At 71.5% G+C, this 224775-nt stretch carries 225 protein-coding genes, 1 tRNA gene, 5 pseudogenes and 2 riboswitches (2 of these 233 only partly in view); of the genes and pseudogenes, 114 read left to right on the top strand and 117 right to left on the bottom strand.

Going from position 1 to position 224775, the window contains the following annotated elements:
• Together DEJ46_RS07045 and DEJ46_RS07040 are read right to left on the bottom strand one after the other, a co-directional pair.
• On the bottom strand, positions 1-2445 hold the 5' portion of the coding sequence (locus DEJ46_RS07045) for a phospholipase D family protein (RefSeq protein ID WP_150264687.1). It extends 234 nt beyond the left edge of the window; the window shows 2445 of its 2679 coding nt (coding positions 1-2445); its start codon is at positions 2443-2445; the stop codon falls past the left edge of the window.
• Positions 2442-3908 carry a hypothetical protein gene (locus DEJ46_RS07040; protein ID WP_223834547.1) on the bottom strand — a complete coding sequence of 489 codons (1467 nt, stop codon included), beginning with the start codon at positions 3906-3908 and terminating at the stop codon, positions 2442-2444. The genes DEJ46_RS07045 and DEJ46_RS07040 overlap by 4 nt, the downstream gene beginning before the upstream one ends.
• A 265-nt stretch (positions 3909-4173) precedes the next feature.
• On the opposite strand from DEJ46_RS07040, the gene DEJ46_RS07035 reads away from it, so the two are divergent.
• Positions 4174-4542 carry a zinc ribbon domain-containing protein YjdM gene (locus tag DEJ46_RS07035; RefSeq protein ID WP_317852170.1) on the top strand — a complete coding sequence of 123 codons (369 nt, stop codon included), beginning with the start codon at positions 4174-4176 and terminating at the stop codon, positions 4540-4542.
• A gap of 248 nt (positions 4543-4790) precedes the next feature.
• The gene (locus DEJ46_RS07030) at positions 4791-5405 is read left to right on the top strand and encodes a hypothetical protein (RefSeq protein WP_150264686.1); all 615 of its coding nucleotides are present in this window, start codon (positions 4791-4793) and stop codon (positions 5403-5405) included.
• Between the two features lie 33 nt (positions 5406-5438).
• On the opposite strand, the gene DEJ46_RS07025 is transcribed toward DEJ46_RS07030, so the two are convergent.
• Genes DEJ46_RS07025 through DEJ46_RS07015 form a run of 3 tightly spaced genes read right to left on the bottom strand, consistent with a single transcriptional unit; the run spans position 5439 to position 7196 of the window.
• Positions 5439-6152 carry a class I SAM-dependent methyltransferase gene (locus tag DEJ46_RS07025; protein ID WP_150264685.1) on the bottom strand — a complete coding sequence of 238 codons (714 nt, stop codon included), beginning with the start codon at positions 6150-6152 and terminating at the stop codon, positions 5439-5441.
• Positions 6153-6186: 34 nt separating this feature from the next.
• On the bottom strand, positions 6187-6708 hold the full coding sequence (locus DEJ46_RS07020) for a hypothetical protein (RefSeq protein WP_190623165.1): 522 nt from the start codon (positions 6706-6708) through the stop codon (positions 6187-6189).
• Positions 6709-6713: 5 nt separating this feature from the next.
• Positions 6714-7196, bottom strand: coding sequence for an ATP-binding protein (locus DEJ46_RS07015; protein ID WP_223834546.1), 483 nt, complete (start codon positions 7194-7196; stop codon positions 6714-6716).
• 247 nt (positions 7197-7443) lie between these two features.
• Here DEJ46_RS07015 and DEJ46_RS07010 point away from each other — a divergent pair, with 247 nt between their 5' ends.
• From DEJ46_RS07010 to DEJ46_RS39040, 4 genes are all read left to right on the top strand, one after another.
• Entirely contained in the window at positions 7444-8343 is a 900-nt protein-coding gene (locus tag DEJ46_RS07010) for a helix-turn-helix domain-containing protein (protein WP_150264684.1), read from the top strand.
• Positions 8344-8580: a DUF397 domain-containing protein gene (locus tag DEJ46_RS07005; RefSeq protein WP_150264683.1), complete on the top strand. Its 237-nt coding sequence runs from the start codon at positions 8344-8346 to the stop codon at positions 8578-8580.
• Positions 8581-8653: 73 nt separating this feature from the next.
• A complete protein-coding gene (locus DEJ46_RS07000; protein ID WP_150264682.1) occupies positions 8654-9460 on the top strand; it encodes an SAM-dependent methyltransferase in 807 nt (268 codons plus the stop codon).
• 88 nt (positions 9461-9548) lie between these two features.
• On the top strand, positions 9549-9794 hold the full coding sequence (locus DEJ46_RS39040) for a hypothetical protein (RefSeq protein ID WP_190622479.1): 246 nt from the start codon (positions 9549-9551) through the stop codon (positions 9792-9794).
• Positions 9795-9893: 99 nt separating this feature from the next.
• Here the strand turns inward: DEJ46_RS39040 and DEJ46_RS06990 are convergent, their stop codons facing one another.
• On the bottom strand, positions 9894-11810 hold the full coding sequence (locus DEJ46_RS06990) for a M64 family metallopeptidase (RefSeq protein ID WP_150264681.1): 1917 nt from the start codon (positions 11808-11810) through the stop codon (positions 9894-9896).
• Positions 11811-11923: 113 nt separating this feature from the next.
• Positions 11924-13267 (bottom strand): 6-phospho-beta-glucosidase, encoded by a 1344-nt coding sequence (locus tag DEJ46_RS06985; protein WP_150264680.1) that lies wholly within the window; start codon positions 13265-13267, stop codon positions 11924-11926.
• A gap of 133 nt (positions 13268-13400) precedes the next feature.
• Between DEJ46_RS06985 and DEJ46_RS06980 the strand changes: the two genes are divergently transcribed.
• Complete coding sequence (locus DEJ46_RS06980; RefSeq protein ID WP_150264679.1) at positions 13401-13850, top strand: YchJ family protein; 450 nt, start codon at positions 13401-13403, stop codon at positions 13848-13850.
• A 90-nt stretch (positions 13851-13940) separates the two neighbouring features.
• Here DEJ46_RS06980 and DEJ46_RS06975 read toward each other — a convergent pair.
• Positions 13941-15668 (bottom strand): annotated as a pseudogene (locus DEJ46_RS06975) (MFS transporter); the annotation flags it as partial.
• Between DEJ46_RS06975 and DEJ46_RS06970 the strand changes: the two are divergent.
• Both DEJ46_RS06970 and DEJ46_RS06965 read left to right on the top strand, forming a co-directional pair.
• Positions 15648-16016: pseudogene (locus DEJ46_RS06970) on the top strand (ATP-dependent DNA ligase); the annotation flags it as partial. The pseudogenes DEJ46_RS06975 and DEJ46_RS06970 overlap by 21 nt on opposite strands.
• Positions 16017-16132: 116 nt before the next feature.
• Positions 16133-17062 (top strand): alpha/beta hydrolase, encoded by a 930-nt coding sequence (locus tag DEJ46_RS06965; RefSeq protein WP_150264678.1) that lies wholly within the window; start codon positions 16133-16135, stop codon positions 17060-17062.
• A 1-nt stretch (position 17063) separates the two neighbouring features.
• On the opposite strand, the gene DEJ46_RS06960 is transcribed toward DEJ46_RS06965, so the two are convergent.
• The 3 genes from DEJ46_RS06960 to DEJ46_RS06950 form a co-directional block, all read right to left on the bottom strand.
• Positions 17064-18866, bottom strand: a complete 1803-nt coding sequence (locus DEJ46_RS06960; RefSeq protein WP_150264677.1) for a DUF11 domain-containing protein — start codon at positions 18864-18866, stop codon at positions 17064-17066.
• A 209-nt stretch (positions 18867-19075) separates the two neighbouring features.
• On the bottom strand, positions 19076-19762 hold the full coding sequence (locus DEJ46_RS06955; protein WP_150264676.1) for a TetR/AcrR family transcriptional regulator: 687 nt from the start codon (positions 19760-19762) through the stop codon (positions 19076-19078).
• 72 nt (positions 19763-19834) lie between these two features.
• Positions 19835-20626, bottom strand: coding sequence for an IclR family transcriptional regulator (locus tag DEJ46_RS06950; protein WP_150264675.1), 792 nt, complete (start codon positions 20624-20626; stop codon positions 19835-19837).
• 194 nt (positions 20627-20820) lie between these two features.
• Between DEJ46_RS06950 and DEJ46_RS06945 the strand changes: the two genes are divergently transcribed.
• Entirely contained in the window at positions 20821-21078 is a 258-nt protein-coding gene (locus DEJ46_RS06945) for a WhiB family transcriptional regulator (RefSeq protein ID WP_055640486.1), read from the top strand.
• Positions 21079-21115: 37 nt separating this feature from the next.
• Here DEJ46_RS06945 and DEJ46_RS06940 read toward each other — a convergent pair whose 3' ends face one another.
• From DEJ46_RS06940 to DEJ46_RS06930, 3 genes are all read right to left on the bottom strand, one after another.
• Positions 21116-22090 (bottom strand): acyl-ACP desaturase, encoded by a 975-nt coding sequence (locus DEJ46_RS06940; protein ID WP_150264674.1) that lies wholly within the window; start codon positions 22088-22090, stop codon positions 21116-21118.
• Between the two features lie 305 nt (positions 22091-22395).
• Positions 22396-22626: a hypothetical protein gene (locus tag DEJ46_RS06935; protein WP_150264673.1), complete on the bottom strand. Its 231-nt coding sequence runs from the start codon at positions 22624-22626 to the stop codon at positions 22396-22398.
• A 14-nt stretch (positions 22627-22640) separates the two neighbouring features.
• Positions 22641-23492, bottom strand: coding sequence for a helix-turn-helix domain-containing protein (locus DEJ46_RS06930; RefSeq protein WP_150264672.1), 852 nt, complete (start codon positions 23490-23492; stop codon positions 22641-22643).
• A gap of 182 nt (positions 23493-23674) precedes the next feature.
• Here DEJ46_RS06930 and DEJ46_RS06925 point away from each other — a divergent pair, with 182 nt between their 5' ends.
• Positions 23675-24148 carry an ATP-binding protein gene (locus DEJ46_RS06925; protein WP_223834545.1) on the top strand — a complete coding sequence of 158 codons (474 nt, stop codon included), beginning with the start codon at positions 23675-23677 and terminating at the stop codon, positions 24146-24148.
• A gap of 61 nt (positions 24149-24209) precedes the next feature.
• Here DEJ46_RS06925 and DEJ46_RS06920 read toward each other — a convergent pair whose 3' ends face one another.
• From DEJ46_RS06920 to DEJ46_RS06910, 3 genes are all read right to left on the bottom strand, one after another.
• On the bottom strand, positions 24210-25850 hold the full coding sequence (locus tag DEJ46_RS06920; protein WP_150264671.1) for an ABC-F family ATP-binding cassette domain-containing protein: 1641 nt from the start codon (positions 25848-25850) through the stop codon (positions 24210-24212).
• A gap of 230 nt (positions 25851-26080) precedes the next feature.
• Positions 26081-26497 carry an SsgA family sporulation/cell division regulator gene (locus DEJ46_RS06915; protein ID WP_150264670.1) on the bottom strand — a complete coding sequence of 139 codons (417 nt, stop codon included), beginning with the start codon at positions 26495-26497 and terminating at the stop codon, positions 26081-26083.
• Positions 26498-26639: 142 nt separating this feature from the next.
• The gene (locus DEJ46_RS06910) at positions 26640-27134 is read right to left on the bottom strand and encodes a (4Fe-4S)-binding protein (protein ID WP_150274190.1); all 495 of its coding nucleotides are present in this window, start codon (positions 27132-27134) and stop codon (positions 26640-26642) included.
• Between the two features lie 181 nt (positions 27135-27315).
• On the opposite strand from DEJ46_RS06910, the gene DEJ46_RS06905 reads away from it, so the two are divergent.
• The gene (locus DEJ46_RS06905) at positions 27316-28410 is read left to right on the top strand and encodes a WD40/YVTN/BNR-like repeat-containing protein (RefSeq protein WP_190622477.1); all 1095 of its coding nucleotides are present in this window, start codon (positions 27316-27318) and stop codon (positions 28408-28410) included.
• A gap of 34 nt (positions 28411-28444) precedes the next feature.
• Here DEJ46_RS06905 and DEJ46_RS06900 read toward each other — a convergent pair whose 3' ends face one another.
• Entirely contained in the window at positions 28445-29221 is a 777-nt protein-coding gene (locus DEJ46_RS06900; protein ID WP_150264669.1) for a MerR family transcriptional regulator, read from the bottom strand.
• Positions 29222-29316: 95 nt separating this feature from the next.
• On the opposite strand from DEJ46_RS06900, the gene DEJ46_RS06895 reads away from it, so the two are divergent.
• The gene (locus tag DEJ46_RS06895) at positions 29317-30411 is read left to right on the top strand and encodes a serine hydrolase domain-containing protein (RefSeq protein WP_150264668.1); all 1095 of its coding nucleotides are present in this window, start codon (positions 29317-29319) and stop codon (positions 30409-30411) included.
• A gap of 14 nt (positions 30412-30425) precedes the next feature.
• Here the strand turns inward: DEJ46_RS06895 and DEJ46_RS06890 are convergent, their stop codons facing one another.
• The gene (locus DEJ46_RS06890) at positions 30426-31358 is read right to left on the bottom strand and encodes an IS5 family transposase (protein ID WP_150274186.1); all 933 of its coding nucleotides are present in this window, start codon (positions 31356-31358) and stop codon (positions 30426-30428) included.
• 53 nt (positions 31359-31411) lie between these two features.
• Entirely contained in the window at positions 31412-31711 is a 300-nt protein-coding gene (locus tag DEJ46_RS06885; RefSeq protein WP_150264667.1) for a YciI family protein, read from the bottom strand.
• 106 nt (positions 31712-31817) lie between these two features.
• Here DEJ46_RS06885 and DEJ46_RS06880 point away from each other — a divergent pair, with 106 nt between their 5' ends.
• Together DEJ46_RS06880 and DEJ46_RS06875 are read left to right on the top strand one after the other, a co-directional pair.
• Positions 31818-32522: an endonuclease V gene (locus DEJ46_RS06880; RefSeq protein ID WP_150264666.1), complete on the top strand. Its 705-nt coding sequence runs from the start codon at positions 31818-31820 to the stop codon at positions 32520-32522.
• Positions 32523-32731: 209 nt separating this feature from the next.
• Positions 32732-33103 carry a VOC family protein gene (locus DEJ46_RS06875; protein ID WP_150264665.1) on the top strand — a complete coding sequence of 124 codons (372 nt, stop codon included), beginning with the start codon at positions 32732-32734 and terminating at the stop codon, positions 33101-33103.
• A 30-nt stretch (positions 33104-33133) separates the two neighbouring features.
• Here the strand turns inward: DEJ46_RS06875 and DEJ46_RS06870 are convergent, their stop codons facing one another.
• Entirely contained in the window at positions 33134-34459 is a 1326-nt protein-coding gene (locus tag DEJ46_RS06870; protein ID WP_150264664.1) for a saccharopine dehydrogenase family protein, read from the bottom strand.
• A 181-nt stretch (positions 34460-34640) separates the two neighbouring features.
• Between DEJ46_RS06870 and DEJ46_RS06865 the strand changes: the two genes are divergently transcribed.
• Genes DEJ46_RS06865 through DEJ46_RS06850 form a run of 4 tightly spaced genes read left to right on the top strand, consistent with a single transcriptional unit; the run spans position 34641 to position 40426 of the window.
• Positions 34641-35804 (top strand): CaiB/BaiF CoA transferase family protein, encoded by a 1164-nt coding sequence (locus DEJ46_RS06865; protein ID WP_150264663.1) that lies wholly within the window; start codon positions 34641-34643, stop codon positions 35802-35804.
• Entirely contained in the window at positions 35801-36943 is a 1143-nt protein-coding gene (locus DEJ46_RS06860) for an acyl-CoA dehydrogenase family protein (RefSeq protein WP_150264662.1), read from the top strand. Before DEJ46_RS06865 ends, DEJ46_RS06860 begins: the two co-directional genes overlap by 4 nt.
• Positions 36944-36989: 46 nt before the next feature.
• Complete coding sequence (locus DEJ46_RS06855; RefSeq protein WP_150264661.1) at positions 36990-38204, top strand: acetyl-CoA C-acetyltransferase; 1215 nt, start codon at positions 36990-36992, stop codon at positions 38202-38204.
• 47 nt (positions 38205-38251) lie between these two features.
• Entirely contained in the window at positions 38252-40426 is a 2175-nt protein-coding gene (locus DEJ46_RS06850; protein ID WP_150264660.1) for a 3-hydroxyacyl-CoA dehydrogenase NAD-binding domain-containing protein, read from the top strand.
• Here DEJ46_RS06850 and DEJ46_RS06845 read toward each other — a convergent pair.
• Complete coding sequence (locus DEJ46_RS06845) at positions 40413-41141, bottom strand: MerR family transcriptional regulator (RefSeq protein WP_150264659.1); 729 nt, start codon at positions 41139-41141, stop codon at positions 40413-40415. The two genes, DEJ46_RS06850 and DEJ46_RS06845, sit on opposite strands and share 14 nt — an antisense overlap.
• A 77-nt stretch (positions 41142-41218) precedes the next feature.
• On the opposite strand from DEJ46_RS06845, the gene DEJ46_RS06840 reads away from it, so the two are divergent.
• Both DEJ46_RS06840 and DEJ46_RS06835 read left to right on the top strand, forming a co-directional pair.
• Entirely contained in the window at positions 41219-41701 is a 483-nt protein-coding gene (locus DEJ46_RS06840) for a macro domain-containing protein (protein WP_150264658.1), read from the top strand.
• Between the two features lie 93 nt (positions 41702-41794).
• A complete protein-coding gene (locus tag DEJ46_RS06835) occupies positions 41795-42277 on the top strand; it encodes a hypothetical protein (RefSeq protein ID WP_150264657.1) in 483 nt (160 codons plus the stop codon).
• Positions 42278-42297: 20 nt separating this feature from the next.
• Here DEJ46_RS06835 and sph read toward each other — a convergent pair whose 3' ends face one another.
• Positions 42298-43302 carry a sphingomyelin phosphodiesterase gene (sph, locus tag DEJ46_RS06830; protein WP_150264656.1) on the bottom strand — a complete coding sequence of 335 codons (1005 nt, stop codon included), beginning with the start codon at positions 43300-43302 and terminating at the stop codon, positions 42298-42300.
• A gap of 158 nt (positions 43303-43460) precedes the next feature.
• On the opposite strand from sph, the gene DEJ46_RS06825 reads away from it, so the two are divergent.
• Together DEJ46_RS06825 and DEJ46_RS06820 are read left to right on the top strand one after the other, a co-directional pair.
• Complete coding sequence (locus tag DEJ46_RS06825) at positions 43461-43949, top strand: hypothetical protein (protein WP_150264655.1); 489 nt, start codon at positions 43461-43463, stop codon at positions 43947-43949.
• A 139-nt stretch (positions 43950-44088) separates the two neighbouring features.
• Positions 44089-44973: an oxygenase MpaB family protein gene (locus DEJ46_RS06820; RefSeq protein WP_150264654.1), complete on the top strand. Its 885-nt coding sequence runs from the start codon at positions 44089-44091 to the stop codon at positions 44971-44973.
• Positions 44974-44992: 19 nt separating this feature from the next.
• Here DEJ46_RS06820 and DEJ46_RS06815 read toward each other — a convergent pair whose 3' ends face one another.
• Entirely contained in the window at positions 44993-46552 is a 1560-nt protein-coding gene (locus DEJ46_RS06815; RefSeq protein ID WP_150264653.1) for a M1 family metallopeptidase, read from the bottom strand.
• A 213-nt stretch (positions 46553-46765) separates the two neighbouring features.
• Between DEJ46_RS06815 and DEJ46_RS06810 the strand changes: the two genes are divergently transcribed.
• The 3 genes from DEJ46_RS06810 (at position 46766) to DEJ46_RS06800 (ending at position 50569) form a co-directional block, all read left to right on the top strand.
• Positions 46766-48844, top strand: coding sequence for a Xaa-Pro dipeptidyl-peptidase (locus tag DEJ46_RS06810; RefSeq protein ID WP_411757725.1), 2079 nt, complete (start codon positions 46766-46768; stop codon positions 48842-48844).
• Positions 48841-50148 (top strand): M14 family metallocarboxypeptidase, encoded by a 1308-nt coding sequence (locus DEJ46_RS06805; protein WP_150264652.1) that lies wholly within the window; start codon positions 48841-48843, stop codon positions 50146-50148. The genes DEJ46_RS06810 and DEJ46_RS06805 overlap by 4 nt, the downstream gene beginning before the upstream one ends.
• Positions 50149-50266: 118 nt before the next feature.
• Positions 50267-50569 carry a hypothetical protein gene (locus DEJ46_RS06800; protein ID WP_150264651.1) on the top strand — a complete coding sequence of 101 codons (303 nt, stop codon included), beginning with the start codon at positions 50267-50269 and terminating at the stop codon, positions 50567-50569.
• 85 nt (positions 50570-50654) lie between these two features.
• Here the strand turns inward: DEJ46_RS06800 and DEJ46_RS06795 are convergent, their stop codons facing one another.
• Positions 50655-51611, bottom strand: a complete 957-nt coding sequence (locus tag DEJ46_RS06795) for an FAD-dependent oxidoreductase (RefSeq protein WP_150264650.1) — start codon at positions 51609-51611, stop codon at positions 50655-50657.
• Between the two features lie 82 nt (positions 51612-51693).
• On the opposite strand from DEJ46_RS06795, the gene DEJ46_RS39035 reads away from it, so the two are divergent.
• The 4 genes from DEJ46_RS39035 (at position 51694) to DEJ46_RS06775 (ending at position 55091) form a co-directional block, all read left to right on the top strand.
• Positions 51694-52152: a hypothetical protein gene (locus DEJ46_RS39035; protein WP_190622475.1), complete on the top strand. Its 459-nt coding sequence runs from the start codon at positions 51694-51696 to the stop codon at positions 52150-52152.
• 158 nt (positions 52153-52310) lie between these two features.
• On the top strand, positions 52311-53948 hold the full coding sequence (locus DEJ46_RS06785) for an ABC-F family ATP-binding cassette domain-containing protein (protein WP_150264649.1): 1638 nt from the start codon (positions 52311-52313) through the stop codon (positions 53946-53948).
• Between the two features lie 10 nt (positions 53949-53958).
• Entirely contained in the window at positions 53959-54693 is a 735-nt protein-coding gene (locus DEJ46_RS06780) for a 2-phosphosulfolactate phosphatase (protein ID WP_150264648.1), read from the top strand.
• Complete coding sequence (locus DEJ46_RS06775; RefSeq protein ID WP_150264647.1) at positions 54690-55091, top strand: hypothetical protein; 402 nt, start codon at positions 54690-54692, stop codon at positions 55089-55091. Before DEJ46_RS06780 ends, DEJ46_RS06775 begins: the two co-directional genes overlap by 4 nt.
• A gap of 93 nt (positions 55092-55184) precedes the next feature.
• Here the strand turns inward: DEJ46_RS06775 and DEJ46_RS06770 are convergent, their stop codons facing one another.
• Entirely contained in the window at positions 55185-57653 is a 2469-nt protein-coding gene (locus tag DEJ46_RS06770; RefSeq protein ID WP_150264646.1) for a Tex family protein, read from the bottom strand.
• Positions 57654-57783: 130 nt separating this feature from the next.
• Positions 57784-58650, bottom strand: coding sequence for an SCO6745 family protein (locus DEJ46_RS06765; RefSeq protein WP_150264645.1), 867 nt, complete (start codon positions 58648-58650; stop codon positions 57784-57786).
• Positions 58651-58788: 138 nt separating this feature from the next.
• Here DEJ46_RS06765 and DEJ46_RS06760 point away from each other — a divergent pair, with 138 nt between their 5' ends.
• Together DEJ46_RS06760 and DEJ46_RS06755 are read left to right on the top strand one after the other, a co-directional pair.
• Positions 58789-59760: a GlxA family transcriptional regulator gene (locus tag DEJ46_RS06760; protein WP_150264644.1), complete on the top strand. Its 972-nt coding sequence runs from the start codon at positions 58789-58791 to the stop codon at positions 59758-59760.
• Between the two features lie 29 nt (positions 59761-59789).
• Entirely contained in the window at positions 59790-60455 is a 666-nt protein-coding gene (locus DEJ46_RS06755; RefSeq protein WP_150264643.1) for a DJ-1/PfpI family protein, read from the top strand.
• Here DEJ46_RS06755 and DEJ46_RS06750 read toward each other — a convergent pair.
• On the bottom strand, positions 60443-61186 hold the full coding sequence (locus tag DEJ46_RS06750; RefSeq protein ID WP_150264642.1) for an enoyl-CoA hydratase/isomerase family protein: 744 nt from the start codon (positions 61184-61186) through the stop codon (positions 60443-60445). The genes DEJ46_RS06755 and DEJ46_RS06750 overlap by 13 nt on opposite strands.
• A gap of 66 nt (positions 61187-61252) precedes the next feature.
• On the opposite strand from DEJ46_RS06750, the gene DEJ46_RS06745 reads away from it, so the two are divergent.
• Together DEJ46_RS06745 and DEJ46_RS06740 are read left to right on the top strand one after the other, a co-directional pair.
• Entirely contained in the window at positions 61253-61933 is a 681-nt protein-coding gene (locus tag DEJ46_RS06745) for an HdeD family acid-resistance protein (RefSeq protein WP_223834544.1), read from the top strand.
• 130 nt (positions 61934-62063) lie between these two features.
• Positions 62064-62585 (top strand): ATP-binding protein, encoded by a 522-nt coding sequence (locus tag DEJ46_RS06740; protein WP_223835442.1) that lies wholly within the window; start codon positions 62064-62066, stop codon positions 62583-62585.
• On the opposite strand, the gene idi is transcribed toward DEJ46_RS06740, so the two are convergent.
• From idi to DEJ46_RS06725, 3 genes are all read right to left on the bottom strand, one after another.
• Positions 62551-63171 carry an isopentenyl-diphosphate Delta-isomerase gene (idi, locus tag DEJ46_RS06735; protein ID WP_055640453.1) on the bottom strand — a complete coding sequence of 207 codons (621 nt, stop codon included), beginning with the start codon at positions 63169-63171 and terminating at the stop codon, positions 62551-62553. The two genes, DEJ46_RS06740 and idi, sit on opposite strands and share 35 nt — an antisense overlap.
• Before the next feature lie 152 nt (positions 63172-63323).
• Positions 63324-64586: a bifunctional class I SAM-dependent methyltransferase/N-acetyltransferase gene (locus DEJ46_RS06730; protein WP_150264640.1), complete on the bottom strand. Its 1263-nt coding sequence runs from the start codon at positions 64584-64586 to the stop codon at positions 63324-63326.
• A gap of 198 nt (positions 64587-64784) precedes the next feature.
• Entirely contained in the window at positions 64785-65726 is a 942-nt protein-coding gene (locus DEJ46_RS06725; RefSeq protein WP_150264639.1) for a cation diffusion facilitator family transporter, read from the bottom strand.
• A gap of 412 nt (positions 65727-66138) precedes the next feature.
• Between DEJ46_RS06725 and DEJ46_RS06720 the strand changes: the two genes are divergently transcribed.
• The 18 genes from DEJ46_RS06720 (at position 66139) to DEJ46_RS39030 (ending at position 84861) form a co-directional block, all read left to right on the top strand.
• Positions 66139-67959 carry a DUF5941 domain-containing protein gene (locus DEJ46_RS06720; protein ID WP_150264638.1) on the top strand — a complete coding sequence of 607 codons (1821 nt, stop codon included), beginning with the start codon at positions 66139-66141 and terminating at the stop codon, positions 67957-67959.
• Complete coding sequence (locus tag DEJ46_RS06715) at positions 67956-68693, top strand: sugar phosphate nucleotidyltransferase (protein WP_150264637.1); 738 nt, start codon at positions 67956-67958, stop codon at positions 68691-68693. Before DEJ46_RS06720 ends, DEJ46_RS06715 begins: the two co-directional genes overlap by 4 nt.
• The gene (locus tag DEJ46_RS06710) at positions 68681-69742 is read left to right on the top strand and encodes an iron-containing alcohol dehydrogenase family protein (RefSeq protein WP_150264636.1); all 1062 of its coding nucleotides are present in this window, start codon (positions 68681-68683) and stop codon (positions 69740-69742) included. The genes DEJ46_RS06715 and DEJ46_RS06710 overlap by 13 nt, the downstream gene beginning before the upstream one ends.
• The gene (locus DEJ46_RS06705; RefSeq protein ID WP_079037334.1) at positions 69720-70499 is read left to right on the top strand and encodes a CDP-alcohol phosphatidyltransferase family protein; all 780 of its coding nucleotides are present in this window, start codon (positions 69720-69722) and stop codon (positions 70497-70499) included. Before DEJ46_RS06710 ends, DEJ46_RS06705 begins: the two co-directional genes overlap by 23 nt.
• Before the next feature lie 47 nt (positions 70500-70546).
• A complete protein-coding gene (locus DEJ46_RS06700; protein WP_411757813.1) occupies positions 70547-71392 on the top strand; it encodes a glycosyltransferase family 2 protein in 846 nt (281 codons plus the stop codon).
• A gap of 48 nt (positions 71393-71440) precedes the next feature.
• On the top strand, positions 71441-72370 hold the full coding sequence (locus DEJ46_RS06695; RefSeq protein ID WP_150264634.1) for an ABC transporter permease: 930 nt from the start codon (positions 71441-71443) through the stop codon (positions 72368-72370).
• Positions 72363-73148, top strand: coding sequence for an ABC transporter ATP-binding protein (locus tag DEJ46_RS06690; RefSeq protein WP_150264633.1), 786 nt, complete (start codon positions 72363-72365; stop codon positions 73146-73148). The genes DEJ46_RS06695 and DEJ46_RS06690 overlap by 8 nt, the downstream gene beginning before the upstream one ends.
• 120 nt (positions 73149-73268) lie before the next feature.
• Positions 73269-73922, top strand: a complete 654-nt coding sequence (locus DEJ46_RS06685; protein WP_150264632.1) for a TetR/AcrR family transcriptional regulator — start codon at positions 73269-73271, stop codon at positions 73920-73922.
• A 312-nt stretch (positions 73923-74234) separates the two neighbouring features.
• Entirely contained in the window at positions 74235-75146 is a 912-nt protein-coding gene (gene hpnC, locus DEJ46_RS06680; protein ID WP_150264631.1) for a squalene synthase HpnC, read from the top strand.
• The gene (hpnD, locus tag DEJ46_RS06675; RefSeq protein WP_150264630.1) at positions 75143-76093 is read left to right on the top strand and encodes a presqualene diphosphate synthase HpnD; all 951 of its coding nucleotides are present in this window, start codon (positions 75143-75145) and stop codon (positions 76091-76093) included. Before hpnC ends, hpnD begins: the two co-directional genes overlap by 4 nt.
• 145 nt (positions 76094-76238) lie before the next feature.
• Positions 76239-77639 (top strand): hydroxysqualene dehydroxylase HpnE, encoded by a 1401-nt coding sequence (hpnE, locus tag DEJ46_RS06670; RefSeq protein ID WP_150264629.1) that lies wholly within the window; start codon positions 76239-76241, stop codon positions 77637-77639.
• On the top strand, positions 77636-78736 hold the full coding sequence (locus DEJ46_RS06665) for a polyprenyl synthetase family protein (protein ID WP_190622474.1): 1101 nt from the start codon (positions 77636-77638) through the stop codon (positions 78734-78736). The genes hpnE and DEJ46_RS06665 overlap by 4 nt, the downstream gene beginning before the upstream one ends.
• Positions 78737-78844: 108 nt before the next feature.
• The gene (gene shc / locus DEJ46_RS06660) at positions 78845-80830 is read left to right on the top strand and encodes a squalene--hopene cyclase (protein WP_150264628.1); all 1986 of its coding nucleotides are present in this window, start codon (positions 78845-78847) and stop codon (positions 80828-80830) included.
• Positions 80830-81519: a 1-hydroxy-2-methyl-2-butenyl 4-diphosphate reductase gene (locus DEJ46_RS06655; protein ID WP_150264627.1), complete on the top strand. Its 690-nt coding sequence runs from the start codon at positions 80830-80832 to the stop codon at positions 81517-81519. The genes shc and DEJ46_RS06655 overlap by 1 nt, the downstream gene beginning before the upstream one ends.
• 7 nt (positions 81520-81526) lie before the next feature.
• Positions 81527-82549 (top strand): adenosyl-hopene transferase HpnH, encoded by a 1023-nt coding sequence (gene hpnH, locus DEJ46_RS06650; protein WP_150264626.1) that lies wholly within the window; start codon positions 81527-81529, stop codon positions 82547-82549.
• 10 nt (positions 82550-82559) lie between these two features.
• On the top strand, positions 82560-83945 hold the full coding sequence (locus tag DEJ46_RS06645; protein WP_150264625.1) for an aspartate aminotransferase family protein: 1386 nt from the start codon (positions 82560-82562) through the stop codon (positions 83943-83945).
• Positions 83946-84040: 95 nt separating this feature from the next.
• The gene (locus DEJ46_RS06640; protein ID WP_150264624.1) at positions 84041-84670 is read left to right on the top strand and encodes a helix-turn-helix domain-containing protein; all 630 of its coding nucleotides are present in this window, start codon (positions 84041-84043) and stop codon (positions 84668-84670) included.
• Positions 84671-84705: 35 nt separating this feature from the next.
• Entirely contained in the window at positions 84706-84861 is a 156-nt protein-coding gene (locus DEJ46_RS39030) for a DUF6126 family protein (RefSeq protein WP_167534180.1), read from the top strand.
• A 35-nt stretch (positions 84862-84896) separates the two neighbouring features.
• On the opposite strand, the gene DEJ46_RS06635 is transcribed toward DEJ46_RS39030, so the two are convergent.
• Entirely contained in the window at positions 84897-85718 is an 822-nt protein-coding gene (locus DEJ46_RS06635) for a tyrosine-protein phosphatase (protein ID WP_190622472.1), read from the bottom strand.
• 393 nt (positions 85719-86111) lie between these two features.
• A riboswitch (cyclic di-AMP (ydaO/yuaA leader) is annotated at positions 86112-86268 on the top strand.
• A 4-nt stretch (positions 86269-86272) separates the two neighbouring features.
• On the opposite strand from DEJ46_RS06635, the gene DEJ46_RS06630 reads away from it, so the two are divergent.
• Complete coding sequence (locus DEJ46_RS06630; RefSeq protein WP_150264622.1) at positions 86273-87298, top strand: M23 family metallopeptidase; 1026 nt, start codon at positions 86273-86275, stop codon at positions 87296-87298.
• Between the two features lie 185 nt (positions 87299-87483).
• Positions 87484-88278, top strand: coding sequence for an SGNH/GDSL hydrolase family protein (locus DEJ46_RS06625; protein ID WP_150264621.1), 795 nt, complete (start codon positions 87484-87486; stop codon positions 88276-88278).
• On the opposite strand, the gene DEJ46_RS06620 is transcribed toward DEJ46_RS06625, so the two are convergent.
• From DEJ46_RS06620 to DEJ46_RS06600, 5 genes are read right to left on the bottom strand one after another with little or no spacing between them, the layout of a single operon-like run.
• A complete protein-coding gene (locus DEJ46_RS06620; RefSeq protein WP_150264620.1) occupies positions 88265-89140 on the bottom strand; it encodes an STM4011 family radical SAM protein in 876 nt (291 codons plus the stop codon). The genes DEJ46_RS06625 and DEJ46_RS06620 overlap by 14 nt on opposite strands.
• A 9-nt stretch (positions 89141-89149) precedes the next feature.
• Positions 89150-90499: an STM4012 family radical SAM protein gene (locus DEJ46_RS06615; protein ID WP_150264619.1), complete on the bottom strand. Its 1350-nt coding sequence runs from the start codon at positions 90497-90499 to the stop codon at positions 89150-89152.
• Positions 90496-91317: an STM4013/SEN3800 family hydrolase gene (locus DEJ46_RS06610; protein ID WP_150274180.1), complete on the bottom strand. Its 822-nt coding sequence runs from the start codon at positions 91315-91317 to the stop codon at positions 90496-90498. Before DEJ46_RS06610 ends, DEJ46_RS06615 begins: the two co-directional genes overlap by 4 nt.
• An 11-nt stretch (positions 91318-91328) precedes the next feature.
• Complete coding sequence (locus tag DEJ46_RS06605) at positions 91329-92492, bottom strand: STM4014 family protein (RefSeq protein ID WP_190622470.1); 1164 nt, start codon at positions 92490-92492, stop codon at positions 91329-91331.
• Positions 92489-93472: an STM4015 family protein gene (locus DEJ46_RS06600; RefSeq protein WP_150264618.1), complete on the bottom strand. Its 984-nt coding sequence runs from the start codon at positions 93470-93472 to the stop codon at positions 92489-92491. Before DEJ46_RS06600 ends, DEJ46_RS06605 begins: the two co-directional genes overlap by 4 nt.
• A gap of 177 nt (positions 93473-93649) precedes the next feature.
• Here DEJ46_RS06600 and DEJ46_RS06595 point away from each other — a divergent pair, with 177 nt between their 5' ends.
• The 3 genes from DEJ46_RS06595 (at position 93650) to DEJ46_RS06585 (ending at position 96146) form a co-directional block, all read left to right on the top strand.
• Entirely contained in the window at positions 93650-93976 is a 327-nt protein-coding gene (locus DEJ46_RS06595; RefSeq protein ID WP_150264617.1) for a hypothetical protein, read from the top strand.
• 50 nt (positions 93977-94026) lie between these two features.
• Positions 94027-95127, top strand: a complete 1101-nt coding sequence (locus DEJ46_RS06590; protein WP_150274178.1) for a DUF6745 domain-containing protein — start codon at positions 94027-94029, stop codon at positions 95125-95127.
• Between the two features lie 140 nt (positions 95128-95267).
• Positions 95268-96146 (top strand): SIMPL domain-containing protein, encoded by an 879-nt coding sequence (locus DEJ46_RS06585; RefSeq protein ID WP_263411747.1) that lies wholly within the window; start codon positions 95268-95270, stop codon positions 96144-96146.
• A 2-nt stretch (positions 96147-96148) separates the two neighbouring features.
• Here DEJ46_RS06585 and DEJ46_RS06580 read toward each other — a convergent pair whose 3' ends face one another.
• Positions 96149-96904: a TetR/AcrR family transcriptional regulator gene (locus DEJ46_RS06580; protein WP_150264616.1), complete on the bottom strand. Its 756-nt coding sequence runs from the start codon at positions 96902-96904 to the stop codon at positions 96149-96151.
• Positions 96905-96975: 71 nt separating this feature from the next.
• Positions 96976-98154 carry a glutamate dehydrogenase gene (locus tag DEJ46_RS06575; RefSeq protein WP_150264615.1) on the bottom strand — a complete coding sequence of 393 codons (1179 nt, stop codon included), beginning with the start codon at positions 98152-98154 and terminating at the stop codon, positions 96976-96978.
• Positions 98155-98275: 121 nt separating this feature from the next.
• Between DEJ46_RS06575 and DEJ46_RS06570 the strand changes: the two genes are divergently transcribed.
• The 5 genes from DEJ46_RS06570 (at position 98276) to DEJ46_RS06550 (ending at position 106690) form a co-directional block, all read left to right on the top strand.
• Positions 98276-99478, top strand: coding sequence for an MBL fold metallo-hydrolase (locus tag DEJ46_RS06570; protein ID WP_150264614.1), 1203 nt, complete (start codon positions 98276-98278; stop codon positions 99476-99478).
• 654 nt (positions 99479-100132) lie between these two features.
• Entirely contained in the window at positions 100133-101149 is a 1017-nt protein-coding gene (locus DEJ46_RS06565; RefSeq protein WP_223834543.1) for a hypothetical protein, read from the top strand.
• Positions 101146-101793: a hypothetical protein gene (locus DEJ46_RS06560; RefSeq protein WP_150264613.1), complete on the top strand. Its 648-nt coding sequence runs from the start codon at positions 101146-101148 to the stop codon at positions 101791-101793. Before DEJ46_RS06565 ends, DEJ46_RS06560 begins: the two co-directional genes overlap by 4 nt.
• A 2-nt stretch (positions 101794-101795) precedes the next feature.
• Positions 101796-102449, top strand: coding sequence for an RES family NAD+ phosphorylase (locus DEJ46_RS06555; protein ID WP_150264612.1), 654 nt, complete (start codon positions 101796-101798; stop codon positions 102447-102449).
• Positions 102450-102451: 2 nt separating this feature from the next.
• Positions 102452-106690, top strand: coding sequence for a CHAT domain-containing protein (locus DEJ46_RS06550; protein WP_150264611.1), 4239 nt, complete (start codon positions 102452-102454; stop codon positions 106688-106690).
• On the opposite strand, the gene DEJ46_RS06545 is transcribed toward DEJ46_RS06550, so the two are convergent.
• On the bottom strand, positions 106671-108560 hold the full coding sequence (locus DEJ46_RS06545) for a caspase domain-containing protein (RefSeq protein WP_150264610.1): 1890 nt from the start codon (positions 108558-108560) through the stop codon (positions 106671-106673). The two genes, DEJ46_RS06550 and DEJ46_RS06545, sit on opposite strands and share 20 nt — an antisense overlap.
• A gap of 214 nt (positions 108561-108774) precedes the next feature.
• On the opposite strand from DEJ46_RS06545, the gene DEJ46_RS06540 reads away from it, so the two are divergent.
• The 6 genes from DEJ46_RS06540 (at position 108775) to DEJ46_RS06515 (ending at position 114963) form a co-directional block, all read left to right on the top strand.
• Positions 108775-109281, top strand: a complete 507-nt coding sequence (locus DEJ46_RS06540; protein WP_150264609.1) for a hypothetical protein — start codon at positions 108775-108777, stop codon at positions 109279-109281.
• 70 nt (positions 109282-109351) lie between these two features.
• Positions 109352-111121, top strand: coding sequence for a hypothetical protein (locus DEJ46_RS06535; protein ID WP_150264608.1), 1770 nt, complete (start codon positions 109352-109354; stop codon positions 111119-111121).
• On the top strand, positions 111118-111435 hold the full coding sequence (locus DEJ46_RS06530) for a hypothetical protein (RefSeq protein WP_150264607.1): 318 nt from the start codon (positions 111118-111120) through the stop codon (positions 111433-111435). The genes DEJ46_RS06535 and DEJ46_RS06530 overlap by 4 nt, the downstream gene beginning before the upstream one ends.
• Positions 111432-112004, top strand: coding sequence for a hypothetical protein (locus DEJ46_RS06525; RefSeq protein ID WP_150264606.1), 573 nt, complete (start codon positions 111432-111434; stop codon positions 112002-112004). Before DEJ46_RS06530 ends, DEJ46_RS06525 begins: the two co-directional genes overlap by 4 nt.
• Positions 112005-112051: 47 nt before the next feature.
• Positions 112052-113617 (top strand): AAA family ATPase, encoded by a 1566-nt coding sequence (locus DEJ46_RS06520; protein ID WP_150264605.1) that lies wholly within the window; start codon positions 112052-112054, stop codon positions 113615-113617.
• Between the two features lie 488 nt (positions 113618-114105).
• Positions 114106-114963 (top strand): hypothetical protein, encoded by an 858-nt coding sequence (locus DEJ46_RS06515; protein ID WP_223834542.1) that lies wholly within the window; start codon positions 114106-114108, stop codon positions 114961-114963.
• A gap of 171 nt (positions 114964-115134) precedes the next feature.
• On the opposite strand, the gene DEJ46_RS06510 is transcribed toward DEJ46_RS06515, so the two are convergent.
• Positions 115135-115833, bottom strand: a complete 699-nt coding sequence (locus DEJ46_RS06510) for a TetR/AcrR family transcriptional regulator (protein WP_150264604.1) — start codon at positions 115831-115833, stop codon at positions 115135-115137.
• A gap of 90 nt (positions 115834-115923) precedes the next feature.
• Here DEJ46_RS06510 and DEJ46_RS06505 point away from each other — a divergent pair, with 90 nt between their 5' ends.
• Positions 115924-117756, top strand: coding sequence for an ABC transporter ATP-binding protein (locus DEJ46_RS06505; protein WP_150264603.1), 1833 nt, complete (start codon positions 115924-115926; stop codon positions 117754-117756).
• Positions 117753-119468, top strand: a complete 1716-nt coding sequence (locus tag DEJ46_RS06500; protein WP_150264602.1) for an ABC transporter ATP-binding protein — start codon at positions 117753-117755, stop codon at positions 119466-119468. Before DEJ46_RS06505 ends, DEJ46_RS06500 begins: the two co-directional genes overlap by 4 nt.
• On the opposite strand, the gene DEJ46_RS06495 is transcribed toward DEJ46_RS06500, so the two are convergent.
• On the bottom strand, positions 119420-120271 hold the full coding sequence (locus tag DEJ46_RS06495) for an SCO6745 family protein (protein ID WP_150264601.1): 852 nt from the start codon (positions 120269-120271) through the stop codon (positions 119420-119422). The two genes, DEJ46_RS06500 and DEJ46_RS06495, sit on opposite strands and share 49 nt — an antisense overlap.
• Before the next feature lie 43 nt (positions 120272-120314).
• Between DEJ46_RS06495 and DEJ46_RS06490 the strand changes: the two genes are divergently transcribed.
• The 6 genes from DEJ46_RS06490 (at position 120315) to DEJ46_RS06465 (ending at position 125727) form a co-directional block, all read left to right on the top strand.
• A complete protein-coding gene (locus tag DEJ46_RS06490; RefSeq protein ID WP_150264600.1) occupies positions 120315-121349 on the top strand; it encodes a LysR family transcriptional regulator in 1035 nt (344 codons plus the stop codon).
• A 433-nt stretch (positions 121350-121782) separates the two neighbouring features.
• Positions 121783-123741: a sensor histidine kinase gene (locus DEJ46_RS06485; protein WP_150264599.1), complete on the top strand. Its 1959-nt coding sequence runs from the start codon at positions 121783-121785 to the stop codon at positions 123739-123741.
• A gap of 7 nt (positions 123742-123748) precedes the next feature.
• Complete coding sequence (locus DEJ46_RS06480) at positions 123749-124183, top strand: roadblock/LC7 domain-containing protein (RefSeq protein ID WP_150264598.1); 435 nt, start codon at positions 123749-123751, stop codon at positions 124181-124183.
• Complete coding sequence (locus tag DEJ46_RS06475; protein ID WP_411757724.1) at positions 124180-124557, top strand: DUF742 domain-containing protein; 378 nt, start codon at positions 124180-124182, stop codon at positions 124555-124557. The genes DEJ46_RS06480 and DEJ46_RS06475 overlap by 4 nt, the downstream gene beginning before the upstream one ends.
• Positions 124535-125158 carry a GTP-binding protein gene (locus tag DEJ46_RS06470; protein ID WP_150264597.1) on the top strand — a complete coding sequence of 208 codons (624 nt, stop codon included), beginning with the start codon at positions 124535-124537 and terminating at the stop codon, positions 125156-125158. The genes DEJ46_RS06475 and DEJ46_RS06470 overlap by 23 nt, the downstream gene beginning before the upstream one ends.
• Positions 125155-125727 carry a GAF domain-containing protein gene (locus tag DEJ46_RS06465; protein WP_150264596.1) on the top strand — a complete coding sequence of 191 codons (573 nt, stop codon included), beginning with the start codon at positions 125155-125157 and terminating at the stop codon, positions 125725-125727. Before DEJ46_RS06470 ends, DEJ46_RS06465 begins: the two co-directional genes overlap by 4 nt.
• Before the next feature lie 82 nt (positions 125728-125809).
• Here DEJ46_RS06465 and DEJ46_RS06460 read toward each other — a convergent pair whose 3' ends face one another.
• A complete protein-coding gene (locus tag DEJ46_RS06460) occupies positions 125810-127018 on the bottom strand; it encodes an acyl-CoA dehydrogenase family protein (RefSeq protein ID WP_150264595.1) in 1209 nt (402 codons plus the stop codon).
• A gap of 578 nt (positions 127019-127596) precedes the next feature.
• Here DEJ46_RS06460 and DEJ46_RS06455 point away from each other — a divergent pair.
• Positions 127597-127670 (top strand) — tRNA-Pro (locus DEJ46_RS06455).
• A 98-nt stretch (positions 127671-127768) separates the two neighbouring features.
• On the opposite strand, the gene DEJ46_RS06450 is transcribed toward DEJ46_RS06455, so the two are convergent.
• Together DEJ46_RS06450 and DEJ46_RS06445 are read right to left on the bottom strand one after the other, a co-directional pair.
• The gene (locus tag DEJ46_RS06450; protein ID WP_150264594.1) at positions 127769-128986 is read right to left on the bottom strand and encodes a tyrosine-type recombinase/integrase; all 1218 of its coding nucleotides are present in this window, start codon (positions 128984-128986) and stop codon (positions 127769-127771) included.
• The gene (locus DEJ46_RS06445; protein ID WP_223834541.1) at positions 128986-129303 is read right to left on the bottom strand and encodes a helix-turn-helix transcriptional regulator; all 318 of its coding nucleotides are present in this window, start codon (positions 129301-129303) and stop codon (positions 128986-128988) included. Before DEJ46_RS06445 ends, DEJ46_RS06450 begins: the two co-directional genes overlap by 1 nt.
• A 442-nt stretch (positions 129304-129745) precedes the next feature.
• Between DEJ46_RS06445 and DEJ46_RS06440 the strand changes: the two genes are divergently transcribed.
• Positions 129746-130408 carry a TVP38/TMEM64 family protein gene (locus tag DEJ46_RS06440; protein ID WP_150274167.1) on the top strand — a complete coding sequence of 221 codons (663 nt, stop codon included), beginning with the start codon at positions 129746-129748 and terminating at the stop codon, positions 130406-130408.
• Positions 130409-130530: 122 nt separating this feature from the next.
• Here DEJ46_RS06440 and DEJ46_RS06435 read toward each other — a convergent pair whose 3' ends face one another.
• Positions 130531-131061, bottom strand: a complete 531-nt coding sequence (locus tag DEJ46_RS06435; RefSeq protein WP_150264593.1) for a hypothetical protein — start codon at positions 131059-131061, stop codon at positions 130531-130533.
• Positions 131061-131195, bottom strand: coding sequence for a hypothetical protein (locus DEJ46_RS40465; protein WP_263411746.1), 135 nt, complete (start codon positions 131193-131195; stop codon positions 131061-131063). Before DEJ46_RS40465 ends, DEJ46_RS06435 begins: the two co-directional genes overlap by 1 nt.
• Before the next feature lie 122 nt (positions 131196-131317).
• On the opposite strand from DEJ46_RS40465, the gene DEJ46_RS06430 reads away from it, so the two are divergent.
• From DEJ46_RS06430 to DEJ46_RS06420, 3 genes are all read left to right on the top strand, one after another.
• On the top strand, positions 131318-131989 hold the full coding sequence (locus DEJ46_RS06430; protein ID WP_150264592.1) for a TetR/AcrR family transcriptional regulator: 672 nt from the start codon (positions 131318-131320) through the stop codon (positions 131987-131989).
• Between the two features lie 34 nt (positions 131990-132023).
• Positions 132024-132440: a DUF6153 family protein gene (locus DEJ46_RS06425; RefSeq protein ID WP_150264591.1), complete on the top strand. Its 417-nt coding sequence runs from the start codon at positions 132024-132026 to the stop codon at positions 132438-132440.
• Positions 132441-132515: 75 nt separating this feature from the next.
• A complete protein-coding gene (locus DEJ46_RS06420) occupies positions 132516-134123 on the top strand; it encodes a multicopper oxidase family protein (protein ID WP_150264590.1) in 1608 nt (535 codons plus the stop codon).
• Between the two features lie 48 nt (positions 134124-134171).
• On the opposite strand, the gene DEJ46_RS06415 is transcribed toward DEJ46_RS06420, so the two are convergent.
• The 5 genes from DEJ46_RS06415 to DEJ46_RS06395 all read right to left on the bottom strand — a co-directional run bounded on the left by DEJ46_RS06415 (position 134172) and on the right by DEJ46_RS06395 (position 137329).
• The gene (locus tag DEJ46_RS06415; RefSeq protein ID WP_223834540.1) at positions 134172-134438 is read right to left on the bottom strand and encodes a heavy-metal-associated domain-containing protein; all 267 of its coding nucleotides are present in this window, start codon (positions 134436-134438) and stop codon (positions 134172-134174) included.
• Positions 134439-134440: 2 nt separating this feature from the next.
• Complete coding sequence (locus tag DEJ46_RS06410; protein WP_150264589.1) at positions 134441-135598, bottom strand: sulfite exporter TauE/SafE family protein; 1158 nt, start codon at positions 135596-135598, stop codon at positions 134441-134443.
• A 111-nt stretch (positions 135599-135709) separates the two neighbouring features.
• Complete coding sequence (locus DEJ46_RS06405; protein WP_150264588.1) at positions 135710-136144, bottom strand: hypothetical protein; 435 nt, start codon at positions 136142-136144, stop codon at positions 135710-135712.
• Between the two features lie 60 nt (positions 136145-136204).
• Positions 136205-136840: a DUF3105 domain-containing protein gene (locus DEJ46_RS06400; protein ID WP_150264587.1), complete on the bottom strand. Its 636-nt coding sequence runs from the start codon at positions 136838-136840 to the stop codon at positions 136205-136207.
• 69 nt (positions 136841-136909) lie between these two features.
• Entirely contained in the window at positions 136910-137329 is a 420-nt protein-coding gene (locus DEJ46_RS06395) for a cupredoxin domain-containing protein (RefSeq protein WP_150264586.1), read from the bottom strand.
• 710 nt (positions 137330-138039) lie between these two features.
• Between DEJ46_RS06395 and DEJ46_RS06385 the strand changes: the two genes are divergently transcribed.
• Positions 138040-138228, top strand: coding sequence for a hypothetical protein (locus tag DEJ46_RS06385; RefSeq protein WP_150264585.1), 189 nt, complete (start codon positions 138040-138042; stop codon positions 138226-138228).
• Here the strand turns inward: DEJ46_RS06385 and DEJ46_RS06380 are convergent, their stop codons facing one another.
• The 14 genes from DEJ46_RS06380 to DEJ46_RS06315 form a co-directional block, all read right to left on the bottom strand.
• The gene (locus DEJ46_RS06380; protein ID WP_150264584.1) at positions 138229-139647 is read right to left on the bottom strand and encodes an NADH-quinone oxidoreductase subunit N; all 1419 of its coding nucleotides are present in this window, start codon (positions 139645-139647) and stop codon (positions 138229-138231) included. It abuts the gene before it with no gap.
• Between the two features lie 5 nt (positions 139648-139652).
• On the bottom strand, positions 139653-141158 hold the full coding sequence (locus DEJ46_RS06375; RefSeq protein ID WP_150264583.1) for a NuoM family protein: 1506 nt from the start codon (positions 141156-141158) through the stop codon (positions 139653-139655).
• Positions 141159-141161: 3 nt separating this feature from the next.
• A complete protein-coding gene (locus DEJ46_RS06370) occupies positions 141162-142991 on the bottom strand; it encodes an NADH-quinone oxidoreductase subunit L (RefSeq protein WP_150264582.1) in 1830 nt (609 codons plus the stop codon).
• Positions 142988-143293 carry an NADH-quinone oxidoreductase subunit NuoK gene (gene nuoK, locus DEJ46_RS06365; protein WP_150264581.1) on the bottom strand — a complete coding sequence of 102 codons (306 nt, stop codon included), beginning with the start codon at positions 143291-143293 and terminating at the stop codon, positions 142988-142990. Before nuoK ends, DEJ46_RS06370 begins: the two co-directional genes overlap by 4 nt.
• Entirely contained in the window at positions 143290-143796 is a 507-nt protein-coding gene (locus DEJ46_RS06360) for an NADH-quinone oxidoreductase subunit J (protein WP_150274164.1), read from the bottom strand. The genes nuoK and DEJ46_RS06360 overlap by 4 nt, the downstream gene beginning before the upstream one ends.
• A 50-nt stretch (positions 143797-143846) precedes the next feature.
• Complete coding sequence (locus tag DEJ46_RS06355) at positions 143847-144734, bottom strand: NADH-quinone oxidoreductase subunit H (protein WP_150264580.1); 888 nt, start codon at positions 144732-144734, stop codon at positions 143847-143849.
• Positions 144727-145536 (bottom strand): hypothetical protein, encoded by an 810-nt coding sequence (locus tag DEJ46_RS40710; protein ID WP_317852169.1) that lies wholly within the window; start codon positions 145534-145536, stop codon positions 144727-144729. Before DEJ46_RS40710 ends, DEJ46_RS06355 begins: the two co-directional genes overlap by 8 nt.
• A gap of 527 nt (positions 145537-146063) precedes the next feature.
• Positions 146064-146420 (bottom strand): NADH-quinone oxidoreductase subunit A, encoded by a 357-nt coding sequence (locus tag DEJ46_RS06345; RefSeq protein ID WP_150264578.1) that lies wholly within the window; start codon positions 146418-146420, stop codon positions 146064-146066.
• 366 nt (positions 146421-146786) lie between these two features.
• A complete protein-coding gene (locus DEJ46_RS06340; RefSeq protein ID WP_150264577.1) occupies positions 146787-147242 on the bottom strand; it encodes a hypothetical protein in 456 nt (151 codons plus the stop codon).
• A gap of 322 nt (positions 147243-147564) precedes the next feature.
• Positions 147565-148767, bottom strand: coding sequence for an Ig-like domain-containing protein (locus tag DEJ46_RS06335; protein ID WP_150264576.1), 1203 nt, complete (start codon positions 148765-148767; stop codon positions 147565-147567).
• A 91-nt stretch (positions 148768-148858) separates the two neighbouring features.
• Positions 148859-149602: a hypothetical protein gene (locus tag DEJ46_RS06330; RefSeq protein WP_150264575.1), complete on the bottom strand. Its 744-nt coding sequence runs from the start codon at positions 149600-149602 to the stop codon at positions 148859-148861.
• A 213-nt stretch (positions 149603-149815) separates the two neighbouring features.
• A complete protein-coding gene (locus DEJ46_RS06325; protein ID WP_150264574.1) occupies positions 149816-150232 on the bottom strand; it encodes a hypothetical protein in 417 nt (138 codons plus the stop codon).
• 172 nt (positions 150233-150404) lie between these two features.
• Positions 150405-151277: a M56 family metallopeptidase gene (locus DEJ46_RS06320; protein WP_317852168.1), complete on the bottom strand. Its 873-nt coding sequence runs from the start codon at positions 151275-151277 to the stop codon at positions 150405-150407.
• Between the two features lie 35 nt (positions 151278-151312).
• Positions 151313-151681 carry a BlaI/MecI/CopY family transcriptional regulator gene (locus tag DEJ46_RS06315; protein WP_150264572.1) on the bottom strand — a complete coding sequence of 123 codons (369 nt, stop codon included), beginning with the start codon at positions 151679-151681 and terminating at the stop codon, positions 151313-151315.
• Positions 151682-151780: 99 nt separating this feature from the next.
• Here DEJ46_RS06315 and DEJ46_RS06310 point away from each other — a divergent pair, with 99 nt between their 5' ends.
• Positions 151781-152194 carry a DUF6153 family protein gene (locus DEJ46_RS06310; RefSeq protein ID WP_150264571.1) on the top strand — a complete coding sequence of 138 codons (414 nt, stop codon included), beginning with the start codon at positions 151781-151783 and terminating at the stop codon, positions 152192-152194.
• Between the two features lie 94 nt (positions 152195-152288).
• Positions 152289-152927, top strand: coding sequence for a DUF305 domain-containing protein (locus tag DEJ46_RS06305; protein ID WP_150264570.1), 639 nt, complete (start codon positions 152289-152291; stop codon positions 152925-152927).
• Between the two features lie 64 nt (positions 152928-152991).
• On the opposite strand, the gene DEJ46_RS06300 is transcribed toward DEJ46_RS06305, so the two are convergent.
• From DEJ46_RS06300 to DEJ46_RS06285, 4 genes are all read right to left on the bottom strand, one after another.
• The gene (locus tag DEJ46_RS06300; RefSeq protein ID WP_223834539.1) at positions 152992-154182 is read right to left on the bottom strand and encodes a DUF1015 domain-containing protein; all 1191 of its coding nucleotides are present in this window, start codon (positions 154180-154182) and stop codon (positions 152992-152994) included.
• A gap of 113 nt (positions 154183-154295) precedes the next feature.
• A complete protein-coding gene (locus tag DEJ46_RS06295; RefSeq protein ID WP_150264568.1) occupies positions 154296-155591 on the bottom strand; it encodes an MDR family MFS transporter in 1296 nt (431 codons plus the stop codon).
• Positions 155591-156721 (bottom strand): PLP-dependent cysteine synthase family protein, encoded by a 1131-nt coding sequence (locus DEJ46_RS06290; protein ID WP_150264567.1) that lies wholly within the window; start codon positions 156719-156721, stop codon positions 155591-155593. Before DEJ46_RS06290 ends, DEJ46_RS06295 begins: the two co-directional genes overlap by 1 nt.
• Before the next feature lie 80 nt (positions 156722-156801).
• Complete coding sequence (locus tag DEJ46_RS06285; RefSeq protein ID WP_150264566.1) at positions 156802-157167, bottom strand: hypothetical protein; 366 nt, start codon at positions 157165-157167, stop codon at positions 156802-156804.
• A gap of 906 nt (positions 157168-158073) precedes the next feature.
• Positions 158074-158257: riboswitch (cobalamin riboswitch) on the top strand.
• Positions 158258-158294: 37 nt separating this feature from the next.
• Here DEJ46_RS06285 and DEJ46_RS06280 point away from each other — a divergent pair.
• Positions 158295-158507, top strand: a complete 213-nt coding sequence (locus tag DEJ46_RS06280; RefSeq protein ID WP_150264565.1) for a CbtB domain-containing protein — start codon at positions 158295-158297, stop codon at positions 158505-158507.
• 18 nt (positions 158508-158525) lie between these two features.
• Positions 158526-159290, top strand: a complete 765-nt coding sequence (locus tag DEJ46_RS06275; RefSeq protein ID WP_150264564.1) for a CbtA family protein — start codon at positions 158526-158528, stop codon at positions 159288-159290.
• 59 nt (positions 159291-159349) lie between these two features.
• On the opposite strand, the gene DEJ46_RS06270 is transcribed toward DEJ46_RS06275, so the two are convergent.
• Positions 159350-160390 (bottom strand): C40 family peptidase, encoded by a 1041-nt coding sequence (locus DEJ46_RS06270; protein WP_150264563.1) that lies wholly within the window; start codon positions 160388-160390, stop codon positions 159350-159352.
• A gap of 309 nt (positions 160391-160699) precedes the next feature.
• Between DEJ46_RS06270 and DEJ46_RS06265 the strand changes: the two genes are divergently transcribed.
• Positions 160700-161239, top strand: coding sequence for a histidine phosphatase family protein (locus DEJ46_RS06265; RefSeq protein WP_317852167.1), 540 nt, complete (start codon positions 160700-160702; stop codon positions 161237-161239).
• Between the two features lie 187 nt (positions 161240-161426).
• Here DEJ46_RS06265 and DEJ46_RS06260 read toward each other — a convergent pair whose 3' ends face one another.
• Both DEJ46_RS06260 and DEJ46_RS06255 read right to left on the bottom strand, forming a co-directional pair.
• A complete protein-coding gene (locus DEJ46_RS06260; RefSeq protein ID WP_150264561.1) occupies positions 161427-162206 on the bottom strand; it encodes an SGNH/GDSL hydrolase family protein in 780 nt (259 codons plus the stop codon).
• 251 nt (positions 162207-162457) lie between these two features.
• On the bottom strand, positions 162458-163045 hold the full coding sequence (locus DEJ46_RS06255; RefSeq protein ID WP_150264560.1) for a TetR family transcriptional regulator: 588 nt from the start codon (positions 163043-163045) through the stop codon (positions 162458-162460).
• Positions 163046-163128: 83 nt separating this feature from the next.
• Between DEJ46_RS06255 and DEJ46_RS06250 the strand changes: the two genes are divergently transcribed.
• Entirely contained in the window at positions 163129-163989 is an 861-nt protein-coding gene (locus tag DEJ46_RS06250; RefSeq protein ID WP_150264559.1) for a class I SAM-dependent methyltransferase, read from the top strand.
• 157 nt (positions 163990-164146) lie between these two features.
• Here DEJ46_RS06250 and DEJ46_RS06245 read toward each other — a convergent pair whose 3' ends face one another.
• On the bottom strand, positions 164147-164428 hold the full coding sequence (locus tag DEJ46_RS06245; protein ID WP_150264558.1) for a hypothetical protein: 282 nt from the start codon (positions 164426-164428) through the stop codon (positions 164147-164149).
• A gap of 303 nt (positions 164429-164731) precedes the next feature.
• On the opposite strand from DEJ46_RS06245, the gene DEJ46_RS06240 reads away from it, so the two are divergent.
• Positions 164732-166018 carry an aminotransferase class V-fold PLP-dependent enzyme gene (locus DEJ46_RS06240; protein WP_150264557.1) on the top strand — a complete coding sequence of 429 codons (1287 nt, stop codon included), beginning with the start codon at positions 164732-164734 and terminating at the stop codon, positions 166016-166018.
• Between the two features lie 98 nt (positions 166019-166116).
• Here the strand turns inward: DEJ46_RS06240 and DEJ46_RS06235 are convergent, their stop codons facing one another.
• From DEJ46_RS06235 to DEJ46_RS06210, 5 genes are all read right to left on the bottom strand, one after another.
• Entirely contained in the window at positions 166117-167034 is a 918-nt protein-coding gene (locus tag DEJ46_RS06235) for a F510_1955 family glycosylhydrolase (RefSeq protein WP_150264556.1), read from the bottom strand.
• A gap of 745 nt (positions 167035-167779) precedes the next feature.
• On the bottom strand, positions 167780-170050 hold the full coding sequence (locus tag DEJ46_RS06230) for a heavy metal translocating P-type ATPase (RefSeq protein WP_150264555.1): 2271 nt from the start codon (positions 170048-170050) through the stop codon (positions 167780-167782).
• A gap of 34 nt (positions 170051-170084) precedes the next feature.
• Complete coding sequence (locus DEJ46_RS06225) at positions 170085-170303, bottom strand: heavy-metal-associated domain-containing protein (protein WP_150264554.1); 219 nt, start codon at positions 170301-170303, stop codon at positions 170085-170087.
• A 607-nt stretch (positions 170304-170910) separates the two neighbouring features.
• Positions 170911-172134 carry an MFS transporter gene (locus DEJ46_RS06215; protein WP_150264553.1) on the bottom strand — a complete coding sequence of 408 codons (1224 nt, stop codon included), beginning with the start codon at positions 172132-172134 and terminating at the stop codon, positions 170911-170913.
• Positions 172131-173504 (bottom strand): NAD(P)-binding domain-containing protein, encoded by a 1374-nt coding sequence (locus DEJ46_RS06210; RefSeq protein ID WP_150264552.1) that lies wholly within the window; start codon positions 173502-173504, stop codon positions 172131-172133. The genes DEJ46_RS06215 and DEJ46_RS06210 overlap by 4 nt, the downstream gene beginning before the upstream one ends.
• Before the next feature lie 105 nt (positions 173505-173609).
• Between DEJ46_RS06210 and DEJ46_RS06205 the strand changes: the two genes are divergently transcribed.
• The 3 genes from DEJ46_RS06205 to DEJ46_RS06195 are packed head-to-tail and all read left to right on the top strand — an operon-like array spanning position 173610 to position 175564.
• Positions 173610-174665 carry a flavin-containing monooxygenase gene (locus DEJ46_RS06205; protein ID WP_150264551.1) on the top strand — a complete coding sequence of 352 codons (1056 nt, stop codon included), beginning with the start codon at positions 173610-173612 and terminating at the stop codon, positions 174663-174665.
• Between the two features lie 39 nt (positions 174666-174704).
• Positions 174705-175067 (top strand): ArsR/SmtB family transcription factor, encoded by a 363-nt coding sequence (locus tag DEJ46_RS06200; protein ID WP_150264550.1) that lies wholly within the window; start codon positions 174705-174707, stop codon positions 175065-175067.
• Positions 175064-175564: a GNAT family N-acetyltransferase gene (locus DEJ46_RS06195; protein WP_150264549.1), complete on the top strand. Its 501-nt coding sequence runs from the start codon at positions 175064-175066 to the stop codon at positions 175562-175564. Before DEJ46_RS06200 ends, DEJ46_RS06195 begins: the two co-directional genes overlap by 4 nt.
• Here the strand turns inward: DEJ46_RS06195 and DEJ46_RS06190 are convergent.
• A complete protein-coding gene (locus tag DEJ46_RS06190) occupies positions 175557-175949 on the bottom strand; it encodes a hypothetical protein (RefSeq protein WP_223834538.1) in 393 nt (130 codons plus the stop codon). The two genes, DEJ46_RS06195 and DEJ46_RS06190, sit on opposite strands and share 8 nt — an antisense overlap.
• A 229-nt stretch (positions 175950-176178) precedes the next feature.
• On the bottom strand, positions 176179-177159 hold the full coding sequence (gene merB, locus DEJ46_RS06185) for an organomercurial lyase (RefSeq protein WP_150264548.1): 981 nt from the start codon (positions 177157-177159) through the stop codon (positions 176179-176181).
• Between the two features lie 85 nt (positions 177160-177244).
• Between merB and DEJ46_RS06180 the strand changes: the two genes are divergently transcribed.
• The gene (locus DEJ46_RS06180; RefSeq protein ID WP_150264547.1) at positions 177245-177643 is read left to right on the top strand and encodes a heavy metal-responsive transcriptional regulator; all 399 of its coding nucleotides are present in this window, start codon (positions 177245-177247) and stop codon (positions 177641-177643) included.
• On the opposite strand, the gene DEJ46_RS06175 is transcribed toward DEJ46_RS06180, so the two are convergent.
• The 6 genes from DEJ46_RS06175 to DEJ46_RS06150 are packed head-to-tail and all read right to left on the bottom strand — an operon-like array spanning position 177630 to position 182026.
• Positions 177630-178631, bottom strand: coding sequence for an arsenic resistance protein (locus DEJ46_RS06175; RefSeq protein ID WP_150264546.1), 1002 nt, complete (start codon positions 178629-178631; stop codon positions 177630-177632). The genes DEJ46_RS06180 and DEJ46_RS06175 overlap by 14 nt on opposite strands.
• Positions 178632-178689: 58 nt before the next feature.
• Positions 178690-179010 (bottom strand): hypothetical protein, encoded by a 321-nt coding sequence (locus DEJ46_RS06170; protein ID WP_223834537.1) that lies wholly within the window; start codon positions 179008-179010, stop codon positions 178690-178692.
• Complete coding sequence (locus DEJ46_RS06165; protein WP_150264545.1) at positions 179007-179798, bottom strand: MerR family transcriptional regulator; 792 nt, start codon at positions 179796-179798, stop codon at positions 179007-179009. Before DEJ46_RS06165 ends, DEJ46_RS06170 begins: the two co-directional genes overlap by 4 nt.
• A gap of 34 nt (positions 179799-179832) precedes the next feature.
• Positions 179833-180891, bottom strand: a complete 1059-nt coding sequence (locus DEJ46_RS06160; protein WP_150264544.1) for an ArsO family NAD(P)H-dependent flavin-containing monooxygenase — start codon at positions 180889-180891, stop codon at positions 179833-179835.
• Complete coding sequence (locus DEJ46_RS06155) at positions 180888-181670, bottom strand: aquaporin (protein ID WP_150274160.1); 783 nt, start codon at positions 181668-181670, stop codon at positions 180888-180890. The genes DEJ46_RS06160 and DEJ46_RS06155 overlap by 4 nt, the downstream gene beginning before the upstream one ends.
• Positions 181671-181711: 41 nt before the next feature.
• Positions 181712-182026, bottom strand: coding sequence for an ArsR/SmtB family transcription factor (locus tag DEJ46_RS06150; RefSeq protein ID WP_030842180.1), 315 nt, complete (start codon positions 182024-182026; stop codon positions 181712-181714).
• A 76-nt stretch (positions 182027-182102) separates the two neighbouring features.
• On the opposite strand from DEJ46_RS06150, the gene DEJ46_RS06145 reads away from it, so the two are divergent.
• From DEJ46_RS06145 to DEJ46_RS06125, 4 genes are all read left to right on the top strand, one after another.
• A complete protein-coding gene (locus DEJ46_RS06145; protein WP_150264543.1) occupies positions 182103-182735 on the top strand; it encodes an arsenate reductase ArsC in 633 nt (210 codons plus the stop codon).
• 49 nt (positions 182736-182784) lie between these two features.
• Positions 182785-183201: an arsenate reductase ArsC gene (locus DEJ46_RS06140; RefSeq protein WP_150264542.1), complete on the top strand. Its 417-nt coding sequence runs from the start codon at positions 182785-182787 to the stop codon at positions 183199-183201.
• A 17-nt stretch (positions 183202-183218) separates the two neighbouring features.
• Positions 183219-184193, top strand: a complete 975-nt coding sequence (gene trxB, locus DEJ46_RS06135; RefSeq protein WP_150274158.1) for a thioredoxin-disulfide reductase — start codon at positions 183219-183221, stop codon at positions 184191-184193.
• A gap of 915 nt (positions 184194-185108) precedes the next feature.
• The gene (locus DEJ46_RS06125; protein ID WP_150264541.1) at positions 185109-185990 is read left to right on the top strand and encodes a DUF5655 domain-containing protein; all 882 of its coding nucleotides are present in this window, start codon (positions 185109-185111) and stop codon (positions 185988-185990) included.
• A 156-nt stretch (positions 185991-186146) separates the two neighbouring features.
• On the opposite strand, the gene DEJ46_RS06120 is transcribed toward DEJ46_RS06125, so the two are convergent.
• The 21 genes and pseudogenes from DEJ46_RS06120 to DEJ46_RS39730 all read right to left on the bottom strand — a co-directional run.
• Positions 186147-186560, bottom strand: a complete 414-nt coding sequence (locus tag DEJ46_RS06120; RefSeq protein WP_150264540.1) for a TIGR03618 family F420-dependent PPOX class oxidoreductase — start codon at positions 186558-186560, stop codon at positions 186147-186149.
• 222 nt (positions 186561-186782) lie between these two features.
• Positions 186783-187403 carry a DUF317 domain-containing protein gene (locus DEJ46_RS06115; RefSeq protein WP_150264539.1) on the bottom strand — a complete coding sequence of 207 codons (621 nt, stop codon included), beginning with the start codon at positions 187401-187403 and terminating at the stop codon, positions 186783-186785.
• Entirely contained in the window at positions 187400-188548 is a 1149-nt protein-coding gene (locus DEJ46_RS06110) for a DnaB-like helicase N-terminal domain-containing protein (RefSeq protein ID WP_150264538.1), read from the bottom strand. Before DEJ46_RS06110 ends, DEJ46_RS06115 begins: the two co-directional genes overlap by 4 nt.
• Entirely contained in the window at positions 188548-189825 is a 1278-nt protein-coding gene (locus DEJ46_RS06105) for a DNA cytosine methyltransferase (protein WP_150264537.1), read from the bottom strand. The genes DEJ46_RS06110 and DEJ46_RS06105 overlap by 1 nt, the downstream gene beginning before the upstream one ends.
• A complete protein-coding gene (locus tag DEJ46_RS06100) occupies positions 189822-190682 on the bottom strand; it encodes a hypothetical protein (protein ID WP_150264536.1) in 861 nt (286 codons plus the stop codon). Before DEJ46_RS06100 ends, DEJ46_RS06105 begins: the two co-directional genes overlap by 4 nt.
• 209 nt (positions 190683-190891) lie before the next feature.
• A complete protein-coding gene (locus DEJ46_RS06095) occupies positions 190892-191704 on the bottom strand; it encodes a hypothetical protein (RefSeq protein WP_150264535.1) in 813 nt (270 codons plus the stop codon).
• Positions 191705-191821: 117 nt separating this feature from the next.
• Positions 191822-193612, bottom strand: coding sequence for a type IV secretory system conjugative DNA transfer family protein (locus DEJ46_RS06090; RefSeq protein ID WP_150264534.1), 1791 nt, complete (start codon positions 193610-193612; stop codon positions 191822-191824).
• Between the two features lie 54 nt (positions 193613-193666).
• Positions 193667-194053: a DUF317 domain-containing protein gene (locus DEJ46_RS39740; RefSeq protein ID WP_223834536.1), complete on the bottom strand. Its 387-nt coding sequence runs from the start codon at positions 194051-194053 to the stop codon at positions 193667-193669.
• 166 nt (positions 194054-194219) lie between these two features.
• Positions 194220-194306, bottom strand: a pseudogene (locus DEJ46_RS40460) (hypothetical protein); the annotation flags it as partial.
• 119 nt (positions 194307-194425) lie between these two features.
• Positions 194426-194995 carry a hypothetical protein gene (locus tag DEJ46_RS06080; protein ID WP_223834535.1) on the bottom strand — a complete coding sequence of 190 codons (570 nt, stop codon included), beginning with the start codon at positions 194993-194995 and terminating at the stop codon, positions 194426-194428.
• Between the two features lie 62 nt (positions 194996-195057).
• Positions 195058-195906 carry a DUF317 domain-containing protein gene (locus DEJ46_RS06075; protein WP_150264533.1) on the bottom strand — a complete coding sequence of 283 codons (849 nt, stop codon included), beginning with the start codon at positions 195904-195906 and terminating at the stop codon, positions 195058-195060.
• On the bottom strand, positions 195903-196292 hold the full coding sequence (locus DEJ46_RS06070; protein ID WP_150264532.1) for a hypothetical protein: 390 nt from the start codon (positions 196290-196292) through the stop codon (positions 195903-195905). The genes DEJ46_RS06075 and DEJ46_RS06070 overlap by 4 nt, the downstream gene beginning before the upstream one ends.
• 26 nt (positions 196293-196318) lie before the next feature.
• On the bottom strand, positions 196319-196555 hold the full coding sequence (locus DEJ46_RS06065; RefSeq protein WP_150264531.1) for a hypothetical protein: 237 nt from the start codon (positions 196553-196555) through the stop codon (positions 196319-196321).
• Positions 196552-197298, bottom strand: a complete 747-nt coding sequence (locus tag DEJ46_RS06060) for a hypothetical protein (RefSeq protein ID WP_150264530.1) — start codon at positions 197296-197298, stop codon at positions 196552-196554. Before DEJ46_RS06060 ends, DEJ46_RS06065 begins: the two co-directional genes overlap by 4 nt.
• A gap of 665 nt (positions 197299-197963) precedes the next feature.
• Positions 197964-198371: a hypothetical protein gene (locus DEJ46_RS06050; protein WP_190622465.1), complete on the bottom strand. Its 408-nt coding sequence runs from the start codon at positions 198369-198371 to the stop codon at positions 197964-197966.
• Complete coding sequence (locus tag DEJ46_RS06045; protein ID WP_150264529.1) at positions 198368-198799, bottom strand: hypothetical protein; 432 nt, start codon at positions 198797-198799, stop codon at positions 198368-198370. The genes DEJ46_RS06050 and DEJ46_RS06045 overlap by 4 nt, the downstream gene beginning before the upstream one ends.
• 101 nt (positions 198800-198900) lie before the next feature.
• A complete protein-coding gene (locus DEJ46_RS06040; protein WP_150264528.1) occupies positions 198901-199398 on the bottom strand; it encodes a hypothetical protein in 498 nt (165 codons plus the stop codon).
• 180 nt (positions 199399-199578) lie between these two features.
• Positions 199579-200184, bottom strand: a complete 606-nt coding sequence (locus DEJ46_RS06035; RefSeq protein WP_150264527.1) for a hypothetical protein — start codon at positions 200182-200184, stop codon at positions 199579-199581.
• 417 nt (positions 200185-200601) lie between these two features.
• Entirely contained in the window at positions 200602-200958 is a 357-nt protein-coding gene (locus DEJ46_RS06030) for a hypothetical protein (protein ID WP_150264526.1), read from the bottom strand.
• Positions 200955-201416 (bottom strand): hypothetical protein, encoded by a 462-nt coding sequence (locus DEJ46_RS06025; RefSeq protein ID WP_150264525.1) that lies wholly within the window; start codon positions 201414-201416, stop codon positions 200955-200957. The genes DEJ46_RS06030 and DEJ46_RS06025 overlap by 4 nt, the downstream gene beginning before the upstream one ends.
• An 83-nt stretch (positions 201417-201499) precedes the next feature.
• A pseudogene (locus DEJ46_RS39730) lies at positions 201500-201730 on the bottom strand (glycosyltransferase); the annotation flags it as partial.
• A 496-nt stretch (positions 201731-202226) separates the two neighbouring features.
• On the opposite strand from DEJ46_RS39730, the gene DEJ46_RS06015 reads away from it, so the two are divergent.
• On the top strand, positions 202227-203009 hold the full coding sequence (locus tag DEJ46_RS06015; protein ID WP_150264524.1) for a sulfite exporter TauE/SafE family protein: 783 nt from the start codon (positions 202227-202229) through the stop codon (positions 203007-203009).
• A 221-nt stretch (positions 203010-203230) separates the two neighbouring features.
• Here DEJ46_RS06015 and DEJ46_RS06010 read toward each other — a convergent pair whose 3' ends face one another.
• The 7 genes from DEJ46_RS06010 to DEJ46_RS05980 form a co-directional block, all read right to left on the bottom strand.
• Positions 203231-204745, bottom strand: coding sequence for a VirB4 family type IV secretion system protein (locus DEJ46_RS06010; RefSeq protein ID WP_150264523.1), 1515 nt, complete (start codon positions 204743-204745; stop codon positions 203231-203233).
• A gap of 28 nt (positions 204746-204773) precedes the next feature.
• Complete coding sequence (locus DEJ46_RS06005) at positions 204774-205253, bottom strand: DUF6238 family protein (protein WP_150264522.1); 480 nt, start codon at positions 205251-205253, stop codon at positions 204774-204776.
• Positions 205254-205323: 70 nt separating this feature from the next.
• Positions 205324-206796 (bottom strand): SCO6880 family protein, encoded by a 1473-nt coding sequence (locus DEJ46_RS06000; protein WP_150264521.1) that lies wholly within the window; start codon positions 206794-206796, stop codon positions 205324-205326.
• A gap of 84 nt (positions 206797-206880) precedes the next feature.
• Positions 206881-208245, bottom strand: coding sequence for a type IV secretion system protein (locus DEJ46_RS05995; protein WP_150264520.1), 1365 nt, complete (start codon positions 208243-208245; stop codon positions 206881-206883).
• A 31-nt stretch (positions 208246-208276) separates the two neighbouring features.
• Complete coding sequence (locus DEJ46_RS05990; RefSeq protein ID WP_150264519.1) at positions 208277-208966, bottom strand: hypothetical protein; 690 nt, start codon at positions 208964-208966, stop codon at positions 208277-208279.
• Positions 208966-209280: a DUF6112 family protein gene (locus tag DEJ46_RS05985; RefSeq protein WP_150264518.1), complete on the bottom strand. Its 315-nt coding sequence runs from the start codon at positions 209278-209280 to the stop codon at positions 208966-208968. Before DEJ46_RS05985 ends, DEJ46_RS05990 begins: the two co-directional genes overlap by 1 nt.
• 113 nt (positions 209281-209393) lie before the next feature.
• The gene (locus DEJ46_RS05980; protein ID WP_150264517.1) at positions 209394-210512 is read right to left on the bottom strand and encodes a C40 family peptidase; all 1119 of its coding nucleotides are present in this window, start codon (positions 210510-210512) and stop codon (positions 209394-209396) included.
• Between the two features lie 513 nt (positions 210513-211025).
• Here DEJ46_RS05980 and DEJ46_RS05975 point away from each other — a divergent pair.
• From DEJ46_RS05975 to DEJ46_RS39725, 16 genes and pseudogenes are all read left to right on the top strand, one after another.
• A complete protein-coding gene (locus DEJ46_RS05975; RefSeq protein ID WP_150264516.1) occupies positions 211026-211781 on the top strand; it encodes a DNA-methyltransferase in 756 nt (251 codons plus the stop codon).
• Between the two features lie 147 nt (positions 211782-211928).
• The gene (locus DEJ46_RS05970) at positions 211929-212468 is read left to right on the top strand and encodes a DUF4913 domain-containing protein (protein ID WP_190622464.1); all 540 of its coding nucleotides are present in this window, start codon (positions 211929-211931) and stop codon (positions 212466-212468) included.
• Positions 212468-212953 carry a hypothetical protein gene (locus DEJ46_RS05965; RefSeq protein ID WP_150264514.1) on the top strand — a complete coding sequence of 162 codons (486 nt, stop codon included), beginning with the start codon at positions 212468-212470 and terminating at the stop codon, positions 212951-212953. Before DEJ46_RS05970 ends, DEJ46_RS05965 begins: the two co-directional genes overlap by 1 nt.
• Positions 212954-212971: 18 nt before the next feature.
• Positions 212972-213670 carry a hypothetical protein gene (locus DEJ46_RS05960; RefSeq protein WP_150264513.1) on the top strand — a complete coding sequence of 233 codons (699 nt, stop codon included), beginning with the start codon at positions 212972-212974 and terminating at the stop codon, positions 213668-213670.
• A 28-nt stretch (positions 213671-213698) separates the two neighbouring features.
• Positions 213699-214421 (top strand): hypothetical protein, encoded by a 723-nt coding sequence (locus DEJ46_RS05955; protein WP_150264512.1) that lies wholly within the window; start codon positions 213699-213701, stop codon positions 214419-214421.
• Positions 214422-214569: 148 nt separating this feature from the next.
• Complete coding sequence (locus DEJ46_RS05950) at positions 214570-214929, top strand: SH3 domain-containing protein (protein ID WP_223834534.1); 360 nt, start codon at positions 214570-214572, stop codon at positions 214927-214929.
• Positions 214930-214970: 41 nt separating this feature from the next.
• Positions 214971-215414: a hypothetical protein gene (locus tag DEJ46_RS05945; protein WP_150264511.1), complete on the top strand. Its 444-nt coding sequence runs from the start codon at positions 214971-214973 to the stop codon at positions 215412-215414.
• Positions 215411-215860: a hypothetical protein gene (locus DEJ46_RS05940; protein ID WP_190622462.1), complete on the top strand. Its 450-nt coding sequence runs from the start codon at positions 215411-215413 to the stop codon at positions 215858-215860. Before DEJ46_RS05945 ends, DEJ46_RS05940 begins: the two co-directional genes overlap by 4 nt.
• Positions 215857-216276, top strand: a complete 420-nt coding sequence (locus tag DEJ46_RS05935) for a hypothetical protein (RefSeq protein ID WP_150264510.1) — start codon at positions 215857-215859, stop codon at positions 216274-216276. Before DEJ46_RS05940 ends, DEJ46_RS05935 begins: the two co-directional genes overlap by 4 nt.
• 40 nt (positions 216277-216316) lie before the next feature.
• Positions 216317-217150 carry a winged helix-turn-helix transcriptional regulator gene (locus tag DEJ46_RS05930; protein ID WP_150264509.1) on the top strand — a complete coding sequence of 278 codons (834 nt, stop codon included), beginning with the start codon at positions 216317-216319 and terminating at the stop codon, positions 217148-217150.
• Positions 217147-217671, top strand: a complete 525-nt coding sequence (locus DEJ46_RS05925; protein WP_150264508.1) for a hypothetical protein — start codon at positions 217147-217149, stop codon at positions 217669-217671. The genes DEJ46_RS05930 and DEJ46_RS05925 overlap by 4 nt, the downstream gene beginning before the upstream one ends.
• Before the next feature lie 152 nt (positions 217672-217823).
• Positions 217824-219062, top strand: a complete 1239-nt coding sequence (locus DEJ46_RS05920; protein WP_150264507.1) for an MFS transporter — start codon at positions 217824-217826, stop codon at positions 219060-219062.
• Between the two features lie 28 nt (positions 219063-219090).
• Positions 219091-219396 (top strand): hypothetical protein, encoded by a 306-nt coding sequence (locus DEJ46_RS05915; RefSeq protein WP_150264506.1) that lies wholly within the window; start codon positions 219091-219093, stop codon positions 219394-219396.
• A gap of 45 nt (positions 219397-219441) precedes the next feature.
• Positions 219442-220671: an acetyl-CoA carboxylase biotin carboxylase subunit family protein gene (locus DEJ46_RS05910; protein WP_223834533.1), complete on the top strand. Its 1230-nt coding sequence runs from the start codon at positions 219442-219444 to the stop codon at positions 220669-220671.
• Complete coding sequence (locus tag DEJ46_RS05905) at positions 220668-221537, top strand: DUF317 domain-containing protein (protein ID WP_150264505.1); 870 nt, start codon at positions 220668-220670, stop codon at positions 221535-221537. Before DEJ46_RS05910 ends, DEJ46_RS05905 begins: the two co-directional genes overlap by 4 nt.
• 223 nt (positions 221538-221760) lie before the next feature.
• Positions 221761-221945: pseudogene (locus DEJ46_RS39725) on the top strand (hypothetical protein); the annotation flags it as partial.
• Between the two features lie 55 nt (positions 221946-222000).
• On the opposite strand, the gene DEJ46_RS05900 reads toward DEJ46_RS39725, so the two are convergent.
• Both DEJ46_RS05900 and DEJ46_RS05895 read right to left on the bottom strand, forming a co-directional pair.
• On the bottom strand, positions 222001-224670 hold the full coding sequence (locus DEJ46_RS05900; RefSeq protein WP_150264504.1) for a tyrosinase family protein: 2670 nt from the start codon (positions 224668-224670) through the stop codon (positions 222001-222003).
• Positions 224667-224775: the final stretch of a hypothetical protein gene (locus DEJ46_RS05895; protein ID WP_150264503.1), read on the bottom strand. It continues 224 nt past the right edge of the window; the window shows 109 of its 333 coding nt (coding positions 225-333); its start codon lies beyond the right edge, outside the window — the gene reads right to left on this strand; the stop codon is at positions 224667-224669. The genes DEJ46_RS05900 and DEJ46_RS05895 overlap by 4 nt, the downstream gene beginning before the upstream one ends.

The raw sequence follows: 224775 nt of genomic DNA, 5'->3' as shown, positions 1-224775 counted from the left end.
AGCCCATGCGACGAAGGCCCAGCGGTTCCTGCTCCGGGCCCGGACGAGCACGCCGTTCGGGTGGTGCCGCCCGAGTCGTTCGGCGGCTCGGGACACGACGGGGACCGGATTGCCGAAGGAGCCCGTGATCTCCCAGAGCCCGTCCTCGTACGAGGCCTCCCAGCCCGCCGCGGAGAGCTCCTCGACCACCTCCGCCCCGGGGTCGTCCTTCTGAGCCAGGGCGATGAGCCGTTCCACCTCGCTCCAGGAGGCGACGCGGGCGAGAGCCTGCTCCGGCGGGATCATCAGATCCTCCGCCTGGGCCGGCTCGGCGCGCGCGATCATGCCCTTGGCGCTCTGCCACGCGCGAGCGGCCGGCACGTCGTGCTCACCGCCTCCGGTGAAGGTGGCGCCCTGGCTGAGGAGCGCTGTCATCACGGCGGCCACCGCGTCCAGACGACGCCGGGTCTCCGGCGGATCCTGCCGGTCCCCCTCGCTCGGTTCGTCCGCGGAACCGAGGGTCTCCAGAAGGCGGCTGAGGCCGTCGCGCCAGCTCTGGTCGTTCTCGTCCCAGACTCCCGCGGCCAGGAGCTGGACGTACAAGTTCGCCACGACCAGCCCTACGGGTACGGGTGCGGGTGCCGGTGCCGGTGCCGATACCGGTGCCGCGGACGATTCGTCGGAGGCGGCGAGTGCCCCCACCCAGCGTCGGATCCACGTGCGGCAGCGGCCCCGCTGTTCGGGCGGAATGTGGGGAGCGACGGCCACGCTCGCGGTGAGAGCTTCCTCGTCCTCGTATGCCATGCCGTCGTCCACGGCCCCGCTGCCGGTGACCGCCGACACGACCCATCGTGACGACGGTGCCTGCGGCAGGCCCGCCTGCAATGCCCCGAACGCCAGATCGGTCAGCGGCGCCCCGATCATCCGGCGGCAGTCCGCGACGTAGGCGTCCCAGCGGTCGACCGCGCTCGACGTGACCGAGCCGGTCGCGGTACCGGTCGCCGGGCTCACCCGAGGCGCGGACGTTCCGGCGGTGAGCTCGCGCAGGCGCAGCAGGTCGGTCTCGAAGCGGCGTGCGGCACGTTCGTCGGCGAACAGCGACTGTGCCGTGTAGTCGTACCGGAGGCGTGGCCCGCTGTCGGCTTCGTGGCGGCGTGCGCAGTGCACGGGGCTGTAGACGAAGACGACGGGCGATTCGACGGTGCTGCCGTCCGGCTGGACGCAGCCGGCGCGAACCGCGGCGCCCGGGGCCTCGGGCTGCGGGAAGGAGCAGGACGACGCCCCTGGGGGGATGGAGCCGATCTCCGTCCACGAGCCCGGCGAACCGTCGGGAGAGGTGCTGATCGCGACGGGTACCGTCCGGCTGCGGGCCAGGGAGACGTGCAGGCCCTCACTGTCCGATTTCGCCCCGAGCAGGACGAGAGCCCGGCCGTCGGAGGTGAAAGGCCGGATGGTGCGGCCCGTCAGGCTCGCGAGCGGAGCGATGCGCCCTTCGTCGGGGAGTAGCGGCTGGGTGTCGGCGGCGAGCACGGCGAGCTCGCAGTTGCCGCCGTCCTTCGTGCTGGTGCCCAGTGCGGCGCGGGTGAGGTTGGCGCTTCCGGTCAGCGCGTAGCGCCGGCCGTCGGTCTGCCATTCGACGAGCTTGCCGTGGCGCATCCGCGTCTCGTCGAGCAGCCGGATCTGCGCGGAGGTGCCGCTGAGGGCAGCCTTGATCGTTCCGGCGTCGTAACTCGACCAGCGGGGCTGGATGCCGAGGGTGACACGGCGTGGGGCCAGGATGTCGACGAGCTTGCTCAGGGCGTGGCCGGCCTCGTCGACGAACGGGGCGTACGCGTGCAGTTCGTCGACGGGGCCGCGTGGCCGTGGCAGTTGCTCCAGGAGGCTCTGGTGGAGGTTGTGCAGCAGCCGGGGACCGCCTTCCGGGCCGGCAGGGGCGTTGACATGCCGCTCGGTCAGGAGAGCGGCCAGTTCCGCGAGATGACTTGCTGCCCAGGGGGCCAGGCTCACGGCGGAGGGGAGTTCGTCCAACCAGTCGGCGAAGTCGGCCAGGAGCGCGTGGGAGCCGTCCTCCTCGGTCTCCACGACCGTCCACAGTTCGTCGTTGGCACCCCAACCGGACAGCGTCGGGTTCCCCGAGCCCACTGCCAGTCGGCAGGCGTGTTCTCCGACCAGAAGCACGGCCTTGGGGTGGAAGGCGCCACGACAGGTGGCGAGACCGTGCAGATAGCTGCGGCCGGCCATGCGGACGTCGACCGGATCGTGGAGCCCTTGGGCCGCGTCGCCGATCACCGCGGTGCGCGCGCCCAGACCGCGTGCGACGGGTATGGCGACCTTCTCCAGGAAGGAGAGATCGACCGTGAAGCCCATGAAGAGCGCTTCGTGCAGGGCTTGCCCGTCACTGCGTTCCGCCCATTCGCGCAACAGCGTGACGGGAGAGGCGAACCGGGTGTGCTGTACGGCGCTCATCGGTCCGTCTCCAGGATCCGTCGGCCGCTCTCCGTGACGGTGTGACAGCCGTTCTGAACGGTGAAGAGCCCCAGCTGCTGTGCAAGGGTTGCCAATTGGGGAATGCGCGTGCCGATGTCGGAGTCTCCTTCGTCGCCCGTCTTGAAGTAGCGCTCGTTGCGAAGATGCAGTCGGGAGAAGATCTTCAGCCCGCCCGTCGCCGGGTCGGTACGCAGTTTCGCGAGGGCCACTCTGCGGGACTGGGCCAGCATGTCGTCGACCAGCCGGGCGGCCAGGTCACGCGCCGGCCGGTCGATGTAGTCGTTGACGAGCCCGTCGATCCACGTCGGGTCGAGGAACTCGGCCGAGCGTCGCTGCCGGCCCAGGAAGACGGCGCGTACCTCGTCGGTCAGCTGCCCTTCCCGGGACCGCAGCGCACCCACGATCAGGAGTCGGACATTCGTCATCGGGGCGTCACCGCCCTGCGTCAGGAGGTCCCGCTCGACCGGCGTCAACCGGCCTGATGCGGTCTTGAGCGGGGGCAGATCGTCCAGCAGGCCCCGCACGGACCCGCCCGGGGCCTGCTGGGCGAGCCAGTCGCGCAGTTCCTCGGCCGACCGGTCGGCCTCGCCGTCCTCGGACCCGATGCCGGAGACCAGCGCCGCCCACAGCCGACGCCAGGCACCGACGGAATAGTGACGCAGTAGTGTTCCCCGCCAGCCCGCTGTCTCGGGAATCGCCGCCAGGACCGGGTCCGTGGTCATCTCCTCGCCGAAGGCCACGGCGGTGCGCAGCGTCTCCTGATAGCCGGCGCCCTCATGGCCATGGAGTTCGATCGCTCGGGCGAGGATGCGGAGGGTCGCGCGCCGGGTGCGGTCGGAGGGCGCCCACTCCTCCGGTAGGTGAACTCCTCCGGTACCGGTGGCGGTCAACACCCGTGTCAACCACTCCTGTTCGGCCGGGCAGGGGATGCCGAGGGCCGCCTGTCCCGCCGTCTCCAGGGCCTCGAAGGACACGGCGTCCCGCGAGGCGAGGGACAGCAGCGGGGCGAAGAGTTCGGTGACGCCCGGAGGGCACGCGTGCCGTCCGGGCCTCAGCGCCCCCTCCCGGACGGCCACCGTGCCGAGTACCGTGGCGGGCCCGCCGTACTGGTCCCAGAAGCCCCAACGGCGGGGCGAGTAGGACTGGTTCAGCTGCTCCTCGTCGGCAGCTCGCGCGAGTTCCAGCTCCTCTGCGCAGAAACGCCGTACCCGGTCGATCCCATGGGCGGACCATGTCGCGTCGGTGTCCGCGTGATGCTGCCGGAGCGCCGCCAGAAGGACCTCGCTCCGGCGGACCAGTCGGCGGCACGCGGCGGCATCCGAGGCGTTCTGTCGGGCGTGCGCCGCGATCGCCGCGTACATCGAGTGGTAGCGGATGTACCGGGTCACCGTCGACACGCCGGGGACCAGCCGGTCCACCGCCCGCATGACCGGGCCTTCCACCGCCAAGGGGTACCGCCCCGACCGCACCCCCAACCCGTCGAGCGCCCATGCCGGCCCACGGACTTCCGCTGTCACTCGCCACCCCCCCCGTCGGCTGCCGGAGCGTCGCAACAGCAGCGGCTCCCTCGACCCCGGCCTCAGATTAGTTGCTGCTGCCGGAGGGGAGGGAGGCCGGTACCGGGCGACGGTGCGCCGGCCGTTCTCGTTGTCCACAGGCGGGCGACCGGCTCCGACGGAAATGTGGGCCGGCACCTATCCTGGGGGCGTGATCGAGAATATTCCTCCCTGTCCCCAGTGCTCCAGCGAGTACACGTACGAGATGAACAACCTGGTGGTCTGCCCGGAGTGCGGCCACGAGTGGGTCCCGGCCGCCGAAGGCGCGACGGACGGCGCCGGTACGCCAGCGGCGGGCGAGCGCGTGATCAAGGACGCCGTCGGCAACGTGCTCAACGACGGCGACACGGTGACCGTGGTCAAGGCCCTCAAGGTCAAGGGCAACCCCTCCGGCATCAAGGCGGGCACCAAGGTGCGCAACATCCGTCTCGTCGACGGCGTCGACGGCCATGACATCGACTGCCGGATCGACGGCTTCGGCGCGATGCAGCTCAAGTCGAGCGTGGTCAAGAAGGCCTGACCCGAAGCCGCCGCGCCGGCTCGCCATGCGGAGGGTCTCCGCCCGCCCTGGGCTGGTGTGATCGCACGTCGCGGGTCGAGCGGCGGAGGCACCCCATGGTGGACGGAAGCACCCCCGGACGGAACTCCCGAGGCAGTGGCGAGCCGCCTGCCGGCCCGCCCTCCGGGCCGCTGAAGGACCCGACACCGCCGGACCGACCGCCACCTCGGCGGGCAGGGAGCCGGACACTCCTCTTAGTCCTCGTCGGCGTGATCGTCGGCGTCGTCGGCGTCGTCGGCATCCTCGCCGGGGCGGGTGCTTTCGAGGAGGGCGGGCGGGGCGACGAGACGGAATCGTCCACGCCGCCGATACCGTCGCCACCGGCCTCAACACCCACCCCCACCGCCACCCCCACTCCATCGGGCCGGGGTCCCGACGAGGCCACCCCGACCACGCCGACCACCCGCGCCCCCGATCCCGCCGATGGAGTGCTCGCCTTCGGCGCGACGCATCGGTACGAGGACGGGGTCGAGGTCACGGTCTCCGCGCCCGTCAGGTTCACGCCGTCCGCCGCGGCAGTCGGGCACCAGGCGGGGCACACGGCCGTGACCGTGCAGGTCACCGTGCGTAACGGAACCGACCAGCGGCTCGAACTGGCGCTGGTGCAGGTCTCCGCCCGGGACGGAGACGGGCGTGAGGCCTCGCGGATCTTCGACGTCGAGCCCGCCCTGGGAAGCGGGCTCACTGGTGGTCTGCTGTCCGGACGGAAGGCCGTCGCGGCGTACGGCTTCGATGTGCCGCAGGGGAAGGGAGTCGTACTCGACGTCGAGGTGAGGATCGGTTTCGAGATGCCCTCAGCCTTCTGGGGCGGTGCGGTCCGGTGATCGACAAGGCGCCCCCGGGCCGTCGGGCAGCTGCTAGGGGGCCTTCCGGGCCACCACCAGTCGGCAGTGCGGGCTGCCGTCGTCTCGGCTGCCCAGGGACTCGATCGGGGTCAGGGAGACCTCGAAGCCCACTTCCGTCAGGCGGGTGCGGACGTCCTGGAGGCGGAAGGTGCGGTAGTACATGACGAACCGCGGGTGCCACAGTGCGTTACGGACGCGCATCGTGGCGTCGAAGCCCCACAGCAGCCAGTAGAGGCGCGAGCCGACCCGGGGTGGGGCCGGGAGGGGGAAGGCGAAGGTGCCGCCGGGGCGGAGTGAGGCGTGGACCTGGGCGAAGAGGGTGCGCTGGGCGTCCGGGACGAAGTGGCCGAAGGCGCCGAAGCTGACGGCCAGGTCGAATACCGGGGCGAACGGCAGGGCCAGGGCGTCCGCGCGGACAAGGGTGGCCGTGGGGTGGGCGCGGCGGGCCCGGGTCAGCATGCCCGTACTGAAGTCGACCCCCGTGACGCGGCCCGCGCACACGGAGCGGAGGACGTCGAGTCCGGCGCCGGTGCCGCAGCAGACGTCGAGTCCCGAGTCGAAGGGGCCGAGGTCCTCCAGGGTGTCGGCCACTGCGGTCAGGAGGCGGTCGGAGGTGCGGAAAGGGGTCGCGTCGAACTTGTTCGCGAGCAGGTCGTAACCGTGCTCGACCGAGGAGAGGGCCTGGACGGTCAGCTCGCGGAGGCTGGGGCCCTGCGGGGTGAACATGGTCCCGAGCCTATGCCGTCACCGGGCCTGGGCGTCAGAGCGCACTGCGCACGGGGGGCGCCGGGGGCGCGGACCACGCGGGGGCGATGCCCGTCAGCTGGCAGGTGAGGAGGTAGAGGGGGATCGGCGGCGTGTAGGGGGAGGTGCCGTCGGGGTGGTGGACGAGGCGGGGGCCGCGGTCCGGGACCTCGGCGCCGCGTGCGTAGCAGGCGGGCAGCGGCCAGGTCAGGTCCAGGTCGGAGCCGGCCGGGACGAGCCACCACCACCAGTCGGTGTCGGCGTAGACGCAGCCCTTGGCGGGGAGGCGGGAGAGGATCTTGAAGCCGAAGCGGGCGGGGACGCCGACGGCGTCGCAGCCGAGGCCGGTGCGCAGGCCGACGGGGACGGCCAGCCGGGTCGAGCCGAGTTCCGCGGTGTCGAGCCTCCGGGAGCCGGGCGACGCCGAGCCGAGGGTCCTGGCCTGCGGTCCCTTGGGGTCCGAGGTGTCGCGCTGGCGCGGGACGGTGGTGTTCTCCGCCGGTTTGCGGGCCGAGCGGGGGATCAGGAGGCCGGCCATCGACCTCAGCACGGTTCCCCCATGCCGTGGGCCAGCTCGGCCCAGACGATCTGTGCCGTGCCGTGCCCGGTGCGGTCGGCGCCCCAGGCGGTGCACAGCGCGTCGACTATGAGGAGTCCGCGGCCCCGCTCCTCCTCGCCGCAGTCGCGCATCCGCGGTCCGGCCGGGCCGCCCTCGTCCCGTACCGCTATGCGCAGGGTGTCCTCGCCCTCGCGTATCTCGCAGATCACCCGGCCGCTCGCGGTGTGGACGACGGCGTTGGTGACGAGTTCGGAGACGACCAGCGCGACCGTGTCCCGGATGCCGGGGTCGCAGCCCCAGAGGATGAGCCGCTCCTCCGCGAGCCGGCGGGCGCGCGCCACCGAGGCCGTCAGGGCCGGGAGCTCGAAGGCGAAGCGGCGCACGGCGTCGACCCGGGTATCGCCCCGGGTGGCGGTGGTGGTGTCGGTGTGGGGTTCCGGGCGCTGGGCCATGACTCGGGGGCTCATGAGACCTGAAGGCTGCGCGTTACCAGAAGCCACGACCGGTTCCTCACAACAGTGGGCAGGACTGCCGTACGGCGCTGCCCCCGTGGCGCGGTGGCGCGCGGCGGCAGCGTGTACTGGTTCACCGGAACACTGTCCTCCTGACTCGGACACTTGGCAAGTGGCACTCTGAAAATTGCAGAGTGCTGTGTTCTCTCTGGCCCGGCTTCGTGGCACACTCGTCGAAACAGTGCGTCGGGGAGGTCTGAGAGTGAGCGAGCCGCGGTCCGCCCCGACGGTGGGACAGGTCGTTCTCGGCAGGCGCCTGCAGGATCTGCGCGAGCGGGCCGGCCTGAAGAGGGAAGAGGCCGCCAAGATCCTCCGCGTGGCCCCGGCCACCGTCCGGCGCATGGAGACGGCCGAGGTCGCCCTGAAGGTTCCGTACGTACAACTCCTGCTGAAGGAGTACGGGATCACGGACGCCGAGGCGGAAGCCTTCGTCGCCCTCACGGAGGAGGCCAACCTCCCGGGTTGGTGGCAGCGGTTCCATGACGTTCTGCCCGGCTGGTTCTCCATGTACGTCAGCCTGGAGGGGGCGGCCAGCCTGATCCGGGCGTACGAACCCCAGTTCGTCCCCGGTCTCCTGCAGACCGAGGCCTACGCCCGAGCCATTCTGCGCAGCGGGGCGGTCGGCGGCAGCGACGCGGGGCGCCCCCAGGGCGCCGCCGCCGCGGAGCGCGCCGAGGAGACCGAGCGGCATGTAGCCCTACGGATGGAGCGCCAGTCCCTGCTGACGCGGGAGGACGCCCCGAAGTTCTGGGTGATCATGGACGAGACGGTGTTCCGCCGACCGGTCGGTGACGGGCCCGAAGTGATGCGCGACCAGCTCGACCGGCTGCTCGAAGCGTCCGAGTCGCCGAACGTCACCCTGCAGATCGCGGAGTTCGCGTCCGGCCACCACCCCGGCACCTACGGACCGTTCGTCCTCTTCCGCTTCGCCATGCCCGAACTCCCGGACATGGTCTACAGCGAGTACCTGACCGGCGCCGTCTACCTCGACGCGCGCCCCGAGGTGGCTTCCCACCTCGAGGTCATGGACCGCATGGCGGCTCAGGCCGCGACTGCACAACGCACGAAGGAGATCCTCCGGGATCTCCGCAAGGAGCTGTGAATGGATCGCATATACAACGGCATGCCCGCCGCTGAGCTCGGTGCCGAAGGCTGGCACAAGCCCTGGAGCGGCGGGAACGGGGGCAACTGCGTGGAGGCCATGAAACTGGCCGACGGCAGAGTCGCCGTGCGACAGTCCGCAGACCCTGAAGGACCCGCGCTCATCTACACCCACGGGGAGATCGCAGCTTTCATCCAGGGGGCCAAATCCGGTCACGCTGACTTTCTGCTCACCTGACCCTTCCACCCCACCCGCTCCGTCGCGTAACTCTTGCTGCAGTGCCACCCGTTCGTCCCGACCAGGAGAGCCGATGACCCAGGACCCCGCATCCGTGAGGATCGACACCAGCAAGCCGCATCCGGCGCGCATGTACGACTGGTTCCTGGGCGGCAAGGACAACTACCCGGTCGACGAGGCGATGGCCAGGCAGCTGCTCACCGTCGACGCCCGGGGCCGGGACATGGCCCGCGTCAACCGGGCCTTCATGCACCGCGCCATCCGCTGGCTCAGCGCCCACGGCGTCCGGCAGTACCTGGACGTCGGGACGGGCATCCCCACCGAGCCGAACCTGCACCAGATCGCGCAGGACGCCGCGCCGGAGTCCCGCATCGTCTACTGCGACAACGACCCGATCGTGCTCGCGCACGCGGCCGCCCTGCTGCGCTCGACCCCGGAAGGGGCCACCGAGTACATCCAGGCGGACGCCCGCGACCCCGAGATCATCCTCGAAAGGGCCGGAAAGGTCCTTGATTTCGACCAGCCCATCGCGCTGTCGATGCTCGCCCTGCTGCACTTCGTCGGGGACGAGGACGGGGCCTACGAGCTGGTCTCCAAGATCGTCGAGAAGCTCGCGCCGGGCAGCTATCTCGTCCTCTCGCACGTCACCGGGGACTTCGACCCGGAGGGCGCGGCGAAGGCGAGTGCCATGTACAAGGCGCGCGGGCTGACCCTGCGGCCCCGCTCGCGGGACGAGCTGGCCGCGTTCTTCGAGGGCCTGGAGTTCGTCGAGCCGGGCGTCTCGCTCACCGCCGAGTGGCACCCGGAGCTGGGCGAGCCCGTCCCGGTCCAGGGCGACGACCCGATCCCGGGGTGGGCCGCCGTGGCCCGCAAGCCCTGACGGCATCTCTGAACAGAGCGGCGCGAAGGCCCGCGGACCGGAGGGTCCGCGGGCCTTCGCCTATGCGGCGTCCTCTTCCCGTCGGCGCTTGACGAACTCGATCCTGGCGGGCATCCCGGAACCGGATGCGGACCTGCCCCTGGCGGAAATGGCTCGCGACGTGCTCGTCCGATGCACCCGAACCGATGAACCAGTCGACGCCCTCGACGCCCTCGACGCCCTCGACGCCCAGGAAGGACCGGTAGCAGGCGTCGATCGTGCGCCGGGCGAGCTCCTGAAGGGCCGCGAGGTCCTCAAGGAGAGCAGGGCGCACGACGACGTGCGACGGCTGTGACGGCATACGACTCCAAGCCGTGGTGCGCCGACGGCCAGGTCGGTCTGCCGGTCGTCGACGGCCAGGTCGGGTGCCGGCCGTTCGTCGACGACCAGCACGTCAGGCCGCCGGTCGCTCGGGACCGTCCGGGCCGACCAAGGTCACGCGGAAGCTCCGGGCCCGGCTCACGTTGCCGGACGCGTCGATCGTGCGGTGCTCGATCGTGTGCGTGCCGTAGTCCGGGGTGGCGTCGTCCCACGGCACCGCGCGGCTCCGGCCCAGCTTCCCGTAGACGAGGCCGTCGATGACCGTGCCGCTCGGCGAGAAGAGGAAGGGAGCCTCGGCGTCCGTGGGCCAGCCGTAGTACGTGTACCAGCCGTCGCCGTCGACCCGGAACTGGCTCACCACGGCGCCGGCCTGGTCGTCGCGCGCGGTCAGCCGCATCGTGAACGGCCCGTCGTAGACGTACTCGACGGGGAGCCCGGAGCGCCGGACGGTGCGCAGCGGTGGGGACAGTTCGTACGAGGACGTCGCCGGACGGGCATCGACCGTCCAGGCCAACTCCTCGGCCGTGCCCGGGATACGGGCCGTCAGCGTGTGCGTACCGGGTTCGAGGTCCAGTGAACCCAGGTACAGGTCACGGTCGTTGCGGCCGGCCGGATGGACGGGGCGGCCGTTCAGACGCCAGTGCACGGCCGGCGTGCGGTCCGTCGGGTGCGTGGTGTCCGCGTGGACGACCGACCGGGCGCCGACGGGGTCCCCGGTGGGGGTGTGCCCGGTGAACGCGGACTCCACCGGCGCCTTCGGGGTGGCGAGCGAGGTGTCCACGGTCCAGTCGACCGTGCGGGTGAGCGCCGCCGAGGCGCGGACCGCCGGGTCGCGCACGAAGGGCGTCGGGTCGGTGACCGTCGCCGTGAGCGTGTGCGTGCCGGGGGAGAGGTCCAGCCGCCGCAGGTCGACGGTGCGCGCGCCGCGGGTCGTGAGGGCGCGGCCGTCCAGCCGCCAGGTCACGGCGAGTTCACCGCCGACCGGGTGCAGGGTGTCCACCCACACGGTCCGGTCCGCGCCGATCGGCGAGGTGTCGGGCGTGTGGTCCTGGATCAGGCTGACCTTCGCGGAGATCGCCCGGACCATCACCTCGCGCTCCACCTGGTCGAAGGCGTAGCCGAGGGTCTTCATCAAGGAGTGCCGGCTGGGACGCCAGACGCCCTTCGTGCTGTACAGGCCGCCCTCGTGGCGGCCGATGACTCCGCCCGACTCGCTCTCCTCGCCGAGCCAGCGCCACCACTTGGCCTGCTGCTCCCTCATCTGAGCTTCCGTCAGGAGGGTGTGGTGGGGGGAGGCGGGCTCCGGTCCCGAGTAGGTCTCGCCCGGTACTCCGCGTGCGTAGTAGTCGTACTCGTCCTGGAGGCCGCCGAGCGAGTGGCCTATCTCGTGCGGGGTGATGAGGGAGGAGAGGGCGTTGCCGCCGGATGCCGTCGCGTAACTGCCGCCCGCACCGCCGTAGGTGGAGCTGTGGGCGAGGGCGACGATCTGCCGGTTGGCGCGACTCGTGCCCGGGACGAGGTCGGCGAGGGCGCCGGCCTTGCCGCTGTTCACGGTCAGCAGTCGCTGCACGCTGGACGGGTTGCAGCCGCCCCAGAAGCCCATGTCGAGCGCGGTGTCACGGGCGGGCGAGGACAGACCGGGGTCGCAGTCGACGCCCGACTCGGCCGAAGGGACCTCCACCGCCCACACGTTCACGTACGAGCGGTACGAGGCGAAGGGCTCGATGCTCCACAGCGTGTTCAGGTGCCGTTCGAGGTCGGCCCGGAAGGCGGGCATCTCCGCGGCCGTGTAGCCGTCCCCCATGAACACCAGGTTGAACCGCCGGTCCGCCGGGCCGGTCGTCTGGACGGGGACGACGACCGGACCGTCGGCCGTCGTCGGGGTCTCGGCGGCCGCCGGTCCCGTTCCCACGAGTCCGACGGCCAGCAGACAGACCGCGACGAGGCGGGCGAGGCCTCTCCGTGCTCCCTTGCGACGCTGTGAGGTCATGGGGCGCGAGCCTAGGCCGCGCTCCCGATCACGTAAAGATGTTCGCCCGTCGTACCGCAGCCGTACCGCCGTCGTACCGTTCCACGGCGATCCCGTGAACGCTCCGCGTCGGTTCAGCGCCGCAGATAGGCCAGGCCGGGGTGGGCAGCCGTGTAGTTCTCCACGAGCCGCCGGGCCACCGAGACCGAGTCGACCAGCGGATGCAGCGCGAACGCCTTGACCGCCGTCGCCCGCGAGCCGCTCTCCACCGCCGCGAGCACCTCCCGCTCCACCGCCTTCACCGCGGTCACGAGACCGACGGCGTGGTACGGCAGCGGGGACACCGACACCGGGTGCGCGCCGTTCGCGTCCACGAAGCAGGGGACCTCGATCACGGCGGCCGCGTCGAGCGCGGCCAGCGTGGAGCCGTTGCGCACGTTGAGGATCAGCGTGGTCCGCTCGTCGCGCGCGACCGCCCGCATGAGGGCGAGCGCCACCTTCTCGTATCCGCCCGACTCCAGGTCCTCCTCGTCGCGTTCACCGATACCGGCGGCCTCACGGTTGGCGGCCATGTACGTGGCCTCGCGGTCGGCGAGCGTCCGGTGCCAGGTGTCCAGGGCGGGCGTGTCCGGCTTGCCCATCTCCTCGTAGAAACCGGCCTGTTGGTCACGCAGATAGGCCCCACGGGTGCGCTCCGCGGTCCGATAGGCGTGCACCGCCTCGCGGTTGAAGTAGTAGTAGTGCAGGTACTCGTTGGGTACGGCCCCGAGCGAGCGCAGCCACGCCGGGCCGAACAGCCTGCCCTCCTCGAAGGAGCCGAGCGCCTGCTCGTCGGCGAGGAGCCGGGGGAGTTCGTCGCGCCCGCCGATCCGCAGACCGCGCAGCCAGCCCAGGTGGTTGAGGCCCACGTAGTCGATCCACGCCTCGTCCGGGTCCGCGCCGAGGACGCGGGCGACGCGGCGGCCCAGGCCCACGGGGGAGTCGCAGATGCCGACGACCCGGTCGCCGAGGATCCGGGACATGGCCTCCGTCACGAGCCCGGCCGGGTTGGTGAAGTTGATGACCCAGGCGTCGGGGGCCAGTTCGGCGACCCTGCGGGCGATGTGCTCCGCGACGGGCACGGTCCGCAGGCCGTACGCGATACCGCCCGCGCCCACGGTCTCCTGCCCGAGCACCCCCTCGGCGAGCGCGATCCGCTCGTCCGCCGCCCTGCCCTCCAGGCCGCCGACCCGGATCGCGGAGAACACGAAGTCCGCCCCGCGCAGCGCCTCGTCGAGATCCGTCGTCGCCGTCACCGCCGGCGCGTCCGGCACCCCTTCGCCCTGCTCCACGAGCACCCTGGCGATGGCCGAGAGGCGGCCCTCGTCGAGGTCGTACAGGGTGACGTGGGTGACCCGCCCCTCGGCGTGGTCGCCGAGGAGGGCGCCGTACACCAGCGGCACCCGGAATCCGCCGCCTCCGAGAATCGTCAGTTTCATGCCCGTACGCTACTCGGGCGCACCCGCCCGGCAGCGGGTCGACGGGCGGGCGTCCACGGCGGCGTCCACATGCCGGGCACGCCGCGAGCCCCCGGCCGGATCGACGCGTCGCCACCTGGGGGACAATGACGGCATGTCCCGACGCAAGACCCGCCCGCCCCGTACGTCCCCGGCCCCCGCCGCCCCGGCCGTCACCGTGGACTCCCCCTGCCCCTGCGGCCTCGACGCCTCGTACGGCGCGTGCTGCGGCCGGTTCCACAGCGGTACGGCGGGCACGGCGCCGACGGCCGAGCTGCTCATGCGCTCCCGCTACAGCGCCTTCGTCGTCCGCGACGAGGCGTATCTGCTGCGCACCTGGGCGCCGGAGACCCGCCCCGGCGAGCTCGACTTCGACCCGGCGCTGCGCTGGACCGGCCTGGAGATCCAGGAGGCCACCGATGGCACCGCGTTCCACCAGCACGGCACCGTCACCTTCGCGGCGAGCTACGTCCACGGCGGCGAGTCGGGCGCGATGAGTGAGCGGAGCCGCTTCGCCCGCCACGAGGGCGCCTGGGTGTACGTGGACGGCGACGTCGGCGAATAGCGTTTCGCGGCGTCGCGCCGTCGCGGCGTCACCGCCTCAGCCGCGTCACCGAGTCTCCGCGGCACTGCCTCAGCCCGCCGCCGCCTCACCTCACCGCGTCACCGACACCGTCCTGTCCTCCGACTCCCGCCTCGGCAGTCCGGTCGCCAGGTCCTCGGCGACGACCCTCTTCGCGATGGCGTCCGTCGCCACCCGCAGTTCCGGACCGCTGGGGCGGCCGCGCTCCTGCTCGATCCGGTCGGAGAGCCAGTCGCCCCAGGCCCGGGTGATCACCGTCGCCTCGCGCTCGCCCGCCGGGGTGTGCGAGAGCAGATTGCCGTCCCGGGTGAGGAAGCCCTCGTCGACCATCCGGTCGAAGACCGGCAGCAGCACCTCGGGCGGCACCCGCCGGCCGGCCGCGATCAGGCCGAGGCTCGCGTGTCCGACGGTCCGGGTGTAGAGCTCGACCTGCATCACCGCCCAGGCGCCCGCCGTGTCGAGCCGGGTGTCGGAGGCGCGGACGATCCCTCGGGCGGTGTCGAGGTCGATGCGGCGCAGGAGCCGCCCGACGGAGAGTTCGAGGAGCTTCGCCGAGTCGCCGGACGAGGTCGGGGAGGCGAAGCCCTCGCCCATGTCCGGTGCGCCGGCGCGGGCCGAGTCGCGGAGCGTCACCTGCTTGAGGAAGAGGGCCACGACGAACCCGACGGCGGCGACCGGCACCGTCCACAGGAAGACGGTGTGGAGAGTGTCCGCGTAGGCGTGCACGATCGGTTCCGCGACCTCGGCCGGCAGGCCGTGCACCCCGGCCGGGCTCTGCGCGGCCTGTGCCAGGCCGGCCGGGTCGATGCCGAGACTGCCGGCGACCGCCGCCGCCTCGCCGACCCCCGCCGCGAGGTTGGGCTTGAGGGAGTTGACGTAGATCGTGCCGAAGACGGCCGTGCCGAAGGAGCTGCCGAGGGTACGGAAGAAGGTGACGCCCGAAGTAGCGGTGCCGAGGTCGGCGTAGTCGACGGTGTTCTGCACGGCGATGGTCAGGACCTGCATGCACAGGCCGATGCCGGTGCCGAGGACGAACATGTACAACGACTCCAGCCACGTGTTCGTCTCCGGCCCCATGAGCGAGAGCAGGTAGAGGCCGATCCCCATCACGAGAGAGCCCACGATGGGGAAGATCCGGTAGTGGCCCGTCTTGCTGACGACGTTGCCACTGAAGACCGAGGCGATGAGGAGCCCGACGACCATGGGCAGGGTCCGGATGCCCGAGACGGTCGCCGAGTCCCCGTCGACGTACTGGAGATAGGTCGGCAGGAAGGTCATCGCGCCGAGCATGGCGAAGCCGACGACGAAGCTCAGTACGGAGCAGACGGTGAAGACCGGGTTGGCGAACAGCCGCATGGGCAGCATGGGTTCGGCCGCCCGGGTCTCCACCCAGCAGAACAGGCCGAGGGCGACGAATCCGCCGACGAAGAGCCCGATGATCACGCCGGACGTCCACGCGTACTCGTTGCCGCCCCAACTGGTCGCCAGGATCAGGGCGCTGGATCCCGCGGCGACGAAGGCGATGCCGGCGTAGTCGATGACGGGGCGGCTCGCGGAGCGTACGGAGGGGATCGTGCGGGCGGCGGCGATCACGACGAGGATGGCGATGGGGACGTTGACGTAGAACGCCCAGCGCCAGCTCAGGTGGTCGGTGAACAGGCCGCCGAGGAGCGGGCCGATGACGGTGGCGACACCGAAGACGGCCCCGATCGCGCCCTGGTACTTGCCGCGTTCGCGCAGCGGGATCACATCGGCGATGAGGGCCATCGAGGTGACCATGAGACCGCCATCGCCTCCGCCTACTCCGTGCGCCCGCGCCCGCACGCCCCCGTCTCGGCGCCGTTGCGGTGGGACGAGATCGACGACGCCGTGCCGCGGGACTTCGACATCAGGACGATGCCGGCCCGCTACGCCGAACTCGGCGACGTCCATGCCGACATGGACGAGGAGCGGTTCAGTCTGGAGTCCCTGCTCGAACTGGCGAGGCGGGACGAGGCGGACCACGGCCTCGGCGACCTGCCGTACCCGCCGGAGTACCCGAAGATGCCGGGCGAGCCGAAGCGGGTTCAGCCGAGCCGCGCGAAGAAAGGGCCCGAACCGAAGAAGGAGCCCGAACCGACGAAAGAAGCACCCTCCGGCGAGGCGTGACAGGGCGGGACGGCCGTCCCGGGTGGGGCCGTCCGCCCTGTCTCTCCGACCATAAAACAACACGAACGGTCGTGCTAGCATTTTTCTGACATCCAGGCCGACCGAGGAGATCCGGCATGTACCCGATGGCTCCGCTCGTACGTACCGTCCTGAACACCGCCGCCCGCGTCGCCCCAGGGCCCGCCGGACGCGCGGCCTTCCACCTCTTCGTCCGCCCGCTCGGCCGGGCCCGGCCGCGACCCGAGGAGCAGGCGCTCTTCGCCGCCGCCCGTACGGGACGCCTCCGCGTCCGGGGCAAGGACGTCGTCACGTACGCCTGGGGTGACGGGCGCCGCCCGGTCCTGCTCGTCCACGGCTGGTCCTCGCGCGCCTCACGGCTCACCGCCTTCGCCGAGGCCCTGCTCGAACGCGGCTACAGCCCGGTCGCCTTCGACGCTCCCGGCCACGGAGAGTCCCCGGGCAGGGCGAGCAACATCATCGAATACCGGGACATCATCAGGGAGTTGCACGCCGGACACGGGGACTTCGAGGCCGTCGTCGCCCACTCCTTCGGCGTCCTCGCCACCCACCTCGCCCTCCGCGACAGCGCGCGCGGTGGCGTGCGCGCCGGTCGCCTCGTGGGGCTCGGCGGCGTCGGGTCCTTCACCATGCTGCTCGCGGGCTTCCGGTCCGGATTCGGCGTGGACGACCTGGTGGTCCGGCGCATGCGCACGCACGTCGAGCGGCGCATCGCGCCCGGCGAGCCCGGCATCTGGGACCGGCTCGACGCCGAAGGGGCGGCGGGCGAACTCGATCTCCCCGTCCTGCTGTTCCACGACGAGGAGGACGACATGGTCCCCGTCGTCCAGGGCCGCCGACTGGCCCGCGCCCACGGCGACCGGGCCCGGCTCGTCGTCACCCGCGGCCTCGGCCACCGCCGCATCCTGACGGACCCGGGAGTGGTGGCCGAAGCCGTGGAGTTCGTGACCGCCGGCTCCGAGCCGGAACCGGCGGTCACGGTGCCCGAGGGCGGGATCGCACCCGAGAGCAGGATCGCGACAGGCTGAGTCAGCTCACCGGCGTCGTGATCACGGCCGAGTTGTTGTTCGGCCTGGGATCGGGCGTGTCGCCGGTCGCGAAGACGATGTTGGTGACGGGGTTGGTGACGCCTCCGGCCCCGGCGGCCGAGCGGACCTTCACCGCGATCGTGACGGTGGCGGCCCCGCCCCTGGGCAAGGTGCCGAAGAAGCAGGTCACGGTGTCCGTGGTGCCGGTCGGCGGAGTGTCGCAGTGGCCCGTGGACGGGCTCGCGGAGGAGTAACGGACGCCGACCGGGAGCTGGTTCGTGAGGACCACGTTCTCCGCGGCGGTCGGACCGTAGTTGTGGACGCGCACGGTGTAGGTCAGCGTCCCGCCGTTGGCCACCGGCTCGGGGCTCGCCGCGATCGACGTCGCGAGGTCGGCCGACGGCTGATGGACCGCGACGGTGTGATTGTCGCCGGCGGCGATCGCGGTGGCGCCTTCGAGGAACCGAGCGCAGGGAGCGGTCTGGCCGTGAGCGCAGACCCGGACGGGCGAGTCGCGGTCGGTCGTGGTGCCGTCGCCGAGCTGGCCGACGTTGTTGCGCCCCCATGCGCGGACCGAGCCGTCGGAGCGCAGCGCGAGGCTGTGCAGACCTCCGGAGCCCCCGGCGACGCCGACGACACCCGTCAGGACTCCCGCGCAGCCGCCCGGCGCGCATACCTGGATCGGGACGGACCGGTCGAGGTTGTGCCCGATGCCGAGCTGCCCCCAGTTGTTGCTGCCCCAGGCGACGGCGGTGCCGTCCCGGCGTGCCGCGAGGCTGTGGAAAGCCCCTGCCGCCACGGACTTCACGCCCGAGAGGAACTCGGTGCAGGGGGCGAGGTGCGCGACCGAACAGACCGGAACGGGGGATGTCTGCTGAGCACCGACGCCGTCGCCCAGCTGCGGTCCGGTGCCCCAGGCGCGGACGGAGCCGTCGCTGCGGGCCGCGATACTGTGGAAGGCGCCGCCCGCCACGGAGACCACGTCGCTCAGGCCGGGGATGTTGACCGGGGCGGTACGGCTGATGAGCGTTCCGTCGCCGAGCTGGCCGGCTTCGTTGAGGCCCCAGGAGCGGACGCCACCGTCGGCGCGCACCGCGAGACTGTGCTGGTAGCCGGCCGCGATGCTGGTGACGTTGGTCAGGTACGACGTGCACGGGGCGACCGAGCCCACGGCGCAGACCCGGACCGGCGACGTCTGGTGGTTGATCGCGCTGCCCTCGCCGAGCTGGCCGTAGCCGTTGTTGCCCCAGGCCACGACGGTCCCGTCGGTGAGCAGAGCCATGCTGTGGACGACGCCGGCCGCGACGGAGACGACGCCCTTGAGGAACGACGCGCACGGAGCGGGCTCGCCGACCGCGCAGGTCCGGACAGGTGTGGTGCGGTCGGTGTTGGTGCCGTCTCCGAGCTGGCCGCTGAGGTTGGAGCCCCAGCCGACGACGGAACCGTCCTCGAGCAGGGCGATGCTGTGCCCGCTTCCGGCAGCCACCTGTACGACCTTGCCGAGCGGCGTCGTACAGGTCGCGTTCCCGCAGGCCCGCCCGGGGACGGTGCTGTGCCCGGCGGTGTTGCCGTCGCCGAGCTGACCCGTCGCGTTGGTCCCCCAGGCGAGGGCAGTGCCCGGCGGGCCCGTACGGATGTCCCGCCCGCCCGCGCTGTCGGCGTACGCGGGGGACGGGACGGACAGGCCGATGCCGGGCAGCACCAGGGCGGCGGCCAGCGAGGTGGCCAGGGCGGCCATCGCGGCGAGTGGTCTTCGCAGACCGGCCCTCCGTCGGGCGCCGGGACGGGTGTCCGAGACGGACATACGCGCTCCTCTCACGGGGCGGACCGGACCGCGGGCGGGGATCGCCGCGGGCTCCGGCCGACGCGCTCACCATGGGGGCGCCCCCCTTCGCGCACGCGTGAACGACACCCGGCCTTCACCTGATCAGTTCCCGGGCGGGAGTCGGGTGGACGGCCCGGGGTGCGGAGCGGGCCGGGACGTGAGAGGAAGGACTCTTGGAACGGTGTCGGTCAGGCCGGATCGGCGAGCGCCGCGCGGCCCCGCTCCGTGGCCGCCGCGAGCAGGCGTGTCGTCACGCCCCGCTCGGCGCGGCCGTACGCGCGGCTGTCGCCGAGCAGCACGGACTGCGCGTTGGCCGCCTCCATGAGGGCGATCACCTCGAAGGCCAGCTGCTCGACGTCCAGGTCCTCGGTGAAGTCCCCGACCGCGCGCGCCTCCGACAGGGTCCGTTCCATGTACGCGGTCCAGTCGAGGCGCGCCCGGGCCACGGCGTCGTGGACCGGACCCGTACGGGCGTCGAACTCGGCCGAGACCGCGTAGAAGAAGCAGCCGCCCGAGAAGACGCGGTCCGAGGAGTACGTGAGCCAGTTCCGGCACAGTGCGCGCACGCGCCCGGCCCCGGGGGGTGTCTCCTTCAGAGGGGTGACGACCTGTTCGGCGAAGACGGCGACGGCGGCCCTGACGGTGGCCAGCTGGAGCTCCTCCTTGGAGCCGAAGAGGGCGAAGACGCCGCTCTTGCTCAGCTCCAGCTCGGTCGCGATCCGGCCCAGGGACAGGCCTTCGAGCCCCTCGACGGAGGCGATGTCCATGGTCCGGCCGAGCACGAGGCGTCGCGTCTGGTTGCCGCGCTCGACGCGTCCGTCCGTCTTGGTGTCGGTGCCGGTACCCGTGGTGCCGCCTCCGGTGCTGCCGCTCATGCCCTCATCGTACTGAACGCACGACCGTGCGGAAATCTCTGTGTGAGGCGGATCCGCCGTGCGGGACGGTCGTCAGGCCCCCTGTCCGGGGCCTCGCCGTTCCGTCGGGGTGAGGAGCAGGACCTCCAGTGCCCTGGCGCACTCCCGGGCCTGCGTCAGGTACCAGTCGAGCCGGGCGTCGGTGATCAGCTCCGGCGTCGCGCGGACCGCGAGCGCGAACCGCGCGTGCCCGGCCCGCTCCAGAACCGGTACGGCAGCGGTCCGCACCCCGTGGGCCGGCTCGCCGTCGTCGAGGGCGTACCCCGCCTCCCGTACGCGCGCCAACTCCGCTGTCAGGGCGGGAGCTTCGACGGAGCCCCACTCGGTGGACGCGGGCGGGTGCGGCAGGGAACGGGGGCCGTCCTCGTCCGAGCGCGGCCAGGCGAGCAGCACCTTCCCCAGCGCCGTGGAGTGCAGAGGCCGCCGCAGGCCGACCTTCGGCGTCACCGAGCCACCCGCCACGATCACCACGTGCGGACCGCTGCGCAGCGCCAGGTCGACCGTCGCGCCCGTCCGTTCGGCCAGATCGGCGAGCTCGGGCGTGGCCAGGTGCAGCCCCCGCTGGTGGTACGAGAGACGGCCCAGCTCCGTCATCGCCGGGCCGAGCCGGTAGCGGGCGGTGCGCGCGTCCTGTTCCAGGAAGCCCGCGCCGAGCAGCGTCCGCGCCAGCCGGTGCGCCGTGGAGGTGGAGAGCCCGAGCCGACGTGCGAGGTCGGAGGCGCTCAGATCGGGCCCGTTGTCGTGGAAACAGTGCAGTACGTCCAGCGCGCGGCGGACCGCCTGGGCGCCGGCCGGGGGTCGGACGATGCCGGCCTCGGTCGTCATAGGGTTCGCTCCCCGTGGGTGATCGAGCTCCCACGCTCCCACATGACGGGAGGCGAATCGGCTGGGCGACGAGGTAGGAAACAGTCTGTTCACACGGCCGGGCAGGCGGCCGCGGACGGTCCTCCCGGCGCCGGGTACACGCCATTGATCGAACGTTGATGGCCCGTTTACGCCGGGCAGGCAACGTGTCGGTCATGCAGACGGATACCGACGTGCTGACCGCTCCCGACTTCTCCTGGCGTGAGAACGCCCTGTGCGCCCAGGCGGGCCCGGAGTTCTTCTTCCCGGCCCCCGGGTCGTCGACGCGCGAGGCCAAGCAGCTGTGCGGGGCGTGCGAGGGGCGTGTGGCGTGCCTGGAGTACGCGATGGATCACGACGAGCGGTTCGGGGTGTGGGGCGGGCTCTCCGAGAAGGAGCGCGTGCGGCTCAAGCGGCAGCAGGGCCGTCGCTGAACCGCACGCGCTCCTCCCCGGGGCGCCGCAGGGTGGATCAGCCGGCCGCGCGGGCCGCCATGCGGGCCTTGCGGGCCGCGAGCTTCTCGTCGAACTTGGAGGCCTCGCTGTCCAGGCCGTTCATGTACAGACCCAGCTCGTCCTGGGCCTGGAGGCCCTCCGGGCCGAGGCCCTCGATCTGCAGGACCTTGAGGAAGCGCAGGACGGGCTGGAGCACGTCGTCGTGGTGGATGCGCATGTTGTAGATCTCGCCGATCGCCATCTGCGCCGCGGCCCGCTCGAAGCCCGGCATGCCGTGTCCGGGCATCCGGAAGTTCACGACCACGTCCCGCACGGCCATCATGGTCAGGTCCGGGGCGAGCTCGAAGGCCGCGCCCAGCAGGTTCCGGTAGAAGACCATGTGCAGGTTCTCGTCGGTGGCGATACGGGCCAGCATCCGGTCGCAGACCGGGTCGCCCGACTGGTGGCCGGTGTTCCGGTGCGAGATGCGGGTCGCGAGCTCCTGGAAGGCGACGTACGCCACGGAGTGCAGCATCGAGTGCCGGTTGTCGGACTCGAAGCCCTCGCTCATGTGGGACATCCGGAACTGCTCCAGCTTGTCCGGGTCGACGGCGCGCGAGGCCAGGAGGTAGTCGCGCATCACGATGCCGTGGCGGCCCTCCTCGGCGGTCCAGCGGTGCACCCAGGTGCCCCAGGCGCCGTCGCGGCCGAAGAGGCTGGCGATCTCGTGGTGGTAGCTCGGGAGGTTGTCCTCGGTGAGCAGGTTGACGACGAGGGCGATCTTGCCGATCTCGGTGACCTTGGACTGCTTCGGGTCCCAGGCCTCGCCGTCCTCGAAGAAGCCGGGGAAGTTCCGGCCGTCGGACCACGGCACGTACTCGTGCGGCATCCAGTCCTTGGTGACCTTCAGGTGCCGGTTGAGCTCCTTCTCCACGACCTCTTCCAGCGCGTAGAGCAGGCGCGCGTCGGTCCACTCCGCCGAGCTGCCGAGGTGGGGAGAGGTGAGCGTCACGGGGACTCCTGGGGACGGAGAGGAAGGGCATACGGGAATACCTACGGATTCGTAGGTTACGAGACCGTAGGTTAAGGCTCCGTAAGGCGTCGGCCAAGCCCGTTCGGACGATGTCCGATTACGTTCCGTTATGTGCGCTGCTCCGTCGGGGTGCTGGAGACGCAGGTCACGTCCGGACCGGCCCTTTCTCCCCGCCGGCCCGGCTACGCAGAGCAGATGATCCGGAGCGGAGGGTTCAGGGCGGACGGTTCAGGGCGGACGGTTCTGCGCGGACGATTCAGGTCGGGTGATTCCGGGCGGGCGGTTCAGAGCAGGTGGTCGGCCGCGCCGGCCTTCACCGCGTAGATCAGGGCGCGGAGCGCCTCCACCGAGTCGCTGACGTACTCGCCGGGGGTGAGGGTCGAGCCGATGTAGGCCCGGCCGGAGTCGTCCAGGCCGAACCGGAAGCAGTTCGCGCCCTCGCTGCAGAAGGCCTCGTTCCAGTCGATGTCGACGGCGGGCGGAGCGGGGGTGTGGGGGGTGGTGGTGACGTTCATGGTGGGGCGGTCCTTCACAGATCCTGGGCGATGGTGCGTATGAACGCGTGCGAGTCGGTCGTGGACAGGGCGAGCCCGCGCAGCCGGTCCAGGAGTCCCCGGTAGCGGCGGAGCTGCATGTCGGCGTCGAGGAGGATCGATCCGTGGGAGGAGTCGAGCTGCACGGTGTCGAGCTGCGGCACGGGCGCGGACACATAGGTGAACGACTGGCCCGCGCCCGGGAAACCCCCCGCGGCGAAGGGGATGACGCGGACGGTCACGGTGTCCCGCTCGGAATACGCCAGGATGTGCTCCAGCTGGTCCCGCGCGACCTTCGGTCCGCCGAACTGCATGCGCAGCGCCGCCTCGTGGATCACGGCCTCGTACAGCACGGGCCGGTCCCGGTCCAGCACCTCCTGACGGCGCAGCCGCAGGGCGAGACGGGCCTCCAGGTCGGGGCCCGGCAGGAGCGGGACGGCGGTGTCGAAGACGGCCCGCGCGTGCTCCTCGGTCTGCAGGAGGCCCGGGATGTGGGTGGTCACCGCGCTCTGCAACTCCGATGCGTGGAACTCCAGTTCGGCGATGTCGATGAGCGCGGGCGGCAGCAGGCCGCGGTGCTCCTCCCACCAGCCGCGGTCCCGCTCCTGGGCGATGTCGGCGAGCAGGTCGACGAGTGCCGCGTCGGGGCAGCCGTAGTTGAAGGCGAGCGTGCGGACGCGCTCGGCGCTGATGCCGAAGCGGCCCGACTCGATGTTGGGGATACGGGTGCGGTCGACGCCCAGGAGGGCGGCGGCCTGCTGCGCCGACATGCCCGACTGTTCGCGCAGTTTGCGCAGTTCGCTCCCGAGGCGCTGCTGTCGTGCGGTCGGGCTGCTCCTGGGTGGCACGCTCGATCTCCCCTTGCGTTGCGTGACGTCGGCGACCTCCGCGGATCGCCGTTTCGGCCGGAATGGCACGACTACCCGCAAGTAGTAGCACTGTGCTCCGCTTGTGCGCTACGGTCGGTAGCGCAAGTCTCACACGGGGCGACCGAATCCGTGTGTGCGTACCCCCCCAATGCGCAAGAAATGTGAGCAACCCGATGAAGGGCGCACTGCGTTGCCTCCCGTCCGCCGTGACGGCCGGGCCCATACCTCCCGCCACGGAGAACCTCAGCTACTCGATGCTTCTCCCCGGAGGCGCCTACTGCGCCGGACTCGCCCGTGAGTCGGTCAGTACGCTCCTCACCCGGCACGGCCTCTCCGAGCTCTGCGAGACCGCCGAACTCGCCACCTCGGAACTCGTCGCCGCCGCGTACCGCTTCACGCCCGACCGCGAGATGATCCTGCGGGTCCGCTGGCAGTACGAGGCGCTGCGGATCGTGCTCTACGACCAGCACCCGGCCCATTCCACGCCCACCGCAGCCGAGGAATGCCGCGACCGCCGCAGCCGCAGCATGTGGCTGCTGGCCGCGGCGGTCGACGCGCACGGAGGCGACTGGGGCCTCGCCCCCGTACTGACACCGGGCGGCGGCACCAAGTCCTGGGCGTTACTGCACCGTTGAGACATCCCTGCCTCGACGGATCGTCACCCGATCCCGACTGTTCGCCGCCCCGTCCGGCGGTCTAACCCCTCGAAGCCACTCCCCGGACCTCTTCCGCCGTCGTCGGCCGCAGCTCACCGTCGAGCAGCAGCCAGCGCGTGATGCCCAGCGACTCCAGGAACGTCACGTCGTGGCTCGCCACGATCAACGCCCCCTCGTACGCGTCGAGGGCCGCCGTCAGCTTCCGGACCGACGCCATGTCCAGGTTGTTCGTCGGCTCGTCCAGCATCAGCAGCTGCGGAGCCGGCTCCGCCAGGAGCAGCGCCGCGAGCGTCGCCCGGAAACGCTCCCCGCCCGAGAGGGTGCCCACGGGCTGATCCGCCCGTGCCCCCCGGAACAGAAACCTCGCCAGCCGCGCCCTGATCGCGTTCCCCGTCGCCGTGGGCGCGAAGCGGGCCACGTTCTCCACCACACTCAGCCCGTCGTCGAGGACGTCGAGCCGCTGCGGCAGGAAGCGGAGCGGTACCCGCGCGTCCGCCTCACCCGACAGCGGCTCCACCTCTCCCGCGATCGTCCGGAGCAGCGTCGTCTTGCCGGCGCCGTTCCGGCCGACGAGCGCGATCCGCTCCGGGCCGCGCAGCGCGAACTCGCCGCCGACCGTCGCCCCGTACCGCAGCTCCAGGTCACGCAGGAACAGGACCTCGCGGCCCGGCGGCACCGAGGTGCGGGGCAGTTCGACGCGGATCTCGTCGTCGTCCCGTACCGCCTCCACCGCAGCGTCGAGCCGCTCCCTGGCCTCGGAGAGGCGCTCCGTGTGCAGGGTGCGGTGCTTCCCGGCCGCGACCTGGGCATCGCTCTTGCGGCCGTTCGCCACGATCTTCGGGACGACCTTGTTGTCGTAGCTCTTCTGCGCGAACCGCTTGCGGCGCGCCAACTTCGTCTGTGCCTCGCTCAGTTCGCGCTTCTGGCGCTGCACGTCGGCTTCCGCGACCCGCACCATCCGCTCCGCGGCCTCCTGTTCGGCGGCGAGCGCCGTCTCGTACGCCGACCAGGGGCCGCCGTACCACGTGACCTCGCCGTCCCGGAGGTCGGCGATCTGGTCGACGCGCTCCAGGAGTTCACGGTCGTGGCTGACCACGACCAGGACCCCGGACCAGCCCTCCACCGCCTCGTACAGGCGGGCGCGGGCGTGCCGGTCCAGATTGTTCGTCGGCTCGTCGAGCAGCAGGACGTCGGGCCGGGCGAGCAGCAGCGCCGCGAGGCGCAGCAGGACGGACTCGCCGCCCGAGACCTCGCCGACGGTCCGGTCGAGACCGACGGCGGAGAGCCCCAGCTGATCGAGGGTGGCGCGGGCCCGCTCCTCGACGTCCCAGTCGTCGGCGAGTGCGGTGAAGTGCTCCTCGGCGGGATCACCCGCCTCGATGGCGTGCAGCGCGGCCCGCTTCGCCGCGATGCCGAGGATCTCGTCGACCCGCCGCGAGGTGTCCAGGACGACGTTCTGCGGCAGGTAGCCGAGCTCGCCCGTGACGCGGACCGTGCCGTCCGTCGGGGTCAGTTCTCCCGCGAGGAGCTTCAGCAGGGTCGACTTGCCGGAGCCGTTGAGCCCGACGAGCCCGGTACGGCCGGGGCCGACCGTGAGACGGAAGTCGTCGAGGACCTCGGTGCCGTCGGGCCATGAGAAGGAGAGTGAGGAGCAGGTGAGAAAGGTGGGGTGATGCGCCATGGAGGCCTCCCGGTTGCGCGAGCGCGAGCATGAATGGGCGACGCGAGAGACACCGGGGCGCGGGCAGTCGAAGGAACGGCTCGTACGCCGAGGTCGAGAACGGCACACGCGGCACAGGGGGCACGCGCGGCGCGGTGTCTCGCAACCTCAGACGAGCAACGTCCTTCTCCGATCAACGACAACAAGGTCAAGGACGACCGTACGGCGTGGGCCGGGCGGGGGCAAACGAATTACGGGCGCTCGCGCAGCAGCTCCGCCAGGTCGTGGTCCCAGTCCAGGTAGTCGCGCTCGCTTCCGGCCGGCACCAGGTGCTCCGAGCGCGCCAGGAAGCGGCGCAGCTCCGAGGTCCGGACGTGCACCATCGCGACCCCCTCCGGGGCGTGGAACTCGACCACCGTACGGTCGTACCCGTACGGGCGCAGGCGGACGTCACCGACCCCCGCCGGGCGGTCGACGCCCTGGACGAGCAGCTCACGGGCGAAGGCCCAGGAGACCTCGACGCCCTCCAGGGTCGCCGGAGGCGGGAAGGCCATGCTCACGGCGTACGGGTCCTCGCGGTCGTACCGCAGGGTGGCGGGCACCGTCTCCATCCGGGGTGCGGATGCGACCAGACGGGCCTGGACGGACTGCTCGATGACGGCGTGCAAGACCGGCTCCTCTCGCGCGGGTTTCGGATCCTGTGCGTCTCCCCGACACCAGGGCACCTCACACAGGGGAAGACGAGCGGTGCGGCCGGAACGTGCACTCGGTGACCACGTGACCTGCGTCACCGAACGGGGGTGTCCGAGGTCAGCGCCGCTCGGCGGCGGCGTCGTCCGGCTCGGCGCAGGGGCCGGAGCGGTCGCAGTACGGCTGATTCGCGGAGGCGCCGCAGCCGCACAGCGTCACCCGGGTCTCGTGCCGCTCCCCGTGCGGGCCGGTCACGAGCAGGTCCCCGCGGAGAACGAGCTGGCCGGAGGGGGTGCGGCGCACGGAGGCGGGGGAGTCCGGGGGCTCGGCGACGGCGGCCTCCGCCGGGCGGTGGCGGTACTGGAGCGCCCCCGAGGGACAGCGGCGGATCACCTCGGCGACGAGGCCGGGCTCGGCGGCGTCGGGCAGCACCCACGGGCGCCGGGACCGGTCGAAGACCTGGGGCAGGCCGCGTACGCACTCGGCCGCGTGCAGACAGCGCCGTGGCTCGAAAGTGACGGTGATGCCCTCGCCGTCGTACTCCTTGAGCGTCGGCTTCCCTTCGAGCTCGGGCTTCTCCTCCGGCCGGGGCTTCTCTTCGGGCCGGGGTTTCATTTCGGGCCCGGGCTTCTCTTCGGCCGGTGCGCGCTCGCCGTCCGTACGATCGCTCATGCGACTCAGCCTAGGAACGCCCGGCCGGGGTCGCACCCCGGGCCGTACCCGGGAGACCGGGGGCTGGGAGACCGGGGGACGCACCCTGGACGGGGACCGCCCCGGGGCACTAGCTTCCGGCGCCATGACGTCCATGGGGAAGACGAGACGAACGATGTCGGTGGGGCTGATCGGAGCGGCGCTCGCGCTGAGCCTGGCGGCCCCGGCGCGGGCCGGGGAGACCGCCACGGCCGCGGCCGGCTGGCAGCTGACACCGACAGGCACCGACGCCCGCTTCCGCGGGCTCGCGGCGGTCGACCGCAGGACCGCCTGGGCCGCGGGCTCCAAGGGGACGGTGCTGCGCACCACGGACGGCGGACGGAGCTGGCGAAACGTCTCGCCGCCCGGCGCGGGCGAGCTCGAGTTCCGCGATGTGGAGGCCTTCGACGCCCGCCGGGCGGTCGTCCTCGCCATCGGGGAGGGCGAGGCCTCGCGCCTGCTGCGCACGGAGGACGGCGGCGCCACCTGGACCGAGTCCTTCCGGAACACCGACCCGCGCGCCTTCTACGACTGCGTCACCTTCTTCGACCGGCGGCACGGACTCGCCATGAGCGACCCCGTCGACGGGAAGTACCGCATCCTCTCCACCCGTGACGGTGGCCGGTCCTGGCGGGTGCTGCCGAGCGCGGGGATGCCGGACGCGCTCCCCGGCGAGGCCGGCTTCGCCGCGAGCGGCCAGTGCCTGGTGTCCTCCGGACCCCGGGACGTCTGGCTCGCCACGGGCGGCGGCGCCACCGCCCGCGTGCTCCACTCCGCCGACCGCGGGCTCACCTGGACCGCGACCGCCACGCCGATCCCCGCCGGGGACGCGGCCAGGGGCGTCTTCGGCCTCGCCTTCCGCGACCGTACGCACGGCATCGCGGTCGGCGGCGACTACCGCAAGGATCAGCCGTCGCCGCGGGCCGGCGCCGTCACCGCGGACGGGGGCCGCACCTGGCGCGCCTCGGACGCGCCCCCGCCGGCCTACCGCTCCGGCGTCGCCTGGCTCCCGCACAGCAAGTCGGCCGCGCTCGCCGTCGGCCCGACCGGCACGGACCTGACGACCGACGGCGGCCGCACCTGGCGCACGCTCGACACCGGCTCGTACGACACGGTGGACTGCACGAACGACGGCTCGTGCTGGGCCTCCGGAGAGAAGGGCCGCATCGCCCGCCTCGACCGCGGCTCCGGCCACGGCTAGGCCCTGTCCGGGCGATCAAGTTCGCAGCAGTCCATCACTGACGCGGGATATCAATGCCCGCCGCGCGCAGGTGCCCCTCGACCAGCCCGTTCAGCCGGGCGACGGACGGCGCCTCGTCCTCCCGGTGGTGGTTGACCACGCCGTACCGGGAGGCCGCGTCGGGACCGTGCGGTTGCTTGGCCGGCAGCGTCAGCAGCGCGCGGGCGCCCAGCAGGTTGGCGGCCACCGCTGAGGCCAGCTCCTCGATCCGCGGGTCGTCGGGATCCCAGGACCTCGCCTCCCAGCCGCGCTTGGTCAGCTCGACGAACTCAGGGTCGTCGAGCCGGTGTTCGAGGTTGGCCAGGAAGAGGTCGAAGACCTCGGGAGTCAGCGCCCGCGACAGCACCAGGGCCTCCCGCTGGGTGGTGACGTAGTCGGGGCTGAAGTCGAGCTCGGCGAGTCGCTCCAGGACCGCGCAGGCCCGGTCGGGCAGCAGGGCGCGGTCACCGTGGGCGAGCCGGTGCAGGGTGTCGCGGCGGGCGGTCAGCTCCTCGATCTGTTCGGTGAGCCGGCGGCGGACGTCGTCCAGGGCGGTGGCGAACCGCTCGGGCTCGGCGTCGAGCAGATCGCCGATCTCGGCCAGCGGTACGCCCGCCCCGGCCAGGGCCCGGACCTGGACAAGGCGCAGCAGGTCAGTCGAACCGTAGCGCCGGTAGCCGGAATGGTCGCGTTCCGGTTCGGCGACCAGGCCGAGCCGGTGGTAGTGCCGCACCGTCTTGACGGTGATGTCGACGAAAGCTGCTGCCTGACCGATCGTGAGCCCCTGTGCCATGGGGTGAGAGTAACGCTCCGCCATTGCCTTGACCTTGACCTTGGGTCAGGGTCCACGCTCATCTCACACCCGCTGACGCGAGATGAGGAATCACCATGAGTGAGCAGAACACCGCCGCCGCGCAGGACCGCCCCGAGCTGCGGAAGGCCATGCAGGAGATCGTCGACGCCGGATTCGCCGGCGTGCAGCTGCGCGTGAACGACGAGCTCGGCGAGTGGGTCGGCAGCGCCGGGGTGAGCGAGCTGGGCCGGACCGCGAAGCCGCCGACCGACGGGCACTTTCGGGTCGGCAGCGTCACCAAGACCTTTGTCGCGACCGTCGTCCTGCAGCTGGTGGCCGAGGGCCGGCTCGGCCTCGAGGACCTGGTGGCCGACCACTTGCACGAGTTCCGGCTCGACCGGCGGATCACCGTACGGATGCTCCTGCAGCACACCAGCGGGTTGTTCAACTTCACCGGCGAGTTCTCCAAGGACGGGTCGGTCGAACCCGGTGTGGTCGCCGGGTGGGGCAAGGAGTGGGTGGACCTGCAGCACGCGACCTACCGGCCGGAGGAGCTGGTGCGGGGGGCGTTGGCGAAGCCGGCGCGGTTCGATCCGGGGACGGCCTGGAGCTACTCCAACACCAACTACGTCCTGGCCAGGCTGCTGATCGAGCAGGTCACCGGCTGCTCGCTGCCCGAGGAGACGCACCGGCTGATCCTGGGCCCGCTCGGGCTGACGGGCACCCTCCTTCCGGAGACCCGGGAGGACATCCCCGAGCCGCACGCCCACGGCTACTTCGGCTACGACGACGCCGGACAGTGGAAGGTGGTTGACACCACCCGCTTCAACCCCTCCTGGGTATCCGCCGCCGGCGACATGATCTCGACCAGCCGGGACCTCCACACGTTCTTCTCCGCGCTGAACAGCGGCAAGCTCGTCTCGCCCGAGCTTCTGGCCGAGATGCGCGTCGCGGACCCCACGATGGGTTACGGCCTGGGGGTGTTCGTGGAGGAGCTGGACGGCGGCGGCACTGTCCTCCACCACAACGGAGGGTTCTGGGGCTGGGGCGCATTGATGTACAGCACGCCCGACGGCACCAAGACCCTGACCGGCTCGCTGACCTCCGGGGACGTCGAAATGGACCTGCCCACCATGGCCGGGACGTTCGAGAGGGTGAAGCAGACACTGGTCAAGGCGGTGTTTGCCTAGGACTTGTCCGGCCGTCACGTGCGGAACCAGATGGCGAGGGTTGCGGCGGTAACGGTGCCGAGGAAGACGTAGCCGCGCTTGTCGTAGCGGGTGGCCACTGCTCTGGCGTGTTTGAGCCGGTTGATCGTCCGTTCGACGGTGTTGCGCTTCTTGTACCGTTCTTCGTCGAAGCCAGGTGGCCGTCCGCCGCGTGAGCCTTTGCGCAGGCGGGCGGCCTGGCTGTCGGTCTTCTCCGGAATCGTGTGCCGGATTCCCCTCCGCCGCAGGTACTCGCGGCACGGGCCGTTGCTGTAAGCCTTGTCCGCCGCGAGGCTGTCAGGCTTCTTGCGCGGACTGCCCGGCCCGATCCGCGAGACGCGAATCTTCTCCAGCACGGGCTGAAACTGCGTGCAGTCCGCCCGCTGTCCCGGTGTGACGATCAGGGAAAGCGGGCGGCAGCGGCCGTCCGCGCTCAGGTGGAGCTTGGTGGTAAACCCGCCCCGCGAGCGGCCCAGGCCCTCACCTCCTGCACCACCTCCACCAGGCGGTCGACGAGGCTCTGCCACGGCATTTCGCCCTGGTGTTCTCCCGCCGCGTCCCCCCTTTGAGCCGGGAGCCGACGGTGGTTCGGTCCGGGCGCCGGCGGCGTGCTGATGTGCCCGCACGATGGTGGAGTCGACCGAGATGTCCCAGTCGATCTCCCCGGCCGCGTCGACCTCGGCCTGCACCTGCTGGAGCAGGCGTTCCCAGGTTCCGTCGGCCGACCACAGACGGTGGCGTTCATAGACCGTTTTCCACGGGCCGAACCGTTCAGGCAGGTCACGCCACTGAACGCCGGTCCGCACCCGGTGCAGAATCCCGTTGATCACCTGCCGGTGATCCCGCCACCTGCCGCAACGCCTGTTGCTGACCGGCAGGAACGGCCGCAGCCGTTCCCACTCGGCATCCGTCAGATCACCCCGCCCCATGTCCACATCAACGACACGACTACGGAGTAGTCACATGATCGGCCGGACAAGTCCTAGGAGGGCAGCTCCTCCCGGTACGCGGCGATCCCGTCGGCCGTCTTGGTCGCGTAGAACTCCGTGATCCGGTAAGCGCACACGCCCTCGGTGCTGAACGGGTCGGCCGCCGCGATCTCCTCGATCTCCGCGCGGCCGACCCCGGCGGCCAGGATCACGCCGCCGTCGCGCGGGTTCTTCCGCCCCGAGGCGATGAACACCCCGGCGGCGTACTGCGCGTCGAGCCACTCGATGTGCGCGTCGAGCAGTGCGTCCACCTGCTCGACGGGCGCGGTGTAGGTCAATTCCAGTACGAACATGATCGCCAGGCTACCGGGGACCCGGCCCGCTCCGACGAGGCGTTCCGGTCCTCGGAACGGGGAAGGGAAGGGGACCGGAACGGGGGACCGTAGGGTGGCCCGCACTATGACGATCATCGGCATTCCGGCGGACTGGCCCGCCGACGAGGACACCGCACGGGACGTCCAGCGGGAGCTGCGCGGACGCATCGTGCTCGACGAGCCGGGACCGGCCGTCGGCGAGGGGCACGTCACCGGGCTCGACGTGGCCTACGACGACGAGCGCGACCTCGTCGCCGCCGCGGCCGTCGTCCTCGACACCCGTACCCTCGACGTGGTCGAGGAGGCCACGGCGGTCGGCCGCGTCTCCTTCCCGTACGTCCCGGGGCTCCTCGCCTTCCGTGAGATCCCGACGGTGCTCGCCGCGCTCGACTCCCTGACCGCCGACCCCGGCCTGCTCGTCTGCGACGGCTACGGCCTCGCCCACCCCCGCCGCTTCGGCCTCGCGAGCCACCTCGGGGTGCTCACCGGACGGCCGTCCATCGGCGTCGCCAAGAACCCCTTCACCTTCACGTACGAGCAACCCGGCGCCGCGCGCGGCGACTTCGCCCCGCTCCTGGCCGAAGGCGAGGAGGTGGGCCGGGCCCTGCGCACGCAGGCCGGGGTGAAGCCGGTCTTCGTCTCCGTCGGCCACCGGATCTCCCTCGCCGGCGCCTGCGCCCACACCCTCCATCTCGCCCCGCGCTACCGCATCCCCGAAACCACCCGCCACGCCGACTCGCTCTGCCGTCGCGCCCTGAAGGAGGCGCTCGGTCGACCGGAACTTCCATGACTCGACAGCGAGTTCCCCTGCCGCACCCTCCGCCTCGCGATCAGGGTCGTGGGGAGGACGGCCACGGCGATGACACCTACTCGCGTCCGGTCGAGTACCTCAGGCAGTTCTGAGTATGTGTACGGATGTCGGCCCCCGAGGCGGCCGGGCATAGTGGGGTTCATGACAACACCCCTTTTCCTGTACGCCCTCGTCGTCCGGACCCCGGTGTGATCGGGCGGCTGCGGAGCCTTGTGCTCGATTGTCCGGATGCCCGGGAACTCGCCGAGTTCTACCGGAAGTTGATCGGTGGTCAGGTGGAGAGTCCGGAAGCCCGGTGGGCCGTCGGCGAGGGTTCCGCCGTGCTGCGGGGCGAGCGCGGTCCGGTACTCGCCTTTCAGAGCGTGGCCGATCACCGGCCGCCCGTCTGGGGTGCGCCCGAGCAGCAGTTCCACCTCGACGTGCGGGTCGACGACCTGGGCGCCGCCCATGAGGCCGTCCTCGCGCTCGGGGCCGTACCGCTCGACAACGGGAGTGGTGACGCGGCCTGGCGTGTCTATGCCGACCCGGCCGGTCACCCCTTCCGTCTCGTGCGGTTCTGAGGCCGGCCGCGCCCCGATCCGCCGCGCGGATCACCCCCGGTGTGCCACCCGGAAGCCGATGCCCGCCGCGCGGAGCCGCTCGATCAGCGCGTCGCCCATCGCGACCGCCGTCGTCACCTGGCCCGCCGTCTTCGGCAGGGCGTCGAAGGCAAGGCAGAGCGCCGACTCGGCGAGCATCTTGGCCGTCTCGTCGTACCCCGGGTCGCCGCCCGACACCTCGGTGAAGACCCGCCGCCCGCCGCCCTCGCCGACGAACCGCACCGAGAACCAGCTGCGGGCGCGCCGCTCCTCCGACGGGCCCTGGCCCGGTCGGTAACGGTCCATCAGCCATCGCCGCACCGGCGGGAGTTGAGCCGCCACCACGCCGGTGCCGATGGCCGCCGTGCCGCCCAGGGCCATCGGGAGCGTCTTCACGGAGGCGTAGTGGCGGTAGCGGAAGTCCGGCCCGTACCGGTCGAGGGCGGCGGCCGAGCGGGCCACCACCTGCGGGTCGAGCGTCGGCAGCGGCAGGGCCCAGGTGCCCGTCTCCCGGCTGAAGCGGGGGCTGCCCAGCGGCGCGCGGGCCCGCCGGCCCACCAGCCTCGGCGCGTACAGGCGCCGCTCGCGGGCGGCCTCCAGGATCTGCCGGCCCCGGCCGAGCGCGGTCAGAGCCGAGGCGAAGGTCCCGCCGGAGAAGGTGGCCCCGACCCGCACGAAGCCGTCGACGCGGAGCGGTACGCCCGCCGGGAGCTGCTGGACGGTGAAGTACACGCCCAGGTCGTGCGGGACGGAGTCGAAGCCGCAGGCGTGGACGATCCGGGCCCCGGTCTCGCGGGCGCGCGCGTCGTGCCGGACGTACATGAGGTCCACGAACTCGGCCTCGCCGGTGAGGTCCACACAGTCCGTCCCGGCCTCCGCGCAGGCGGCGACCAGCCCCTCCCCGTACCAGACGTAGGGGCCGACGGTCGTCGCCACCACCCGGGCGGACTCGGCGAGCGCGCGCAGCGAGTCCGGATCGTCGGCGTCGGCGACGAGCAGCGGCAGCTCCGCGCAGTGCGGCCACCGGGCGGCGAGCCGCTCGCGCAGGGCCTCGAGCCCGGTGCGGCTGCGCCCCGCGAGCGCCCAGCGGCACTCGGTGGGGGCGTGCTCGGCCAGGTACTCGGCGGTGAGCGCGCCCACGAAGCCGGTCGCCCCGAAGAGCACGACGTCGTACGGCCGGCGTGCGCCGTCTCCGGCTCCCTCGCCGACCTCAGCCGACGTGCCGTCCTGCGCCGACGTGCCGTCCCCCGCCCGCGCGCCGCCCTCCGCTCCCGTGCCGTCCGACGCGCCGCCCGGTCCCGCCCCGGCCCCGCGTCCCGTGCCCGCCCCTGTCTCCATCCAGCCCCTCATTTCGGCCGTACCGCGCCGCCGCGCGCGGTTGTCGTCGGCGGAGAATAGCGGAACTCCGCGCCGACGTGATTTCCAAGCGCTTGCTCGGCCGGGGGGCTTGTGCCGAGTGGAACACGTTCCTAGCATCTCCGGTGTTACATCATTGGTGTCACACACTCCTGGGGGCTCGATGAGCACGACGCACACCGCCCGGAACGGCCCGCTCGCCGGGGTGCGCGTGGTCGAACTGGCCGGTATCGGCCCCGGCCCCTTCGCCGCCATGCTCCTGGCCGACCTCGGCGCCGACGTCGTGCGCGTCGACCGCCCCGGCGGCGCCGGCCTCGGCATCGACCCGGCCCGCGACCTCACCAACCGCAACAAGCGCTCCGTCCTTGTCGACCTCAAGGCCGACGACGGCCCCGCCACCGTGCTCGACCTCGTCGCGCGCGCCGACATCCTCGTCGAGGGCTACCGCCCCGGCGTCGCCGAACGCCTCGGCGTCGGCCCCGAGCCCTGCCTCGCCCGCAACCCCCGGCTCGTCTACGGCCGGATGACCGGCTGGGGCCAGGACGGGCCGCTCGCCGCGACCGCGGGGCACGACATCGGGTACATCGCGATCACCGGCGCCCTGGGCATGATCGGCCCCGACCCGGACGGCCCGCCCACCGTCCCCGCGAACCTCGTCGGCGACTACGCGGGCGGCTCCCTCTACCTCGTCATCGGCGTCCTCGCCGCCCTCCAGCACGCGCGGGCGCACGGCGAGGGCCAGGTCGTCGACGCCGCCATCGTCGACGGCACCGCCCACCTCACCACCATGATCCACGGCATGCTCGCGGCCGGCGGCTGGCAGGACCGCCGGGGGGTCAACCTCCTCGACGGCGGCTGTCCCTTCTACGGCGTCTACGAGACCTCCGACGGCGGACACATGGCGGTCGGCGCACTGGAAGGGCAGTTCTACGCGGAGTTCGGCCGCCTCCTCGGCATCGAGGAGGCCGATGCCCTGCGCGGCGACCTCGCCCGCTGGCCCGAACTGCGCGCGGCCGTCGCCGAGCGCTTCCGGAGCCGTACGCGTGAGGAGTGGACGTCCGTCTTCGAGGGCACCGACGCCTGCGTGGCGCCGGTCCTCTCGCTCCGTGAGGCGCCCGCCCATCCGCACCTCGCGGCCCGCGGCACCTTCACCGAACACTCCGGCCTCACCCAGCCCGCCCCCGCACCCCGCTTCTCCGTCACCCCCGGCACCCTCCGCGCGGGCCCCGCCCTGCCCGGTGCCGACACCACCTCCGTCGCACGCGACTGGGCCGTACCCGCGCTCGGGGAGACGACCCCGCCCCAGACCCAGGAGACCGAAGCATGAAGCGTCAGCTCTACACCGCCGACCACGAGGCCTTCCGGGCGGTCGTCCGCACCTTCCTGGAGAAGGAGGTGCTGCCGTACTACGAGCAGTGGGAGAAGGACGGTGTCGTCTCCCGTGAGGTCTGGCTCGCCGCCGGACGGCAGGGGCTGCTCGGGCTCGCCGTCGACGAGGAGTACGGCGGCGGGGGCACCCCCGACTTCCGCTACGGAGCCGTCCTCGCCGAGGAGTTCACCCGGGCCGGCGCCCCCGGGCTCGCCATCGGCCTGCACAACGACATCATCGGCCCGTACCTCACCTCGCTCGCCACCGACGAGCAGAAGCGGCGCTGGCTGCCCGGCTTCTGCTCGGGCGAGACCGTCACCGCCATCGCGATGACCGAACCCGGCGCGGGCTCCGACCTCCAGGGCATCCGCACCACCGCCGAGGACCACGGCGACCACTGGATCCTCAACGGCTCCAAGACCTTCATCTCCAACGGCATCCTGGCCGACCTCGTGATCGTCGTAGCCCGGACGACCCCGGAGGGCGGCGCGCACGGCCTCTCCCTCCTCGTCGTGGAGCGCGGCGCCGAGGGCTTCGAACGCGGCCGGAACCTCGACAAGATCGGCCAGAAGTCCCAGGACACCGCCGAGCTGTTCTTCCACGACGTCCGCGTCCCCAAGGAGAACCTGCTCGGCGAGCTCAACGGCGCCTTCGTGCACCTGATGACCAACCTCGCCCAGGAGCGCCTGGCCATCGCCGTCGCCGGCATCGCCGGGGCCGAGCACCTCCTGGAGATCACCAGCCGGTACGTCAAGGAGCGCGAGGCCTTCGGCCGGCCGCTCGCCAAGCTCCAGCACGTCCGCTTCGAGATCGCCGAGATGGCCACCGAGTGCGCCGTCACCCGGACCTTCGTCGACCGCTGCATCGAGGAGCACGCGAGCGGCGCCCTGGACGCTGTCCACGCCTCCATGGCCAAGTGGTGGGCGACCGAGCTGCAGAAGCGCGTCGCCGACCGCTGTCTGCAACTGCACGGCGGATACGGCTACATGAGCGAATTCCCGGTCGCCCGCGCTTACACCGACGGCCGGATCCAGACCATCTACGGCGGCACCACCGAGATCATGAAGGAGATCATCGGCCGTTCCCTCCTCGGCTGACGTCGTCCCTCTCCCGCTCGACCACCCTCATCGCGAAAGGCTTTACGTGAGCACCGAAGCGTACGTGTACGACGCGATCCGCACCCCGCGCGGACGCGGCAAGGCCAACGGATCCCTGCACGGCACCAAGCCGATCGACCTGGTCGTCGGCCTCATCCGGGAGATCCAGGCCCGCCACCCCGGCCTCGACCCGGCCGCCATCGACGACATCGTCCTCGGCGTCGTCGGCCCGGTCGGCGACCAGGGCTCCGACATCGCCCGGATCGCCGGCATCGCCGCCGGACTCCCCGACACCGTCGCCGGCGTCCAGGAGAACCGCTTCTGTGCCTCCGGCCTCGAAGCGGTCAACATGGCCGCGATGAAGGTCCGCTCCGGCTGGGAGGACCTCGTCCTCGCCGGCGGCGTCGAGTCCATGTCGCGGGTGCCGATGGCCTCCGACGGCGGCGCCTGGTTCGCCGACCCGATGACCAACCTGGAGACCAACTTCGTCCCGCAGGGCATCGGCGCCGACCTCATCGCCACCATCGAGGGCTTCAGCCGCCGCGACGTCGACGAGTACGCCGCCCTCTCCCAGGAGCGCGCCGCCGCCGCCGTCAAGGACGGCCGCTTCGCCCGCTCGATCGTCCCCGTGAAGGACCGCGCCGGACTCACCGTCCTCGACCACGACGAGTTCCTGCGCCCCGGCACCACCGCCGACTCCCTCGCCCGCCTCAAGCCCTCCTTCGCCGACATCGGCGAGCTGGGCGGCTTCGACGCGGTCGCCCTGCAGAAGTACCACTGGGTCGAGGAGATCGACCACGTCCACCACGCGGGCAACTCCTCCGGCATCGTCGACGGCGCCTCCCTCGTCGCCATCGGCTCGAAGGAGGTCGGCGAGCGGTACGGGCTGACGCCGCGCGCCCGGATCGTCTCGGCGGCCGTCTCCGGCTCCGAGCCGACCATCATGCTCACCGGCCCCGCCCCGGCCACCCGCAAGGCCCTCGCCAAGGCCGGCCTCACCATCGACGACATCGACCTGGTCGAGATCAACGAGGCCTTCGCGGCCGTCGTCCTCCGCTTCGTCAAGGACATGGGCCTCTCGCTGGACAAGGTCAACGTCAACGGCGGCGCCATCGCCCTCGGCCACCCGCTCGGCGCCACCGGCGCGATGATCCTCGGCACCCTCGTCGACGAGCTGGAGCGCCAGGACAAGCGCTACGGCCTGGCCACCCTCTGCGTGGGCGGCGGCATGGGCATCGCCACCATCGTCGAGCGCATCTGACGGTCCCGTCCGAACCCCTCTTCACGGATCCACGGAGAAGCAGAGACATGAGCGAGAGCACCACCATCCGCTGGGAGCAGGACGAGACCGGGATCGTCACCCTCGTCCTCGACGACCCGAACCAGTCCGCCAACACCATGAACCAGGCCTTCCGGGCCTCGATCATCGCGATCGCCGACCGTGTGGAGGCCGAGAAGGACTCCATCCGCGGCATCATCTACACCTCCGCGAAGAAGACCTTCTTCGCCGGCGGCGACCTGAAGGACATGGTCAAGGCGGGCCCCGAACACGCCCAGGACATCTTCGACTCGGCCATCGGGATCAAGAACGCCCTGCGCCGCATCGAGACCCTCGGCAAGCCCGTCGTCGCCGCCGTCAACGGCGCGGCCCTCGGCGGCGGCTACGAGATCGCGCTGGCCTCCCACCACCGCGTCGCCCTCGACGCCCCCGGCTCCAAGATCGGCCTGCCCGAGGTCACCCTCGGCCTGCTGCCGGGCGGCGGCGGTGTCGCCCGCACCGTACGCCTCATGGGCATCACCGACGCCCTGCTCAAGGTGCTCCTCCAGGGCACCCAGTACACCCCGAAGCGCGCCCTGGAGAACGGCCTCGTCCACGAGGTGGCCGCCACCCCCGAGGAGATGATGGCCAAGGCCATCGCCTTCATCGACGCGAACCCCGAGTCCCACCAGCCCTGGGACGTCCCCGGCCACCGGATCCCCGGCGGCACCCCGTCGAACCCGAAGTTCGCCGCCAACCTGCCGGCCTTCCCCGCCAACCTGCGCAAGCAGCTGAACGGCGCTCCCTACCCGGCGCCCCGCGCGATCATGGCCGCCGCCGTCGAGGGCTCCCAGGTCGACTTCGCGACCGCGCTCACCATCGAGAGCCGCTACTTCACCGAGCTGGTCATCGGGCAGACCGCGAAGAACATGATCCAGGCGTTCTTCTTCGACCTCCAGGCCGTGAACTCGGGCGCGAGCCGCCCGAAGGACGTCGAGAAGCGGCAGGTCCGCAAGGTCGCCGTCCTCGGCGCCGGCATGATGGGCGCCGGCATCGCGTACTCCTGCGCCCGCGCCGGCATCGAGGTCGTCCTCAAGGACGTCTCGGAGGAGTCGGCGGCGAAGGGCAAGGCGTACTCCGAGAAGCTCTGCGCCAAGGCCGTCTCCCGGGGCCGCACCACCCAGGAGAAGGCCGACGCGCTCCTCGCCCGCATCACCCCGACCTCCGACGTCCAGGCCGTGGCCGGCTGCGACGCGGTCATCGAGGCGGTCTTCGAGGACACCTCCCTCAAGCACAAGGTCTTCCAGGAGATCCAGCACGTCGTCGCCCCGGACGCGCTGCTCTGCTCCAACACCTCGACCCTGCCGATCACCGCCCTCGCCGAGGGCGTGGAGCGCCAGGACGACTTCATCGGACTGCACTTCTTCTCGCCCGTCGACAAGATGCCGCTGGTCGAGATCATCAAGGGCGAGCGCACCGGCGACGAGGCCCTCGCCCGCGCCTTCGACCTGGTCCGCCAGATCAACAAGACGCCGATCGTCGTCAACGACTCGCGGGGCTTCTTCACCTCCCGTGTCATCGGCCACTTCATCAACGAAGGCGTCGCCATGGTCGGCGAGGGCATCGAGCCCGCCTCGGTGGAGCAGGCCGCGGCCCAGGCCGGCTACCCGGCGAAGGTCCTCTCCCTCATGGACGAGCTGACCCTGACCCTGCCCCGCAAGATCCGCAACGAGACCCGGCGCGCGATCGAGGAGGCCGGCGGCGTCTGGACCACCCACCCGGCCGAGGCCGTGATCGACCGCATGGTCGACGAGTTCGGCCGCCCGGGCCGCAGCGGCGGCGCCGGCTTCTACGAGTACGCGGAGGACGGCAAGCGCGGCAGGCTCTGGCCCGGCCTGCGCGAGCACTTCGGGAAGCCCGGACACGAGATCCCCTTCCGCGACATGCAGGAGCGGATGCTGTTCTCCGAGGCGCTGGACACCGTCCGGCTCCTGGAGGAGGGCGTCCTGACCTCGGTCGCCGACGCCAACATCGGCTCCATCATGGGCATCGGCTTCCCGGCCTGGACCGGCGGCGTGCTCCAGTACGTCAACGGCTACGAGGGCGGGGTCGCCGGCTTCACGGCCCGCGCGCGCGAACTGGCGGAGACGTACGGCGAGCGCTTCACCCCGCCGGCCCTCCTCGTCGAGAAGGCCGAACGGGGCGAGGTCTTCACCGACTCCTGAACGCGGCGCGCAGCTCCTCGCGGAGCGAGCGCTGGAAGGCCGTGACCAGGGCCTGGACCACCATCGGCTGCATATGGGCCGAGAGCGACCGCATGGCGTTCAGGTGGTCCGGGTCCTCGGCGCTCTCCCGGTACGGGTTCCACACCTCGTCCCGGAAGAGCCGGGAGAGCTCCTGGGCGGCGGAGCGCGCGTGCTCCACGAGGACGGTGCGGGAGGCGAGGATCGTCTCGTGCTCGATCGGCACGTCCAGCAGCTCGACCCCGAGCCGCAGCAGCGTCCCGTCGAGCCGGAAGGCCTCGCTCCCCTCGATCGGCTCCAGCACACCCATCGCGGCGAGCCGCTCGACGTCCTGCCCGGTGAGCGCCCGCCCGGCCCGCCGCTCCAGCTCGCGCAGCGTGATCTCCTCGGCGGACTCGGGCGCCCAGGAGGCCACGAGGGCCCGGTGAATGGCCAGGTCCTGCTCGCTGAGGTCGGCCGGCAACTGCTCCAGGTACCGCTCGATCGCGGCCAGCGTCATGCCCTGCCGCTGCAACTCCTCGATGAGCGCGAGCCGCGCCAGATGTCCGGCCCCGTAATGCCCGACCCGCCGCGCCCCGATCACGGGCGGCGGCAACAGCCCCCGCGTTCCGTAGAACCGCACGGTCCGCACCGTCACCCCGGCCCGCGCGGCCAGCTCGTCGACCGTATACCTCGGCTCGTGCTCCTCGTCGCTCACTTGAACAGTATTGCTGTCTCACCAGCTGTGTAGAAGACCCGCGACCCTTGTCAGTGGCTGCCCGTAGCGTGATCGACATGAACGGGATCAGGTATGTCCAGGGCGACGCGACCGCCCCGCACGGCGAGGGCGTCAGGATCATCGCCCACGTCTGCAACGACGCCGGACACTGGGGGCGAGGCTTCGTCGTCGCGCTCACGCGCCGCTGGCCCGAGCCGGAGAGGGCCTTCCGGCAGTGGCACCGTGACCGGGCGGGGAACGACTTCGGGCTGGGCGCCGCACAGTTCGTGCGGGTCGAACCCGGCCTGTGGGTGGCCAACCTCGTGGGCCAGCACGGGATTCGGACGGTCCGCAACCAGGCCGTGCCCGTGCGGTACGAGGCGATCGACACCGCGCTCGGGCTGCTCGGCGACAAGGCGGCGGAGCTGGGTGCGTCCGTCCACATGCCGCGGATCGGCTGCGGGCTGGCGGGCGGCACCTGGGACGAGGTCGGGCCGTTGGTCGGGCGCAGGCTGGTGGACCGGGGGATACCGGTCACCGTGTACGACTTCGACGCGTAAGGGACGTCGGGAAGGGGCATCGCCGACGTAGGAGGAGGCGGGGGCTAGAGTCGGCGGCTGTTCGAATCGGGGGAACGGCAGCAGGGGAGTCAGATGTACGTGCAACTCAGGGAGACGGCCGACGAGTTGGCCCGAGTCCTGTGGCGGGAGCACACCGTGTACCGGGAGCGGGGTGGCGGGGTGGTCATCCGGGGCGATCACGTGCGCCGCTGGATCAGTCTCGCCCCGACCGGGGGCAAGGACCGGGCGCTGCTGCGCGCCGGGCGGATTCTCGACGGGGGGACCACCGCGCCGGCCCGGAGCGAGGTCGTGGTCGACCTGACGGCCGGGACGGCGGAGCTGGCGACGATCTGCCGGCGGCTGCTCGCCGACGTCGCCGCCGGCGCCGACGCGGTCCCCGGGCCGTCCCGCGCGGGACGGCCCAAGGAGAAGGCGGGCAAGCCCGGCAAGCAGGCGAAGCCGGGCCGGCCGCGCAGATCGCGGCACACGAGCCCCGGCTCCTGGTTCGTCCTGCTCTGCGTCGCCGGGGTCCTCGGTGCCTGGCTGTACAGCCTCTTCGGGAGGGGCGGGTACTAGTACGAGGACCTGGCCGCCGGTCAGAAGCCGGTGACCGGGTAGTGGTCGGAGAGGTTGGTGTACGTGTAGCGCGTGCCCCAGCTGGAGACCGTCCACGGGGCGCTCTGCTCCAGGATCACGTGGTTGGTCCAGCCGGCGGGGCGGGCGTTCCCGGCGCGGTGGAGGACGTAGTCGAGGTCCTCGCGCGGGTCGTCCGGGTAGCGCTCGGAGGCGATCGAGTTCAGCTCGGTGTCGAAGGAGTACGCGTGGCCGGTGCGCGCGTCGGCCCCGACCAGTCCGGCGTCGGCGAGCATCGTGCCGTACTCGGGCGTGTGCGAGTCGACGTTCATGTCGCCCGCGACGACGACCTGCTCGTTCGCCGGGATGTTCTTCGCGTCGAGGAAGGCGTCCATCGCCTTGAACTGGCGGCTGCGCATCTGCGCCGCCTCGCCCGCCGAGCAGCCCGGGTCGGTGGACTGGGCGTGGGTGCCGACGACGTGGACCCGGCTGCCGTTCACGTCCAGGACGGTGTAGACGAAGCCCTTGTTCGAGTACCAGTCGGCGCCGCAGGCGTCCTTGTAGACGTACTGCTCCTTGCGGACGATCGGCCACTTGCTGAGGATCGTCACCCCGCCGTCCTCGGGCGTGGTGGCCGAGTAGGCGCCGCTCGTGGCGTCCCAGCCCGTCCTGGAGCGGCCCATGACCGGTGTCTGGTGCGGGTACTGCGCGGCGGCGTTCGCCTTGAGCGCGTCGGAGGCGGAGTTGTCGAAGGCCTCCTGGACCACGACGACGTCCTGCCCCTGGAAGAAGGAGGCGGCGGGGATGGCCTTGGCCCGGTGGTCCTGGCCCCAGTTCGGGTACAGCGTCTTGGAGAAGAGGAACGCGTTGTACGAGAGCACCTTCAGACGCGGCGTCTCGGCGGTCGCGGCGGCGGAGGCGGCGCCGGCGGCCGGCGCGGTCGCCGCGAGGGTGGCGGCGGCGAGCGCGAGCGAAAGGGCCGCGCCGGGGGCACGGCGGAGCACGGCGAAGGACACGGGAACTCCCATGGAAGAGTGGGGGGTTGGCCTGGCGCCGCACATACAATCAGCCGTGGTTACCTTCCGGTAGCCTCTGGGTGCCGGGAATCTTGCCGATCTCGCACAAGCGCGCCAACTCTCCTTCCGGTGTCTGAATTGTCCTTATTTGAACCAGGTAGAATGCGCGCATGACCCTCGCCAGTAACCCCACTGTCTTCGAAATGGACCTTGGTCCCCTCAACCCCGTCTGGGCCGAGCTCATCCTCGGGCTGGTGCTGTTCGCGCTGACCTTCCTCATCCTGGCCAAGGGGATCCTGCCCAAGATCCGCCGCACCCTCGACGAGCGTGAGGACGCCATCGAAGGCGGCACCGGTCGCGCCGACGACCTGCGCTCCGAGGCCACGCAGATCCGCGAGCAGTACGAGGCGGAGCTCGCCGAGGCCCGCCACGAGGCCGCGCGCATCCGCTCCGCCGCCATCGAGGAGGGCTCGGCCGCCATCGCCGCCGCCCGCGCCGAGGGCAGCGCCGAGCGCGACGCGATCATCGCCGCCGGTGCCCAGAAGATCGCCACCGAGCGCGCCGCCGCCGAGCGCGAGCTCACCGCGGACGTCGACGCCTGGGCCCACGCCCTCGCGGCCCGTATCGTCGGCGAGCCGGTCGGGGCCGACCGCTCCTGACCCATCGGTCCTCGCGAAGGGGCCGTCGCCCGGGCAGCAGAACCTCTGCCCGGGCGACGGCCCCTTCGTCATGGGACGGGTGCAGTCTGGATGTGTGAGACCGGCCGCTCACGGCCGGACGTGTGAGGAGAGCGACCGCATGAGCCACCCGCAGGAGCCCGCCGCCAGGACCCCGGCCGCCGACCCCGCACCCCCGCCCGTCGGTGGCGTGCTGTGGAGCGTCGCCGGCGACATCCGGGCGCTCCTGATGCTGCCCGCCGCCCTCGTCATGCAGGTCGCCCACCCGGCGATCGGCGCCGGCGTCGACGAGCACTCCGTCTTCCGCACCGATCCCTGGGGCCGGGGCGAGCGCTCCCTGCGCTCGGTCCAGCTCTGGGTGTACGGAGGCGAGGCCGCCGCCGAGGAGGGCCGCCGCCTCCGCCGGCTGCACCGCGACATCCAGGGGACCGACGCCCACGGCCGCGCCTACCACGCCCTCACCCCCGCCTACTACTCGTGGGTGCATGCGACCGGCTTCCCCGTCTACCGGCACGGCCTCGGTCTCCTCGCCCGCCCGATCACCGACGCCCAGGAACGGCAGCTGTACGCCGAGTGGCTCCAGGTCGGCCGGGTCCTCGGCATCCACGACCGGGACATGCCGCAGACGATCGACGAGTTCTGGCCGTACTACCGGAAGGTCCTCGCCGACGAGCTGGAGGCGACCGTCGTCGTCCGGGAGCTGCTCGACCCCGACCTGCCGGTGCCCGCCCCGGACCGAGGCCCCCTGCTCCTCCGGCCGGCCATCCGGCTCGTCTGGCCCGTACTCCGCCGCCCGTTCCTGCGACTGCGCGCCTTCCTCACCGTGGGCCTGATGCCGCCGGACGCCCGCGAGGCCATCGGCCTGGAGTGGACGGACGCGCAGGAGCGCGCGCTGCGTCGTTTCGCCCGGGTCGTCCGGGCCGTGGTCCCCGTCCTGCCCGAGCGGCTGCGCTACCTGCCCCTGGCCCGGAAGGCACGCGGGGCCGCCCGCCGCGCGAAGCGCTGACGGACGGCCCCGGCCCGGCTCAGTGCTTGTCGTGGCCCTTGTGCTCGTCGTGGTCGTGGACCGTGTTCGTCGCCGCGATCTTCTTCCACGACTTCGGCTGCACGGGCTGGGGAGCCGCCGACCGCGCGGCGGGACCGGAGGACGGCGCGGCCGCCTTGGGGGCGGACAGGCCCGCCGCGGCGGCCGTCGACGAGGCCGGCTTCGACGGCTGGTACAGCCAGGTGTCGAAGAGCCCGGCCAGCGGCTTGCCCGAGACCCGCTCCGCGTACCGCACGAAGTCGCCGACGCGCGCGTTGCCGTAGGCGAACTCCTGCGGCCAGCCCTTCAGGATCGCGAAGAAGTCCTCGTCGCCGATCTCGTTGCGCAGGGCCTGGAGCGCCAGCGCGCCCCGGTCGTAGACGGCGATGTGGAACTGGTTCTCCGCGCCCGGGTCGCCCGGCTTGACCGTCCAGAACGGGTCCTCGGCCGTCCGCGTGGAGTACACGTAGTCCGCGAGCTCCTGGGCCGTGCCCTCGCCCTCCTTCTCCGACCACAGCCACTGGCTGTAGCGGGCGAAGCCCTCGTTGACCCAGATGTCCTTCCAGTCCCGGACGGACACGCTGTCGCCGTACCACTGGTGGGCCAGCTCGTGGACGACGACCGACACGTTCGCGCCGTTGGCGAACTGCCGCGGGCTGTAGAACGGGCGGGTCTGCGTCTCCAGGGCGAAGCCGCTCGTCACGTTCGGCACGTACCCGCCGAGGGAGTTGAAGGGGTACGGTCCGAAGACCCCCTCCAGCCACTCCGCGACCTCGGTCGTGCGCTCGATCGAGGCGCGTGCCGCCCCCGCGTTGTCGCCGAGGTCCTTGCTGTACGCGTTGAGGACGGGCAGCCCGTTGGCCGTCTTGTCCGTCGTGATGTCGAACTTGCCGACGGCGAGCGTGGCCAGGTACGTCGCCTGCGGCTTGTTCGAACGCCAGTTGAAGCGCGTCCAGCCGAGCCGTGAGGACTGCGACTGGAGCACGCCGTTGCTGATGGCCTGCGTGCCGTCCGGCACCGAGACGGAGACGTCGAAGGTGGCCTTGTCCAGCGGGTGGTCGTTGGACGGGAACCACCAGACGGCCGAGTCCGGCTCCTGCGCGGCGACGCCGCCGTCCGGGGTGCGGGCCCAGGCCGACCAGCCGTCGACCTTGAACTCGGAGGGCTTGCCCGCGTAGCGGACGACGACCGAGATCGCCTTGTTCTTCTCCAGCGGGACGGCCGGGGTGACCTCCAGCTCGTGGTCGCCCGAGGTCGCGAACTTCGCGAGGCGCCCGTTCACCCGGACCTCGCTGACCTTCAGGCCGAGGTCCAGGTTGAACCGGGACAGGTTCTGCTTCGTCGTGGCGACGATCGTCGCCGTGCCTTCGAGCAGGTCGGTCTCCGGCTGGTACTTCAGCCGCAGGTCGTAGTGGGAGACGTCGTAGCCGCCGTTGCCGCTGGCGGGGTAGTAGGAGTCGCCGATGCCCGGGGCGCCAGGCTGGAAGTCGGCCGCCGATGCCGGGATCGCCAGCAGCAGGGAGGCCGCGAGGGCGCTCGGAACGATGATTCTGCGGTGCAAGGGTGCTCCCCAAGTCATAAGAAACGTAAGACGCGCGGATGGTCGTCGGTCCTTAGCTGGGACCCTATTCAGCCCTCCGACGCACCGTCACGTCCAGAGGACCCGCTGTCACACGATCGCCATTCGGCCGACATGAACCGTCCGCCCCCCGAATCGCCCTGAATCCCTCCTGCACTCTTTTGCGCGGGAGTTGACCGGGGTACGTTCCGGCGCATGCCGATGCGAAAGCGGAGAACCCGCGGAGCCCGACTGCCGTACGGAACCCTCGTGGCCGCGGCCACGGCCGCCCTGCTCGCGACCCTGGTCACCCCGGCGGGCGCGCGACCGGCGCCCTCCGAGCCCTCCGAGTCCGCCGCGCCGTTCGCGTCGACCGCGCCCGGCGCGTCCTCCGCCTCCCCGGCGAAGTCCCCGCGCGAGTCACGGCCCGTCCACTCCTACGCCGACGCCATCCGTGAGTCCGTCTGGGTCGACACCGGCCTCGACGGCGACGGGGACGGGCGCGCCGACCGGGTCGCCGTCGACATCATCCGGCCCCGGGAGCCCGCCGCGGCCGGCCGGAAGATCCCCGTCATCATGGACGCCAGCCCGTACTACGCCTGCTGCGGGCGAGGCAACGAGAGTCAGAAGAAGACGTACGACGCCGACGGGAACCCGGTGCAGTTCCCGCTCTTCTACGACAACTACTTCGTCCCGCGCGGCTACGCCTTCGTCGGCGTCGACCTCGCCGGCACCAACCGCTCCGACGGCTGCGACGACGTCGGCGGACGCTCCGACGTCCGGTCCGCCAAAGCCGTCGTCGACTGGCTCAACGGCCGTGCCCGCGGCTACACCACCCGCACCGGCACGACCCGGGCCGGGGCCACCGGCTGGAGCACCGGCAACGTCGGCATGATCGGCAAGAGCTGGGACGGCACCGTCGCCAACGGCGTGGCCGCCACCGGCGTGGAAGGGCTGAAAACGATCGTTCCGATCGGTGCCATCTCGTCCTGGTACGACTACTTCCACTCCCAGGGTGCCCCGCTCTACAACGCCAACCCGAGCTGGCTCTCCGACTACGTGAGCAGCCCCGACGCGCGGGCCCGCTGCGGGGCCGTCCAGGAGCGGATCGCCGCGGCCACCCCGTACAGCGGCGACTGGACCCCCGCCTGGAGCGAGCGGGACCACGTGCGGGACGCCTCGAAGGTGAAGGCCAGCGTCTTCGTCGTCCACGGGCAGCAGGACCTGAACGTCCGCGCCAAGCAGTTCGGACAGTGGTGGGACGCGCTCGCCGCGCACGGCGTCGAGCGGAAGATCTGGCTCTCCCAGACGGGCCATGTCGACCCCTTCGACTTCCGGCGCGCCGACTGGGTCCGCACCCTGCACCGCTGGTTCGACCACTACCTGCTCGGATACGAGAACGGCATCGACCGCGAACCGGTCGCCGACATCGAGCGCGCCCCGGACCGCTGGACCACCGACCGGCAGTGGCCGCCGCGCGGCACCGCCGCCACGACCCTGCGCCCCGCCGCGGGCACCGAGCCCGGCGTCGGCACCCTCGGCCGGACTCCCGCCGCCCCCGGCTCCACCGCGACCTTCACCGACGACCCCGCACTCGGCGAGCTGGACTGGGCCGCCCGCGTCGACTCCCCGACCCCCGAGAAGGCGGGCTTCGTCACCCGGCCGCTCTCCCGCGACCTGCGGATCTCCGGCTCCTCGAAGGTGACGGTCACGGCCACCCCGACCACCACCACGGCCCACCTCTCCGCCGTCCTCGTCGACCTCGGCCCCGACACGATCCGCGACTACGGAGCGGCGGGCGAGGGCATCACGACGCTGACCGACCGCAGCTGCTGGGGCGCGAGCACCCTCGGCGACAGTGCCTGCTTCAAGGAGACCCGGGCCAGGACGGCGGACGTCGGGTACACGGTCGTCAGCCGCGGCTGGGCCGACCTCGGTACCTGGGCCGACCCCCGCGAGGAGCGGCCGCTGACCCCCGGCAGGGCGTACACCCTCACCCTGGACCTCGCGTCCGCCGACCACGTCGTCCCGGCGGGCCACCGCCTCGCCCTGATCGTCGGCGGCACCGACCGGGACCTGATCGACCCTCCGTCGACCACACCGACGCTGACACTCGACCTCGGCCGTACATCGGCGAAGCTGCCCCTGGTCGGCGGCCCGGCCGCCTTCAATCGGGCGACGACGGGACCGGCTCCCACCCTGCCCGCGCCGGCCGCCCGGCCGTCCCTGTCCGGTCCCGTACCCCCGGCCGCGGTCAGCGGACCGCGCCTCCCTGCGTCAGGAGCGGCCCGATGAAGCCCCGTACCGCGCAAAGGAGTTCGCGCCGGTTGCTCGCCCTCGCGGCGGGCGCCGCCGTCCTCACCCTGCCCCTCGTCACCGTCCCCGCCAAGGCGGCGGACAGCGCGCCCCCGCGCCCCCTGCCACGCACCGGATTCGAGACCAGCCTCGGGGCCCGGTGGACCACGGAGGCCGAGGAGCGGGACTTCCTCGCCGCCGTCGACCGGGGGAGCGACCGGGTGTCGCTGCGCACGATCGGCACCACCTCGCAGGGCAGACCGCTGCGGCTCGCCACCCTCGGCACGGGCCGCACCACGGTCCTCCTCGTCTGCAGCCAGCACGGCGACGAGCCGGCGGGCCGGGAGGCCTGTCTGAGCGTGCTGCGCGATCTCTCGACCGCCCGGGACGCGGAGACCGCGCGCCTCCTCGCCCGGACCACCCTCCTCGTCGTCCCCACCGCCAACCCCGACGGACGGGAGGCCGACACCCGGGGCAACGGCGACGGCATCGACGTCAACCGCGACCACATCGCCCTGCGGACGGCCGAGGCCCGGGCCGTCGCCGCCGTCATCCGCGACCGGCGTCCCGAACTCGTCTACGACCTCCACGAGTACGGGGCCACTCCCCGCTACTACGACAAGGACCTGCTCGCCCTCTGGCCCCGCAGCCTCGACGCGGACCCGCACGTCCACGACGAGTCCCGGACCCTGTCGGAGTCCTACGTACGGCCGGCCGCAGGGCTCGCCGGCTACAGCACCGGCATCTACGGCATCTGGACCGACCCCCTCACCGGCAAGCCGGTCAAGCAGGTCGCGGGCGACGGCCAGGAGCGCATCCTGCGCAACACCGCGGGCATCAAGCACGCGGCGGGCCTGCTCGTCGAGACCCGTGTCGACGCCCTCGACGAGGCCGAGAAGAACGACCCGGCGCGTAACCACCTGCGTCGTGTGGCCACCCAACGAGCCGCGCTGGAAGGGGCGTTCGCCTACGTCGACGAGCGGCGCGGGCCGCTCACGGCGGTCACTTCCGCCGCCCGGCTCCGGGGCTTCGCCGACCGGGGTCCCGTCTTCCTCGGCGGCGCCGACAACGACCCGCCGGAGCCCGGGGAGATCCTCGCCGACCCGCCCTGCGGCTACCGCCTGGACGCCGCGCAGTACGCCGAGGCGGGCGACGAACTCGCCCTGCACGGAGTCACCGTCCGGCCGGACGGTGCCGGGGTGTTCGTCCCGCTGCGCCAGTCGCAGCGCGCGCTCGTCCCGCTCCTCCTCGACGGGCGAGCCACCTATCACCTCGTCAGTGGGAGTCCTGTGAAGGAATGTTGACGGTCCGGCAGATCGAGGGCGCAATGGCGTGAAACCGACTTGCGGGCGGGTAAAGTTACCGGTCGGTATTGACCATGCCTCAAACCGGCGTCCCACGCCGGGAAGTTGGAGAACCACCATGCGCCACACCCTGCCCCTGCGCCGCGCCCTGACGGCCGTGCTCACCACGACGCTGCTCGCCGGGGGCGTGCTGCTCGGACAGACCGCGACCGCGGAGCCCGCGGCCGCGGCCAAGATGACCTGCAACATCGACAAGCTGCGGTCGGACGCCCACAGGGAGCGCGCCCGTGCCGCCCAGCTCCGCGGCCTCGGCGCCACGGCGGAGGCCCGCAAGGCCGCCGCCCGCGCCGACGCCCTGGAGCGCCGCGCGCAGCAGTGCCACGACGCGGAGAACAACAACCGCCCGCCGCTCTGGAAGTAGCGGCTCGCGCGGGGCGGGTGCTGTCCGAAAAGGACCGCACCCGCCCCGCGGCCGTTCCCCGGACCTCACGCACGCCCCGCGCGCGTCAGCCGGCCACCAGTTCCGCGGCCCGCTCCGCGCATCCCCAGGCGACCGTCACGCCCGCGCCCCCGTGCCCGTAGTGGTGCACCAGGCGCCCGCCGCCCGGCAGCGGCACCGCCTCGATCCGGACACCACCCGCCCGCGCCGGCCGCAGGCCCACCCGGTGACCGAGCACCCGCGCCCCCGCGATCTCCGGCCGCACCCGCGCGCACCGCGCGACGATCGCCGCCGCGGTCGCCGGGTCGGCATCGAGCCGCTCCGACCCCTCCTCGGCCGTCCCGCCGAGCACCAGCCGCCCCGGCTGCGGGAAGAAGTACGTCGTCTCGCCCGCCCCCTCGTCCGCCGCTGTGAACCACTCCTCGACGCCCGGGTTCTCCACGAGCACCAACTGCCCCCGCACCGGCAGCAGCCCGGCGTCCGGTACGAGCTCCCGCGCGCCGAGCCCCGTGCAGTCCACGACCACCCGCCCCCGCGCCGCCGCCTCCCCGAACCCCGTGACCGTACGCCGCTCGAAGACTCCGCCCGAGGCCTCGAACCGGGCCCGCAGCCACGCCAGGTGGACCGGCATGTCGATGAGCGGGAGCCGCGCCGCGAGCCCCGTGCCGTACGGCCCCGGCACCTCCTCCGGAGCCAGCTGCCGCAGGCCCGGGACCTCCTTCGCCCACGGGCCCAGTGAATCCAGGACGGTGTCCGCGTGGACCCCGGCCACCCACCGCACCCCTGTCCGCTCCGGATCGGCGGCCAGCTCCCCGTACACCCGGAGCGAGGCGAGCGCCCAGGCCCCGGCCTCCGCCGCCGGCTCGATCCGGTACGGCCACCACAGGGCACCCGCCACGGCCGAGGTCGTCGCCGTCACGCCGTCCCGCGACCAGACCCGCACGCGCAGTCCGCGCTCCGCCAGGGTCACCGCCGTCGTCAGCCCGACGACTCCGCCGCCCACCACGATCACGTCGCTGTCCATGGCGGGGACCGTACCGGGACCGGGACATTTCCGGGACCGCACAGCCATGGAACGGGACCGGGGCCGGCGAAATACTTCAGGCATGCCGTCCGCGTACACCACTCTCGACCTCACCGGCCCTCACCGCGACACCCCCGATCTCGTGGTCGACGGCAGGCCCCTGCTCCACCGGCTCGACGAGGTCGACGGCGTCGACGCCGTCTCGCCCCTGGCCTCGGACCTCCCGCCCGCGCTCCGGGCCGACTCGGTCCGCACGCTGCTCCACGCCACCGGTCGCCGGATCGTCCACTCCTGTCCCGACTGCGAGGACCCCGGCTGCGGCGCCGTCACCGCGGTCGTCGAACACGACGGCGAGGACGTCGTCTGGCGCGACTTCGCCTGGCAGACCGGCGGCCTCGCCGACCCCGTCGACCTGGACCGCGACGGCTACCCCGGCGTCGGCCCGTACCGCTTCCACGGCGACACCTACCGTGCGGTCCTGCTCCGCCTCCTCGGCGGCGCGACGGTCGAACCCGAGGACGGACGGCTCGCCGCGGCCTGACAGAACGCCGAGGCACCCCACCCCCGGATCACCGGAGCACCCGAGCGTCGCGCCCGGGGCCGTACGGCCCCGTGCCGTACGGCCGGTGCCGTGCCGGCCGGTGCCGTGCCGGGCGGGCGGATCCGCGCCCCGCGCCGTCGCCTAGGATTCGTACCCTCATGACTGCAACCCTCGTCGCCAAGGACCTCGCCGCCGGCCACGGCGAACGCACCCTCTTCGCCGGGCTCGACCTCGTCGTCGCCCCCGGTGACGTCATCGGCCTCGTCGGCGTCAACGGCGCCGGGAAGTCGACGCTGCTCCGGCTCCTCGCCGGGCTCGACACCCCGGAGGAGGGCGAGCTGCGGCTCTCCCCGCCCACCGCGAGCGTCGGCCACCTCCCGCAGGAGCCCGAGCGGCGCGCAGGCGAGACCGTGCGCGAGTTCCTGGCCCGCCGCACCGGCGTCCTCGCCGCCCAGACCGCCATGGACGAGGCCACCCAGGGCCTCGTCGACGGCACGCCCGGCGCCGACGACGCGTACGCGACGACGCTGGAGCGCTGGCTGAACCTCGGCGGCGCCGATCTCGACGAGCGCGCCGAGGAGGTCGCCGGCTCCCTCGGCCTCACCGTCGGCCTCGACCAGCCGATGACCTCGCTCTCCGGCGGCCAGGCCGCCCGCGCCGGCCTCGCCTCGCTCCTCCTCTCCCGCTACGACGTCTTCCTCCTCGACGAGCCCACCAACGACCTGGACCTCGACGGTCTGGAGCGTCTCGAGGCCTTCGTGAAGGGGCTGCGCGCCGGGACGGTCGTCATCAGCCACGACCGCGAGTTCCTCACCCGTACCGTCACCAAGGTCCTCGAACTCGACCTGGCCCAGCAGCAGATCACCCTCTACGGCGGCGGTTACGACGCGTACCTCGACGAGCGCGACAGGGCCCGGCGGCACGCCCGCGAGGACTTCGAGGAGTACGCGGGCAGGAAGGCCGCTCTCGAAGCGCGCGGCCACATGCAGCGGTCCTGGATGGCCCAGGGCGTCAAGAACGCCCGCCGCAAGGCCACCGACGGCGACAAGCTCGGCCGCAACGCCCGCAGCGAGGCCAGCGAGAAGCAGGCCGCCAAGGCCCGGCAGACCCAGCGCATGATCGAACGTCTCGACGTCGTCGAGGAGCCCCGCAAGGAGTGGGAGCTGCGCATGGAGATCGCCTCCGCCCCGCGCTCCGGCTCGGTCGTGGCGACCCTGCGCGAGGCCGAGGTGCGCCGCGGCGACTTCGCCTTCGGTCCCGTCACGCTCCAGATCGACTGGGCGGACCGCGTCGCCGTCACCGGCGCCAACGGCGCCGGGAAGTCGACGCTGCTCGCCGCCCTGCTCGGCCGCCTCCCGCTGGACTCCGGCGACACGGTCGTCGGCTCGGGCGTCGTCGTCGGCGAGGTCGACCAGGCCCGCAAGCTCTTCCACGGCACCGAGACGCTCCTGGAGGCGTTCTGCGCGGCCGTGCCCGACACCGAGCCCGCCGAGGTCCGCACCCTGCTCGCCAAGTTCGGCCTGAAGGCGGAGCACGTCCTGCGGCCCGCGACCACGCTCTCCCCGGGCGAGCGGACCCGCGCCGCGCTGGCGCTGCTCCAGGGCCGGGGCGTGAACCTGCTCGTGCTCGACGAGCCGACCAACCACCTGGACCTGCCGGCCATCGAGCAGCTGGAGTCCGCCCTCGACTCGTACACCGGCACCCTGCTCCTGGTCACCCACGACCGGCGCATGCTCGACGCCGTCCGCACGACCCGCCGCATCGAGGTCGCCGACGGCAAGGTGACCGAGCTCTGATGGCGACCGCATGACGATCTCCTTCGGCTGGGGGCCCGTCGAGGCACGGGCCCTCGCCCGGGCGGCCTCCTGCGTCGTCGTGGTCGACGTCCTCTCCTTCACCACCTCCGTCGGCGTCGCCGTCGAGGCCGGCGCGGCCGTCCACCCGTACCGCTGGCGGGACGCCACGGCCGCCGCGTACGCGGAGCGGGTCGGGGCGACCCTCGCCGTCGGCCGCCGGGAAGCGACGCCCGACCACCCCTGGACGCTCTCCCCGGCCGCCCTGCGCGCCGCGCCGATGCCGCCGCGGCTCGTCCTGCCCTCCCCGAACGGCTCCACGATCGCGGCGGAGGCCGCGGGGTACGGCGCGACCGTCGTCGCCGCCTCCCTGCGCAACCGCGCGGCCGTCGCCGACTGGCTCGCCGACCGGGGGTACGGCTCCGCCGACCGCCCGCTCGCCGTCATCGCCTCCGGCGAGCGGTGGCCCGACGGCTCGCTGCGCCCCGCGCTCGAAGACCTGCTGGGCGCGGGAGCGGTGCTCTCCGCCCTCGCGGGTACGGGCACCCCGACCCCGGAGGCGAGCGCGGCGGCCACGTTGTGGACGGCGACCGAGGACCCGGTCGCCGCCTTGCACGGCTGCGACTCGGGCCGTGAACTGTACGAGTACGGCTTTCCGCAGGACGTGGCCGTGGCCGCCGAGACCGACAGCTCGACGACCGTCCCCGTCCTCGTGGACGGTGCATTCCAGGAGGCAGCAGCACCATGACCGACCTACTGACCCGGCTGACCGCGATGCTGGACGATCTCGACGCGGACGTCGACGAGACGATCGACCTCGCCGACGAGATCGCCGCCTCGGGCGACGCCGGTCTCCTGCCCCGCCTCCAGGCGGAGCTGGACCGCGCCCTCACCGACCGGAACGCCTACGCCCGTGAGCTCCTCGGCGGGGTCCTCGCGGCCATCGGCGGCCCGGACGCCCTCCCGACCCTGATCCGCGCCTCGGCGGTCGACCTCGGCGACGACCAGGACGGCCTGGCCGCCGAGATCGTCGATCTGGTCCAGGCGGACCCGAAGTCGGCCGCCGCCGTCCTGCGGCCCCTGACGGAGGACGACGACCTCTCCGTCGCCAACCGCGCCGAGTGGGCACTGCGCTTCGTGCCGTAGAGATGTGACGTCGAGGTGTGACGTCATGCCCGAGGCCGCGACCCGACATGGGTCGCGGCCTCGGGCATGCACCGGAGCGCGTCCGGACCGGTCCTACGTGCGCTTGCCGCCGCCCTCGCCGAGGAGGCCGGCCTTGCGCAGGGCGTCCGCCATCGCGCTGTTGCCCGGCGCAGGGGCCGACGAGCGGTCGCGACCGCCCCGGTCGTCCCGGCCGCCGCGCTCGCTCCGGCGGCCACCGCCGCCACCGCCGCCACCGCCGCCACCGGCTCCGCCGCCCTGCCGCTGCTGCGGCGGACGGCCGCCACGGTCGGCGCGGTCGCCGCCCCGGTCGCCCCGCTCGCCACGCCTGGGCGCGCCGCCCTGTGTGTCCGCGCCCGCCTCGTCGTCCAGGCGCAGGGTCAGGGAGATCCGCTTGCGCGGGATGTCCACGTCCATGACCTTGACCTTGACCACGTCACCGGGCTTCACGACATCGCGCGGGTCCTTGACGAAGGTCCTCGACATCGCGGAGACGTGCACCAGACCGTCCTGGTGCACACCGATGTCGACGAACGCCCCGAAGGCGGCCACGTTCGTGACGACCCCCTCCAGGATCATCCCCGAGGCCAGGTCGCCGATCTTCTCGACGCCCTCCTTGAAGGTGGCCGTCTTGAACGCCGGGCGGGGGTCGCGGCCGGGCTTCTCCAGCTCGCGCAGGATGTCCGTCACCGTCGGCAGACCGAAGGTCTCGTCGACGAAGTCGTCGGCGCGCAGCGAGCGCAGGGTGCCCGTGTCACCGATCAGCGCGGCGACCTGGCCGCCGGTCGACTTCGCCATCCGGCGCACCACCGGATAGGCCTCCGGGTGCACGGAGGAGGAGTCGAGCGGGTCGTCGCCGCCCCGGATGCGCAGGAAGCCGGCGCACTGCTCGTACGCCTTCGGGCCGAGCCGGGCCACGTCCTTGAGCGCCTTGCGGGAGCGGAAGGGGCCGTTGGCGTCCCGGTGCGCGACGATGTTCTCCGCGAGGCCCGAGCTGATGCCGGAGACCCGCGAAAGCAGCGGCGTGGAGGCGGTGTTGACGTCGACACCGACGCCGTTCACACAGTCCTCGACCACGGCGTCCAGCGAGCGCGAGAGCTTCACCTCGGCCAGGTCGTGCTGGTACTGGCCGACGCCGATCGACTTCGGGTCGATCTTCACGAGCTCCGCCAGCGGGTCCTGGAGCCGCCGCGCGATCGACACGGCGCCGCGCAACGACACGTCGAGATCGGGGAGTTCCTGCGAGGCGAAGGCCGAGGCCGAGTAGACCGATGCGCCGGCCTCCGAGACCATCACCTTCGTCAGGTTCAACTCGGGGTGCTTGGCGAGGAGTTCGGCCGCCAGCTTGTCGGTCTCCCGGGAGGCCGTGCCGTTGCCGATCGCGACCAGCTCGACCGCGTGCTGCTTCGCGAGGCGCGCCAGCTTGTCGAGAGCCTGGTCCCACTTGTTGGCGGGGACGTGCGGGTAGATCGTGTCGGTGGCCACGACCTTGCCGGTCGCGTCGACGACGGCGACCTTCACACCCGTACGGAAACCGGGGTCGAGGCCGAGCGTGGCCCGCGTGCCGGCCGGCGCGGCGAGCAGCAGGTCGCGGAGGTTGGCCGCGAAGACGCGGACGGCCTCGTCCTCGGCGGCCGTCCGCAGCCGCAGCCGCAGGTCGATCCCGAGGTGGACCAGGATGCGGGTCCGCCAGGCCCAGCGGACCGTGTCCTGGAGCCACTTGTCGCCGGGGCGCCCCCGGTCGGCCACGCCGAAGCGGTGCGCGACGATCCCTTCGTACGAGGACGGGCCGGGCGTCTCGGACGGCTCCTCCGGTTCGAGGTCCAGGCTGAGCACGTCCTCCTTCTCGCCACGCAGCATGGCGAGCACCCGGTGCGAGGGCAGCGCGGTGAACGGCTCGGCGAAGTCGAAGTAGTCGGCGAACTTCGACCCGGGCCCCTCTTTGCCGTCGCCGTGCCCCTCTCGGACCTTGGCGACCAGCCGGCCCCGGCTCCACATGCGCTCGCGCAGCTCGCCGATGAGGTCGGCGTCCTCGGAGAACTTCTCGGTGAGGATCGCCCGCGCGCCCTCCAGGGCGGCGGCGGCGTCCGCGACGCCCTTGTCCGCGTCCACGAAGGCGGCCGCGGCGGCCGTCGGCTCCACCGAGGGGTCGCTGAGCAGCCCCTCCGCCAGCGGCGTCAGACCGGCCTCGCGGGCGATCTGGGCCTTCGTCCTGCGCTTCGGCTTGAAGGGCAGGTAGATGTCCTCCAGACGCGCCTTGGTGTCGGCGGCCCGGATCCGGGCCTCGAGCTCCTCCGTCAGCTTGCCCTGCTCGCGTACCGAGTCGAGGATCGCCGCCCGGCGGTCCTCCAGCTCGCGCAGATAGCGCAGCCGCTCCTCCAGGGTGCGGAGCTGCGCGTCGTCGAGCATCTCGGTCGCTTCCTTGCGGTAGCGCGCGATGAACGGCACGGTCGAACCGCCGTCGAGCAGCTCGACGGCCGCCTTCACCTGTCGCTCGCGTACGCCGAGTTCCTCGGCGATCCTTGCTTCGATGGACGTCGTCACGGTGTCCCGACTCGCCTTCTCGTGCCTCAAGCTTGCGAGTGCATTGTGCCGGGTCGGTCACCCGCATGCGGCAACCGACCCGTCCCGCGCGCGTCCCCGCGCCCTCGACAGGCCCTCGTCAGGCGCTTGATCAGCCCTTGCCGACGAGGTCCGGGGGGAAGGCGCCGGCGACCGCCGCCGTCACCAGGAAGCCGCGCCCCAGCTCGGTGAGCCGCTCGACCCCGGTCGCGCCGAGGTGCTCGTACGGGGCGGCGTCCAGCAGGTCGGTCCGCTCCTCCAGCTCGCCGCGGAGCGCCGTACCCGCCTCGGTGAGCTCGCCCTCGGCGTCGAGGAGCCCCCGGCCGCGGAGCCGCTCCGTCGCCGCCTCCCAGTCGGCGCGCTTCCAGCCGCGCGAGCCGAGCACCCAGCGCGGGGCCATGCCCTTGCCGGTGGCGGTGTGCGAGACGAGGGCTTCGACGGGGTCGAGTCCGACCGTGAGCAGCGCCGCGAGGTGGCCGTCGCCCCGGTGCTCGCGCAGCAGGGTGGCGGCGTACCAGTAGGCGAGGTGGGGGGCCTCCGGCACGGGCAGGTCGGCATGGGCCGAGTAGAGCGGCCGGGCGTGCCGGGTGCAGGCCTCCGTGGCGCGCAGGGCGAGCATCGCGGCCTCGGCCATCTCCGGGGAGGAGACGGTGTCCTCGCCCAGGAGCCGGCGCAGGGTCGCGTCGACGGTGCGCAGCCGCGCGGCCAGGACGTCGGCGGGGGAGGCGATGTCCCAGACGGCGGGGAGGTGCCGGGCGAGCAGTTCGTGGTTGTAGTTGTAGAAGGTCGCGGCGACCGTGCCCGCGCCCACCGCGCCGAGCGCGGCGCTCCGTGCGGCGAGCCGCATCGCGCTCTGGTCGGTGAAGCCGAGGGCACTGAACTCGCGGTCCAGGTCGGGCGAGAAGTAGAGCGTGGAGTGCAACGGGTTGAGGGCGTTGTGGCAGCGGCGTCCGGCGCGCGGCGGCAGGGCAGTCGTCATGGACCGAAGGTTACCGACTGGTCGGTACGACGGGAACAGTCGGACAGGGGGGACCGCGGGCCAGGCCCTGCCTCCGATGGCAGAAAAGGTGGGATCTGCGTCGTTGCGGACACCGCGGGGGCGGCCAAGGATGGAGCAATGACGCAGCGACCCGTTCTCGTCGTCCTCTTCGACGACGTGCAGAGCCTCGACGTCACCGGTCCCTTCGAGGTGTTTGCCGGTGCCGGCCGCGCCGCCGGCGACCCGGCCGCGTACACCCTCCGGACCGCCTCCCTGGACGGCGGCCCGGTCCGTACCCACAGCGGACTGCGTCTGCTCCCCGACACCACCCTCGAAGAGGCGGTCGCCGACGGCCCGCCGCACACCCTCGTCGTCCCCGGCGGCGAGGGCACCCGGACGCCCGACCCGGCCCTGGTCGACTGGCTGCGCATCCACGCCCCGAGCGCCGGACGCCTGGTCTCCGTCTGCACCGGGGCGCTGCTCCTCGCCGAGGCCGGACTCCTCGACGGGCACCGGGTGACGACCCACTGGATCGCCTGCGACCACCTCGCCCGCCGCTATCCGGAGGTCGATGTCGACCCGGACCCCATCTTCGTCCGGGACGGCCGCCTCTCCACCTCCGCCGGTGTCACCGCCGGCATCGACCTCGCGCTCGCCCTCGTCGAGGAGGACCTCGGCCGGGACGTCGCCCTCGCCGTCGCCCGCCACCTGGTCGTCTTCCTGCGCCGCCCGGGCAACCAGGCCCAGTTCAGCGTCCAGCTGTCCGCCCAGACCGCACACCGGGAGCCGCTGCGCGACCTCCAGCAGTGGATCGCCGAGCACCCCGGCGGCGACCTCTCCGTCGAGGCCCTCGCCGCCCGCGCCCGGCTCTCGCCCCGCCACTTCGCCCGCGCCTTCCAGGCCGAGACGGGCACGACGCCGGGCCGCTACGTCGACCTGGTCCGGCTCGAACACGCCCGCCGCCTCCTGGAGGAGACGTCACGCGGCGTCGAGGAGGTCTCCCGCGCCTCCGGCTACGGCACCCCGGAGTCGATGCGCCGGGCCTTCGTCAAGGCGCTCGGCACCGCCCCGGCGGAGTACCGCCGCCGCTTCCACGTCCCCACCGCCTGATCGCGTCCACCCTCAACGAAAGGACCACCATGCAGATCGCCGTCCTGCTCTACGACCGCTTCACCACGCTCGACGCCGTCGGACCGTACGAGCTCCTGGCCCGCCTCCCCGGGGCCGAGACCGTCTTCGTGGCCAAGGAGACCGGCCCCGTCCGCAACGACCAGGGCAGCCTCGCCCTCGTCGCCGACCGGACCCTCGCCGAGGTCCCGCGGCCGGACATCGTCCTCGTCCCCGGCGGCCCGGACGCGCGGGTGGCCATGGACGACCCGGAGATCCTCGACTGGCTCCGTGCCGCCGACGCGACCAGCACCTGGACCACCTCCGTCTGCACCGGCTCGCTGATCCTCGCCTCGGCGGGCCTGCTCAAGGACCGCCGCGCGACGACCCACTGGCTCGCCTTCGACGAGCTGCGGGCCCTGGGCGTCGAGCCCACCGGCGAGCGGGTCGTCTTCGACGGCAAGTACGTCACCGCCGCCGGGGTCTCCTCCGGGATCGACATGGCGCTGCACCTGCTGGGCCGGATCGCCGGCGACGAGACCGCCCAGACGATCCAGCTCCTCACGGAGTACGACCCGCAGCCGCCCTACGACGCGGGCTCCCCGGAGAAGGCCCCGGCCGAGATCGTCGCCCACTGGCGCGGCGAGAAGCTCCCGGTGCGGGAGGGCCAGACACCCCCTGAGACTCAGACCCCGTAGGTGAACCGGGGCGCGCGGCGCTCCAGGAAGGCGGCGACCCCCTCGGCGGTGTCGCCGCTGCCGCGTGCCTGCTCCGCCCAGTGGGCGTCCCGGTCGGTGCGGCCGTCGGCGAACTCCTTGGCCGCGGCCTGGGTGAGCAGCGAGCGGGACACGAGGACCCGGGCGAACTCGTCCACCCGCTTGTCCAGTGCGCCCGCCGGGTGGACCTCGTCCACGAACCCGGTCCGCAGCGCCCGCTCGGTGTCCATCAACTCGCCGGAGAACAGCAGGTACTTGGCGGTCGACGGGCCCACGAGGGCGGTCAGCCTGCGGGTCGACGAGGACGGGTAGACGATGCCGAGCTTCGACGGGGTGATCCCGAACCGGGCGCCCTCCTCGGCGAAGCGCAGATCGCAGGCGGCGGCGAGCTGGCTGCCGCCGCCGACGCAGAAGCCCCTGACGGCCGCGAGCGTCGGCTTCGGGAAGGCCGCGAGGGCCTCCTCGGCCCGCACCGCGAGGCTCTGCTGCTCGTCGCCGGGCTCCCGCAGTGTCGAGATGTCCGCCCCGGCACAGAAGGTGTCGCCCTCGCCGGTCAGGACCAGGGCACGCACCGCGCGGTCGGCGGCCAGCCGGTCCAGCACACCGGGCAGCGCGCGCCACATGGCGGCGCTCATCGCGTTGCGCTTGGCGGGGTTGGCGATGACGACGGTGGCGACCCCGTCCGTGACGCTGTCCTTCAGCTGCGGCTCCATGGGGCGGATGCTATCCGCCGTACCCGAACGTACGATCAGGAAGGGGGCGCCCCGAGGAGGCACCACATGGCGAAGGACGGCCGTGAGACGCACGCCGGCCCGGATCCCGTCGCGGACATGAAGCGCGAGGGGAAGCGGCTCCGCCGCAACTTCAGCTGGCTCGCCGTGCTCGGCGCCCTGCTCGTCCTCGGCGGTGTCGTCGGCCTGGTCTACACGGGCCTCGCCACCCTCACCTCGATGCTGCTCTTCGGCTGGCTGCTGCTGATCGGCGGCGTGGTGGGCCTGCTCCAGGCCATCCAGTCGCGGGGCACGAGCTACTTCTGGCTCGCCGTCGTGGTGGCCGCGCTGAACATCGCGGCCGGAGTCGTGGTGATCCGTCACCCGGAGGGCTCCGCCGAGGCCCTGACGATGTTCGCCGCGCTGCTCTTCCTCACCGGCGGTCTCTTCCGGCTCGTCGGCAGCGTGGTGGTGCGCGGCCCGCAGTTCGGCTGGACCCTGTTCCAGGGAGCGTTCGGAATGCTGCTCGGGCTGCTCGTGCTCTTCGACTGGCCGGACAGCAGCCGGTACGTCCTCGGGGTCTTCTTCTCCCTGGCGCTGCTCTTCGACGGCCTCGGCCTGATCGCGATCGGCGTCGGCGGCAGGAGGATCGTCGGTATGGTGACGCCGCCGGAACCGGCACCGGTGACCCTTACGGAGCCGTCGGGTCCGGGGCCTTCAGAAAGCGCACACGATCAGTCGAACAATTGACGTTGGCATACCCACCCGATCAGATTGTGGCCGATAGGTGTCGACTTCTGGTCAGTAGGCCGGTACGCCCGCGCGCATTGCCAAGACTCGATCCGTGGCGAGAATCGAGCACGAGGGTGGGAACCGTACCGTGGAGACCCACGGGGGTGTACCCACCCGGTCACCGTCCTACGAAGGAGTCTGGCGCTTCACCGCACCCGCGGTCGACGTCTCCGTCCCGCAGGCCCGGCACGCCGTACGCGACTTGTTGGTCCGCCAGGGAGTCCCCGTCCATGAGGAGATCATGGACGGCCTGCTGCTGATCGTCTCCGAGCTGGTCACCAACGCCGTGCGGCACGCGGCGCTGCTGTCGCCGGAGATAGCGGTGGAGGTCGCGATCGGCCCCGAGTGGATCAGGGTGTCCGTCGAGGACAACCACCCGTACCGCCCCAAGGCGCTGGAGGCGGACTACGGGCAGACCGGGGGACGCGGACTGCTCCTGGTCCGGGAGGTCGCCCAGGAGGCCGGCGGAGCCTGCGACGTGGAGCACACGGCGAGCGGCGGCAAGATCATCTGGGCGGCGCTGCCCCTGGCCCCGATGGCACCGGGGCCGGGGGGCGCACCGCACATGCCGATGGTCACCAGCCCCCGGACGGACCCGTCAGCTCCCTGACGGCCGGACGCGCCGCGTCGAGCACCGTCATGAACCAGGCGGAGAACGGCGCGGCGGCGTGCCGCTCGGCCAGCTCCGCTGCGGTCACGAAGGCGGTGTCCTCGATCTCCTCCGGGTCCGGCTTCGGCTCGGCCTGCACCAGGCCGACGAAGAGGTGGTTGAACTCCTGCTCCACCAGGCCCGAGGCCGGGTCCGGGTGGTTGTAGCGGACGGTGCCCGCCTCGGCGAGCAGCGTCGGCGAGACGCCGAGCTCCTCGAAGGTCCGCCGGGCGGCCGCGGCGAACGGCGCCTCGCCCGGGTAGGGGTGGCCGCAGCAGGTGTTCGACCAGACGCCGGGGGAGTGGTACTTGCCGAGCGCCCGGCGCTGGAGCAGCAGCCGGCCGGACTCGTCGAAGAGGAAGACCGAGAAGGCGCGGTGCAGCTGGCCCGGTGCCTGGTGGGCGGCGAGCTTCTCCGCCGTGCCGATGGTCGTCCCGTCCTCGTCGACCAGTTCGAGCATGATCGGCGCCGGGGCTCCGGACGGCTGGACGCCGTTCGACGTGATCTCCGGCGAGATCTGAGCCACTGTGGCTGGTGTGGTCGGCATACCCGTCCTTCGCTTCGGTCCTCGGCCCGGTGGGGCAACCCCAGTCTGCCGTACAAAAGCGGCTTGTCCGCACTTCGTCGGCCGGACGTCGCCGCTCCCACCGCACCGGCGTACGCCGGTGCGGTGGGAGCGGCGGGACCTTCAGAAGGCCGTCAGACCCCGAAAGCCGCCGGATAGACGAGGGTGCCCGAGGGGACCGGCACGGAACCGTCCAGGACGAGCGCCATCATGGCCTCGTCCGGAACCTCGAAACCTGGCTTGATTCCATACTCGGACGCCCGTACGAACCCGAACCGCGGGTAGTACCCCGGGTGCCCCAGGACGAGGACGAGGGACTCTCCCCGGAGCCGGGCCGCGTCGAGCACCGCCCGGACGACGGCCTGCCCGGCCCCCGTCCGCTGGTACGGCGGAGCCACCGAGACCGGCGCGAGCGCCGCCGCGGGGGCGCCGCCCACCCGGCAGCGGGTGATCAGGGCATGCGCCGCGATCGTGCCGTCCGGGGCCAGGGCCACGTACGACAGACCGGGCAGCCAGGCGTCGGCGTCCCGCCGGAGGCTGTCGACCAGATCGGCCTCCGTCTCCGACGGGGCGTCCACCGACCCGAAGGCCGTCGAGACGATCCGCCGCACCGTCGGGGCGTCCTCGGCGGTCTCCTCGCGGAGGCGCCAGCGCGGATCGGCCGGCTTCAGGACGAAGCCGGCGTAGCCGTAGTCGGAGCCGTGCTCGCGCCGGAGCGCGATCTCGGCGCGCGCCCCGCCCACGGCCTCCGCCATGCCCGGCACGGTGGTGTCGGCCGCGTCGGCGTGCGCCGCGAGCGGGACGTAGTACTCGTCCCAGTCGCTCTCCGGCTGCGGGACGGTCCCCAGGACGTGGTAGCCGGCCGCGACCGCCGCCGCCGCGTTCCCGGCGACGGTACGGAGCGTGTAGTGCTCATCCCAGAAGGCGCGGGCCGCAGGGCCCGGGTCCTCGGTGGTCCAGACGCACTCGGTGAGGACCAGAGTGCCCCCGGGGGCCAGCAGCCTGCGCCACTCGGCGAGCGCCCGGTCGAAGCCGAGGACGAAGACCGAGCTCTCGGCCCAGACCAGGTCGAAGGAGCCGTCGGGGAACGGCAGCGCGCCCATGTCGGCGCGCAGGGCGTGGATCGAGTCGACGAGCCCGCGGGCCGCCGCGGTCTCCCGCAGTTCGGCGAGGAACGGCTCGTGGGTGTCGACGGCGGTCACCTCGGCGTTCGCCTCGGCGGCCAGGAGCAGCGCGGAGCGACCCGGGCCACAGCCCAGGTCGAGCACGCGCGGACGCTCCGGAAGCGACCCCGCGAGTGCGAGGAGCCGACGGGTGGTGGAGTCGGAGCCCGGGCCCTGCCGCGGAAGACCGTGGTGCAGGGCGAAGAAGGCGTCGTGCAATGCGTTGTCGGACAACGTGGGAAACCCTTGTGTGAGAGGGCCCCGGCCGACGACGTGACGTACCGGTGGGAAAACCGGGATCAGGTCAGCCGGTGACCCGGAAGCTGAAGCTGGACCGGGCGCTGCCGCACTGGGCAGCCTCCATCGCGACGGTCATCAACCTCAGCTCCTCTCCACACGTGTACGTCCGGCGAGCCTAACAGGCCGGGCGTCTCAGAGGCAGAGCTTCGCCTCGTGCTGCGCGTGGCCGGCCGGCTCCAGCTGGAAGGTGCAGTGCTCCACGTCGAAGTGGGAGCCCAGGCACCCCTGGAGGTCGTGCAGCATCTTCTCGTGCCCGACCGAGTCCAGCGCGCCCTGGTCCACGACCACGTGGGCGGAGAGCACCGGCATGCCCGAGGTGATCGTCCAGGCGTGCAGGTCGTGGACGTCCTCGACGCCCGGCAGCGCCAGGATGTGGGCCCGTACCTCCGCCATGTCGACGCCCTTCGGCGCCGCCTCCAGGAGCACGTCCAGCGTCTCGCGCAGCAGCTTGATCGTGCGGGGCACGATCATCAGACCGATCACGATCGAGGCGATCGGGTCGGCGTACTGCCAGCCCGTGGCCAGGATGATGCCGGCCGCGACGATCACCGTCACCGAGCCGAGCGCGTCCGCGAGCACCTCCAGATACGCCCCGCGCACGTTGAGGCTGTCCTTCTGGCCGCGAGCGAGCAGCGAGAGGGAGATCATGTTCGCCGCGAGGCCGACCACGGCGAAGGCGATCGCCAGCCCGCCCTTGGTCTCGGCCGGCTCCACGAACCGCTGGATCGCCTCGTACAGCACGTAACCGCCGACGACGAGCAGCAGCAGACAGTTGGCCAGCGCCGCCAGGATCTCGGCCCGGGCGAAACCGAAGGTCCGGTTCCCGCTGGGCGGCCGGTTGGCGAAGTGGATCGCGAGCAGCGCCATCGCGAGGCCGACGGCGTCCGTCGCCATGTGGGCCGCGTCGGCGATCAGCGCGAGCGAGTCGGCGACCACACCGCCGATGATCTCGATCACCATCACGGAGAGCGTGATGCCGAGCGCGATCCGCAGCCGGTTCTTGTACGCGGCCCCCGCGGTGCCCGTGGGAGGGGCTCCGCCGTGGCTGTGTCCGTGGTCGTGTCCAGCCCCCATGAGATGGCCTCCCGATCGAGTCGTTCCGTCTGCCCCGGATGGCAAGTGAACTACGGGTGGGGGGTATGTGCAACACGGTACTGAACACCGTTGTCATATGCTCTGACCTGCGGTGATGCCATCAGGACCGGCCATGGCGAGAACTGGTCGGCAGGGGCCTCGCACGGCGGACCCCGCCAGGGAGCCCCGGGCGGGACCACCACCCGTCCGAGCCGATCTCCCCAGTGCCTCTCGCACCCGTGAGGCCGCGGGTGGGCCCGGGGGAGTCCTGCCCGCGAAGCCTCGGTGAACTCACGCTCCGTTCATCCGATAGCCTCAGCCGACGTGCCGCCGCCCGGCGCCGGGCCGCACCGCCGCGCCCCGGGCCGCCACGGCCCGCAGGCCCCTCGTCAGCTCCAAGGAGTGAGTTCGTCTGTCGACCGCCATCCTCACCGGCCCGCCGGCACCCGGATCCTCGCTCGACGCTGATCTGCGGTCGCTCGGCTTCGACGTCCGGATCGCCACCGGCACCGAGGAGACCGGCACCCTGCTGGCATCCGTCCCGGCGGGCGAGCGCGTCGCGCTCGTCGACCCCCGGTTCGTCGGTCACCTCCACGCCCTGCGCCTCGCCCTCACCGACCCCCGGTTCCCGGCCGAGGCCGTGCCCGGCGCGCTCACCGCGCAGAGCGAGGCCCGCCCCGCGCTCAGCCGCGCCCTGGCCGCCGCGACGGCCGTGACCGTGCCCGCGGGAGCCGCCGGCACCGACGGTCCCGCCGCCGACCTGACCGGCACCCTCGCCGAGGCACTCGACGCCGAGGGCGTCGCGGTGCACCGCCCCCAGCTCGGCACCCTCGTCGCCACCGTGCCCACCGACGCCGAGGCCCGCCGCGAGGCGCGGGCCGCCGTCGAGGCCGTCGACGAGGAGGCCGTACGCCTCCGCTCGGCCGTCAAGGCCCAGGACGGCTTCTTCACCACTTTCTGCATCAGCCCGTACTCGCGCTACATCGCCCGCTGGTGCGCGCGCCGCGGCCTGACCCCCAACCAGGTCACCACCGCCTCGCTGCTCACCGCGCTGATCGCGGCCGGCTGCGCGGCGACCGGCGAGCGCGGCGGCTACGTCGCCGCCGGCGTCCTCCTCCTCGTCTCCTTCGTCCTCGACTGCACCGACGGGCAGCTCGCCCGCTACTCGCTGCAGTACTCGACGCTGGGCGCCTGGCTCGACGCGACCTTCGACCGCGCCAAGGAGTACGCCTTCTACGCGGGCCTCGCCCTCGGCGCCGCCCGCAACGGCGACGACGTCTGGGCGCTCGCGCTCGGCGCCATGGTCCTCATGACCTGCCGGCACGTCGTGGACTTCGCGTTCTACGAGGCCACCTACGACTCCACGGCGGGCAAGAGCGCCACCGCCGCACTCTCCGGCCGGCTCGACAGCGTCGGCTGGACCGTCTGGGTCCGCCGGATAATCATCCTGCCGATCGGTGAGCGCTGGGCGATGATCGCCGTCCTCACCGCCGCCACCAGCCCCCGGATCGTCTTCTGGGCGCTGCTCGTCGGCTGCGCGTTCGCCGCCTGCTACACCACCGCGGGCCGGGTCCTGCGCTCCGTGACCCGTAAGGCGAAGCGGACCGACCGGGCCGCGCAGGCGCTCGCCGACCTCGCCGACTCCGGCCCGGCGGCGAGCCTGGTGGCCCGCGTCCTCGGCCGCCCGGCCGCCCGGGGCGCCGGGGTCGTCTTCGCCGCCGTCGCGACCGGCGGGCTGCTCTTCGCCGTGCTCGACAGGCCGTTCGGCGACCGGCAGACCGTGATCGCCGCCATCGGCTACGCGGTCCTCGCCGGCGCGGCCGTCGCCCGCCCCCTCAAGGGCGCCCTCGACTGGCTCGTGCCCCCGCTCTTCCGCGCCGCCGAATACACCACCGTCCTGGTGCTCGCCGCCCGGTCCGACTCCGCGCACGCCCTTCCGGCGGCGTTCGGCCTGGTCGCGGCGGTCGCCTACCATCACTACGACACGGTCTACCGCATACGCGGTGGCACCGGCGCGCCGCCCGCGTGGCTGGTGCGCGTCACCGGCGGACACGAGGGGCGCACGCTCCTGGTGGTCGCTCTCGCCGCCCTCCTGGCGGACCGCGGTGACGACTTCACCCTGGCACTGACCGCGCTCGCGGTCGCCGTCGCGCTCGTGGTGCTCGTGGAGTCCATCCGTTTCTGGGTCTCCTCCGGAGCACCCGCCGTTCACGACGAAGGAGAAACAGCATGATCGGCCTCGTACTGGCAGCCGGTGCCGGACGGCGTCTGCGCCCCTACACCGACACCCTTCCGAAGGCCCTCGTGCCGGTCGACGGTGACACCACCATCCTCGACGGGACGCTGAAGAACTTCGCCGAGATCGGCCTCACCGAGGTCGCGATCGTCGTCGGCTACCGCAAGGAGGCCGTCTACGACCGCAAGGAGGCCCTGGAGGCCAAGTACGGCCTCAAGATCACCCTCGTCGACAACGACAAGGCCGAGGAGTGGAACAACGCCTACTCCCTGTGGTGCGCCCGTGAGGTCCTCAAGCGCGGTGTGATCCTCGCCAACGGCGACACCGTCCACCCGGTCTCCGTCGAGAAGACCCTCCTCGCCGCCCGCGGCAAGGGCCAGAAGATCATCCTCGCCCTCGACACGGTGAAGAAGCTCGCCGACGAGGAGATGAAGGTCATCGTCGAGGAGGGCAAGGGCGTCCAGCGCATCACCAAGCTCATGGACCCGGCCACCGCCACCGGCGAGTACATCGGTGTCACCCTCATCGAGGCCGAGGCGGCCGAGGAGCTCGCCGACGCCCTCAAGGCCACCTTCGAGCGCGACCCCGACCTCTACTACGAGGACGGCTACCAGGAGCTCGTCAACCGCGGCTTCACCGTCGACGTCGAGCCCATCGGTGACGTCAAGTGGGTCGAGATCGACAACCACGACGACCTCGCGAAGGGCCGTGAGATCGCGTGCCAGTACTGACCCGGCTGATCCCGTCGCCGGTCGTCGTCGACATCCGCCGAGGAGCGCTGGACGACCTGTCCGCGCTCCTGGCGGACCAGCGGATCTCCAGCAACGGCAAGATCGCCGTGGCCATCAGCGGTGGCTCGGGCCTGAAGCTGCGTGACCGGTTCGCGTCCGAACTGCCGGGCGCGGACTGGTACCCGGTCTCCGGCGGCACCATCGACGAGGCCGTGAAGCTCGCCGACGCCATGCGCGGCAAGCGGTACGACGCCGTGGTCGCCCTCGGCGGCGGCAAGATCATCGACGTGACCAAGTACGCGGCGGCCCGTGTCGGCCTGCCGCTGGTGGCCATCGCCACCAACCTGTCGCACGACGGGATCTGCTCCCCGATCTCGACCCTGGACAACGACAACGGCCGGGGTTCGTACGGTGTGCCCACCCCGATCGCCCTCGTCATCGACCTGGACGTGATCAGGGACGCGCCGATCCGCTTCGTGCGCTCCGGCATCGGCGACGCGATCTCCAACATCTCCGCCCTCGCCGACTGGGAGCTGTCCCACGAGGTGAACGGGGAGCCCGTCGACGGCCTCGCGGCCGCGATGGCCCGCAGCGCCGGCGAGGCCGTGCTCCGCCACCCCGGCGGGGTCGGCGACGACGACTTCCTCGTCACGCTCTCCGAGGGCCTGGTGATGTCCGGCATCGCCATGTCGATCAGCGGGGACAGCCGTCCCTCCTCGGGCGCATGCCACGAGATCAGCCACGCCTTCGACCTGCTCTTCCCGACACGGGCCGCGAGCCACGGCGAGCAGTGCGGTCTCGGCGCGGCCTTCGCCATGCACCTGCGCGGCGCCCACGAGGGCTCCGCCCAGATGGTCGAGACCCTGCGCCGGCACGGGCTGCCCGTGCTGCCGGAGGAGATGGGCTTCACCGTGGACGAGTTCGTCCAGGCGGTGTCCTTCGCCCCGCAGACCCGGCCGGGCCGCTTCACCATCCTGGAACACCTCGACCTGTCCGACGACGAGATCAGGGACGCGTACGCCGACTATGCAAAAGCCATCGGTAGCTGAGCTCCGCCCGGTCGTCCACCCCCCGGGTGTGAAGGACCGGCGGAGCGGTGAGCACTGGGGTGGCCGCCTGTACATGCGGGAGATCTCGCTGCGGATCACCCGGCGGCTCGTGGCCACCAAGGTCACGCCCAACCAGCTGACCTACCTGATGACCGTCTTCGGCGTGCTCGCCGCCCCGGCACTCCTCGTGCCGGGCATCACGGGCGCCGTCCTCGGCGTCCTGATGGTCCAGCTCTACCTGCTGCTCGACTGCGTCGACGGCGAGGTGGCCCGCTGGAAGCAGCAGTTCTCGCTGCAGGGTGTCTGGCTGGACCGGGTCGGCGCGTACCTGTGCGACGCGGCGGTCCTCGTCGGCTTCGGCCTGCGCGCCGCCGACCTGTGGGGCTCGGGCCGCATCGACTGGCTGTGGGCCTTCCTCGGCACGCTGGCCGCCCTCGGCGCGATCCTGATCAAGGCGGAGACGGACCTCGTCGGCGTGGCCCGGCACCAGGGCGGACTCCCGCCGGTCAAGGAGTCGGCCTCCGAGCCGCGCTCCTCCGGCATGGCGCTGGCCCGCAAGGCCGCCGCCGCGCTCAAGTTCCACCGGCTGATCCTGGGGATCGAGGCCTCCCTCCTGATCCTGGTCCTCGCCATCGCGGACCAGATCCGGGGCGACCTCTTCTTCTCCCGGCTCGGTGTCGCCGTCCTCTGCGGCATCGCGCTGCTCCAGACCGTGCTGCACCTGGTGTCGATCCTGGTCTCCAGCAGGCTGAAGTGAGGCCCGCCGTGAGTTCTCCGCTCAAGGTGGGAGCCGTCGTCATCACCATGGGCAACCGCCCCGACGACCTGCGCGCGCTGATCGACTCGGTCGCCAAGCAGGAGGGCGACCCCGTCGAGATCGTCGTCGTCGGGCAGGGCACCCCGGTCACCGGGGTGCCCGACGGGGTCCGCACCGTCGACCTGCCGGAGAACGTCGGCATCCCCGCCGGCCGCAACATCGGCATCGAGGCCTTCGGCCCCGGCGGCACCGACGTCGACGTCCTGCTCTTCCTCGACGACGACGGACTGCTGGCTCACGCGGACACCGCCGAACTGGTCCGCCAGGCCTTCACGGCGGACCCCCGCCTCGGCATCATCAGCTTCCGCATCGCCGATCCCGAGACCGGGGACACCCAGCGCCGGCACGTGCCGCGGTTGCGCGCCTCCGACCCGATGCGCTCCTCGCGGGTGACGACCTTCCTCGGCGGCGCCAACGCCGTCCGCACCAAGGTCTTCGCCGAAGTGGGCGTTCTCCCGGGGGAGTTCTTCTACGCGCACGAGGAGACCGATCTCGCCTGGCGCGCGCTCGACGCCGACTGGATGATCGACTACCGTTCCGACATGGTGCTGTTGCACCCCACTACGGCACCTTCCCGCCACGCCTCGTACCACTTCAACGTGGCCCGTAACCGAGTGTGGCTGGCACGTCGCAATCTGCCCGCGCCCCTGGTGCCGGTGTATCTCGGCGTCTGGCTGCTGCTCACCCTGGCACGTCGACCCTCGCTCTCCGCGCTCAAGGCGTGGTTCGGCGGTTTCCGCGAGGGGTGGACGACTCCCTGCGGGCCGCGCCGCCCGATGAGGTGGCGTACGGTGTGGCGCCTGACCCGGCTGGGTCGCCCCCCGGTCGTCTGACATCGTGGTACCGACGTGCCGCGCATCTTGAACACGAAAGTTTCGACTGTGAGTGACACACACCAGGGCGGGGCGGTCGCGACGAGCGCGCCCCCGTCCGTCGACGAGGGCCTGGCCCCGGCCGAGCTGGCCGCGAAGTACGGTCTCTCGGTCAGCGGCGCCCGGCCCGGGCTGTTCGAGTACGTACGCGAGCTGTGGAGCCGCCGCCACTTCATCCTGGCCTTCTCCTCGGCCAAGCTGACCGCCCAGTACAGCCAGGCCAAGCTGGGCCAGGTGTGGCAGGTGGCGACCCCGCTGCTCAACGCCCTGGTCTACTACCTGATCTTCGGGCTGATCCTGGGTGCCGGGCAGGGGATGACCAAGGAGGTCTACATCCCCTTCCTGGTCACCGGCATCTTCGTGTTCACCTTCACCCAGAGCTCGGTCATGGCCGGCGTGCGGGCGATCTCGGGCAACCTCGGACTCGTCCGGGCCCTGCACTTCCCGCGGGCCAGCCTCCCGATCTCCTTCTCGCTCCAGCAGCTCCAGCAGCTGCTGTTCTCGATGATCGTCCTCGTGGCGATCGTGCTCTCCTTCGGCAGCTTCCCCACGCTCCGGTGGCTGCTGGTGATCCCGGCGCTCTTCCTGCACTTCGTGTTCAACGTGGGACTCGCCATGATCGTGGCGCGGATGGGCTCCAAGACGCCCGACCTCGCCCAGCTGATGCCGTTCATCATGCGGACCTGGATGTACGCGTCCGGCGTCATGTTCTCGATCCCGGTGATGCTCGCCGACAAGCCGGCCTGGATCGCCGACGTCCTCATGTACAACCCGGCGGCCGTCTACATGGACCTGATCCGCTTCGCCCTCATCGACGGCTACGGCGCGCAGAACCTTCCGGACCACGTCTGGATGACCGCCCTCGCCTGGGCGCTGGTCGTCGGCATCGGCGGTTTCGTCTACTTCTGGAAGGCCGAGGAGAGGTACGGCCGTGGCTGACCCGAACCCGAGCAAGATCCCCACCGTCATCTGCGACGACGTCCACATCGTCTACCGGGTCAACACCGGCGGCGGAGGCAAGGGCAGCGCCACCGCGGCGCTCAGCCGGATCGTCGGCCGCGGCAAGGCCGAGGTCAGCCGTGGCGTCCGCAAGGTCCACGCCGTCCGCGGCGTCACCTTCACCGCCTACCGGGGCGAGGCCATCGGTCTCATCGGCTCCAACGGCTCCGGCAAGTCCACCCTGCTGCGCGCCGTCGCCGGCCTGCTCCCCACGGAGAGCGGCAAGGTCTTCACCGACGGCCAGCCCTCGCTCCTGGGCGTCAACGCGGCCCTCATGAACGACCTGACGGGCGAGCGCAACGTCATCCTCGGCGGCCTCGCCATGGGCATGAGCCGCGAGGAGGTGCGCGAGCGGTACGAAGGCATCGTCGACTTCTCCGGCATCAACGAGAAGGGCGATTTCATCAGCCTGCCGATGCGCACGTACTCCTCCGGCATGGGCGCCCGGCTCCGCTTCGCCATCGCGGCCGCCAAGAACCACGACGTCCTCCTCATCGACGAGGCGCTCGCGACGGGCGACCGCAAGTTCCAGATCCGCTCCGAGGAGCGCATCCGCGAGCTGCGCAAGGAGGCCGGCACGGTCTTCCTCGTCAGCCACAGCAACAAGTCCATCCGGGACACCTGCGACCGGGTGCTCTGGCTGGAGAAGGGGCAGCTCCTGATGGACGGCCCCACGGACGAGGTCCTCAAGGCGTACGAGCGGGAGACCGCCCGCTGAGGCCTGCCCGACCTGTGTGGAACCCCTGCCGGAAGTCACCCGGCAGGGGTTCCTCCATTTTCCGCGCGTCGCGCCTCCACCTGGAATGTTCATGTGGTCAACATCGGGCAGGATGAGCGCATGCCAGCGATCTCGGGGGGAAAGACCTACCATCACGGCGACCTGCGCAACGCGCTGATCTGCGCCGCCGTCGACCTGGCCACCGACGGAGGCCCCGAGCGGGTCGTCCTGCGCGAGGCCGCCCGCAGGGTCGGCGTCTCGCCCACCGCCGCCTACCGGCACTTCGACGGGCGGGGCGAACTGCTCCGTACCGTCAAGCTCCACGCCCAGTGCCGGCTCGCCGACTCCATGGAGCGGGCCGCGGCCCGCGAGCCCGGCGCCGACGACCCCGCCCTGGCCGCCGAGCGCAGGCTCGTCGCCCTCTGCAGGGGGTACGTCGGCTTCGCCGTGGACCAGCCCGGCCTCTACCGGGCCGCCTTCTGCGTCCCCCGCCCCGCCGAGACAGAGGAGCCCGCCGTCGGCCGGCCGTCGCCGGGGCCCGAGCCGGAGATCCGCGCGTTCACCCTGCTCCGGGAGGCCCTGGAGGGCCTCGCCAAGGCCGGCGGCCCCCGGGCCGACGGACGGCCCGCCGCCGGAGCCGCCGCGTGGTCGGCCGTTCACGGACTGTCACTCCTCCTGCTCGACGGCCCCCTGCGGCGGCTGCCCGCGCAGCGCAGGGACGACGTCGTCGAATCCACCCTGGCCATGGTCGTCTCCGGCACGCGCGAGCTCTGATCTCTTCCGGACTCGAACTCCCTTTCCGTGCAAGCGGGTTGGCGACCCGTACGGATGAAGTCCCGGCTCCCCGCCACCCCGGAACGACGACTGCCGTCGTACAACGTAAGCTGGACCGGTCTGTTTCGAGGCAAGTAGGGCGATACCCCACGGCCATCGGGTCGCCGGGAGACGGCCCGGCGGGCAGGAGTCGGCGGCGTGTCCGAAATAGGATGGATTGGATCGGCAGTGTAGAACGGGAGTCGTGACGGCCATGACGCAGAATCTCCAGCTCCACGAGGGTCTCGCCGTCCCTCCGGCGGGCAGCGACCTGTGACGGAAACCCGGCAGGCGCGCCCCGACGCCTCCTCGCGCGCCACCCTCGGCAAGGCCGCGGACGAGAACTTCCCCGTGGCACCCTTCTTCCTGCCCCGGGCCTGGCGTGACGACCTGATGGCCGCCTACGGCTTCGCCCGTCTCGTCGACGACATCGGCGACGGCGACCTCGCCCCCGGCGGCGCCGACGCCCGGCACCTCGGCCTCGGCCCCGATGAGGCGGAGGACCGGCTCGCCTTCCTCGACGCCTTCGAGGCCGACCTCCGCCGCGTCTTCGACGGCACCCCCCGCCACCCCCTGCTCCGGGGCCTCCAGCCGACGGTCCGGCGCCATGGCCTCACCCCAGAGCCCTTCCTCGGGCTGATCGCCGCCAACCGCCAGGACCAGCTGGTCAGCCGGTACGAGACGTACGACGACCTCCTCGCGTACTGCGAGCTCTCCGCCAACCCCGTCGGCCGCCTCGTCCTCGCCATCACCGGCACCGACACCCCCGAGCGGATCCGGCGCTCCGACGAGATCTGCACCGCGCTGCAGATCGTCGAGCACCTCCAGGACGTCGCCGAGGACCTCGGCAACGACCGTGTCTACCTGCCCGCCGAGGACCTCAAGCGCTTCCACGTCACCGAGGACGACCTCGCCCGGCCCACCGCCGGCGCCTCGGTGCGCGCCCTGATCGCCTTCGAGGCCGGGCGGGCCCGCGAGCTGCTCGACGCGGGCGCCCCGCTCGTCGGCAGCGTCCACGGCCGGCTCCGCCTGCTCCTCGCGGGCTTCACCGGCGGAGGTCTTTCGGCGCTCGACGCCATCACCGACGCCGGATACGACGTGCTGACCGGCCCACCGAAGGCCACCAAGCCGAGCCTGATGCGCCAGGTGGGAGCGGTTCTGCTCCGGGCGCGGAGAGAGGGGTGAACGCGACCGTGGAGGGACAGCCCCAGTCGTCCGCACCGGTCCTGGCCGCCTACAGCTACTGCGAGGCGGTCACCGGGCAGCAGGCCCGTAACTTCGCGTACGGGATCCGGCTGCTGCCGACCGACAAGCGTCAGGCGATGTCCGCGCTCTACGCCTTCTCGCGGCGCGTCGACGACATCGGCGACGGCACGCTCCCCGTCGAGGCCAAGCGGGAGCGGCTCGAAGGCACCCGCATGCTGCTCGACCGCGTCCGCGCGGGCAAGGTCGAGGAGGACGACACCGACCCCGTCGCCGTCGCGCTCGCCGACGCCGCCCGCCGCTTCCCGATCCCGCTCGGCGGTCTCGACGAGCTCATCGACGGCGTCCTCATGGACGTGCGCGGGGCGACCTACGAGAGCTGGGACGACCTCAAGGTCTACTGCCGCTGCGTCGCCGGCGCGATCGGACGGATCTCGCTCGGCGTCTTCGGCACCCAGCCCGGCGCCCACGGCGCCGACCGCGCCCCCGAGTACGCCGACACCCTCGGCCTCGCGCTCCAACTCACCAACATCCTCAGGGACGTCCGTGAGGACGCCGGGAACGGCCGCACCTACCTGCCGGCCGACGACCTCGCCAAGTTCGGCTGCGGGGACGGCTTCGGGAGCGCGACCCCGCCGCCCGGATCCGACTTCGCCGGGCTCGTCCACTTCGAAGTCCGGCGCGCCCGCGCCCTCTTCGCCGAGGGCTACCGGCTGCTGCCGATGCTCGACCGGCGCAGCGGCGCGTGCGTCGCGGCGATGGCGGGCATCTACCGGCGGCTGCTCGACCGCATCGAGCGCGACCCGGAGGCCGTGCTGCGCGGCCGGGTCTCGCTGCCGGGACGGGAGAAGGCGTACGTCGCCGTACGCGGGCTCTCCGGGCTCGACACCCGCCACATCGCCCGGCGCACGGTCAGGAGGCGTGCCTGATGCGCCCGCACGCCTCCGTCCGCCGGGCAACCCGGAGCGCCGTCCCGGCGTCCCTGCCCGGGGTACCCCACGCCTCGGGGCACCTGGCCACGGCCTGCCCGTCCGTGGTGTTCCCGCCGACCGACCCGACCCGAACGGAGGCCGCGTGACGACCGACGGAACCGAGCACAGCTCCCGGCAGCCCCACGCCGTCGTCGTCGGCGGCGGGCTCGCCGGCGTCACGGCAGCCCTCCAGCTCGCCGAGGCCGACGTCCGCGTCACGCTGCTCGAAGGCCGGCCCCGCCTCGGCGGCCTCGCCTTCTCCTTCCGCCGCGGGGACCTCACCGTCGACAACGGCCAGCACGTGTACCTGCGCTGCTGCACCGCCTACCGCTGGTTCCTCGACCGGATCGACGGCGCCCGGCTCGCCCCGCTCCAGGACCGCCTCGACGTCCCCGTCCTGGACGTCGGGCACCCCCGCGGCCCCCGGCTCGGCCGGATCCGCCGCGACGCCCTCCCCGTACCGCTGCACCTCGCGCGCAGCCTCGCCACGTACCCCCACCTCTCCCTCGCCGAGCGTGCGTCCGTCGGCCGGGCCGCGCTCGCCCTGAAGAAGCTCGACCCCGCCGACCCGGCACTCGACGGCATCGACTTCGCCACCTGGCTCGGCCGCCACGGTCAGTCCCCGCGGACCGTCGAGGCCCTCTGGGACCTGGTCGGCATCCCCACCCTCAACGCCCCCGCCCCGCAGGCCTCCATGGGGCTCGCCGCGATGGTCTTCAAGACCGGGCTCCTCTCCGAGCCCGGTGCCGCCGACATCGGCTGGGCCCACGTCCCGCTCGGCGAACTCCACGACACCCGGGCCGCGAAGGAGCTCGACGCCCTCGGCGTCCGCACCGCGCTGCGCACCAAGGCCGAGCGGATCTCCCGTACCGAAGACGGGCGTTGGACCGTCGAGGTGCCGGGGGAGACCCTGGAGGCCGACGTCGTCGTCCTCGCCGTACCGCAGGCCGAGACGCACGCCCTGCTGCCCGAAGGCGCCCTCGACGACCCCGACCGGCTGCTCGACATCGAGACCGCGCCCATCCTGAACCTCCACGTCGTCTACGACCGCAAGGTGCTGAAGCGGCCCTTCTTCACCGCGCTCGGCTCCCCGGTCCAGTGGGTCTTCGACCGCACCGACTCCTCCGGACTGAAGGGCGGCGGCCAGTACCTCGCCGTCTCCCAGTCCGCCGCCCAGGACGAGATCGACGAGCCCGTCGCCGTCCTGCGCGAGCGCTACCTCCCGGAGCTGGAGCGGCTGCTGCCCGCCGCCCGCGGCGCCGGGATCCGCGACTTCTTCGTCACCAGGGAGCGGACGGCCACGTTCGCTCCCTCCCCGGGCGTCGGCCGGCTCCGCCCCGGCGCCCGCACCCGGGTCCCCGGCCTCTACCTGGCCGGATCCTGGACCGCCACCGGCTGGCCCGCGACCATGGAGGGCGCCGTCCGCAGCGGCTTCAGCGCAGCGGGCGCGGCGCTCTCCACCCTCGGCCGCCGTCATGACCATCCGCTGCAGGAGGCGGCATGACTGTGAGTACCGGAACTAGAGGAGAGACCGTGCCGACTGTGCCGCCGGGTAATCCGGCCGTCGACACCGCGGACGTGTCCGCACTGCTGGAGCGGGGGCGGACCCTGTCCACCCCCGTACTGCGGGCGGCCGTCGACCGCCTCGCCGCGCCCATGGACACCGTGGCCGCCTACCACTTCGGCTGGATCGACGCCGGCGGCAACCCCGCCGACGGCGACGGCGGCAAGGCGGTCCGCCCCGCGCTGGCCCTGCTGTCGGCCGAGGCCGCGGGCGCCGCGCCCGAGGTCGGCATCCCCGGCGCCGTCGCCGTGGAGCTCGTCCACAACTTCTCACTGCTCCACGACGACCTGATGGACGGCGACGAGCAGCGCCGCCACCGCGACACCGTGTGGAAGGTGCACGGCCCCGCCCAGGCCATCCTGGTCGGCGACGCGCTGTTCGCCCTGGCAAACGAGATCCTGCTGGAGCTCGGCACCGTCGAGGCCGGCCGCGCGACCCGCAGGCTCACCACCGCCAGTCGCAAGCTCATCGACGGCCAGGCCCAGGACATCTCCTACGAGCACCGCGAGCGGGTCACCGTCGAGGAGTGCCTGGAGATGGAGGGCAACAAGACGGGCGCCCTGCTCGCCTGCGCCGTCTCCATCGGCGCCGTCCTCGGCGGCGCCGACGACCGGACCGCCGACAAGCTGGAGGAGTACGGGTACCACCTCGGGCTCGCCTTCCAGGCCGTCGACGACCTCCTCGGCATCTGGGGCGACCCGGAGGCCACCGGCAAGCAGACCTGGAGCGACCTGCGCCAGCGCAAGAAGTCGCTGCCGGTCGTCGCGGCCCTCGCCGCGGGCGGCCCCGCCTCCGAGCAGCTCGGCCGACTGCTCGCCGAGGACGCCAAGTCCAACGACTTCGACACCTTCTCCGAGGAGGAGTTCGCCCTCCGGGCGGCCCTCATCGAGGAGGCCGGAGGACGCGAGTGGACCTCCCAGGAGGCCCGCCGCCAGCACGCCGTCGCGATCGCGGCCCTGCACGAGGTGGACATGCCCGCCCTCGTGCGGGAACAGCTCACCGCGCTGGCCGACTTCGTGGTCGTACGGAAGAGATGATCACCATCACCCTGATATGAGTTCGCGGTCGCCGGCCGGTGCCATCCGGCGCCGGCCGACGGCAGACCCGTAGAAGCAGAAGTAACCGACTGCCGCAAAGGGGAAGCCATGACAGCGACGACCGACGGAAGTGCCGGGGCCATGGGCCCCAGGGCGACCGCGGCCAGCACCACGCACGACACCGACGCCTCCGCGTCGGGCCTCGACGCAGCCGCCGCACGGGCCGCGGAGCGCGCCGTCGAGCACCTGCTCGCCCGCCAGGACCCGGCGGGCTGGTGGAAGGGCGACCTGGAGACCAACGTCACCATGGACGCCGAGGACCTCCTCCTCCGCCAGTTCCTCGGCATCCTCGACGCCGACACCCTCCGCGCCGCCGCGCTCCACATCCGCCGCGAACAGCGGGAGGACGGCGCCTGGGCCACCTTCTACGGCGGACCCGGCGAGGTCTCCGCCACCGTCGAGGCCTACGTCGCCCTGCGGCTCGCCGGAGACCCGCCCGAGGCCCCGCACATGACCCGCGCCTCCGCCTGGGTGCGCGCCCGGGGCGGTATCGCCTCCGCCCGGGTGTTCACCCGGATCTGGCTGGCCCTCTTCGGCTGGTGGCGCTGGGAGGACCTGCCCGAGCTGCCCCCCGAGCTGCTCTTCCTGCCGAAGTGGTTCCCGCTCAACATCTACGACTTCGGCTGCTGGGCCCGGCAGACGATCGTGCCGCTCACCGTGGTCTCGGCGAAGCGCCCGGTCCGCCCCGCGCCCTTCCCCCTCGACGAACTGCACACCGACCCGGCCAGGCCCAACCCGCCCCGGCCGCTCGCCCCGGCCACCGGCTGGGACGGCATCTTCCAGCGTCTCGACAAGGCACTGCACACCTACCACCGGTTCGCTCCGCGCGCGCTGCGCGGGACCGCCATGAACGTGGCCGCGCGGTGGATCGTCGAGCGCCAGGAGAACGACGGCTGCTGGGGCGGCATCCAGCCCCCCGCCGTCTACTCGGTCATCGCCCTCCACCTCCTCGGCTACGACCTCGAGCACCCGGTCATGCGGGCGGGCCTGGAGTCCCTCGACCGCTTCGCGGTCTGGCGCGAGGACGGTTCCCGCATGATCGAGGCCTGCCAGTCGCCGGTCTGGGACACCTGTCTCGCCGCCATCGCGCTCGCCGACGGAGGGCTCCCGCCCGACCATCCGGCCCTGGTCAAGGCCGTCGACTGGATGCTCGACGAGGAGATCACCCGGACCGGGGACTGGGCGGTGCGGCGTCCCGGACTGCCCCCGGGGGGCTGGGCGTTCGAGTTCCACAACGACAACTACCCCGACATCGACGACACCGCCGAGGTGTTGCTCGCCCTGCGCCGGGTCAGGCACCCCGACCCCGCGCGGGTGGACGCGGCCGTCGCCCGGGGCACCCGCTGGACCCTCGGCATGCAGTCGCGCAACGGCGCCTGGGCCGCCTTCGACGCCGACAACACCAGCCCCTTCCCCAACAAGCTCCCCTTCTGCGACTTCGGGGAGGTCGTCGACCCGCCCTCCGCCGACGTCACCGCCCATGTGGTGGAGATGCTGGCCTACGAGGGGCGGGCCCAGGACCCCCGTACCCGCAGGGGCATCGAGTGGCTGCTCGCGAACCAGGAGCCGAACGGGGCCTGGTTCGGGCGGTGGGGCGTCAACCACGTGTACGGCACCGGCTCGGTGCTCCCCGCGCTCACCGCCGCCGGACTGCCCGTCTCCCATCCGGCGGTACGCCGGGCCGTCCGCTGGCTCGGGACCGTGCAGAACGAGGACGGGGGCTGGGGCGAGGACCTCCGCTCGTACGAGGACGAGGCGTGGATCGGGCGCGGTGCCTCCACCGCCTCACAGACCGCGTGGGCGCTCATCGCCCTCCTCGCGGCCGGCGAGCGTGACTCCGGGCCCGTCCGGCGGGGAGTCGCCTGGCTGGCCGAGACGCAGCGCGAGGACGGCTCCTGGGACGAGCCGTACTTCACCGGGACCGGCTTCCCCTGGGACTTCTCCATCAACTACCACCTGTACCGGCAGGTCTTCCCCCTCACGGCGCTCGGGCGCTACGTGTACGGGGAGCCCTCGCCCGGCAAGGAGCGCTGATGGGCCGCGAGCCGGGCCCGGACCCGGCCTCCCGCCCGGGTACCGCTCCGCCGCTGCTGATCGCCTGCGCGCTCGGCATCGAGCGGTTCGCCCTGCGCGGCGGGGACCGCGGCGGGGCCCCGGGCCCGGTGACCGTGGTGCGTACGGGCATGGGACCCGCCCACGCCCAGCGGACGGTCGCCCGGGTGCTCGGCGAGGAGCGGTGGGCGGACGCCGCCGTCATCGCCTCCGGGTTCTGCGCGGGGCTCGCCCCGGGCATGCACCCGGGGGACCTGATCGTCGCGGAGGAGACCCGCGGCGCCGACGGCACGACCCCCTGCGTCGGCACCGAGCTCCTGGTGAAGGCGCTGGTCAGGGCGGTGCCCGGGCGGACCGTCCACACCGGCCCGCTGAGCGGCTCCGACCATGTCGTGCGCGGCCCCGAGCGGGCCGCGCTGCTGGCCACCGGCGCGATCGCCGTCGACATGGAGTCCGCGGCGACCCTGCGGACCGCGCGGGAGGCCGGCCGGCTCGGGAGCGGGCCGGACGCGCGCCCGGTTGCGGCCGTCCGGGTGGTCGTGGACGCTCCAGAACATGAACTGGTCCGGATCGGCACGGTACGCGGGGGAATATCAGCCTTCCGTGTCCTTCGTGCCGTCCTTCCCGCGTTCTTCGAATGGCACCGTTCTTTGCTGCTCCCCAGGAGGTGAACGAGTTATGGCCATGCCGCTCCGTCAGTCCATCAGGGTCGGGACCTACCTCTTCGAACAGAAGCTCCGCAAGCGGGACAAGTTCCCGCTGATCGTCGAGCTGGAGCCGCTCTATGCCTGCAACCTCAAGTGCGAGGGCTGCGGGAAGATCCAGCACCCGGCGGGTGTCCTCAAGCAGCGCATGCCGGTCGCGCAGGCGGTCGGCGCGGTGCTGGAGTCCGGCGCCCCCATGGTGTCCATCGCGGGCGGAGAGCCCTTGATGCACCCTCAGATCCACGAGATCGTGCGCCAGTTGGTCGCCAGGAGGAAGTACGTCTTCCTCTGCACCAACGCGATGCTGCTCCGCAAGAAGCTGGCGGACTTCACCCCCTCGCCGTACTTCGCCTTCGCCGTGCACATCGACGGCCTGCGCGAGCGGCACGACGAATCCGTCGCCAAGGAGGGTGTGTTCGACGAGGCGGTGGCGGCCATCAAGGAGGCCAAGCGGCGCGGCTTCCGTGTCACCACCAATTCGACCTTCTTCAACACGGACACTCCGCAGACCATCATCGAGGTGCTCAATTTCCTCAACGACGACCTCCAGGTCGACGAAATGATGATCTCGCCCGCCTACGCCTACGAGAAGGCCCCCGACCAGGAGCACTTCCTCGGCGTCGAGCAGACCCGCGAACTCTTCAAGAAGGCCTTCGCGGGCGGAAACCGGCGCCGCTGGCGCCTCAACCACTCGCCGCTCTTCCTGGACTTCCTCGAAGGAAAGGCCGATTTCCCCTGCACGGCCTGGGCCATTCCCAACTACTCGCTCTTCGGCTGGCAGCGCCCCTGCTATCTGATGAGCGACGGATACGTCCCCACGTACCGCGAACTCGTCGAGGACACCGACTGGGACAAGTACGGCCGCGGAAAGGACCCGCGCTGCGCCAATTGCATGGCGCACTGCGGCTACGAACCCACCGCCGTCCTCGCCACCATGGGCTCCCTCAAGGAGTCCCTGCGGGCGATCAGGGAAACGGTCTCGGGGAACAACCGGTGAGGCGGCCGGCATGAGCGGGGAGTTCGACCTGCGGGCGCTGCTCGCCGAGCGCGGCGGCGAGCGTTACGAGCTGCACGCCAAGTACCTCAACCACCAGCTGCCGCGCATGCTCCACACCATCGGCTTCGACAAGGTGTACGAGCGGGCCGAGGGTGCCCACTTCTGGGACGCCGACGGTGTCGACCACCTCGACATGCTCGCCGGCTTCGGCGTGATGGGTCTCGGACGGCACCACCCCGTCGTCCGCAAGGCCCTCCACGACGTCCTGGACGCCCAGCTGGCCGACCTCACCCGCTTCGACTGCCAGCCCCTGCCGGGACTGCTCGCCGAACGGCTGCTCGCGCACAGCCCGCACCTCGACCGCGTCTTCTTCGGGAACAGCGGCACCGAGGCCGTGGAGACCGCCCTCAAGTTCGCCCGGTACGCCACCGGGCGCCCCAGGGTCCTCTACTGCTCCCACGCCTTCCACGGGCTCACCACGGGCTCGCTCTCCGTCAACGGCGAGCGGGGTTTCCGGGAGGGCTTCGACCCGCTCCTGCCGGACACCGCGATCACCCTCGGCGACCTCGAAGCCCTGGAGCGGGAGCTGCTCCGGGGCGACGTGGCCGCCTTCGTCGTGGAGCCGATCCAGGGCAAGGGCGTCCACGAGCCGCCGCCCGGCTTCCTGCCCGCCGCCCAGGAGCTGCTGCACCGGCACGGCGCGCTGCTGATCGCGGACGAGGTGCAGACCGGCCTCGGCAGGACCGGCGACTTCTACGCGTACCAGCACGAGGCCGGGGTCGAACCCGACCTGGTCTGCGTCGCCAAGGCGCTCTCCGGCGGCTACGTGCCGGTCGGCGCCACCCTCGGCAAGGACTGGATCTTCAAGAAGGTCTACTCGTCGATGGACCGGGTCCTCGTCCACTCGGCGAGCTTCGGATCGAACGCGCAGGCCATGGCCGCCGGGCTCGCCGTCCTGTCGGTCATGGAGGACGAGGGCACGGTCGCCCACGCCCGCCGGATCGGCGACCTGCTCTCCGGCCGTCTCAAGGAGCTCGTGCCCCGCTACGAGCTGCTCCACGAGATCCGCGGGCGCGGCCTGATGATCGGGATCGAGTTCGGCCGGCCGTCCTCGCTGGGGCTGCGCGGCCGCTGGACGATGCTGCAGGCCGCCCGCAAGGGACTCTTCGCGCAGATGGTCGTCGTGCCGCTGCTCCAGCGGCACCACATCCTCACCCAGGTCTCCGGGGACCATCTGGAGGTGATCAAGCTGATCCCGCCGCTGATCGTCGACGAGGCGGACGTGGACCGGTTCGTCACCGCCTTCACGGCGGTCATGGACGAGGCCCACGGGGGCGGCGGGCTGATGTGGGACTTCGGGAAGACCCTGGTGAAGCAGGCCGTGGCGCAGCGCTGAGCCGTACGGATCACCGACTTGTACCGGCCACTGCCGATCTTTGCCTCTGAGGCAAGAAACTTGCCTCAGAGGCATGATCCTGGCGCAATGGACGCATGGACCACGTCCCCGGGGAAGCCTCCCCGGACCCCGCCACCTCCGGCGTCCTGCCCGACGTCGCCCCGCAGCTGCGGTCCCTGCGCCGCCGCCGCGGACTCACCCTGGAGGCGGCCGCCCAGCGGGCCGGCCTCTCGCCGGCCCACCTCTCCCGACTGGAGACGGGGAACCGGCAGCCTTCGCTGCCGATGCTGCTCGGCCTCGCCCGTGTCTACGGTACGACGGTCTCCGAGCTTCTCGGCGAGGCGCCGCCCGAGCGGGACCCCGTCGTCCGGGCCGGCCGCTCCGAGCCCGTCGAGGCCGACGGCTGGATCTACCGGCAGGCCGGCGGCGCCGGGCGCGCGCTCCAGTGCCTGCGCGTCCACGTGCCGTACGCCACCCGGGCCGACATCGTGCGGGTCCACCCCGGCGAGGAGTGGATCCACGTCCTGGAGGGGCGGGTGCGGCTCGCGCTCGGCGAGGCCGTCCACGTCCTCGATCCCGGGGACAGTGCCCACTTCGACTCGCTGACCCCGCACCGTATCGGCGCCGCCACCTCCGGCGGGGCCGAGCTGCTCTTCGTGCACACCCTGATGCAGAGTCCCGTCGCCGAGCTGTGCCTCGGTGACGGAACCCCGCACCGGCGCTGAACCCGCGTGATCCTGTCCGAGAAGAAAGGACCGACATGTCCGAGAAGTCCGCACCGGTCACCGGCGAAGAGCGCGGTGAAGGCAAGTTCCCCAAGGGGCTCGTGCTCCGCCTCTTCGCCTACCTGATCGCCGGTCACCTCTTCGCCGGCTTCCTCTACCTGCTCTTCATGCTCGGCGGCCAGAACCAGTAGGGGGCAGGGCCCGGGGAGGCCCTGACCCGGCCGGGTCACACCTCGGTGAGCAGGCGCTCCCGCAGCCGCTCGCGGGTCTCGGGGGCCAGCTTGAGCCCCTCCGTGAGGTAGGTCTCCACCGAGCCCCAGGTCGCCTCGATCGTCTCCAGCGCGGCCCTCAGGTACTCCACCCGCGCGTCGAAGAGCGGGCTCAGCAGCTCCATCACCTCGGGCGACATCGCGTCCGCGGCGGTGGAGCTGCGGCGCACCTTGTAGCGGCGGTGCGGCTCGTTCGACTTCACGTAGTCCGCCTCGATCGCCTCGCGCTCGACGCCGACGGCGAGCAGGGTGATCGCGATGGAGAGGCCGGCGCGGTCCTTGCCCGCCGCGCAGTGCATCAGGGCCGGGACGCTCTCCTCGGCCATGGAGTGCAGGATCCGGCTGTGCTCAGAGGTGCGCTCGACCACCATCTTTCGGTACGAGTCGGACATTCGGGCTGCCGCCTTGCCGTCGCCCAGGATCTCCCGCAGCTGCGCTATGTCGCCGTCGCGCACCAGCTTCCAGAACTCCTTGCCGTCGGCCGGGTCGTTGAGGGGGATGTTCACGTTCCGTACGCCGGGGAGCTCGACGTCCGCGCCTTCGACCTTGCGGTCGGCCTCGTTGCGGAAGTCGAAGACGGTGTGCAGGCCCAGCGAGGCGAGGAAGGCGGCGTCGGTCTCGGTGGCGTGGGCGAGGTGGCCGCTGCGGAAGAGGCGGCCGGGTCGCACGGCACGCCCGTCCGTCGTCGGCAGGCCGCCCACGTCCCGGAAGTTGCGGACCTCGGCCAGCTCGGGTTCGTTCGCTTCGGTGGGCGGGACCTGCGGCAACTGCTGCGTCACGGATGCTCCTGGGGGGTCGTCGTTCGGGGGCCGATGCGAGATCGGTTCCTAGGGCAATCATCCAGGTGGGGCCGGGTCGGCGCACCCCCTCGGACGGGAATGGCCGATCTGTCCGAAATAGACCTTTAGGTGGAACACGCCCTGTTTACAGGCGAGATGGGGGGTGACGCGTGAGCAGGGTCATAGAAGTGACGGATCGTGGCCGAGGGCCCGAAGCAATTGCCGTACGGAAAAGGGAAATCGAGGGACCGTCATCGACGGAGGGTGACCGGAATTCCGTAAGGAATGCAGCCCGTGTAATGCCGGCGGAAATCTGCGGCTTGTTCGCTCCGACCCCGCTCGTCTAGCGTCACCGTCAATCCGGTCGGACCGCCGAATCCTGCCACCGTCCGGAATCCGCACTCATCCCATGCGTGGCAGGAGCGGGGGACCCAGGTAGTACGCCGGTCCCGCGACAACAGGACGGCTCGGGGTGAAGCCGCGTGAGAACGCGGCCGGGCATCTCCAGTCCGAACCCGACAGCTCACCTCGTAGGCGCCGGAGAGGAATTCGCCATGCCCGCGAAGGGTAAGCACCGCCGTCCCAGGATCAACCCGCTCACGCGTGGACTCGTCGCCGCCGGTACCGGAGGCGCCGTCGTCGCGCTGCCGCTCCTCGGCGCCACCGGAGCCCACGCCGCCGAGCAGGCTGCCCCGGCCGCCGTCCCCGCCCAGGCCGTCGCCGCCGCTCAGGCGAAGGCGCCCGCCGCCCTCCAGGCCGCGCCCGCCGCTGCGAAGGCCGCGCCCAAGACGTACTCCGTCGTCAGCGGCGACTACCTGTCGAAGATCGCCGCCGAGCACCACCTCGCGGGCGGCTGGCAGAAGCTCTACGCGGACAACCGCCAGGTCGTCGGCGAGAACCCCTCGCTGATCCTGCCCGGCATGAAGCTCACCCTCGGCGCGAAGAGCACCGCCACCGCTCCGAAGAGCGCCGCGCCCAAGGCCGCCGCCCCGAAGGCGGCTCCCAAGGCCGCCACGAAGGCAGCCCCGAAGGCCGCGGCGAAGAGCGACTCGTCGCAGGGCTCGGCCGACGAGACCCGCGCCTCCCGCAGCAGCCAGCGCTCCTCCGCCCCGGCCGCCACCGCCGCGCAGTCGGACGCCGGCTCTTCCTCCGCCGCGCAGTCCACCGGCTCCTCGACCGGCTGGGTCTCCCCGGTCAGTGGCGGCATCTCCACCCCGTACCGCGCCTCCGGTTCCATGTGGTCCTCCGGCTACCACACGGGTGTCGACTTCATCGCCTCCTCCGGCACGACCGTCCGCGCCGTCGGCGCCGGCAACGTCGTCTCGGCCGGCTGGAGCGGCGCCTACGGCAACGAGGTCGTCATCCAGCACGCCGACGGCACCTATTCGCAGTACGCCCACCTCTCCTCCCTCTCCGTCTCGTCCGGCCAGTCCGTGAGCGGCGGCCAGCAGATCGGCCTGTCCGGTTCGACCGGCAACTCCACCGGCCCGCACCTGCACTTCGAGATCCGCAGCTCGCCGAGCTACGGCTCCGACCTGGACCCGCTGGCCTACCTGCGCCAGCACGGCGTCTCCATCTGAGCCCCCTCGCTCCGAGGCACTCGCTCGACGGTCCGGCACCTCCGTGCCGGACCGTCGGCGCGTTCCTGACAAACTCCGGGAGCTATTCCGGCTTGGGAGAATCTTTATCGGTGGCATATGTCACCCGCCGTCAACCCCTCCTTACGGTCGCGTAGGTCACATCCGAACGGGAAGGATGTGCCCCCGTGGCAGACGATTCGAGATCAAGAGACAAGAACGCATTCGGGTCGTACGCGGCGATCGGTGACAGCTTCACCGAGGGCGTCGGAGACCCCGGGCCCGACGGGACGTACGTCGGCTGGGCGGACCGCTTCGCGGTCCTGCTCGCCGACCAGCTGCCGGAGCACGACGACTTCCGCTACGCCAACCTGGCCGTACGCGGACGCCTGCTCGACCAGATCGTGGCGGAACAGGTCCCCCGGGCGAAGGAACTCGCCCCCGACCTGGTGACCTTCTGTGCCGGCGGCAACGACATCATCCGGCCCGGTACCGACCCCGACGACGTGGCCGAGCGCTTCGAGCGCGCCGTCGCGGACCTGACCTCCGCCGTCGGCACCGTGATGGTGACCACCGGCTTCGACACCCGCGACATCCCCGTGCTCAAGCACCTGCGCGGGAAGATCGCCACGTACACCGCTCACGTCCGGTCCATCGCGGACCGCTACGACTGCCCGGTCCTCGACCTGTGGTCCCTCAAGTCCGTGCAGGACCTGCGGGCCTGGGACGACGACCGGCTGCACCTCTCGCCCGACGGCCACACCCGGGTCGCCCTGCGCGCCGCCCAGGTCATCGGCCTGTCGGTGCCCGCAGACCCTGACCAGCCGTGGCCGCCGCGCCCCCCGCGCGGGACGCTGGAGGTGCGCCGCGACGACATCCACTGGGCCAAGGAGTACCTCGTGCCCTGGATCGGGCGCAGGCTGCGCGGCGAGAGCTCGGGCGACCACGTCGAGGCGAAGCGCCCCGACCTCATGCCCCTCTGACCTGCCCGAGGGACGACGGGCCGCCGGCCGGGATCCGCTCCAGGACCCCGCCGGCGAACACGTCGTACAGCGGCAGCGTCTCCAGATGGACGTAGCCGATGTGGCAGTCGCAGACGGCGAGGGGGCAGGCCCGGGGGCGCAGCGCCGCGCGGTACGAACCGTCGTACAGATTTCCCAGCTCGGCCTTGACGAAGTGGCAGCGCCGCACCGTCCCCTCGCCGTCCACCGAGATCACCGACTCGCCGGTGCGGCACGGCAGCCCCGCCGAGCGGTGCGGCCGCCTGCTGTACGGGAAGAGCGGATCGATCCCGGTCCACTCCCCGGCCTCCGCGTCCGTGTACGTGTGCCCCTCGGCCGCGTTCACCCAGAGGTAGACGTGCGGCGGCAGGGCGGCGCGCAGCCGGCGGGCGTCGTCCCGGTGCTCGGGCAGACCGACCACGCCGACGCTGAACCGGTTGCCCCGGTCCGCCAGCTCGCGGCACTTGCCGAGGAACCGCTCGTACGGCGTCTGGCCCGGGTGGTACGTGCACCACAGGGCGACGGTCTCCGGGTCCGCCTCCGCCAGCCAGTCGGTCCGGCAGCTCAGATTGGTCTGGATCGCCACCCGCTCGACGTGCGGCAGCCGTGACAGGTCGACGAGCGCCCGCCGGTACCAGGAGCGCACCAGGCCCTCGCCCCACGGGGTGAAGAGGATCCGCAGCCGGTCGCCGGTCTGCGCGGCGGCCCACCCGGTGAACCGGTCGAGCGCGGCCCGGTCGGCGCGCAGCTGCTCGCGGCTGTCCCGGCGCTTGGCGAAGGGACAGTAGGGGCAGTCGAAGTCGCAGGAGGCGAGCGGGCCGCGGTAGAGCAGCGTCAGGTCCACGGCCGCCCCCTACTTCGGCTCGTACGCGGCCATGGCGGCCCGCACGTCCGGCGAGAACAGCTCCGGGCCGAGCCCGTCCGAGTACGCGAGCCCTTCCGGCGAGAGCCGCAGCAGCCCCTCCGGGGCTTCCGCGTCGAGCCAGCCGAGCGCCTCGAAGCGGGCCAGTTCCGCGGGGAAGTCCGCGAACGGGGAGGAGCCGAACCGCTCCTCGTAACCGGCGACGGGCATGCCCTCGGCCTGGAGCAGCGACTGGAGCAGATGGCGGCGGCGGGCCTCCTCCGCGTCGACCCACCGGCCGACCTCGACGCGGGAGAAGTCCGCGCACTCGGTGTAGGCGTCGATGATCGAGCGGATCTCGCGCATGTCGACGGCGTAGTCGAAGGAGTAGTGCAGCGCCGAGGTGTACGAGCGGGCCCCGCAGCCCAGGCCGATCATCCCGTCCGTCTGGCACGCGTAGTCGTCGGGGCCGAGGGGCGCGGCGTCCGTCCGCCGGAACATCCGCATCGACACCTGCTCGTAGCCGTGGGCGAGGAGGTGGTCCCGGCCGTAGCGGTAGAGCCGCAGCCGTCGCTCGTCCCACTCGCGGTCGGCCCGCTCCCGGTCCGCCGGGGAGATCCGGCCGAGGCCGGTGAGCGGCCGGACGTACAGCGGGTAGAGGTACAGCTCCTCGGGGCGCCAGGCGAGCGCCGCGTCGAGCGAGGAGTGCCAGGACCGCTCGGTCTGGCCGTCGATCCCGTAGATGAGGTCGATGTTGAGCACCGGGACTCCGGTGTCCCGGATCCGGCCGAGGGCCGACTCGACGTCCGCGCGGCGCTGCGGCCGGACGGCGGCCCGCGCCTCCGCCTCCACGAAGCTCTGCACCCCGATGCTCAGGCGTGTCGCGCCCCGCTCGGCGAGGAGCGCGAGCCGGTCGGCGGTCGCGGTCGCGGGGGAGGTCTCGACGGAGAGCGGCACCGCCCGCAGATCGACCCCCGTCCGCTTCTCGGCGATGTCGCAGAGCCGCTCCAGCTCGGCGGCGGTGAGGAAGGTGGGCGTGCCACCGCCGAAAGCGGCCGTGGCGAACCGCACCGGGGCGGCGTCGCCGAGCGCCTCGCGGACCGCCGCGGCCTGGCGGTCGAGGGCGTCCAGATAGCGGGTGGTCAGCTCGTCGGGGGCGCCGATGCGGGTGAAGAGGTTGCAGAAGCCGCAGCGGACCTCGCAGAACGGTATGTGCGCGTAGAGGGAGAGCGCGTCCTTCGGCTCGTCCCGCCAGAGGTCGGAGAGGGCGGGCGCGGGGTCGGGGAGCGGGCGGTACGCCGTCTTGTGCGGGTAGGCGTAGACGTAACTGCGGTACGGGCGCGGGGCGGTGCGGTCGCTCATGCCGCGGTCTCCCGCTCCGGGCCCGCCAGTTCGAACTGCGCGTACGGCACGGTCCACACGACCTCGTGGCCGAGCCGGTGCCCGGTGTGGCCGTCCTCGCCGTACGCGGTGCCGTGGTCCGAGCAGACGATCGCGAAGCAGGGGCGCCGGCTGCTCATCGCGGCGAAGAGCCGGCCGACGTGCCGGTCGACGTACTCGAGGGCCGCCGCGTGTGTGGCCCGGGAGTCCCCGGCCTCGCGGGTCGCCCCCGGCAGGTGGAACCAGTTCGGCTGGTGCAGCGCGGAGACGTTGACGAAGAGGAAGAGCCGCCGGTCGTGCGGGAGGGCGGCGACGACCTCCTCGGAGCGGGTCACCTGGGACTCGAAGGAGGTCGGGGAGGCGACGCCGAAGGAGGGCTCCCAGTGGCTCTCCTGGAACAGGCCGGGGAGGACCGAGCCGAGGGGCGGCTGCTTGTTGAAGAAGCCCACCCCGCCGACGCAGACCGTCCGGTAGCCCTCGCCGGCGAGCGCCGAGACCAGGTCCGGGGTGTCGTGGACGTAGGTCCCGCCGGCGGTCGACTCGCTGCCCGCGAAGCGGGCCGCGAACAGCCGGGGGTGCGGTCCCGGGGCGTCCGGCGTCGGCAGGAAGCCGGCGAAGATCGCCTGGTGGGAGGCGTACGTGAAGCTGCCGGGCGCGTGCCGCCGCTCCCAGACCCCGCCGGGCAGATGCCGGGCCAGATTCGGGATGCGTCCCTCGGCCGCCAGCTCGGCCGCCACGTCGTACCGCAGCGTGTCGAGGGTGACGAGGAGCAGATCGTGGCTGCCGACGATCGCGTTCATGTCGGGCTGGTTCACGTGGTGCTCGTTCCTGTGGTGCTCGTTCGGTTCGTGGGGGAGACCGCGGGTGCGGCGAGGGCAGCGGGGAACTGCGCGGCGACCTGCGCCGCGTACGTGTCGAGGCCCTCGGCGTCGCTGCCCGGCAGACCCGTGAGACCGGGCAGCAGATCGCCGAAGGCGTTGACCTCGCCCACCGCGAAGCGGCGCCAGCCGGTGGCCGGCAGCAGGTCGACGCCCACGCACCGGGTGCCGGGGAAGGCTGCGGCGGCCCGCTCGCACACGCCGAGCGCGTCCTCCCACCGCCCGCCGGCCGAGACGATCGCGGCCCGGGCGGCGGCCAGGTCGCCCCGGGCGCCCCCCAGATGCAGATTGGTCATCGGGGAGCGGCTGGTGCGGACGACGGCATGGGTGGCCCGGCCGTCGATCACCACCACCCGCAGGTCGGCGGCCCGGCCGTCCTGGGTCGCCTTCGGCAGCCAGCGCTCGACGTGCAGCCCGTCGGGGGCGAGCGCGTCCACGATCGCGGCGATCTCCCGCTCGCCCGTGTAGCGCCGCACCCGCAGGGAGTTGAAGAGGCGCCCGTCCGGGCCGCGCTCCACCGAGGTCGTCGCCTGGATCCTGCCCGCGCCGTTCGACTCCACCGCGAGCACCCCCGAGGCGGAGGAGCCGTGCGCGAGCTTCACGAACACCCGCCGAAGGCCCGCCGAGGCGAGCAGCGACCGGAGGTCCGCCCAGCCGCCCACGGCCGGGGCGGCGGGCCCCGAGGTCGGGGACTCGGGCACCGGCACACCGGCCGCCCGCAGCCTGCCGTGGCTCAGCCGTTTGTCGAACAGGACCGCGAGCTCGCGCGGATCGTCGACGAGCGCGGCACCCGCGTCCCCGACGGTCTCCGCGAGCGCGGAGACGGCGGCGGTGAACCGGGCGTACCAGCGGCCGGAGCCTTCGACCCGGGCCGGGTCGTCGACCCCGCGCAGCAGCCGGTCGGCCTCCGGGTCCTCGCCGGGCGAGTCCAGCCGCACGGTCTCGCCGGCGGCGAACCGCGCCCGGCCGCACAGGACGTCCGGCCAGGACACCACCCGCGCCCCGGGCAGCCCGGCGGCCCGCAGCGCGTCCTGGAAGAACGCGACGCGACGGCCCGCCGGATCGCCGACGACGACAAGGCGCGGGCGGACGGTCATTCGGCTACCGCGACGTAGCGGTAGACCTCGCCGTCACCGTCGTCGTCCGGCTCCTGCGCGTCGTCGAGGTCGACGGTCACGCCGTGCGGGACGAGTGCGGTGCGCACCCGCTCGCGCATCGCCTCCGACAGGTAGTGGTGGGAGAGGTCGAGGTGGGTGAGATGGGTCAGCGGCTGCCCGTCGAGCAGGGCGGTCGCACCTTCGTCCGTCAGCACGCCCATGGAGAGGTCGAGCCGCTCGATCCGGGCGACGACCGGGGCGCCGGCCACGGCCGCGGCGATCTCGTCCTGGATGACGCTGTTGCACAGCCCCAGGTGGCGCAGGGCGGGGAAGCCCGTACCGGCGAGCAGCGGCGCGAGGTCCTCGGCGGTGGCGTCGCCGCCGTACTCGTCGGTCCCGAGCCAGAGTTCGAGGTTCTCCAGCGCGGGCAGCTCACTGCCGACGATCCCCCGCACGACCGCGGCGGGCAGCCCGCCCGTCTCGACCGCCAGGGTCTCCAGAGCCTCGTGCCGGATCGGCGGGAAGAGCAGCCCCGTGCCCCCGCGCACCCCGAACTCCCGCAGGGCCGGATAGGCGGCGAGCAGCGGCGTCACATCGGACTGCACGATCCAGGAGATCTCGCAGTCCTCGCCCGTCATGTCCCCGAGGAACACCGCCCGCAGGCCCGTGAGCCGGTCGCGGGCGGCGACCAGCGCCGCGACGACGAACGCGGACGAGGTCTCGTACGGCTCGTCCCAGCCGCCGACGACCAGCGCGCGCACCCGCTCCGCGTCGACCGTCTTGAGGAACCGCTCGAAGAGCGGCTCCCAGTGCTCGTCGCCGGGGTCGCTGTACGTCGGGGCGGAGATCCGCCAGGCGACCGCTTCCGCGTCGGGCAGCTCGGTGGTCGTGGCGGGGCTCTCGTCGGGGTCCGCGAGCACGCCCGGGAAGTCGAACACGGGAAGGCCGTGGAACTCGTGCTGGTATTTCCCGATGGTCATGACAGTGCTCCAGACAACGGATGACGTTGAGTCGGCTGATGCCAAGAGTTGTACCAAGCGGCACCGACAACGCCCTCCGCCGGGGCCGCCCCACCGGGCCGTGAGCGATTGTCAGACCCTGCCCCTAGCGTCGTTCTCATGTTCGGTCGATCGGTGCCGAACGGGGAGGGGAGAGCCATGTACCGGCAGGGAGACGTGCTGATCGCGCCCGTCGAGGAGACGGCCGTACCGGCCCGGGCGAAGGCCGCGGCGAGTGAGCCGAGGGACGCCAGGGGCCGCCTGGTCCTCGCCCTCGGCGAGGTGACCGGGCACGCCCACGCGATTCCCGGGCCCGGCCGGCTGGTGCGGGAGCCGGGGCCCATGGGCCCGCTGCTGCTCGAACTGCCCGAGGGCGGCCGGGTGGTGCACGAGGAGCACGCTCCGATCGCGCTGCCCAAGGGCTGGTATCGGGTCGTGCGCCAGCGGGAGTACGTGCCCGGCGCGTACCGGATCGTCGCGGACTGACCGAGAGAGACCTGGGGGACACCGACATGAACACCGACCCGAACATTGACATGAACGCCGATACGAACCACACCACCGCACTGGACAAGTGGCGGGCCGTCGCCGCGGCCACCGGGCCGGCCGACCGCGCCGCCGCCGAGGCCGGCATCCGGCTCGCCTACCGCACGGCGGGGCTCGCCGAGCCCGCACGCGTGCTCTGGGCGGACTCGCCGCTCGCGGCCGTCGCGCTCGTCCGGGGGCTCACGGACCCGGGCCGTTCGGTACGGGACGAGGTGCGCACCCGGCCCTGGGCCGAGGAGCGGCGACGCCTCCACGACACGCTCGGCCCCGCCGGCTGGGCGACGCACTGGCAGGCGACCGGCGCGGGCCTCTGGGACCTCACGCGGGCGCTCGCCGAGCAGATCCGGGCCGGGGTGACGGAGGCCGCCACGGCCGAGGGGGCCGGTGCCGACCCGAGGACCGATGTGTCCGGGCGGGAGGCGGGGGAGACGCGGGAGGCGCGGGAGGTTCCTGAGGCGCGGGAGGCGACCGCCGTGCGGCTCGTGCTGCTCGACGCGGTGCTCGGCCAGCACGACGCGGCCTGGCTGGCCGCCTTCGACGGTCGGGGCGAGCGGCTCGCGGGGCTCGCCGCCGTCGCCGAGCACGCCGGCTGGTGGTGGCCCTACGAGAACGTCGCCGTGGTCTGCGAGCGTCCGGTGGAGCTCCACCGGGACGAGGCCGGCCGCCTCGACCGGGGTGACGGCCCGGCCCTCGCGTACGCGGACGGCTTCGCCCTCCACGCCTGGCGCGGGATGCCGGTGGCCGCCGACTTCCTCGCCGGTCTCGCCGGCCTCACCCCCGAGCGGATACGGGCGGAGGAGAACGCCGAGCTGCGGCGCGTGATGCTGGAGTACTACGGCTACGACCGCTACCTCGCGGTGTCCGGCGCCCGGCACGAGCACCGCGACGGGACGGGCGTCCTGTGGCGCGTCGAACTGGCCGACGACGAGGACGTGGTGATGGTCGAGGTGGTCAACTCCACGCCCGAACCGGACGGCAGCCACCGCACGTACTGGCTGCGGGTGCCGCCCTCGACCCGGACCGCCCGGGAGGGCGTGGCCTGGACCTTCGGACTCTCCGCCGAGGAGTACGAGCCGCTCGTCCAGACGTGAGCGGGGACCGGTGCGCGGGCCCGGCTGGTACGGAGAGGTGAAGGGCGCCGCCGGTCAGGAGTGGCGTGCGGGAGGCGGCGGTGCCGGGTGCTGGGATGTGCCCGCCGGAGCCCCGGCACCCACCCCCGAAGGGACCGCCTGTGACGACCCGCCAGCCCCGGACCGCCCTCACCGCGACGACCGCTCACGCCACCGCGACCACCGACACCTCGAAGACCGCCGGCACCTCGAAGACCGCCGGCACCTCGAAGACCGCCCGCGCCTCCACGGCCGCCCGTGCCGGCCGTCTGCTCACCGCCACCGTCGTGCTCGGGGGGCTGCTCGTCGGCACGGCCGCCCCCGCCCTGGCCGCCGGGCCCGAGCGGACGGCCCTGCGCACCGCCGTCCTGGAGGCCGCGCCCGCCACGGTCAGCGTCAGCGGGAGCGGCCGGGCGGCCGCCGCACCGGATCTGGCGATCCTGTCCGTCGGGGTCGAGGCGACCCGTAAGACGGCGAAGGAGGCGATGGCCGCGCAGAACGCCGCTGCAAAGGCTCTGCTGGAGGTGCTGCGAAAGGAGGGGATCGAGGACCGGGACATCAGGACCGACAGCCTCTCGCTGGCTCCGGTGTACACGCAGAACACCGCGGGGGAGAGCAAGGTGACCGGCTACCAGGCCGGCCAGTCCTTCTCGGTGAAGGTCCGCGACCTCGACAGGACCGGGCAGGTCATCGGCGCGGTCAACGAGGCCACAGGGGACGACGGCCGGGTCAACGGCGTGGTCTTCGACGTCGCCGACCCGTCGGCACTGCGGGTGAAGGCGCGGGAGGCCGCCTTCCAGGACGCGTACGAGAAGGCCTCGCAGCACGCGCGGCTCAGCGGACACCGGCTCGGCCGACTGGTCTCGCTCAGCGAGGGCGACTCCGTGCGCCCCGGCCACGGCGCGCTGCCCTCGATGCCCGCGGACGAGCCGGGCGTCCCGCTGGCTCCCGGGGAGATCGAGGAGCAGGTCACCGTTTCGGCCGTCTTCGAACTGATCTGAGGCTACGGACCGGGCGGTCCCGCCGCCCCGTCCTCTCCGGCCACGGAGCCCTTCCCGTCCTCTGCGCCCTGCTGCCCGTCCTCTACGCCCTGCCCGTCCTCTCCGTCCTTCCGGTGGGGACCGGGCATGTCCGGCGAGGCCGTCCGGGCGCCGCCCACCGTCTCCTCCGGCAGGCCCAGCTCCCGGGCGAGGGCGGCGTCCGCCCACCGCAGCAGCGTGGCGCGCGGCAGGGAGCCGTCGTACGCCGTCGTCTGCACCGCGAGCCCGTCGAGGAACGCGGTGAGCCGCCAGGCCGCCGCGGTCGGGTCCGGACAGCGGAACTCGCCGGCCTCGACCCCCTCCGCGATCACCCGTGCCAGCGCCGCCTTCCACTCCCGGTCGAGCGAGGCGGCGACCTCGCGCAGATCGGGGTCGCGCAGCGAGGCGGCCCACCCCTCGATCCACAGGCGCCAGCCCTTGGCCTGCCCCGTCGGCGCGTACCAGCGGATGGCGGCGCGCAGCCGGCGCCCCGCAGAGGAGCGCCGGCCGAGCAGCTGCCGCAGGCGGGCGAGGTCGGCCTCGGCCGCGTGCGAGAAGGCGGCCGCGACCAGCTGTTCCTTGGTGGAGAAGTGGTAGAGCACCAGGGCGTTGCTCACGCCGAGTGCCGAAGCCACGTCGGAGATCCGGACGGCGGTGACGCCCCGGGCCTCGATCTGGTCGACGGCGGCCCGCAGCAGGTCCTCCCGCCGCTCCGCCACGCTCAACCGCACTCTCGCCACGCGGAGCAGCCTACACAGCATGTGACAAGGGCATGATCGTCAATGGCCGGGGGTCGGGCGCGGCGGAGCGCTCAGTACCAGCCGTAGCGCTCGGCGATCACCGGAAGGCGCTCCGCGACCAGCGCGTGCGCCGCCGCGCGAGGGCTCGTGCCGTCCGCCGAGGCACGGTCGAGCAGGCCGCCCACGAGCTCCCGCATGGACCGGCGTACCCGGTCGAAGGCCTGCTCCGCGTCGGCCTCGATGTCACCGAAGAGCGTCCACCACCACCAGGCGTTGGTGCAGGAATTCACGACCACGTCGGGCAGCACGGTCACCCCGCGCGCGGCGAGTGCCTCCTCGGCCTCCGGCAGGACCGGCATGTTGGCCGCCTCCGCGATCCAGTGGGCCGTGATCCGCGCCTGGTTCCCGGCGTCGATCGCGTACGAGACGGCCGCCGGGACCAGGACCTCCGCGTCGACCGCGAGCCAGGCGTCCCGGGGCTCCTCGCGGTCGCCGGGCCGCAGCGCCGTGCGGTCGACCGTGCCGTGGTCGTCGCGCGCGGCGAGGAGCGCCTCGACGTCCAGGCCGTCGGGGTTCACGATCGTTCCCCGGACGTCGGCGACGGCCACCACGCGCAGCCCGGCGCGGGCCAGGAACCGGGCGGTCGCCCCGCCCATCGTGCCGAGCCCCTGCACCGACACCCGGGTCCCGGCGGGCTCCCGCCCGGCCCGGCCGAGGGCGACGAGCACGGACTCGGCCACTCCGAGGCCGCCGACCAGGGCGTCGAGCCCGATGCCGTCCACCTCGATCGCGAACGCGTCGGCGAGCCGCTTCCGCGCCGCCGCCTCGTCGTCCAGGAGCGGGTACACGGCCTGTACGGAGGAGACGAGCCCGGCCTCGGCGGCGGCCCGGTCCACCAGGTCCTGGGTCAGCCCCAGGTCCTCCCCGGTCGTCCAGAACCGCTCGATGTACGGCCGCATGGCCCGCAGGTAGCGCACGAGGACGCCGTACGCCTCGGGGGAGCGGGGGTCGCAGTCGATGCCGCCCTTGGCCCCGCCCAGCGGGACGTACCGCGAGGCGGGGTCGTAGTGGAGGGCCTCCTTCATGGTCATGCCGCGGGCGAGCCCGGCGACCTCCGCCGCCGTGCACCCCTCGCGCATCCGCAGGCCGCCGCTGGCCACCCCGCGCACCAGCCGGTCGACGACCAGATGGCCCCGGCGGCCGGTCACGTGGTCGGTCCAGTCGACGGACAGGAGGGGGGTGGGGCTCATCGCGGGTCTCCATCGTGAGGGGCTGTTACTGAACAATGGTTCAGTATGGCCGGTCTCCCCGACCGTACGGGCCGCGGGCCGCCCATAATGGAACGACCCCCCTCAGAGATCAGGAGGTCCAGTGACCGGTACCGGCTCCGACCGTTCCCCACGGGCCCGGCTGCGCGCGCTGCGCCCCGAGGCCTTCGGCGCGGACCCCGCGGGCGAGCGCCTCGCCCGCATCCACCGCTCGCCGAACTTCGCGGACGGGATCTTCCAGAACCCCGAACCGGCCCGCCGTGGCCCGTCGGGCTCCACCCTGGAGTTCGCCAAGATCTACTTCGAGAAGGAAGGACGCGCGCGCCGAGCCCCCACCGGCACGATCCCCGTCCACCCCACCACCGTCGCCGACCTCGCCAAGGCGCCGGCCACCGGGCTGCGCCTCACCTGGATGGGGCACTCCTGCGTCCTCGCCGAGATCGACGGGCGCCGGGTCCTCTTCGACCCCGTCTGGGGCGACCGCTGCTCGCCGTTCCCCTTCGCCGGCCCCAAGCGGCTCCACCCGGTGCCCGCACCGCTCGCCGCGCTCGGCCCGGTCGACGTGGTCGTGGTCTCGCACGACCACTACGACCACCTCGACCTGCCGACGATCAAGGCGCTCGCCACCACCGACACCGTCTTCGCGGTGCCGCTCGGCGTCGGCGCGCACCTGGAGCGCTGGGGCGTGGCCCCCTCCCGCCTCCGGGAGCTGGACTGGAACGAGTCCACCGAGATCGGCGACCTGCGGCTCACGGCCACCCCGGCCCGCCACTTCTGCGGCCGGGGCATCCGCAACCGCCAGCAGACGCTCTGGGCCTCCTGGGTCGTCCAGGGCCCCGAGCACCGGATCTTCCACAGCGGGGACACCGGATACTTCTCCGGTTTCAAGGACATCGGCGCCGCGCACGGCCCCTTCGACGCCACCATGATCCAGATCGGCGCCTACTCCGAGTTCTGGACCGACATCCACATGACCCCCGAGGAGGGCGTACGGGCCCACCTGGACCTCCAGGGCGGCGCGGCCTCCGGCGTGCTGCTGCCGATCCACTGGGGCACCTTCAACCTCGCCCCGCACCCGTGGGCGGAGCCGGGGGAGTGGACGAAGGACGCGGCCGAGGAGGCCGGCCAGGCGGTGGCGTTCCCCCGCCCCGGCGAGCCCTTCGAGCCGGCGGGAAAGCTGCCCGGCGACCCTTGGTGGGGCTCGGTCTCCCGCCCGATCGCCCGCCCGTGGCGGCGCCCCCGGCCTGCCGGGGTTGCGGCCGAGAAGGCGCGCGGCGGCGATCTCGATCTAGCGGGCGAACGGTGACCCGGTCGGGGACGGACGTGCCGAGGTGGTGGGGATCGCTGGAGCGTCTCCCGTCTGAAGGCCGTGAGCGGTTCAGGCCGTTGCCGACGGAGAGGGAATCGTCGCGAGTCGTGGTCCGAACGCGCATCACGGGCCGCTGATCTGAGGTCGGCGGGCACCACCCTGGTCCGCGACGCGCTCGACCTGCGTCCGCCGCCTGTCCGAACGACAACTGGACGAGAAGGCCGGGACGCGGTCGGGCTGTCGGCCCTGGCCGTTGAGCAGGGTGTGGAGGTCGTCGAGGACTCCGACCGCGTCCCGGGCGCCATCGCCCGCCGAGCCCTCGAGACCGACGCGCTCGCGGTCCTCGACCGACCTGAGCCTGAGGGGATCTTCCTGATTTCGTCGCGGCACGACGGCGGCACGGCGTCCTGCCGTTCCGACCCGTTTCCGACCCGGAACCGACCGGGGTCCGGCCGGCGGGTCCGGTGCAATGGACAGGGGAGCCCGGCTTGTGACCCCGGCGGACGCGGTGCGATGCTTGCCGCCATGCTGGCCCACTCCCTCCCATCAAGACACGGATCGGTCCTTGCGGAGGTGAGACAGGTGAGGCGAGCCGGTCTCGTCAGACTGAGAGAGCTGAGTCTTCCGGAACTCTCCCGCATCGCACATGACGTGGCCGCCGCACCGGAGGCGACGGGTGAGCCGTCCGCCGTGGTGGGCATTGAACGGCTGTTACGGACCGCGGTCTCCCTCATCGGCGGCGGCGGCCTCCAGACCGCCGCCCAGTACAGCCTCGGCCTCGCGCAGGGCACGCGCGACTGGCCGGCCTCCGACCGGCGCCGACGGGCCGCGCAGGTCTACGGCGTCAGCGTGGAGAGGTTCCGCAAGCACCACGAGCTGATGGTGCTGGGACAGATCACGGAGCAGATCATCGTTCTCGCCGGCCGGCAACCGGCCGACGACACCGGAGGCCCACCGGACGCCCCCGCCCCGCTGCCCCTCGTCCATCGCACGCTCCGGTTGCGGATCCACGGGCGGCCGGATCCCGCGACGGTGCGGATCCACGTCCACTCGGTGGACCTGCTGCGTGACGTCGACGTCGTCCTCTCGCCCTCCAATACGTACTTCGTGCTGCCTGCCGCCTACAAGTCGTCCGTCGCCGCGACCCTGCGCCGCGCCGCGGCACGCCTCGACCCTACGGGGGTACTCGTCGCGGACCACCTCCACGACGAGTTACGGGAATGGGCCGCCCGGCAGGGAACAGAAGGCCGGGCGGCCCTTCCGGGGACCGTCGCCGTCACCTCGGCGGGAGCCCTCGCCGGCCAGGGGGTGCGGCGGATCTACCACGTGGCCGTCGCCCAGCCCCGCCCCGGCACCAACGACTACGACGTCCTGCCGACCGACGTCACCCGAGGCGTGGCACGGGCCTTCGCCCTGCTGGCCGAGGAGACCGCCCGGCACGAACCGCCGCTCACCTCCGTATGCCTCCCGCTGCTCGGTGCCGGACGGGGAGGGCTCACCCCGCTGGAGAGTTTCGGAGCCCTCTGGCCCGCCGTGGAGGCCGAGCTCGCCCGGCGCCGCGACTGGCAGATCCACTTCGTCGTACGCGCCCACGCCCGCGCGGACTTCATCGAGAGGCTGCTTGCGCCACTCGCCGACACGACCACCCACGACCGGGGGACAGCATGAATCCGTACGCCGTGCTCGCGGCCGCGGCGGCCCGCTGGGAACACGTCGCCGACCGCCTCGGCGGACCGCTCCGCGAGCTCCTGGCCCGGCAGCTCGCCGCCGTGCGCCGGGCGAAGGACGAGGAGGGGCGCGGGACCGCGGCCGAAGCGGCCGCCCAGGTCCTGCTGGAGGGCCTGCCGGACGAGTTCGGCGCCGAGGCGCAGGCGCGGCTCTTCGCCGGCGTCCTCGATGACGTCTACCTGGGTTTCCAGGCGGATGACCTCGCGGTCCTGCTCCTCGACGGGCACCGCATGGTCGGGCCGGTCCTCGGGCCGGTACGCAAGAGACTGCTCGCGGCGCCTGCGCTGAACGCCGACACCGTGCTGCGCCGGGGCGGCGACCCTTACGCGCCCGAGCTGATCCGGCTGCGGGGCGCCGGAGGAGTGCTGCGGCTGCCCCGGTTCCAGTTCTCCGAGGGCAGCCTGCCCTGGATGGCTGTTCTCGAGGTGAACCGGCTCCTTGAGGCCGACCGTGACCCGTGGGGTGCCGCCGACTGGTGGCTGTCCCCGAACGCCTGGCTGGGCGCCACGCCCGCCGAGCTCCTCGGGGGCCCCAGGGAGCGTCAACTGGCCGACGTGGCCGTGCTGCTGATGGAGGGGGAGTAGCCATGCCCAACTACCGGCCGCCCTCCCGGATGACCGGATCCCCCGGCAAGGTCACCCTGCCGCGGGGCACCACCCTCTACCGTGTCCACGCGGCCCACCGGGACGCCACCGCCTTCAACCCGGTGCCGTCACACTGCTTGTACGGCGGCGGCCGGTTCGACGGCACCGCATGCGACCCGTACGGCTATCTGTACGCGGGTCTCGGCGCCGAGGCCGCGCTCTGCGAGACCCTTTTGCGTTCGCTGCCGTTCGACCCCGCGGGCGGGCCCCGGCTGCTGCCGCGGGTGAGCGTCACCCGGCGCAAGCTGTCCCGGCTCCGGCTCGCCGCCGACCTGGATGTCGTCCCCCTGGTGTCCGCCCGGGACCTGGCCGCCGTGCACCAGGACAGCTGGCTCGTCCACGCCGAGGCGCACGACTACGCCTACACCCGGGACTGGGCGCACTGGATCCGGCGGTACACCGACCCCTGGGCGCAGGGCCTGATCTGGTCGTCCAAACGGGAGCCGGGCGACCGTACCGTCGTCCTCTTCGAGGACCGTTGCCCGCCCGCGGCCGTGGAGGCCGTCCCGGACGGGGCCGTGGACTTCGGCACGCCCGAGGGCGAGGAATGGCTCAACTCCGTACTCCAGCCGTACCACGTGAGGCTCGCAACCTGAACATGACCGGACAACCGGAACCCACCGACGACGAACTGCGGGCCGAACGGGACGAGCTCCTCGATGTCCTTGCCCGGACGGCGGCCGACGACCCCGAGGCGCCGGAGCTCTGCGCGCGCGTCGGCGCGCTCAGCGCCGTGCTCTTCGGGCGACTGAGCCAGGAGGAGGACCTGGAACTGGCCGCCGAGGCCTTCCAGTTGGCTTTCGACGCCTTCGACCAGGCCTATCGCCCGCCCGGGGATCTCGGACTGTGGCACGCCTGGCGCATCCGGTACGCGTACGTACGCGCCTGCCAGTACGACAAGGACGAGGACCCCGAGCGCCTGGAAGAGGCTCTGGACCTTGTCTGCGAGGGGCTCGCGGAGCTTCCGGCGGACGAGGAGTACGACCAGGAGCGCGTCCTGGGCCGGCACCTCCTGGCGAACGGCTCCAAGGCCCGCTTGACGACCCTGCCGGAGCAGGGCGACGGCGACCGCCGGGCCGAGCTGCTCGCCGAGGCGCTGGAACTCCACTACGAGGTCCTGCCACTGCTCGAACCGGGCAGCGGGGAGGAGACCGACCTGCGCGAATCCCTCGGCTATCTTCATCTCGAGCGTGCCTCGGGCGGCGGCGGCGACCTCCACGACGCCGTCGCCTCGGCCGGGCACTACCGTGCGGTCCTCGAAGCGGCGCTGCCGACCAGCGATCTGCCGCTGGTACGCCACAGCGTGGGCCTGGCGCTGATGATCCAGGGGATCTCCACCAGGAACCGGGACGTATTGGAAGAGGCGCGGGCCGAGCTCGGGACCGCGCTCCACGAAGCCAGGCGGAGCGGCGAACAGCCCTCCTGGGCCTGGGAGTCGGAGATCCGGTCCGCCTATGTCCGCGCCGTGATCTGGTCCAACTGGAAGGACCAGGCCCACGCCGCAGCGGCCGAGGCGGAGCTGAGCGGCTTGCTCACCGCCCCGGACGCCGTCGACCGGCTCCTGCCGCACTATCTCGACGGCTTCGGGCGCCTGCTGTTCGAGCGGTCGAGCGCCCGGGGCGACACCGCCGGACAGGACCGGGCGATCGGTCTGATGCGGCGGGCCGTCGAGGCGTGGCGGCCCGCCAGGGACGGCAAGGTCACCGCCACCGCCTTCCTCCTCGCGGCCTTCCAGCAGGGCCGCTACCACGACGATCCGAACCCCGAGCGGCTGCACGAGATCACCCGGGCGGCCGACCAGGTCCTGGCGGACGACGAACTCGCCACGGATCTGCGCGAGATGGTGCAGATGGTCGGTGGCTGGGCCTGGAGCGCGCTGGAGCAGGAGCACGGCTTCCGGCCCGGCCCCTCGGGCGGCAGTCCGTCGCGCATGAGCATGGCCGACCTGGGCCGGCTGCAGCGCAGATTCTACGAAGAGCTGGGCCGGGGGCGGAACTTCCTCGACTTCAGCGAGACCGACGACGACTTCCCCGGCCTCATCCGGGGCACGTTGAACCCCTCCCGGCTGACGGGTGCCTTCGATGAGGCGTACGCACGCTGGCTCGCCATGGAACCAGGGCAGCAGCGAGCCGAGTTCGCCCTCGCGCTACTGACGCACCTGATGCTCTTCGACGCCCACGGCACGCACGTCACCGCCGAGCAGAAGGCCGCGCTGACCACCTGCGTCCAGGAGGCCCACAACGACGATCCGGCGTGGCAGCGGCGTGCGCATGCCGCCATCGCCCACGTACGGCTCTGGGAGGAGATGACCGGCCTGGGCGGCAAGGGCACCGACGACGTGATGGAGCACCTCAACCGGGCGCGGACCACGGACGGTACTACTCGGACCATGGGCACGAGCATCGACCTCGTCCGGATGATGGCCACCCAGCACCGCGGGCAGACCCTGGGCGCGGCCGACGACGTCGAGGAAGCCGAGGAGACCTGGCGGCGCCTGCGCGACGACGCGGGTCTCTCTCCGTATGTGCGGCGGGCCATGGACGCCCATCAGGCCAGCCTGGCCGCGCACCGGGCCACACAGCTGGGCGACCTCGGTGCGGCGGACGCCCATATCGCGCGGATGACGGAGGCACACGCCTCCTCCGCCCCCGACGACCCCTCCCGTATCGAAGTGTGGACGTCGATCGAGAACGCCCGTATGGCCCGCGACGATCTCGCCCGTCGGCTCGGCGCCCCGCCCGGCCCTCCTCTCGTCGGCCGCCCCACCCTGGCCGAGCTGCGACGCGCCGCGGGCCGGCTGCCCCGGGACCACCGCGCCTGGGTCCTGGGCGACAACGGCATCGCCCGCTACCACCGCGCCGCGTCGACCGGTGACGCGAGGGCGATCCACGAGGCCATGGAATTGATGCGGGAAGCCCATGACCTGGTCGACGAGGGCTCGGACAACAGACTGCGGTACGCCTACACCCTCGGCTCGGCGCACTGCGGGCTCGCCTCCGGACAGCGCAACCCGGTCGCGCGGTCACGCGGACTCGCCGCGGGCATCGCCCTCCTGGAGGCCGCGCTCCGCACGGCGGGAGGCCCCGAGCACCGCCTGTACGCCGCCACGGCGCTCGCCCTCGCCCGCGCCTACCGCACCCGGGGTGAACTGCGCCGCGATGACCGGGCGAACGGTCGGCGCATCGGCCTCGACGCCCTGCGCGGTCACGCCTGGGCCGCACTGTTGCAGTCCGGCACCGACCACGCCACGACGGCCGCCGTCCAGGCCACCTCGACCGCCCTGGAGGTCGCCGCGTGGTGTCTGCGGGACAACGCCCTCGAGGAGGCGGTCCAGGCCCTCGATGCCTGCCGCGGCCTCGTGCTGCACGCCGCCGTCACCTCCCGTCAGGTGCCCGAGCGGCTGATCGCGGCCGGTCACCTGGACCTCGCCGACGAGTGGCGGGCGACCGGGGTCGCCGCCGAGCCTCCCGCCGACCCGCTGTCCGCCGCGCAGGCACCGCTGTCGGTGCCCAGCACGCTGCGCCGCCGCGTCCTCGCCGCCCTCACGGCGGGAGCGGACGGCCTCCAGGACCGGCTGCTCGACCCACCCGCCGTCGACGAGATCGCCACGGCGCTGCGCTCGCTGCGCAAGGACGCCCTGGTCTACCTGGTGCCCGCTTCCGACAACGCGGGCGGCTCCGCCGTCGTCGTCACGTCGGGCGGCGACGTCCACGTCGTACCCCTGCCCCGGCTCACCGAGGAAGCCGCGCCGCTGAAGGATTACGCGCCCGCGCCGGGCGCCGGGCGTGCGGACCCCGAGCCCGAGCCCGGGGCGCCCGAGCCCGGGTCGCCCGAGCCGGAATCCGGCCGTGACCTCGGGCCCGTACCCGGGGGTCCGTCAGCCGCGGATCGGAGGGCGGCACCCCTCCGCCGGCAGCTGGAGCGGCTGTGCGGCTGGGCCTGGTACGCGGGCGTCAGACCGCTCTTCGACGCCTTTGACGCCCCCGCCGGACGCGTCCCGCGGCTGGTGTTCGTACCCATGGGGGCGCTGGGGCTCGTCCCTTGGCACGCGGCCTGGGAGGAGGGCGCCGACGGGCGGCGCCGGTACGCGCTGGAGGAGGCGGAGATCTCGTACGCGGCGTCGGCGCGGCTGCTGTGCGAGGTGGCGGCCCGGAGCGCCGCGGAACACACGGGGGGCGCGCTCGTCGTGGGCAACCCCACCGGCGACCTGCCGTACGCGGGTGAGGAGGCGGACGCCGTACAGCGGGCCTTCTACCCGGAGGGCACCTTCCTCGGGCGGAGGGCGGACGGCACGGCCGACGGGCTCGGCACGCCCCGCGAGGTGGTGTCGTGGCTGGCCGACGCCGGTGCCGACGAGGGCGGGCTGCTGCATCTCGCCTGCCATGCCGCGATCGCGCGCGATGCCCGGCGTACCGCCTATCTGTCGTTGCACGGCGGTGAGTTGGCGGCTGAGGAGCTGACCGAGGCGATCGGCGGCGGCCGGGGACGGCTCGGCCTGGTCCTGCTCGCCGCCTGCCGCAGCCATGTGTCGGGGCGGGGCCACAACGAGGCGTACAGTCTCGCCACAGCATTCCTGGTGGCCGGGGCCCGCTCGGTGATCGGCTCGCTGTGGCCGGTGCCCGACGACGCTACGTCGGTGCTCATGTTCCTGACGCACCACTATCTGCGTCGGGAGGGGGAGTCGCCCGCGAAGGCTCTGCGCCGGGCCCAGCTGTGGATGCTGGACCCGGCGCGGGAGCTGCCCGCCGGACTTCCCCCGCTGCTCGCCGAGCGGGCCCGGCGGGTGGATCCGGACGATCTGAGCGCCTGGGCGGGCTTCACGCACCTGGGCCGGTAGGCACCACCGTGCGCAGCTGGATCGTGCGGGCCGTCCACCGGCCCGTCGGCCCGGTCACGCGGCCCATCACCCGCGAACCCGAAGCCCACGGTTCCCAGGCGTCCAACTGGTACGGGACGATGTTCAGTTCACTCTCGGCGACGATCAGTTTCAGCCAATCCCGGGCGCTCGCCCCGGGGACCGCGGGGCGGGTCGGCGGCAGGGACAGCTGCACAGGCTCTCCGTCGAGCGCGTGGCCCGTGCGGCCGGGGCCGATGAAGTGCCCGGGGTAGAGCAGCGTATGACTGGCGTAGCTGTCGGTCAGATCGATCAGGGCGCACCACAGGGTCCGGTCGACGGAGCGGTTGTGCAGCCGGATGGAGACCCGCGGCTCCTGGAGTCCGCCGGGGCCGAGGACGTACGGGCAGACGATCTCGCCGCTGCCGTCCGGGGCCAGCGTCTCGCCGTCCGGAGCGCCCCAGGGCGAGATCTCCACGCGCACCAGACCGTCCAACGACGAAGGGCCCGGCGTGAGATCGCGGATCCGATGCCAGCACACCAGATGGGTCAGACAGTCGGCCACCCGCCCGGCGTCACCGGGGCCGTTCAGCGGCAGCGGGTCGGTGAACGGGGTGCCGTCGCGGCGTCGTACGTGCGCCAGGTCGCCGTCCACCTCGACCCGGAAATGGAGGTCGGCCGCCTCACGCGGATCGTCGAGCACCCGCAGCAGCGGGGTGGCGGCGAGGCCCTCCCGTACCGGGCCGAGCAGCCCGTCGCCCGGCGTCGAGGCGGTCAGCGACACTGTGGCCGGCGGCTGCGGCAGGGCGGAGAGCGTCACCGGGTAGACGCGGGTGGGCGACGGTACCCAGCCGTCGGGTTCCACGAGGGTGTGCGCCGCATGCACCGCGCGCGCCCGGACGGAGGGCATCGGGAGGCCGGGCCTCGGCCCGTCTTCCGGTACCACCGTGAACGTGGTGCCGTCGGGCCCCGTGCCGTCGGCGAGACCGTGGACGGCGCCGCAGTCCACCTCCCAGCCGTGCGCACCCAGGCGGAGCAGATACGGGCTCACGGGCCGGGCCACGCGCCCCCCGAGGAACGGCGTGTCCGCCGGGCCTCCGGGCTCCGCCGGATACAGCACCGGCTGCTGCCGCCCGCCTGAGCGCTGCAGCCGGGCGTCTGCCGCGGACAGCAGCTCCCGGTAGGTGGCCTCCGGACCGGCGGCGCGCACCGCGCCCAGCAGGGCGTGCGTGAAGGCGCCGTGGCGGCGCCCGGCGTAGTCGTCCTCGTACGAGTACTGGTCGAGCCGCGCGGCGGCCAGCAGGACATGGCGGGGCGCGCCTTGCCCGCCGGTGGCCGAGACGTCCCGGGCCATCGGGGACATGTCGTCGGAGCCGCTCAGGTCCCAGTCCGCGGCGGGCGGCGCGTAACGGGCGGTCGGCCCGCCCCCGCGCGTGGCGCCGCCCGAGTAGCAGCAGTCCAATACGGCGGCGACGTGCGCGCCGCCCGCCGCCACCCCGTCGAGGAGCCGGCCGAGCCGCTTGTCGAGCAGCGGGCCGTCGACGCAGACGAGGGCCTGGTTCCGGCCGGTCGCCTCGATCCGCAGATGGGCCTCCTCCTCCGCACGGGACTGCGTGCCGTGCCCGGAGAACCAGAAGAGCGCGGTGTCCCCGGAGGCCGCCCGCCCCAGATGGTTCACGACGGCGTCCTCGACCGCATCGCGCGTGGCCTTGGCGTCGAGCAGTGCCTGGACGACCACCTCGCCGGATGCGGACGCGCGTTCCTCCAGGAGACGGCGGGCCTCCGCGATGTCGTTGCGACAGCCGAGAAGCGGCGGAGCCATGCGCGACGGGTACTTGTCAATCCCTACCAGCAGTACGTAGATCGAACCCATGCGGGAGAGTGTTGCAGCATCGCGGAACACGCAGTGGCCCGGGGACGGCCGGAAACTGGTCGTGTTCTGGGCGCACCCCGTCCGACGCCGACACAATGTGGCCTTCGCGGACCACTATTGATGAGATGTCACACGCCCCTGCCGGCGGCACGGACGGTCCGCGGCTGGCGGTGACGGAACGTGGTGACAGAACACAGCGCATCTCGGGGGACACATGGTTCACATTGAGCGTCCACGACGCGTCGTTCAGTCCGGTGGCACCGAATCGCCCGGTCAGCAGCGCAAAACCGGGACGTCCCGACGCCTCACCACCGGCCCGGCGGCCCGCCCGGCCGCCACGCCCGGCGGACGGGGCACGCCGCGCGAGCTGTACGACCGCCGGTCCGACGGACTGCGAGGGGCCGTCGGACGGCTCGACGCCGGTCTCGACGACGCCGCCCGCGGACAGTTGGCCGACTGGGCCCGCGAGGAGTACGCCGGTGTCCACGGTGACGTACCCCTTGGATTCGTCGCCCGCTGCTTCCTCGGCCCGCCCTACGTCGACCACGTTCTCAACCTCTTCCACGTGATCGTCCAGCACTTCTCGCCGGCCGAGCAGATGCCCGAACCCTTCGCCAAGGCACGCATGCTGGCGCGCTCGGACGGCTACGCCTACATCGAGATCTACGACAGCGGACTGATCCTCCCCGTCCTCACCGACGGCACCGTCGTACGCCCCTGACCGGGCTCTCCACCGCACACGTACCACCGCACAGGCCCGAGCCCGCCCATCCCGAACGGAGAAAGACGCAATGGTCGACGTGGACATCGCCCTGCACAACAGGGTGCGAGAGGTCGGCAACCTCGTGGCCCGGCTCAGCGAACAGGTGGGATCGGTGTCCGGCCAGGTCCACTCCGTCGAGGCCAGGCAGCAGCAGACCACCAGTGAACTTCAGCAGTTGCGCGCCGACTTCCAGGCCTTCATGCAGCAGTCCCAGCTCATCGCCAACGTACAGCGGGCCGAGACCCGGATCGGCGTCCTCCAGGACGAGCTCGACCACGAGTTCGGCCACCACAAGTCGGTGCGGCGCACAGCGGTCGGCATGCTCCAGGCCTTCGACGTCGGCATCGTCTCCGAGGACAGCATCCACACGGTCAGCGACCAGCTGATGCTGCAGACCCCCCGCTACTGGCTCGCGCCCGCCCTGGTAGCGCTCGCCACCTGGTCCTCCGACGAACGGGAGCTGTGCGAACGCGCCGTCGATGAGGCGTTCCGCCGCTCCCCAGACCGTACGTCCCTGTTCTTCGCGCTCGTCCTGCGTCGGCAGAACAGGCGGCAGCCGGCCGTCCGCTGGCTCAGGCACTACCTCCTCGCACAGGACCCGACCCGGCTGGGCCGCGAGTTCGCGGTCATCCTGGAGTCCATCGCGCAGGGCGCCTTCGGCCCCGAGGGGCGCGCGATGCTCGACCGGACCCTGCGCGAGTGGCGCGAGGTGCTGATGGCGGACATCGAAACTCAGGCCCGCCAGGTCCAGCGCTGGCGCGACGAGATCGAGTCTCTGCGCGCGCCCTCGGCCAAGGCAGAGTTCCCCAGGCTTTCGGTGGTCTCCCCGCAGTGGCCCGCGCTCGACGCCGTCCTGTCCGCGGCCCGCACCCAACAGCACCTGCTCGACAAGTACCAGGCGATCCTGGAGCGCGAACCGGAACCCTCCGGGCGGCTCGAGGACACCGTCGACGACATTCTCGACCGGCTCGTCTCGGAGTACGACAACGACGAGCTGCCGATCCGTCGCGATCTCGCCTTCCACAGGAAGGTCGTCGAGCACAACGGCGACCTCGACTCGGCCCGGAAGGAGTCCGACGCCGACTCAGCCTCGTACGAGGAGACCCTGGACTACCTGACGGTGCAGAGCGCCGCCGCGCTCAGCCCCGCCGCCATCGGCACGTCCGGAGCCACCCAGCGGATGGCCATCGCCGCCTGCCACGAGTGGTTCTTCCAGGCGCACACCGGATTCACCCGCGACGCGCGCGGCGCCGTCCCGCAGGACGTGCGGGCGGTGTTCGGCACGGCGCACACCGTCGGTGCGCAGACCTTCCAGCTTCCCTCGTGGCAGGGCTCCTTCACCCAGCCACTGGCCGACAACGAGGCCTCGCTCGCCCGTCACTGGGACCAGCACATGAGGCCGTTCATCGACTCGCTCGCCTTCCCGATGGTGAGGAAGCTGCTGCCACCCGTGCTGGTGGTGCTCGGCATCCTGGTCCTCATCGGCCAGATCGACCTGGGCATCGCGTTCGTGGCCGCCCTGATCACCGGCGGCATCTGGGGCCTGGTCATCCACAAGGGGGCCAAAGCCGCGCAGAGCCACCAGGACAACGCCCGCAGGCTTCTGGAGCAGGCCAAGCTCGACTCGCTGCACCAGCTCCGGGGAGCGGCCGCCGAACTGACGGACTGGTACGAGAAGTACCGGGCGGCCGACGCCGTCGAGGCCACGTGCCGAGTGCTCATCACCTCACTCGCCACAGCCAACCACGCCGTCTCGCCCTTCGAGGGCCGTACCGTACTCAAGGAGGACCACCAGTGAGCACCCCGCCCGTCCCGCGGCAGCCCGCCACCTCGCCGGGGCAGTCGGCCGTGCCCCCGCAGTACACGGCCCCACAGCAGCCTGCCGCGGCCCCGCACCAGCCTTCTGCCGGCATGCAGCCCTCGGCGGTCCCGCAGCCCTCGGTCCCGCCGACCGTCCGCAGACCCGTCGCCGACTCGCCGTGGGCCTCCCACCGCCCCGCGGGTACCGAGCGCGCGACCAGCCGACTGCGCCGAGTCGTCGAAGGTCTGCCCGACTGGGAGCCGCTGCCCCCCGGTGAGATGCTGGTCCGCCGCCCCGGCAGCGACCGATGAGCGGGTTCTGGGGGCACGGAGGCCCGTACGAGGAGTGGGTGGAGTCCCTGCGCCGCTGGGCCGGGTTCGAGCCCGTGGACCTGGCACGGCTGCCCACGATCACGGCGGAGGCGTACGACGGCGCCACCGTGGCCCGCCTCACCACGCACATCACCGCGGCCCTGAACACTCGGCTGCAGGCCTGGGCCGACATGCTCGTACGGGCTGTGGACGCGGCCACCGACGAGTTCTCGGCCGGCCGCGAGCTGGCCCAGGCCCGTACCGGGCTGCGGTCCATCCGGGACCTGGCCGACCACCACGGGCTGCCCGAGCGGCTGCGCGAGCGGCTGACCGAGCTGGTGGACCGGCAGATCCCCGAGCTCCAGGCACAGCTGGAGCGGCTCCTGGAGGAGGCGGCCCGCGAGGAACCCGAGGCCCGCTGGATCGAGGAGCGCCGCCGCACGCTGCGCGACAACGCCCTGACCGCCGTCCTGGCCGAGCCGCCCGCGACCGCGCCGCACCCCGGGGGCGCGGACGCCTGGTCCTACGACCCGGCGGCGGCACCCCGTCGGCGGGTCCTGCGGGACTGACCCCGCTCCTCACGTTCTGTCCCCTTCCCGAGCGCCGAAGGTCCACGATGTCGAACTACTCCGATTGCCTGCAGCACCTCGACAGCTATATCTCCGCGCGCGTGCCGGTCATCGGCATGCGCACCATCGAGCAGGAGCGAGCCCTGCGGCTGCTCAGGGAAGCCGCCACCCAGCCGCGCCGCAGCAGCCTGCCCTTCTGGATCTACACCAGGGCCACGGGCCTGCGGGACCTGCGCACCAACACGACGGTCATCGACGACCGTTCGCTGACCGGCGCGATGGACTTCGCCGCCGCCCAGTTCACCAGCCGGGCCAACGCCACCGTCGTCTTCGTGGACCCTGCCGACCTCGAGACGGACACCCCGGTCGCCCGGCACATGTCCGAGCTCGCCCGGCTGGCCGGCAACAACATGGGCAGCATCGTCGTCATCACCGACAGCCCCGTCTGGAGCGGTCTGCAGCGGCTCGGCATGAGCCTGCACCTCGACCTGCCCCACCCGGAGGAGACGTACGAGACCCTCAGGGCCTTCCTCTCCGACCACGAGGGGATCATTCCGATCCGATGGGACGAGAGCGACACGCGCCGCGCCGCCGAGTTCCTGCGCGGGGTCACCGAGGCGGAGGCGGTCAACCTGATGGCCACCGTGGCCGCCAAGGGCGTCATCGGGAAGGAGGACGTGCTGGGGCTCGCCCAGGCGAAGGATCGGATCTTCAGCGATCTGACCGGCCTGGAGCGCGTCCAGCTGAAGGCCGAGGACTACACCGTCGGCGGTCTGGCGAGCCTGCGCGAGTGGCTCCGGCGCAAGAACAGGCTGATGCACGAGGACCTGCGCGACACGAAGCTGCGGCCGCCCCGAGGCGTGCTGCTCGTGGGTGTGCCGGGCTGCGGCAAGTCGCTGTCCGCCAAGGCGATCGCCCACGAGTGGCAGCTGCCGCTCTACCGGCTCGACATGGGCAGCATCCACGGCAAGTACCTGGGCGAGTCAGAGGGCCGCTTTCGGGAGGCGCTGGGCATGGCCGACCGGGTCGCCCCCTGCATCCTGTGGATCGACGAGATCGAGAAGGGGTTGGCCGGCCGCGACGACGGTTCGGGCGTGCCGCAACGGATCATCGGCCAGTTCCTCTTCTGGCTCCAGGAGTCGGACTCCCGCGCGTTCGTGGTCGCCACCGCGAACGACGTCCGCAGCCTGCCGCCCGAACTGCTGCGCAAGGGCCGGTTCGACGAGCTGTTCTTCGTCGACCTGCCTGACTCCCAGGACCGCAGGGAGATCATCGAGCTGTACTACGGCCTCTATCTGAAGCAGCGGCCCGAGCCCGAGCAGCTGGACCGGCTGGTCGACCTGTCCGAGGGTTTCGCGGGCTCTGACATCGCCGCGGCCCTGCACGACGTGGGCGCGGAGGCGCACCTGAGCGGCGGCGTGGAGAACCTGAAGCCCTCGTTCATCCTGGACACCTTCGCCAACACCGTCCCGCTGAGCAGGGTCAACCCGGAGCAGATCGAGGAGATTCGGGCGTGGGGACGGGAAAGGGCCGTCCCGGCCGGCCGGTCGGCGATGGCGGCGGCGACACCGGGCGCCGCCGGGCCGCGGCGCATCGTCTTCATGGAGGACTGAGGGCCGGCACGAGGGGCGGTTGTCCGCCCGACTTTCGAGCCGGGCGGACAACGGTCAGACCTGCCAACTTCTGCAGTACTGCGACTGGCGGGGCACACCGCTCGGCGCCCCGGCGCCCGGCTTCGCCGAGGTGCCGGCGCCGGACGCGAGCGCGCACTACACCGGCCTGATGAAACGCTTGTACGGGCTGGTCGCCCGGGTCGGACTGCTCGGCAGCAGGCTGCGCGGCGGCTCCGAGCGCTCGGTGGGTATCCGGATCCGGCTGGACGGATGGCCGGATGACTGGGCAATCCGACGCCCGAGTGTCGGGGGCGGGCTCGGGAGGGGGCCGAAGGCCTGACGGCTGATAGAGCGTCATATCGACCGGGAGTTCACACGGGCCATACGCCGCTTCCGGGCGGTCGGCCGGTGTACTTGAGGGACACATGGCGGCCTGCCTCAGAGGGGGCGGGCGGTGGAAGACACAGCACTGAGCCACGGAGGACGATGTGTCGGAGCAGGATGATGCCACCGCGCAGCCGGGTATTGCGCCCACGGCTCGTCGCACCGCGGGAACCATGTTCGCCGCCCTCTACGGCGAAATGATCCCGCACTCCTGCCACGATCCTGAGTCCGAGCACGACGCCTACCAGTTGTTCCACCAGCGATCGCTTGCCATGGGCTGGCTCGACGACCGGGCGAGCGCTGTGGAAGGGGGCGCCCTTGAGAGGCGCAAGGTCGTCGCGCCGGGGCTGTGGGCCATGAACGACGCCGGATGGAGCCACCCCTTCGCCGCTTCCGAGTCGAACCTGATCGCGTGGTTCCAGGTCGAGGCCGGCGCGGTGGCGGATGACAGGCCGCTCCCTGTGCAGCCGTTCTTGCGCTGCGCCGAGGACACGGCAGCACGGGTCGGCACAGTGCGCCTTTCTTCGGTGCAGGTCCTCCTGCCGGTTCAGGGGATCGACGCCTCGTCACGCCCGCCCTCTGCGATCGTGCCGTCCCTGCAGTCGATCGACTGGTTCGGAGAGCGCGACCCACGATCGCGGACATCGGTGAGGATCCGCATCGACAGCGGCCGAGCCCCGTCGATTCCCTCGGTCGCGCAGCAGCTCGCCCGCCACCTCGGCCGCTTGGACCAGGACGTCTTCGTGTGCGGGGCTGACGACCTCGCCGACCCGGACAACGTACCGGCGCCGCTGTTCGACGACAGTTTCTGGAACGGCCCGCCCCTGCACGGCAGGACACTGCCCGGTGAACTCGCGGAGTGGTCGTGTGATGCGGTCGGGTGGCTGGCCGAGGCCGTCGCCGACTCCGCCGCTCACCTCGGTGTCCACACGCCACTGCTGCTCACGGTCACACGGACCTGATCGCCGGACAGCTCCTTCGACCAAGGCCGGGTCGGGGCAGGCGTGGCTGTCGCCGACGGGGCGCTTCCTTGCGCTCGGGCGGTCGCGGCAGCGTCCGAGCGTGCGGTCATCGGGCCCGGCCCGGCCCGGTCCGGCCCGGTTCCCTTCCCCATGACCTGCCTCTGCGTCCCGTTACCCGGACCGCTCCCGGCAGGGGGTCTCGTGGGGAGTGGCTCGTGCGAGGAGGGCGTCGACGAACGTGGCGAGGGTCTCGGGGTAGATGTCCCGGGCGGCCAGTGCGGCCCAGCGGGTGCCGATGGCGGCCAGGTGGGGGAGCCGGGAGTGGTCCAGGTCGTCGCGGTAGGCGAAGGGGCGGCCCTCGGCCTGGCGGCGGGCGGAGTGGGCGCGGACGAGGACCTCGCCGACCGTGAAGAACCAGATGCTGCGGAAGACGTCGACGCTCTGGTCGGGGGTGCATCCGTGGTCGCCGGCTCCGGCCACGACGTCCTCGACCATCCACATCGCCGATTCGTCGAGGAGGCCGACGAAGCCGTCGGCCGAGAGGACCTCCGCCGCCCAGGGCCAGGCCGTGAGGGCGTCGCGCATCGCGGTGGCGGCCGTGATGATCCGGTCCCGTGGGGAGCCGGGCGGCCCGGGGCGCTCGATCTGCCCGATGTGGTGATTGAGCAGGTGGAGCAGCAGATCGTCCTTGTTCCGGATGTGGTGGTACAAGGTCGTCGCCCCGACGCCGACCTCGGTCGCCAGGCGGCGGATCGTGAGCTTCTCCCAGCCGTCCTCGTCGATGAGCCGACGGGCCGTCGCCAGGATCTGCGCACGGGAGGTCAGGGGCGGCCGGCCGGTGCGGCCGTGCGGAGCGGGCGTGCGGGACATCGCTCCATCATGCCGTCCCCGCTCCCTCCGTCTCTGAACGGGTGCTCGGAACGCGTGTTCAGGTGGGCTGCCCCGTGTTACTTTCGGAACATGTTCGCAAAGTTAAGAGGCCGTTCTGGCAAGGGCGTTGAACCGCGGCGCGACGAGGCCGACGAGGCCGACGACGCCGAGGTGCTGCGCCCCTTCCTGCCGCGCTTCGCGGCCGTGGTGATCCTCCAAGTCGTCGGCGCCCTCGCGGGACTGCTGCCGTTGCTCGCGGTCGTCGAGGTGGGCCGGTCCCTGCTGGCGCCCGGACCGGTCGATCGCGAGCACGTCCGGGGCGCCGTGATCGTGGGTGCCGTCGGCATGCTCGTCCGGCTGGTCTTCACCTCCGCTTCGTCCGGAGTCGGGCATCTCCTCGACAGTCAGGTGCAACTGACGCTGCGTCGGCGCCTGGCCGCGCGCCTGGGGCGCGTGCCGATCGGCTGGTTCTCGCGGCGCCGGACCGGCGAGCTGGCGAAGGTGGTGGGGGAGGACGTCAGCGCGGTGCATCCGTTCATCGCCCACACCCCCGGCGAGCTCGTCTCCGCCTTCGTGGTGCCGCTGGCGTCGCTGGTCTACCTGTTCGCCGTCGACTGGCGCATGACCCTGATCACCCTGATACCGGTGGTCCTCGCGATGGCCCTGGTCCCCCTGATGATGACCCCGGCCCGGCTGCGCGAACAGGAGGAGTTCGACGTCGGCATGGGGCGGATCGCGAGCTCGGTCGTCGAGTTCGTGCTCGGCATCTCGGTGGTCAAGGCCTTCGGCGGAGGCGAGCGCGTCCATCGTGCGTTCCTCAGGGCCGTCGACGACTTCGTCGGCAGCTTCCTCCGGATGGTGCGCGGGCTCGCCGGGATCGCCGCCGCGATGCAGGTGGCGCTATCGCCGCCGTTCGTGCTGCTGGTCGTACTGATCGGAGGTGCGGCACTCGTCACCACCGGTGAGCTGCCCGCGGTCGACCTGCTTCCCTTCCTGCTGCTCGGACTGGGCCTGACCGCCCCCGTGGCGGCGCTCGGCCACGGCTTCGACGACATGCAGGCCGCCCGGCGCGCGGTCGGCCGGATCCGGGACGTGCTCGCCGTGCAGCCCCTGCCGGAGCCCCCGCACCCCACCGCGCCCCAGGGACACCGGGTGGAACTGCGGGACGTCCGCTTCGGCTACGAAGCCGGCCACGAGGTGCTGCGCGGGATCGATCTCGTCCTCGAACCGGGGACGGTCACCGCGCTCGTCGGGCCGTCGGGCAGCGGAAAGTCCACGCTGGTGCGGCTGTTGCCGCGGTTCTTCGACCCGACCCACGGTTCGGTGACCCTCGGCGGCGTCGATCTGCGCGAGATCGACAGTCAGGAGCTCTACCGGAAGGTCTCCTTCGTCTTCCAGGACGTCCGGCTGCTGCGCACGTCGGTCGCGGACAACATCGCCCTCGCGGTGCCGCACGCCGACTTCGACGACGTCGTACGCGCCGCCCGGCTGGCGCACATCCACGATCGGATCCTCCGACTCCCCCGCGGATACGCGTCGGTGATCGGTGAGGACGCCGGCCTCTCGGGGGGCGAGGCACAGCGGATCTCCCTCGCCCGAGCACTGCTCGCCGACGCGCCCGTACTCGTACTCGACGAGGCGACGGCCTTCGCCGACCCGCAGACCGAGCAGGCGGTGCGCCGCGCGCTCGCGACGCTGGAGGGGAACCGGACGACCCTGGTCATCGCCCACCGCCTGGAGACCATCGCCGAGGCCGACACCGTCGTGATGCTGGACGGCGGCTCGGTCGTCGAGCGCGGAAGTCCGGCCGAACTACTGGCACTCAATGGCGAGTTCGCCGCCCTCTGGCAAGCCAGACGATCGGCCGCCGCCGATCGGACCGAAGCCCACGGAGGCGTACCGCGAGGAGGTCGGTCCCGATGATCCGCACGCTGCTGCGCGTGCTCGGGCACGAGTACGGCGGGCCGGTGCGCCGCACCGTGGCCCTGATGACGGCGACCGCCCTCGTCGAGGGGCTGTCCTACGCGCTGCTGGTCCCCGTGCTGCGGGCGCTGTTCGGGAGCACACCCGAGGACGCCTGGCCGTGGCTGTACGCGTTCGGCGGCGCCGTCGCCGGCTACGCGCTGCTGCGCTACGTCAGCGACCGTTCCGGATTCCTGGCCGGATCCACGCTGCTGCGCGGCACGTACCACCGTCTCGGCGACCATCTGGCCCGACTGCCCATCGGCTGGTACGAAGGCGGTCGCCTCGGGGAGGTGTCCGTCCTCGCCAGCCGCGGCGTCCTGCAGGCGATGGCCGTGATCGCACACCTGCTGGCACCGTTCATCTCCGCCTGCGTGACCCCTCTGGCGATCGTCGTCGTCATGTCGGCCTTCAACTGGCAGATGGGTCTGGCCGCGTCGGCCGCCGTGCCGATCGTGGCGGCGATCCAGCTGCGGGCGGGACGCTCCATGGCTGCCACGGACCGGGAGCGGCACGAACGCGACCACCAGGCCACCGGGCGAGTCATCGAGTACCTCCAGGCCCAGCCGGTGCTGCGTGCCGGCGGCCGGACCGCCGAACGCTTCCAGGTGCTCGACGACTCGCTGCGCGACGTCGAGCGCGCCTCCCGCCGCACCGCGCTGTCGGCACTGCCCGGTGTGGTGGGTCTGGCGTTCGCGGTGCAGACGATGTTCACCGTCGTGCTGGCCCTCGGCGCCTCTCTGGCCCTGGGTGGGAACATCGGCGCGGCCGAGCTCCTGGCGCTCCTGGTGCTGGCCGCCCGCTGCGCGGATCCGCTGCTTTCGCTCTCGGACATCGGCGGCCAGCTCCGCGGCGCGCGGTACGAACTGACGCGACTCGACGAGGTGCTGCGTACCGAACCGCTTCCGGAGCCGGTCGATCCGGTCCAACCGGTGCTCCATGACCTGGAGTTCGAGTCCGTCGCCTTCCGGCACGGCGGCCGCACGGTGATCGACGGCCTGTCGTTGTCCGTTCCGCAAGGGCAGCGCCTGGCCGTGGTCGGGCCGTCGGGTGCCGGCAAGAGCACCCTGCTGCAGTTGGCGGCGCGGTTCCACGACGTGGACGGCGGTGCGGTGCGCCTGGGAGGGGTGGACGTCCGCGCGATCGACTCGGACGTCCTGATGGGGCAGTTCGCCATCGTCTTCCAGGACGTCCATCTCTTCGACGGCACGATCGAGGAGAACGTCCGTCTCGGCCGCCCCGACGCCGACGAGGCCGACGTCCGGGCGGCGGCGACGGCGGCGCGACTGGACGAGGTGATCCAGCGCCTGCCCGGCGGATGGTCGGCACACGTCGGCGAGGGCGGCGCGCGGCTGTCGGGCGGCGAGCGCCAGCGCGTCTCCATCGCGCGGGCTCTGCTGAAGGACGCGCCCGTCGTGCTGCTGGACGAGGTGACCTCCGCGCTCGATCCGGTGAACGAGGCGGCCGTCCACGAGGGCATCGAGCGGCTCATGGCGGGCCGGACGGTCGTGATGGTCGCGCACCGGATGCGGACCGTCCGGCGGGCCGACCGCGTCGTCTTCCTGGACGGCGGCCGGATCGTGGAGGAAGGCAGCCACGACGCACTGCTGAGCCAGGGCGGCCGCTACGCCGAATTCTGGGACGTCTCCCTGACGCCGACGGCGAGCGAATGAGCCGGCGTCACGTCCGCAGGCGGCTGCGGCTGCGGGAGGTGTGAGGCGGTCAGTTCGTCGACGAGCCGGGCGAACTCGGCGCGTTCACGGCCGGTCAGCGCGGCGTAGAGGGGTGCCTGCAGTTCGTCGGTGAGCCGTTCGGCCCGTCGCCACCGCGGAACCTCGTGCGCGGCGGCGGGGTCCGGCCGCTCCCAGCCGTAGTGGGCCGCCTGTTCCACACCGAGGTTGACGACCATGGCCGTGCGCGCGCTCAGTCCGCACACGCGTACCGCCGCCAGGTGGCACGCGCCGCGGTGTTCCCGCAGGACGTGGACGCGCTGCATGGCCGCGCCGACCGCGTCGTCCCCGGGGCAGGGCTGAGCGCGCCAGCCGGCGAACAGGGGCAGCGCGTCTCCGTCCGCGGCCTCGATCAGCCGGCGGGCCAGGTGGTCGAAGCGCTCCACGTCGACATCGGCGGGGATGTGGGCGCGGCCCCACTGCCGTACGGCCGCTGCGTAGCACGCGGCGGCCTCCGCCGCCGGCATCACGGCGCGTCCCGCCCGCCAGCCCGCGGTGACCAGGCCGGGGCCGAGGAATCCCTGGACGGACTGCACCACCTCCTCCCGCGCTTCGCCGAGCACTCCGAACCGGCCCCGGCAGTAGAAGGCGCGCCCCGGAGGGAAGCCGGCACGGAGGCCCACGGCCGCGGTCGCGGCGTCGGACATGAACTCGTCGCCGAAGTCGTGGAGGGGGCGGGCGACGCTGGTGACGCAGTCGATGATCTCCATGCGCTGAAGGTCGCCCATCGCGACCCGGCAGGTCAAGGGGATGATTCCTCATGGGACCCTTTAGGTAATCTATCGATTCATGCTGGATGTACGCCGCCTCGACATGCTCAGGACCGTCGCCGCCCGGGGCTCCATCACCGCGGCCGCCCAATCGCTGGACCTGACGGCCGGCGCCGTGTCCCAGCAGCTGGCCGCGCTGCGCAAGGAGGTGGGTGTCGACCTCCTGCGCCCCGACGGGCGCACCGTGACGCTGACCGCGGCCGGCCGGGTCCTCGTCGAGCACGCCGACCGGATCCTCGCCGCCGTGCGGGAGGCCGAGAGCGCCGTCGCCGCGGTGAAGGGCGCCGTGGGCGCGGCCGCCACCCTCGCAGCTCTGCCGTCCACCGTCGCCCGCATCGTGGCCCCCGCGCTGACCGCACTGGGGGAGCGCCACCCTCGGCTCACCGTCACCTGTCTCGTCACCGACCAGGCGCAGCTGCGGGAGCTGGCACTCGGCACCGTCGACGTCGTCCTCGGGCAGCGGTACCACCACCTGCCGGAAGACACCCCCGGGGGCGTCGAGATCACGCCGCTGCTCGACGACCCGCTGCTCGTCGTCACCGCGGCGGACCGGGCCGGCGAGCGGCCCGTCGCCCTGAGAGAACTCGCCGCCCACACCCTCGCCCTGCCACCGTCCGGCACGGACTGCGGGCAGGCCGTCCTGCAGGCGTGCCGCCAGGCGGGCTTCGCACCCACCGCGCGCTACGTCACCGCCGACATCTCCGCCCAGCTCGCCCTCGCCCGCGCCGGCCTCGCCACCGCGCTCGTCCCCCGGACGGCCGTCGAGCCGGATGCACCCGGAATCCGCACGGCGTCCATCGAGGGCCGCCCGATCGTTCGCCGGCTGTTCGCCGCGACGCGTCGGACCGAGAGCGCGGACCCCACGACGGCCGCCGTCGTCACCGCGCTGCGCACGGCCGCCCTCGAAGGCCGGGAAGGTTCCGCTCTCACCGACGGTCACGAGCGGCGCGGAGCCGCAGCCGGCGCGAACGCGAATCCGGAGAGCGGACGGACGCCCGGGGACCCCGGTTCCGCCGCCGGTCCCGGGGCTTCGGAGAGCGTCCGTATGACGTGACGGGCGGACGGACGGACGGGTCCGCGCCGCCTCCGGGGGATTCCGGCGGAGGACTGTTTCCGCAGAGGGCGGAGGTGCGCGAGCGCCTCCGCCCTCTTCCGTTCCCGCCGTTCGACCGCCCGCGGGAACCGAGTCGTCATGTTTCGGCCAGACGGTTCTCGGCCTGTCGTGCGAAGGGCGATACCAGACCGGGCCGCACTCCGGGTAAGTTTGCCAACTGCGCACCGCACATGAACGGTTGACGACTACAGTGTGTGGTTGCTGATCATCGGTACGCTCATCGCACCCTCGCAGTACCCCGAGCACGACACCCCGTACGACACTCCGCACGACACCCCCGTACGACCCCCTGAACGACTCGTCCCAAGCACCCCGCAGTCCACCCCCTGTTCCCCGCAGTACGCCGATTCCTGGGCACGTACCAAGGACACTCATGTCTCAACTTCGCGCACCCGCCTCGCGGTCCGATCGACGCGAGGGCGGGCGGCACGGCCGGTCGGGCGCCCGCTCCGCCTCCGGCACCCCCGGCACCGCCCCGGCGCAGACGTCCGCGCCGCTTTCGACGGAAGCCCGCATACGCCCCCAACTCCTGCGTACCTCCGTGCTCCCCGCCGTCGCGGTGGCACTGGGCGGCGCGGCGGCCGTCCTCTTCACCATCCGCTCCACGGGAGCCAGCCCCACGCCCGGCCTCTGGGCCGCGCTGACCGGCGCGGCCGCCCTCACCGTCGCCTCCGTGACGGCCGCCGCGCTCGGCGCCGACCGTGCGGCCAAGGCGGTCCTGGACCGCTGCAACGCCCTGCGCCGATCCAGCGCGCGCGGCCAGAGCGAACTGCGTACGGTCGTCGAACAGTTGCGCAGGGGGGAGGGGCTCCCGCCCCGTCCCGCACTGCCGTCCGGCCCCGCGACAGGCGACGAATTCGACCTGCTGTCACAGGAGTTGAACCGCTCGCACGAGGCCGCCGTGGCGGCCGTCGTCCAGGCGTCCCGGCTCTCCAGCAGCGTCGGCAACGAACAGAAGGTCGAGGTCTTCGTCAACCTCGCCCGGCGCCTGCAGTCCCTCGTCCACCGCGAGATCCAGCTCCTCGACGAGCTGGAGAACGAGGTCGAGGACCCGGAGCTGCTCAAGGGCCTGTTCCACGTCGACCACCTGGCCACCCGCATCCGCCGGCACGCCGAGAACCTCGCCGTGCTCGGCGGCGCCATCTCCCGCCGCCAGTGGTCGAACCCGGTCACCATGACCGAGGTCCTCCGCTCCTCGATCGCCGAGGTCGAGCAGTACCCGCGGGTGAAGCTCGTACCGCCGATCGACGGTACGCTCCGGGGCCATGCCGTGGCCGACGTCATCCACCTTCTCGCCGAACTCGTCGAGAACGCGACGCTGTTCTCCGCACCGCACACGACCGTGCTGCTGCGCGCCCAGTACGTCACGGCCGGCCTCGCGATCGAGGTCGAGGACCGCGGCCTGGGCATGCCCGTCACCGAGCAGAACAAGATGAACGCCCTGCTCGCCGACCCCGACCAGGTCAACGTCGCGCATCTGCTCCAGGACGGCCGCATCGGTCTCTTCGTCGTCTCGGCGCTCGCCCGCCGGCACGGCATCGCCGTACGCCTCCAGTCGAACATCTACGGTGGCGTCCAGGCCGTCCTCGTCCTGCCGCAGGGCCTCCTCGGCGCCGACCCCGAGGGCCTGGCACAGCACGAGCGCCAGGCCGCCGCGGCCGTCGGCTCCCCGGCGGTCCCGCAGGGCCAGGTGCAGATGCAGCCCCAGCCCCAGTCCCAGCAGCAGGCACAGGCACCGGAGCCGGTCCAGGCCCCCGAGCCGGTCCACGCACCGGCACCTGCCCACGCACCGGCCCCGGTCCAGGTCCCGGCCCACGCCGAGGTCCCGGGCTCCGACCGGCGCGAAGGGCACTACGAGGCACCCCGCACGGTCCCGGCGCACGCCCAGGCCTCCGCGCCGATGGCCGCTTCCGCTCCCGCGCCCTCCCCGGAGCGGGTCGCCGCACGTCACGAGGACGCTCCGTCGTCCGACCCGCTCGCGTACCCCCGTACGAGCACCCACCTGAACGGCCACCTCAACGGCCACACCGACACCGGGTCCACCCCCTCGATACCGGCGCAGTCGCTCGGCGCCGAGCACCAGGCCCCCCTGCTGCCCCCGGCGCCCGTGGCTCCTCGGGCCGAGCCCTCCGGCCGGCCCCTCCTGCCGAAGCGGCGCGCCCAGGAGCACCTCGTCCCGCAGCTGCGCGACGAGCCCGCGGTGCGCAAGCCCGAGGACCACGCCCTGCACGACCCCGGTCTGATGGCCGCCTTCCAGCGCGGAATCGGCCTCGCCGAATCCCAGCCCGCCCCCCACGAACCGCTGCGTCCAGGCGACGCGCACAAGGAGTAGATGCACCATGGCGAGCAATGTGCCGACCGGCCATTCCTCGGATCTCGACTGGCTGCTGAGCGGACTGGTCCAGCGGGTCCCGTACACCCGCAACGCCGTTCTGCTCTCCTCCGACGGCCTCGTGAAATCCGTCCACGGCCTCGACCCCGACGCCGCCGACCACATGGCGGCCCTGGCCTCCGGGCTCTACTCGCTCGGCCGGAGCGCGGGCGCCCGGTTCGGCGACGGCGGCGAGGTCCGCCAGGTGGTCGTGGAGCTCGACTCCACGCTCCTGTTCGTCTCCACCGCCGGCTCGGGCACCTGCCTGGCCGTCCTCGCCGGGCGTGAGGCGGACGCCGCCGTACTCGGCTACGAGATGGCGATGCTCGTCAAGAGCGTCCGGCCGTACCTGGTCACGCCCGCCCGGCAGGCAGCAGGAGCGGCGGGTGGCATCGGGCAGTGAACGTGACATCCCATCAGGAAGGACCCTGGCTCGACGACGCGGCGGGCCGGCTGATCCGGCCGTACACCGTGAGCGGCGGCAGGACCAAGCCCAGCACCACGCTGGACCTGCTCTCGATGGTGATGGCGACCGGCTCGATCCCGCAGGCGCACATGGGCCCCGAGCACAGCCTGGCACTCGGGCTGTGCGACGGGCCCACCTCGGTGGCCGAGATCGCGGCGCACTTACGGCTGCCGGCCGTCGTCACCAAGGTCCTGCTCTCCGACCTCGTGGACTGCGGGGCGCTCACCGCCAGGGCCCCCCGGTTCCACGCCAACCCAACCGACCGTTCCTTGCTGGAGGCAGTGCTCGATGGCCTACGACAACGGCTCTGAGCGCCACGAGAGTTTCGCGTCCGACCCCTTCCCCACCGCGCTCAAGATCCTCGTGGCGGGCGGGTTCGGCGTGGGCAAGACGACCTTCGTGGGCGCGGTCAGCGAGATCGAACCGCTCAGCACCGAGGAGCTGCTGACCTCGGTCAGCGCGGCCACCGACAGCCTGGAGGGCGTGGAGTCCAAGACCACGACCACTGTGGCCATGGACTTCGGGCGCATGACGCTCGACGACCGCCATGTGCTGTACCTGTTCGGCACCCCCGGGCAGGAGCGTTTCTGGTTCATGTGGGACGAGCTCTCCGAGGGAGCGCTCGGCGCGGTCGTCCTCGCCGACACCCGCAGGCTCCAGGAGTGCTTCTCCGCCGTGGATTTCTTCGAGCGGCGGGGCATCCGCTTCGTCGTGGCGGTCAACGAGTTCGACGGCGCCTACCGCTACGAGCCGGACGAGGTACGGGCCGCGCTCGACCTCAAGCCGGAGGTGCCGGTCGTCGTCTGCGACGCCCGGATCTCCAGCTCCGGCATCCGGACCCTGCTGACCCTTGTCCAGCATCTGATCACCAACATCCCGGCCACCGTGCCGAGCTTCGGAGCCACGTCATGACCTACGACCCGACCGGTCATCTCCTGCTGACCCCCATCGACAAGGACGCACCCGCGCGGGTGCAGCGGCTCCGCGAACTCGGGCTCGGGGAGCGGCCGGACGCGGCGTTCGACGAGTTCGCCCACCGGCTCGCGGACGTGACCGGGGCCCCGTTCTCGATGGTCAACTTCATCGACGAGAACCGGCAGTTCTTCGCCGGGCTGCACACCCCCGAGGGCACCCACTCGGGCAGCGACCTGGGCGCCGCCGCGGCCAACACCGGTGGCGTCGGCCGCTACATGGCCCGCGACCACGGCTACTGCCCGCACGTGGTGGTCCGGCGCAAGGCGCTCGTCCTGGAGGACGTCTGCGACTACCCGCGCTTCGCGGGGAACCCGGTCGTCGACGAGATCGGGATCCGCTCCTACATGGGGGCGCCGCTGATCGACCGTACCGGCGTCGCGCTGGGCACGATCTGCGTGGTCGACACCGACGTCCGGCCGTGGGGGCGCGCCGGTCTGGAGACGATCAAGGCGATGGCGGCGGAGCTGGTGGAGCAGATCCACCGCCGCGAGGACGGCATGTACTGACCCGTACCGACGGGAAGACGGCCGGGGCCCCGGTACGGCGACACGCGCCGTACCGGGGCCCCGGCCGTTTCCCCGCGCCCGCTCAGGCGTGCGCCGGTTCGAGCTCCGGGGTGCGGACCAGGTCGGAGAGCCGCTCCGACCAACTGCCCTTGTCCTGGCCGAGGGCGACCTCGGCCAGGCGCAGGAGCTGGATGTCGGAGGTGCCGGCCGGGGCGAAGATGTGGTGCGCGTCGCGGAGGTACCGCTCGATGGACCGGTCCGTGAAGAGACCGGCGGCGGCGTGGATCTCCATGGCGTTGCGGCCGGAGTCGATCGCCGACTCGACGTTGACGAGCTTCGCGTTCATCAGCTCGGCGTCGCAGGACAGACCCTGGTCGAGCAGGTGGACGGCGTGGTACGCGGCGAGCCGGGCCGTCATCAGCCGGGACTGCATCTGGCCCAGCTTCAGCTTCACCGTGGGCAGGTCGTGGAGCGGCTTGCCGTAGCGGATGCGCTCGGAGGCAAAGCGGGTCGTCTCCTCCAGGATCGCCTGGTGGATGCCGAGGGAGACGGCGGTGAGGTTGGCCCGTCCGTACAGCACGCTGGAGGAGTACGCGACGGAGAGGCCGTCGCCCTCGTCGCCGAGGCGGTTGGACGCCGGGACGCGGCAGTTCTCGAAGATCAGCTCGCCGAAGCTGAAGCCGTGGAGCCCCATGGCGGGCTGCTGCGGACCGGTCCTGAACCCCGGCCGATCGGATTCGACCAGGAAGGCCGTGAGTCCCTTCGAACCGGGGCCGGTCCTGACCACGACGCCGTGCAGGTCGCCCACGTGGCTGTTGCCGACGAAGACCTTGCTTCCGTTGAGGATGTAGTCGTCGCCGTCCCGGACGGCGCTGGCACTCATGCCGAGGACGTGGCCGCCGGACTCGGGCTCGGTGACCGCGATGGTCGGCAGGCACTCGCCGGCGGCGACGGCGGGCAGCCATGTCTTGCGCTGCTCGTCGCTGCCGAAGTGGACGATCTTTGCGGTGCCCAGCTGCGAGGCCTGGACCATGGCGCCCATGGCGCCGCTGACCCGGGAGAGCTCCTCGATGATGATCGTCTTGGCGAGGTGGCCGGCGCCCATACCGCCGTATTCCTGGCTGATTGTCGCGCCCAGCCAGCCCTGCTCGGCGATGAGCCGGGAGAGCTCGTGATGGACCGTCCGCGACGCTTCCATCTCGGCTATTCGTGGCCGAACCTCACGCTCTGCGAAGTCTCGGACTGTTTCCCTGAGTTGATGATGCAGTCGACTGCTGAAGTAGCCGTCCATTCGAGCCTCCCCTGCGAAACGCCTGCTCGCTCTGTCGACCGGGCAGGTGGTGCATCGGCAGTGGTCCCGTCCCGAACAGGCCGACGTCTTCATGGTGTTGATCTTTCCGGGACGGAGCAATATCGCCACGACTTTTGTCCGAAACACGAGCTGTTGACGATTGAAACTGACTGTGTTTCGTGTGGTGTTGGCCCCCTTCTGCCGATCCGGAGTCCATTCCCCGTGGGCATCTTTCTGCCACATGCCAACGGCAACGGATCCCGGGGCATATGGTCATGAGCCGTCCGAGGTCACCACATGCGCCCCTTCGCCATCATGGAGGCGACATTCCGCATCCTGTCCGACCTGGCCTCCGCCCCGGGAACACGGGCCTCGCCCCCGCCCTCCCCACTCCACGCACCCGCGCCACGGGCGCGCGAGCGCATTCAGGGGCGCGCGGAAGCGTTACGGAGAGTGAGCGTTTCAGCACCAGCGCGCGCCCTCGCGCGGGCGCCGGAAAGGGTTCGTGACCACCATCGAAAGTGCGGTATTGTTCTCATGCGCGTTCGGCCAGGGGAAACCCCAGGTCAGACGGGCACCGGGACGTGGCGCAGCTTGGTAGCGCACTTGACTGGGGGTCAAGGGGTCGCAGGTTCAAATCCTGTCGTCCCGACTTTTCGAAGTCGCAGGTCAGGGGCCGTTTCAGAGAGATCTGAAACGGCCCCTTGATCGTTTTTGGGGACCACTTGGGGACCAACTTGCCTTGACCGGTCAGCGGGCGACCATGATCGGGCTCGGCAGGGAGCGCGGCGCGCGTAGCACGCTGAGGTGCGCCGAGAGGGCGGCGCCGGCGGCGGTGATCTTGTGCACGTCGGGGTGCAGGTACCGCTGAGTGGTGGTCAGCGAGCCATGGCCGGCGATCTTGCGCAGGACGTGCACCTGGACTCCGGCGTCGGCGAACCAGGTGAGTCCGGTGTGCCGGAGGTCGTGGCGGCGAAGGTGCTCGAAGCCGAGCTTCATGACGACGTCGTCCCAGTGGGTCGCGTCGCGCAGGACCGCGGTGGAGATGCGGCCGCCTCGGGGTCCGGTGAACATGCGCGCGTCGGGATCGGGGCCGGCGGCCAGGACCCGCTGCGCGACGAGGGGGCGGATCTCCTCGATGATGGGGACATGGCGGGCCCGCTTGCCCTTCGTTCCCTTGTCGACGAGGCCGCCGGGAGCGGGGGTGGTCTGGCGCCGGACGGTCCAGATCCAGTTGGTGGTGTCGATGTCCCCGACCCGGCAGCCGGAGACCTCGCCGATGCGTGCGGCCGTGCACGCGGCGAAGAGGACGACCTCACCCCAGCCCCGGTACTCGCCGTGGGACGCGGCCACGAGCGCGTCGGCCAGCTCGACGAGCGCCTCCCAGCCGGGGAGGGCCAGCGCTCGCGGGTCGAGGAGCTCGTCCTCGGCCTGCTTGTAGAGCTTCTGCCAGCCCGTCACGCGGGCCGGGTTGACCTTGATGATGCCGTCCCGGACCGCCTGCTCCATGACGCGGACCAGGACGGCGATGGTGTTCTTGACGGTCGAGCGGCCGTGCTCGTCGGCGATCCAGTTCTGCACGGTGCGGTCGACGGCGCCGTTGGTGATCAACCGGACCGGGAGATGGCCCATTGCCGGGACCACGCGTACTCGCCAACCTGAGAGATAGGGGTCGCGTGTCTTCAATTCCAGTCCGCGCAATGCGAGTTCCATGTTCGCGTCGCCGTAGTCGGCGAGTTTCATGGTGGCCACGGAGGGCGCGAGGCCGGCTTCCGCGGCCTCGATGATGGTCTGGATCCACGCCTGTGCTTCTTCTTCGCTGTCCTTTCCCTCGGACACGGACTTCCGGCGCTTGGTCGTGGGGTCGAACCAACGGACGCGGGCGCGGTACGGGTTCGCCCTGTTGGGCCTGTACTCGACGTCCGTGGAGAGGCGTACGCCGACAGGAACGGTTTCTACATGGGCCATCAAGCCGCCCGGCTGGGGGCGATGCGACGGCTGTGCAGCCATTCCTCGATGTCGGCCGCGCTGTACATCACGACTCGCTCGGAGATGGAGACGAACGGAGGGCCTTGGGGCGGCTGAGCGGTTCGCCAGCGGCGCAGGGTGGAGGTGTCGACGCGGAGGCGAGTGGCGAGGTCCTTGGTCGAGTACCAGGCGCTGGCGAGGAGGGGCGGACGGCTGGTGGCCGGGTCGCCTTGGGAGTGGAGCGTGGGGTGCGCGGTGGCCTCCATGGCGGCGTGCGGTGCGGCGGGGTCCGTGGGGGATGTGGGCTCGTGGGGCAAGGGCGAACGATCTCCGGGGACGGAACACTAAACGGATTCGTACGAGAGTCCAGGGGTGGACAGCACAGTTCGCGAACGGAGAACGCATCGTGTGCGGGCGTGAGCCTGTCGATTCGGACCTACTTCCCGAAGATCCGCTGGCGCTTCGTGGGTGGATGAGGGGAATCAATCGTCCTGGGAATCCCCGGTTTCCCTAACCGGGGTTTTGCCGCTATGTATGACCGCCGCGAGCACTCTCGAGGTCCGCCGCAGGCGGTCAGGCCCGATGGCAGGCCGTGCTTGGACCGACACCCACTGGCCGTCCGCTCAGTGCAGCCCGACCATGGGTAAGCGGCCCTCGCGCTGCTCCTCGTCCTGGGCCGTTCCTGCTCTCGTGGCCCGGAGGCGGGGCAGCGGAGCCATAGGGCGCGACCAGCGCCGCCCGTACACTCGACGTGTGCGTATGACACCGTCCGTTCGACTGGGTCTGCTCGTCGCGATCCTGGCTGCGGCGGCCGGTTCCCTGCTCCTGTGGAGCCCTCAGCGCCTGCTCTCACAGGGGATCACCTCTGACGTTCCGCCTCTCTGGGCTGGACTCGCCTTCGTGATCGTGTTCGCGATCGGCACCCTGGCGTTCTTTCCGAAGCCCGTGCTCAACGTCGCGGCCGGGGTCCTCTTCGGCGCCCCCGAGGGACTGTTGCTGGCCGTGGCGGGGACGACGCTTGGCGCGGTCCTGGCCTTCGGGCTGGGACGCGGGCTCGGGCGCGAGGCGCTTCAGCCGTTCCTGAGGGGGAAAGTGCTGACCGCGCTGGACCGGCGGCTCACCGAGCAGGGCTTCCGCAGTGTGTTCCTGCTGCGCGTCGTGCCCGGTGTTCCCTTCCCCGCAGTGAACTTCGCCGCCGCCTTCTCCGGGGTACGACTGCGCTCCTTCGCCGCCGCCACGGCGTTGGGCGTGCTGCCCGGTACTGCCGCCTACGTAGTCGCCGGGGCCTCCGCCTCGACACCGACCTCGGCGGCGTTCCTGATCTCGGTAGGGGTCATGGTCGCGCTGACGGCGCTCACCGTCGTCTCGATGTGGCGGACCCGGCGGGCGGTCACGGCGGCGTCCGCCCACGGTGTGGCCTGACGGGGCGGATCAGCGGGCCGCCGCACCCTCCGCGAGGTCCGCTTCGCGGAATGATCAGGACGCCGCGTCGGCGTCTTCCATGGGCCGGGGTCCGGTGGTCGCGCCTGTTCTCCGCAACCGGCTCATGACGCCCTGTGCGCCAAGAGACTCCTCTGCTGCCGTCGCTGTCCATAGCGGGTCCGTCCCTGCGGCTTGTACATCGACAGGGCGGTCGCCAGCAGGAGTACGACCAGCGCCGCGGCGGACTGGATGACGAGCTGGGTCCGCAGGCCGGCGAGGGTGTCACCGGACCAGTCCGGCGCTGCCGCCGCGCTCGCGATGTGGCTGATGGGCGGCATGTGGAGGAGCAGCGCGCCGGTCGCGAGGACCGTGATCGCGAGCTTCACCGTCACCCAGTAGTAGCGCAGGAGGCCCCACGTCGTCCCGAGTGAGGACGCGACGCCGGTCGCCAGCGAGGCGAAGCAGAGCGGGACGATCACGTACCAGCCGGTCACGCCCATCGTGACGTACACCGACCGGACCGTCAGTGCATCCTTCGCGGTCAGTCCGGTCACGGCCAGGGCGAGGAAGACGGCGACCGCGCCGAACCAGCCGACGGAGGCTGTCACATGGGCGGTGAGGGCGAGCTTGCGCACCCGTGGTGACATCGGCATCAGCCGTGGCCTCGCATGCCGCCGCCCGCGAGGTGCAGAGCGAGGAAGGCCACGACGAGGATCGCCGCGCCGATCAGGAGCGCGGTCACCCAACGGGGGCGGGGAGCGTGCGGGGGAGGGGTCTGGTCGGACATGGGAGACTCCGATGCGTGCGGGAACGTGACGACCGGGTGGTGCCGGGCCGCCCACTTTTTCGATACAGAGTGTCTCTGTCAAGTCATGGTGTCACGCCATCGTCGTCCCGTACATTGTGGGAATGCCGAAGCTGTGGAACGAGACGATCGAGGCGCACCGCAACAGCGTGCGGGACGCGACGCTCGACGCGGCCGCCGCACTGGTCGCCGAGCACGGCCTGATGTCGGTGACCATGTCGCGGATCGCCCAGGAGACCGGCATCGGAAGGGCGACGCTCTACAAGTACTTCCCGGACGTCGAGTCGATCCTCGTCGCCTGGCACGAGCGGCAGGTGGCACATCACCTCGAGCAGCTCGAAGCCGTGCGGGATCGCATCACGGACCCCGGGCGGCGGCTCCATGCCGTCCTGGAGACCTACGCGCTCATCTCCTACGAGCGATACGAGCGTCATGGCCACCACGGAACCGACATGACCGCCCTGCTCCACCAAGGGCCGACCGTCACCCAGGCCCACGAGCGACTCCGGGGGCTCGTCCGGGACCTAGTCGCCGAGGGCGCCACGGGCGGAGCCCTGCGCGCCGACGTCGCCCCCGACGAGCTCGCCGCGTACTGCCTCCACGCGCTCGGCGCGGCTGCGGGGCTCCCGTCGAAGGCGGCGGTGCGGAGGCTTGTCGCTGTGACACTGGCTGGGCTGAGTGCTGAGGCTCATCCTGTCCCAGCCGCCCCGCCGGCGGAGGCGGAGGACAGCCTGGCCCATGGCCATCATGGCCACCACCGCCACGGCTCCCACTGACGTTCCGCATACCCCCTCTCCGTATGATGAGCGGGTGGAATCCGACGTGAAGAGGCGCCCGAGGGCGGCGACGTGGTGGAGCCGGTTCGTGCTCGCCGCCGCGCTGTTCGTCGGCATCGTGCTCATGCACGTCCTCGGCCATCCCGGCGAGCACGCAGACTCCACGCACGTCTCCGGCGGGCACGTGGCCGCCGCGATGGAGCACGTGGTCGCCGATGCGGGCCACGCGACCGCCCCGGCCCCCGCGCACGGGGCCGGCGTCGCAGCTGTGTGTCTGGCCGTGCTCGGCGCAGGGATCGGCATCCTGCTGGCGTTCCGTGGCGCGCTCGTACGCCGACGCCGCCGAGCCGCCGCGCCTTCGGCGATGCGGCTCGCCTACGCCCTCTGTGCGATCCCGCCGCCCGAGTCACCCCAGTCCCTCCTGACCCGCTTCTCGTTGTTGCGCATATAGGCAGACCGGCCGCTCCACGTCATGAGCGGAACGTCGCCTTGCCCATACAACGACACGTCAAGAGGTTCCACAGTCATGTCCCGACTCACCCGTCGTACCGTCCTCGGCGCCGGCCTCGCAGCCGCCGGCACCGGACTGCTGACCGCCTGCTCGGGTTCCATGAGCGGCATGGACCACTCCTCCGGAGGGGGCGGCATGTCGCCGAGCACCGACTACCTCACCCCGGACAGCAAGCAGGTCGGCGCGGCCGAAGCCCTCCGCAAGCCCGGCCCTGAACGGCGGTTCAAGCTGACCGCCGTCGAGACCCCGATCGACCTCGGCGGCGGACGGACCGTCCGCTCCTGGGCATACGGGGACGACCTCCCCGGCAAGGAGGTCAGGGTCACCGCCGGTGACACCCTTGCCCTCACTCTTGCCAACAACCTCCCCGAGGCCACGAGTGTCCACTGGCACGGGCTCGCCCTCCGCAACGACATGGACGGGGTCCCCGGTCTCACCCAGCGCGACATCAAGCCGGGCGGTTCCTTCGACTACCGCTTCGCCGTCTCCCACCCCGGGACGTACTGGTTCCACCCGCACTCCGGCGTCCAGCAGGACCGCGGCCTGTACGCCCCGCTCATCGTCGAGGACCCCAAGGAGCCCCTGAAGTACGACAAGGAGTGGGTGATCGTCCTGGACGACTGGGTCGACGGCGTCGACGGTTCCACTCCGGACGCCGTGCTCGCCGAGCTGAGCAAGGGCATGGGCGGCATGGACCACGGCGGCTCCGGCTCCGGAGGCATGGAGGGCCACGACATGTCGAACATGTCGATGACCACCCAGAAGTCCCCGTCCCCGTCCCCGAAGCCGGCCGGCCCCTCCCGGATGCTCATGGGCGCCACCAGCGACCTGCTCGGCGGCGACGCCGGAGACGTCGGCTACCCGCACTACCTGATCAACGGCCGTACGCCGGACAAGCCGCAGACCTTCGCCGCCAAGCCAGGCGACCGGATCAGGCTCCGGATCATCAACGCGGGCGGCGACACGGCCTTCCGGATCGCTCTCGGCGGCCACAAGCTCACCGTCACGCACACCGACGGCTTCCCCGTCGAACAGACACAGGCCGACGCGCTCCTGCTCGGCATGGGTGAGCGCCTGGACGCCCTCGTCACCGTCGGGAGCGGAACCTTCCCGCTCACCGCGCTCGCCGAGGGTAAGAACCGCACGGCCCTCGCCGTCCTGCGCACCGGCGGCGGCGCCGGGCCCACCGCCTCCGTACGCCCCAAGGAACTCGACGGCAAGGTCGTCCACGGCGGTCAGCTCAAGGCGGCCGAGTCCGTACGGCTCGAGTCGGGACGTCCGGACCGGACGATCGAGTTCAAGCTCACCGGCTCGATGGCGAAGTACGACTGGGCCATCAACGGCAAGAAGTACGACCCCGCTCAGCGCTATCCGGTCCGTTCCGGGGAGCGCGTCCGGCTGTCCTTCGTGAACGACACGACGATGTGGCACCCCATGCACTTGCACGGCCACACCTACGCGCACGCAGAGGGCGGCGCGCGCAAGGACACCTCGATCGTGCTGCCTGGCAAGAAGCTCGACATCGACTTCGACGCCGACAACCCCGGGCTGTGGATGATCCACTGCCACAACGTCTACCACGCCGAGTCCGGGATGATGACCGTCTTCGGCTACCTGAAGTAGGACGACGGCCCGGCCCGGGAGACCGGGCCGGGCACCTCTTGCTCGGCCTCAGCCGACCGGCCGTGCCTCGTACTCGCCTGCCTGGCGCACCGCGGCCACCAGCGCGTCACTGTCCACGAGCGCGCCCTCCTCGAACTGGACAGTGCTGCGCCCGCTGCGGACATCGGTCCGCGCCGAACGCACGCCGGGAACCTCCTCCAGCTCGTCGTCGATGAGCAGACCGCAGCTCGTGCAGTGCATCCCCTCGACTTCGAGGATCACCTCAGGGCCCATGGACTCCGGCTCATGGTTCTTCCTGCCGCCGAACAGTCGCATGATCACGCCTTCTCGAAGTCGATGGAACCGGTCTGCATGCCCATGGCGCAGGAGAACCGGAGCTCCCCGGCGTCACGCGTCCCAAGGTCGATCTCGGTGTCGCCGTCCTCCTTGACGATCTCCTGGACACCGAGCTCGGGGATGGTGAACGCCCGCGCGCAGCCGCCCGAGTCCTTGCCACGCAGAACGAGTGTGGTGGGCAGCCCTGCCTTCGCTGTGAACCGCGTGGGGGTGTAAAAGTCCGTCACGGTCAGCGTGATCACCTGCCGGCCGGAGGCATCGACCCGGACGGGCGGGTCGTTGGGGACAGGCTGCTGTGTGCCGTCCGCGCCCGTCGGGCTGTCCGACGGGCCGGGCTCGATGACGAAGGCGGGAGCAGCCGCGGACGAGCTCGCACCGCCCTGGTTCAGGCTGACCCAACCGCCCGCCTGGAGTCCGGACGCGACTGTCCAGACGGCGACCATGAGGACGACGATGCCGGTGAGCGACGCCAGCTGGCCCGAGAGTGCCCGGCTGGTGCGGCGGAACAGGTAGCCGAGGACGGCGAACAGCGGAGCCGTGCCGAGGACGAACCCCGCCATGACGGCGGCGCCGGCCACCGGGGATCCCGAGGTCACGGCGATCAGCTCCACCGACAGCGTGACCCCGCACGGGACGAGCACGGTCGCCAGACCGATGAGGGCGGGCGTGGCCAGTGACCCGGTCTTGGCACTGCGCCGGAACAGTCGGCCGAAGGAGGCAGGCGCCCGGGGCACGAAGCGGGCCACGGCCTTGACCCCGAACAGATCGAGCGCGAACAGCACCATCAGCAGGCCGGACACGATGAGCATCACGGCCCGGGCGCGGGGGCTGGGCTGGAGCGCGTCACCGAAGACGCCTAGCAGTGCGCCGAGAAGGGTGTGGGAGACGAGTTTGCCCGCGAGGAAGGCGCCGACGGGCGCGAGCGCTTTGGGTTCGGCCGCGGGGGAGGCCGGTGCGGGCTTCACGGCCGGGCGGCGCGCCCCGGCCATGGCGGGTACCTGGGCGGGGGTTGTTGCGGCGGAGGCGCGGCGGGTCACCGCACCCGCGAGCAGACCCCCCTGGACGGCGGCGCATGAAGCGCCACCGGCGAGCAGACCCGTGGTGAGACCGGTGACGAGCAGGGTGATGGACGACGGCATGCGTCGGGGCTCCTGAACAGGAAGGGCGGCACGAGCGCGCGCGTACGGGCGCGTGCCGAACGGACGTGAGGGCGGTACGTCCGAGGAAGGGCTTCCACGGACGGGGTGCCGTCAGGTCCGGCTGACGCAGAGACGGGTCAATTCAGGAGGGGAGGGCGGTTCGAGAGGCGGCGGCACACCGGAGCGCGGTGGCCCCGGCTGCATGAATGCAGGCGCCGGCCGGTCGAAGCCGTTGGTGCACGCGGTCTGCTCGCTGCCGAGCGGCGAGACGGAGGGCTGCGCGCAGTCGCTCATACTCGACATCGGGCAGGGCTGCTGAAGGCTGTGGGCATCGGACACGGACAGACTCTGGCCGGTGTGGGCTGAATGCATCCCGCCGGGCAGGTTCCCCATGCCCATGGACTCCATCGGACCGGGCATCTCCGACATGGCTGTGCTCGGCATCGCCATGGCCGGACGGGCGAGCCCGGTCAGGCACAGCGTGACGACACACGCCATCAGCAGCACAGGCAGCAGCCTGAGGCGGGAGGGCGCGGCAGGGGTCACGATCGGCATCGTAGCGGCACTGGGTGCCCCGCCGGGTATCCGCACACGGCGACGCCGTCGTTATGAGGTGACGCCGCCGCTGCACGTCGCACCCGGCTCCGGAGTCTGCGGCCCCTGGACGTAGCGGTCAAGGAAGACGCCGACCCGCGCGTCGGCGGCGCTGGTCACCCCGACCTGGTGGCCCCAGGCCGTGAGGACGATCGGTGCGGACTGTTCGGTGCGTGGGCTCATCAGGGTGTACGGCGTCTTGCTGACCCGCTCGCCCAGCGCTTGGATGTCCGCGGCGGTCGCCTTGTTCGTATACGTCACCCACACGGCGCCATGCTCCAGCGCGTGCACCGCGTTCTCGTCCCGCACCGGGGACGTGTAGACGTCGCCGTCGCAGTTCTGCCAGACGGGATCGTGGTCGCCGCCGGCAGGCGGAGTCATCGGATAGGAGACGGCTGCGGTGACGTGGTTCCTGGAGAGGTTCTGCCAGGTCCGCTCGCCCGCGATCGGTGCGGTCGCGCTCTGGCCGTCGTCGCCGCTGGTCGAGACGAGGTAACCGAGACCGCCGAGGGCCGCCGCCAGAATCGCCGCCGAGACGGCGAACGTGGTGACACGCCTACGGTGCTCCCGCACACGCTCCGCTCGGCGCAGCTCCTCCGCCCGCGCGCGGCGTGCGGCGGACTTGTCGTCCGAACCGGGGTATCCCATGAGCGGCACACCTCCCGGGGCCGCGGTCTTCCCTCTCCATCGTAGAGACGACGGAGCCGGTCAGGCGATTCAGGCGACGGTGAGCGTCGCCTTCATGTTCGGGTGGATCGAGCAGAAGAAGGGGTACGTGCCCGGCTTGTCCGGGGCGGTGAAAGTGGCAGAACGGCCGCCCGCGATCTCTCCCGTGTCGAATGCGTCGCTACCCGTAGCCGTCACGGTGTGGGACGCCGAATCCTCGTTCACGACGGTGACCGTTGTACCGGGACGTACCTTCAGGTCCGCCGGCTGGAAGGCGAAGCCGCGGATGGTGATGCGGACCTCGGCGGAGGTGGTGGGGCTCGGGGGTGGGGTGGTTGATGCACTCTGCGTACCAGGTGCGCTTGGGGCGCTTGTGACAGGTGAGTATGTGCCTCCGCCGTTGTCACCGCAGCCGGCGACGAGGAGAGTGAGACAGAGGACGCCGGTCGTGGCGAGAGCGGCACGAGGCATGCGGGGGAGGAACGTCATGGGGATCACCGGTGAGATGGGGGGCTGCCGAAGGGGTCAGGGCCAGCCTCGCTCCGGCGACCTGGGCGAGCGCTCCCGACTCCGCCGTACGCGCCGGTTCGTCCACCCGCAGGGGTGCTCGGCCCCGTAACCGCCTGCGACCCCGCGCGATCCTGCTCATCCGGCGTCGGTACTCGCCGGCGCTGATCCGGTCGCGCAGACGGAGCCCCGTACACCAGCGCTCGGACGCCGCCAGGGCGGCACGGTGGCCGCGCAACCGGGCCAGGGGAGGACAGCGGCTTTCGCCCGTGCTGATCAGGCGGACGATGTCGTACGCCAGAACCGCCACGATCAGCACTCCCACGAGCGTCGCCAACAAAGCGACCATCACGGTCATCACCACTGCGGTACGCGACGAACAGTTCCTAAGCTCCATTGTTCCGCAATGCGGCTGCTTGTGGACTGTGGGAATCCAGGGCCGCGGACGCTGCACGGCGGCGCCTGATCCACATGCACATGGCTCCTTTTCGTGGCGGACTGGAAAGGGGAGTTCCTCCCCGGTTCGGTGAAGTCCAGTTCAACCATTGGGCGTTGAACGACGCTTACCCGGACCACTTCACCTCGTGAAGGAGTGATCTTGTGATCCGAGGTGACGGCATCCGCCGCAACGTCGCTGACATAGACGACGATGAACGGGACGCACGCGGCCGTGGGTGCGGCCGGATCTCGAGCGGCAGGTGAAGGACTACCAGCCCACCAGCATCGTCAACCCGCCGCAGTACGACACGCTCCAGCCGGTGGGCGACGGTCCGCTCACCGCACATCAGCTGAACGAACTGCGCAACGCGCTCGATGGCGCCGTCGCTCTTCATGCAGCCCTGCCCCACAGCCACGACCACTAACTAGGTGGCGAGCGAGCTGCCCAAGGCGGGGAGTACAGGCCCTGCGGCCAGCCCGAGCCCTACTGACATCACGGTGGCCGTGTAGGCGATACCTCGTGCCGGTCGGTCCTCTCCGGCAAGGGCGGCGCCGTCGCCCCGCGAGACCGCCGGCACGATCCAGCGCAGGTAGTAGAAGAGGGAGGCGACGGTGTTGACGGCTGCCAGGACGGCCAGCCAGGCGTATCCGCCGTCGAAGGCGGCGCTGAACGCCTCCAGTTTGCCGACGAACACGGCGGTCGGCGGGGTGCCCACAAGCCCGAGGAGGCAGATGACGAGACTCGCGGCCAGGAGCGGGCGCCGTCGAGCCAGGCCGCGGTAGTCGGCGAGCCGGGTGGCCTGGGGGAGGGCGCAGACCACGGCGAAGGCGCCCAGGTTCGTGACGGCGTACGCGGCCACGTAGTACAGCAGGGCTTCCTGGGCAAGGTCCGATCGGCCGGCCACCGCGACGGGCAGCAGCAGGTAGCCGACCTGGCTGATCGTCGAGTACGCGAGGAGCCGCTTCACGTCGTCCTGGAAGAAGGCGGCCAGGTTGCCCAGTGTCATCGAGGCCGCGGCCACCACGGAGATCACGGCCGCCCACGGCATTCCGCTGTCGGCGAGGACCGCCTCGCCGAGCCGAAGCAGGGCCGCCAGTGCGCCGATCTTCGGAATCGTGGTCAAGAACGCGGCGACGGGCGCCGTACTGCCCTGGATCGCGTCCGGTACCCAGAAGTGGGCCGGGACGGCTCCGGCTTTGAACAGCACTCCGGCGAGCAGCCCGACGGTGCCTGTGGCGACGAGCGCCACGGGGGCTTCGGGGAGCGAGGGGCCGAGCAGCGGGTAGCCGGTTGCCCGCCCCGCCGCGTACAGGACGGTGATCCCGGCCAGCATCAGCACGCCGAGCAGCGCGCCGATCACGTAGTACTTGAGCGCGGCCTCCGTGCCCGGCCCGTCCTTGCGGAAGCCCGCGAGCGTGTACGCGGGGACGCTCGCGAGCAGGTATCCGGCGGCGAGCAACAGCAGGTCCTGAGTGCCGGCCATGACGAGAGCGCCGAGGGCGGACAGCTGGAGCAGGACGTACGTCTCGCTCTCGCGCGGGTGCGCGTGGAACGGCCTCGCGAAGAGGGCGAGGACGATCAGCACGGCGCCCAGGACGACGATCCGGGACGTGGAGGTGACCGGATCGACGGTGAATGCCTCGCCGAAAGCGGTCAGGTCGGGGCGGGCCGCGGCGACGGCCGCCGCCACGATCCCGACGCCAGCCGCCACGGCCGCGAGGAGCCCCACCAGCCACTGCCGGCCGCGCGGCAGCCACGCGCCGAGGAGCAGCCCGAGAACGGCCGAGGCCGCCAGCAGTACCTCAGGGAGGATGTCGAGCGGGTTCTCGTTCATCTCGCTCATGACGTTCATCGGGCGAGCTGCTCCAGGACCGTGCGGGAAGCCGGCTCGATGACGTCGAGGAGGAAGCGAGGCGCGATGCCGAGGACGACGGCCAAGGCGAGGAGCGGGACGACGGCAGCACTCTCGTGGGGCCGAAGGTCCGGGAACGCCCGTGGCGTACCGGGAGCGTCGGGCAGGCGCAGCGGTCCCATCAGGATCTGCCGCAGCGCGCGCAGGAACAGTCCGGCCGTGAGCAGGATGCCGAGCACGGCGAGCGCGGTGGCGAGCGGCCTCGGCCCGAGGGAGCCGGTGAAGATCTGGAACTCCGCGATGAAGCCGGAGAAGCCGGGAAGTCCGAGCGACGCGAAGGCGGCCACGCCGGTGAGGGCGGCGAAGACGGGTGCGGTGGCGGCGAGTCCGCCGTACGCGCCCATCTCGTACGTCTGCCCCCGCTCGTACAGCACCCCGGCGAGGAGGAACAGCGCGCCGGTGATGAGTCCGTGGCTGACCATCTGGGTGACCGAGCCGGTGATCGCGAGGGAGCGGGCCTGGGCCGAGGTGTCGGCGGTCGCGGCGGCGGCGCCGACGGCCAGGACGATGTAGCCCATGTGATTGACGGAGGTGTACGCGACCATCCGTTTGAAGTCGGTCTGTGCCAGTGCCACAAGGGCTCCGTGGAGAACGGACAGGACCCCGATCACGACGAGGACGAGGGCGTACCGCCGCCACGCGTCGGGCAGCAGCGGCATGGCGATGCGCAGGAATCCGTACGTCCCCATCTTCAGGAGGACCCCGGCGAGGATCGCCGATCCTGCCGCCGGGGCTTCGGTGTGGGCGGGTGGCAGCCAGGTGTGGAAGGGGACCGTCGGGGTCTTCACGGCGAGGCCGATGGCGACGGCGAGCAGGACGAGGGCGGCGTACGCGGACCGGCCTGCGAGGGGGTTCTGCCGGGTCAGCTCAATGATGTCGAAGGTGTGCGGGGTTGCTGCGAGGTACAGCCCGATGAAGCCGAGGAGCAGCGCGAGCGAGCCGATGAACGTGTAGAGGAAGAACGTCAGCGCGGCTCGCTTGGCGTCGCGGTGTCCCCATCCGGCGATGATGAAGTACATCGCCACGATCGACAGGTCGAAGAAGACGAAGAACAGGATCAGGTCGAGGGAGACGAACAGTCCCAGGCAGGTCGTCTGGAGGAAGAGGAAGAGGGCGGCGAACTCGCGGAACCGGCGGCTCTCACGCAGCGCGTACACCGAGCAGGCGAGGAACAGCACGCACGTGAGGGCGAGCAGCGGCAGGGACAGGCCGTCGACGCCGATGTGGTAGCTCACGCCCGCGCTGGGGATCCAGCGGGCCCTTACCTCGTACTGCATACCGCCCGTCGTCTCGTACCCGGCCCAGATGGCGACGACGAGGCCGAGTTCGACGGCGGCCGTTGCCACCCAGACGGCGCGCAGCGCCTGGACGGGGATCCGGGATGGGAGTGCGAGGAGCAGCAGGGCGATCGCTGTCGGGGCGAAGACGAGGGCGGTGAGCACGGTTTACCTCACGAGGACGAGCACGACGGCGATGACGGAGAAGGCGGCAACGGCCTGAGCGAGGTACTGGTGGAGTTGCCCGGTCTGCGGGCGTCGGGCCCATCCGCCGAGCTGCCGGGCCGCGGAGGCGACGCCCTCGACCGCGCCGCCGACCGCCCCCTCGACGAACCGGTTCGTCCAACGGGCGCAGGCAATCGCGCCCTGGGCGGAGGCGTCCACGGCGCGGTCCAGGACACGGTCGTCGAAGGCGGCGGCGGCACGAGCGATCCGCAGCGTGGGGGATACGAGGAGGACATGAGCGGCGCGTTCGAGACCGAGCCACTCCCGGGCGAGGCCCCAGGTCCGGGTTTCGCCCCAAGCCCAGGTGACAGCGGAGGCGACGAGGGCGAGCGCACCGGACAGCGCGAACTCCCAGATTCTCAGATCTGGTTGGGCCTCCGCGCCGAGGTATCCGGTGAGCGCGTCGCGTACGGGAGGGAACGCGACGGGCGTCAGGGCGAGACACGCGAGGGCGAGCAGCACCAGGGGCGCGACCGCTCCGCCGGGGATCCGCCGCCCGGCTGCCGCACCCGGTTCCGGGGGGCTCCACACGAAGTGGAGGATCTTCACGCTGTACACGGCGGAGAGGACGGCGGCGGCGAGCCCGGTCGCATACAGCCACGGGCTGTCCTCGATGGCCCCCGCGAGCAGCACGTCCTTCGCCGCCCAGAGGGAGAGCGGAGGCAGCCCGGCGAGCGAGACGGCACCCACGGTGCAGACCACGCCGACGGTCCGGTACGCCCGGGCAGCACCGCGAAGCCGGGGGAGCTGCTGGGTGCCCCACGCCGTGAGCCAGGCGCCGGCCACCAGGAACAGCAGACTCTTCGCGGCGGCGTGGGCCATCAGTTGCAGCACGCCTCCGGTGGTCGCCGCGGCACCGGCGGCGAGCACCATGAATCCGATCTGCGCGCAGGTGGAGGCGGCGAGCAGCTGCTTGAGATCGGTCTGCGCCACGGCGACGAGCCCCAGGGCGACGGCGGTCGCCGCTCCCACCCAGGCCGCCGTGTCCGCGCCCCAACCGGAGGCGTCGAGGAGCGGCCCGGTCCGCAGCAGCAGGTACGCGCCTGCCACGACCATGGTCGCCGAGTGCAACAGCGCCGACACCGGGCTCGGACCCTGCATCGCACGCGACAGCCAGAAGCTGAAGGGGAGTTGCGCGGACTTGCCGAATGCCGCGACCAGGAGACCCGCTGTCACGAAGGACAGCCACGGCTCGTCGAGCCCCGCCAGTCCATCGAGGGTGAGCGGACCGGGTGCGGCCGCCAGGGCGGCTCCCGCCGCGAGGTAGAGCCCGAGATCGGCGGTTCGGGTGGTGAGGAAGGCGGTGTCGGCGGCTGCCGTACGGGCGGGCTCGCGCCACCAGTAGCCGATCAGCGCCCAGGAGGTGGCGCCCATCACTTCCCAGCCCATGAGCAGCGTGGGGAGGGTGACGGCGGTGACCGTGACGAGCATGCTTCCCGCGAAGAGCAGCATCAGTCCGAAGAAGCGGGCCCGCGCCTCCTTGGGGCCGAACTCCGCCAGGCTGAACAGCAGTACGGCGAAGGTGACGGCGGTGACGGTGACGACAAGGACTCCGGAGAGCCCGTCCACCGCGAGGCGGACGGGCATACCTTCCAGGAGGGGCGCTTCTACCGCCGGCCGGCGGACCGCGGCGGTGATGGCCAGGCCGAGTGCCACTGCTGCCACGGTGACGGCCGCACCGGGGGCCCACCGGTCCGCCGGCCGCCCGGCGAGGGCGAGCAGGAACCCGGTTGCGAGCGGAACGGCGATGAGCATCCACAGGAGAAGGCTCACTCCTTCAACTCCGCGGCCATGTCGGTCATATCGATCTCTCGGGATCGGAAAAGGGCGGTGACGACGGCGAAACCGACCGCCATCTCCAGGGCCATGGCGGTGATGGCGACCACGATCAGGACCTGTCCGTCGGCCGTGGTGGGCGCGATGTACTGCCAGGCCGCGCCGGCGGCGAGGATCACCCCGCCCAGCATCAGCTCCAGGCCCATCATCAGCATCACGATCGACTGCTGGGTCAGCGCGCCGAACAGTCCGATGCAGAACAGTGCGGCGGCGACGATCAGGAACAGTTGCAGGCTCACCGGCCCAGCCCTCCTCGAACCGGGTCCGCGGGCGGGGCGTCCTGGAGACCGTCGCCGAAGCGGTCGTATCTGCCGCGCCGGGTGGCGAGCACGACGGTCGCCACGATCGTCGCGAACAGCGCCATGCCGAGCGTCAGCATGGTCAGCATCTGCGGCCCCATGAGGGACATCCCGAGGTCCATCGTCGGATCGGCCGGGGCACGTCCCTGCCGTCGGGGCCACGGGGCGAGCAGGATGCCGACGACAAGCAGGGCGAACGAGAGAGCGCAGATGACGGCGGCACCGCGCTTGTTGTGGATCATCGTCATCGGCATGAGCCCGGCCGGGTTCATCATGAACATGATCATGAAGACGGCCATGATGGCCATCTCGATCGTCATCATCAGAACGGTGGCGATGCCCAGATAGTCCAGGCCGAGCACGATCAACTCCCCGCCCACGCACAGCAGTGCGGTGAGCAATGCGAAGGTCGCGCGCGCCATCGAGTCGAAGCGGAAGACCATGATGCCGCTCGCGACGGCGACGACGCCCAGAACCCAGAACGCGGCTGTATTCACCGGGCGAGCACCACCACGGCCACCACCAGCGCCTGCGCCACCGCGATCGGCGTCAGGACCACCCAGGCCAGCTCCATGTAACGCTCCATCCGTAGGGTCGGCACCCGGCGCCGCGCCCAGAGCAGGAACCCGAGCACGGCGGCCGTCTTGAGAACCGTCCAGGCCCACCCAGGCAGCAGCGGTCCGTGGCCACCGCCCAGGAAGAGCGGGACGGCGAAGGCGGCGGCGACCACCAACAGCAGCCACCGCCCGCCGAGGAACAACAGCCGGTCCACCCCGGAGAGTTCGCCCGCCGCACCGCCTGCCGCATCCACCCCCGCCGGCTGGTCGAAAGGCCCCCAGAAAGCCATCGCCAGCGCGCTCAGCAGGTAGATCCCGAACGCCACCGGCATCCACACCGCGAACCAGAGCCCGGACTGGGCGTCCACCACCGCACCGACCCGCAAGGACTCGGCGCCGAGCGCCGCCGTCGTGATGGCCAGCATGTGCGGCAGCTCGTACGCCAGCCCCTGTGCGAGGAAGCGGTAGCCGCCGATCAGCGACAGGGTCGAGTTCGGGCCCCAGCCCGTCAGCCACACGGCTGCCCAGGCCAGCGCCTCCATGGCGTTGAACCACACGATCCCGTCCGGCAGATCGGACACCGAACGGAACCCGAAGGGGAGGACGGCGGCGGCGAGGACGGCCGCGACCGGGAGCAGCGTCGTTCCCAGCCGTACGAGAGGGATGTCGGCAGCCCTCGTGATCCGGCGCTGCTGTACGAGGAGTCGCAGCACCTCGCGGCCCGGGCCGGTCGATCTCGCGTCGACGGTCGCCGTCGCCCACGCGGCGAGCACCAGCACGGCAGGGAGGACGGCTACCGCCCACAGCGGAGCGGGATCAACCATGGCCATGGCCTCCCGGCAGCTGCTGAGGGGCCAGTTCGTCGAGGTCGGGGTCCAGGCTCGCCACGATGAGCCGGGCGCAGGCGAACTCGGCGCCTGCGAGGAGATCGGGTAGCGCGTCCAGGAGAGACTGCGAAGGGGGTGTCCCGGTGTCGACGCGACCGCGGGGGCCGCGCAGCGGGCGGGCGGGCAGGCGTTCGCTGTCGTCGACTGCCCCGAGGTCGTGCTCGATCGCGTCCAGCCACGCGATGAGCCTGCTGTGTGCATCCCCACCGACCGGCCCTCGGGCCTGCACGCCGACACCCGCCAGAAGCCACCGCAGAGTCCACGATCGGCGCAGGCGTCGCATCAAGGGGCGGACGCGCGGTACGAGTTCGTCGCGTCCCGCACCGCCCAGCAGGCTGTCCCGGGCGCCGCGCGCCCGTTCCGCCGCATCGCTCCATCCGGCGACGCCGAGGAGTCTGCCGAGGCTGTCGAGGTGTGCTGCGCACTGCCGCCGGGCGGCCTCGCCGACCGTCACCGGCTCACCGGCCATGGCCCTGAGCCACGGCTCGTTCCAGAACGCGGGCCCGGACGCGGAAGGCGTGGGCACCGGGTCGACCTCCGCGCGCCGCACCACGTCGCCCTGGAGCTCCAGACGCAGTACGAGGCCAGCCGGCCAGTCCGGCAGTGCGGGCCCGAGCGGCACGTGCAGCCGGTCGAGCCTCAACCCGTCCCGGTCGTCAGCCCGTTCGGCCATGGGGAGCCCGGCGACGGCGCCCATGTGGTGTTCGTGCCCGCCGTGGCCCATGGCGCCGTGGTCCATTCCGCCGTGATCCATGTGACCGTGTGCTTGGTGTGCGGCGTGCTCGCCGTCCCGGTGATGGCCTTCGCGCCCACCGTGTCCTTCGTGCCCGCCGTGATCGCCTTGTGTCTCGTCGCCACCATGACCCTCGTGCCCACCATGCTCACCGTGCCCGGTGTCGTGCTCATGCTCCGCGCCGTGGCCCTCATGATTCATGTGGCCCTGATGTCCGGCGTGCTGCGCGCTCGGCTTCAGCAGTTTCGCGTGACCGTGATCCAGCGCGTGCGCCGCGTGCTCGGCATCCGTGACCGTCACCCGCGCCTTCGGGGCCGGTACGCCCTGCCACACCCGTTCCGCCCAGTCGTCCTCCTGCACGGGGAAAGGCATGCCCGCGAAGACCACCAGGTCAGCGGAGGCCGGGCCGGCGGCCTGGGGCCAGTCCCTGCGCCCGAGTTCGGCCTCGACAGTGAGTCGCTCACGCGTCGCGCCTGGACTGGTCACGAGCAGAACGGCTGGCCGGGCGAGTGCCACCCGGGTGAGGCGCGTCCTCAGGTCCACCGGAACGCTCCCTCGCGCCAGGCGTACCCGACGCCGGCGAGCAGGATGCCGAGGAAGAGGAACATCTCGACGACCGCTGGGGCGCCGACCTCCGGGACGACCTTCGTCCACGGGTACATGAAGAGCATTTCCATATCGAAGGCGAGGAAGATCATCGTGACCGGGTACCAGCGCACGTGGAACCGGGACACCGGGTGCTCCCGCGGCTCAAGCCCACCGCTGAACGGTCCCGTGTGCAGCGGCTCCCGGACCGCGCGGACGGCGGCCCCGACGCCACGGAGCAGGAAGGCCCCTGCCACGGCGACCGCGAACAGGAGGGGGACCGGCTCCCAGGCCGCGGCTTCCACGTGATCCCCTTCCCGGTGGGCCGAGCACTACCGGCCGCCATCGGCAGGCAGCATCTCAGCGGCTATGCCGGGACGAAGGGACCAACACGGATAATTCGTGTCCTTCTTCACTTTGGTGCGGTCGCTCGCGCGTGGTGTCCGGCCTGCGAGATTCGGACAAGCCCGATTCACGTCGGCGGCTTCGCTGTCTGGCCGGGGCCACTCTGTAGGGCACGCGGATCACCGCGCGTGGCCCCGCCGTTGATCAGACGGTGGAACTGGCCGAGCCGGCGGAACTCACGTGACCGATCTGCAGGGTGCCGGTCCGGGCCGATCCGCCGGGCGCCGCGGCCGACGATCCAGGAGACCCTTGTCCTGCGTCTGCCGTCACGCGGGTACAGGGCAGTTCTCGGCGGTACGGAGTCGTCGGATCAGCGCGTACGTGAGCAGGCCCACCGAGGCGAGCGCCAGTACGGGCTGCAGCGGGGCCCAGAAGGACAGGGCTCCGCTCACGCCGATCGCGACGATCACGAGCTTGTTGCAGATGGGGCAGCCGACGGCGAAGGCCGACAACAGACCGGCACTCAGGGCGCGTGCGGTCTGGGTGCGATCCCGCGCGGGCTTCTCGACAGCCAGGCGCGGGCCCACGCGGACGTAGGACGCGGCGAGCAGCCCCTCAAGGACGGAGCTGACGATCCACGCTGGGTAGTTCCACCAGAGGACGGGCGTCATCCGGGTGTAGAGAGGCGATGGGGCGACGCCCGTGGGTACGCCGATCACGACTGCGGCGAGCAGGGTCACCGCCGCGGCGACGACCCACCTCCGGAGGGGCCAGCTGCCCATGAACGTACTCCTTGGGAGAGGTGCCGTCGACCGGGTGGCGGGCCACTGCGGGGGAGCCTGCTCGGGTCGTCCGGCCGACGGCGAAACCGATCGTAGTCTGCGGATCTACTTAGAAGAGCAGAGAGGTAATTTTCACCACCCGTGCGTGCGGCAGTGGCGGCGGTTCCGTCTTCTCCCACCTGTTCCGGCGCGGCGGGCGGGTAAGGGTGTGGGTCACCCTTCGGCCCTGGCGCCGCTCGTCCGTGGCCAACGCGGGCGCCGCGGTGCCAGGGCGAGCGCCGTGCCGCGCCGCACGCCTCCTGGGGTGGTGTCGGCCGGGTGGTCAGGAGAGCGCGCTGCCCCTCTTCCAGGTCTCCCAGTCGACGTTCCAGGCGCCGTAGCCGTTGTTGACGGCGACCGTGTCCGTGGAGTTCACGACGGTGACGGGGTCACCGAAGCGCACTTGGTCGTAGAACCACTTGGCGTCGGCCGTGCTCATGCCGATGCAGCCGTGGCTGGCATTGACGCGGCCGAACTTGCCCTCGTTCCAGGGCGCGGCGTGCGCGTACGTGCCGGACGGGGTGAGCTGGACGTCCCACTTGACGTCCTCCATGTCGTACGCCTCGGGGCCGAAGATGCCGACGGTGGCGGAGTTCATCCGGATGGAGGGGACCTTGCCGAGGACGACCATGGTGCCGTTCCAGGTCTCGAAGGTCTCTTTGCCGGTGGAGACCTTCAGGGTCCGTAGGGCCTTGCCGTTCCTGGACACCGTCATGGTCTTCTTCGTGACGTCGACGGTGCTGGTCACGGCTTCGCCGATGCGGAAGTTGACGACGCGCTTCTGCGTGCCGTAGACGCCGCTGCCGGCGTCCACTCCGGCGAGGTCCATGCGCAGGGTGACATCGGTGCCCGGCTTCCAGTACTCCTTCGGCCGGTAGTCGATCCGGTCCTTGCCGTCCCGGTCCTTCATCCAGCTCCAGGCGCCCTCGATCGCCGGGGACGAGGTGACCGTGAGCTTCCGCTCGACAGCGGCCTTGTCGTGGATGGGCTTGTTGAAGGTGATCGAGACCGGCAGGGCGACGCCGACGGTCGAGCCCTTGTCGACGTTGTACGTGCCGACGAAGGTGTTCGTGGCCGCCTGGGTCGTGAAGCTCGACGTTTCGCTCATAGGTGCTCCGTCGCCGCCCGTGCCCTTGGAGGACACGGTGTAGGTGGCGCCGGGGGCGAGCGGCGTCGTCGAGGTCCACACGGACTTGTCGGCGGAGAACGACCCTTCCACCATGCCGGGCCCGGGCGCGCTCACGTCCACCGAGGTCAGGACCCCGCCTCGGGCCTTGACGGTGATCTTCCCGGCAGTTCCGGTGTCGACGACTATCGCGGACGGCCCGCCACTCGTCGCCGCGTCCCCCGCCGGCTTTTCGGTCGTCCCGTTGGCGGAGTTCGTCGCTCCCGCGGAGCTGCAGCCGGCCACGAGGAGGCCGGCTGCCGAGGTGAGTGCGAGCGTGCGCACGGCGCTGTGCCGCTTCCGTGCTCTCGTGTGCTTCATAGTGACCCTTCCATCTAATGCTCTAAGTGCATTAGAAGACGAGTTTCCGAGGCGGGTAGTTCCCCTCTCCTCGCCAACCTGAGTGGGGAGTTCAGTGCGCGTGGCCGTCGTCCGTGCCTTCGTCCGCGTGCTCCGGATCGGCGCTCGTGGGCGCCGCACTGGGCTCTGCCGACTTGTCGGCCGAGGTCGACGGTTCCGGCTCGGTGTCGTGCTCGTCCGTCTCCGGCTCCCCGCCGCCGTGGCTGTGCCCGCCGCCCTCCGAGGACTCGCTGCCCATCCCGGCCGCCAGCGTGCTCAGGCCGAAGTAGCTCCCGCCGGCGACGAGCAGGACGACCAGCCCGAGGGGGCTGAAAATGCGGCGCGAGGGGGTCTCGGCATCCTTGAGGACGAAGGCGACGAACGAGACCACGATGCCGAGCGGCACGAGGACCGCTCCGCGGGCGGGGAAGTCCTCGAAGTGCTGGAGTCCGCCGCTGAGCATGCCGATGCCGAACGAGAGCAGCAGCGAGGCGCCGATCACCACGAGCGCGCGGGCGAACCGCGGCCGCTCCTGGGCCAGCATGAACTCGTTGACCAACGTGGCGACGAGGAACACGAAGACACCGATGATCGCCACCACCGTGTATCGGGCGGGGTCGAGCGGGTGGTGGACCACGGCACCGCTGATCAGACCGGCGCCGACGAAGTACAGCACGTAACCGATGTAGCGACCGGACAGGGGCGTGCTGCGCTTGCGTCGGCGCGACCGGGCGGAGCGGCGACCGGCGGCACGGCCTCCGGGCTCGGGCTGCGGTGCGAGGTGGTGAGGTGCGGTCTGGTCGGTGAGAAGGGACACAGAAGCCTTCCAAGAACTGAGGGGCACACGGCGGCGGCCTACCTGCGGCCTTGCGGGCGAAGGTGGGCGGCCTCGAAACGTGTAAGGGAGAAGTGGGTCCGGAGCGTGGCCTGTCGGCGGGACGGCGCTCCGGGCATGAAGTGGGGACAGCCCAGCGACCGCTGGGTGAGGGACGCAGCGACGCAAGGTGCGGCGCGTAGCCTCGGGTGCCTACTAGATGCGCAGTACGACCGATGACGGACAGAGAGCGGCCATGGGCCGCGCAGCGGCGGCACTGGCACCGGTGCGTGCGTCGCCGGTGAGAGCGTGCTCCGTATCGAGGATCGACACGGCAGGCGGAATGATGTCGACACCTGTGGTGGGCTGTCCGGTCGCGCAGTCCTGTACGGCGTGCGCTGAGTCCTCGCCGCCGTCGTGTTCGTAGCCGGACGCCGGCTGCTGCTGATGGGCGTGAGAGGTGGGGGCCGCGGCGACGCTTCCCGGTGCGGTGTGTCCCGCGCTGCTGTCGCCGTGGAGACCGTGCGTGTACAGGAGCCCGAAGAGCAGCGCTCCGAGCCACAGCAGACGCGACCACGAGGGAACCAAGGAGGGGGTGCGGGGCTTCCTCGCCGCCTTGAGTTCCGTGACCACGGCGCGATCATAACCAGCCTGGGTTACGTGCTCGGTACGGGGTGCGCCATGCGCCCGGGAGCGACGTCCGGGCGGAGAAGCATGGCAGCGACGTCGGCCCGCAAGAGAAGTCAGCGGAGCCGGCGCCGCGCCTGCCCCGCCACGACGGCAGGTGGGAGCCGTGAGTGAACGGTCAGACGCCGGGCGGGCAGGCGACCAGCAACGGAAGCAGCGGGACGGTCAGGGCGACGGAGGCCACCGAACCCCAGAGCGCCGGGTGAGGGGTCCGGCGCGGACCGAGGATGCGCTTCATGCGGAGGAGGGCCGCCGAGCCGCCTGCGCCGAACGCACCCTTCGGGGCCTGGCCGGCGGCCATCTCGTACATCGCGGTCGCCAGGACCTCGTGCGAGTGGCTCCGCAGAGCGCGGTCGTCCGCGAGCATCTCCAGTAGCACGGCCATCTCCTCCCGTGCCCGGCGTGCGAGTGGCAACCAGGGGAAGACGGTGGCGAACGCCTCCGCGGCCGCGATCAGGAGGTGGTGGCGGCCGACGACGTGCGCCCGCTCGTGCTCGAGGACGGCGTCGAGCTGCTCTTCCGTGAGCAGTCGAACGGCGGCGTCGCTTACGACGATGCGGGAGCGGAGCCCCGGTAGGCAGTACGCCGCGGGGGTGCCGTGCGTCAGAACGGTGGCCCGCAGACGGTCGGAGCGCACCCCCACCTTGTCGAGCCGGTCACGGTGCCGAGCGCGCGTCAGCCCTGCTCGGGCCAGGCGAAAGAGAAAGGCGCCGACGACCGCGGTGACGACGGCAAGGGGCATCGCCAGGGCCAGTCGGTCGGCGATGGTCGGGTTGGGCACCACAGGGGTCGCCGTACCGAGGCCGCAAGCGTGGAGGAGCCCTACGAGTCCGGCGTGCAGATGCTCGGTGGGCGCGGCCAGCTGGGAGGCGGCGAGCGCGGTCGCGAGCGTGAACGACACCATGAGCGCGAGCCATATGGCTGCTCCGAGGGCCGGTGCCCGGTGGGGCCAGGCGCTCCGCACCATCAGGCGTGGGGCAGCGACGCCCACGACAGCCGCGTACCCCAGAAGGGCAGGGGCCGCGTTCACTGCTTCGTCCGCCGTCCGACATCCCGCAGGGCTTTCCGGAGCGCCGCGATCTGGTCGTCGTCGAGGTTCTCCACGAACCGCGCGAGAGCGGCGGGCCGATCCTCGCTGACTTCCAGGCCGTCCTCCATGAGCGCGGCTGAATACGCCTCGCGTGATTCGACGGCCTTGTACAGCCAGATCCGGCCGTTTTTGGCCCGTGTGAGGTGGCCCTTGTGAAAGAGGATGGTCGTGACCGTGGTCACGGTCGTGTAGGCGGCGTCTCGGTGCAGATTGATGTCGTCGACGACCTCACGCACGGTGGCGGGGCGGTTCCATCTCCAGAAGCGGTCCATGATCTCCGCTTCGAGTTCCCCCAGCCGGCGCATGGCCCGTTCCTCTCCGATGATCCGCACTCGGCTTCATAGTAGACGGGCGTTGACGTGGGGTTCCGCGCTCGACGGCCTTGCGGTGCCTAGGATGGGCTCATGACCACGCTCGAGAAGCCCCTTGAGGCGCAGCAGGCGCTGCGCCTCAAGGGGCTTCTCGTGTTGGTCGTGCTCGTCGGGCTGCTGGGCATGCACGCCATGGGGCCTGGTCCTATGACGGCGCAGGCGAGTGGCGCCCCGGCTTCCGTCACCGCTGTCACGTCGACGGCCGTCGACGCCGATCGCGAGGGACACTGCGATCACGATTGCTCAGGACACGGCGGGAGTGGCGAGCACGCCGATCCGACATGTGCCTCGGCCGGCGTAGCAGGCGCCGTCGTTCTCCCCGCGCTTGAGCCGAGCCTCATCGGCCCGGTAGTGACCGCCGACGGGCTCGTCGGTACGCAGACAGCCACTGCCGAGGGCGGGCGTGCCCCACCCTCCCTGTCCGAACTCCAACTCCTGCGGATCTAGGAAGCGCCTGCGGCGCCGTACCCCCATGTGGCCCGTCCGACGGGCATGGCGGGCGCCACCGGCTTACCTTCCAGAGCAAACGCAGGAGTGACGCATGAACACGCACCGCAAGCTGATCCGTCGTACCGCCCTCGTCGCCGCCACCGGCGCCGCCGCCCTGGTGCTCGCCGCCTGTGGCGGCAACGGCTCCAACGGCCACGACATGGGTTCCATGGGAACCGAGTCCTCCGCGCCCGCCACGAGCGCACCGGCGCAGACCGGTGACCACAACGCGGCGGACGTCTCCTTCGCCAAGGAGATGATCCAGCACCACCGCCAGGCCGTGGAGATGGCCGACCTGGCGCCGACGCGGGCCTCGTCCGCGGAGACGAAGGAGCTGGCCGCGAAGATCAAGGGCGCCCAGGACCCCGAGATCAAGACCATGTCCGGCTGGCTGACGTCGTGGGGTGAGGAGGTCCCCGCCGACATGTCCGGCCAGGGCCACGACATGGCGAACGGCATGCCCGGCATGATGAGCAAGGAGGACATGGACGCGCTCATGAAGGCCAAGGGCGCCGAGTTCGACAAGATGTTCGCCGAGATGATGATCAAGCATCACGAGGGCGCCATCGAGATGGCCAAGAAGGAGAAGGCGGAGGGCAGGTACGGCCCCGCCCTCAAGCTGGCCGATGACGTGATCAAGGCCCAGATGGCCGAGATCGAGCAGATGAACAAGATGCTCGGCACGAGCTGACCGAAGCCCGGTCCGCGGGTGCGGGGCACGGCGGGTATGAACCGGCCGTGCCCCGCTTCTGTGCCTACGTGCTCGGTAGAACCCGCATCACAAGCCCGGCGGCGGGTTTCGGGCCGAACGAGGTGGACTTGCGGGGCAGCAGAATGCCCTGCTCGGCGAGATCTCGTATCCCGTCCTCGGTCGGAGTAGGCAGGAGCACGGCGGTGCCCGTGCCCTGGGAGGTCACGGCTGCGACGGCTCGGTCGGCGTCATGCATGTGGACGACTGAGCCGGGGAGGTCGGTTATGGACCAGCAGCTCGCGATGAGGACACGATCGGTGACGGCTGCAGGCTGCTCGTGCCACTCGGTCGGCAGTCCGGCCAGTGCTTCGGACAGGGCCGTTGCCTGCGGCTCCGTCACGCTCCAGGCGCGTCCTTCTCCGACGAGCACCAGCTCGTCGGGCCGGGGGAGCCGTGGCCCGTTCGGAATCAGCCTGACGCGTGCGACGCCCGATGCCGCTCGCGCGGCCTTCTCCGCGTCCAGGCCCGGCAGGACCCGGTGGATCGCCCTGAGCCGCAGAGGGGCGGTGGCCGAGTCGACGAGCAGCGCCAGGCTGCGCCGCCAGGGGAGGCCGTCGCGCCCGCGGCTGAGCCGTCGGGCGGCTGCGAGGCGATGGTGGCCGTCGGCGAGGAGCGGGACCCGGGTTCCACCGAGGCCCGAGGTGAGGAGGTCCTGATCGGCGAGGTCGGTGCATCGCCATAGGTAGTGCGTGACGCCACCCAGCTGGGCGGCGGCGATGCGAGGATGTTCGGCGACCCACTCCGCCAGACGGCGGCCGGTCCCCCCGATGGAGCGGTGGGCGAGCAGCAGCGGCTCCAACTGGGCCCGCAGACCGGACATGTGGGCGGCGCGCTGCCGTACGACGTGTTCCTGTACGTCCTCGTGGGGGATGACGGGACCGGCGTGGGGGCCGGCGACGGTGAGCTCGCCGATCAGGCCGCGTTGGAGGAGGCGAGGACCGAGTCGTTGCTCGTAGACATAGAGGGAGGGCTCGGGGTCGCGGCGCAGGATTCCGCGGTTCAGCCAGCGTTCGAGCTGACCAGCGGCGTCCTGCGGATCGGTGGCGTACAGCAGTCGGGCTATGTGGTGGGGCCGGGCGCGTTGGACCCGGGCGTGGGCGGGACTCATGTCGTCGTGCGGGGGACTGAGCACGGCGGACAGCTGGCCGGCCCGCGACGAGTCGTATCGGACGGCGCGGAACGGAAGGAGCCGCACGGTGTTACGTGCCTTCCGCGACGGGACGGTCGTCAAGGTTCACTCCCGAATGTGGGCACGGCGGTAGGGGGCGGGCGCCTTGTGGGCGCCCGCCCCTTGCCGCGCGTGTCAGGTCAGACGGTCACAGGCTCCGGGCGGGCCTCGGCCGGAGGCTCGGCGAGGCGGCCGGTGCGGTGCAGGCCGTACAGGGCGGCGGTGCACGCTAGGCCGAGCGCGGTCAGCGCAAGCCAGGGCAGTGCGGAGAGCCCGGCCTCGCGGGCGGCGTCGAGCGCGGCTCCGGTCAGGAGGTTGCCGACGGTGATGCCGACTCCGCAGATGGTGTTGTAGAGGCCGTAGTGCGTGGCCACGAGGCGGTTGCCGGAGAGACGGACGATGGTGTCCATCTCGAACGGGTAGGCGATCATCGTGCCCACGGCCAGGAGCAGCGCCGCGAGCGTCGGCGGTACGGCGGCCAGCAGCCACAGCCCGATGCCTCCGCTCGGTACGGGAACGGCAGTGGCGGCGAGGAGAGGCACGAACGCCACACCCATGGTGAGCAGTCCCCAGGTGAGGGCGCGTCCCGGCTCCATGCGGGCCTTGCACCAGGCCGTCACCTTCGTCTGGAAGAGGATCGTGCTCAAACCCGACACCGCGAACAGGACGGCGACGGCCGCCGTGCCGAACTGGCCTTCTCCGCCGAGGCGCCGGACTTCCAGGGGCAGGGCCAGGTAGACCTGGAAGGACATGACGTACGAGCCGATCATGGCCACGGAGAAGAGCAGGAACGGGCGGTTGGCGAGGATGCCGCGCCACTCGGCGAGCACGCTCTGCCCCTCCTTCTCCTTGGTCTCCCTGGCCCGGCGAGCTGGGAGGGCGCGGATCTGCACCACGCTCAGGACGGCGAAGGTGCCCGCCGCGACCAGGCACGTGATGCGGAAGTCGACCCCGGTCAGCACCATGCCCACGAGCGGCCCGAGCAGGATGCCTGCCTGGTAGAAGACGTTGAACAGGGCGAACGCCTCCACTCTGCGCTCACCCGAATCGGCGGCGAGGTAGGCGCGGGTGGCCGGGTTGAACAGCGCGCCGGCCAGGCCGGTCGCCGCGGAGGCTGCGATCAGCGCGGGCACGGAGTCCACCAGGCCCAGGGTCGCGAAGCCGACGGTGCGCAGGACGAGACCGGCGATGATCATCGGCTTGTAGCCGAGCCGGTCCGCGAGCGTGCCGCCGACCAGGAACATGCCCTGCTGGCTGAAGTTGCGGACACCGAGGATGAGTCCGACCAGCCAGCCGGCGAGCCCGAGGGGACCGGCCAGGTGGGCGGCGAGGTACGGCATGAGCATGTAGAAGCCGAGGTTGATGGTGAACTGGTTCACCATCAACAGCCGAACGCTGCGTTCGTACGAACGGAACTGGGAGAGAGTGCCCTTCATCAGGCCCGCTCCTCCGCGGCGTCCGTGAGCTCGGCGTCGGCGGCCGGGTCCTCATCGGTGAGCTTGAGGGGGTCGACGACGGTGGTGCAGCGGGTCCAGCGGGTGACCTCCTTCTCGTCGAGGCGGCCGATGACGTCGGGCTCGGGCGCGGGCGGACCGTCGAGGAGGCCGTGGGCGGCGCAGTAGTCGTCGTCGTACACGGTGCCGAGGTAGCGCTGCGGTCCGTCAGGGAAGATCGCGGCGATCCGGGTCTCCTTGGGCAGAGCGCGGGAGAGCCATCCCGCGACCAGGGCGACGGCGCCGACGCTCCAACCGCCGGTCGCGTAGTGAGAGGTGGCGAGCTGGCGGCAGCTCCACACCGCCTCACTCGGTGCCACCCAGTGCACCTCGCTGAACTGCTCGTACGCGACGTTGCGCGGATAGATGCTCGATCCGAGTCCGCGCATGAGCCGGGTGCGGGCCGGCTGGCCGAAGATCGTGGAGCCGATGGTGTCGACGCCGACCAGGGTCAGGTCCGGGTAGAGCTGGCGCAGTACGCGGGACACCCCGGCCGAGTGTCCGCCGGTGCCCACGCTGCACACCAGGACGTCGATGTGGCCGAGTTCGGTGGCGAGTTCGAGGGCGAGCGGGGTGTACGCGGTGGTGTTGTCCGGGTTGTTGTACTGGTCCGGGCACCAGGAGCCGGGGTGCTGAGCGAGGAGCTGGGTGACCCGGTCCCGGCGGGCCTGCTGCCACCCGCCGGTGGGGTGCGGCTCGGAGACCACGTTGACCTGGGCTCCGTACGCGGACAGCAGTCGCGTCATGGACATCTCCAGGCCCGGGTCGGTGACCAGGGTGACGGGGTGTCCGTAGACCATGCCGGCGAGGGCGAGGCCGAGTCCGAGCGTACCGCTGGTGGACTCGATGATCCGTGCGCCGGGGCGAAGGTCGCCACGGGCGCGGGCCCGCTCGACCATGTGGAGACCCGGGCGGTCCTTGATGCCGCCGGGGTTGAAGCCCTCCAACTTGGCCCAGAAGCCGCGGCCCACCGGGGCGAGCGGCTCCGAGACATGGAGGAGAGGGGTGTTGCCTACCAGCCCGGACAGGGCGGAGCGGGTGGGGGGTGTGACGTCGGTGGTCGAGGAGTGCATGTTCCGCTCTCATTTCGGTGGTGCGCGTCAAGTACTCGTTCGGGAGACGGCCGCGTTGTGCGCGGCCGGAGCCGAACGGTCTAGATGCGCCACCGGCAGACGCGGATCTGCGTCGAGCGGCCTGATCGGGCTATCGGCGCTCGGTTGCCGGGCGGGTTGCGGACCTGGATGGGCGGCGCGGTCGGGATGTCGCCGAAGGACGTGGCGAGCGCGATGACGTCGGGCGCGGTCGGCGTCGCGAGGTGGGTGTGGGATGCGAGGCCCGGCGAAGAACAGTCGACGCCGTGGTTGTGGTGCCGGGGCTGCGGGGGCCGGTCTTCCGTCCGCTCGGCATCGAGGCTGAGCGCCGTGGTGGTGACGGCGCCGCTGTCTACGGAGTGGTGGTGCCCGGCTTCGCCGAGAGGTGTGAAGCAGAGGAATGCCGACAGCAGCAGAGCGCCGATCACGGAGGCGATTAACGGCGTGTTGGGATGGCGGGACACAGTTCCTCCGGGCAGGGCCGTACCGTCTCGGTCCCGTTGTGACAGGAGGGAGCGGTACCCGCGAGAGATCAGGGGCATGGGGGCAAAACGCGCGGCCCGGTTCGCCGCCCGGGGCGCGGGGGCAGCAGGGAGTGGGCGGCGGGGGGTTCTACACCTGAAGGACTGTCGAGGCTCTCGGGGCGGTCGACGGTGTTGTGTGCGCCTCGACCGCATGGCTGTTGGTCCGGATACAGGGCCCGGCAGAGCAAGGCGCATCGGGCTGTCGCGAGGAACACGGCGTATTGGGAGCCGGTGTTCCCTCCGGCGGCCTTGGCGTGCATTCGTGTGCCGGGTGCGCCGGACCGTGCTCGCCGGGGCTTCCCTCAATAGTGTGGGAAGCACTGGTCATCGCGGGCGACGCGACTATCGCGGCCCCGTCCACGTCCACTCCGTGCCCGGTCATCAGGCCGAACAGGAGCGCGGCCAGGCCGAGTAGACGTCGCAGCCCCGCTGAAGAGCGGGAGTGCGGCGCACGCGAGCGTGGCCGGGCTGTAATCACGCCGTTATCTTAACCATCTCTTCGGGGTGGTTCGGAATTCCATCCGAAACGTGGCGTGAATAAGTCGTGTAGGCGCTCGATCGATTGTCTGATTTGGAGGGGTCGGTCAGGATCTCTACTAAGCAACTAAGAAATAAATTTACGACTCAACCATGCCGCCCGTGGCGAGGTCGGCGTCACCCCAGGCAACGTTCGGTGCGTGGATCGGTGTGCGTCGGGTCGGCGCTGCGCCCCGCGCCAATACGGCGGCTGGCGTACCTCTCGCGCCGCTGAGGCCATCCCGGGGGTGTGCGGATCGGCCATGGTGAACCTTAATCGATCCTTCTAGGTCTTTTAGAAGCTTGGTTGTGGGTTCGGGGGGGCTTCGGCTACCTTGACCGGGACAAGTCAATCGACGGGTGGCGGAAGCCGGTGGGAATCCGGCACGGTCGCGCCACTGTGTGCTTGGCGGCAGCCGCTCATCTCCTGAGCGGCGCGGCTGGGCAAGTCAGACTCGCCCTCGTCGTACGAGCTCCATCCGACCGGGACGCGAGTTCCCACTGGAGGTCCTGCCATGGCCCAGGCCGCTGTTCAGCCGAGCGCCGCCGCCCCCGCCGTACTGCCCGTCAAGTCGATTCTGCCCTGGGCTGTCTTCTTCGGGGCACTGATGCTGCTCGCGCTCTTCTTCGTCGGTGCCGAGCAGGGCGCCACCGCCATCTTCGCCGGCGAAGGTGTCCATGAGTGGGTGCACGACGGCCGTCACCTGCTCGGCTTCCCCTGCCACTGAGACGGGGCTGCGAACATCATGAACTCCGCAACTGTCGGAAAGCTCCTTGCCCGCGGCATGGTGGCCGGTCTCCTGGCCGGCCTCCTCGCCCTGGTCGTCGCCTACTTCCTCGGTGAGCCGCCGACCGAGGCCGGCATCGCCTACGAGGCGGCGCACAGTCATGAGGAGGGGGCGGAACTGGTCAGCCGTGCGGCCCAGTCCACCACGGGTCTCGCGACCGGGATCCTCGTCTACGGCGTCGGCCTCGGCGGAATCGCGGCGCTGGCGTACTGCTTCGCCCTGGGCCGGATCGGCGCATTCGGACCCCGCGCCACCGCGGCGCTGCTGTCCCTCGGCGGCCTGCTCGCGTTCTCCGTGGTGCCGTTCCTCAAGTACCCCGCCAATCCGCCGGCGGTCAGCGATCCGGCGACGATCAGCCAGCGCACCACCCTGTACCTGCTCATGGTGGTGCTCAGCGTGCTGCTCGCCGTCTCCGCCGTGATCGTCGGCAAGCGGCTCGCGCCTCGTCTGGGCAGCTGGAACGCGTCGGTCGCGGCAGGGGTGTTCTTCGTCCTCGCCGTCGGACTCGCCTACGCCTTCCTGCCGGCAGTCAACGAGATGCCGAAGGACTTCCCGGCTTCGGTCGTCTGGCAGTTCCGCGTCTCCGCGATCGCCATCCAGGCCACGCTGTGGGCCGGATTCGGTCTCGTCTTCGGCATCCTGGCCGAGCGGCTGCTGCAGCCGCGCGAGTCCGGAGAGCGGATCGGGGCCATGGAGCCGGGGGCGGTCGCGCCCTCGTCCTGACGCCCGTCCACGCGAGAGGGGGCGCCGGTCTCGGACCGGCGCCCCCTCTGCTGTATGCGTCAGCCGATGCGTACACCCCACATGAAGGGCATGCCGCTGCGGGCGATCGACTCGTACCGCACCTGAGCGCCGGGCTTGGGTGCGTGGAGGATCTGGCCGTTCCCCGCGTAGAAGCCGACGTGACTGAGGTCGCTGCGCATGATGATCAGGTCGCCGGGCTTCAGAGCGCTGAGGGAGTTGATACGCGTCCCGACGCCGGCCTGTGCCTGGGAGGTGCGGGGTATCGTCACGCCGGCCTGACGGAACGCCCACGAGGTGAGGCCGGAGCAGTCGAACGAGGTCGGGCCGCTCGCGCCCCAGACGTACGGCATGCCGACCCGGCTCTTGGCGGCGGCGAAGGCCGCGGCGGTGCGCCCCGAGGCGCTCGCCTCGTTACCGAGGTCGACCCGTGCGCTCGCACGGTTGGCCCGGTCCTCCGCTTCCGCGATCCGGGCCCGCTCCTTCGCCGAGAGGGTGTTGAGCAGGCGCTGGGCCTCGCGCAGCTTGGCCTGGATCTCAGTCTTCCGCTTCCCCAGTTCCTTCTGTACGGAGCCGAGGTCGCGCAACTTCGCGGACGCTTCCCCGCGCTGCTGCTGGAGGGCCCGCTGCTCGGAGAGGAACTGCTGCAGTACGGCTGTCTGCCGGTCGCCGGCCCGATCCAGCGCGGTCGCCTTCTCCAGGTACGTGTCGGGATCCTCGGAGAGGAAGAGCTGAAGGGCCGGGTCGAGGCCGCCCGAACGGTACTGGCCGGCAGCCACCGTGCCGATCCTGTCGCGGAGTTCGTTCAGCTCACCCTGCTTGCGGGCCGCCGTGTCCTGGAGGGTCTCCACCTGCTCCTTGAGAGCGTCGGCCTTTTCCTTGGCTCCGTTGTACTTCTCGGTGGCCTGGGTCGCCTGCTCGTAGAGGCGGTCCACCTGCGCCTTGACGCCCTTCTTGGTGGGGTCGGGCAGTGGGTCGGCCGAAGCCGCCTGGGTGGACAGAGCCACGGCCGCCGCGGCGGTGGCGGTCAGGACGCCGGTGTAGCGCGGACTGGACTGCTTCGGGCGGCGGTGGGAGGCCACTGCGGAGCTCCTTCTTCCTCGACCGCCGGCAAGCTGGGCGTACAGATGGGGCGGCGGCGCCTCCGCCGCCACCCCGGATGGGCGACCGGCTGTGCGAAGACTCCGCGAATACTAAGCTCCTTAGATGCTTAGACTCAACGAGGGTGCTTGTGGCGAGGGGAGAAGGTCGCCACAGGCGCGCCGGCATCGGGCGCGAAAGCCCTCACATGGCAGGCGCCTTACGATGACCGGACTTCTGTGCATAGGGAGGGAACCCTTTTGTCCGTCCGGCTCACGCTGTTGTGCGCTGCGGCCCCAGTAGAACGCGACGTGCGATTCGGCGACGTGCGCCTCGACGAACGGGCGCTGCGGCAGGCGCAGGCAGCTGCCCGTTCTCTGCCCACAGCCACGGCCTCCCTGCTGTACTCGGCGCCCTCGCACCGCTGCGCTCAGACCTTCGAGGTTCTGGGGTGGGACGTGGTCACCGTCGAACCTGCTCTTCGCGACGTCGACACGGGCAACTGGCTCGGCCGGACGCTCGCCGAGGTCGCGGCCGAGGACGGTGCCGGGCTCGCCGCGTGGATGTCGGATCCGGACGCCGCACCGCACGGCGGCGAATCGGTGGCGCAGGTCTGCCACCGGATCGCCACATGGATGGGCGGCCTGCCGGACGATGCCGGGCGTGTACTGGCCGTGGTCGAACCGGCAGTTGTGCGCGCGGCGGTCGTGTCCGCACTGGGCGCACCGCAGCAGTCGTTCTGGCGCATCGACGTTCCGCCTCTGGCCGTTGTTCAGCTCACGGGCCGTGACGGGCGCTGGAACCTGCGGATGGGTGCCGCCTCAGCCGCAAGCGGCGATGGCAGCAGGTGAACTTCCTTCCGAGTAGGCGTGCGTTCCCAGAACCGTCCGCGTGCGGTCAGCGGTCCCGAGGCGGCGTGCCACCCTGCCCCCCGAGGTTCTTGCGACCGGACTGCTCTCATGGAGACGGGTGGATCCATCGCACGCCCGGCAGCTGATGGGCGACTTCAGCTGTCGGCGACGCTACTTGGTGGTTCTGTTACAAGGGCAGCAGCTCAGGACGCTTTGGTTCCAGGGCCTCATCCGCGGCCCTGCCGAGCAGGTGCTGGCCGAGCCAGGGCAGGAAGTGCTCCTTGGCCCACCGGAGGTCTTGGAACTGCTGACGTACGGGGGGCTGCGGTACGTCCGACGTGCGCGCGTTGTGTGCCGGCCCCAGTCCGAGAACCTCAGCGGCTCGCAGTGCGACCTGCCGGTGTCCCTCGGACGACAGATGCAGCCGGTCCTCGCTCCAGGCGCTCGGATGCTGGATGGACTTCAAGGACCACAGATCTACGACCGCGCAGTCGTGCCGATCCGCTATGGCGTGGATGTGAGCTGTGTAGGTGGCGATCCGTCCACGCAGCCGGCGTAGTACGGGTGTGTCCCGCGGATCGAACCCCGTGAAGACCAGCACGGTGTTCGCGCTGGCGCTGAGCGCGGTGATCGCCTCCTCGAACCGGTCCGCAATGTGGTCGACGGAACTCCCCAACCGTAAAATGTCGTTGCCGCCGGCGCAGAAACTCACCAGGTCCGGGGCCAGTTCCGCTACCCGCGGCACTTGCTCCTCGATGATCTCGTCGATGACTCGGCCCCGAACGGCGAGATTGGCGTAGCGGAATGGCACTGAGGATCGGCGGGCCATCAGATCGGCGAGTCGATCGGCCCACCCCACGCACGCACCATCAGAGGTCTCATCGCCCAACCCCTCCGTGAAACTGTCTCCGAGGGCTACGAACGAGCCGATGGAAGCACAACCAGGCATGCTCCGCTTCTCCGACATCTTGCCTCGCCTCCCCGTAGGCCCCGGCTCCAGAAGCAGTGGATGCGTGGGTGAGGAGCACGGATGCTGGGGCCGAGCAGGGCGGGAACGCCCACCGTGTCACCTCATCACCGCGAGCTTGGCGCCAACTTTTGGTTGGGTCAAATAATTGGTCCGCAGTGTGTCATGTGTCAGCCGGTAGCTGCCCAACAGGTGACCGCTACCTCCCGCGAGCGTGCCGATGCCGGGTTCTGTGTGGGCGCGGCGACGGGCTAGGTGGCAATGAGGAGGGTGACCAGGCGCTCGACGGTTTGTCGGGGTTCGGGTTGCCCGTCCGGGCCGCTGGTCATCAGTAGGTGGTGCACAGTCCCGACCAGGGCGAGAGCTGTGGTCGCGGTGTCGGTACCGGCCGGGATCCTGCCCAGCCGGCTCTCGGCGTCGAGGTAGCCGGCCATGGAGTCCTGGATTGCCGAGAAGGCGGGCGCCCCTGCCTCCAGCCCCCGACGCGTGTGCCGTGCGGCTGCCGGGCGGGTCATGGCGAGGGTGACCATGGCCGGATTCACCGAAGCCAGAAGCGCGGCTGTGACTGTGACGAGGTTGGCCTTCACCGTGTCCTGGCCAACCAGCGACGTCAGCTGGTCGGCCTGGCGTGCCGTACTCGCGAAGCGGTCCAGGACGAGCTCGCCGATGAACTCGTCCAGGCCCGCGAAATGGGCATGCAGGGCCCCCTTCGCGACTCCGGCCTCGTTCGTGACCGCCCTGCTCGTGAGCGCCCCTGGCCCGTCTCGGGTCACCACTCTTTCCGCCGCCGCGAACAGCCGCTCACGTATGTCGGGAATCGCTACACCGCGTGGTGACATACCGCCTCTTTCCGGAAGTGGATTGCCAGTATGGGCGCTCGCCCATACTGTTTGGGCACTCGCCCATACTAGTGAGGTGCCGCATGGAACACATCGTCAACACCGGGCAGGCGCAGGCGTGGAACGGCCCGGAAGGCAGCCACTGGGCCGCCTATCAGGACCGCTGGGACGCCGTGAACGACGGCTTCAACAAGCTGCTGCTCGATGCCGCCGGCCTCGCCCACAACGCCCAGGTACTCGACATCGGCTGCGGAGCCGGCCGGACGACCCGCCTCGCCGCCCGCCTTGCCCCGGCCGGGCGGGCTGTGGGCCTGGACCTCTCCGGGCCGATGCTCGACCGCGCCCGGGCCACCGCCCGCGACGAGGCTGTGGCCAACGCCGAATTCCTACAGGGCGACGCGCAGGTGCACCCCCTTTCCCCGGATACGTTCGACGCGGCCATCAGCCGGTACGGCGTGATGTTCTTCGCCGACCCCGCCGCGGCTTTCGCCAACCTCGGTCGCGCGCTTCGGCCGCACGGACGCCTCGCGTTCGTCTGCCCGGCCGAGCCGGAGGGGAACGAGTGGATCACGGCTATGACGTCACTGCGCGGCATCCTCCCGGTCGGAGATTTCGGCACGCCGGGCGCGGGCATGTTCTCGCTGTCCGATCCCGACCGCATCACCGGGATTCTCTCCGCCGCCGGCTTCGCGGACATCCGCATCGAGCACGTGACGGCGTACGGGCACTGGGGCGAGCACGCCGAGGACGCTGCGGCGTTTCTCCTGGATTCCGGCCCCGGCCGCCATCTGCTCGACCAGGTGGACGCCGACGTACAGGCCCAGGCCCGGAGCGCGCTGCAAGACGTGCTGCGACTCCACGAAACAGAGGGCCGGGTGGCGCTTCGGAGTACGGCATGGCTGGTGACCGCGCGTCGACAGGCCGCAACGCCGTCCGGGGCCTGATCGAGGATCCGGCGTCCCTGAGGGGTCGCCGGACACGACTCGGGCGACGTCGGAGTCGAAGATCCCCCTGTACGCGGTACGAGTTCGACGGGCTGTAGGACCGGGCGAGCAGCGTAGGTACGTCGGGCGGGCGGGGGGAGGCACCGCTCGTCGTTTCCTACGTGGCAAGGGCATCGCCCGGTCCTAGCTGTTGGAGCTTGTTTCCCGTGCCGTTGGGTCCCAAGCCGCGAGAAGAATCCTGCCCCGGACACGCGGGGCCGGCCAAGGGAATCGGATTGCGTTTACACGCGATGGCGCGATGACGCCAGGGGCGGCGGTAGGCGTCGGTCATGCCAGCCGTGCCAGCCATGCCGTCGGGGGCAGTCGGCGAAGAGGCGGTGATGCGCTCGTAGAAGGGGCGGTAGATCTCGAGGACGTGCGCCTTCGCCGACTTGTCCATGGCGACCTGCGTACGGCGTCGTTCCTGCGACGGACGCGGCCGGCCTTCTCCAGCCGGTTGAGCACCCCGGTCGCGGCTCTGGTGATGAGTCGGTCTCCATCCTGCGGGCCCATGACCCCCGTCTGGGACACCACCCGCCGGAAGAAGGGATGTCTGACTGACTTGACATCGCTCCACTGCCAGAGGCCGTTTGGGTGATGGACTCGTCGGCACCCGCGGCCACCTCGCGTAGCCTCGTCACCAGAAGGGCACCGACAGCTGTTCCGCCACCGCTTCGCCGGTCGCGGTGTGAAGGGGTGCTGGATGTCGATGACGAATCGGCGTGATCTGCTGGCGAGATCTGCGGGAGTGGCGGCAGTCGCCCTCGTGCCCGGCTCCGGCGTGGCAAGGGTGCCCACACCACAGGATCTGCCGGTCACTACGCCCGATGGGGGCGTGAACTGGGACGCCTTGCGGGCGCAGTTTCGTCTGGAGCCGGGATGGGCGAACCTCGCGTTGTTCTACCTGGCCTCGCATCCGAAGGTCGTACGTGATGCGGTGGATCATCTGAGTGCACAGGTCGACGCCAATCCTCTGTCGGTACCCACGGGGTTGGCGTTGCCCGACGGTCCGACTGGATGGCCCCGTGTTCGCCAGTCGCTCGCGACCTATCTGGGAGGCCGGGCCGAGGACATCGCGATGACGGCGAGCACGAGTATCGGGCTGGGTGTCGTCTACAACGGCGTCGTGACCCGTCCGGGACATGAGTTCCTGTTGACGGAGCTCGACCATAACTCCCATCGCACCGCCGCCCGACTGGCCGCCGAAAGGCACGGCAATACGGTGCGGCTGGTCTCGTGGTTCGCGGATCCGGCCACCGCGACGGCGGAAGGCATCGCAGCGGCGGTCGGCGAGGCGATCCGCCGGAATACCAGAGTCGTGGGGATCACCTGGGTGCAGTCCAGTACGGGGCTGCGGATGCCGGTGCGTGCGGTGGCCGAGGTGGTGCGACGGGCCAATGAAGGACGCAGTCCTGCCGACCGATGCCTGCTGGTCGTCGACGGCGTGCACGGGCTGGCGGCAGTCGACGAGGATGCCGCCGGCCTGGGTGCGGACGTGGTGGTCGCAGGAACGCACAAATGGCTTTTCGGCCCAAGGGGGACGGGGCTGGTCTGGGTGGCGCCGGACGTACTCGAGCAGCTGCGGCCCACGTTCGTGAGCTTCATCAGCGGCGGGGGAGCAGCGCCTCTGTCGCCCGGCGGGTTTCTGGCGTTCGAGCATGCCTTCGCCCTGCCCGTGGCAGTGGCGCTGCATGAGCAGCTGGGCCGAGCTCGGGTTGCCGCCCGCATCACACAGCTGTCGACCCGGGCGAAACAAGGACTGAGCCGCATCCGCGGGGTCACTGTGCACACTCCTGCCGACCCGGACCTGTCAGCGGGCATCACCTGTTTCAGCGTGGCCGGATACACCCATCAGCAGGTCGTCGACCACGCCGCCGCCGCCCGCGTGCGGCTGTCCACCTTGAACTACACGCGCATCGGCACCGCCGTCATCAACACCCCAGCAGAGATCGACACCGCACTCAACAACCTGGCTGATCTCACCCGCTGAAAGCCGTTCTGGGCTTCCCCGGCCGTCATTGGGGCGTTCAGCAGGGTTCAGGTTCGGCCCGCCGATGACCGCCGGGCCGCCCGATGCATCGCCGTGTGTCAGTGGTGATCGCCGCTTGCCACAGAGAGGCGCTTGGTGAAGGTCCTCCCCGCGTCCTGGGACTCGTAGATCCCGTCCTGGCTAGCCGCGAGGACGTGCCGCTCATCGACGGCGGTCAGGGCCTGGGGTTGTCCTCCGGGCACGGTAGCCGCCTTCTTCCAGGTGGCGCCACCGTCCGAACTGATGCTCAGAGCGCCGGTGAAGTCGACGCCGAACAACGCGCTCGGCGATCCCCAGGACAAGTACTCCATGCCAGCCCCCTCACCGGGGCCGAAGGTTGCACCTCCGTCCGTGCTGCGTGCAACGCCTTCCGCCGTGGTGGCGACGACCTGGCTCGGGTCCGCTGGATTGACCGCGAAATCAAGAGCCTGCAACTGGGCACGGTTTTGCCAGCTCGTGCCGTCCTTGCTCACGCGCAGCAGGCCGCGTGTGCTGTCGTACCCGTAGATGACGCCCTTTGCGTGGTCCAGGCTGTGGAAGTCCGCCTCGCCCTTGAGCGAGGCACTCTTCCACGACTTTCCGGCATCGGTGCTCTTGATCAACCCGTGGTCGGCCGGCTGGTCGCTGTCGGGGGCCGGGTGGCCGCTGGCCAGGAAGGTCTTGGCGCCGGCCACGGTGAAGCCCATGAAGTCGTCCTTGTTGTTCCCGACCAACTGCGGGCTTCCTGCGTCATCCGGAGTGAAGATTCCCTCGTGGGTGGCCACGTACAGCTTGCCGTCTTCCGGGTCGACCCCCAGTCCGTGAATGTGACTGTGCAGGGCCGGGGTCGGCTTGGCGCCGTCACTCCCGGCAGCAGCGCCTTCGGAGGTGGTCCCGTCACCACAGGCGGCAAGGAGGAGCGCACCCGCAGCGGCGGAGCCTACGGCGGAGAGTGCGCGGGTACGGGGTCGGCGGAACGGGTTCGTGAAGGCAGGCATGCGTGATTTACCTCGTGTGTCGGTCGTATGGGGAGCCGCTGGCGGAAGCGCGGGCGGCCTATACCCGTAGGACCGGCAACCGGGCCAGGCTGAGTACTCGCGGCGATGGAGCAGGCCGAAGCCAGTCAGCGAACGCTGCGCCGCCCGAATGTGACCAGCCGGGGTGACGGGTGAGCGCAGGCCGAAGCAGCGAAGCGGCCGCCGAGGCGCTGATCACCCCGACGCACAGTGAGGCCATGTCCGTGCTGTTGGACGGGCTGGTGACCGTCGACGGGTGGCTGTACTGAGTAGGCAGCTGCACGGAGCCGTCACTCGTGGGTTCGTCGTGGGGGTGTCCCGCGCCGTGCGGGGTGGCGGACATGCTGTGGACCGGCACACCTTCTGTATGGCAGACGGTGTGCATGACGAGCGCGGCGAAGACGAGCACTCCGGCGAGCAGGAGGTGCCCCAGGACACCGCCTGTGCGTACGTCTCTACTCGCGTTCACGTTCGACCTCCGCGCGGGACACTATCAACCGACGCATGGCGCCATCTGTGGTGAAACCCACCGTGGAACTCTGACGGCAGCTGGCCTGAGCAGGTCATGACGGGCACCTGATCACGATCCGAGATCCTCGGAATGACGTACCCAAGATCGTGACAGTCGTGTGGCCAGTGAGACTGCATGGCGCATAAGGGGGGAGCGACCGGTGGTGCAAGGAAGAGGGGCGGACCCCGTAGGGTCCGCCCCTCTTTGACTGCTGGACTACTTGTCGGCGGCCTGGAAGCCGCGCAGGCGCAGGCTGTTGCCGACGACGAAGACCGAGGAGAAGGCCATCGCGGCCCCCGCGATCATCGGGTTGAGCAGTCCGGCCGCGGCGAGCGGCAGGGCGGCCACGTTGTAGGCGAAGGCCCAGAACAGGTTCGAGCGGATCGTGCCGAGCGTCTTGCGGGAGAGCCGGATCGCGTCGGCCGCGGCCCGCAGGTCCCCCCGCACGAGCGTCAGGTCGCCGGCCTCGATGGCGGCGTCCGTGCCGGTGCCCATCGCCAGGCCCAGGTCGGCCTGGGCGAGCGCGGCGGCGTCGTTGACGCCGTCGCCGACCATGGCGACCGAACGGCCCTCCGCCTGCAGCTTCTTGACGACGTCGACCTTGTCCTGCGGCATGACCTCCGCGATGACCTCGTCGATGCCGACCTCGGCGGCGACGGACTCGGCGACCGCCTTGTTGTCGCCGGTGAGCAGGATCGGGGTGAGGCCGAGGGCGCGCAGCCGCCGGATGGCCTCGGGGCTGGTCTCCTTGATGGCGTCGGCGACTTCGAGGACCGCGCGGGCCTCGCCGTCCCAGGCCACGGCGATCGCGGTCTTGCCGGCCTTCTCCGCGGTGTCCTTGGCGGTCTTGAGGTCCGCCGGGAGGGCCATGGCCCACTCGTCGAGGAGCTTCTCGCGGCCGACGAGGACGGCGTGGCCGTCGACGATGCCCTGGACGCCGAGTCCGGGGATGTTGGCGAAGTCCTCGGGGGTGGGGAGCGTGCCGACCTTGGCGGCGGCGCCGGTGGCGACGGCCTGGGCGATCGGGTGCTCGGAGGAGTGCTCCAGGGCGCCGGCGAGCCGCAGGACGTCGGTCTCGTCCACGCCTTCGGCGGTGTGGACCTTGATGAGGGTCATGCGGCCGGTGGTGACGGTGCCGGTCTTGTCGAGGACGATCGTGTCGACCTTGCGGGTGGTCTCCAGGACCTCGGGGCCCTTGATCAGGATGCCGAGCTGCGCGCCGCGGCCGGTGCCGACCATGAGGGCGGTCGGGGTCGCCAGGCCCAGGGCGCAGGGGCAGGCGATGATCAGGACGGCGACGGCCGCGGTGAAAGCGGCGGTCAGTCCGGAGCCGGTGCCGAGCCAGAAGCCGAGGGTGCCGAGCGCGAGCGCGATGACTACGGGTACGAAGACGGCCGAGATCTTGTCGGCGAGGCGCTGGGCGGCGGCCTTGCCGTTCTGCGCGTCCTCGACCAGCTTGGCCATCCGGGCGAGCTGCGTGTCGGAGCCGACGCGGGTCGCCTCGACGACGAGCCGGCCGCCGGCGTTCAGGGTGGCGCCGGTGACGGAGTCGCCGACGGAGACCTCGACCGGCACGGACTCGCCGGTGAGCATGGAGGCGTCCACGGCGGACGAACCCTCGACGACGGTGCCGTCGGTGGCGATCTTCTCGCCCGGGCGGACCAGGAAACGGTCCCCGACCTGGAGGTCGGCGGTCGGCACGGTGACCTCCTGGCCGCCCCGCAGGACGGTGACCTCCTTGGCGCCCAGCTGCATCAGCGCCTTGAGCGCGGCGCCCGCCTTGCGCTTCGAGCGGGCCTCGAAGTACCGGCCGGCCAGGATGAAGGCGGTGACGCCGGCGGCGGCCTCCAGGTAGATGTTCCCGGCGCCGTCGGAGCGGGCGATCGTGAACTCGAAGGGGTGCGTCATCCCCGGCGTACCGGCGGTCCCGAAGAACAGCGCCCACAGAGACCAGAGGAACGCGGCGATCGTGCCGACCGAGATCAGGGTGTCCATGGTGGCCGCGCCGTGCTTGGCGTTGGTCCAGGCGGCCTTGTGGAAGGGCCAGGCGGCGTAGACGACGACCGGCGCGGCGAGCGTGAGGCTCAGCCACTGCCAGTACTCGATCTGCAGCGCCGGGATCATCGCCATCGCGATGACCGGCACGGCGAGGGCGACGGCGGTGATCAGCCGCTGCTTGAGGGGCCGCAGCTCCTCGTCGGCCTTCTCCTCGTCGGAGGGCCCCTCGGGGCCGCCGGGCGTCTCGCTCCTCGGGGGCGCGGGCTCGGCGGCGGTGTAGCCGGTGGCCTCGACGGTGGCGATCAGGTCGGCGACGTCGATGTCGGCGTCGAAGGTCACCTTCGCCTTCTCGGTGGCGTAGTTGACGGTGGCCTCGACCCCGTCCATGCGGTTGAGCTTCTTCTCGATTCGGGCCGCGCACGAGGCGCAGGTCATGCCGCCGATGGCGAGCTCGACCTGAGCGGTCCCGGCCGTCGTTGGGGTGCTCATGAATTCTGCTCCTCGTGGATGGTGAAGGCGGGACTCAGGCGCGGCCGACGTAGTCGTAACCGGCGTCCTCGACGGTGTCTTCGATGAGCTTGTCGTCCAGCTCCGCGGTGCTGTTGATGGTGATCAGTCCGGTGGAGATCTCGACCTGCACCGTGTCGACGACGTCGAGCTCCCGGAGCGCGCCGCTGACGATCGCCTTGCAGTGACCGCTGTTGACGCCGGCGACCTTGTAGATAGTGGAGTGCGCGGACATGGGACCTCCTGGTGCCTTTCCCGAGTGATACCCCCCTGGGGTATCTGTGACAGGTATACCCCCAAGGGCTACGCCCATGCAAGGTGAACGAGGGCAATTTAATACCCATGGGGGGTATGTTGAGCTGTGGTGATGGTCACTCGCCTTCGCTCGGGTCCTCAGGATCTGGATCTGTTCGGAGCTGGGTGTGGCAGCGTGTCCTTCCTTCTGGAGGGCCGCCATGCCGCACGCTTGGCGCTGGACGGGCAGGCTTGCGGGGAGGCCGGGGATCGCGGCTCGGATCCCGAGCCCGGCCCAGGGGCCCCCGTGGACGGGGCGGGGGCGGCCGCGCTCGCACGGTTACCTGGACGCGCTGGTTGTGTCGGTCGAGCAGCAGGTGTCGTCGGCAGTGCCGCAGGCCCAGCCCTTGCCCTCCCGGGCGTCGGCACCTTCCTTGGCCGCGACGGCCGCGATCACCAAGGCGGCGAGCGGGTCCGCCCAGGACCAACCGAGCGTGACGTTGATGAGGAGACCGGCCAGCAGTGCGGCGGAGAAGTAGGTGCACAGCAGGGTGCCTCGACGGCCAGGACCGCCGACCGCAGGTCACCGCGGCCCCGAGCCGCGCCCTCTAGTTCGGCTCGCGGGTGGAGGTGCCGAGAGCGATGAGTGCTGCGGCGGCCCCGAGCACGGCGAGCAGGGCGAAGAGTTGGGGTGTGCCGCCGACGCGTGGGGCGAGGAGGGCGGCGGCGAAGGGGGCGAGGGCGGATGCGGTCATGGCGGGTGCGCTGAGGATGCCGGAGAGGCGACCATAGTGGGTGGTGCCCCAGCGGTCGGTGACGGCGGTGGCCTGGAGGAGGGTGAGATTGCCGCGGACCACGCCCGCGACGACCGACACGACGATCAGCAGACCGTACGGGCCGGGGACGACCGCGAAGGCGCCGGTGGTCAGGGCGCCGAGAAGGATGAGGACGACGGTTCGCGCGGTGGTGCCGGTCCGGCGGGCGAGCGTGGCGTAGAGGGTGCGGCCCAGGGTCTGGCCGGCGCCACCGAGGCCGAGGGCCCACGCGGCCTGGCTGGTGGTATAGCCGCGCTCGATCAGGAGCGGGACGAGGGAGACGACGACCGCGAACATCGCGAACGACGAGAGCATGAATGCCAGCCCGAGCAGCAGGAACGGGCGGCTGCGTACGACGTCTTGCGGTGTCGAGGTCACGTCGGCGGGTGCGGGCGGCGCCGGCGGCCAGGATGCGCGCAGGGCGAGCGCGTGGGCCGGGATCGTCACCGTGGCGAGGATCGCGGCGAGGACGAGGTAGGTGGTGCGCCAGGTGAAGTGGTCGGCGAGGGCGGCGGTGAGGGGTGCGAAGACGGTGGAGGCGAGGCCGCCGGCGAGGGTGACGATGGTCAGGGCGCGGACGTGGTCGGGGGCGAACCAGCGGGTGAGGGCGGCGAACGCGGGCTGGTAGAACGTCGCGGCCATGGCGAACCCGGCCAGGAGCCAGCCCGCGAAGAAGACCGGCAGGTTCGGCGCCAGGGCGATGACCACCATGCTTATGGCGCCTGCGGCGGATCCGGCGGTCATGACGGTGCGGGGCCCGCGGTGGTCGATGATGCGGCCGACACGGATTCCGGTGATGCCGGAGACGACCAGGGCGAGGGAGAAAGCGGCCATGGTGGCGGTGCTCGACCAGCCGGTCGCGGCAGTGATCTCGGGGTTGAGGACGGGGAAGGCGTAGTAGACGATTCCCCAGCTGGTGATCTGCGTGGCGCACAGGGCGGGCAGCACGGCGCGGGGCCGCGACCGGCCCCCCGTTCCGGTCGCGGCCCCGCTCGCACGGGTGTTGAGTTCGGTCACGAGCCGCAGGAGGGTGCCGGGGCCGCGGTGCCGAGCTGGATCAGGGCGGGGGCGGGTGCGCAGCAGCCACCGCCGTCGGCCGCCGCGTCCTGCTGGGGCTGGTCGAAGAGGCCCGCGCCGCCGCACACCCCGGTCTCCGGGAGGACAAGTTCGACGCGCTCGGCGGACTCGCGGTCGCCGGCGATGGCGGCGACGACGGAGCGGACCTGCTCGTAGCCGGTCAGAGCGAGGAACGTCGGCGCGCGACCGTAGGACTTCATCCCGACAAGGTAGAGGCCCTCCTCCGGGTGCGACAGCTCCTTCACGCCGTGCGGGTAGACACTGCCGCAGGAGTGCTGGTTCGGGTCGATCAGAGGCGCGAGCTCCACCGGCGCCTGGAGGCGCTCGTCCAGGCCGAGACGGAGCTCGTCCAGGAAGGACAGGTCGGGGCGGAAGCCGGTCAGGACGATGACCTCGTCGACCGAGTCGAGGCGTCGGCCGTCCTCCGCCACCAGGACGAGCTTGTCGCCGTCACGCTCGATCGCGTCCGTACGGAAGCCGGTCACGGCGTCCGCGTGGCCCTCGTCGACTGCGGCCTTGGCGGCGAGGCCCAGGGCGCCGCGGGCAGGGAGCTGGTCGGCGGTGCCGCCGCCGAAGGTGGAGCCGGAGATGCCACGGCGCAGGATCCAGGTGGCGTGTGTGCCGACGCCGTCGTCGGACTTCGCCAGGTCGGCGAGCAAGGCCAGGGCGGTGAAGGCGGAGGCGCCGGAGCCGATCACGGCCGTGCGCTTCCCGGCGTAACGGGCGCGGGCGGCCGGGTCCTTCAGGTCAGGGACGCGGTAGGAGATCAGGTCGGCGGCCGCGCGCTCGCCGAGGGCCGGGAGACCGTCGCCGCCGGCGGGGCTGGGGATGGACCAGGTGCCGGAGGCATCGATGACGGCACGGGCCAGGATCCGCTCCTCGCGGCCGTCGGCGTGGGTGACGTAGACGGTGAAGGGCTGGCTCTCGCGGTCGGCATCGACGATCCGGTCACGGCCCGAGCGGGAGACACCGGTGACCAGGGCGCTGAGGCGGATCTTGTCACCGAGAACGTCGGCGAGCGGCTGCAGGTACCGCTCGGCCCAGTCACCGCCGGTCGGGTACGTCTTCTCGTCCGGCTTCACCCAGCCGGTGGGCGCAAGGAGCTTCTCGGCCGCCGGGTCGGTGACCTCGCCCCACGTGGAGAACAGACGGACGTGCGCCCACTCGCGCACCGCCGCACCCGCCTTGACTCCCGCCTCCAGGACCAGCGGCTCCAGGCCCCGGTCGACGAGGTGCGCGGCAGCGGCCAGACCGGCCGGGCCGGCCCCGATGACCACGACGGGCAGCTGCTCGATGGCGGTGGCGTTCATGACGGTTCCCCTTGCTTCGACACTCGTCGATCCCTTGCGTCTCCAGAATGACACCTGTATCGATGAGCGTCAACATAGACACGCATCGATACGGAGTGATGGTTCATGGAGCACATCGACGTCGCGGTCATCGGAGGCGGCCAGTCGGGCCTGGCCGCCGCGCACAGCCTGCTGGCTCAGGGGCTTCGGCCCGTGGTCCTGGAGGCGTCCGAGCGGACGGCGGGGTCGTGGCCGCGGTACTACGACAGCCTCACCCTGTTCTCGCCTGCCCGGTACAGCTCGCTGCCGGGCCTGACGTTCGGCGGCGACCCGGACCGCTACCCACACCGGGACGAGGTGGTCGCCTACCTGGGCCGGTACGCGGAGCGTCTGGACGCCGACATCCGCACCGGGCGCCGCGTCACCTCTGTGCGGGCGGTCGGGGAGGGCTTCGAGCTCGACCTGGCCGGCGGCCGGACGCTGGATGCCCGTGCGGTGGTCGCGGCCACGGGTGGCTTCGGTCGGCCGAACCGTCCCGCTCTGCCCGGGCTGGAGACCTTCATCGGCACGGTGCTGCACGTCTCGCAGTACCGGGCCCCGGGCCCGTTCGCAGGGCAGCGGGTCGTGGTGGTCGGAGCGGGGAACTCGGCGGTGCAGGTCGCGGCCGAGCTCGCGGAGGTGGCGCGGGTGAGTCTGGCGTCGCGGGCTCCGGTGCGATGGTTCCCGCAGCGGCTGTTCGGGCGGGACCTGCACTTCTGGCTCACCGCCACCGGCCTGGACGCGGCGCCGTTGGCGCGCTTCCAGCAGCGTCCGGCGTCGATGGCGGTCATCGACGACGGCCGCTATCGCGCCGCGCTCGCCGCCGGCCTGCCGGATCGGCGCCCGGTGTTCACGCGCGTGGACGGCCCCTCGGTCACGTGGGCCGGCGGAGCGGCGGAGGACGTCGACGCGATCATCCTGGCGACCGGCTACCTCCCGGACCTCGGCTACCTCGCCCCGCTCGGCGCCCTCGATGCGGCCGGTCGACCCCGGCACCGGGACGGCGCCTCTCTCGCCCATCCCTGCCTGGCGTACGTGGGGCTGGAGTGGCAGCGGAGCTTGTCGTCCGCGTCCCTGCGCGGCGTCGGCCGCGACGCCCGGCGGGCGGCCGGCCGACTGGCCCGGACCCTGTGTCGGCCGTGACCCCTGGGTTCTTGCTTCGATATGTGTCAACATAGACGTATGTCGAATGTGAAGGCGCTGCCGCTGCTTCAGCCCGCCGTGGAGCCGTGCTGCCCGCCGCTCACGGAGCGGCCGCTGACGGCCGAGGAGGCGGAGCGGACCGCGGTCATGTTCAAGGCGCTTGGCGACCCGGTCCGCCTGCGGCTGTTCTCGGCGGTCGCCTCGCACGAGGGCGGCGAGGCGTGCGTCTGCGACATCTCGGACGTCGGCGTTTCCCAGCCGACCGTCTCCCACCACCTGAAGAAGCTGAAAGAGGCCGGGCTGCTCTCCTCCGAGCGGCGCGGGACCTGGGTCTACTACCGCGTCGAGCCCGCAGTCCTCGCGGCGATGGGTGCGCTGCTGACCAAGGCGGCTGCCGCGTGACCGTTGCGACCGTCGTCGTGCCCCTGACCGCCGACCACGCCGACGAGGTCGTCGCGATCTACCAGGCCGGGATCGACGAGGGCAACGCCACGTTCGAGACCACCGCCCCGGCTTGGGAACAGTTCGACGCGGCGAAGCTGCCCGAGCACCGCTTCGCCGCCCTCGATCAGACCGGCCGCGTGCTGGGCTGGGTGGCGGCCGCCAAGGTCTCGGACCGGTGCGCGTACGCGGGCGTGGTCGAGCACTCGGTGTACGTGCACCCCGACGCCCGCGGCCGGGGCGTCGCCTCCGCGCTACTCGCCGCCCTCGTCGAGTCCACCGAGGCGGCCGGCATCTGGACCATCCAGTCCGGCGTCTTCCCCGAGAACGCCGCCAGCCTCGCCGTCCACCAACGGGTCGGCTTCCGAGTCATCGGGACCCGCGAGCGGATCGGCCGCCACCACGGAACCTGGCGCGACGTGGTCCTGTTGGAGCGCCGCAGCCCGGCGGTCAGCTGAACGCGTTCCCGCTGCCGAGGGTGAGTTGGCGGTGGTGGGAGTCGAAGTGCTGGGTCGGGTAGCGGTAGATGTCCGCGAGGGTCATGAAGTCCTGGAAGAAGGGGTCCCAGCGGACGGGGTAGTGCATGCCGCGAGCCAGGCCGGCTTCGGATTCCTCGGCCAGCCGGCGCTCCAGGAAGCCGGTGACCCGGTCGAACGAGGCAGCCATGCGGCGCGGCCCGTACACCTTCACCGCCCCGCACGGACCTAGGTAGTTGATCAGGTCGAACGGCACGGTGGCAGCGTCCAGCACCCACGCGAACACCTTGCTCGCCCAGCGCGGGAGCCGGCCGAAGACGCGGACCAGGATCAGCAGCGCCCGGACGACGTAGTAGCCGAAGAGCATGTGCCACAGCAGCTGCTCGTTGGTCCACTTGGTGCCGCGTGGGCCGGGCCAGGTCGTCCTTCGAGGCCGTGTCGAGGAGCCCGTGAAAGGTTCGGCGGGCGCACTCGTAGTCGTCGTGCACGGCCTGCCGGTCCATGGGGCCCTCGTTCGTCATGGCCTGCCCGCTCTCGTCGCCCAGGCTTCGATGATGCCCACTCCGGGGCGGTCTCTCACCGCATGCCGCCGTGTGTCAGTCGTCCTGGAGAAGCGGGCCGAAGGTCTGCTGCCCGATCTGCGCAGCGCGGCCCTGGCTGACGATCTGACCGCTGACCTCGGGGTTCTCGCGCTGCCATCGCCCGGCCGTGGCGCGGCCGGTGAAGAAGTTCAGCGCGTCACAGCACACCGTGGCAGCAGGTCCGCTGCCTTCGCGGCGGCCGATGAACACGACCGCATCCGCAGGCTCCCACCGTGGGTTGCCGTCGGTGAATGTGACGGTCACCGGCTCGCCGCTGACCGGGTCGGAGGAGGAGATCCGTACGTCCTGGCCGTCGAGCATGGCACTGATGCCCAAGGCGTCGACGGCGCACATCGACCACGCCTCCACTCCGCTCGCCATCCGGACCCGGTGGGGGGTCTCTGCAGCCGAGAACGGGTAGGCCGCCCGGATCCGCCCCTCCTCGTCGAGGGCCAGGAAGTCCTCGCGGTCCAACTCCGCCAGTACGTCGGCGGCAGTACGGCCCGCGAGGGCGGCTTCGGATTCCACCGTGGCCGGCCGCGGTGCTGTGCCGTGGGTGGCGAAGTGCCGTAGTACCGCCTGGTGGACGGCGCGCAGTCCGCGTTCGGCCGGGGCGCGTCGGCCGCGGCCGGCCCGGCCGATCGGATCCAGCAGGTCCGCCTCGCAGCACTCCAGTCCCTCAGTGGCTGGGGCGGGAGCCGTGCCGGACAGAGCCTGGCGCAGGGCCTGGACGCTGGGTGCCCCGTCCGCGCGCCCGTCGGCATCGCGGTAGAGACGGCAGGACACGCTCGTCGGCGCGCCGGGTACGGCGAACGGGTCGACGCCGTCGAGGAGTACCGTCGGCGAGCCGGTCATGCCCCAGCGGGCGGCCTCGGCCTCCTCGCGTACGTCGACGAGCTCCACCTCGGCGCTCCTGCCGTCGAGCGCGCCCGTGATCCGCTCGCGTACGACCGGTGCGTTCGGGCAGTCCGGCACCGTGAGAATCGTGATGCGCATGTCCGCAGTCCTCCTGGTCCCTGGCCTGTCGCTCCGACCGTAGACCTTCCAGTGCGCTGGAAGGTCAAGGCGTTAGCGTGGACGTATGCGTATCGGCGAGCTGGCGGTGGCGGGCGGGCTGACCACCAAGACGATCAGGTTCTACGAGCAGGCCGGGCTGTTGCCTGCGCCTCCCCGTACCTCCGGCGGTTACCGCGACTATCCGCAGCAGATGCTCGCCCGGCTCGGTTTCATCCGCGATGCCCAGGCGGCCGGGCTGACCCTCGCCGAGATCCGCTCCGTACTCACCCTGCGGGACAGCGGGCAGGCGCCGTGCGCCCGGGTCAGTGCACTCATCGACCAGCATCTGGCGGAGATCGACCGGCGCATGGCCGAACTGCGCGAGGCCCGGACGGAGCTTCAGGAGCTGGCCCGGCGGGCCGCGGTGACCGATCCCGACTCGTGTTCCGAGGGCGAGATCTGCACCATCCTCACCCGGCCCTGACCGGCGCCTCGTCCCGGTCCGGGACGAGGCGGGGAACGAGGCGTACGTAGGCGACCATGCCGATGACCTCGACGAGGGTCTGGGTGACCACGACGACCGCGGCCACGGCCAGATCGTCGGGCAGGGCCAGGGCGAGGGGCAGGACAACGAGGGAATTACGTGTCGCGCCGGTGAAGACGACGGCCCGAGAAGCGGGGACGTCGAGCCGGAAGGCCCGGGCCACCAGGCGCCCGGCGAAGGCCATGACGATCAGGAAGACGGCGTAGACGGGGACGACGGCTGCCACGTCGCCGAGACGGCCGTCCAGCTTGGGGACCTGGGAGGCGACGACCGTGATCAGCGTGACGGCCATCAGCGGCACCATCGTGGTGGTCGCCGCTTCGGAGACCTTCCGGCCGGCCGGGCGGTGCGCGGCCCACGCCTGCAGGCCCCAGGCCAGGGCGAGCGGGATGACGATCAGGAAGAGGAAGGCTTCGAGGAAGGGGCCCGCCTCGACGATGTCGCCGAGTTCCGGGCCCATGAAGAGGTAGAGGAAGCCGGGCAGGAGCAGCATCTGTGCGACGAGCAGGAGCGGGGTGGCGGCCAGCAGGCGGCGGCTGTCCCCGCCGGCCAGGCCGCTGAAGACGATCACGTAGTCCACGCACGGGCACAGCAGGACCAGCAGCACACCGATCCGGACCGCCTGGTCGGCGGGCAGGAAGGTGAACAGGGCCGCCACGACGAGCGGTACGACGACGAAGTTCACGGCCATTGCGGCGGACAGGAACCGGCCGTCGTGCAGCGAACGGAGCAGGTCGGCGGCGGGGACCTGGAGGAAGGTGACGAACAGCAGCGCGCCAAGGACGGGGTTGATGGCGTGCTCCAGGGCGGGGCCGGCGCCGGGCGCCGCCCAGCCGAGGAGGCCGCCGAGAGCCATGGCGGCGAGGTAGATCGCGATCTGGTGGTCTTCCATCCGCTCGACCAGACCGCGCGGTTCCTGCGACACCATTCCGACCCGTTCCCTCTGGCTGTGCTGACCTGCGTGGTTGCGCCCTGGTGGGCGTGGTTCATTGTGGCAAGCGGTCGGAGCCGGTGCCGGGCGGGATGCGGGTGGGCATGCCCACATCGACGGTGGCAGGCCCGGTCTGGCAGGCGGACGTCCGCTTCCTGCGCTGGTGCACCCACGCGGCCGCCACGACGGCGGCGACCGCGAGGACGGCCAGCGCCGGTGCCCAGATCGCGCCGATGGCGGACGCGACACCGAGGCTGCCCAGCACGGCCAGCAGGGGTCCCGCACAGCACACTGCGCAGGCAGCCACAGCGAGCAGGCCGGCGCCCAGCACGGACTTGCCGGAGGACGGCTTCCCAGTAGGGGAGGGGGTGGTCACGAGGCGGCTCCGAAGAGGTCGGTCAGCAGGGATCCGGCGGCCTCGGGGGCGCGCACGGTCAGCTCCAGCGAGGAGGGGGCCAGGTGCAGGGTGAAGTCGAAGAAGGCGCAGCATCCCTGTTCGGCCGCGGCCAGCGAAGCGACCTCGGCGGCCAATTCAGGGGTACCGGGGAAGGTCAGGCGTATCCCGTCCGGGACTTCTTCGCGTGTGGTGGACCGGGCGACGAGGTTCTGCCACTGCGCGGTGCGCTCGCCCAGCTCATCGCCGTTCAGGGTGCAGGCGACCGGTGTCTCGCGCCATAGCTCCCCGGCCTCAGCGGGTACGGAGTCCGGGGCTGGTGGACGTGTGGGTGACAGTTCGATCAGGACGGGGCCCGGTGCGTCGCTTTCGCTGGTGCAGCCGCAGTCCGGGCCGCAGGCGCCCGCGGGAGCCGGACCGGCCAGCTGCTCGTGCACCCCGGCCAGGTGGGCGGAGAACGCCGCCAGTTCCGCGGCCCGCCGGTCCGCGTCCGCGATACGGTCGGCGACCATCGGCACCATCCGGGCCCGCACCGCCGCGCACACCCCTTCGTCCCGCACGTCGAGGAGGTCGCGGATGTCCTCCAGTGCGAGCCCCAGCAACTTGGCGGAGGAGATGAAGGCCAGACGCTCCACCGACCCCTCGTCGTAGACGCGGTAGCCGGCCGCGGTGCGCTCGGCCGGCAACAGCCCGGCCGACTCGTAGAACCGCAGCGTGGACGGGCGAACGCCGGAACGTTCGGCCAGCTGGGAGATCCGCAGAGTGCTCATACCTCGAACGTAAACCTTCAAGTCGACTTGAAGGTCAAGCCCGCAGCAGCCCCGCGATCTCACGGGCCGCGTTACGCGCGGGGCGGCCGACGCCGATGAGGGTGGCTGAGGCGGGGCCGGTCCAGTCGCCGTAGCCGAGGAGGTGCAGGCGTGGCTCGCCGAGAGCCTGGGTCCCTGCAGTCGGGATGTGGCCGCGCGGGCCACGGAGGCCGAGCGGTGCCAGGTGGGAGAGGGCTGGACGGAAGCCGGTGCACCAGATAATCACGTCGGCGTCGGCGCCCATGCCGTCGGCCCACTCCACGCCGGTCGCCGTCAGCCGGGCGAACATCGGCTGGGCTTTGAGGAGTCCGGCGTCGCGTGCTTCGCGGACGGGCGGGACGGCGACGATGTCGCCCAGCGAGGCGACGCCGCCGGTGTCCGTGCGGCCTTCGTCGAGGGCGCGGCGTCGGGCGGTGGCGTGGTCGAAGAGGGCGCGGCCGTCGATGTCGTCGGCGAGGTAGCGCGGTTCGCGGAGGGTCACCCAGGTGAGGTCAGTGTCGTACGCGAGGTCCGCGGCGATCTGGGCGCCGGAGTTTCCGCCCCCGACGACCACCACCTTCTGCCCGGCGAGGTCGGAGGGGCGCCGGTACTCCACGGTGTGGAGCTGGGCGCCCTTGAACTCCGTACGGCCCGGGATCGCGGGGATGAACGGCCGCCACCAGGAGCCGGTCGCGCTGATCACCGTACGGGCGAGCCAGGTGGCTGCGCCCGCCTCCACACGCAGGAACTCGCCGTCACGGTGGACCGCTTCGACCCTGACCGATCGGGCGACGGGGAGTTCGTACCGCTGCTCGTAGTCGGTGAGGTACGAGACGACGTGGGCCGCGTCCGGGTACGTCTCGCCGGGCTGCGGCGGCATGAGCCGGCCCGGCAGGGAGGAGTACGCGGCCGGGGAGAAGAGGTGGAGGGAGTCCCAGGTGTGCTGCCAGGCTCCGCCCGGCTCGGCCTGGGCGTCGAGGATGACGAAGTCGAGGCCGAGGCGGCGCAAGTGGTAGCCGGCGGCGAGTCCAGCTTGGCCGCCGCCGATCACCACCACGTCCACGACCTGCGTCATTCGCTGGTCGTCCCGCCGGCCGCCTTGCCGCGCATGAAGATGACCGCGACCAGGGCCAGCCCCACGACCGCTCCGATGATCTGCATGCCGACGAACGCGGGGACGGAGGCGGGCGCGATGCCTGCGAAGGTGTCGGTGAAGGCGCGGCCGATGGTCACCGCCGGGTTCGCGAACGAGGTGGAAGAGGTGAACCAGTAGGCGGCGCCGATGTACGAGGCGACCGCGACGGGTGCGAAGCGGAGCCGGTCGGTACGGGCAAGGCCGAAGATCAGCAGGATCAGGCCGGCCGTCGCGACGACCTCGCCGAGGAGGAGGTTGCCGGCCGAGCGGTCGTGCGTGGACCACTTCACCAGCTGCTGGCCGAACATCGCATCCGCCAGGATCGCGCCGAGGATCGCGCCGGCAATCTGGGAGGGGACGTAGACGGCGAGCTCGCGGGCGTTCACGCCCGCACCGCCGCGGCGAGCGGTCCACCACTCGGCCAGGGTGACGGCCGGGTTGAAGTGCGCCCCCGACACCGGCCCGAGCAGGGCGATCAGCACGCCGAGCCCGAAGACGGTGGCGGTGGAGTTGGCGAGGAGCTGCAGCGCCACGTCGTCGGTGAGCTCGGTGGCCTGAATGCCGGAACCGACGACGATCGCCACCAGGGCAGCGGTGCCGACGAGCTCGGCGGCCGCCCGGGCGGCGAGCGGGGTGCGGGGCGGGGTGGCGCCGGGCGCGGGCTGCGGCGACGTGTCGGTGGCTATGGAGTCGCTCGCAGCGGGCTCGGTGGCGGTCACGGGCTGGGTCTCCTCGGGCAGGTGAGGCACGGGGGGCAGGGTCAGGGGCAGGAGCGCTTGAAGTTCGCCTCGGCAGTCAGGCGCGCGGTCTGCGCGAGGGCGGCGAACTGCCCGGCGAGCTGCTCGATGACGTCCGGCTTGAGCCGGTAGTAAGTGAACCTGCCGCACGGCTCGGTCTCCACGACTCCCGCCTCGCGCAGCACTCTCAGATGGTTGGAGAGGTTGGTCTGCTTGGCACCGGTCTCCTCCACGAGGTGGGTGGTGCAGAGCGTCTCGCGGGCGAGCAGGGTCACGATCTGGAGGCGCAGGGGATCACCCAGAACCCGGATCAGATCAGTATCGACTGACGTCATCATGTGCTGATACTGTCACATCACCCGGAGCTGATACCAGCCTGAGCTGACCTCTTTTGAACCCAGGGGGTTCCCAACCATGGCCGAGTCCTCGTACCCGGTCCTTCCCGACGAACGTCTCGCGGCCGGTGTCGCCCGCCTCGCCGTGCGCCATCAGGGCCGGTGCTCGGTGGAGACGGTACAGCGGCTGATCGCCGACTCCTACGAGCAGCTCGCCGCACATGCGCACGTCCATACCCACCTCGTGGTGCTGGCGGAGCGATTCGCCGCGGAGCGTCTGGACGCGCTGGCGCACGTCGAGAGCGCAACCAGCGACCGGACGCGGGTGCTTTTCGTGTGCAGCCAGAACGCCGGGCGATCGCAGATGGCGGCAGCCCTGCTGGCCCACCGGGCCGGGGACGACGTCATCGTCTCCTCCGCCGGCACCCATCCTTCGGGCGCCGTCGACCCCCACGTGCTCCAGGCCCTCACCGAGGCCGGCGTCCCACTCGACGAGGTCTACCCCAAGCCGCTGACCGACGAGGTCGTCCAGGCCGCCGACATCGTGATCACCATGGGCTGCGGCGACGCCTGCCCCGTGGTGCCCGGCCACCGCTACCTGGACTGGCCCGTCCCGGACCCCGACGGTGCCCCGATCGCGGTCGTGCGCTCCATCCGCGACGCCATCGACACCCGGATCACCACCCTGCTGGACACCCTGGCCGGCACCTGAAGCTTTCCGTCCCCCGCACCACGCTCCATCCCTGCCTAAGGAAGAACCGATGACCGCTCCGCTCGCCTCCGTGCTCTTCGTCTGCGTCCACAACGCCGGCCGCTCCCAGATGGCCGCCGGGTTCCTCAACCACCTCGCCGGCGACCGCATCGAGGTCCGCTCCGCCGGCTCGATCCCGGGCGACCAGGTCAACCCGGCCGCGGTTGAGGCCATGGCCGAGGTCGGCGTCGACATCTCCGACCAGAAGCCGAAGGTCCTGACCACCGAGGCCGTCCAGGCGTCGGACTACGTCATCACCATGGGCTGCGGCGACGCCTGCCCGATCTTCCCCGGCAAGAAGTACCTCGACTGGGCCCTGGAGGACCCGGCCGGCCAGGGCGTCGAGGCCGTCCGCCCCATCCGCGACGAGATCAAGGGCCTCATCGAGGGCCTCATCGCCGAGATCGACGCGAAGCAGGAGGCGTGACCTCAGTGACCGAGCCCATCACCGACGAGGTCCGTGAGGTCATCGTCATAGGCTCCGGCCCCGCCGGATACACCGCCGCCCTCTACACCGCCCGCGCCCAGCTCAAGCCCCTGCTCTTCGGCAGCTCGATCTTCGTCGGCGGGTCCCTCACCACCACGACCGAGGTCGAGAACTTCCCCGGCTTCCCCACCGGCATCGACGGCCCCGATCTCATGGACAACATGCGGGCCCAGGCCGAGCGCTTCGGCGCGGAGATGGTCGACGACGACGTCATCTCCGTCGACCTCGCTGGAGACATCAAGGAAGTCACCGACTCCGAAGGCACCGTCCACCGCGCCAAGGCCGTGATCATCGCGACCGGCTCCGGCTACCGCAAGCTCGGCCTCCCCAACGAGGACGAGCTCTCGGGCCGCGGCGTCTCCTGGTGCGCCACCTGCGACGGCTTCTTCTTCCGCGACCGCGACATCGTCGTGGTCGGCGGCGGAGACACCGCCATGGAGGAAGCCACCTTCCTCACCCGCTTCGCCCGCTCGGTCACCGTCGTCCACCGCCGCTCGACCCTGCGCGCCTCCAAGGCCATGCAGAACCGGGCCTTCGCGGACGACAAGATCTCCTTCGCCTTCGACAGCGAGATCGCCGAGATCAAGTCCGAGAACGGCATGCTCGCCGGGGTCGTGCTGCGCGACGCCTTCACCGGCAAGACCCGCGACCTCGACGTCACTGGCCTGTTCATCGCCATCGGACACGACCCGCGCACCGAGCTGTTCACCGGGCAGGTCGACTTGGACGACGAGGGCTACATCAAGGTCGCCTCGCCCTCCACACGCACGAACCTCACCGGCGTCTTCGCCGCCGGTGACGTCGTCGACCACACCTACCGCCAAGCCATCACTGCAGCCGGATCAGGCTGCCAGGCCGCGCTCGACGCCGAGCGCTACCTCGCCGCCCTCACCGACCGGCACACGGCCGCGAGCGTTCCCGCCACGGCCTGAGGCAATCAGCGGGGCTGCCGGCATACCTACGCCGACGGCCCCGCCCCATGAACCCCCGGCTCCTGTCCGTCGCGTTGGCGGACCTGACGTGCAGGAGCCGGGCCCGCCCTCCGGCCAGCGCAGGGTAGGACCCAAAGCCGCACCGGGCCTAGGCGTCGGAGCCCGCTGCCAGCTGCGTTTGCCGGAGGCAGACTCTCGCCTGGCCGGAATGCCGGACCGTCACCAACCTGCTGAATGGGCCTCGGGAGCCCCAGCGAACGAACTCCCCGTGTGCGGACTTGTCGGAGATGAATCCCGTGCACGGCTACGGGACGGCAGGACCGGGCGCGCACCGCGGGGTACGACGAGCGCGCGGGGGGAGGGGTTTCGCTCGTCGTGCCTCGCGCCTCCAGAGCAACGCCCGGTCCTTGCCGTTCGGGCGCTGACTCCCGTGCCAAGCGCCTTCTGTTGCGTAAAGACGCGGTGGCGTCGAGGATCGGGAGCGCCGTCCGGGAGGGCTCAGGGCAGGAGCTGGCGTACGAGGGTGTCCGCCGCCCAGTGCTCCCAGCGCGACGCTGACCATCCTCGGTTGTTCACCAGGAGACCGTACGTCTCGGGGTCCATCACATCGAGCAGATTCCCGCACTGGCGGATCTGCCCGAGCGGCTCGTATCCAACGGGATCGTCATCCGGCGCCTGGTGACCGGAGCGCAGCGGTGATCCGTGCCGCGGAGGCGGAACCGCGCACTGCAGTCGGCGAGTACGAGTGAACGGCGTCGGCCTTCCTCTGCGGGAGCATCGACACCGGGCGTGCCCAACACAGAGGCCCTGACTTGTGTCTGCGCATCCTCACGTCTCCTTCACAGGATCGGAGTCCCTCGCGGAAACAATTCTGCTTTCCACGGGCGTTACTGATCTCCTGGTCGAGAAGGGGAGGTGTCGGGCCTGAAACTGTTCTACGCGACGCAGAGCGGCATGACTGAGGTCATGCCGCGACTTGCCGAGGCCGAGTCGGATGTACAGCACCTCGTCGAGACGCACATGGAGACGATGCTGGGGGTTCGCTTCCTGGCGAGCGAGTACAGCACCGGGCCGGTCCACGGAGGCCGGATCGATTCGGTCGGGCTCGATGAGAACGGCTCCCCGGTGGTCGTGGAGTACAAGCGCGGGACTGACCCCGGTGTGATCAACCAAGGGCTCTTCTATCTGGCTTGGCTCGTGGACCACAAAGAGGAGTTCAGGCGTTTGGTCCGCGACCGCCTCGGGGCGTCGGCCGCCGCGCAGGTCCTCTGGAGCGAGCCCAGGCTGGTATGCGTGGCCGGCGGCTTCACCCGCTATGACGTGCATGCGGTGCGCGAGCACCGGCGGAGCATCGATCTGGTTCGTTACCGCTTCTTCGGGAAGGACCTCATCGGTCTGGAGACCGTGGCCTCCGTTTCGGCTCGAACGTCTGCATCGAAACGCGTGCGTCGAGGTGCTGCTGCGCAGTCGCCCCGCAACGGTCAACTTGATGCGCTGGCGGCCGCGGCCGACGAGGTTCTGCTCGGCCTCGGTGACGGCATCACCCGAGTCCAGCGCAAGCAGTACCGCGCCTATCAGCGCCTGCGGAACTTTGCGTGCGTCTGCCCGCCGCAGAAGACCAAGCTCCTCGTCTACCTCAAGGTCGACCCGATCACGGTCGACCTCGTCCCCGGCTTCACCCGGGACGTGAAGGGGCTCGGTCACCACGGCACGGGTGACTTGGAGATACAGCTGCGCTCCGAGCGAGACCTCGAGCGAGCACAGGACCTGTTCCGCGCGAGCTACGCGGCGGCGTGAAACGCCAACGGGTCGCCTGGGTACGAGCGGCTTGGTTCTCTCGGCGGCGCCGTGTGACGTACGGGTAGGGGACGACGGGAGTGAGCCGCGAGGAGAATCACCGGGCCGGCCGCGGACCAGCCGTTGCAGCTACGTGCCCTCGGACCACGACTGCTGTCACCAACCAGTGGGTTTGGCGGTGCCCATGGCGCGCGTGACGGTGATCTCGATGACGACGCGGTTCGGGTTGACCCGCGGCGGCTTGTAGCGCTCGGTGTAGCGGCGCTCGGCCTCCGCCACGGATTCGGGGTCGTCCTTGATCACTGCCGTGCCCTCCAGGGTGCACCAGCGTCGGCCGTCGGCTTGGCTCACGGCAGCTCGGGCCGAGGCGCCGGCGGCGCGGATGTTGCGCACTTTCCTGCTGGCACCGTCGCTGATGACGCGGGCGATCCGGGCTTCGGGGTCGTACGTGACGCCGACGGGCACGAGGTGTGGGGTGCCATCGGGGCGGTGAGTCGTGAGGAAGCACACCCGGCGTTCCTGCCAGAAGGCGTCGCCGCCATCTGCGGTGGACGGGGTGTCACGGTTCAATGTGGGGCTCCTCGGTGCGTATGGCGCGGCCGCGCAGCCCCCCGTCCACGTCACGATGCGGGTGGCGGTCGGCGCCGGCACTTCGACGGTACGCGAAAGGTCGATCGTCCGTTCTCAGGCACACGGTCGCTGGGGACGATCGAGCTGTTTCGATTTCGGTTCACCGAGGTCGCCCTCGAACGAGCGGTGCCGTGCTGACCTCAGAGGAAGGTCTCCGCAGGGTCAGCGATGGCGAGCTCCTGGCTGCGGACATCCGGCCGGAGGCGGCAGGGGGCTGAGAGGGGCCGCCGGCGCTCGTCCACGGAGTCGATCGCAGCCGAGTGCGGTGGTGTTGATGAGCTTCGTCGTGAGCCGGGCGAGTACTTCGGGTGCCGTGGTGGCGGAGAAGCGGATGGCCCAATCGGGGTGGTTGGGGTCGGCACCACCGTAGGCGGTCCACCGTTCCTCGACACCGTGCGGATTGTGCTCGAAGGCAAGGCTGCGGTCCGGGGCCCGCCAGGTCCTGCGGAAGGTGTGGTCCTCAGTCCAGCCCGCTTCGTCAACCGGTCCGTACGGGGCCTCGGCGCTCGACCACGGTGCGTTGGTAAGGCCCTCCATGAGGGACCGGACGAAGGTCTGACCGGCTGAGGCGTTGGCGTAGTACGGCTCCTCACGGTCGATCCGGGCCAGGATCACCATGCTCGTGCCGGTGGTGCGGCAGCCCAGATCGTGCAGTGGGGAGCGGGCGGCGTCGCTCGTCGGGCCGGATGCCGTGGCGGCGACGGCGGGAGTGTGGGTGGGGTGGAGGTCGAGACGGATGTGTGCGTCGGCCGGGGGGGTAGGGCATGCGGGGCCTTCGGTCATGGGGTCCGGCCGGCGGTTCGCCGGGTGGAGGTGGAGCGGACGGTAGCGGCGGTCGTGCCCGGACGCCGCGGTCCGGCACGGGCGGATACGGCGACGCCGGCCCTCGGTGCCGTTGTGGCCTGTGGGGTGGTGGCCCGGTGCCAGCGGGTCCGTAGGGCGGTCAGGTCGGCGAGCGCGCGGTGGCTGCCGGTGATCAGCTGGTGGACTGTGGTCGACGGGTCGTCGGTGTAGGCGCCGATTCGACGGGCGACCTCTCCGGCGCGGGAGAGCAGGGCCCGCTCGATGACCCTCGTACCCCAGTGCTCTGGGGAGCCCGCCGACGCGGACATGAGCGTGACCACCTCGTCCGGCGCGAGCTCCGAGGAGAGGAGCCCGCGGTGCTGCGCTTCCCACAGCACGGTGACCGGGTCGACCGGATCCCCGCGGTGGGACAGGGCGTTCAGGCACTGCCAGAGCGCGCCGTGAGCCGACAGGAGGAAGTCGTCGGCGGTCAGCCAGCGCATCTCTTTGATGGCCGACGGCCATACTGCGGCGCCAGCGAGCAGCATCCTTTCCTCATCCAGGTCTTCCTTGTCCGTGCCACCAGCCGGTGCCGGCGGCACGGTGGTGCGGGGCAGGGAACCGGGGTGGGCGGGGAAACGCCCGGAGAGCTCGTCGAGGTGCTGTGCGAGCGCGTCCGCCCGCGCGAGGGCGGCCGTTGCCCGGTCCGGCAGGGCTGTGTCGGCCGCGGCCCGCGCGAGGTGCTCGGAGTGCAGGCGGATGGTTCGGCGGGCGTGCTCGGCTCGGATGATCGCGGCGTACGCGGGCGCGTGCCCGGCATGGGGACAGACCGAGATGAGTGTGTGCATGTAGGAGACGGTCAGGCCACGAGCATCCGGCAGCGCCGCCTCCAGGACCGCATTCACCCAGAACGGACGGGCCTGGTGGCGGACAGGTCCGGGGACCGGCACGCGGCGCATCGCGGAGAACAAGGCCCCGTGCGAGGCGTTGGAGAACGCATCGGCCTCGAGTTGCTCAAGGTCGGCGAGTAGGGCGGGTTCGAGAAGAAGGGCGCCGAGGAGGGCACGCTCGGCGTAGTGCACAGGGGCCGGTCCGGGCGGGTCGTACAGGACCTCGTCGTCGTGTGGGTCGGAGGCGTGCTGCATCAGGCGGCCAGGGTGAAGTCGTCGGGGTTGAAGGGCACGCCGAGGTGAGGGGCGAGCAGGTGTCCGGCGAGCCGGGGCGGGACGGCGTTGCCGATCTGGGAGAACTGCCGGCCCTTGGTGCCCTGCCAGGGGTAGTCGGCGGGGAAGGTCTGGAGGAGGCCGGCCTCGGCGGCGGTGATCCGGATCGGCTCCGGAGCGGCCGACGCGTCTCCGGCCGGAGTGCCGGGCGAGGGGGCTGCGATCCACGTGCATTCGTTCGCTCGGTGCCCGAAGAAGAGAGTTCCAGCAGGCTCGTCGATGGAACGGACCGTCGCGTTGGCCTGGTTGTTGCTCCGCAGCGACCACGACCAGCGGTGTGCCTCGGCGGTGCACGTCGGCGCCGGGGCATCAGCAGACCCGTCCACGCGCCTGCTGTGTGGGGCGGCACAGCCGGATACCTCCCGCTGGGACCGCAGCGCGATTCCGTCCGCTTGGTGCTTCCAAGTGCCTCGATCGCGGGCATCGGAGAGGGCCTTGCGGGCGCCGGAGGGAAACGGCTCGGGGCCGCCGCCCGGTCCTCCGCCGGCGCAGACGGTGGGGACGGGCCGGTCGGTGGCGCCCCAGCCGAGGGCCTCGGCCATGGAGACCCACCGCTCGCGGCCCGTCCCGAACAGCGACTCCGGCTCGGCTCGCCGGGCATGTGTCGGCGTGGGTGGCTCGGCGGTGCGGACGCGGGAGGCGAGCAGGATCGCCCGCTTCCGGGTCTGCGGGACGCCGAAGTCGGCCGCATTGAGGATCCCGCACCAGACGGAGAGCCCCCAGGAGCGCAGAACCGCCGCGTACTGCTTCCACAGCGGTAGGACGTCGGGAACCTCCTCCATCGCGATCCACTCCGGCTCCCCGACGGAGTTCAGAGCGTGGAGGTAGCGCATCGGCTCCGCCGCGAGCAGGGAGCGCTCGTCGCGGCATGCGGCCAGGAGCTTCTCGCGGGTGTCCCTTCCGGCGGCGAGGTCGGCGACGGCCTGGTGGACGAGAGGCTGGTCGAGCAGGCCGAGCCGCTTGCCGGCCATCGACCACGCCTGGCACGGCGGTGACGCGATGAACCCGTGTGTCCGGCCGGTGAACGGCCACACCGGGTAGGCGGCGACGTCGGTACGGATCGTCAGCAAGCCGGCTGACGCGCGGGTGCGGCAGGCCCACTCGTCCCATTCCAGGCCGATGTCCCGGACACCGAGGACGCGCAGGGGGTGGCTCCAGCCGCCTGGGCCTGCGAACAGGTCCAGGACAAGGCGCTTCACGTCGTGAGCCCGAAGTCGTCCTGGATCGGCTCGACTTCACCACGGCAGGCCCACGGGGAGCAGCCGTCGTCGACCCCCCGATCCAGCTCTGCGGCGGAGTCGCGGTCCCGCTGCCGTGCCGCCCACTCGCCCGCGGTGACATGGTCGATCGGCGCCTGGTCGAGCGGGACCCGGGAGCGATGCAGGAACGCCTCACCGAGCAGCTTGTTGCCGCTGGCGTTCGCGCGCGCGTTGCCCTTTCGGATAGCCGCGTCGAACTCCACGACATCCGCCCACTCCTCGGGGGAGCTGTCACGGATGTTCCGCCACTGGGCATTGCCGTGGAAGGGGCAGCCGAGGCAGCTCGATTTCGGGGTCTCGGCAAGGCCGAGCGATGTGAGGTAGCGGACGCAGTCGGAACGTGACCAGTTCATGTCCATGAGCGGATGCACATTGCGCATGTACTTCACGTCTGCGTCCTTGGCGCGGTGGAATTCGTCGGTGGATATGCCGATCCACTGCTCTACGAACACGCCCTTCGGGACCCGGGCTGGGTAGGGGTAGCCGAGGAGGTCTCGAACCTTCTTCTTGATCGGCTTCACCTTGTACTCCCCGGTGCACTGGCGCCTGGTCATCCCGGGTCGCCCGTCCCGGTTGAGGATGTAGAGGGGCATCGAGGCGAAGCGGTGATCCGGGTTGAGGGCGTCGTCGCGGATGTTGCCAGAGGAGACCCGAATGATAGGGATTCCCGCAGGCTCTGCAATCTCGCGTTCGAGGCGGTCGAGATGCTCGTATACCGCCTTTGGCTCCCATCCGGTATCGGCGAAGATCGCGTAGTCGACCTTCGGGAGGATTCCCTCCGCGGACAGGGCGAGCATGGTGCTGGACTGGATTCCGGCGCCGAGGGAAATGGCGCGGAACTGGGGCGTGGCGGTAATAGGGACGTCCTTTCGTTGGAGTGTGGGGGCTGGCAGCGACCCGGGCCGGTGGGGCCGATGTGGCTGAGATACGGGAAGGGCGGGGCGCTACGCCGGGCGCCGAGGGCGGGAGCCGAACGGTGCATTTGGGCGACAGCTTCGGCGTGGCGTCACCGCCGAGCGCTCGTCCGGGCAGCCGGCCTCGGCCTGTTCGGCACCGACGTCGCGATGGCGGGGCGGCCGCCGGGCTTCGGGGGAGAGGCGGCGAGGAGCGCCTGGATGCCCGCGGAGGTGAGCCGGATGGCGGACCGGCACTGCTTGCCCGTGAGGGGGGTGAGGGTGAGCAACTCCTTGGCGGCGAGTGCGTCGATGGTGGCGGTCCGTACGGAGGCGTTCAGAGGACTCTCCAGCTCACGGACGCTGTGGCGGGCCTCACGGAACACGCCGTCCCCCCGCGCCAGTGAGGCGAGACCCTTCCGCTGGGCCTCGCTGACCTTGACCGTGCCGGCGCTCGGACCGAGGTTCTCCCGTGCGGCGCGCGCCTGGGCGTAGAGGTATCCGTCGTGTCGGAGCAGGGCGGAGCCGACTTCCTGGCAGGTCACCGGGGTCCTGTGCAGGTGGACTCGTGCCTGCTCCAGAAGGTGATCGGCTGTAGTGGTGTCGCCGTGGGCGAGGGCGGCGATGCTGTCGGCCGCGCGCAACGCGGCGGAGGCTGTGGCCTCGGCCAGGCGACGGAGGAGCGAGACGGCGACGAGGCCGTCGACGGTGGTCGTCGCATCGCTCAGGGCGGCTTTGGCCAGCAGCCCGGCGGCATGGAGCGAGGTCTGGTGAAGCGCGCCGCCTGTACGAACCGCGTCCTGCAGCCGCTCGGGAGCCGTGCCGCGCCGCTTGAGGTCGTCGAGCTGACCGCCGGAGGCCAGCAGGTACCGGGTGAGGGCCCAGAGCTCTTCGTCGCTCGGGCCGAGCGGATAGGAGTGAGCCAAAGAAGAGAACTCCTTGATCTGCAAACGGGATGGCAAGTGGGTGGCATGCCGTGTGCCGGCTGCCCACGGCGCGACCGGTGTCACCGAGAGCCGCCGTCGAACAGTGCCGTTCGGGTGCTACGCGGCCCGGCCGTAGTCCTCCTGGTTCGGGGCGCTCTTGGCGACGGCGCGGGTCGTGATCGCCTTGGACGCGCGGGCGGAGGCAGCAGCGAGCTGGTCGGCGCCGGGTTCGAGGTACCAGGGGCGGAGGTCGAGCATCGCGACGCGCATGCCGGTGGCCAGGCACAGGGCGGAGCCCTTTGGCAGAGCGCGGATTGCGTCCGCAGGCAGGATTCGCTCCTGCCGCATCGAGACCGAGGTCGACTTGCCGGAGTCGGAGATCGAGGTGGAGGTGGTCTCGACGTCGTGGTCGCCGATCATCCGGGACAGCTTGTCGGCGAAGTCCGGGTCGTCGATGCCGCTGCCGATCACCTTGACGGTGGCCGCGCTCCACATCGCGTCCATGCCCGCGTCGCCCCACACCTTCTGGCCCTGCCGGTAGCTCTGCAAGATGGTGATCGGGATGATCCCGCGTGACCCCAAGTGCGAGTACAAATCGGGGAGGTCCGAGATTTTGCACACGTTGGCCGCCTCGTCGAGGATCGCGAGCATCGGAGGGTCGAGCCGGCCGCCGGCCCGCTCGGCCTGCGTGGTTGCGGCCCGCATGACGGAGTCCGCGCACGCCGCGATGAGGGCGCTCGCTCCACCGCCACCGTCCTTCGACAGGAGGAAGAGGGTGGCGCTCGAGGTCACGAACTCAGCCGGGCGGAACTCGGGGATGCCCTTCTGCGGGGTGACCCAGGCTGCGATCTCCGAGTTCAGCAAGGCGGAGGCGTACTGCCTCGCCGTCTCATAAATGCCATCCCTGGTCTCCGGTGGCCCCTCCACAGTGCCCTTGAGCTGCGAGGCGACTGCGGTGAACCGATGGTCGCGCAGGATGTCGAGCGGGGTGCGGTCGGCGGGGAAGGCGAGCCACTGCATGACGTCGGTGATCGGCCGGTCGTCGAGGGCGGCGGCCAGGAACAGTTGGCTCAGGATGTTGCTGCCGGCCTTGGACCAGAAGTCGCCCTGCTGGGAGGCGTCGACGGACGCGGCGAGGAAGTGGCCGGCGAGCCGCCCGGCGCCGTCCAGGGTCTTGGCGTCGGCGAGGGGGTTCCACCACATGGTGCGCTGGGCGTGGGCGATCTGCTGCGGGTCCATCGACCACACTCGCCCCACCCGGCGCCGGGCGTCGAGGCAGGCCGTGTAGGCGTCGCCGGCGGCCTTGTTCGAGGTGAGCAGCACCGGGCCCGGCGCGGCGAGGATCGATGGGATGGCGAGGGAGGTGGTCTTGCCGGAGCGCGGGGCCATGATGGCGACGGCGACGTCCTCGAACCCCATCCGTACTTCGTGCTTCGTCCCCTGGAGGTTGCCCAGGAGGATGCCGGTGTCGGACGGGGCGAGGGGCTTGGTGTTCCTCAGGCTCGGGCGCAGGGAGCGGGCCTTGGCCTCGATCGCCTTTGCCAGCAGCGGTTCGATGTCGCGAGCCTTCGCCATCCCGTCGACCTTCCTTCGGCCGCCGGAGGAGTTCTTGTACCGGAGCCACAGGGCGCCGACGGTGGCGGCGAGGAGGAGCGTCAGTGCGATGGGAACAATTCGGGTGCCGACAAGCAGGGACACCTCTCCGGCTGCTGGCCAGAGCTCTTCGGGGTGAAGGAGCGCGTTGGTCGGCTGGTACGGCGCCCATGGGCCCGCCCCAGCGAACCAGGCGGTGAGATTTCCCACCAGCCAGGCGATGTTGGCCAGCGGAAGGCCGACGGCGAAAGCGCCGATGAATATCTTCAGGGCTATGTCGTAACCGTCGGAACTGGACGTGGAGGAAGAGGGCAAGGGGCGGCGGTTCCTTGAACGGGGGCGGGCCCGGGGCGTGTGGCGGGGGTGGTGTCAGCGGGTGCGGCGCCGGGGCGTCGGCGGCCGGGCGGGCGGCGGTGGCGGGCGAGTGCTGGCGTGACGGGACGCGAGGAAGTCGACGCGCTCGCGCAGGGCGTAGCCGATGTGTTCGGCGGGCCACTCCTGCCAGCGGAGCGTGATCCGGCTGCGACCGAGGGCGGGACGCTGCTCGGGCGAGCGCCGTAGCGGTTCGGGATCGGACAGCGCCCGGGTGAAGGCCGCGACGAGGCGGGCGGGGGCGCTGCCCCCGAAGCGGGCCTGCCAGATCTGGTGCTCGGGATCCTGGCTGAGCGCCGTCTCGATGCACCAGTGGGCGCTGCCGCTGTAGTTGAAGCGCTCGACTCGGACGATGCCGTCCGGCGAGGCCAGCCCGCCCTCCATGGCCCGGCCCCATCCGGCCCGCAGCAAGGGCTCGTTCGGATCCGTTGCTGCTCTGGCGCGGAAGCCGGGGTCGGTGAGGGTGTCGGTGACGGCCGCGATCAGTTCGACCGGGGGTGCGGGCGCCGAAGGATGCGTACCAGCTGGGCCCGTCGGAGTCGCTGGAGTGGGTCAGGCACCACCAGGGCTCGTCAGGGGTGGGTTCGAGACGCAGCAGCGTCTTCTGGTCAGGGCTGCTGAGAATGACCTGGGGCATAAGAGGGTCGTGGCCGTGCCTCCAGCCGGCGGCCTCATGGAGCGGGACGGTGACCCAGGCCGGATTCCCCGGGCCAGCGAGGTAGCGGGGTGAGATGAACGCCTGCTCGACGCTGCTGTTCATCCGCGTCTCCCCGCCTTACGGCCAATGCCTTTCGGCGAGAGGGCGGGTCTCGGGGCCGAGGTCAGGATCGGGGACGGGGCCGTAAGCGCAAGAGCGTGGATCTCGATGAGGGCATGGCCCTGGGCGGACCAGGTGTCGAGGGCTGCCCACGCCTCCTCGTTGCGCTCGGCGAGGGTGCCGTCGAACTCCTCGACCCCCGGCAGCGCCGCCGTGCGCGTCAACGCGTCCCGCCTATCCAGCCATTCGTCCTGAAGCTTCTCCAGCTGCGAGAGCGCTGTGGTGAGTTCGGCCAGCTGCCACGGCCAACGGGTCTGGACGCATGCGGGGTTGAGCTGCTGGACCTGGACTTCGGCTGTGGCGAGCATCTCGCGTGCCGCGTAGCGGATCCGATTGAACGAGCGCCACGTGTCGGCGTCACGCCGCATCGTGCGCCGGCCGTATGTGAGCGGGTCGTGCGGCCAGCCGTCGGGGTCGGTGTGCTCGTCGGAGTAGGCGTCCCAGGCGGCAAGGATCTCCCGGCTCTCCATCAGGAACAGTTCCAGCTGTCGCAGGAGCAGGCCGTGCATCTCCGAGGGAGTGCTGGTCGGTGCGGGCAGGGCAGGTCCTCCTATGCGGTGAGGGAGACGGTCTAGCGGCTGCGCGTGGGCCGCGTGGCTGCGGCGGCTGGCCGAGCTGGCGTTGTGCCCGTGGCCGGTACCGCGTACGAGTGGGGCGTGGGAGTACGGGCGTGTTGACGGGAGGAGGCCCATGAGTTGCGGGCCCAGGTCGTGGCGCGGGCGGCTGTTGTCCGGGCCTGCTGCCAGGCGCCGAGCTCCGAGGGTCGCACGGACACCGAGGTGGTGCGGATCCAACGGGAGGGCGGGATGTTTCCGCGGGGGCGCATCACCGGCTGTGGGTCGGCCAGCGCGGCCGAGAACGCCTCGACCAGGTGCATCGGTGTGCTCGGGGTGAGCACGGCGTCCCAAGTCCGGCCGTGCTCGGTCCGGGCGCCGGCCCACCAGTGGGCCTGGCCCTCGCCGGTCTGATGGAACTGCAACCATGCGTTCCGGTCTGGGCTGACGGCGGTGAAGTGCCGGGCCCGTTCCGTCTCCCACCCATGCTGTTGGAGTGGTGCCCACGGGTTGGGGGCGTGCGCGGAACGCGACTTGGTGAGGGCGTCGCTGAATCCGGCGACGATTTCCACCGGGGTCTGCGGGGTGAAGGTGACGTTCCACTCCGGCTCATGGCCGTTGGCCTTGCCGGCGATCGTCCAGCCACCCGGCCGTACGAAGGGGTTGTATGCGACGCGGACCGTACGGTCCGGGCTGTCGAAGACCAGCGGCCCGCCGGTCTTCGACTCGTCGGCCCATCCGGCGGCACGGAGGAACTCCGAGACGTGCCGGATGTCTCCGCCTCCGGCGAGGTGGCGGGGCTCGACCAGGTAATGCTGCTCGGGCTGCTCGCCCGCTCCCCATCCGGGATGCTGCTTCTTGCTCACCGGCGCCGCCGCACGACCAGAGCGGAGGCCACCGGTGCCGGCGACGCGGTCCGGGTGGTCGCCGGGGCCTCGGCGAGGGCGCGGAGAGTGCCGGCGTGCTCGTCCAGGTCACGGCCGACGGCGTCCAGCTCGTTCGCGGCGCGGCCTACGGCGAGCCACACCTCGGGCGGCAGGGTGCCCTGCTCGGAGTGCGCCTTGGCGAACCGCGACCCGGTGCTCATCAGACCGGTGATCCGTCCCAGGATCCCGTCGTCGAAGTCGAGGGCCTGGCCGAGGATCCGGGCGGCCTGCTGGGGTGAGGCTTGGGCGAGGTGCTCGTTGAGCTGTCCGAGCTGGTCGGCGATGCTGTCGGCCAGGCGGATCGGGTAGGGCGTCGGGTCGTGCATGGGTCTCCAGGGGCGGTGCGGAGTGGTCAGCCGGCCTGCGCGAGGCGGCGGGACTCGTCGAGGGCGGCCTCCGGACGCCCGCCGGCCAGGGGAGTGGGCCGCTCGGGGCCGCCGAGTACGCAGGCGTGCAGGTAGCGGCGGATCAGAATGGCGGCGAGGCGGGGCCTGCGGGTCGCCTTGAGGGGCGGAGGGGTACGTGCTGCGAGGTTGACGGGGACTCCAAGAAGGGGACGACGTGGCCTGGACGAGACGGGACGCGTCACCGGCTGCGCTGAGGGGCCGACGTCTGTGGGGCGGCGGGTCGGGGGGCCGTAGTGCCCAGGGTGGATCGGGCCGACTGCCGCAGGACGACACCGATGCCGAGCTCGGCCAGTCGGCTACCGGCGGCTCGTACGGACGCCGCCTGTCGGGAGGAGTCATCGCCGCCGAGCACGAGCAACTCCTTGTCCGCGTCACGGACGAAGCCGTGGTCGGCGAGGACGTCGGCGATGTCGGGCCGCTCGGGCGGGGTGACGACGAGGGCGTCGCCGGACCAGGTCATCACCACGTTCGTACCGTGGGGCGGGGAGGAAGTGAGGCGGGAGGCGTTGTGCCGCACCTGGGCGAGGGCCTTGTCGTAACGAGGCAGCAGACTGAGGATGACGTCCTCGGCTGCGCGGAAGGGATCGTCGGGCACGGCGATGCCGTCGGGTTCGCGGACACCTTGGTACGCGGCGACGGGGAGGGCATCGGGGGCCATGGCCGCGATGAGGAAGCCGTCGTCGTGGCCCTTGCGGTCCATGACGAACAGCCGGGTGCCGTCGTCGCGGGTCAGGACGGCACAGTGGTCGACGGCGTACGTGGCCGTCGTTTCGGCGACCTGGTCCATGTCCCACACGTCGACCGTGAGGTCGTGGTAGTAGGCGTCGCCTCCGTGGTCGGGGTGGTAATCGCTGGTCCACTTCCCAGGCAGTTCGCCGGCCAGGACAGAGGCGAACGAGGCGAGGGAGTCGTCGGGGTCGTGCATGGTCACCTCAAGAGAGCGGTGGAAGTCACCGCCTGCTGCCGGCGATGGCAGGGGCAGCGGTGACGGGACGGGGGGCGGTGGCGATCCAGGGCTGAGGTGGGCAGGCGCAGACCGCGGAGGCTTCGGTTTCTTCTGCGCAGCCGGCGGCGGTGCACTCCTGCCGGGTGGGGTGGGGCTCGTGCCGGTCGGCCAGGTCGTTGCGGGACCTGGTCGACGCCGGCGACGAGGCCGGTGGGCAAACGGTGGTAGTGCTCGTGAAGCCGGACGATGGGCACAAATCCGGTGCGTTGGAGGATGCTGTGTGCTTCGGGGGCGCCTCCGCGGGCGAGGACTTCGCCGGAGTGGGCGTCTCGGCGAAGGGTCAGGACGCGGTCGGCGACAGCCAACAGAGCTTTCTCATCGGTTGGTTCAAGGGGCGAGGTGCGTAGCGGCGGTCTACGAGGCGGCAGGCAGATGTGTGGCGGGCCCGTGCTGCCGTGACCGATACAAGCCGGGTGGCGATGAGACCGAGGTCCGTCTGGACGTCGTACAGACGGATGGCGACCAGCTCCAGGGCGCGGCCGGCATCCGGGGCGTGAGCCTGTGGGAGCGAGCCGAGGCGGCGGGCGGCGTACTCGACGAGACCGCGGACTGTGGCAAGCGGCCCGGCCACCTCGTCGGGCAGCTCACCCAGCAGCCCCGCGAGCTGCGTGGCCGGGTCGGCATTCGTGATCACTGCCCGGTATCTGGAGTCCGGCGGCCCTGGCGAGCCGGTGGGCGACTTCGGCCCGCTCGGGGCCGGTGAGTTCGCGGTCGTGGGGGTGCAGGCGCACATCGGCGTGGAGGATCGAGCGACGGTCGCCTTGCGGGCTGGCGGCGAAGGGCACTTCGAGCGTGGGGTCGTCCAGATGCTCCGCCCGGTCGGCTGACGTCCAGATCTTGTGCTCGTCGTCGAGTGTGTAGAGATCGAGCCCCGGCCAGTGGGCGACCACGGTGTGCTCGGTCAAACCCTCGCGTTCGGAGACGGGACTGCCGAGCGCTGCAGAGAGGTGTTCGGCGGCGAACCGGCCGCGCTCGTTGAGGCGGGGGATCACTGGCCGTCCCGGGCGTCGTCTATGTGGACGAGCTGGTTCAGCTCTGTGGTCGTGTACCAGCCGCAGTCGATCAGGGCGGCGGAGGGGTGCCTCGGCAGGAGGTGGTCCTCCAGGGCGCGCAGGTAGATCAGACAGTCCGGGCATCGGCGCGAGAGGTGGACCATATACCGGGGGTGGGCGGTGATGTACGACTGCTGGCCGCCGGTCGCATCGCGCAGCCGCCATCCGTCCTCGTCGGTCGGAGTGTGCCAGGACGGGGCGACGATGTGCATGGCGTCCCCCCAGAGATCCCCGTCAGCCACGCCCTTGAGAACGACGACCTGCTCGCCGGCCTGGAAGTGCCGGTGCGTGACGTCTCGGTCCGGGGTGATCGGGTCGGGAGTCGGCGCGAGTACCGGGGTGCGCGGGGGCGGGCTGGGATCGGTCACGCGAGGTCCCTCTCAACGGTACGGGTGGCGGTGTGAGGAACAAGGGTCCGGAGGATCGCCGGTTTGGCCAACCGGCGATCGCCGCCTATGTTTCGCCGCCGTCATCGGAACGGGTTCTCTGTTCCTTGGTCGTCGTCGGCCGCGGCGTCGAGGAGTTCGAGCAGGTCAGCGCCCTCCGTGTCGCGCTGGTCTATCCACCATCCGGCCCTGGTGATCGTGCGCGCCTTCTCCTCCAGTTCCGTCCAGCCGGTCTCGCCCCACGTGCCCTCGACGACGAGCGCGGCGTGGGCGGCCGTCATCAGCCGGTGGCGGGAGCGCTCGCCCCAGTCCAGGGCTCGCTCGGGCCCTTCCAGAGGCGGCATGTCGAACCTCTGGGCCCACTCGGCGGCGGTCTGCTGCTCCTCGGCGCGCTTGGCGGCGAGCCACTGCTCCCTGGAATGGGTGTCAGCGTTGCGGGCCTCCTTCCAGCACTCCGTGCAGTCCCGGTCGGCGAGCCAGCGGGCGAAGCTCGCTCGCCGGTCGGCCGGTCGGTCGGCCAGGTCGTGGATGACCTGGTGGCCGCAATGGTGATCGACGTTCCACTTCGTGCGGACAGCCATGGGTGATCTCCTCAAGTCGATCTCAGAAGGCGTCAGTTGTGTGGGTAACGGCTCGTGGGCGTGCGATGCCCTGCGGCGTTCACGAAGCGGCACCCCCTGCGGCAGGTGCCGGTGCGGAACCGCTCGCCGCCGCAGGAGCGGAGCTGGCGGCTCCAGAAACGCGAGCCGGATGGTCGTGTGTCAGCGGCGGCGGACCACACCCGTCGCGGGTGTCGGCGTCGGAGGAGCTGCAGCGGCCGAGATGTCCGTGTGCGAGCCGGTGGTCGGTGGGGTGGCGGCGATGCGGGCCAGTTCGATCAGGTCCGCGCCGTCTTCGAGCCAGGCGGCCATGGCATCAGCGCCCTCGCCCGCAGTGGCCGCGTCGAGGCCGGCTTCGACCCGGTCCACGAGGGCCGTCTGGACGGCGGAAAGGGACGGGCCCTTCGTACGGCGCAGGAGGTCGATGACGGATGGCGCGTGCATCAGAAATCTGTCGAGCGCGGCGTCGAGGTCGCGGTCGGCGCCGGTCCCGGGTTCGAGGTTGCCCACCCAGTGCAGGTCCTCCTCCACCTCCTTCAGCCGTGAGAGGAGCACGGCATGCTCGTACTCGGGCAGAAGACGAGCACCGATTTTGGCCACAAGGCCGGAGACGGTCCGGGCCATGACGCAGTGGGGAGCCGGAGCGGTGACGTTGAGGTGGTCGGGGCTCGGGAGGAGCGCACCGGCCAGGTACTGGCCGTCCCACGGACGCTGGGCCAGCAGCAGCTCAGTGCCCGCGCCGTCACGGACTATCGCTGCACAAGGCACGCGATAGTCCGTCATCATGGTCAGCAGAGGTCCCCTGTTCCAGAGCCAGGATGTGAGGCCGTCCTGATCCGACTTCTGGGGGAACCGCTCGATGGTGGCCTCCCACGTGCCGGGCAGGTGCGAGGCCACCCCGGAGGCGATGTCCCCGAGGAACCGGTGCGGGCTGGTGACGACCTTTACGCGGAGGTCCGAAGCGGCCTGCTGAAGCCTGCTCAGGCAGGCTCGCGCCTTGCCGGGGTCGCCCAGAGAGAGGCGGTGCAGACCGTCGTCGTCCTGGGGGAAGCCTGAGACGGTCAGGGCGGCTTCGGCCCATCGATGGCCGTCTCCGCTTGCCAGGCCGACGATGGTGTCCTGCCCGCTGAGATGCAGCGTGACGGTGGTGACGGAAGTCAGGGCGCGGTCTCCTTGGGCCGGGTGTCAACGGAGGAGGCGGGGGGCCGCGACGGGTGGCGACGGCTGCTGGGTCATCGTCGTCGTGCGGCGACCTGTTGTCGGCGGAGCGGTGGCGGTGAGGGCCGCGTACAGCGTCGGGTCGAGCGCCACTCGGTACCTGGCGGCGGTCAGCATGTCGGCGGCCCAGGTCGCGTGCGCGCTCTCCCACGCCTCGCCCATGTCGAACGGCAGGTGGATCCAGGGCCCGCGCAGGGACGGTTCGAAGAGGAATCCGGCCCGTCGTAGGACTGCGGCGGCGAAGGAGTCGATGGGCCCGCCGTCCACCTCGACCTCCCCGCCTCGTCCGCGGGTGATGCCGATCGGTTCACTGCTGGGCGTCATCGGCTCCGTCCCGCTCCAGACGACGCGGTCAGGTGGATGGTCGGCGCGTAGTCGGGCTTCGGAGGGATCAGCCGCACTCCGGGCCGTGTCGTGCTGGGCGACGTTTGGCGCTGCGGTGAGCGGGCCGCGGCGGCCTGCGCGATTCTGCTGCGGCGCTCCATGAGCCCGTGAGGCCGGGCCGGTCCCGGCGGGCCGGTGGAGGCCGCCGGGTCGAGGAGAAAGTCGGCGTGCACGGCGTAGCCCATCCGACGCAGGTCGTGGACGGCCTGGCGAGTGCGACGCGACCCGTCGTGCTCGGGATCCGTGAGTCGGAAGAGCCTGGGCTCACCGGGAACGGGCTCGAACTGCTCCCGGACCAGGAACCAGTGGGCGAGATGCGCGGGCATGGACGCGGTGAACGAGGCGACGAAGCCGTGGTCGTCGTGTGTCCCGAGGACGAAGTGGGTGCCAGGGTCCAAAGGCGCGGGCCTTTCTCGGTGGTGGTGAAATTCAGCGGCGGAGCGGCAGGTCGGTCCTGCCGGACCAGCGGCGATGGCAGGACGAGGGAGTGTTCCGGGAACACGTCATCGTCGTCGGCCCAGTTCACGTACCGGGTTCGTACCGTGGTGAAAGCTGGATTGCGGGCGCACGCGGCGCCGACGGCGCGGGGCACCGCGAGCGTGGGGACACGGGGATCCTGTGCGAGCGGGGCGGGCAGACGAGCCGGGTCGGCGCCGTCGAGGGCGATGGCGGCTTCCCACGGCACACGCTGCCGGGTGAAGCTGGTGTGCATGGCGGTCAAGTAGCCGAGCCGGCCCTCGCGGAGGCGGGTGCCGATGACGACCGTGATCGGAAGTACGGGCATGCTCAGAGGGAATCTCCGGGGATGAGGGTTAGCGTCGGACGACTGCACGCGGTGAGGCCGGGGCCGGACGTGCCGAAGGAGCGCTGCGCGGCGCCGCGGACCGTACCGACGGCACGGCGGGACGGCGTTCGACCACAGTGCAGGGGTGTTGCTGAACACGGTGCGGGGATCGATGTTCTCGTCCACGACCGGTCCGATGTCCCGATGTTCGGGGCCGATCACCCTTGCGCTACAACCCCTCACACAGGCCAGTCCCGAAGGCGACTACGAGCAGTAGTCGACTGGCTTGGCACACGGGTTTGGGCAGCAGTTGTTCATCGCCTCGGGAGGCGGTTGGATCAAGCAGGGGTCGTTGTTCACGCGAACGGGAGGCACGCGCGCTCCCGGGTGTGTTCGGGAGCGGTGGTCTCCGAGGGGGGTTGTAGTGGAGTGGTCGACGAGCCTGCTCGGATTCGTGGCCGGGCTGCTGATATCGGTGATCACGGCGCCTGTGGGCGTCTCCGGAGCCGTCTTCCTGCTACCTGTGCAGGTCAGCATCCTGGGCGTGCCGAGCCCAGCGGTGACTCCGACCAACCTTCTCTACAATGTCGTCGCCGGTCCCGGTGCGCTGCTGCGCCACCATCGGGCGGGGAGCCTGCGAGGGCCGCTGACCCGCCTGTTGATCGCGGGCACCGTGCCCGGTGTGGTCGTCGGCGCGGTGGTCCGGGTATTCGCCGTTCCTGGCCCGCGCGTCTTCCGGTTCCTCGTCGCCGCCCTGCTGCTGCCCCTGGGGGTGTGGCTGCTGGCACGGACACTGCGCCCGGCGCCTGTCCGCCCGTCCCGGCCGCCGTCGCCCCGCGCCACGACGGCGCTGGCCCTGACCGTCGGGGTGGCCGGCGGCGTCTACGGCATCGGTGGCGGCTCCTTGCTCGGTCCGATCCTCCTCGGCCGCGGAGTACCGGTCGCCACCGTGGCGCCCGCCGCCCTGGCCTCCACCTTCATCACCTCGATCATCGGGTCGTCCACCTACGCGCTGCTCTCTCTGGCCGTTACAGGTGACGTCGCTCCCGACTGGCTCCTCGGCTTGTCGTGCGGAGCCGGCGGCCTGGTCGGCGGGTACCTCGGTGCCCGGCTCCAACCACATCTGCCCGAGACCGGTCTCCGGCTCCTTCTCGGCACTCTCGCCGCAGGCATCGGCGCTCTCTATGCGGTGCAGATTACGAGTTGACGACCAGATCTCGGCCTCCGACGGTGGACTGCTGCCAACGCTGGTGACCCTGTCGGACTGACCTCGACTGACAGGTGCCTCCCAGATCCAAGTCGAAGTGCTGGGTCCGACGCACAAAGCCATCCGACAGGAACTCAGGACCTGACCTACACTCATCACTGCACCTCACGGCGCCGGACGGGCAGCAACGGGGCTTCAGTTTTCGTGAACTCGGCGCTTTTTCAGTGCATGCGGGCGTCGGTGTCGAACAGGGCCCGTTCATGGGGGTGCAGAAGGTGCTGCACGATGAAGCTCCTGCCGGCGACCTTCCACAGGCCGCGCCCGCGGTTGAGGTGGGCGATCGCTTCGGTCTCGACGCCCGTCAGGCCCAGCAGGGAGGCCGCGGCGTGGAGTTGGTCGGTCTCCTGTCGGTAGATGATGCGGGTGGAGCAGTCGGCTAGCAGACCCTCCGCGAGGGCGCGGCCCTGGGAGCCGGCGTCGCCGGCGGCCAACAGGTCGGAAAGTCGGTGGATCACCATCAGGTTGGCGATGCCCAGGCCGCGGCTCAGCTTCCACTGGGACTGCATGCGCTGGAGCAGCCCGGGGTGACGCATGAGCCGCCACGCCTCGTCGTAGACGATCCACCGCCTGCCGCTGTGCGGGTCGGTGAGGGCGGATTCCATCCAGGCTGAGGCACAGGTCATGGCGAGGACGAGGGCGGTGTCGTCGCCGGATCCGCCAAGCTGGGACAGGTCGATGGTGAGCATCGGACTGTTCGGGTCGAAGACGACGGTGGACGGGGCGTCGAACATGCCGGCCAGATCGCCGTGGACGAGGCGGCGCATGGCGTGAGCGAGGTCGCGTGCTGCTTCCCCAAGACGCCAGGACGTCGTTCCCGCCGCGTGGTCGAGCTGGTCGGGATGGTTGAGGGCAGCGGCGATGTCGCCGAGCAGCGGAGATCGTCCGATGGCGGCGGCTCGTGCCACGACGGTGTCGAGCGCGACGTCCAGCGCTGTGTGCTCCATCGGCAGCAGGTCCCGCCCCAGGACCGTGCGTGCCAGAGAACCGAGCAGGAGCAGGCGGCGCTTACGGATCTCGCCCTCCCAGTCCGCTTCCGGGACGGAAGCCGGTCTGGGAGCGGGATCGAGGGGGTTGAGCCTGCCGGGAAGGCCAGGACCGAGGGCGACGGACGTGCCGCCGAGCGCGGAGGCGACAGCCGTCCACTCCCCCTTGGGATCACACGGGACGTAGACCCGGTAGCCGAAGGCGACCGACCGGAGCGCGAAGCTCTTCGCCAGGGCGCTCTTGCCCTGGCCGATCACGCCGGCGAGAAGGACATTCGGGTTGGTGAAGCCTTCGACGCGGCCGTAGAGGGCGAACGGGTCGAACACGAAGGAGGCTTCGGCGTGGACGTCACGGCCGATGTAGATGCCCTCGGCTCCGAGACCGCCCTCGGCGAGGAACGGATACGCCCCGGAGGCGGTGGCGGTGGTCATGCGGTGTGCCGGCAGCTTCAGCTTCCCGCCACGGGCGGAAGCGAGGCCCGGACGCCCGCTCGGCGGATAAAGCGGGGACGCCATCGTCTGCTCGGCGCGCTCGGTACCGGCAGGGTGTGAGCTCGCCTCGGCGCGGGCCTTGGCGGCGGCCTCGGCGAGCTGCCGACGTGCCGCTCTTCGACTGGCACGGTCTGCGGTGTGGGGCGTGAACAGCGGGGAAGCGGAGGCGCGGCGGGCTCGGCGTGCGGGCCGGTGGTTCATCGGGGGCCCTCTCTCCGGCGTGCTCCACTCACCGGGCGCACCAGGTGGTGTGCGCGGGGAGCGGGCTGCTGAGGTCAGTGGGGGTGGTCTTGCGGCGCACGCTGTGCCCGGCGGCGAGGTGGCGCTGGCAGATGGTCAGCACCGGCGGGCCTTCCGGCAGGCGGTCGGGGTGACATTCCGACGCGTCGGTGCGGTCGCGGGAGACGGTGGGCAGGAGGTGGAAGGCGGAGTGGACTTCGGTGATGGCCTGCCAGAGGCGGGTGCGCGCGGAGACGAGGTGGCGGCCGGCTGCCGGGTGCGGGGGACGGGCAGCGTCGGCGAGCTGGTCGAGCAGTTGGTGCACCTGGGTGAGGTGGGCGTGCAGCACGTCGAGGTGCGCGCGGTTCACTGCCGTCCTGGGCTCGGCCGTCTGCACGGCCCGAGCGAGAACACGGGTGTGATGGCGGATTCCCGCACTGGCGGCCCGGAGGTAGGGGTGCGCGTCGTCGGGACGCGAGCTTGTGTGCAAAGAGGGATTCCTTCCTGTCACCGGGCGGGGGACAGGGCGAGGGAGCGGCGACGGTTCGAGGCCGTCGCCGTCAGAGGGCGGTGCGGGCGAGGGGCAGGGCACCGAGGGCGAAGGCGTCAGGCTGCTGGTAGAGGAGTCGGCGCAGGTCGACTCCGGCGGTGACGGCCGCGGTCTCGATCTGGGCGCAGGCAGCGTCGAGGAGGGCGTCTGTCTCGGCGGTGACGGTGAGCAGTCCGGTCAGAGCGACATCGGCGTGTCCGGCGATCAGTTGCCGCTCGCGCTGCTTGACATCGGCGTACTCGACGGAGTCGGCCTCGGAGTCGACCTGCCCGCGCCGTGAACGCTCGCTGGCGTCGGCGAGGATCGCGGCCTTCTTCCGCTGGACGTCGCGCAGCGCGGACTCGAGCCCCTGCGGCACGTATACAAGGGACAGGGTCCGCCGCACTCCGGGCGTGAACATGAGCCCGTGCAGGAACCCGGCGCCGGTTTCGGTCCTCGGCCAGTCCTCGACCCAGTAGGTGGCGTGACGGGCGGAGTCGGTGGCGATCCGGTCGTACTCCTCGACCTGAACGACGGGGCCGGCGGCTGCGGCGTCCGCCTCGGCGCGACCTGTCTCGGACCATTGCTGGAGGGCACCGAGAGCCTTGGGGTCGTAGGCGGTGCGGATGACGCCGGCGATCTCCCGGGCGGTGAGCCAGCCGGTCACCGTCAGGCCCGCGCTGCGGGCGGCCTGGGCGATTGAGGAGGTGGTCTGCTCCATGACGGTGAAAGCGCCGTTCAGGCCGCCGCCGGCCCGGGAGACGAGGCGTTTGGCGGCCTTGAGGTCCAGGGAGATGGCGAGATACGCCTCGTGCGGGGCGGCAGCCGGGCCGGCGGAAGCGACGAGCTCGGCGTACACCTGGCCGGCGACCGGGGTGTCGGCCTGCCCGTACTGCGCCCAGTGACGGGCGAGGGTGTCGCCCGAGTCCGGCACGGTGCGCTCCAGGACCTGCACTGTGGCGACATGACCGGTGCGGGCGACGCCGGCGAGCGCGCGGCCCCATGCGGAGACGTTGTGGTTCTGCGTGGCGGGGTCGAGTAGGGCGAAGGCGCGGCTGGAGACCCGCGCGATGGCTGTGAGGGTCTGGCCGTGGGGATCGTGGACGGCGGCGGCACTGCCGGCGGAGTCACCGGGGGTCACGACCTTGAGGGAAGAGGCGGTGCCCGGCAGGTGCAGGACGCCGTCCTGCCGGGGGCGGGAGACAGGTCGCGCGAGCCAGAGCGTCTGTCCCGTACGACGGCGGTGGGCGTAGCGGGCGACGACCGGGGCCCAGTCGATGAGCGACCGGCCGTCGCGGCGGACCGTGACCAGGGCGGCGACCGCGGCCCACAGCGGAGCCAGGGCGATGGCGCCGACCAGCCCGGTGGAGAGCACGGTTGCCAGGAGGAGAGCCAGCGCGCCCGAGACGAGGACCAGCTGGGGAAGGGACAGGCCGAGCAGAATGCCGCGGCGGGACCGGTGAGGGAATTTGACCGTGGCCGGGGCGACGGAGAGATCAGACAAGTGGGCGGTCCAGACGTGCGCGGGGTGGTCGCCCCGGGGCGGGAAGCCTGGGATGGCTCCCGCCCCGGGGCAAGGATCAGAGGCTCAGAGGCCGGACGGAGGGGGTGGGGAAGCCGACCATCCGGCCCCGGCCGACGAGCCGGACGTGGACGGGGCGCCCTGTGGCGGCGGGCTGGTCGACGGCGGCGTGGACTGCCACCCGCCGCCCTGGCCGGTTGCGGCGCCGGGCGCGGAGCCATTCGGTCCCGCGCCGCCGCCGAACTGGCCGCCGGTGTCGTCGGAGACGCTGGTCGGCGGGGGCTGCACCGCCTTCTCCAGGCTGGACAGCGCGGCTTCCCCACCGGGCGAGACACCCGATCCGCTGCTCTGCGAACTCTCCTGACCACTGGTCGGGTTAGAGGCGATGTCGCCTGGGAATCCGCCCCCACCAGGGACTGAATCGGGCCCCTGCGGAGCGGCGCCTGCCCCGGCCGCGGCACCACCGGTTCCGGCGGTCGCCGCCACCTGGACGGCCTTGCGCGTGGCTTTCTCCGCGTGCTGCTTGGCGAGTTGGGCGCCGGCGCCGCCGGCGCGGTGGAGCGATTCTCCGTCCGATCCCTCTGCTGCCCAGTGGACGAACTTGAAGGTCGCGTAGGGGCACAAAAGGATCAACACCATGATGACGATGCCGGCCATGACGTCGGCGAGCGCGGCCAGGCCGTCGTCCGCTTCGGTCTTGCCCATCGCGGCGATGCCGAGGACGAACACGATCGTCATCAAGAGCTTGGAGACCACGAGGGTGGCGGTGGCTTCGATCCAGCCGCGCCGCCAGCGGCGGGCCACCTCCCAGCCGCCTCCGGCGCCCGCGAACACAGCCAGCGTGACCATGAGCAGTATGCCCACCTTGCGGGTCATCATCATGCACCAGTAGAGGAGCGCACCGATCGCGGCGCCGAGGCCGACGAGAGCGGTGACGAGCCAGCCGAGCCCGGAAAGGGCAGCGATCTGCCCCACCTTGACGATCCGCCGGACCGCGGACTCGATGTCCAGATGCGCGGCCTTGAACAACCCGTCGGAGAGGGCGTCGACAACCTCGATGGCCACGGTGGTGAACGCGATGGCGCAGAACGAGAACAGCACGCCGCTGGCTGTGCCGGTGAGCGCTTGGGCGAGGGCCTGGCCGTCGCGGCGGACCGCGGCCCGGATGAGCTGGGCGCAGAACGTGGCGACCAGCAGGACGAGGCCGATGGGGAGGAGCAGTTCGTAGTTGTCGACGAACCATCCGGCACGAAGGTCCACGTCGGTCGTGGCGTTGACGGCCCTGGCGGCCAGGTCGGCTGCGGTGGCGGCGAGTTCGCCGGCTGACTTCGCCATCCAGTCGCCGATCGCCTTGCCCGGGTCGGAGGCGAAGTCGACCGCATCGCCGACCGCGCAGACGGTGCCCGCGAGGGGAAGATCGCAGAAGCCCATGGAAGGGGTCCCTCCTTTCTGTCAGGGCGGGTCAGGGCGCGACGCGCGGGGCGATGGCGACCAGGGTGCAGTCGTGGGACGGCCGGCACTGCACGGCGAGGGTTACGGAGCGGTCCTCCGCCCCACCGCCGCCCTTGGCCCATGTGATCCGCTGCTTGCCGGTCACGGTCACGGCGTAGATGTACGCCTTGGTGATCGCGGCCGGATCCTGCGCGAGGGCCTGCTTGAACGCCGCCGGATAGTGGCCCTCGGCCATGGCCGCGCTGGCGTGCTGCTGCTGGTCGGCCATGCGCGACCAGAGTGTCGGGTCCGGCACCTGCGCGGAGACCGAGAGCCAGTCGCTGTACTGCGACTCCTTCGTCATCCAGCGCTCCATGCCGGCGATCTGCGCATCACGGGTGGTGTCGCGGGTGTCGTAGGACCAGAGCATGGCCGCGGCCCGCTGGGCGAAGGCGATGGGGTCGGCGATCCGTGGCGGTGCAGGTACCGAACCCGTACCGGCATGCGGATTTCCGCTGCTGGCAGGTGCCGTCGTGCTGCTCGGTGATGACGGGGCGGGACTGCCGGCGGACTCGGAGGGATGGTCGCGTTTCCCCGTCAGCGCGGCGGTCAGGCCGGTGACGGCGATCAGGGTGAAGAGCACGGCGACGATCAGCAGTGCCCTGCGGGTGGGCGACCAGCCCGTGACGTAGGCCGATCGGGAGATCGATCGTTTCAGCATCAGTGGACCTGCGACCCCAGGGCGCTGAAGAAGGTGACGATGCCGTTGGCAGCGCCCAGGCCGAGGGCGGCGCCCGCCGCGACGAGCGCGCCCTTCTTGCCGTTGGCCTCGGCCTGGTGGCCGCCGGTGTGGTGGCCCCAGGCCCACACGCCGAGCGAGACGGCGAGCGCGCCGACCACGGCGATGAGGCCGAACATGTTGATGCTGGAGACGACGTTCTTCAGGACGGACAGGCCGGGCAGTCCGCCTCCCTTGGGGGTGATGCCGGGGTCGTAGGCGAGGTGGAGGATGCGGTCAGCGAACGGCATGGGTATGGGGAAACTCCTTCAGGGCGCAGGCCGAGGCCCGGCGGGGAGGGGGAGAGGCGGCGCGACGTGCGCGGGGGACATGGCGCCTGTGGCGAGGACAGGCGGCGTCGGGCGGGACGTCAGAGGACGCGGCGCACGGCGAGGACGTCCCAGTCGGTGAGGGGCGTGATCCGCACGGGCTTGCCGGTCTTCGGCGCTTCGATCACGAGGCCCTGACCGATCGCCATGCCGACGTGCTCGGGCCGGACGGCGGTGCCCCGGGAGAAGATCAGGTCACCGGGCTTCAGGCTCGTCGTCGAGACAGGCTTGCCCTCGTTGACCTGCGTGTACGTGGTGCGGGTGAGCTTGATGCCGGCCTCGGAGTACGCCTGCTGCATCAGCGAGCTGCAGTCGCATCGGCCCATCGGGTCGGGGCCGTGCGGGGCCGTGCACGAGCCACCCCACTGGTACATCGTGCCGAGCTGGCGCATCGCCCAGACGATCGCCGTACGGGCCCGCGGGTCGGTGCCCTTCGGGATTGTGTAGCCCTTCGGGACGGCACCTTCACGGATCGGCCCGAACGACGAGCCGTCCGCCGTGCCGCAGCCCGAGAGGGTGACCTTGCCTTCGGTGCTCTTGCCGGGGCGGTCGCGGTCGGCGCCGGGGAAGGTGGCGGCGACGGCCTTCTGTAGCGCGGTGGCGAGAGGCTCCCACTGCGCGTACGCCTCCGGGTAGCCAGAGCGCTGTACGGCTTGCGCGGCCTGCGTCACCGTCATCTGCTGCCAGCCGTTCACCTTCAGCAGCACCTTGTAGAACTGTTCCGAGGCGTGGACGGGATCGCGGATCTGCTCAGCGGTGCCCCAGCCCTGGCTGGGGCGCTGCTGGAAAAGCCCCAGCGAGTCGCGGTCGCCGTAGGCGAGGTTCCGCAGCCGGGACTCCTGCATGGCGGTGGCGAGGGCGATGATCTGCCCGCGTTTGGGCACGTCGAGGCTGATGCCGGTGGCGACGATGGTCTGTGCGTGGGGGATCTGTTCGCCAGGCAGGTCGAGGCCCTCGATGCGGACGTCGGAGGCGTCCGCACCGTCGAGGATGCGAGTCACCTGATCGGCGACCTTGTCCGTATCGAGGTCGGGAAGGCAATGGCCGATCGAGCTGGTGCTCTGGACGGCATCGCTGGAGGCGGCCATCGCCATGGCCGTGCCGCCGATGAGAAGAGGAGAGAGGAAGACGACGCCGATGCCGGCGGCGAGGACCTTCACCCGGAGCGGTTCACTCGTCCGAGTCGGGTTACGGACATGGGCGGGTAACGAGACATCACAGAGCGGTCCTTGAGGGTGCAGGGTTCGGCCTGCCGCGCACGCGTGATGACGGTCGGAAGGGGTGCGGCGGCCGGAGACGGGTGATCTGGAGAGACCGGGCGTGCGGGCGAGTTACCGCTCGCACCGCACGCCGGAATTGGCTCAGGCATGCCGGAGCAGGGAGAGCCCAGGAGGCATGAGGGTGGGGCGAGCCATCGGCGGTGTGCGCCGGGCGGTTCCAAAACAGTAGGTCCGAAATCCCGGTCGACCAAAAAGTCGGCAAGAGGGATCGGAATGCGACTCCTCTTCCATCCCCTTCTTGGTTGACCGGCGTTCTGCACCTACAGTTTTGGAACTCTCCTCGCTCCTCATGCTTCCGTGGCCCTGGGCTTCTGCATGCCCAACTCCGGCCCCGCGGGACCTCCTCTGAGCGAGTGATCTCGCTATTCACCGCACTCGAATCGGGGTACCCCTTTGTCCTTTTCTCTCCACCAGGGCGACGCTCTCAGCGTCCTCGCCGGCCTGCCGGACGACTGCGTCGACTCCGTCATCACCGACCCGCCGTACAACAGCGGAGGCCGGACAGCGAAGGAACGCACAAGCCGCAGTGCGAAGCAGAAGTACACCTCCGCCGACGCCACGCACGCCCTCGCCGACTTCACTGGCGAGAACATGGACCAGCGCAGCTACGGCTTCTGGCTCACGCAGATCATGACCGAGGCCCACCGGCTGACGAAGGACGGCGGGACCGCGCTGCTGTTCACCGACTGGCGTCAGCTCCCCGTCACGACGGATGCGATCCAGGCAGCCGGCTGGCTGTGGCGCGGCGTGCTGGCCTGGCACAAGCCGCAGGCCAGGCCGCAGAAGGGCCGTTTCACGCAGAACTGTGAGTTCATCGTGTGGGCCTCGAAGGGAGCGATCGACGGCTCTCGCAACCCGGTCTACCTGCCGGGCCTGTACAGCGCGTCGCAGCCGTCGGGAAAGGCCCGGCAGCACATCACGCAGAAGCCCGTCGAGGTCATGCGGGAGCTGGTCAAGATCGCCCCGCCGGGTGGCACGGTCCTCGACTTCTGCGCCGGATCCGGTTCCACGGGCGTGGCCGCTCTGCTGGAGGACCGCGCCTTCATCGGCGTCGAGAAGACCCCGCACTACGCCGGGATCGCCGCCGACCGCCTGACCGAGACCGTCCGCCAGACCCTCACCAAGGACGACGTCGGCCTGACCGCCTGACGTTCCAACTCCAGCTATTCGCCCAGGTCTTCAAGGAGTCGCCCTTCCATGCCCGAAACCGCGCACCCCGAAGAGACCGGGGAAAGGGAACCGATACGCGTTCCGGATTCCCATCTCGAAGGGATCGAGGCCAGCGTTCGGAAACTGATGGAGCAGTCGGCGCAGCAGGCCCGGCAGCTCGACGACCTCGCCTCCGCGCCCACGCCTTTGCCACCGCCGTTCGCTGCCTTCGGCATGCCCGGATCAGGCGGGTCGGCACCGGCTGTCTTGCCGCAGCCACGGCCGATCCTTGAGCTGGAGGGCGAGTCGTACGAGGACGAGCTCGACGCGCTGTCGGACTGGGTCGACGACTTCCTCCTTCCCGTCTACGGAGCCGAGGTCACCACGGCGGCGCCGTGGTGCCTCCAGTGGCAGGAGCACCACGACGTCGTCGCCTGGCTCCATGCGCTCTGGCTCGCCTACCAGCAGCACAAGGACCCGGAGACCGGGCTGTCCGGCATGCTGGTGTGGCACCGGGACTTCCTCGCTCACGCCATCGCCGCGATCCGGGGACCAGGCGGCCCGCTGTCGGCCTGTATGACCTCCCCGGACCGACCCTCGCACCGTCTCCTGCCCGGCCCGAAGCCCTCGGCCCGTACCGCGGACAGGTTGGACGGGACCGGCGGTGACCTGGACATGGCGGCGTGATGGCTGGGCCCGAGCACCGTCCGGCCTTCGGACTGTCCTTCGATCCGCACGCCCTGACCGACCTCCTCCAGGCTCCCGGAGACATCCGCGACCTCGCCCTCGCTCAGCTGCAAGACGTGGTCAACGCCCAGTTGTTCGGTACGAAGCTGACCGGCGACCTGGCGGGCTACCGCAAGCTCCTCGTCGACTCCCGCAAGGAGTGGAGGGTCGTCTACGCCGTGCGGCCGGCCCCATCGACCGCCCAGCACCCCAGCGAGGTCCATGTCGTCGCCGTACGACCACGCGCCCGCAACGACATCTACGACACCGTCGGCCACCGCCTCGGGATGATGCGCCGACCACTGAGCGCCCGGACCCACGCCTCCCGCTCGCGTTCGCCCCAGCTCGCGACCCACGGCCCCGTACCGGCGCCGGCGCCGCTGCCCTCCGCGATGCCGGGCCTGCCCCGCCCCGCCCTCGGTGTCACGCAGCACCACGTCCGATGACGACAGGAGTCGTACCCCATGGCCCCTGACCTTCCACCGGGAGCGATACGGCGTGCGGTCTCGTCGCTCGACCTGCGCATCGAAGCGGCCACCGGCCACGACGTCGACACGCTCTGGGCCCACCGCGACCGAGGCATCCTCGACGAGCGGCACACCGACCTTGTCGACCGGCATCGCGTCCTGGTCAAGGCGGAGACCGCCGTGAGCTTCCACCGCACACTGCTGCACCGGCTCTCCAGCGGCGAATTCCCCGTCGATGCCGCTCTGCTGCAGCGCATCGACCGTACGGTCGGCCAGTTGGAAGCAGCAGCCGACGAGCGCGCCGTCGCGGCGCGGCTCGTACTCGCCGACCTGGAGCCCATCGAGAGCTCCGCCCGCACTGCACAGCCGGCCGCCGGTGAAGCGATGCCGGCCGCCGACTACGCCGCTCTGCTGGCCATCGCCGGCGGCGCCAAACTGCACGAGCACCTTCTGACGGGCCGGATGTCGGTGGCCACGGCCTCGGGTACCCGGATTCCGTACGCCCAGCTCCAGCAGCTCGAATTCCTGGGCCTCGTCTCCCGAGACACGAGCCACCCGGTGCACACCGGACAGCCGGTCGCGCTCACCGCTCCAGGCCGCGCGGCTCTGGCGCGCAGTCACCGCAGCAGCGCGGCGGCGGTGCCGACCGCACGCCGGCCCGGGGCGTGGCCGAGCGCGACGCACAGCCGTCGATGACCCTCATCCCGACTGACCGAGAGGCCCGATGCCCCCACCCGAACCGGATCTCCGCCTCGACGGTTTCGAGGCCGCTGACGAACAGACCGACGAGGCGTTCTGGCACGCGATCGAGATCGAGCAGGACATGCTCACCGTGCTCGCCGAGCACCACACGGACGAGGACTCGGCCAGCTACTACGTCCTGCACAACGGAGCCGCCACTTACGGAATCCCCGGCGAGCCGCAGGTCGTCGCCCTCCATCTGCAGCGCGATCTCGCGGCGCGGACGTTTCGCTTCGAGCACTCCCACGTTCCTCTACCGGTCATGGCCCAGTCCTTCCTGATCTCCCGCGGCTGCCCGCCGGACGTCATCCGCCTGCCACCCGGCACAGGTACGGCACCGGCCGACGAGACGACCCGCGTGCTGGAGGAGCGGCTCAGGGGCGACGGCGACCGCTTCGCCCTCCTGGCCAGCTACACGAACGACGACCCCGACTCCCTGCTCACCCTCGTCGTCCTGCACGCGCTCGACGGACGAGCCCCGTCCCCCTTCCGCGTGCTGCACGAGGACGTGGACACCGACACCTGGACACACACCCTGCGCGAAGGGGGCTTCGCCACCGCCGAGGGCGCGCTGCAGTGGTACGAGGAGCGCCTTGCCGGCAACGCCGGCCCACTGCCGTCAGTGACACCAACGGCCCGCTCCCTCCAGACGCGGGGAGCCGTATTACCGCCCCCAGTCGGCCGCCCGTCGGGCCGCCGCCGTTGACCCTCCCACGGGCCGGGGCGGGCGAAAGATAGCCGACGATCCCCGGTTAGCCAAACCGGCGATTCTGCGGACTCTTGTACCGGCGCTGAGGGAGGAATCCCCGGGCCGCCCCTCTTATTTCCCATTCCTCCATGGAGGTTCATTCCGCATGCGCTCCACCCGAACTGCGGTAGCCACTGCGATGCTCGCCGCACTCGCTCTGCCACTCGTGACCGCGGCCTCGGCCACCGCCGCACCGGCGGCACTCGGCAGCAACGCACACGCCGCTCTGCCGTCGATCCGTGACTGCGACCGGCCCGGACCATGGGTGATCGGCGCCCGCGCCGTCACCATCCGCTCCAAGGCCACCACCAAGTCCACCGCCGTCGGAATCCTCTACCGGGGCCACTCCTTCACCGTCCACAAGAGCAGCGGCGGCTGGCACTACATCACCGACCGGACCACCGGCGTGAAGGGATGGGTGTCGGGCACCTACGTCTACCGCGACGCCTATATGTGCCTCGACTGACCTTCTCCGTCGAATTCCGCTCTCTTCAGAAGGGATTGCCCGTGTCCGACGGCATAGGGGATGTCCTGGGCCCGATCACCGAGCAGATCGAGCAGCGCTTCGGCCTGAGCATCGACGCGCTCAAGGCCGCGGTCGAAGCGGCGCCGAACGCCCATCGGAAGGCCACCGTCGTCGTGCGCTGGCATGGGCTGCTCACCGAGTCGCAGGCTGCTTTGGAACGGGCAGAGGACGACCTACTCGCCGCCCTGGATACCCAGCCCAGCGAGGTCGACGACCCGACGCTGGGTCTCGCTCACCGCGTCGACGCCGCCGTTACGGTCCGCGACGGCCGGGCCGTGACCCTCCGGCTGCTTCTGGAGCCGAACGCCGGCGGCAAGCAGGATGCGGCGGCCGAACGCCTGACGCGGCGCGGACCGGCCGTACCGACCAGCCCGCCGACGCGTTCCGCACCTCCGTCTGTGCCGTCCCGGGTGGTGGTCCGGTGAGCGTGCGGACCAAGCCGTGCAGCCAGGACGCCCGTCTCCACGAGGCTTTCGGCGCCCCAGTCACGGAGCTCTATGAGCTGGCCGCCGGTCCGGACCCGTCCGCCGCTCTGACCCGCGCACTCGAGCTGCGCTCCCTCCTCGTCGTGGCCGAGACTCAGGTCGCTCGTATCCGGGACCGCGTGCACGAGGCGATGTCGCCCAAGCGGGACATGAACGAACTGTCCGCCGATGGCCTTCGGATGGACGCCCAGTGGCTCGAAGCGGCACTCCGCGCCCGCAGCGGATACCGACGATCACTGGACGTCCTGCTGCGCACGATGCCTCCGTACGTGCACCAGGACCGGGCAGTGCGTCGAGTCCAGGAGTTCGTCATGGCCACCCTGCCGCCGGCCACTGACGCCCGGGTACCCCTGCGGGCCGGGGCGCCCCGCAGTCGCCGACCGTGAAAGCCCTTCGACCGACCGCTCTCACGTCCGCCGAGCTTGCCGTACGGATCGAGGACTTGTACGGCGCCCCGATCACCACACTCGAAGCCCACGCTCAGACCCGGCCCCCGGGCATGCTCGCAGCCCTTCTCGGCAGCCGTCACGACCTGGCCTTCGCCGAGCGGACCATCACCTTCCACCGTGACCGGCTCCTGCAGCTCGTCCAACCCGAGCGCGGGATCGGCGCCCACGAGGCGGCTCACCTTCTCGACTGCGCTCGCCGCGTCGTCGAAGCCGTTGCCGCCCGGGACGCCCAGGCCAAGACCGCCGCAGCGGTCCTGAACAGCCTGGGACGAGTTCGGGCCTGTGAGCCCCCGGCCGTATCCGTGGCTCCCGCACCGTCGACGGCGACCGGGACCAAAGCCCGGATCCGCTGAGCCGAACGGGCACGGCCCTTTCACCCCCTGGAGTACTCCCTTGGCCACCACCGGTCTGCCCCCGGGCAGCGACGCCGACATCGCCCGCGTCACCGAAACCCTCGGCATGATCACCCCGCGATGGAACGTCCGGATCCTGCTGACATTGGGCTCCGGTCCCCTCCGCTACACCGAGATCTCGGACAAAATGCCCTGGCTCCTGAGCGGCCAGCTCCACCCCAAGCTCCGGGCCCTCAGCGACGCAGGGATCGTCGTGCGCACGGAGCACACGTCGCGGCACGTCACCTACGGTCTCACCGATCGGGGCACGGCGCTGCTGCCGGTGCTGCCCGTGATCGCCGCCTGGGCCGAGGAGTTCCTGGAGAAGCCGGACGAGCCCCTGTCCGCGATTGAGCACGTCGAGGACAGCCTCACCCTGCTCACCCGTCGGCACGCCGCCGCGATCCTGTGGGTCTTGAAGTCCCGCGGGGAGAGCAGCGCGCGGGCCGTCGCCAGGGTCGTGATGCCCGACGGGTACTGGACGAACATCTACCCGCCCCTGCGGCAACTCGCCGAAGACGGGCTCGTGGCGAGCGCCGGCCCCGGTCAGCCCTATCGGCTGTCGTCATCCGGCGAGGGCCTGGGCCGCGTCTTCGGGGCCCTGTCGGCCTGGTCCGCCGGCCGAACCCTCGATTCCGGCAGCCAGCACCCGGTCTGGGGGAACGCGGACCGTGCATCGCGTACGGCCCCGAAGCACTGGACCAGCCACCGGCCGCGCATTCCCCAGCCGGCCGTGCCCACCCGACCGGCACGACCTGGCTATGGCAATCTCTTCTCCCACGCCAACCCGGCTCGCATGCAGACGGCGGTCAGGGCAGGAGGCGCGCGCCGATGACTTCCGCACGCTGCTGGGACGAGTTCGAGCGGACCTGCTCGGCCCTGGCCTCACCCGAACTGATCCGACTGCTCACCGAGATAGACGACAACGGCGCCATCCCGCCCCGCGGCCTGGCCCGCACTTTTCCGGATCTCTCGCCGCATCAGCTCCGGCACGCCACCGCGCAGGCGCACACTCTCGGCCTCGTCCGCCCACGACAGGGACTCAGCCTCACCGAGTCCGGTACTCAGCTGGCCGGCGTCTACGAGGAAGCCGCCCGCTGGGCTCGTGCCCACGACTACCCGCGTGTCACCAGCACTTTCGTGACACGGGTACGGGCCACCCTCCAGCTCCTGGGCAGCGCCGACGTATCCGGGCGGCGCCCGGAACGGAACGGCGAGGTCGGGCTCGTGGTGTCAGTGGAGGACGGCGAAAGCCTCACCGGTCCGAGGACCGCCGTGGAGTCGTGGATCGCGGGACATGGCGGAGCCGCCCTCACGTCCGCCGAGGCGCTCGACGGCGCGCGGCAGGCGGCGTAACCCGGCCACCGGCGGGGTCACCGACCTCGAAAACAAGACGGCTCCCGCAGTTGCGCGGCATCCGCCCAGGGCGTGCGCCAGTCGCTTGCCCGACCGGCTCTTCTCTTCCTCCATCCCGCTGAGGCGGGCTGCGCTCCTTGACGAAAGCGACGATGACCGACCTGATCGCCGGACCCCGGCACGCCCTCCACACCGCAGGACTGCTGCGCGGCATCTACCTGCCGCGCACGGTGGATGCCCTCGCGTTCGCCATGTCCACGTACGGCATCCCGCTTCTGGTCCTTGCTACCACCCGCTCGGCCGCCCTGACCGGTATCGCGTTCGCCCTGGAGTGGGTGCCCCGCCTGGCCGCGTTCGGGTGGGCGGGCGCGGTCGTGGACCGCCGTGGCGCCTCGGTCGTCTTCTTCCTCGCCTCCCTTGGCCGCGCCCTGGTCATCGCCGTCGGCGCGATCATCCTCGTCCTCCACCCCGTCGGCATCGTGGCGACCGTGACCGTGATGGGCCTGGCCGCCACCACCGGAGTGCTCACCGAGTTCAGCTACATCGCCGCCGAGACCGCGGGTGCCGCTGCCGGCCGAGTGGCGGGGGAGCGGGCACACCGTGTCCAGGCCGTCCTGCTGGGCATCGACCAGACCGCGACGCTCGCCGGACCGGCGCTCGGCGCGCTGCTCCTGCTCGCCGGACCACCTCGGATGCTGGCCGTCATCGCCGCCCTTTCGCTGCTCGCAGCCCTGTTCGCCCTGAGCACCCCGCCGTCGGTGGTCGCCCCCGCTCGGGCGCCGAAGCAGCGCGCAAGCGCCGGGTTGATCACCGGCCTGCGGACCATCCGGTCGTTGCCCGCGCTCGGTTGGCTTGTGACCGGCCTGACGATCTCCAACCTGGCGACGGGCTTCCTTCAGGCCGCAGGCCCCGTGATCGTCGTGGACCACTACGGCCAGTCCACCACGGCCGTCGGCATCGTCTGGTCGGCCGCCGCCGGGGCCACTCTGCTAGCCGTCACCATCTGCCGGTTCGCCATCGACCGCCTCGGGTTGTGGCCGGTGGGAGCGACCTGCGCCGCCATCGCCTCGCTCGCCTGCCTCGCCGTCTCCCAGGCTCCCGACTACCTCTCGTACCTGGTCCTCGTCGCCGTTCTGATGGCCGGCGAAGGCGGCATGACCGTCGTCCTGCGCACTCTGCGCTCCCGCCTCATCCCCCCGGCGGTGTTCGGCAGCACCCTGTCGGCCACCATCCTCGTCCTCCTGGTGCCCTTCCCCCTGGCCGGCGTCCTGACTGCCCTGACCCCGTCCTGGGCGCTCGGTCACGTCATCACCGTCTGCGCCGCCCTGCAGGCCCTCGGCCTTGCCATCGCCTTCACCCGCCTGCGCACCGACCAGGCCCTGGCCGCCTGACCCGCCCCGTCCTCGTGGAGTTCCCCCGATGCCCACAACCGTCCTGGCCCCACGCCGCCGAGAGGCCCGCCTCACGATCGCCGAGCAGTTTCACGCCTTCGACGTCCACAACCCGCACGTCTACCGGGCTCTGGAACGACTCACCCGCGAGCGGCTGGCGGCGGGAGCCACGCGCATCAGTCTCAAGGCCCTCTTCGAAGCCCTCCGGTGGCGGCTGCCGCACGGCGTGCACGGTCTGAACAACAACTTCACGGCTCTCTATGTCAGGAAGCTGATCGCCGAACACCCGGAGTGGGCCTCCGCGTTCGAGCTGCGCCGCCGTCGCACCCCCTGACCTCCCCCTCGTTCACACCGTTCCCCTCGCACACCTGGAGTCGTCTTGCCCGCTCGTCCCGTCGTGCTCGTCGTCGCCCCTGGTGACCGCACCTATCGCGGCTACTGCCTCGAGCAGGTCGCGGCCGCGTACGACGTCGTCCTGATCACAGGCACCGAGCCGTCGTGGGAGAAGTCCTTCATCGTCGACCACGTCGTTGCCGATCTCGACGACACCACCGCTCTGTTCGCCGCCGGCCGTGCTCTGGCCGAGCGCCACGAGATCGCGGGCATCGTCACCTGGTCGGAGTGGCACCTCGTCCCCACGGCCCGGCTCGCCCGCGCTCTCGGCGTCGCCGCGAACTCAGTGGAGGTGATGCGGGCGTGTCGGAACAAGGCCACCGCCCGCACCCTGTTCGCCCGCCACGGCGTACCGTCGGCCGCTTCCATGAAGGCCCGCTCCCTGGTCGAGGCCGGCCTCGCCACGATGACCATCGGGTACCCCGTCGTCATCAAGCCCGCCGCCTTCGCCGGGAGCATCGGCGTGATCCGCGTCGACCGGGCCGAAGCCCTCCCCGACGCCTTCCAGTTCGCCGCGGCCGGAGCCGACCAGAGCCGGGAGGATACGGCCGTCCTGGTCGAGGAGTACCTCGACGGCCCGGAGATCTCCGTCGAGTGCGTCACCCACCGCGGCGTGACCACCGCCGTCGCCGTCACCCGAAAGTTCCTGGGGCCGGCCCCCTACTTCGAGGAGACCGGGCACACCGTGGACGCCCACGACCCTCTCCTGCCCCAGGTCGGACCCGTCGCCGCCGCCGCGGTCAGGGCCCTGGGAATCACCGATGGAATCCAGCACGTCGAGATGCGCCTGGTCGACGGGCGTCCCCGCCTGATCGAGGTCAACGCGCGCATAGGCGGCGACATGATCGGGCGCCTCGTGCACCTCGCCACGGGCATCGACCTGCCGAGAATCGCCGCCGACCTCGCCACCGGACGCGCCCCCGACCTCACGCCGGCCCACGGCCGGGCCGCAGGTGTCCGCATGCTCTACCCGGCTGCCTCCGGTGTGCTCACCGTGCGCCGCATCACCCAGCCGTTCGCAGCCTGCACTCCGTGGCTGCGAGAGGTGACGTGGATCCGAGAGGTCGGCGACCAGCTCGTCCTGCCGCCCGAGGGCGACCTCTTCACCGGCCGCGCCGGCTTCTACATCGTCACTGGCCGAGACACGGCCGAGGTCAACGAGCGTCTTGACCTGGTCGCCGAGGAGATCGCCGTCGAGACCCGGGCAGCGCGATGAACCGCGGTACCGAGGATGCAGCGGAGGTCGACGGAGACGTCTTCGTCTCGCCCCGCTACCTGGCCGGCAGCACCGCGACGGGGGACCCCGCTCTCCGGCCCCTGTTCGCGCTGGGCTGGGAGCTCAGCCATGACGACCTCGGCAACGCGTACGTCAATGCGCCCGACCGCAAGGTCCGGCTCGGCTTCCTCCCCGAGGGGGAGGACGACGGACTGTGGCGCATCAGCGCGTACCGCGACAGATTCGGTCCGCCCGTCTGGGGCGTGTGTTTCAACGACATGGCGCCCACGGAGTTCGTCGCCGCCTTCACCACCGCCCTGGCCAAGGCGTACGCCGCCGGTCCGCACGCGTACCTGGCTCCGCCCCACCCGGAGAACGAGGAACTCGACGCGTTCCAGCCGATGGTGCCGCTGATCCAGCGCGGCTGGAAGATCCAGCACCCACGCTGGGGCGTCCTCGAACTCCAGACTCCCGACGGTCTGGCCGGCGTCGAGTACACCACGGGCGAGCTCGACGCCGAGAAGGAACTCACCACCCTGGAGGCGCGCTGGTACCTCTGGGGCGGCCTCGAGGCGAGCTATGCCCGCTGGTACGCCACAGCGTCCACGCACACGCCGATCGCGCTCGTCAGGGCCATCACCGACAGCGTCTCCGACCCAGCGCCCGTACCGCGCTGGAAGGACAGCATGCTCGCCTCGCTGCCCGAGCACGCCCAGCTCACGCCGGTGGTACCGCCCAGGTCCCCGGCACCGACCCCGCGTGACCTGCAGCGAGTCGTTGCCGCTCGCCGCGCTCCGGCACTCGCCACACGCAGCGTCCCCAGGTGGACCACGGCCACACGTCCGCCGACGAGTCGAGTCCGCTGACCCGGCCACTTCCCCGACTCGCCCCACTGTGACTGAGCGCGGTAGTTGGCCTCACCGACTATGTGCGTGCTCACCGGCTACCCGAGGTCACACCCCGGCGAGCGTGTACCTAGGCAGGAGCCGATGCGGATCGTCGCCTGCCCTGCCGACCCTGCACACGGTCACCGGCCGGGGCTTTCAGTAGCGTCCGTTCCGTGATCGCCTCGATGCCCTCGTCCCCTCTGCCCGCTTGGCAGCGGTCCGAGAGGAGTACGTCTCCCTCCCCGACGACGCCTTCCAGGAGGGGCGGGCGGCGGTTCCGGGGCAACTGCTCGGCCTGCCAAGGCTGTTCCGCATCTTGTACGGCACGGAGCACCGGAGGCGGCGGCGCGGCGGAACCTGGAGCGGGAGCTCACCGAACTGACATAGCTGAACCGCGGCACGCGTGCCGCGGTTCAGCCCGTCTGCGACCGTCGTCTGGTCTTCAGTCGTTGCCGTCGACGTCAGTCCCCACCACTGGGGCGGGCGGTTGGTCCCCGCCCACCAGTACGGCGACGTCGAGCCGTTGCTGCCTCGCGAACCGCGTCCGGCCGTAGGTGTGCCCGCGGGCCGTGATCCGGGCCTGCCAGACGCCCGCCATGGTTGCCGTGAGATCACCCCTGAAGGCGCCCGGCACCTCCTCGTCGAGCGGCACGGTCACCACGACGCCGTCGGGGCGCCGCACCTCCGCCTCTACGTCGGCACGGCTCTCGACCGGTCGTCCGAACTCGGCCAGGGCGGCGTCGAACCGGATGGTGGCGCCCGGTTCCATGCTCGGCTGGGTGACGCGCGAGTTGAGGCGCAGATTGCTCCACGCGGTGACGACGACGCTGTAGCGCGGGCCGTGGGCGGTCAGCCGGTCCAGTTCGGCGCTGCGCGCCGGATCCTTATCCGCCTCGGTCCTGAGTTTGTCGGTCTCCTCGCGCAGGACACGCTCATCTGCCTTGAGATTCACATGCCACGTGCCGCTGTGAGCGCCGGTCCCGGCGGGGATGGGCAGCCGGAAGCGACAGAAAATCATGTTCGGGTTCGTGGTGTGTCTGACGGCGGCACCGAGGGCGGTGAGTTCGGATTCCGTGAGGACCCGCCCCGCTGGTGTCTCCAACTCGAGTGAGACCGAGGGCACGTCCAGCGAGAGAATGACGGTCGCCTCGATGTCCGTTTCGTTGAGCTGGAAGGGGACCCGGACCTCCTCACCCGGGGTGACGACCCCGGAAGTCTCGGTCACCACGTCTTCGTCGGCGGCCGAGGCGAGGACCTGCTGGATGTAGGTGGACAGCCGGAAGAACCCTTCGGCGTCGGTGCCGGGGGTATCGGTGAGCAGCAGCCGACCGCCGGTCCCGTTCGCCAGCCTGGTCAGCGAGGGGGCGCTGACCGGGTTTGCGGGCCCCGCTACGATGGCGAAGGTCCGCGTGCCGATCGTCCCGCCGACCTCGTGCAGGAACTTCGGCTGGTTTTCCAGTCCGTCGGTGACCACGACCAGCGCGCGGCTGGTGAAGGCGCGGCCGTTCGCGTTCATGGTCTGCTGGGCGGCCGTCACGCCGTCTCCGAGGGAGGTGTCGCCGCCGGGCTCCACGGCATTGATCGCCGCCAAGACGTCGGCGCGCTGACTCAGGGCGGGCGCGAACGGCGACAGCTTCACCTCGGGGTGCGCGTCTTGGTCGAAGGTCACCAATCCGGCGCCGCTGTCGTCCCGGATGAGCTCGACGCCTCGCGCGACCGCCTCGCGCACCATCTGCATGTGGCTGTGGCCGTTGCTCGTGGGCTGGGCCATGCTGAGGGACTTGTCCAGGGCGAACACCACTCCGGTGGTCTCCCGCGGGGCCGTGTTGCCTGTGAGGGTGAAGTCGAAGACTTGCCCGGTCTCCACGCAGCGGATTTTCACCGCGCCGGCGGCGGCCGCCCCCGGCGTCGCCGCACCGGTGAAGGCGAGCCAGACGCGCACGAGGTCGAAGGGGGCGCTGTCCGCGACCGGCGTGTGCGTCACCCTCCCGCCCTGGGAGGTGACCGCGTACGGCGCGGCCGGTCCGCTGCCCGACACGACCTCCAGGTGGACGGGCGCGCCGGCCCGGATCCGGAAGACCGCCGGTCGCCAGACGGTTTCCAGGGTCGGCACGTCCTGGAAGTGCACCGTTGGGGAGACCTGCTCGACCAGCGGCGGGTCGGTGTCGTAGATGAAGCCGAGGCTGCGCCGGTAGTCGAGGGAGCGCGCGGGTGTCGCGTCGGTCGTGACGAGGTGCCCCATGGTGTCGCCGAGGTTGTGGCCGAGGGGGCCACCGCTCGCCGGAAGATACGGGGCTGTGGGGTGTGTGTGCTGCCAGCGGGCCCACAGCCGGTCGGCATTGCAGTGGTGCAGGAAGAAGACGGGGTCGTTGGGCGAGGTTCCGGGGCCCATGTCCCCACCGACCCAGATGTGCACGCGGTTGTGCATCTGGGAACCGAGTTCGGCGGGGGGCACGCCTTGCGGGGGGACGATCCGTTCCCAGCCTTCCAAACGGTTGCGGAAGCTGCCCTGGCTGGCTGTCGACCAGGGGGCGGTGTCGTAGACGCCCCAGTTCACGAGCATGTTCTCCACCTGGGCCGCCGTCGGGAACAACGGCTTGTTCCGCGCTTCCGGGCCGCCCGTACTGCCCAACGCTCGGAGGATGCCCTGCCGGGGGACGAGCCCTCCGGTCTCCAGATCCTCGATCAGAGCCGTCCAGTGCTTGAACGGCCCCGTCGTCACCTCGCCGTTCGGGCCGTCGCCGTCGCCACCCACGTACACCGGGCCCGCGTTCGGGTCGGTGTTCCACAGGGCGGCCGCCGCGGGAGCGACCGCGTCCGCCGCCTCGTCCCAGTAGGGGAGGGTGACGTTCTTCCTCTTGGCCTGGAGCAGCAGCTCCAGTTCCCGACAGAAGTACCGGTGCCAAGGCAGGAAAGCCGGCCCCCGGTGCGCGACATTGCGGACGCTCGGGTTCACGGTCTCCCCCGACAGGGGAGTCGCCTCCATCATCGCGTGGTGGTGGCGCTCGATGAAGTCGTCATAGCTGCCGTCGGCCTTGATCGCGTTGAGCGCATCCTGGAAGTCGGCGAGCTCCTGCGCGGTCAGGCTGTAGATGTTCTTTCGGATGTTCATCGGCCGCCGCCCCCTCCGGAGTGGTTGTGATCGTCGTGGTCGTGCCCGCCCCCGCCGCCCCCGTGGTCGTGCCCGCCGCCGTGATCGTGACCGCCACCACCGTGG

This window comes from Streptomyces venezuelae (assembly GCF_008642375.1).
In the GTDB taxonomy this organism is placed as follows: domain Bacteria; phylum Actinomycetota; class Actinomycetes; order Streptomycetales; family Streptomycetaceae; genus Streptomyces; species Streptomyces venezuelae_G.
Note: the sequence above shows the minus strand (reverse complement) of the source record. Positions and strands in the feature narration are given on the sequence as shown.

What these genes read in the sequence shown, in the direction of transcription:
- DEJ46_RS07025 (WP_150264685.1), bottom strand. Translation starts at nt 6,152, where the DNA reads ATGTTCACCCCGCAGGGCCCCAGCCTCCGCGAGCTGACCGTCCAGGCC.
- DEJ46_RS07020 (WP_190623165.1), bottom strand. Translation starts at nt 6,708, where the DNA reads ATGGCCGGCCTCCTGATCCCCCGCTCGGCCCGCAAACCGGCGGAGAAC.
- DEJ46_RS07015 (WP_223834546.1), bottom strand. Translation starts at nt 7,196, where the DNA reads ATGAGCCCCCGAGTCATGGCCCAGCGCCCGGAACCCCACACCGACACC.
- DEJ46_RS07005 (WP_150264683.1), top strand. Translation starts at nt 8,344, where the DNA reads ATGGATCGCATATACAACGGCATGCCCGCCGCTGAGCTCGGTGCCGAA.
- DEJ46_RS07000 (WP_150264682.1), top strand. Translation starts at nt 8,654, where the DNA reads ATGACCCAGGACCCCGCATCCGTGAGGATCGACACCAGCAAGCCGCAT.
- DEJ46_RS06990 (WP_150264681.1), bottom strand. Translation starts at nt 11,810, where the DNA reads ATGACCTCACAGCGTCGCAAGGGAGCACGGAGAGGCCTCGCCCGCCTC.
- DEJ46_RS06985 (WP_150264680.1), bottom strand. Translation starts at nt 13,267, where the DNA reads ATGAAACTGACGATTCTCGGAGGCGGCGGATTCCGGGTGCCGCTGGTG.
- DEJ46_RS06980 (WP_150264679.1), top strand. Translation starts at nt 13,401, where the DNA reads ATGTCCCGACGCAAGACCCGCCCGCCCCGTACGTCCCCGGCCCCCGCC.
- DEJ46_RS06965 (WP_150264678.1), top strand. Translation starts at nt 16,133, where the DNA reads ATGTACCCGATGGCTCCGCTCGTACGTACCGTCCTGAACACCGCCGCC.
- DEJ46_RS06960 (WP_150264677.1), bottom strand. Translation starts at nt 18,866, where the DNA reads ATGTCCGTCTCGGACACCCGTCCCGGCGCCCGACGGAGGGCCGGTCTG.
- DEJ46_RS06955 (WP_150264676.1), bottom strand. Translation starts at nt 19,762, where the DNA reads ATGAGCGGCAGCACCGGAGGCGGCACCACGGGTACCGGCACCGACACC.
- DEJ46_RS06950 (WP_150264675.1), bottom strand. Translation starts at nt 20,626, where the DNA reads ATGACGACCGAGGCCGGCATCGTCCGACCCCCGGCCGGCGCCCAGGCG.
- DEJ46_RS06945 (WP_055640486.1), top strand. Translation starts at nt 20,821, where the DNA reads ATGCAGACGGATACCGACGTGCTGACCGCTCCCGACTTCTCCTGGCGT.
- DEJ46_RS06935 (WP_150264673.1), bottom strand. Translation starts at nt 22,626, where the DNA reads ATGAACGTCACCACCACCCCCCACACCCCCGCTCCGCCCGCCGTCGAC.
- DEJ46_RS06920 (WP_150264671.1), bottom strand. Translation starts at nt 25,850, where the DNA reads ATGGCGCATCACCCCACCTTTCTCACCTGCTCCTCACTCTCCTTCTCA.
- DEJ46_RS06910 (WP_150274190.1), bottom strand. Translation starts at nt 27,134, where the DNA reads ATGAAACCCCGGCCCGAAGAGAAGCCCCGGCCGGAGGAGAAGCCCGAG.
- DEJ46_RS06905 (WP_190622477.1), top strand. Translation starts at nt 27,316, where the DNA reads ATGACGTCCATGGGGAAGACGAGACGAACGATGTCGGTGGGGCTGATC.
- DEJ46_RS06900 (WP_150264669.1), bottom strand. Translation starts at nt 29,221, where the DNA reads ATGGCACAGGGGCTCACGATCGGTCAGGCAGCAGCTTTCGTCGACATC.
- DEJ46_RS06895 (WP_150264668.1), top strand. Translation starts at nt 29,317, where the DNA reads ATGAGTGAGCAGAACACCGCCGCCGCGCAGGACCGCCCCGAGCTGCGG.
- DEJ46_RS06890 (WP_150274186.1), bottom strand. Translation starts at nt 31,358, where the DNA reads ATGGGGCGGGGTGATCTGACGGATGCCGAGTGGGAACGGCTGCGGCCG.
- DEJ46_RS06885 (WP_150264667.1), bottom strand. Translation starts at nt 31,711, where the DNA reads ATGTTCGTACTGGAATTGACCTACACCGCGCCCGTCGAGCAGGTGGAC.
- DEJ46_RS06880 (WP_150264666.1), top strand. Translation starts at nt 31,818, where the DNA reads ATGACGATCATCGGCATTCCGGCGGACTGGCCCGCCGACGAGGACACC.
- DEJ46_RS06870 (WP_150264664.1), bottom strand. Translation starts at nt 34,459, where the DNA reads ATGGAGACAGGGGCGGGCACGGGACGCGGGGCCGGGGCGGGACCGGGC.
- DEJ46_RS06865 (WP_150264663.1), top strand. Translation starts at nt 34,641, where the DNA reads ATGAGCACGACGCACACCGCCCGGAACGGCCCGCTCGCCGGGGTGCGC.
- DEJ46_RS06860 (WP_150264662.1), top strand. Translation starts at nt 35,801, where the DNA reads ATGAAGCGTCAGCTCTACACCGCCGACCACGAGGCCTTCCGGGCGGTC.
- DEJ46_RS06850 (WP_150264660.1), top strand. Translation starts at nt 38,252, where the DNA reads ATGAGCGAGAGCACCACCATCCGCTGGGAGCAGGACGAGACCGGGATC.
- DEJ46_RS06840 (WP_150264658.1), top strand. Translation starts at nt 41,219, where the DNA reads ATGAACGGGATCAGGTATGTCCAGGGCGACGCGACCGCCCCGCACGGC.
- DEJ46_RS06835 (WP_150264657.1), top strand. Translation starts at nt 41,795, where the DNA reads ATGTACGTGCAACTCAGGGAGACGGCCGACGAGTTGGCCCGAGTCCTG.
- sph (WP_150264656.1), bottom strand. Translation starts at nt 43,302, where the DNA reads ATGGGAGTTCCCGTGTCCTTCGCCGTGCTCCGCCGTGCCCCCGGCGCG.
- DEJ46_RS06825 (WP_150264655.1), top strand. Translation starts at nt 43,461, where the DNA reads ATGACCCTCGCCAGTAACCCCACTGTCTTCGAAATGGACCTTGGTCCC.
- DEJ46_RS06820 (WP_150264654.1), top strand. Translation starts at nt 44,089, where the DNA reads ATGAGCCACCCGCAGGAGCCCGCCGCCAGGACCCCGGCCGCCGACCCC.
- DEJ46_RS06810 (WP_411757725.1), top strand. Translation starts at nt 46,766, where the DNA reads ATGCCGATGCGAAAGCGGAGAACCCGCGGAGCCCGACTGCCGTACGGA.
- DEJ46_RS06805 (WP_150264652.1), top strand. Translation starts at nt 48,841, where the DNA reads ATGAAGCCCCGTACCGCGCAAAGGAGTTCGCGCCGGTTGCTCGCCCTC.
- DEJ46_RS06800 (WP_150264651.1), top strand. Translation starts at nt 50,267, where the DNA reads ATGCGCCACACCCTGCCCCTGCGCCGCGCCCTGACGGCCGTGCTCACC.
- DEJ46_RS06795 (WP_150264650.1), bottom strand. Translation starts at nt 51,611, where the DNA reads ATGGACAGCGACGTGATCGTGGTGGGCGGCGGAGTCGTCGGGCTGACG.
- DEJ46_RS39035 (WP_190622475.1), top strand. Translation starts at nt 51,694, where the DNA reads ATGCCGTCCGCGTACACCACTCTCGACCTCACCGGCCCTCACCGCGAC.
- DEJ46_RS06785 (WP_150264649.1), top strand. Translation starts at nt 52,311, where the DNA reads ATGACTGCAACCCTCGTCGCCAAGGACCTCGCCGCCGGCCACGGCGAA.
- DEJ46_RS06780 (WP_150264648.1), top strand. Translation starts at nt 53,959, where the DNA reads ATGACGATCTCCTTCGGCTGGGGGCCCGTCGAGGCACGGGCCCTCGCC.
- DEJ46_RS06775 (WP_150264647.1), top strand. Translation starts at nt 54,690, where the DNA reads ATGACCGACCTACTGACCCGGCTGACCGCGATGCTGGACGATCTCGAC.
- DEJ46_RS06765 (WP_150264645.1), bottom strand. Translation starts at nt 58,650, where the DNA reads ATGACGACTGCCCTGCCGCCGCGCGCCGGACGCCGCTGCCACAACGCC.
- DEJ46_RS06760 (WP_150264644.1), top strand. Translation starts at nt 58,789, where the DNA reads ATGACGCAGCGACCCGTTCTCGTCGTCCTCTTCGACGACGTGCAGAGC.
- DEJ46_RS06755 (WP_150264643.1), top strand. Translation starts at nt 59,790, where the DNA reads ATGCAGATCGCCGTCCTGCTCTACGACCGCTTCACCACGCTCGACGCC.
- DEJ46_RS06750 (WP_150264642.1), bottom strand. Translation starts at nt 61,186, where the DNA reads ATGGAGCCGCAGCTGAAGGACAGCGTCACGGACGGGGTCGCCACCGTC.
- DEJ46_RS06745 (WP_223834544.1), top strand. Translation starts at nt 61,253, where the DNA reads ATGGCGAAGGACGGCCGTGAGACGCACGCCGGCCCGGATCCCGTCGCG.
- idi (WP_055640453.1), bottom strand. Translation starts at nt 63,171, where the DNA reads ATGCCGACCACACCAGCCACAGTGGCTCAGATCTCGCCGGAGATCACG.
- DEJ46_RS06725 (WP_150264639.1), bottom strand. Translation starts at nt 65,726, where the DNA reads ATGGGGGCTGGACACGACCACGGACACAGCCACGGCGGAGCCCCTCCC.
- DEJ46_RS06715 (WP_150264637.1), top strand. Translation starts at nt 67,956, where the DNA reads ATGATCGGCCTCGTACTGGCAGCCGGTGCCGGACGGCGTCTGCGCCCC.
- DEJ46_RS06705 (WP_079037334.1), top strand. Translation starts at nt 69,720, where the DNA reads ATGCAAAAGCCATCGGTAGCTGAGCTCCGCCCGGTCGTCCACCCCCCG.
- DEJ46_RS06700 (WP_411757813.1), top strand. Translation starts at nt 70,547, where the DNA reads ATGGGCAACCGCCCCGACGACCTGCGCGCGCTGATCGACTCGGTCGCC.
- DEJ46_RS06685 (WP_150264632.1), top strand. Translation starts at nt 73,269, where the DNA reads ATGCCAGCGATCTCGGGGGGAAAGACCTACCATCACGGCGACCTGCGC.
- DEJ46_RS06665 (WP_190622474.1), top strand. Translation starts at nt 77,636, where the DNA reads ATGACTGTGAGTACCGGAACTAGAGGAGAGACCGTGCCGACTGTGCCG.
- shc (WP_150264628.1), top strand. Translation starts at nt 78,845, where the DNA reads ATGACAGCGACGACCGACGGAAGTGCCGGGGCCATGGGCCCCAGGGCG.
- DEJ46_RS06655 (WP_150264627.1), top strand. Translation starts at nt 80,830, where the DNA reads ATGGGCCGCGAGCCGGGCCCGGACCCGGCCTCCCGCCCGGGTACCGCT.
- hpnH (WP_150264626.1), top strand. Translation starts at nt 81,527, where the DNA reads ATGGCCATGCCGCTCCGTCAGTCCATCAGGGTCGGGACCTACCTCTTC.
- DEJ46_RS06645 (WP_150264625.1), top strand. Translation starts at nt 82,560, where the DNA reads ATGAGCGGGGAGTTCGACCTGCGGGCGCTGCTCGCCGAGCGCGGCGGC.
- DEJ46_RS06640 (WP_150264624.1), top strand. Translation starts at nt 84,041, where the DNA reads ATGGACCACGTCCCCGGGGAAGCCTCCCCGGACCCCGCCACCTCCGGC.
- DEJ46_RS39030 (WP_167534180.1), top strand. Translation starts at nt 84,706, where the DNA reads ATGTCCGAGAAGTCCGCACCGGTCACCGGCGAAGAGCGCGGTGAAGGC.
- DEJ46_RS06630 (WP_150264622.1), top strand. Translation starts at nt 86,273, where the DNA reads ATGCCCGCGAAGGGTAAGCACCGCCGTCCCAGGATCAACCCGCTCACG.
- DEJ46_RS06615 (WP_150264619.1), bottom strand. Translation starts at nt 90,499, where the DNA reads ATGAGCGACCGCACCGCCCCGCGCCCGTACCGCAGTTACGTCTACGCC.
- DEJ46_RS06610 (WP_150274180.1), bottom strand. Translation starts at nt 91,317, where the DNA reads ATGAACGCGATCGTCGGCAGCCACGATCTGCTCCTCGTCACCCTCGAC.
- DEJ46_RS06605 (WP_190622470.1), bottom strand. Translation starts at nt 92,492, where the DNA reads ATGACCGTCCGCCCGCGCCTTGTCGTCGTCGGCGATCCGGCGGGCCGT.
- DEJ46_RS06600 (WP_150264618.1), bottom strand. Translation starts at nt 93,472, where the DNA reads ATGACCATCGGGAAATACCAGCACGAGTTCCACGGCCTTCCCGTGTTC.
- DEJ46_RS06595 (WP_150264617.1), top strand. Translation starts at nt 93,650, where the DNA reads ATGTACCGGCAGGGAGACGTGCTGATCGCGCCCGTCGAGGAGACGGCC.
- DEJ46_RS06590 (WP_150274178.1), top strand. Translation starts at nt 94,027, where the DNA reads ATGAACGCCGATACGAACCACACCACCGCACTGGACAAGTGGCGGGCC.
- DEJ46_RS06575 (WP_150264615.1), bottom strand. Translation starts at nt 98,154, where the DNA reads ATGAGCCCCACCCCCCTCCTGTCCGTCGACTGGACCGACCACGTGACC.
- DEJ46_RS06560 (WP_150264613.1), top strand. Translation starts at nt 101,146, where the DNA reads ATGAATCCGTACGCCGTGCTCGCGGCCGCGGCGGCCCGCTGGGAACAC.
- DEJ46_RS06555 (WP_150264612.1), top strand. Translation starts at nt 101,796, where the DNA reads ATGCCCAACTACCGGCCGCCCTCCCGGATGACCGGATCCCCCGGCAAG.
- DEJ46_RS06550 (WP_150264611.1), top strand. Translation starts at nt 102,452, where the DNA reads ATGACCGGACAACCGGAACCCACCGACGACGAACTGCGGGCCGAACGG.
- DEJ46_RS06545 (WP_150264610.1), bottom strand. Translation starts at nt 108,560, where the DNA reads ATGGGTTCGATCTACGTACTGCTGGTAGGGATTGACAAGTACCCGTCG.
- DEJ46_RS06540 (WP_150264609.1), top strand. Translation starts at nt 108,775, where the DNA reads ATGGTTCACATTGAGCGTCCACGACGCGTCGTTCAGTCCGGTGGCACC.
- DEJ46_RS06535 (WP_150264608.1), top strand. Translation starts at nt 109,352, where the DNA reads ATGGTCGACGTGGACATCGCCCTGCACAACAGGGTGCGAGAGGTCGGC.
- DEJ46_RS06525 (WP_150264606.1), top strand. Translation starts at nt 111,432, where the DNA reads ATGAGCGGGTTCTGGGGGCACGGAGGCCCGTACGAGGAGTGGGTGGAG.
- DEJ46_RS06520 (WP_150264605.1), top strand. Translation starts at nt 112,052, where the DNA reads ATGTCGAACTACTCCGATTGCCTGCAGCACCTCGACAGCTATATCTCC.
- DEJ46_RS06510 (WP_150264604.1), bottom strand. Translation starts at nt 115,833, where the DNA reads ATGTCCCGCACGCCCGCTCCGCACGGCCGCACCGGCCGGCCGCCCCTG.
- DEJ46_RS06505 (WP_150264603.1), top strand. Translation starts at nt 115,924, where the DNA reads ATGTTCGCAAAGTTAAGAGGCCGTTCTGGCAAGGGCGTTGAACCGCGG.
- DEJ46_RS06500 (WP_150264602.1), top strand. Translation starts at nt 117,753, where the DNA reads ATGATCCGCACGCTGCTGCGCGTGCTCGGGCACGAGTACGGCGGGCCG.
- DEJ46_RS06490 (WP_150264600.1), top strand. Translation starts at nt 120,315, where the DNA reads ATGCTGGATGTACGCCGCCTCGACATGCTCAGGACCGTCGCCGCCCGG.
- DEJ46_RS06485 (WP_150264599.1), top strand. Translation starts at nt 121,783, where the DNA reads ATGTCTCAACTTCGCGCACCCGCCTCGCGGTCCGATCGACGCGAGGGC.
- DEJ46_RS06480 (WP_150264598.1), top strand. Translation starts at nt 123,749, where the DNA reads ATGGCGAGCAATGTGCCGACCGGCCATTCCTCGGATCTCGACTGGCTG.
- DEJ46_RS06470 (WP_150264597.1), top strand. Translation starts at nt 124,535, where the DNA reads ATGGCCTACGACAACGGCTCTGAGCGCCACGAGAGTTTCGCGTCCGAC.
- DEJ46_RS06465 (WP_150264596.1), top strand. Translation starts at nt 125,155, where the DNA reads ATGACCTACGACCCGACCGGTCATCTCCTGCTGACCCCCATCGACAAG.
- DEJ46_RS06460 (WP_150264595.1), bottom strand. Translation starts at nt 127,018, where the DNA reads ATGGACGGCTACTTCAGCAGTCGACTGCATCATCAACTCAGGGAAACA.
- DEJ46_RS06450 (WP_150264594.1), bottom strand. Translation starts at nt 128,986, where the DNA reads ATGGCCCATGTAGAAACCGTTCCTGTCGGCGTACGCCTCTCCACGGAC.
- DEJ46_RS06440 (WP_150274167.1), top strand. Translation starts at nt 129,746, where the DNA reads ATGACACCGTCCGTTCGACTGGGTCTGCTCGTCGCGATCCTGGCTGCG.
- DEJ46_RS06435 (WP_150264593.1), bottom strand. Translation starts at nt 131,061, where the DNA reads ATGCCGATGTCACCACGGGTGCGCAAGCTCGCCCTCACCGCCCATGTG.
- DEJ46_RS40465 (WP_263411746.1), bottom strand. Translation starts at nt 131,195, where the DNA reads ATGTCCGACCAGACCCCTCCCCCGCACGCTCCCCGCCCCCGTTGGGTG.
- DEJ46_RS06430 (WP_150264592.1), top strand. Translation starts at nt 131,318, where the DNA reads ATGCCGAAGCTGTGGAACGAGACGATCGAGGCGCACCGCAACAGCGTG.
- DEJ46_RS06420 (WP_150264590.1), top strand. Translation starts at nt 132,516, where the DNA reads ATGTCCCGACTCACCCGTCGTACCGTCCTCGGCGCCGGCCTCGCAGCC.
- DEJ46_RS06415 (WP_223834540.1), bottom strand. Translation starts at nt 134,438, where the DNA reads ATGCGACTGTTCGGCGGCAGGAAGAACCATGAGCCGGAGTCCATGGGC.
- DEJ46_RS06410 (WP_150264589.1), bottom strand. Translation starts at nt 135,598, where the DNA reads ATGCCGTCGTCCATCACCCTGCTCGTCACCGGTCTCACCACGGGTCTG.
- DEJ46_RS06400 (WP_150264587.1), bottom strand. Translation starts at nt 136,840, where the DNA reads ATGGGATACCCCGGTTCGGACGACAAGTCCGCCGCACGCCGCGCGCGG.
- DEJ46_RS06395 (WP_150264586.1), bottom strand. Translation starts at nt 137,329, where the DNA reads ATGCCTCGTGCCGCTCTCGCCACGACCGGCGTCCTCTGTCTCACTCTC.
- DEJ46_RS06380 (WP_150264584.1), bottom strand. Translation starts at nt 139,647, where the DNA reads ATGAGCGAGATGAACGAGAACCCGCTCGACATCCTCCCTGAGGTACTG.
- DEJ46_RS06360 (WP_150274164.1), bottom strand. Translation starts at nt 143,796, where the DNA reads ATGGTCTTCCGCTTCGACTCGATGGCGCGCGCGACCTTCGCATTGCTC.
- DEJ46_RS06355 (WP_150264580.1), bottom strand. Translation starts at nt 144,734, where the DNA reads ATGGTTGATCCCGCTCCGCTGTGGGCGGTAGCCGTCCTCCCTGCCGTG.
- DEJ46_RS40710 (WP_317852169.1), bottom strand. Translation starts at nt 145,536, where the DNA reads ATGGACCACGGCGCCATGGGCCACGGCGGGCACGAACACCACATGGGC.
- DEJ46_RS06340 (WP_150264577.1), bottom strand. Translation starts at nt 147,242, where the DNA reads ATGGGCAGCTGGCCCCTCCGGAGGTGGGTCGTCGCCGCGGCGGTGACC.
- DEJ46_RS06335 (WP_150264576.1), bottom strand. Translation starts at nt 148,767, where the DNA reads ATGAAGCACACGAGAGCACGGAAGCGGCACAGCGCCGTGCGCACGCTC.
- DEJ46_RS06315 (WP_150264572.1), bottom strand. Translation starts at nt 151,681, where the DNA reads ATGCGCCGGCTGGGGGAACTCGAAGCGGAGATCATGGACCGCTTCTGG.
- DEJ46_RS06310 (WP_150264571.1), top strand. Translation starts at nt 151,781, where the DNA reads ATGACCACGCTCGAGAAGCCCCTTGAGGCGCAGCAGGCGCTGCGCCTC.
- DEJ46_RS06305 (WP_150264570.1), top strand. Translation starts at nt 152,289, where the DNA reads ATGAACACGCACCGCAAGCTGATCCGTCGTACCGCCCTCGTCGCCGCC.
- DEJ46_RS06295 (WP_150264568.1), bottom strand. Translation starts at nt 155,591, where the DNA reads ATGAAGGGCACTCTCTCCCAGTTCCGTTCGTACGAACGCAGCGTTCGG.
- DEJ46_RS06290 (WP_150264567.1), bottom strand. Translation starts at nt 156,721, where the DNA reads ATGCACTCCTCGACCACCGACGTCACACCCCCCACCCGCTCCGCCCTG.
- DEJ46_RS06280 (WP_150264565.1), top strand. Translation starts at nt 158,295, where the DNA reads ATGGCCCAGGCCGCTGTTCAGCCGAGCGCCGCCGCCCCCGCCGTACTG.
- DEJ46_RS06275 (WP_150264564.1), top strand. Translation starts at nt 158,526, where the DNA reads ATGAACTCCGCAACTGTCGGAAAGCTCCTTGCCCGCGGCATGGTGGCC.
- DEJ46_RS06260 (WP_150264561.1), bottom strand. Translation starts at nt 162,206, where the DNA reads ATGTCGGAGAAGCGGAGCATGCCTGGTTGTGCTTCCATCGGCTCGTTC.
- DEJ46_RS06255 (WP_150264560.1), bottom strand. Translation starts at nt 163,045, where the DNA reads ATGTCACCACGCGGTGTAGCGATTCCCGACATACGTGAGCGGCTGTTC.
- DEJ46_RS06250 (WP_150264559.1), top strand. Translation starts at nt 163,129, where the DNA reads ATGGAACACATCGTCAACACCGGGCAGGCGCAGGCGTGGAACGGCCCG.
- DEJ46_RS06245 (WP_150264558.1), bottom strand. Translation starts at nt 164,428, where the DNA reads ATGGACAAGTCGGCGAAGGCGCACGTCCTCGAGATCTACCGCCCCTTC.
- DEJ46_RS06240 (WP_150264557.1), top strand. Translation starts at nt 164,732, where the DNA reads ATGTCGATGACGAATCGGCGTGATCTGCTGGCGAGATCTGCGGGAGTG.
- DEJ46_RS06235 (WP_150264556.1), bottom strand. Translation starts at nt 167,034, where the DNA reads ATGCCTGCCTTCACGAACCCGTTCCGCCGACCCCGTACCCGCGCACTC.
- DEJ46_RS06230 (WP_150264555.1), bottom strand. Translation starts at nt 170,050, where the DNA reads ATGAGCACCCCAACGACGGCCGGGACCGCTCAGGTCGAGCTCGCCATC.
- DEJ46_RS06225 (WP_150264554.1), bottom strand. Translation starts at nt 170,303, where the DNA reads ATGTCCGCGCACTCCACTATCTACAAGGTCGCCGGCGTCAACAGCGGT.
- DEJ46_RS06210 (WP_150264552.1), bottom strand. Translation starts at nt 173,504, where the DNA reads ATGAACGCCACCGCCATCGAGCAGCTGCCCGTCGTGGTCATCGGGGCC.
- DEJ46_RS06205 (WP_150264551.1), top strand. Translation starts at nt 173,610, where the DNA reads ATGGAGCACATCGACGTCGCGGTCATCGGAGGCGGCCAGTCGGGCCTG.
- DEJ46_RS06200 (WP_150264550.1), top strand. Translation starts at nt 174,705, where the DNA reads ATGTCGAATGTGAAGGCGCTGCCGCTGCTTCAGCCCGCCGTGGAGCCG.
- DEJ46_RS06190 (WP_223834538.1), bottom strand. Translation starts at nt 175,949, where the DNA reads ATGCTCTTCGGCTACTACGTCGTCCGGGCGCTGCTGATCCTGGTCCGC.
- merB (WP_150264548.1), bottom strand. Translation starts at nt 177,159, where the DNA reads ATGCGCATCACGATTCTCACGGTGCCGGACTGCCCGAACGCACCGGTC.
- DEJ46_RS06180 (WP_150264547.1), top strand. Translation starts at nt 177,245, where the DNA reads ATGCGTATCGGCGAGCTGGCGGTGGCGGGCGGGCTGACCACCAAGACG.
- DEJ46_RS06175 (WP_150264546.1), bottom strand. Translation starts at nt 178,631, where the DNA reads ATGGTGTCGCAGGAACCGCGCGGTCTGGTCGAGCGGATGGAAGACCAC.
- DEJ46_RS06165 (WP_150264545.1), bottom strand. Translation starts at nt 179,798, where the DNA reads ATGAGCACTCTGCGGATCTCCCAGCTGGCCGAACGTTCCGGCGTTCGC.
- DEJ46_RS06160 (WP_150264544.1), bottom strand. Translation starts at nt 180,891, where the DNA reads ATGACGCAGGTCGTGGACGTGGTGGTGATCGGCGGCGGCCAAGCTGGA.
- DEJ46_RS06150 (WP_030842180.1), bottom strand. Translation starts at nt 182,026, where the DNA reads ATGATGACGTCAGTCGATACTGATCTGATCCGGGTTCTGGGTGATCCC.
- DEJ46_RS06145 (WP_150264543.1), top strand. Translation starts at nt 182,103, where the DNA reads ATGGCCGAGTCCTCGTACCCGGTCCTTCCCGACGAACGTCTCGCGGCC.
- DEJ46_RS06140 (WP_150264542.1), top strand. Translation starts at nt 182,785, where the DNA reads ATGACCGCTCCGCTCGCCTCCGTGCTCTTCGTCTGCGTCCACAACGCC.
- DEJ46_RS06115 (WP_150264539.1), bottom strand. Translation starts at nt 187,403, where the DNA reads ATGACCGAAGGCCCCGCATGCCCTACCCCCCCGGCCGACGCACACATC.
- DEJ46_RS06110 (WP_150264538.1), bottom strand. Translation starts at nt 188,548, where the DNA reads ATGCAGCACGCCTCCGACCCACACGACGACGAGGTCCTGTACGACCCG.
- DEJ46_RS06100 (WP_150264536.1), bottom strand. Translation starts at nt 190,682, where the DNA reads ATGCTCGCCCTGTCCGCGGAGGGAATCCTCCCGAAGGTCGACTACGCG.
- DEJ46_RS39740 (WP_223834536.1), bottom strand. Translation starts at nt 194,053, where the DNA reads ATGGAGGGCGGGCTGGCCTCGCCGGACGGCATCGTCCGAGTCGAGCGC.
- DEJ46_RS06080 (WP_223834535.1), bottom strand. Translation starts at nt 194,995, where the DNA reads ATGCACGGCCTGCTCCTGCGACAGCTGGAACTGTTCCTGATGGAGAGC.
- DEJ46_RS06070 (WP_150264532.1), bottom strand. Translation starts at nt 196,292, where the DNA reads ATGCACGACCCGACGCCCTACCCGATCCGCCTGGCCGACAGCATCGCC.
- DEJ46_RS06060 (WP_150264530.1), bottom strand. Translation starts at nt 197,298, where the DNA reads ATGCACGACCCCGACGACTCCCTCGCCTCGTTCGCCTCTGTCCTGGCC.
- DEJ46_RS06040 (WP_150264528.1), bottom strand. Translation starts at nt 199,398, where the DNA reads ATGGCTGTCCGCACGAAGTGGAACGTCGATCACCATTGCGGCCACCAG.
- DEJ46_RS06030 (WP_150264526.1), bottom strand. Translation starts at nt 200,958, where the DNA reads ATGACGCCCAGCAGTGAACCGATCGGCATCACCCGCGGACGAGGCGGG.
- DEJ46_RS06010 (WP_150264523.1), bottom strand. Translation starts at nt 204,745, where the DNA reads ATGAACCACCGGCCCGCACGCCGAGCCCGCCGCGCCTCCGCTTCCCCG.
- DEJ46_RS05995 (WP_150264520.1), bottom strand. Translation starts at nt 208,245, where the DNA reads ATGGGCTTCTGCGATCTTCCCCTCGCGGGCACCGTCTGCGCGGTCGGC.
- DEJ46_RS05990 (WP_150264519.1), bottom strand. Translation starts at nt 208,966, where the DNA reads ATGCTGAAACGATCGATCTCCCGATCGGCCTACGTCACGGGCTGGTCG.
- DEJ46_RS05970 (WP_190622464.1), top strand. Translation starts at nt 211,929, where the DNA reads ATGGAGCAGTCGGCGCAGCAGGCCCGGCAGCTCGACGACCTCGCCTCC.
- DEJ46_RS05965 (WP_150264514.1), top strand. Translation starts at nt 212,468, where the DNA reads ATGGCTGGGCCCGAGCACCGTCCGGCCTTCGGACTGTCCTTCGATCCG.
- DEJ46_RS05960 (WP_150264513.1), top strand. Translation starts at nt 212,972, where the DNA reads ATGGCCCCTGACCTTCCACCGGGAGCGATACGGCGTGCGGTCTCGTCG.
- DEJ46_RS05955 (WP_150264512.1), top strand. Translation starts at nt 213,699, where the DNA reads ATGCCCCCACCCGAACCGGATCTCCGCCTCGACGGTTTCGAGGCCGCT.
- DEJ46_RS05950 (WP_223834534.1), top strand. Translation starts at nt 214,570, where the DNA reads ATGCGCTCCACCCGAACTGCGGTAGCCACTGCGATGCTCGCCGCACTC.
- DEJ46_RS05925 (WP_150264508.1), top strand. Translation starts at nt 217,147, where the DNA reads ATGACTTCCGCACGCTGCTGGGACGAGTTCGAGCGGACCTGCTCGGCC.
- DEJ46_RS05920 (WP_150264507.1), top strand. Translation starts at nt 217,824, where the DNA reads ATGACCGACCTGATCGCCGGACCCCGGCACGCCCTCCACACCGCAGGA.
- DEJ46_RS05915 (WP_150264506.1), top strand. Translation starts at nt 219,091, where the DNA reads ATGCCCACAACCGTCCTGGCCCCACGCCGCCGAGAGGCCCGCCTCACG.
- DEJ46_RS05905 (WP_150264505.1), top strand. Translation starts at nt 220,668, where the DNA reads ATGAACCGCGGTACCGAGGATGCAGCGGAGGTCGACGGAGACGTCTTC.
- DEJ46_RS05900 (WP_150264504.1), bottom strand. Translation starts at nt 224,670, where the DNA reads ATGAACATCCGAAAGAACATCTACAGCCTGACCGCGCAGGAGCTCGCC.